Source organism: Halopseudomonas sp. MFKK-1 (assembly GCF_027474385.1).
Classification (GTDB): domain Bacteria; phylum Pseudomonadota; class Gammaproteobacteria; order Pseudomonadales; family Pseudomonadaceae; genus Halopseudomonas; species Halopseudomonas aestusnigri.
Genome location: NZ_CP114836.1, coordinates 115,049 through 345,734 on the forward strand (window position 1 = coordinate 115,049; position 230,686 = coordinate 345,734).

199 protein-coding genes, 1 tRNA gene, 1 other RNA gene and 1 pseudogene (2 of these 202 cut by a window edge) are annotated in these 230,686 nt (G+C 59.6%); 83 read left to right on the forward strand and 119 right to left on the reverse strand.

Annotation, left to right across the window (positions count from 1 at the left end):
- On the reverse strand, positions 1-1,159 hold the 5' portion of the coding sequence (locus O5O48_RS00580; RefSeq protein ID WP_269687832.1) for a DUF1631 domain-containing protein. The gene continues 1,091 nt to the left of window position 1, outside the view; the window shows 1,159 of its 2,250 coding nt (coding positions 1-1,159); its start codon is at positions 1,157-1,159; its stop codon lies beyond the left edge, outside the window.
- Positions 1,160-1,485: 326 nt separating this feature from the next.
- On the opposite strand from O5O48_RS00580, the gene O5O48_RS00585 reads away from it, so the two are divergent.
- A complete protein-coding gene (locus O5O48_RS00585) occupies positions 1,486-2,850 on the forward strand; it encodes an alanine/glycine:cation symporter family protein (RefSeq protein WP_088275645.1) in 1,365 nt (454 codons plus the stop codon).
- A 91-nt stretch (positions 2,851-2,941) separates the two neighbouring features.
- The gene (gene nadC / locus O5O48_RS00590) at positions 2,942-3,802 is read left to right on the forward strand and encodes a carboxylating nicotinate-nucleotide diphosphorylase (protein ID WP_269687833.1); all 861 of its coding nucleotides are present in this window, start codon (positions 2,942-2,944) and stop codon (positions 3,800-3,802) included.
- A gap of 34 nt (positions 3,803-3,836) precedes the next feature.
- On the opposite strand, the gene O5O48_RS00595 is transcribed toward nadC, so the two are convergent.
- Both O5O48_RS00595 and tesB read right to left on the reverse strand, forming a co-directional pair.
- A complete protein-coding gene (locus O5O48_RS00595; protein WP_269687834.1) occupies positions 3,837-4,415 on the reverse strand; it encodes an HAD family hydrolase in 579 nt (192 codons plus the stop codon).
- Between the two features lies 1 nt (position 4,416).
- The gene (gene tesB / locus O5O48_RS00600; protein WP_228245902.1) at positions 4,417-5,280 is read right to left on the reverse strand and encodes an acyl-CoA thioesterase II; all 864 of its coding nucleotides are present in this window, start codon (positions 5,278-5,280) and stop codon (positions 4,417-4,419) included.
- Between the two features lie 208 nt (positions 5,281-5,488).
- Between tesB and O5O48_RS00605 the strand changes: the two genes are divergently transcribed.
- The 5 genes from O5O48_RS00605 (at position 5,489) to O5O48_RS00625 (ending at position 9,459) form a co-directional block, all read left to right on the forward strand.
- Entirely contained in the window at positions 5,489-6,409 is a 921-nt protein-coding gene (locus O5O48_RS00605) for a histone deacetylase family protein (RefSeq protein WP_269687835.1), read from the forward strand.
- A 29-nt stretch (positions 6,410-6,438) separates the two neighbouring features.
- Positions 6,439-7,686 carry a TIGR03862 family flavoprotein gene (locus O5O48_RS00610; protein ID WP_269687836.1) on the forward strand — a complete coding sequence of 416 codons (1,248 nt, stop codon included), beginning with the start codon at positions 6,439-6,441 and terminating at the stop codon, positions 7,684-7,686.
- Between the two features lie 70 nt (positions 7,687-7,756).
- Complete coding sequence (locus tag O5O48_RS00615) at positions 7,757-8,431, forward strand: CsgG/HfaB family protein (protein ID WP_228245899.1); 675 nt, start codon at positions 7,757-7,759, stop codon at positions 8,429-8,431.
- Between the two features lie 18 nt (positions 8,432-8,449).
- Positions 8,450-8,812 carry a DUF4810 domain-containing protein gene (locus tag O5O48_RS00620; protein ID WP_228245898.1) on the forward strand — a complete coding sequence of 121 codons (363 nt, stop codon included), beginning with the start codon at positions 8,450-8,452 and terminating at the stop codon, positions 8,810-8,812.
- Positions 8,809-9,459 (forward strand): DUF799 domain-containing protein, encoded by a 651-nt coding sequence (locus O5O48_RS00625; RefSeq protein ID WP_228245897.1) that lies wholly within the window; start codon positions 8,809-8,811, stop codon positions 9,457-9,459. The genes O5O48_RS00620 and O5O48_RS00625 overlap by 4 nt, the downstream gene beginning before the upstream one ends.
- Before the next feature lie 26 nt (positions 9,460-9,485).
- Here the strand turns inward: O5O48_RS00625 and O5O48_RS00630 are convergent, their stop codons facing one another.
- The 4 genes from O5O48_RS00630 to dinG all read right to left on the reverse strand — a co-directional run bounded on the left by O5O48_RS00630 (position 9,486) and on the right by dinG (position 14,562).
- Positions 9,486-10,322, reverse strand: a complete 837-nt coding sequence (locus tag O5O48_RS00630) for an SDR family oxidoreductase (protein ID WP_228245896.1) — start codon at positions 10,320-10,322, stop codon at positions 9,486-9,488.
- A gap of 82 nt (positions 10,323-10,404) precedes the next feature.
- Positions 10,405-11,046, reverse strand: coding sequence for a pyridoxamine 5'-phosphate oxidase (pdxH, locus tag O5O48_RS00635; RefSeq protein WP_233049201.1), 642 nt, complete (start codon positions 11,044-11,046; stop codon positions 10,405-10,407).
- Between the two features lie 103 nt (positions 11,047-11,149).
- On the reverse strand, positions 11,150-12,322 hold the full coding sequence (locus O5O48_RS00640) for a serine hydrolase domain-containing protein (RefSeq protein ID WP_269687837.1): 1,173 nt from the start codon (positions 12,320-12,322) through the stop codon (positions 11,150-11,152).
- Between the two features lie 104 nt (positions 12,323-12,426).
- Positions 12,427-14,562 carry an ATP-dependent DNA helicase DinG gene (gene dinG, locus O5O48_RS00645; RefSeq protein ID WP_269687838.1) on the reverse strand — a complete coding sequence of 712 codons (2,136 nt, stop codon included), beginning with the start codon at positions 14,560-14,562 and terminating at the stop codon, positions 12,427-12,429.
- Between the two features lie 124 nt (positions 14,563-14,686).
- Between dinG and O5O48_RS00650 the strand changes: the two genes are divergently transcribed.
- The 3 genes and pseudogenes from O5O48_RS00650 (at position 14,687) to O5O48_RS00660 (ending at position 15,656) form a co-directional block, all read left to right on the forward strand.
- On the forward strand, positions 14,687-15,172 hold the full coding sequence (locus O5O48_RS00650; RefSeq protein ID WP_233049199.1) for a DUF6231 family protein: 486 nt from the start codon (positions 14,687-14,689) through the stop codon (positions 15,170-15,172).
- Between the two features lie 4 nt (positions 15,173-15,176).
- A pseudogene (locus O5O48_RS00655) lies at positions 15,177-15,230 on the forward strand (hypothetical protein); the annotation flags it as partial.
- A gap of 21 nt (positions 15,231-15,251) precedes the next feature.
- Positions 15,252-15,656: a YchJ family protein gene (locus O5O48_RS00660; RefSeq protein WP_269688737.1), complete on the forward strand. Its 405-nt coding sequence runs from the start codon at positions 15,252-15,254 to the stop codon at positions 15,654-15,656.
- A 37-nt stretch (positions 15,657-15,693) separates the two neighbouring features.
- Here O5O48_RS00660 and tssI read toward each other — a convergent pair whose 3' ends face one another.
- Both tssI and O5O48_RS00670 read right to left on the reverse strand, forming a co-directional pair.
- The gene (tssI, locus tag O5O48_RS00665; RefSeq protein WP_269687839.1) at positions 15,694-17,730 is read right to left on the reverse strand and encodes a type VI secretion system Vgr family protein; all 2,037 of its coding nucleotides are present in this window, start codon (positions 17,728-17,730) and stop codon (positions 15,694-15,696) included.
- A gap of 195 nt (positions 17,731-17,925) precedes the next feature.
- Positions 17,926-18,501 (reverse strand): hypothetical protein, encoded by a 576-nt coding sequence (locus O5O48_RS00670; protein ID WP_269687840.1) that lies wholly within the window; start codon positions 18,499-18,501, stop codon positions 17,926-17,928.
- Positions 18,502-18,597: 96 nt separating this feature from the next.
- Here O5O48_RS00670 and O5O48_RS00675 point away from each other — a divergent pair, with 96 nt between their 5' ends.
- Together O5O48_RS00675 and O5O48_RS00680 are read left to right on the forward strand one after the other, a co-directional pair.
- Positions 18,598-19,068 (forward strand): LEA type 2 family protein, encoded by a 471-nt coding sequence (locus tag O5O48_RS00675; RefSeq protein WP_269687841.1) that lies wholly within the window; start codon positions 18,598-18,600, stop codon positions 19,066-19,068.
- Positions 19,069-19,073: 5 nt separating this feature from the next.
- Positions 19,074-19,514 carry a DUF2489 domain-containing protein gene (locus tag O5O48_RS00680; protein WP_269687842.1) on the forward strand — a complete coding sequence of 147 codons (441 nt, stop codon included), beginning with the start codon at positions 19,074-19,076 and terminating at the stop codon, positions 19,512-19,514.
- A 135-nt stretch (positions 19,515-19,649) separates the two neighbouring features.
- Here O5O48_RS00680 and O5O48_RS00685 read toward each other — a convergent pair whose 3' ends face one another.
- Positions 19,650-20,432, reverse strand: a complete 783-nt coding sequence (locus tag O5O48_RS00685; protein ID WP_088275669.1) for an SDR family oxidoreductase — start codon at positions 20,430-20,432, stop codon at positions 19,650-19,652.
- 142 nt (positions 20,433-20,574) lie between these two features.
- On the opposite strand from O5O48_RS00685, the gene O5O48_RS00690 reads away from it, so the two are divergent.
- Positions 20,575-21,012: a hypothetical protein gene (locus O5O48_RS00690; RefSeq protein WP_269687843.1), complete on the forward strand. Its 438-nt coding sequence runs from the start codon at positions 20,575-20,577 to the stop codon at positions 21,010-21,012.
- Here O5O48_RS00690 and dinB read toward each other — a convergent pair.
- The 4 genes from dinB to O5O48_RS00710 form a co-directional block, all read right to left on the reverse strand.
- Positions 21,009-22,067 carry a DNA polymerase IV gene (gene dinB, locus O5O48_RS00695; protein WP_269687844.1) on the reverse strand — a complete coding sequence of 353 codons (1,059 nt, stop codon included), beginning with the start codon at positions 22,065-22,067 and terminating at the stop codon, positions 21,009-21,011. The genes O5O48_RS00690 and dinB overlap by 4 nt on opposite strands.
- A gap of 42 nt (positions 22,068-22,109) precedes the next feature.
- Complete coding sequence (locus tag O5O48_RS00700) at positions 22,110-23,291, reverse strand: GGDEF domain-containing protein (protein ID WP_269687845.1); 1,182 nt, start codon at positions 23,289-23,291, stop codon at positions 22,110-22,112.
- Between the two features lie 128 nt (positions 23,292-23,419).
- Positions 23,420-24,076: a response regulator transcription factor gene (locus O5O48_RS00705; RefSeq protein WP_269687846.1), complete on the reverse strand. Its 657-nt coding sequence runs from the start codon at positions 24,074-24,076 to the stop codon at positions 23,420-23,422.
- A gap of 8 nt (positions 24,077-24,084) precedes the next feature.
- Positions 24,085-25,521 carry a sensor histidine kinase gene (locus O5O48_RS00710; RefSeq protein WP_434006949.1) on the reverse strand — a complete coding sequence of 479 codons (1,437 nt, stop codon included), beginning with the start codon at positions 25,519-25,521 and terminating at the stop codon, positions 24,085-24,087.
- 178 nt (positions 25,522-25,699) lie between these two features.
- Here O5O48_RS00710 and O5O48_RS00715 point away from each other — a divergent pair, with 178 nt between their 5' ends.
- From O5O48_RS00715 to O5O48_RS00740, 6 genes are all read left to right on the forward strand, one after another.
- Positions 25,700-27,319 (forward strand): acyl-CoA synthetase, encoded by a 1,620-nt coding sequence (locus O5O48_RS00715; protein ID WP_269687847.1) that lies wholly within the window; start codon positions 25,700-25,702, stop codon positions 27,317-27,319.
- Positions 27,320-27,473: 154 nt separating this feature from the next.
- On the forward strand, positions 27,474-28,850 hold the full coding sequence (locus O5O48_RS00720; protein WP_269687848.1) for a solute carrier family 23 protein: 1,377 nt from the start codon (positions 27,474-27,476) through the stop codon (positions 28,848-28,850).
- A gap of 26 nt (positions 28,851-28,876) precedes the next feature.
- Complete coding sequence (locus O5O48_RS00725) at positions 28,877-30,115, forward strand: OprD family porin (RefSeq protein ID WP_269687849.1); 1,239 nt, start codon at positions 28,877-28,879, stop codon at positions 30,113-30,115.
- A gap of 68 nt (positions 30,116-30,183) precedes the next feature.
- Positions 30,184-31,053 (forward strand): MBL fold metallo-hydrolase, encoded by an 870-nt coding sequence (locus O5O48_RS00730; RefSeq protein WP_228245881.1) that lies wholly within the window; start codon positions 30,184-30,186, stop codon positions 31,051-31,053.
- 77 nt (positions 31,054-31,130) lie between these two features.
- Positions 31,131-31,207: transfer RNA gene (locus tag O5O48_RS00735), tRNA-Met, on the forward strand.
- A 200-nt stretch (positions 31,208-31,407) separates the two neighbouring features.
- Positions 31,408-32,466 carry an enoyl-CoA hydratase/isomerase family protein gene (locus O5O48_RS00740; protein ID WP_269687850.1) on the forward strand — a complete coding sequence of 353 codons (1,059 nt, stop codon included), beginning with the start codon at positions 31,408-31,410 and terminating at the stop codon, positions 32,464-32,466.
- Here the strand turns inward: O5O48_RS00740 and O5O48_RS00745 are convergent.
- The 5 genes from O5O48_RS00745 to msbA all read right to left on the reverse strand — a co-directional run bounded on the left by O5O48_RS00745 (position 32,457) and on the right by msbA (position 41,113).
- Positions 32,457-35,561 (reverse strand): error-prone DNA polymerase, encoded by a 3,105-nt coding sequence (locus O5O48_RS00745; protein ID WP_269687851.1) that lies wholly within the window; start codon positions 35,559-35,561, stop codon positions 32,457-32,459. The two genes, O5O48_RS00740 and O5O48_RS00745, sit on opposite strands and share 10 nt — an antisense overlap.
- A complete protein-coding gene (locus O5O48_RS00750; protein WP_269687852.1) occupies positions 35,537-36,946 on the reverse strand; it encodes a Y-family DNA polymerase in 1,410 nt (469 codons plus the stop codon). Before O5O48_RS00750 ends, O5O48_RS00745 begins: the two co-directional genes overlap by 25 nt.
- Before the next feature lie 7 nt (positions 36,947-36,953).
- Complete coding sequence (gene imuA, locus O5O48_RS00755; RefSeq protein ID WP_269687853.1) at positions 36,954-37,565, reverse strand: translesion DNA synthesis-associated protein ImuA; 612 nt, start codon at positions 37,563-37,565, stop codon at positions 36,954-36,956.
- A 281-nt stretch (positions 37,566-37,846) separates the two neighbouring features.
- Positions 37,847-39,277 carry a bifunctional D-glycero-beta-D-manno-heptose-7-phosphate kinase/D-glycero-beta-D-manno-heptose 1-phosphate adenylyltransferase HldE gene (hldE, locus tag O5O48_RS00760; protein ID WP_269687854.1) on the reverse strand — a complete coding sequence of 477 codons (1,431 nt, stop codon included), beginning with the start codon at positions 39,275-39,277 and terminating at the stop codon, positions 37,847-37,849.
- A gap of 48 nt (positions 39,278-39,325) precedes the next feature.
- Entirely contained in the window at positions 39,326-41,113 is a 1,788-nt protein-coding gene (msbA, locus tag O5O48_RS00765) for a lipid A export permease/ATP-binding protein MsbA (RefSeq protein ID WP_269687855.1), read from the reverse strand.
- Positions 41,114-41,236: 123 nt separating this feature from the next.
- Here msbA and O5O48_RS00770 point away from each other — a divergent pair, with 123 nt between their 5' ends.
- From O5O48_RS00770 to O5O48_RS00780, 3 genes are all read left to right on the forward strand, one after another.
- The gene (locus tag O5O48_RS00770; protein ID WP_269687856.1) at positions 41,237-41,899 is read left to right on the forward strand and encodes a lipopolysaccharide kinase InaA family protein; all 663 of its coding nucleotides are present in this window, start codon (positions 41,237-41,239) and stop codon (positions 41,897-41,899) included.
- Between the two features lie 178 nt (positions 41,900-42,077).
- On the forward strand, positions 42,078-43,304 hold the full coding sequence (locus tag O5O48_RS00775) for a hypothetical protein (RefSeq protein WP_269687857.1): 1,227 nt from the start codon (positions 42,078-42,080) through the stop codon (positions 43,302-43,304).
- Between the two features lie 102 nt (positions 43,305-43,406).
- Positions 43,407-44,570 carry a hypothetical protein gene (locus tag O5O48_RS00780; protein WP_269687858.1) on the forward strand — a complete coding sequence of 388 codons (1,164 nt, stop codon included), beginning with the start codon at positions 43,407-43,409 and terminating at the stop codon, positions 44,568-44,570.
- On the opposite strand, the gene O5O48_RS00785 is transcribed toward O5O48_RS00780, so the two are convergent.
- The 13 genes from O5O48_RS00785 to O5O48_RS00845 form a co-directional block, all read right to left on the reverse strand.
- Positions 44,553-45,431, reverse strand: a complete 879-nt coding sequence (locus O5O48_RS00785; protein WP_269687859.1) for a hypothetical protein — start codon at positions 45,429-45,431, stop codon at positions 44,553-44,555. The genes O5O48_RS00780 and O5O48_RS00785 overlap by 18 nt on opposite strands.
- An 84-nt stretch (positions 45,432-45,515) precedes the next feature.
- A complete protein-coding gene (locus O5O48_RS00790; RefSeq protein ID WP_269687860.1) occupies positions 45,516-46,580 on the reverse strand; it encodes a polysaccharide pyruvyl transferase family protein in 1,065 nt (354 codons plus the stop codon).
- A 338-nt stretch (positions 46,581-46,918) separates the two neighbouring features.
- On the reverse strand, positions 46,919-48,943 hold the full coding sequence (locus tag O5O48_RS00795; RefSeq protein WP_269687861.1) for an acyltransferase family protein: 2,025 nt from the start codon (positions 48,941-48,943) through the stop codon (positions 46,919-46,921).
- A gap of 190 nt (positions 48,944-49,133) precedes the next feature.
- Entirely contained in the window at positions 49,134-49,847 is a 714-nt protein-coding gene (locus O5O48_RS00800; RefSeq protein WP_269687862.1) for a sulfotransferase family protein, read from the reverse strand.
- Entirely contained in the window at positions 49,844-50,983 is a 1,140-nt protein-coding gene (locus tag O5O48_RS00805; RefSeq protein ID WP_269687863.1) for a glycosyltransferase, read from the reverse strand. The genes O5O48_RS00800 and O5O48_RS00805 overlap by 4 nt, the downstream gene beginning before the upstream one ends.
- Positions 50,984-51,787: a sulfotransferase gene (locus O5O48_RS00810; RefSeq protein WP_269687864.1), complete on the reverse strand. Its 804-nt coding sequence runs from the start codon at positions 51,785-51,787 to the stop codon at positions 50,984-50,986.
- 266 nt (positions 51,788-52,053) lie between these two features.
- Positions 52,054-53,820 carry an SLC13 family permease gene (locus tag O5O48_RS00815; protein ID WP_269687865.1) on the reverse strand — a complete coding sequence of 589 codons (1,767 nt, stop codon included), beginning with the start codon at positions 53,818-53,820 and terminating at the stop codon, positions 52,054-52,056.
- 37 nt (positions 53,821-53,857) lie between these two features.
- A complete protein-coding gene (locus O5O48_RS00820; protein WP_269687866.1) occupies positions 53,858-54,820 on the reverse strand; it encodes a DHH family phosphoesterase in 963 nt (320 codons plus the stop codon).
- A gap of 1 nt (position 54,821) precedes the next feature.
- On the reverse strand, positions 54,822-55,424 hold the full coding sequence (cysC, locus tag O5O48_RS00825) for an adenylyl-sulfate kinase (protein ID WP_269687867.1): 603 nt from the start codon (positions 55,422-55,424) through the stop codon (positions 54,822-54,824).
- A 180-nt stretch (positions 55,425-55,604) separates the two neighbouring features.
- A complete protein-coding gene (locus O5O48_RS00830) occupies positions 55,605-56,492 on the reverse strand; it encodes a DUF6625 family protein (RefSeq protein WP_269687868.1) in 888 nt (295 codons plus the stop codon).
- Positions 56,493-56,547: 55 nt separating this feature from the next.
- A complete protein-coding gene (locus tag O5O48_RS00835) occupies positions 56,548-58,281 on the reverse strand; it encodes a carbamoyltransferase family protein (protein ID WP_269687869.1) in 1,734 nt (577 codons plus the stop codon).
- A gap of 549 nt (positions 58,282-58,830) precedes the next feature.
- On the reverse strand, positions 58,831-59,688 hold the full coding sequence (locus tag O5O48_RS00840; protein WP_269687870.1) for a glycosyltransferase: 858 nt from the start codon (positions 59,686-59,688) through the stop codon (positions 58,831-58,833).
- Positions 59,689-59,814: 126 nt separating this feature from the next.
- Complete coding sequence (locus O5O48_RS00845) at positions 59,815-60,741, reverse strand: glycosyltransferase family 2 protein (protein WP_269687871.1); 927 nt, start codon at positions 60,739-60,741, stop codon at positions 59,815-59,817.
- Positions 60,742-61,299: 558 nt separating this feature from the next.
- Between O5O48_RS00845 and rfbB the strand changes: the two genes are divergently transcribed.
- From rfbB to O5O48_RS00880, 7 genes are all read left to right on the forward strand, one after another.
- On the forward strand, positions 61,300-62,370 hold the full coding sequence (gene rfbB / locus O5O48_RS00850; RefSeq protein WP_269687872.1) for a dTDP-glucose 4,6-dehydratase: 1,071 nt from the start codon (positions 61,300-61,302) through the stop codon (positions 62,368-62,370).
- Positions 62,370-63,242, forward strand: coding sequence for a glucose-1-phosphate thymidylyltransferase RfbA (gene rfbA, locus O5O48_RS00855; RefSeq protein ID WP_269687873.1), 873 nt, complete (start codon positions 62,370-62,372; stop codon positions 63,240-63,242). The genes rfbB and rfbA overlap by 1 nt, the downstream gene beginning before the upstream one ends.
- A 98-nt stretch (positions 63,243-63,340) precedes the next feature.
- Positions 63,341-64,351 carry a DegT/DnrJ/EryC1/StrS family aminotransferase gene (locus O5O48_RS00860; protein WP_269687874.1) on the forward strand — a complete coding sequence of 337 codons (1,011 nt, stop codon included), beginning with the start codon at positions 63,341-63,343 and terminating at the stop codon, positions 64,349-64,351.
- Complete coding sequence (locus O5O48_RS00865; RefSeq protein ID WP_269687875.1) at positions 64,351-65,433, forward strand: sulfotransferase; 1,083 nt, start codon at positions 64,351-64,353, stop codon at positions 65,431-65,433. Before O5O48_RS00860 ends, O5O48_RS00865 begins: the two co-directional genes overlap by 1 nt.
- The gene (locus tag O5O48_RS00870; protein WP_269687876.1) at positions 65,430-66,485 is read left to right on the forward strand and encodes an ATP-grasp domain-containing protein; all 1,056 of its coding nucleotides are present in this window, start codon (positions 65,430-65,432) and stop codon (positions 66,483-66,485) included. Before O5O48_RS00865 ends, O5O48_RS00870 begins: the two co-directional genes overlap by 4 nt.
- A complete protein-coding gene (locus O5O48_RS00875; RefSeq protein ID WP_269687877.1) occupies positions 66,451-67,170 on the forward strand; it encodes a sulfotransferase in 720 nt (239 codons plus the stop codon). Before O5O48_RS00870 ends, O5O48_RS00875 begins: the two co-directional genes overlap by 35 nt.
- Positions 67,167-68,216: a glycosyltransferase family 2 protein gene (locus O5O48_RS00880; protein WP_269687878.1), complete on the forward strand. Its 1,050-nt coding sequence runs from the start codon at positions 67,167-67,169 to the stop codon at positions 68,214-68,216. Before O5O48_RS00875 ends, O5O48_RS00880 begins: the two co-directional genes overlap by 4 nt.
- A gap of 11 nt (positions 68,217-68,227) precedes the next feature.
- Here O5O48_RS00880 and O5O48_RS00885 read toward each other — a convergent pair whose 3' ends face one another.
- The 10 genes from O5O48_RS00885 to glnE form a co-directional block, all read right to left on the reverse strand.
- Positions 68,228-68,896 carry an acetyltransferase gene (locus O5O48_RS00885; RefSeq protein ID WP_269687879.1) on the reverse strand — a complete coding sequence of 223 codons (669 nt, stop codon included), beginning with the start codon at positions 68,894-68,896 and terminating at the stop codon, positions 68,228-68,230.
- An 89-nt stretch (positions 68,897-68,985) separates the two neighbouring features.
- Positions 68,986-70,407 carry a lipopolysaccharide kinase InaA family protein gene (locus O5O48_RS00890; RefSeq protein WP_269687880.1) on the reverse strand — a complete coding sequence of 474 codons (1,422 nt, stop codon included), beginning with the start codon at positions 70,405-70,407 and terminating at the stop codon, positions 68,986-68,988.
- Positions 70,404-71,180: a lipopolysaccharide kinase InaA family protein gene (locus tag O5O48_RS00895; protein WP_269687881.1), complete on the reverse strand. Its 777-nt coding sequence runs from the start codon at positions 71,178-71,180 to the stop codon at positions 70,404-70,406. Before O5O48_RS00895 ends, O5O48_RS00890 begins: the two co-directional genes overlap by 4 nt.
- The gene (locus O5O48_RS00900; RefSeq protein ID WP_269687882.1) at positions 71,177-71,923 is read right to left on the reverse strand and encodes a lipopolysaccharide kinase InaA family protein; all 747 of its coding nucleotides are present in this window, start codon (positions 71,921-71,923) and stop codon (positions 71,177-71,179) included. Before O5O48_RS00900 ends, O5O48_RS00895 begins: the two co-directional genes overlap by 4 nt.
- Positions 71,920-72,741 carry a lipopolysaccharide core heptose(I) kinase RfaP gene (rfaP, locus tag O5O48_RS00905; RefSeq protein WP_269687883.1) on the reverse strand — a complete coding sequence of 274 codons (822 nt, stop codon included), beginning with the start codon at positions 72,739-72,741 and terminating at the stop codon, positions 71,920-71,922. The genes O5O48_RS00900 and rfaP overlap by 4 nt, the downstream gene beginning before the upstream one ends.
- Positions 72,738-73,859, reverse strand: a complete 1,122-nt coding sequence (locus tag O5O48_RS00910; protein WP_269687884.1) for a glycosyltransferase family 4 protein — start codon at positions 73,857-73,859, stop codon at positions 72,738-72,740. The genes rfaP and O5O48_RS00910 overlap by 4 nt, the downstream gene beginning before the upstream one ends.
- On the reverse strand, positions 73,859-74,920 hold the full coding sequence (waaC, locus tag O5O48_RS00915) for a lipopolysaccharide heptosyltransferase I (RefSeq protein WP_269687885.1): 1,062 nt from the start codon (positions 74,918-74,920) through the stop codon (positions 73,859-73,861). The genes O5O48_RS00910 and waaC overlap by 1 nt, the downstream gene beginning before the upstream one ends.
- A gap of 5 nt (positions 74,921-74,925) precedes the next feature.
- The gene (waaF, locus tag O5O48_RS00920; protein ID WP_269687886.1) at positions 74,926-75,972 is read right to left on the reverse strand and encodes a lipopolysaccharide heptosyltransferase II; all 1,047 of its coding nucleotides are present in this window, start codon (positions 75,970-75,972) and stop codon (positions 74,926-74,928) included.
- 82 nt (positions 75,973-76,054) lie between these two features.
- A complete protein-coding gene (locus O5O48_RS00925; protein ID WP_088275742.1) occupies positions 76,055-76,978 on the reverse strand; it encodes a branched-chain amino acid transaminase in 924 nt (307 codons plus the stop codon).
- Between the two features lie 73 nt (positions 76,979-77,051).
- On the reverse strand, positions 77,052-80,006 hold the full coding sequence (gene glnE / locus O5O48_RS00930; RefSeq protein WP_269687887.1) for a bifunctional [glutamate--ammonia ligase]-adenylyl-L-tyrosine phosphorylase/[glutamate--ammonia-ligase] adenylyltransferase: 2,955 nt from the start codon (positions 80,004-80,006) through the stop codon (positions 77,052-77,054).
- Positions 80,007-80,285: 279 nt separating this feature from the next.
- Here glnE and aceE point away from each other — a divergent pair, with 279 nt between their 5' ends.
- Both aceE and aceF read left to right on the forward strand, forming a co-directional pair.
- Positions 80,286-82,943, forward strand: a complete 2,658-nt coding sequence (aceE, locus tag O5O48_RS00935) for a pyruvate dehydrogenase (acetyl-transferring), homodimeric type (protein WP_269687888.1) — start codon at positions 80,286-80,288, stop codon at positions 82,941-82,943.
- 11 nt (positions 82,944-82,954) lie between these two features.
- Positions 82,955-84,592 (forward strand): dihydrolipoyllysine-residue acetyltransferase, encoded by a 1,638-nt coding sequence (gene aceF / locus O5O48_RS00940; RefSeq protein WP_269687889.1) that lies wholly within the window; start codon positions 82,955-82,957, stop codon positions 84,590-84,592.
- Between the two features lie 409 nt (positions 84,593-85,001).
- On the opposite strand, the gene clpB is transcribed toward aceF, so the two are convergent.
- From clpB to rluD, 3 genes are all read right to left on the reverse strand, one after another.
- Complete coding sequence (gene clpB, locus O5O48_RS00945) at positions 85,002-87,569, reverse strand: ATP-dependent chaperone ClpB (RefSeq protein WP_269687890.1); 2,568 nt, start codon at positions 87,567-87,569, stop codon at positions 85,002-85,004.
- Positions 87,570-87,697: 128 nt separating this feature from the next.
- On the reverse strand, positions 87,698-88,429 hold the full coding sequence (pgeF, locus tag O5O48_RS00950; RefSeq protein ID WP_269687891.1) for a peptidoglycan editing factor PgeF: 732 nt from the start codon (positions 88,427-88,429) through the stop codon (positions 87,698-87,700).
- Positions 88,426-89,385: a 23S rRNA pseudouridine(1911/1915/1917) synthase RluD gene (gene rluD / locus O5O48_RS00955; protein WP_269687892.1), complete on the reverse strand. Its 960-nt coding sequence runs from the start codon at positions 89,383-89,385 to the stop codon at positions 88,426-88,428. Before rluD ends, pgeF begins: the two co-directional genes overlap by 4 nt.
- A 178-nt stretch (positions 89,386-89,563) precedes the next feature.
- Here rluD and O5O48_RS00960 point away from each other — a divergent pair, with 178 nt between their 5' ends.
- A complete protein-coding gene (locus O5O48_RS00960) occupies positions 89,564-90,556 on the forward strand; it encodes an outer membrane protein assembly factor BamD (protein WP_269687893.1) in 993 nt (330 codons plus the stop codon).
- 239 nt (positions 90,557-90,795) lie between these two features.
- Here O5O48_RS00960 and O5O48_RS00965 read toward each other — a convergent pair whose 3' ends face one another.
- On the reverse strand, positions 90,796-92,427 hold the full coding sequence (locus O5O48_RS00965) for an NAD+ synthase (RefSeq protein ID WP_269687894.1): 1,632 nt from the start codon (positions 92,425-92,427) through the stop codon (positions 90,796-90,798).
- A 128-nt stretch (positions 92,428-92,555) separates the two neighbouring features.
- On the opposite strand from O5O48_RS00965, the gene O5O48_RS00970 reads away from it, so the two are divergent.
- Genes O5O48_RS00970 through O5O48_RS00980 form a run of 3 tightly spaced genes read left to right on the forward strand, consistent with a single transcriptional unit; the run spans position 92,556 to position 95,750 of the window.
- The gene (locus tag O5O48_RS00970) at positions 92,556-92,795 is read left to right on the forward strand and encodes a PP0621 family protein (protein WP_269687895.1); all 240 of its coding nucleotides are present in this window, start codon (positions 92,556-92,558) and stop codon (positions 92,793-92,795) included.
- Complete coding sequence (locus tag O5O48_RS00975; RefSeq protein WP_269687896.1) at positions 92,776-94,368, forward strand: ATP-binding protein; 1,593 nt, start codon at positions 92,776-92,778, stop codon at positions 94,366-94,368. The genes O5O48_RS00970 and O5O48_RS00975 overlap by 20 nt, the downstream gene beginning before the upstream one ends.
- Positions 94,369-94,406: 38 nt before the next feature.
- On the forward strand, positions 94,407-95,750 hold the full coding sequence (locus O5O48_RS00980; RefSeq protein WP_269687897.1) for a sigma-54-dependent transcriptional regulator: 1,344 nt from the start codon (positions 94,407-94,409) through the stop codon (positions 95,748-95,750).
- A 15-nt stretch (positions 95,751-95,765) separates the two neighbouring features.
- On the opposite strand, the gene thiO is transcribed toward O5O48_RS00980, so the two are convergent.
- A complete protein-coding gene (thiO, locus tag O5O48_RS00985) occupies positions 95,766-96,860 on the reverse strand; it encodes a glycine oxidase ThiO (protein WP_269687898.1) in 1,095 nt (364 codons plus the stop codon).
- Between the two features lie 473 nt (positions 96,861-97,333).
- Here thiO and mqo point away from each other — a divergent pair, with 473 nt between their 5' ends.
- Positions 97,334-98,815: a malate dehydrogenase (quinone) gene (gene mqo / locus O5O48_RS00990; protein WP_269687899.1), complete on the forward strand. Its 1,482-nt coding sequence runs from the start codon at positions 97,334-97,336 to the stop codon at positions 98,813-98,815.
- Here mqo and O5O48_RS00995 read toward each other — a convergent pair.
- The 5 genes from O5O48_RS00995 to O5O48_RS01015 form a co-directional block, all read right to left on the reverse strand.
- On the reverse strand, positions 98,812-99,873 hold the full coding sequence (locus O5O48_RS00995) for a M48 family metallopeptidase (protein ID WP_269687900.1): 1,062 nt from the start codon (positions 99,871-99,873) through the stop codon (positions 98,812-98,814). The genes mqo and O5O48_RS00995 overlap by 4 nt on opposite strands.
- Positions 99,851-101,182 (reverse strand): YjgN family protein, encoded by a 1,332-nt coding sequence (locus O5O48_RS01000; protein ID WP_269687901.1) that lies wholly within the window; start codon positions 101,180-101,182, stop codon positions 99,851-99,853. The genes O5O48_RS00995 and O5O48_RS01000 overlap by 23 nt, the downstream gene beginning before the upstream one ends.
- 118 nt (positions 101,183-101,300) lie before the next feature.
- Positions 101,301-102,059 (reverse strand): substrate-binding periplasmic protein, encoded by a 759-nt coding sequence (locus O5O48_RS01005; RefSeq protein WP_269687902.1) that lies wholly within the window; start codon positions 102,057-102,059, stop codon positions 101,301-101,303.
- Between the two features lie 131 nt (positions 102,060-102,190).
- Positions 102,191-103,444, reverse strand: a complete 1,254-nt coding sequence (glyA, locus tag O5O48_RS01010) for a serine hydroxymethyltransferase (protein ID WP_088275724.1) — start codon at positions 103,442-103,444, stop codon at positions 102,191-102,193.
- 105 nt (positions 103,445-103,549) lie between these two features.
- Positions 103,550-107,425, reverse strand: coding sequence for a bifunctional diguanylate cyclase/phosphodiesterase (locus O5O48_RS01015; RefSeq protein WP_269687903.1), 3,876 nt, complete (start codon positions 107,423-107,425; stop codon positions 103,550-103,552).
- Between the two features lie 177 nt (positions 107,426-107,602).
- Here O5O48_RS01015 and ettA point away from each other — a divergent pair, with 177 nt between their 5' ends.
- The 3 genes from ettA to O5O48_RS01030 all read left to right on the forward strand — a co-directional run bounded on the left by ettA (position 107,603) and on the right by O5O48_RS01030 (position 111,218).
- Entirely contained in the window at positions 107,603-109,267 is a 1,665-nt protein-coding gene (ettA, locus tag O5O48_RS01020; protein WP_233049115.1) for an energy-dependent translational throttle protein EttA, read from the forward strand.
- 199 nt (positions 109,268-109,466) lie between these two features.
- Positions 109,467-110,804: an NADP-specific glutamate dehydrogenase gene (gene gdhA, locus O5O48_RS01025; protein WP_269687904.1), complete on the forward strand. Its 1,338-nt coding sequence runs from the start codon at positions 109,467-109,469 to the stop codon at positions 110,802-110,804.
- Between the two features lie 57 nt (positions 110,805-110,861).
- Complete coding sequence (locus O5O48_RS01030) at positions 110,862-111,218, forward strand: PilZ domain-containing protein (RefSeq protein ID WP_228245838.1); 357 nt, start codon at positions 110,862-110,864, stop codon at positions 111,216-111,218.
- 204 nt (positions 111,219-111,422) lie between these two features.
- On the opposite strand, the gene radA is transcribed toward O5O48_RS01030, so the two are convergent.
- Positions 111,423-112,793 carry a DNA repair protein RadA gene (radA, locus tag O5O48_RS01035; protein ID WP_088277791.1) on the reverse strand — a complete coding sequence of 457 codons (1,371 nt, stop codon included), beginning with the start codon at positions 112,791-112,793 and terminating at the stop codon, positions 111,423-111,425.
- 98 nt (positions 112,794-112,891) lie between these two features.
- Between radA and O5O48_RS01040 the strand changes: the two genes are divergently transcribed.
- From O5O48_RS01040 to O5O48_RS01055, 4 genes are all read left to right on the forward strand, one after another.
- On the forward strand, positions 112,892-113,662 hold the full coding sequence (locus tag O5O48_RS01040) for an EAL domain-containing protein (RefSeq protein ID WP_269687905.1): 771 nt from the start codon (positions 112,892-112,894) through the stop codon (positions 113,660-113,662).
- On the forward strand, positions 113,655-115,106 hold the full coding sequence (gene pap, locus O5O48_RS01045; protein ID WP_269687906.1) for a polyphosphate:AMP phosphotransferase: 1,452 nt from the start codon (positions 113,655-113,657) through the stop codon (positions 115,104-115,106). The genes O5O48_RS01040 and pap overlap by 8 nt, the downstream gene beginning before the upstream one ends.
- Before the next feature lie 68 nt (positions 115,107-115,174).
- A complete protein-coding gene (mscL, locus tag O5O48_RS01050) occupies positions 115,175-115,585 on the forward strand; it encodes a large-conductance mechanosensitive channel protein MscL (RefSeq protein ID WP_088277787.1) in 411 nt (136 codons plus the stop codon).
- Positions 115,586-115,664: 79 nt separating this feature from the next.
- The gene (locus tag O5O48_RS01055; RefSeq protein ID WP_269687907.1) at positions 115,665-116,789 is read left to right on the forward strand and encodes a methyltransferase; all 1,125 of its coding nucleotides are present in this window, start codon (positions 115,665-115,667) and stop codon (positions 116,787-116,789) included.
- 6 nt (positions 116,790-116,795) lie between these two features.
- On the opposite strand, the gene O5O48_RS01060 is transcribed toward O5O48_RS01055, so the two are convergent.
- The 8 genes from O5O48_RS01060 to O5O48_RS01095 all read right to left on the reverse strand — a co-directional run bounded on the left by O5O48_RS01060 (position 116,796) and on the right by O5O48_RS01095 (position 126,603).
- Positions 116,796-116,930: a DUF2256 domain-containing protein gene (locus tag O5O48_RS01060; RefSeq protein WP_088277840.1), complete on the reverse strand. Its 135-nt coding sequence runs from the start codon at positions 116,928-116,930 to the stop codon at positions 116,796-116,798.
- Positions 116,930-118,468: a cryptochrome/photolyase family protein gene (locus O5O48_RS01065; RefSeq protein WP_269687908.1), complete on the reverse strand. Its 1,539-nt coding sequence runs from the start codon at positions 118,466-118,468 to the stop codon at positions 116,930-116,932. Before O5O48_RS01065 ends, O5O48_RS01060 begins: the two co-directional genes overlap by 1 nt.
- A 9-nt stretch (positions 118,469-118,477) precedes the next feature.
- Positions 118,478-118,792 carry a DUF6482 family protein gene (locus tag O5O48_RS01070; protein WP_269687909.1) on the reverse strand — a complete coding sequence of 105 codons (315 nt, stop codon included), beginning with the start codon at positions 118,790-118,792 and terminating at the stop codon, positions 118,478-118,480.
- A gap of 69 nt (positions 118,793-118,861) precedes the next feature.
- On the reverse strand, positions 118,862-119,362 hold the full coding sequence (locus O5O48_RS01075) for a TIGR00645 family protein (protein WP_233049105.1): 501 nt from the start codon (positions 119,360-119,362) through the stop codon (positions 118,862-118,864).
- A gap of 387 nt (positions 119,363-119,749) precedes the next feature.
- Positions 119,750-122,173, reverse strand: coding sequence for a Lon protease family protein (locus O5O48_RS01080; protein WP_269687910.1), 2,424 nt, complete (start codon positions 122,171-122,173; stop codon positions 119,750-119,752).
- Between the two features lie 153 nt (positions 122,174-122,326).
- Positions 122,327-123,163: a uroporphyrinogen-III synthase gene (locus O5O48_RS01085; protein WP_269687911.1), complete on the reverse strand. Its 837-nt coding sequence runs from the start codon at positions 123,161-123,163 to the stop codon at positions 122,327-122,329.
- A gap of 316 nt (positions 123,164-123,479) precedes the next feature.
- Complete coding sequence (locus O5O48_RS01090) at positions 123,480-124,937, reverse strand: DUF3336 domain-containing protein (RefSeq protein WP_269687912.1); 1,458 nt, start codon at positions 124,935-124,937, stop codon at positions 123,480-123,482.
- Positions 124,938-124,989: 52 nt separating this feature from the next.
- The gene (locus O5O48_RS01095; RefSeq protein WP_269687913.1) at positions 124,990-126,603 is read right to left on the reverse strand and encodes a wax ester/triacylglycerol synthase family O-acyltransferase; all 1,614 of its coding nucleotides are present in this window, start codon (positions 126,601-126,603) and stop codon (positions 124,990-124,992) included.
- A 435-nt stretch (positions 126,604-127,038) separates the two neighbouring features.
- Between O5O48_RS01095 and O5O48_RS01100 the strand changes: the two genes are divergently transcribed.
- From O5O48_RS01100 to O5O48_RS01155, 12 genes are all read left to right on the forward strand, one after another.
- A complete protein-coding gene (locus tag O5O48_RS01100) occupies positions 127,039-128,154 on the forward strand; it encodes a DUF2855 family protein (protein WP_269687914.1) in 1,116 nt (371 codons plus the stop codon).
- A 215-nt stretch (positions 128,155-128,369) separates the two neighbouring features.
- Positions 128,370-128,756: a type IV pilin protein gene (locus O5O48_RS01105; protein ID WP_088277515.1), complete on the forward strand. Its 387-nt coding sequence runs from the start codon at positions 128,370-128,372 to the stop codon at positions 128,754-128,756.
- A gap of 5 nt (positions 128,757-128,761) precedes the next feature.
- Complete coding sequence (locus O5O48_RS01110; RefSeq protein ID WP_088277517.1) at positions 128,762-129,316, forward strand: type IV pilus modification PilV family protein; 555 nt, start codon at positions 128,762-128,764, stop codon at positions 129,314-129,316.
- Between the two features lie 2 nt (positions 129,317-129,318).
- Positions 129,319-130,446, forward strand: a complete 1,128-nt coding sequence (locus O5O48_RS01115; RefSeq protein WP_269687915.1) for a PilW family protein — start codon at positions 129,319-129,321, stop codon at positions 130,444-130,446.
- 11 nt (positions 130,447-130,457) lie between these two features.
- The gene (locus O5O48_RS01120) at positions 130,458-130,940 is read left to right on the forward strand and encodes a pilus assembly PilX family protein (protein ID WP_088277519.1); all 483 of its coding nucleotides are present in this window, start codon (positions 130,458-130,460) and stop codon (positions 130,938-130,940) included.
- A 20-nt stretch (positions 130,941-130,960) separates the two neighbouring features.
- Positions 130,961-134,071: a pilus assembly protein gene (locus tag O5O48_RS01125; RefSeq protein ID WP_269687916.1), complete on the forward strand. Its 3,111-nt coding sequence runs from the start codon at positions 130,961-130,963 to the stop codon at positions 134,069-134,071.
- Entirely contained in the window at positions 134,068-134,589 is a 522-nt protein-coding gene (locus O5O48_RS01130) for a GspH/FimT family pseudopilin (RefSeq protein WP_269687917.1), read from the forward strand. Before O5O48_RS01125 ends, O5O48_RS01130 begins: the two co-directional genes overlap by 4 nt.
- A 211-nt stretch (positions 134,590-134,800) precedes the next feature.
- Entirely contained in the window at positions 134,801-135,586 is a 786-nt protein-coding gene (locus O5O48_RS01135; RefSeq protein ID WP_269687918.1) for a class II glutamine amidotransferase, read from the forward strand.
- A gap of 93 nt (positions 135,587-135,679) precedes the next feature.
- Positions 135,680-137,005, forward strand: a complete 1,326-nt coding sequence (locus tag O5O48_RS01140; RefSeq protein WP_434006950.1) for a nucleotide sugar dehydrogenase — start codon at positions 135,680-135,682, stop codon at positions 137,003-137,005.
- Between the two features lie 94 nt (positions 137,006-137,099).
- Positions 137,100-139,040, forward strand: coding sequence for an acyltransferase family protein (locus O5O48_RS01145; RefSeq protein ID WP_269687919.1), 1,941 nt, complete (start codon positions 137,100-137,102; stop codon positions 139,038-139,040).
- Positions 139,041-139,155: 115 nt separating this feature from the next.
- Positions 139,156-140,250, forward strand: a complete 1,095-nt coding sequence (locus O5O48_RS01150; RefSeq protein ID WP_269687920.1) for a glycosyltransferase family 4 protein — start codon at positions 139,156-139,158, stop codon at positions 140,248-140,250.
- Position 140,251: 1 nt separating this feature from the next.
- Positions 140,252-141,292: a glycosyltransferase family 4 protein gene (locus O5O48_RS01155; protein ID WP_269687921.1), complete on the forward strand. Its 1,041-nt coding sequence runs from the start codon at positions 140,252-140,254 to the stop codon at positions 141,290-141,292.
- Here the strand turns inward: O5O48_RS01155 and O5O48_RS01160 are convergent.
- The 9 genes from O5O48_RS01160 to O5O48_RS01200 form a co-directional block, all read right to left on the reverse strand.
- On the reverse strand, positions 141,266-142,147 hold the full coding sequence (locus O5O48_RS01160; protein ID WP_269687922.1) for a glycosyltransferase: 882 nt from the start codon (positions 142,145-142,147) through the stop codon (positions 141,266-141,268). The two genes, O5O48_RS01155 and O5O48_RS01160, sit on opposite strands and share 27 nt — an antisense overlap.
- A gap of 7 nt (positions 142,148-142,154) precedes the next feature.
- Positions 142,155-143,612, reverse strand: a complete 1,458-nt coding sequence (locus O5O48_RS01165; RefSeq protein ID WP_269687923.1) for an MOP flippase family protein — start codon at positions 143,610-143,612, stop codon at positions 142,155-142,157.
- Positions 143,609-144,289, reverse strand: a complete 681-nt coding sequence (locus O5O48_RS01170; RefSeq protein WP_269687924.1) for a methyltransferase domain-containing protein — start codon at positions 144,287-144,289, stop codon at positions 143,609-143,611. The genes O5O48_RS01165 and O5O48_RS01170 overlap by 4 nt, the downstream gene beginning before the upstream one ends.
- A 5-nt stretch (positions 144,290-144,294) precedes the next feature.
- Entirely contained in the window at positions 144,295-144,939 is a 645-nt protein-coding gene (locus tag O5O48_RS01175; protein WP_269687925.1) for a class I SAM-dependent methyltransferase, read from the reverse strand.
- Positions 144,936-146,102, reverse strand: a complete 1,167-nt coding sequence (locus O5O48_RS01180; RefSeq protein ID WP_269687926.1) for a glycosyltransferase — start codon at positions 146,100-146,102, stop codon at positions 144,936-144,938. Before O5O48_RS01180 ends, O5O48_RS01175 begins: the two co-directional genes overlap by 4 nt.
- A gap of 196 nt (positions 146,103-146,298) precedes the next feature.
- Positions 146,299-147,465, reverse strand: a complete 1,167-nt coding sequence (locus tag O5O48_RS01185) for a nucleotide sugar dehydrogenase (RefSeq protein ID WP_269687927.1) — start codon at positions 147,463-147,465, stop codon at positions 146,299-146,301.
- A 91-nt stretch (positions 147,466-147,556) separates the two neighbouring features.
- Positions 147,557-148,432 carry a glycosyltransferase family 2 protein gene (locus O5O48_RS01190; protein WP_269687928.1) on the reverse strand — a complete coding sequence of 292 codons (876 nt, stop codon included), beginning with the start codon at positions 148,430-148,432 and terminating at the stop codon, positions 147,557-147,559.
- On the reverse strand, positions 148,429-150,399 hold the full coding sequence (locus tag O5O48_RS01195; RefSeq protein ID WP_269687929.1) for a hypothetical protein: 1,971 nt from the start codon (positions 150,397-150,399) through the stop codon (positions 148,429-148,431). Before O5O48_RS01195 ends, O5O48_RS01190 begins: the two co-directional genes overlap by 4 nt.
- A 79-nt stretch (positions 150,400-150,478) precedes the next feature.
- On the reverse strand, positions 150,479-150,901 hold the full coding sequence (locus O5O48_RS01200; RefSeq protein ID WP_269687930.1) for a pilin: 423 nt from the start codon (positions 150,899-150,901) through the stop codon (positions 150,479-150,481).
- Positions 150,902-151,194: 293 nt separating this feature from the next.
- On the opposite strand from O5O48_RS01200, the gene pilB reads away from it, so the two are divergent.
- Genes pilB through O5O48_RS01230 form a run of 6 tightly spaced genes read left to right on the forward strand, consistent with a single transcriptional unit; the run spans position 151,195 to position 156,807 of the window.
- Entirely contained in the window at positions 151,195-152,895 is a 1,701-nt protein-coding gene (gene pilB / locus O5O48_RS01205; protein WP_269687931.1) for a type IV-A pilus assembly ATPase PilB, read from the forward strand.
- Between the two features lie 3 nt (positions 152,896-152,898).
- Positions 152,899-154,155: a type II secretion system F family protein gene (locus O5O48_RS01210; protein ID WP_269687932.1), complete on the forward strand. Its 1,257-nt coding sequence runs from the start codon at positions 152,899-152,901 to the stop codon at positions 154,153-154,155.
- Positions 154,156-154,158: 3 nt separating this feature from the next.
- The gene (locus O5O48_RS01215) at positions 154,159-155,031 is read left to right on the forward strand and encodes a prepilin peptidase (RefSeq protein ID WP_269687933.1); all 873 of its coding nucleotides are present in this window, start codon (positions 154,159-154,161) and stop codon (positions 155,029-155,031) included.
- Positions 155,032-155,066: 35 nt separating this feature from the next.
- On the forward strand, positions 155,067-155,669 hold the full coding sequence (gene coaE / locus O5O48_RS01220) for a dephospho-CoA kinase (RefSeq protein WP_228245812.1): 603 nt from the start codon (positions 155,067-155,069) through the stop codon (positions 155,667-155,669).
- Positions 155,666-155,857, forward strand: a complete 192-nt coding sequence (gene yacG, locus O5O48_RS01225; protein WP_088277640.1) for a DNA gyrase inhibitor YacG — start codon at positions 155,666-155,668, stop codon at positions 155,855-155,857. The genes coaE and yacG overlap by 4 nt, the downstream gene beginning before the upstream one ends.
- 2 nt (positions 155,858-155,859) lie before the next feature.
- Entirely contained in the window at positions 155,860-156,807 is a 948-nt protein-coding gene (locus O5O48_RS01230) for a Nudix family hydrolase (protein ID WP_269687934.1), read from the forward strand.
- 215 nt (positions 156,808-157,022) lie between these two features.
- Here the strand turns inward: O5O48_RS01230 and ispH are convergent, their stop codons facing one another.
- From ispH to murJ, 6 genes are all read right to left on the reverse strand, one after another.
- Positions 157,023-157,967, reverse strand: a complete 945-nt coding sequence (ispH, locus tag O5O48_RS01235; protein ID WP_269687935.1) for a 4-hydroxy-3-methylbut-2-enyl diphosphate reductase — start codon at positions 157,965-157,967, stop codon at positions 157,023-157,025.
- Positions 157,968-158,015: 48 nt separating this feature from the next.
- The gene (gene fkpB, locus O5O48_RS01240; protein ID WP_233049084.1) at positions 158,016-158,447 is read right to left on the reverse strand and encodes an FKBP-type peptidyl-prolyl cis-trans isomerase; all 432 of its coding nucleotides are present in this window, start codon (positions 158,445-158,447) and stop codon (positions 158,016-158,018) included.
- 45 nt (positions 158,448-158,492) lie between these two features.
- Positions 158,493-158,990, reverse strand: coding sequence for a signal peptidase II (gene lspA / locus O5O48_RS01245; protein WP_228245808.1), 498 nt, complete (start codon positions 158,988-158,990; stop codon positions 158,493-158,495).
- Complete coding sequence (gene ileS / locus O5O48_RS01250; RefSeq protein ID WP_269687936.1) at positions 158,983-161,808, reverse strand: isoleucine--tRNA ligase; 2,826 nt, start codon at positions 161,806-161,808, stop codon at positions 158,983-158,985. Before ileS ends, lspA begins: the two co-directional genes overlap by 8 nt.
- Before the next feature lie 23 nt (positions 161,809-161,831).
- On the reverse strand, positions 161,832-162,758 hold the full coding sequence (gene ribF / locus O5O48_RS01255) for a bifunctional riboflavin kinase/FAD synthetase (protein WP_233049082.1): 927 nt from the start codon (positions 162,756-162,758) through the stop codon (positions 161,832-161,834).
- Between the two features lie 70 nt (positions 162,759-162,828).
- Positions 162,829-164,406 (reverse strand): murein biosynthesis integral membrane protein MurJ, encoded by a 1,578-nt coding sequence (gene murJ / locus O5O48_RS01260; RefSeq protein ID WP_269687937.1) that lies wholly within the window; start codon positions 164,404-164,406, stop codon positions 162,829-162,831.
- 217 nt (positions 164,407-164,623) lie between these two features.
- Here murJ and rpsT point away from each other — a divergent pair, with 217 nt between their 5' ends.
- Positions 164,624-164,896 carry a 30S ribosomal protein S20 gene (gene rpsT, locus O5O48_RS01265; RefSeq protein WP_083725310.1) on the forward strand — a complete coding sequence of 91 codons (273 nt, stop codon included), beginning with the start codon at positions 164,624-164,626 and terminating at the stop codon, positions 164,894-164,896.
- 689 nt (positions 164,897-165,585) lie between these two features.
- On the opposite strand, the gene proB is transcribed toward rpsT, so the two are convergent.
- From proB to rplU, 4 genes are all read right to left on the reverse strand, one after another.
- Positions 165,586-166,704 carry a glutamate 5-kinase gene (gene proB / locus O5O48_RS01270; RefSeq protein ID WP_088274922.1) on the reverse strand — a complete coding sequence of 373 codons (1,119 nt, stop codon included), beginning with the start codon at positions 166,702-166,704 and terminating at the stop codon, positions 165,586-165,588.
- 86 nt (positions 166,705-166,790) lie between these two features.
- Positions 166,791-167,996: an Obg family GTPase CgtA gene (cgtA, locus tag O5O48_RS01275; protein ID WP_228245804.1), complete on the reverse strand. Its 1,206-nt coding sequence runs from the start codon at positions 167,994-167,996 to the stop codon at positions 166,791-166,793.
- A gap of 98 nt (positions 167,997-168,094) precedes the next feature.
- Complete coding sequence (rpmA, locus tag O5O48_RS01280) at positions 168,095-168,352, reverse strand: 50S ribosomal protein L27 (protein WP_088274866.1); 258 nt, start codon at positions 168,350-168,352, stop codon at positions 168,095-168,097.
- A 24-nt stretch (positions 168,353-168,376) separates the two neighbouring features.
- On the reverse strand, positions 168,377-168,688 hold the full coding sequence (rplU, locus tag O5O48_RS01285) for a 50S ribosomal protein L21 (RefSeq protein WP_088274864.1): 312 nt from the start codon (positions 168,686-168,688) through the stop codon (positions 168,377-168,379).
- A 254-nt stretch (positions 168,689-168,942) separates the two neighbouring features.
- Between rplU and ispB the strand changes: the two genes are divergently transcribed.
- Positions 168,943-169,911 carry an octaprenyl diphosphate synthase gene (ispB, locus tag O5O48_RS01290; RefSeq protein WP_269687938.1) on the forward strand — a complete coding sequence of 323 codons (969 nt, stop codon included), beginning with the start codon at positions 168,943-168,945 and terminating at the stop codon, positions 169,909-169,911.
- Between the two features lie 260 nt (positions 169,912-170,171).
- Here the strand turns inward: ispB and O5O48_RS01295 are convergent, their stop codons facing one another.
- Complete coding sequence (locus O5O48_RS01295) at positions 170,172-170,789, reverse strand: FKBP-type peptidyl-prolyl cis-trans isomerase (protein WP_233049078.1); 618 nt, start codon at positions 170,787-170,789, stop codon at positions 170,172-170,174.
- A gap of 120 nt (positions 170,790-170,909) precedes the next feature.
- Here O5O48_RS01295 and O5O48_RS01300 point away from each other — a divergent pair, with 120 nt between their 5' ends.
- Positions 170,910-172,202 carry an NCS2 family permease gene (locus tag O5O48_RS01300; RefSeq protein ID WP_228245801.1) on the forward strand — a complete coding sequence of 431 codons (1,293 nt, stop codon included), beginning with the start codon at positions 170,910-170,912 and terminating at the stop codon, positions 172,200-172,202.
- Positions 172,202-173,287, forward strand: coding sequence for a tRNA (uridine(54)-C5)-methyltransferase TrmA (gene trmA / locus O5O48_RS01305; RefSeq protein WP_269687939.1), 1,086 nt, complete (start codon positions 172,202-172,204; stop codon positions 173,285-173,287). Before O5O48_RS01300 ends, trmA begins: the two co-directional genes overlap by 1 nt.
- 18 nt (positions 173,288-173,305) lie before the next feature.
- Here the strand turns inward: trmA and O5O48_RS01310 are convergent, their stop codons facing one another.
- Genes O5O48_RS01310 through O5O48_RS01335 form a run of 6 tightly spaced genes read right to left on the reverse strand, consistent with a single transcriptional unit; the run spans position 173,306 to position 179,099 of the window.
- Positions 173,306-173,683 (reverse strand): type IV pilin protein, encoded by a 378-nt coding sequence (locus O5O48_RS01310; RefSeq protein ID WP_269687940.1) that lies wholly within the window; start codon positions 173,681-173,683, stop codon positions 173,306-173,308.
- Positions 173,684-173,689: 6 nt separating this feature from the next.
- Positions 173,690-176,866: a PilC/PilY family type IV pilus protein gene (locus O5O48_RS01315; RefSeq protein WP_269687941.1), complete on the reverse strand. Its 3,177-nt coding sequence runs from the start codon at positions 176,864-176,866 to the stop codon at positions 173,690-173,692.
- 13 nt (positions 176,867-176,879) lie between these two features.
- Positions 176,880-177,398, reverse strand: coding sequence for a PilX N-terminal domain-containing pilus assembly protein (locus O5O48_RS01320; RefSeq protein WP_269687942.1), 519 nt, complete (start codon positions 177,396-177,398; stop codon positions 176,880-176,882).
- A gap of 11 nt (positions 177,399-177,409) precedes the next feature.
- A complete protein-coding gene (locus O5O48_RS01325) occupies positions 177,410-178,135 on the reverse strand; it encodes a PilW family protein (protein WP_269687943.1) in 726 nt (241 codons plus the stop codon).
- The gene (pilV, locus tag O5O48_RS01330; protein ID WP_269687944.1) at positions 178,132-178,656 is read right to left on the reverse strand and encodes a type IV pilus modification protein PilV; all 525 of its coding nucleotides are present in this window, start codon (positions 178,654-178,656) and stop codon (positions 178,132-178,134) included. The genes O5O48_RS01325 and pilV overlap by 4 nt, the downstream gene beginning before the upstream one ends.
- Complete coding sequence (locus O5O48_RS01335) at positions 178,653-179,099, reverse strand: GspH/FimT family pseudopilin (protein ID WP_269687945.1); 447 nt, start codon at positions 179,097-179,099, stop codon at positions 178,653-178,655. The genes pilV and O5O48_RS01335 overlap by 4 nt, the downstream gene beginning before the upstream one ends.
- Positions 179,100-179,219: 120 nt before the next feature.
- Between O5O48_RS01335 and O5O48_RS01340 the strand changes: the two genes are divergently transcribed.
- Positions 179,220-179,783, forward strand: coding sequence for a GspH/FimT family pseudopilin (locus O5O48_RS01340; protein ID WP_269687946.1), 564 nt, complete (start codon positions 179,220-179,222; stop codon positions 179,781-179,783).
- A 1-nt stretch (position 179,784) separates the two neighbouring features.
- On the opposite strand, the gene argJ is transcribed toward O5O48_RS01340, so the two are convergent.
- From argJ to O5O48_RS01355, 3 genes are all read right to left on the reverse strand, one after another.
- Positions 179,785-181,002, reverse strand: coding sequence for a bifunctional glutamate N-acetyltransferase/amino-acid acetyltransferase ArgJ (argJ, locus tag O5O48_RS01345; RefSeq protein WP_269687947.1), 1,218 nt, complete (start codon positions 181,000-181,002; stop codon positions 179,785-179,787).
- Between the two features lie 226 nt (positions 181,003-181,228).
- Positions 181,229-183,970 (reverse strand): preprotein translocase subunit SecA, encoded by a 2,742-nt coding sequence (gene secA, locus O5O48_RS01350; protein ID WP_269687948.1) that lies wholly within the window; start codon positions 183,968-183,970, stop codon positions 181,229-181,231.
- A gap of 169 nt (positions 183,971-184,139) precedes the next feature.
- Complete coding sequence (locus O5O48_RS01355; protein WP_269687949.1) at positions 184,140-185,105, reverse strand: M23 family metallopeptidase; 966 nt, start codon at positions 185,103-185,105, stop codon at positions 184,140-184,142.
- 75 nt (positions 185,106-185,180) lie between these two features.
- Here O5O48_RS01355 and O5O48_RS01360 point away from each other — a divergent pair, with 75 nt between their 5' ends.
- Positions 185,181-185,642, forward strand: coding sequence for a DUF721 domain-containing protein (locus O5O48_RS01360; RefSeq protein WP_269687950.1), 462 nt, complete (start codon positions 185,181-185,183; stop codon positions 185,640-185,642).
- Positions 185,643-185,996: 354 nt separating this feature from the next.
- Here O5O48_RS01360 and lpxC read toward each other — a convergent pair whose 3' ends face one another.
- From lpxC to rsmI, 18 genes are all read right to left on the reverse strand, one after another.
- Positions 185,997-186,908, reverse strand: coding sequence for a UDP-3-O-acyl-N-acetylglucosamine deacetylase (gene lpxC / locus O5O48_RS01365; RefSeq protein ID WP_088274837.1), 912 nt, complete (start codon positions 186,906-186,908; stop codon positions 185,997-185,999).
- Positions 186,909-187,019: 111 nt separating this feature from the next.
- Positions 187,020-188,195: a cell division protein FtsZ gene (gene ftsZ / locus O5O48_RS01370; protein WP_228245790.1), complete on the reverse strand. Its 1,176-nt coding sequence runs from the start codon at positions 188,193-188,195 to the stop codon at positions 187,020-187,022.
- Between the two features lie 91 nt (positions 188,196-188,286).
- Positions 188,287-189,519, reverse strand: a complete 1,233-nt coding sequence (ftsA, locus tag O5O48_RS01375) for a cell division protein FtsA (RefSeq protein WP_088274833.1) — start codon at positions 189,517-189,519, stop codon at positions 188,287-188,289.
- Positions 189,520-189,529: 10 nt separating this feature from the next.
- Positions 189,530-190,390 carry a cell division protein FtsQ/DivIB gene (locus O5O48_RS01380; protein WP_269687951.1) on the reverse strand — a complete coding sequence of 287 codons (861 nt, stop codon included), beginning with the start codon at positions 190,388-190,390 and terminating at the stop codon, positions 189,530-189,532.
- An 11-nt stretch (positions 190,391-190,401) separates the two neighbouring features.
- Positions 190,402-191,319: a D-alanine--D-alanine ligase gene (locus tag O5O48_RS01385; protein WP_228245788.1), complete on the reverse strand. Its 918-nt coding sequence runs from the start codon at positions 191,317-191,319 to the stop codon at positions 190,402-190,404.
- A complete protein-coding gene (gene murC, locus O5O48_RS01390) occupies positions 191,319-192,725 on the reverse strand; it encodes a UDP-N-acetylmuramate--L-alanine ligase (protein WP_233049836.1) in 1,407 nt (468 codons plus the stop codon). Before murC ends, O5O48_RS01385 begins: the two co-directional genes overlap by 1 nt.
- A 34-nt stretch (positions 192,726-192,759) precedes the next feature.
- Positions 192,760-193,833: an undecaprenyldiphospho-muramoylpentapeptide beta-N-acetylglucosaminyltransferase gene (gene murG, locus O5O48_RS01395; protein ID WP_269687952.1), complete on the reverse strand. Its 1,074-nt coding sequence runs from the start codon at positions 193,831-193,833 to the stop codon at positions 192,760-192,762.
- Positions 193,826-195,001 (reverse strand): putative lipid II flippase FtsW, encoded by a 1,176-nt coding sequence (gene ftsW / locus O5O48_RS01400; protein ID WP_088274825.1) that lies wholly within the window; start codon positions 194,999-195,001, stop codon positions 193,826-193,828. The genes murG and ftsW overlap by 8 nt, the downstream gene beginning before the upstream one ends.
- The gene (gene murD / locus O5O48_RS01405; protein WP_269687953.1) at positions 194,998-196,347 is read right to left on the reverse strand and encodes a UDP-N-acetylmuramoyl-L-alanine--D-glutamate ligase; all 1,350 of its coding nucleotides are present in this window, start codon (positions 196,345-196,347) and stop codon (positions 194,998-195,000) included. Before murD ends, ftsW begins: the two co-directional genes overlap by 4 nt.
- Positions 196,348-196,357: 10 nt before the next feature.
- Entirely contained in the window at positions 196,358-197,440 is a 1,083-nt protein-coding gene (mraY, locus tag O5O48_RS01410; protein WP_228245785.1) for a phospho-N-acetylmuramoyl-pentapeptide-transferase, read from the reverse strand.
- Between the two features lies 1 nt (position 197,441).
- The gene (locus O5O48_RS01415; RefSeq protein ID WP_269687954.1) at positions 197,442-198,830 is read right to left on the reverse strand and encodes a UDP-N-acetylmuramoyl-tripeptide--D-alanyl-D-alanine ligase; all 1,389 of its coding nucleotides are present in this window, start codon (positions 198,828-198,830) and stop codon (positions 197,442-197,444) included.
- A complete protein-coding gene (locus tag O5O48_RS01420; protein ID WP_269687955.1) occupies positions 198,823-200,274 on the reverse strand; it encodes a UDP-N-acetylmuramoyl-L-alanyl-D-glutamate--2,6-diaminopimelate ligase in 1,452 nt (483 codons plus the stop codon). The genes O5O48_RS01415 and O5O48_RS01420 overlap by 8 nt, the downstream gene beginning before the upstream one ends.
- Positions 200,271-202,025: a peptidoglycan D,D-transpeptidase FtsI family protein gene (locus tag O5O48_RS01425; protein ID WP_228245782.1), complete on the reverse strand. Its 1,755-nt coding sequence runs from the start codon at positions 202,023-202,025 to the stop codon at positions 200,271-200,273. Before O5O48_RS01425 ends, O5O48_RS01420 begins: the two co-directional genes overlap by 4 nt.
- A complete protein-coding gene (gene ftsL, locus O5O48_RS01430) occupies positions 202,022-202,327 on the reverse strand; it encodes a cell division protein FtsL (RefSeq protein WP_269687956.1) in 306 nt (101 codons plus the stop codon). The genes O5O48_RS01425 and ftsL overlap by 4 nt, the downstream gene beginning before the upstream one ends.
- Positions 202,327-203,265, reverse strand: a complete 939-nt coding sequence (rsmH, locus tag O5O48_RS01435; RefSeq protein ID WP_269687957.1) for a 16S rRNA (cytosine(1402)-N(4))-methyltransferase RsmH — start codon at positions 203,263-203,265, stop codon at positions 202,327-202,329. The genes ftsL and rsmH overlap by 1 nt, the downstream gene beginning before the upstream one ends.
- The gene (mraZ, locus tag O5O48_RS01440) at positions 203,262-203,717 is read right to left on the reverse strand and encodes a division/cell wall cluster transcriptional repressor MraZ (RefSeq protein ID WP_088274809.1); all 456 of its coding nucleotides are present in this window, start codon (positions 203,715-203,717) and stop codon (positions 203,262-203,264) included. The genes rsmH and mraZ overlap by 4 nt, the downstream gene beginning before the upstream one ends.
- A 298-nt stretch (positions 203,718-204,015) precedes the next feature.
- Positions 204,016-204,372: RNase P RNA component class A (gene rnpB, locus O5O48_RS01445), an RNA gene on the reverse strand.
- A gap of 62 nt (positions 204,373-204,434) precedes the next feature.
- On the reverse strand, positions 204,435-205,301 hold the full coding sequence (rsmI, locus tag O5O48_RS01450; protein ID WP_420915492.1) for a 16S rRNA (cytidine(1402)-2'-O)-methyltransferase: 867 nt from the start codon (positions 205,299-205,301) through the stop codon (positions 204,435-204,437).
- A 131-nt stretch (positions 205,302-205,432) separates the two neighbouring features.
- On the opposite strand from rsmI, the gene O5O48_RS01455 reads away from it, so the two are divergent.
- The 4 genes from O5O48_RS01455 to O5O48_RS01470 are packed head-to-tail and all read left to right on the forward strand — an operon-like array spanning position 205,433 to position 208,798.
- A complete protein-coding gene (locus O5O48_RS01455) occupies positions 205,433-207,256 on the forward strand; it encodes a penicillin-binding protein activator (protein WP_269687959.1) in 1,824 nt (607 codons plus the stop codon).
- Positions 207,256-207,630: a YraN family protein gene (locus O5O48_RS01460; RefSeq protein ID WP_088274803.1), complete on the forward strand. Its 375-nt coding sequence runs from the start codon at positions 207,256-207,258 to the stop codon at positions 207,628-207,630. The genes O5O48_RS01455 and O5O48_RS01460 overlap by 1 nt, the downstream gene beginning before the upstream one ends.
- An 11-nt stretch (positions 207,631-207,641) precedes the next feature.
- Complete coding sequence (locus tag O5O48_RS01465) at positions 207,642-208,235, forward strand: phosphoheptose isomerase (protein ID WP_088274801.1); 594 nt, start codon at positions 207,642-207,644, stop codon at positions 208,233-208,235.
- Complete coding sequence (locus tag O5O48_RS01470) at positions 208,232-208,798, forward strand: BON domain-containing protein (protein ID WP_228245777.1); 567 nt, start codon at positions 208,232-208,234, stop codon at positions 208,796-208,798. Before O5O48_RS01465 ends, O5O48_RS01470 begins: the two co-directional genes overlap by 4 nt.
- Before the next feature lie 50 nt (positions 208,799-208,848).
- On the opposite strand, the gene O5O48_RS01475 is transcribed toward O5O48_RS01470, so the two are convergent.
- From O5O48_RS01475 to rplM, 7 genes are all read right to left on the reverse strand, one after another.
- Positions 208,849-209,256 carry a ClpXP protease specificity-enhancing factor gene (locus O5O48_RS01475; protein WP_269687960.1) on the reverse strand — a complete coding sequence of 136 codons (408 nt, stop codon included), beginning with the start codon at positions 209,254-209,256 and terminating at the stop codon, positions 208,849-208,851.
- A 24-nt stretch (positions 209,257-209,280) separates the two neighbouring features.
- Positions 209,281-209,916: a glutathione S-transferase N-terminal domain-containing protein gene (locus tag O5O48_RS01480; protein ID WP_088274795.1), complete on the reverse strand. Its 636-nt coding sequence runs from the start codon at positions 209,914-209,916 to the stop codon at positions 209,281-209,283.
- 158 nt (positions 209,917-210,074) lie between these two features.
- On the reverse strand, positions 210,075-210,863 hold the full coding sequence (locus O5O48_RS01485) for a cytochrome c1 (protein WP_269687961.1): 789 nt from the start codon (positions 210,861-210,863) through the stop codon (positions 210,075-210,077).
- The gene (locus tag O5O48_RS01490) at positions 210,863-212,086 is read right to left on the reverse strand and encodes a cytochrome b (RefSeq protein WP_088274791.1); all 1,224 of its coding nucleotides are present in this window, start codon (positions 212,084-212,086) and stop codon (positions 210,863-210,865) included. Before O5O48_RS01490 ends, O5O48_RS01485 begins: the two co-directional genes overlap by 1 nt.
- Positions 212,086-212,679: a ubiquinol-cytochrome c reductase iron-sulfur subunit gene (gene petA, locus O5O48_RS01495; RefSeq protein ID WP_088274914.1), complete on the reverse strand. Its 594-nt coding sequence runs from the start codon at positions 212,677-212,679 to the stop codon at positions 212,086-212,088. Before petA ends, O5O48_RS01490 begins: the two co-directional genes overlap by 1 nt.
- Before the next feature lie 265 nt (positions 212,680-212,944).
- A complete protein-coding gene (rpsI, locus tag O5O48_RS01500; RefSeq protein ID WP_228245774.1) occupies positions 212,945-213,337 on the reverse strand; it encodes a 30S ribosomal protein S9 in 393 nt (130 codons plus the stop codon).
- A gap of 10 nt (positions 213,338-213,347) precedes the next feature.
- Positions 213,348-213,776 carry a 50S ribosomal protein L13 gene (gene rplM / locus O5O48_RS01505; protein ID WP_088274787.1) on the reverse strand — a complete coding sequence of 143 codons (429 nt, stop codon included), beginning with the start codon at positions 213,774-213,776 and terminating at the stop codon, positions 213,348-213,350.
- A gap of 264 nt (positions 213,777-214,040) precedes the next feature.
- Between rplM and O5O48_RS01510 the strand changes: the two genes are divergently transcribed.
- Positions 214,041-215,081: an NADP(H)-dependent aldo-keto reductase gene (locus tag O5O48_RS01510; RefSeq protein WP_269687962.1), complete on the forward strand. Its 1,041-nt coding sequence runs from the start codon at positions 214,041-214,043 to the stop codon at positions 215,079-215,081.
- Positions 215,082-215,202: 121 nt separating this feature from the next.
- Positions 215,203-216,219: a GlxA family transcriptional regulator gene (locus tag O5O48_RS01515; protein WP_269687963.1), complete on the forward strand. Its 1,017-nt coding sequence runs from the start codon at positions 215,203-215,205 to the stop codon at positions 216,217-216,219.
- A 1-nt stretch (position 216,220) separates the two neighbouring features.
- On the opposite strand, the gene zapE is transcribed toward O5O48_RS01515, so the two are convergent.
- Complete coding sequence (gene zapE / locus O5O48_RS01520; RefSeq protein WP_228245771.1) at positions 216,221-217,312, reverse strand: cell division protein ZapE; 1,092 nt, start codon at positions 217,310-217,312, stop codon at positions 216,221-216,223.
- 65 nt (positions 217,313-217,377) lie between these two features.
- Positions 217,378-218,010 carry an alpha/beta hydrolase gene (locus O5O48_RS01525; protein WP_269687964.1) on the reverse strand — a complete coding sequence of 211 codons (633 nt, stop codon included), beginning with the start codon at positions 218,008-218,010 and terminating at the stop codon, positions 217,378-217,380.
- Positions 218,011-218,253: 243 nt separating this feature from the next.
- Between O5O48_RS01525 and O5O48_RS01530 the strand changes: the two genes are divergently transcribed.
- The 10 genes from O5O48_RS01530 (at position 218,254) to O5O48_RS01575 (ending at position 229,930) form a co-directional block, all read left to right on the forward strand.
- Entirely contained in the window at positions 218,254-218,715 is a 462-nt protein-coding gene (locus tag O5O48_RS01530; RefSeq protein WP_228245769.1) for a YhcB family protein, read from the forward strand.
- Between the two features lie 39 nt (positions 218,716-218,754).
- A complete protein-coding gene (locus tag O5O48_RS01535) occupies positions 218,755-219,888 on the forward strand; it encodes an ABC transporter permease (protein ID WP_269687965.1) in 1,134 nt (377 codons plus the stop codon).
- The gene (locus O5O48_RS01540) at positions 219,885-220,676 is read left to right on the forward strand and encodes an ABC transporter ATP-binding protein (protein WP_233049835.1); all 792 of its coding nucleotides are present in this window, start codon (positions 219,885-219,887) and stop codon (positions 220,674-220,676) included. The genes O5O48_RS01535 and O5O48_RS01540 overlap by 4 nt, the downstream gene beginning before the upstream one ends.
- A gap of 6 nt (positions 220,677-220,682) precedes the next feature.
- Positions 220,683-221,621 carry an MlaD family protein gene (locus O5O48_RS01545; protein ID WP_269687966.1) on the forward strand — a complete coding sequence of 313 codons (939 nt, stop codon included), beginning with the start codon at positions 220,683-220,685 and terminating at the stop codon, positions 221,619-221,621.
- A complete protein-coding gene (locus O5O48_RS01550; protein WP_269687967.1) occupies positions 221,618-222,232 on the forward strand; it encodes an ABC-type transport auxiliary lipoprotein family protein in 615 nt (204 codons plus the stop codon). Before O5O48_RS01545 ends, O5O48_RS01550 begins: the two co-directional genes overlap by 4 nt.
- A 151-nt stretch (positions 222,233-222,383) precedes the next feature.
- The gene (locus tag O5O48_RS01555) at positions 222,384-224,597 is read left to right on the forward strand and encodes a TonB-dependent siderophore receptor (protein WP_269687968.1); all 2,214 of its coding nucleotides are present in this window, start codon (positions 222,384-222,386) and stop codon (positions 224,595-224,597) included.
- Positions 224,598-224,771: 174 nt separating this feature from the next.
- Entirely contained in the window at positions 224,772-226,166 is a 1,395-nt protein-coding gene (locus O5O48_RS01560) for a class II fumarate hydratase (RefSeq protein ID WP_269687969.1), read from the forward strand.
- Positions 226,167-226,484: 318 nt separating this feature from the next.
- Positions 226,485-227,021: a PAS domain-containing protein gene (locus O5O48_RS01565; RefSeq protein WP_269687970.1), complete on the forward strand. Its 537-nt coding sequence runs from the start codon at positions 226,485-226,487 to the stop codon at positions 227,019-227,021.
- Positions 227,021-228,520, forward strand: coding sequence for a methyl-accepting chemotaxis protein (locus O5O48_RS01570; protein ID WP_269687971.1), 1,500 nt, complete (start codon positions 227,021-227,023; stop codon positions 228,518-228,520). Before O5O48_RS01565 ends, O5O48_RS01570 begins: the two co-directional genes overlap by 1 nt.
- A 117-nt stretch (positions 228,521-228,637) precedes the next feature.
- Positions 228,638-229,930, forward strand: coding sequence for a sensor histidine kinase (locus tag O5O48_RS01575; protein ID WP_269687972.1), 1,293 nt, complete (start codon positions 228,638-228,640; stop codon positions 229,928-229,930).
- On the opposite strand, the gene O5O48_RS01580 is transcribed toward O5O48_RS01575, so the two are convergent.
- Both O5O48_RS01580 and O5O48_RS01585 read right to left on the reverse strand, forming a co-directional pair.
- Entirely contained in the window at positions 229,901-230,515 is a 615-nt protein-coding gene (locus O5O48_RS01580; protein ID WP_269687973.1) for a response regulator transcription factor, read from the reverse strand. The genes O5O48_RS01575 and O5O48_RS01580 overlap by 30 nt on opposite strands.
- A gap of 61 nt (positions 230,516-230,576) precedes the next feature.
- Positions 230,577-230,686: the end of an autotransporter family protein gene (locus O5O48_RS01585; protein WP_269687974.1), read on the reverse strand. It continues 1,915 nt past the right edge of the window; 110 of the gene's 2,025 nt are visible here — the last part of the coding sequence; its start codon lies off the right edge, out of view — the gene reads right to left on this strand; the stop codon is at positions 230,577-230,579.

Here is a 230,686-nt window from a genome sequence, read left to right on the forward strand (position 1 = left end):
CCACCCGGAGCACCGGCAACTGCATACGCGCGATCAGGGCCTTGACCGCGGCAGGCAATTCACGGTCTTCGAGAATAAAATCAAACAACATGGACACCAGGCTGATGACGTCGTCATCAACTCGCGCCACAGTCTTGGTACCGCCACTCTGCACCCGCTGCTGATGCAAGAGCTGCTGGACGTGACGGCGCAGACCGTTCTGCCCAGCGTCGCCGGCAAAACTTTCTGCGGTCACCTCGGACAGCACGCGCAGCAACTCACTGGTCCCCATCGGAATGCCGCCCGATGAGTTGAGACCTGCCAGTGCCACATCGCCACTGGCAACCCGCCATTTGCCAATGAGCTCACTGAACATGCCGAGGATTTCCTGCTGCTCACTACTGTCGCCGGAGCGTCCGCCCTGCTGCCCGACGCCACGTCCCGAACCAGCACCGGCCCCTGGCACTGGCCTGCGCACGGAAACAGCCGAGGTCACGCGCAAGTCAGGCATAACCCCCGCGCTGACAAAAGCGTCATTCAAACTTTCATACAGCCCGTCAATGCCGTTGAACACATAGCGCTCAAAGAGCTTGAACACGATCAGACGCACCTTGATGTCGAGACTGAGCGCCCTCAGGGACTCCGCAAAGTACTCGGCGATTGCGCCTGGAGCAAAGGGGTTGTCACTCTGCTCCACCGTCTTTTTCGCAAGGCTGTTGACCCGCATGAGCAAATGGCCAAGTGCCGCCTGATTGCGACTGATAACCCGATTGACCATCCCGTCGATCGCAACGGACTCTTCCAGCTCATCGGGTTGCACCAGACTCAGGGTATCCAGCTCGAATGAGACGGCCGGCACGCTCGAGTCGTACTGTGCATTGATTTGCTCTGTGGCCAGAATCAGCGAATCACAGGTTTTCTTGACGATATTGTGGCGCTGCAGGCGAAGAGTGCGCATGGCTTCGAAAAATAGCGCCTGGTCGGCATTATTGGCGGCTTTGTCAGCCATTTCGAAAAGGTTGTCATCCGCCTTGTCGAACATCTCGACCATCGCAGACTGCAGATACCCGGTCGCCAGATCCCGCACGCTGATCAGAGGCGCAGGCAGCACCGAGCCTCCGGCAGCAGCGCGCGCTGCCAGATTGGGCTTGATTGAAACTACTTTGGGGTCCTGGGACATTTCTACTCTCCAGACAAGTTGCACTTGTCATAGGGTGCTGCACGCCAGCGGAGAAACTCCTGCACGCTCAAAGCCATCCATATGCCGATAAATTGGCGTCAAGGTTTTATCAGCTTCAAGTATACCGGCTTGCGACGACAAAACCGCTACCCTTAACCGGATTCTTGATCAACATCACAGTTCCTTGCCACAGCATAGTCGAGACATATTCTGTAACCATGCCGGCGATCTCTGGTATAAGCTGGTTCGGTCAACATCTGCCTGACAGCAATAGTAACGATGCACCGCTAGATGCATCGAAAACACAACATCAGGAGCTGTATTCTATGGAAGCAATTATTGCCCTTATCGGGGACATCAACGGGATCGTATGGGGCCCGGCGATGCTCGCCCTGCTGGCCGGTACCGGCCTGTATCTTACACTTGGTCTCAAACTCACTCCCCAGCGCAAGCTGTTCTACGGCTTCGGCATGCTCTGGCGCGGCCGCAAGAGTAGCGAAGAAGGCGACATCAGTCCCTTCAACGCACTCATGACCGCCCTGTCCGCTACCGTGGGCACTGGTAATATCGCCGGCGTTGCCACAGCTGTATTCTTAGGCGGCCCGGGCGCGCTGTTCTGGATGTGGGTCATCGCGCTGGTCGGCATGGCAACCAAGTTCTGCGAAGCCGTGCTCGCCGTGCGCTACCGCGAAAAGGACGCGCTGGGCAACCACGTCGGCGGCCCGATGTACTACATCAAGAACGGCCTTGGCGAGAAATGGAAGTGGCTTGGCGTGCTGTTCGCCATCTTCGGCATGCTGGCCGGTTTCGGCATCGGCAACACCATCCAGTCCAACTCGGTTGCCGACGCCCTGAACAGCTCGTTCAACATCCCGCCGCTGGCCACCGGCATCATCATTGCCGTTCTGGTTGCCCTGGTACTGCTTGGCGGCATCAAGCGCATCGGTGAAGTAGCCGGCAAGCTGGTCCCGATCATGGCAATCTTCTATGTTGGTGGCGGCCTGATCATCCTGATCATGCATGCCGACAAGCTGCCGGAAGCCTTCGGCCAGATCTTCTACTATGCCTTCAACCCAAGCGCCGCAGCCGGCGGTTTCGCCGGTGCAACTGTCTGGATGGCCATGCGCTTCGGTATCGCCCGCGGCGTCTTCTCCAACGAGGCGGGCCTGGGCAGCGCGCCGATTGCACACGCCGCCGCGCAAACCAACAACCCGATCCGTCAGGGCACCGTGGCGATGCTCGGCACCTTTATCGACACCATCATCATCTGTTCCATCACCGGCCTGGTGATCATGGTGACCGGCGCCTGGCAGAGTGGCGAGAACGGCGCACCGCTGTCGGCACTGGCCTTCAGTCAGGGCCTGCCGGGTGGCTGGGGTCAGTACATTGTCAGTATCGGTCTGGCGGTATTCGCGTTCACCACCATCATTGGCTGGAGCTTCTATTCCGAGAAGTGTACCCAGTTCCTGTTCGGTGAACGCTCCAACCTGCCGTTCCGCCTGCTGTGGATCATCGCCATTCCGCTGGGCACCCTGCCCGGTATCGACCTGAACAGCCTGTGGCTGGTGGCCGACACCCTGAATGCGATGATGGCGATCCCCAACCTGATCGCTCTGCTGCTACTGAGCCCTGTAGTCTTCAAACTGACCAAGGACTACTTTGCAGATCCGGCCAACTACATGAACAAGTAAGTCGGCCCGCACAATGCCCGCCTCCCCGGCGGGCATTTTTTTTTGCCAATCGGTATACTCCCGGCACTTGCGATCAGACGCCGGAGTCTCTATGCCCAATCTCACACTCGACAGCCTGCAGAGCACCATCGTTGATGACGTCCGCCGCGCTCTGGCAGAGGACGTGGGCGACGGCGACATCACCGCCAGTCTGATTCCGGCGGAACGTCAGGCCGATGGCCGCATCATCACCCGCGAAGCCGCCGTCTTCTGTGGCCGTGCATGGGCGGATGAAGTTGCCCGCCAGGTCGATCCGCGCATCATCATTGAATGGCTGGTCAATGATGGCGACACCCTGCTCGCCGATCAGACGATCTGCCGCTTCAACGGTCCGGCCCGGGGCCTGCTGACCGCCGAGCGCTCGATGCTCAATTTCATCCAGTTGCTCTCGGCCACCGCCACCCGCAGCCGCCACTTTGCCGATCTGGTTGCCGGTACCAGCGTGAAACTGCTCGATACCCGCAAGACCATTCCCGGCCTGCGCCTGGCGCAAAAGTACGCGGTAACCTGCGGCGGTTGCCACAACCACCGTATTGGCCTGTACGACGCCTTCCTGATCAAGGAGAACCACATCGCCGCCTGTGGCGGTATTGCCCAGGCCATCAGCCGGGCGCACGAGATTGCGCCGGGCAAGCCGGTTGAGGTTGAAGTGGAGAGCCTCGAAGAGCTGAAGCAGGCACTGGAAGCCGGCGCTGACATCATCATGCTGGATGAACTCAGCGACGAGGACATGCGCACCGCCGTTGCCCTGAACGCCGGGCGCGCCAGGCTGGAGGCTTCCGGCGGGATTACCGAAACAACCCTGCGCAGCGTTGCTGAAACCGGCGTGGATTACATCTCGATCGGCAGCATGACCAAGGACGTCAAGGCAGTCGATCTGTCGATGCGCCTGCGCTTTCAGGCGGCAGACTGACCAACCAGCCCTGCAGACCAGTCCCGGGCCCGACCTAGAGTCGGGCCAACAACGCCGCGCAATCCGGCACGTGCCAGTCGGCCAGCTCCGGCCAGGGATTGTCAGGCAGGATCAGACAGGTATGACTGCCCGCTGCACGCCCGGCCTCGAGGTCAAAGCGAAAGTCTCCGACCATCACCGCCTCCCGCGCCGACAGCTGCCAGCGATCCAGCAGGCGGTGAATACCATCTGGTGAGGGTTTGGGTTCAGCCTCTTCGCGCCCCAGCACATCTTCTGCGGCAAAGCAGTCCAGAATGCCAAGACAGCGCAGCGTCGAACGGGCGACCGATTGCAAATTGCGGGTCAGAATACCCAATCGACGCCCCTCCTCGTGCAATTGACGCACCAGGGCGACCGCGCCGGGCGCCGCTTCAACCTGCTCGGCCAGACGCAGCTCGATGGCATCGAGCTGCGCTTTCATGGTGAGGTATTCGGCCGCCGGCAAGCCCGACATGAACGTCAGTATGTCGGCCTCTGCCGGCACCCCCAGCTCGCGTCGGATTGCCGGAAAATCGTGCTGAGCAACCGTCAGCGTGCCGTCCAGATCGAACACCCAGCCGCGCAGATGCTGCATATCAGCGCTGCACCCTGCGCATCAATGACTCCTGCGTCACCGAGGCAACCAGCTCACCGGCCCGATTGAAGATCTGACCACGCGACAGGCCGCGGGAGCCGCTGGCTGACGGGCTGTCCATGGCGTACAACAGCCAGTCATCCATGCGCAGCGGACGGTGATACCACAGCGAGTGGTCAAGACTGGCTACCTGCATGTCGGGCGACCAGCTGGAGATGGCGTGCGGCTGCATCGCCGTACCCAGCAGATGAAAGTCCGAGGCATAGGCCAGCAGATAGCGGTGCACCTGGGGATCGTCCGGCAGGGTACCGTCGGCGCGATACCACATGTAGCGCACCGGCTCACCGGCCACAGGCTCGAACGGGTTGAACTCGCCAACCGGACGAATTTCAATTGGCTTGCCGCACAACACCTTGTCGCGGACCTTTTCGTGAATCAGATGCTGATAGCGGCGGGTCCATTCGGTCTCGTTGGGCAGGTCTTCCGGGCCGGGAACCTCAGGCATCGCCGCCTGGTGCTCAAAGCCTTCAACATCGCCCTGAAACGAGCTGATCATGGTAAAAATCGGCTTGCCCTTTTGAATCGCCTGAACCCGGCGGGTAGTAAAGCTGCCGCCGTCGCGCAGCGGATCAACCTGATAGACGATCGGCAGATCAGCGTCGCCCGGACGCAAAAAGTAGCCATGCACCGAATGCACATGGCGGTCAGGGTCAACCGTCTGACTGGCCGCCGACAACGACTGACCCAGAACCTGCCCACCGAACAGCTGCTTGAAACCGAGATCCTGACTGCGGCCACGGAACAGGTTTTCCTCGATTTTCTCCAGTGCCAGCAGGTCTACCAGATCATCCAGCAATTCGCTCATAGCGGGTCCTCACATATTGCCCCTCCGCTAACGGACGGGTACGTCTTGACTGTAATGGCGGCCGGTTCGCCGCGGAAATGGCCGCCAGTTTAACCCGGATTGTCTCGCAGTAGCAGACTGCAGCGCACCCTGCATCAGCCCCGAGACTTGTTGAGTACCAGCGCAATGCGCATACTCGATGCGCCATACACTGCCGCGAGGAGTCGTCGTGGATCTGCCCCTGGTCTACCATCCCGACTACAGCTTCCCTTTCCCCGCGCCCCACCGGTTCCCGATGGACAAGTTCGTGCGTCTGCACGACCATCTTCGAACCAGTGGGTTGCTGCACGACGGCAATCTGCACAGTCCCGAACGCTGCAGCCGCGAGTTGCTGGCACTGGCCCACGACCCGGACTACGTCAACCGCTTCCATGACAACGCGCTAGATGCGACTGCCCTGCGCCGCATGGGCCTGCCGTGGAGCGAGGCACTGGTTGCGCGCACCACCCGCGCGGTCGGCGGCTCGCTGCTGACGGCCGAGCTGGCGCTGCGACACGGCCTGGCCTGCCATCTGGCAGGCGGCACTCACCACGCCCACCGGGATTTTGCCTCCGGCTTCTGCATCTTCAATGACCTGGCGATCATCAGTCTGTCACTGCTGGCCAGCGGACGGGTAGAGCGGGTGCTGATCATCGACTGCGATGTCCATCAGGGCGACGGCACTGCAACCATCCTTGCAGACGTTGACGCCGCGATTACGGTATCACTGCACTGCGAGAACAACTTTCCGGCGCGCAAGGCGACCAGTGATTGGGATATCCCCCTGCCACGCGGGCTGGATGACCGGGGCTACCTGCATACCCTGCAGCAGACGCTGGACTATCTGCTGCCCCTCTATCAACCGGATCTGGTGCTCTATGACGCCGGCGTTGACGTCCACCAGTCTGATGCACTCGGCTATCTGCAACTGACCGACCTGGGGATTGCCGCCCGCGACCGGCTGGTGATCGACAGCTGTCTTGGGCGCGACATCCCTGTCTGCGCCGTCATCGGCGGCGGTTACGACAACGACCGCGACGCCCTCGCCCGATGCCACGGCATCCTGCACCACAGTGCCGCGCAGATTTGGCAGCAGCGCGGATTGGGCTAAACTGCGCGCCCCGCTTTCAGGATCGCACCATGACCGACACCGCCAACACCGACACCCGCTCCATAGCCATTATCGGTGGCGGCCCGGCCGGCTTGATGGCGGCGGAGGTCTTGTCAGCGGCAGGTCTGCAGGTCGACCTGTACGACGCCATGCCCTCGGTCGGGCGCAAGTTTCTGCTGGCTGGCGTTGGCGGCATGAATATCACCCACTCGGAGGCGGCAGCCCCCTTCCTGTCGCGCTACCGAGAGGCCTCACCCTGGGTCGGCGAGTGGCTGGACGCGTTCGATGCGCAGGCGCTGCGCGACTGGATTCACGGCCTGGGCATCGACACCTTCGTCGGCAGCTCCGGACGCGTTTTCCCAACTGACATGAAAGCCGCGCCCTTGCTGCGCGCATGGCTCAAACGCCTGCGCGAACAGGGCGTCCGTTTGCACACCCGGCATCGCTGGCTAGGCTGGGATGACAGCGCAGCGCTGCGCTTCAACACCCCGGACGGTGAAATCAAAGCAAGGGCAGCGGCAACACTGCTGGCGCTGGGCGGCGGCAGCTGGGCGCGCCTCGGTTCAGACGGCAGTTGGGCGCCCCTGCTCAGTGCACGCGGCGTTGATGTACGCTCACTGCGCCCCAGCAACTGCGGTTTTATCAGCGCATGGAGCCCGTTTCTCAGCGAACGCTTCGCGGGGCAGCCACTCAAGCAGGTCATCGCCAGCACCCAAAGCCCCGGGGGCGAGACCATCAGCCGCCGCGGGGAGGCCATCCTCACCCACGACGGCATGGAAGGCAGCCTGATCTATGCCCTGTCCGCCGCGCTGCGCGAACAACTGGAAGCCAGGGGCCACGCGCAACTAAGCCTGGATCTTGCGCCGGATCACACCCGGGCCCAGCTGCAGCAGACCCTCAGCCAGCCACGCAAGGGCCAAAGCCTGAGCAACCTGCTGCGCAAGAAGGCGGGGCTGGACAGCGTCAAGGTGGCGCTGCTGCATGAATGCCTGAGCAAAGACGCGATTGCCGACGCGGGCAAGCTCGCCGCCGGCATCAAGGCATTGCCCCTTACCCTGACCGCGACCCGCCCGCTGGATGAAGCCATCAGCAGCGCCGGCGGCGTCTGCCGAAGTGCACTGAATGACCACCTGATGCTCAAGGCGCTGCCGGGCATTTTCTGCGCCGGCGAGATGCTCGACTGGGAAGCCCCCACCGGCGGCTATCTGCTGACTGCCTGCTTTGCCAGCGGGCGACAGGCCGCAAAAGGCATTATTCAGTGGCTTGAAACTCGCTGAAAAAGGTATAGTCCTTCCACCGGCGCAGCTGATAGCACAGCGCCATCCCCCATCGAAAGGAATCGAGCCGATGCTTCGAAAACTCTCTATCTCTGCCACCGTAGCCAGCGCACTGCTGCTGTCGGCCTGTGCTACCGAATCATCCCGCACCGTTGAAGTCCCCCGCGTAACCAGCTACGGCACCGCCTATCAGGGCGTCCGTGCGCCGATTGCCGTCGGCCAGTTCGACAACCGTTCCAGCTACCAGCGTGGGCTCTTCTCTGATGGTGTGGATCGCCTTGGCAACCAGGCCAAAACCACGCTGGTGACCCACCTGCAGCAGACCAACCGGTTCAACGTTCTGGAGCGGACCAACATGGCCCAGCTCGCTGCGGAGGCTGGCTATAGCGGCGCAACCCAGAGCATCAAGGGAGCAAGCTACGTCATTACCGGTGATGTCACCGAATTTGGTCGCAAGGTTACCGGGGACCAACAGTTATTCGGTATTCTGGGGCGCGCAAAATCGCAAGTTGCCTACGCCAAGGTTGCGCTTAACGTGGTCAATGTAAGCACCTCCGAGGTCGTCTACTCCACCCAGGGAGCTGGCGAGTATAGCCTGTCCAACCGCGAGGTCATCGGCTTTGGTGGCACCGCCGGTTACGACGCAACCCTCAATGGCAAGGTCCTCGATCTGGCGATCCGCGAAGCCGTGAACAACCTGGTAAACGGCATTCAATCCGGAGCCTGGAACCCCGCCAGCAACTAATAACTGCAAGGACGTAGTATGAAAACAACGTTACTCAAGGGCGGCTGTGTCGCAGCCGCTGCCCTGCTGGGCGCCTGCGCGCCAGTCAACCAGCCTCTTTACCACTGGGGCGACTACCAGAACACCTTGTATATGCACCATCAGGACGGGGTTACCGACTACGCCGCTCAAGTCCAGAGCGTTGAGGCAATCATGTCCAGGGCGCAGGCTCAGGGCAAAAGTGTTCCGCCCGGACTACATGCCCATCTGGGCATGCTGTATTTCAACACCGGCCGCGAGATCGAAGCTCGCGAACAGTTCGCCATGGAAAAAAACCTGTTCCCGGAGTCCAGCCACTTTGTGGAACGAGTCCTGAATGAGCAGCCGGAGGTAACACAATGAAAAAGAGCATCACACTCGCGGTGCTGGCTCTGACAGCCTTACTGACCGGCTGCGCAACACCGTCCTACGACTACACCGCCTTCCGTGAGAGCAAACCCCGCTCGATTCTGGTCCTGCCGCCGGTAAACGAATCACTGGATGTCAGTGCCAGCTACAGCTTCCTCACCCAGGTCAGCCATCCGCTGGCCGAGTCGGGTTATTACGTGTTCCCGGTTGCGGTAGTAGAAGAAACATTCCGCGAGAACGGGCTGACCGATCCGCAGGAAATTCACTCGCTGCCGCTGGACAAGCTGAATGATGTATTTGGTGCCGACTCGATTCTATATATCAACATCACCCAATACGGCACCAGCTATCAGCTAATCGCCAGTGATACTCGGGTGACCGCGGAGGCATCGCTGGTGGACAGCCGCACAGGTCAGTTGCTTTGGAAAGGGGCCGCTACCGCGTCATCGACCGAACAAAGCAACAACAGCGGCGGCGGGTTGGTGGGCATGCTGGTCGTCGCGCTGGTGGATCAGATCATCAACACCACCGTAGACCGCAGCTATCAGATTGCCGGACTAACCAGCTTCCGACTGCTGTCGAGCAATGTTCACAACGGCATCCTCCCCGGCCCACGGGCGCACAATCAGCAACTGCAGTGAACCCCAGGGCACTGGCGTCACAAACGCTAGTGCCCTTCCCCCCTCGCCGAGGCCGGCTTCACACCTGACAGCCTCGGCACCATCCAGCGCTCGAACAACCGCGGGAAAAAGCGCGCAAACAGCCGCGCCTGCCAGTCCACATTGGACAGAATCAACTGTCGCTTGCGCCGACAGGCGCCCTGATAGATCGCCTCGGCCACATCCGCTGGCGCGGCGACCTTGAACGGCAGGGCGGTATTGGCCTGGGCGACAGAGCCGTCACCAACCAGCGCGTTCTTGCGGATATCGGTGGCGGTGAACCCGGGTGAAACCAGCATGACGTTGACGCCCTGCTCGCGCACTTCCATGCGCAGGGTTTCAAACAGGCCATGCAGCGCATGCTTGCTGGCGTTATAGGCACTGCGGTTGAGCAACGGGGCGAAGCTGGACAGCGAGCTGAGAACGATCACCTGACCGCGGCGCTCAAGCAGGCTGGGCAGGGCATGCCGGGTACAGTTGACGGCTCCGAAGTAGTTCACCGCCATGATCCGCTGGAACACCGACAAGTCGGTGTCGGCAAAGGCGCTGCGGTGGGTGATGCCGGCATTGTTGATCAGCAGGTCAATCCCCCCGAAACGCTCGACGACCTGGGCCATCGCCTCGGCGCAGGCCTGGTCGTCGGATACGTCGCAATTGATCGCCAATACATCGGCATTGAGTTTGTCGTGCAGCTGCTGGCGGAAGGCGACCAGCGACTCGTCCTGCACATCGAGAATGGCCAGATGGGCTCCGGCCTGCGCGAAGCGCAAGGCCAGTGCCCGACCGATTCCGGCACAGCCGCCGGTAATCACTACAACCTTCTGCTGAAACGCCCCTCTGCCCATGTCGCCTCCTGCTGTCGCGGTTGTCTGTCAGCGTAAAGCCGAAGCGCGGCAGCAGCAAGCAACGGGACCGAGAATGAGCGAATCAGGGCGCCAGTCGCTCCCTCACCCAGTTGCCCTCGACCAGGCGATAGCAAAGCCGGTCATGCAGGCGGCTGGGACGCCCCTGCCAGAACTCGATCAGGGTGGGCACCAGTCGGTAACCGCCCCAGTGCGGAGGACGCGGCGCAGCGGCATCAGCGTATTGCTCCTGCACAGCACCAAGGCGGTCTTCCAGCACCTCGCGCCCCGCAATCACCTGACTCTGCGGCGACGCCCAGGCGCCCAGACGGCTGCCCTCAGGGCGACTGTGGAAGTAGGCGTCCGACTCCTCGGCGCTGGTCTGCTCGACCTGACCTTCGATGCGCACCTGACGTTCAAGATCGTGCCACCAGAAGGTCATCGCGGCAGCCGGCTGACCCGACAGCTGCTGCCCCTTGGCGCTCTGGTAATTGGTAAAGAACACAAAGCCGCGCTCATCAAAGCCCTTGAGCAACAGGGTGCGCAGGTGCGGCTGACCTTCAGCGTCGACCGTAGCCAGCATCATGGCGTTGGCTTCGGTGCTTTCCACTTCAACCGCCTGCGCAAACCACTCACCAAACAGGGCAAAGGGCTCGGCAGGCGCCTGGGCTTCGGTCAGTCCGTCACGGGTATAGTCGCGACGCAGATCGGCAATACTGGGTTTCATCAGATCGATTTCCGGCAACAGTGAATGGTGACGACAGCAACGTATCCTATCCTAGCAGTCGGCCGGCGCCGCACATTGATACAGCGCAGGCTTTGCGCAGAGGTCAGTCGATCGACTGCAGACAGCGATACACCGCCTGGCTGAGCGCGACCGCACGCGGGTCCATCAGCACATAGGGCCCCATGGTATTGGTGACGTAGCCGAAGCCGACTGTGGCGTCCGGATCACAGAAGCCCAGAGAACCGCCTGCACCGGGGTGGCCGAAGGCGTTCTTGCCCATGCCGAAGCTGCCGCCAGGCCCTTCGTGCTCCAGCATCACACCCAGACCAAAGCGGGTCTGACACAGCAGCGTGCGGTCGTCACCGGCACTATGTTCCTGCTGCATCTGCTTGACCAGCTCGGCATCCAGCAGGCTGACGCCATCGAGCCTACCGTCGTGCGCCAGCAGTTGCCAGAAACGCGCCAGCGAGCGGGCGTTGCCGGTGCCGTTGGCCGACAGAATATCGGCTTGCTGCCACTCACGGCGGTTGGTGCTGGTCATCATGCTCGACGGGTTGCCAAAGGCTTTGGCCGTCATGCTGTCGGGTTGCCCCATGGCCGCGAACAGGCGGCGTGCCCCATCGTCACCATACTGATTACGCAAACGCGATACCGAGGCGATGCGTTCAAGGTCCTGATCCGGCACCCCAATGAAGAAATCCATGCCCAGCGGCTGACAGATACTGCCGGCAATCGCCTGGCCGGGACGCAGGCCAGTCAGACGGCGCAGCGGCTCACCCAACAACCAGGCGTAGGTCACCGGCGCGTAGCCGTGATGCTCGCCCGGCGTCCACCAGGGCTGCTGCGCGGCCAGCGCGGCGCTCATGGTGTCCCACTCGAACAGAGCTTCGGGCGGCAAGGTCTCGCTGACAGCCGACAGGCCGGAACGATGACTGAGGATCTGGCGCAGGGTGACTGACGCCTTGCCGGCCTGGGCAAACTCGGGCCAGACCGCCGCCAGCGGTGCGTCAAGCTCCAGCTTGCCAGCGGCCACCTGCTGCAGCAAAGCGACCGCACCGAGCGGCTTGGTGCAGGAGAACACGTTGACCAGGGTGTCCTGTTCCCAAACCGCCTGATTGTCCTTGTCACGCACGCCCTGCCAGAGATCCAGCACGGTTTCGCCGCCAACGGTGACGCACAGCGCGGCGCCACGGGCCTGCTCGTCCTGCTGCTGTTCGGCGAACAGCTCGCGTACCGACTCGAAACGGGGATCAAAGTAGCCCTGAATAGTGCTCATCATGCGGTCCTTGTTGTCTTGTTTTGCCCATTAAAGCGAAGCTGCCGACGCATGGCAGCCATCATCAGTTGCCCTGTCTACAGCCCATCGCTCAGGCTGATGACTCAATCGATCTCGCGGCGGAACGGCGGCAGCGCATTGAGAATCGCCTTGCCATAGCGCTGGGTCACCAGCCGGCGGTCCAGCACGGTGACTGTGCCGCTGTCGCTCTCGGTGCGCAGCAAGCGACCACAGGCCTGAATCAGCCGCAAGCTGGCGTCCGGCACGGCGATTTCCATAAACGGATTGCCGCCGTTCTTTTCGATCCACTCGGCCAGCGCGGCTTCAACCGGATCGTCCGGTACGGCAAAGGGAATCTTGGCTATCACCACGTGTTCGCAATACTTGCCCGGCAAATCGACTCCTTCGGCAAAACTCGCCAGACCGAAGATCACGCTCTGCTTGCCGTCATCGACCTGCTTGCGATGCTGGCGGATCAGCTCCTGCTTGGACAGATCGCCCTGCACCAGCACCCGCTGACGAAACTCGGCGGGCACCCCGGCAAACACCTCCAGCATCTGCTTGCGCGAGGAGAACAGCACCAGGCTGCCGCGCTCATCGGCCAGAATCTCCGGCAGGTGCTCAATGATCGCAGCCGTATGGGCGACGCTGTCGCGCGGGTCGGCTCCGTAATTGGGCACACGCAACAGCCCGGCCTCACCATGCTTGAACGGGCTGGGGGCCAGCGCGCAGACCGCGCTGCGCGGCAAACCGGCGCGGTGACTGAAGCGGTCGAACTTGCCCAGCGCGGTCAGCGTTGCCGAGGTGGCCAGCGCCGCGAAGGCTGGATTCCAGAGATACTGACGCAGGGTGTCGGCGGCCAGAATGGGGCTTACGTGGACTTCGATGTCGCCGCCTTCGGTCAGGGTCAGCCAGCGCGCGGTCGGCGGCTTGCCCTCCGGGTCCTGCAGGCAGAACTGGGTCCACAGCGTCCAATTGGCCTCGGCTCGCGCCTGCAGCGCGCCAAACAGCGGGTACCACTCCTCGGCCTGAGACTCGGAGACGCCGATGGTCGCTTCGCCATCCATCGCCTCCTTGAGCATATCGACGATGCGCTGTAACTGGTCGCTCAAGCGGCCAAAGCCGGCCTTCAGCTCCATGCCCATCTCGCACAGCTCGTCAGGCACTTCACCATTCTCGAAGCGGTATTGCGGGCGGATGTTGCCGCCCAGATCCTCAGCACTGGCAAAGTCGGCGACGCCGCCCAGTGCCTGCTGCATGAACTGCTGATGCGGTTTCAGATCACGGGCGGTAGTCGGCACCTGCTCCAGCACACGGCCCAGATCGCCGGGCAGCGGATGCTGCGCCAGCAGCTTGCTGAGGTTCTTGTCGATCTGGTCGAGCCACTCGGCAGTCGCATGCAAGCGAGTGTGGTGGGCGAAATGGCCAATCGCCTTGTCCGGCAGGTGGTGCGCCTCATCGAATACATAGAGACAATCACGCGGGTCGGGCAGAATCGCGCCGCCACCCAGCGCCAGATCCGCCAGCACCAGGTCGTGATTGGTGACGATGACATCGACCTTCTGCACGCCCTCGCGGGCCTTGTAGAACACGCACTGTTGAAAGTGGCCGCAGCGGCGGTTGCTGCACTGGATATGGTCGGTGGTCAGCCGCGACCAGTCCTGATCCTCCAGCGCCTCGGGCCAGGAGTCGCGCTCACCGTCCCATTTATTGCCACCGAGCGCCTCGACCATGCGGGTGTAGAGTTTGAGTCCGGCCTCATCCACGTCAATGCGGAAGCCGTCATCGGCAAAGATCTGCTGCTGATCAGCCATCGACTGGTTTTCGCGCAGCAGGTTGTCGAGCTTGGCCAGGCAGACATAGCGGCCGCGTCCCTTGGCCAGCGAGAAGCCGAACTTGAGACCGGAGTTGCGCAGAATATCCGGCAAATCCTTGAGAACGATCTGCTCCTGCAGCGCCACGGTCGCAGTAGAAATGACCAGCGGCTTGCCCAGATGGCGGGCAATCGGAATCGCCGCCAGACAATACGCCACGGTCTTGCCGGTGCCGGTGCCAGCTTCAATCACCGCGACCGCCGGATCACCCTCACGATGCCCCTCGTCGTCCAGCGCAACATTGCCGAAGACCTTGGCGACCTCGGCAATCATCACGCGCTGGCCGTAGCGCGGCTTCAGCGACTTGTTTTCCAGAAAGGTGCGATAGGCCGTCTGGATCTGGCCTTTGAGTTCATCGTTCAGCATGCGGGCTCCGGATCAGCCGGCGATCATACCATTCAACGCCGCCGAGCTGGACCGCCGGTGCTTGCATCAACACCGGCCAGCACCTACCCTGCTGCGCTGAATCCGTTCACAGTCGAGTCTTCCGATGAGCGCCACGCCAACGTCATCCCTGCTGGGCATCCTCCAGCACTATCGCCCCGCGAGCCTGCTCTGCGTCAGCCGCAGCGAGATCCCGGCCGTAAAGGCCTGGTTGCAGGAACACCCGGATTGTCGGGTCAGCAGCACAGATGACGTCCCGCTGAGCGACGACCTGCGCAATCAACGCTACGACCTGGCCATTGTCGCCGATCAGCTCGAGCACCTCGACAAACGCACCGCTACCGAACTGCTCGCCGGCCTGCGCAACCTCTCTGCCAGCCGGATTGCGGTGCTGGTCGACATGGAACGCATTGACGACTGGCAGGAGAATGACTTCTACGCCCTCGCCCTGCAGCGTCACGCGCGTTTCAGCCAGGATGGCCAGAGCCTGACGCTCTATGCCTACGATCTGGCCGAGTACAAGAGCGTACCGGACTGGTTGAACTCCAAGTACTGGGCCAACCCGGAGATGTTCGACAAATACTGGTGGTAACGCGATGACTCCAACCCTCACCGCCGCTGCGCCCTGCCCCTGCGGCAGCGGTCAACGTTATGGCGACTGCTGCCAGCCGCTGCATCAGGGCAAGGCTGCCCCGAGCGCCGAGCGCCTGATGCGCTCGCGCTACTGCGCCTATACCCTCGGTCTGATCGATTACCTGATCGCTACCACCATTCCCGCCCAGCAGGCGCAGCTGGATGTCGAGGCAATGCGCCAATGGAGCGAGCAGAGCCGCTGGCTCGGGCTGACGGTCGAAACAGCCACTGAACTGCCGGGCGCAACCAGCGCACAGGTGACCTTTGTCGCCCGCTGGCAAGACCCGGACGGCAGCGCCCAGACCCACCGCGAATGCTCCGACTTCCGCCTGACTCAGGGTCGCTGGTACTTCCTCGACCCCAATCATCCGATCAAGGCAGGACGCAACGACCCCTGCCCGTGCGGGTCGGGGCGCAAGTTCAAGCAGTGCTGCGCGCGGTAAGCCCCACAGCCCACCGAAGCGTCCACTCCCAAGCACTTCAGGCGTCGGAACCAGGCTCCTCACAGATAGCGCACAGTGGCTTTCCAAGCATTAGCGCCTGGCGCTGCGCCGGCACCAGTAAACTGCCTGCCTGACTGCGATCGGCGGGCGCTGTATCGCCAGGCAAGCGCGGAGAAGCACCCGTACCCTGCCCCGGCTTGCCACCCGAGTTGATTCGCACCGTCGGGCCGCTGATGGTGACGCCGCTGGGGTCGAGCTTGATAAAGCTGCCACCGGCCTTGATGGTCAACTCCATGCCCGCTTCGATAACAATCTTGCGGCCGCTGGCCAGGTGAATTTCCCGCCCGACGTCGGCCAGCAGGGATTGACCGATACGGCAATGTTGATTGCCGGCGATGCTGAGATGATCGCTGGATTTGAGTTCCGTCAGACGGTCGCCGTGGACGGTGCGATGCAGCTCGGCGAGGTGCTCGCTGTAATGATTGGCTGCGGTATGTTCGTGGCGCTCGTTGCCCACATGCAGCCGCTGATCATGTTCAATGCGCTGATCCCAGTCACGCTGGGCGTGGATGTAGACCTGTTCGGCCCCCTTGCGATCTTCAATGCGCAGCTCGTTGTAGCCCTCACCACCCGGTGAGCTGAGCGTTTTGAAAGAGCTGCGCGTCTTGTGCGCGGGCAGCTCGACCGGAGGTACGTGTTCGGCGTGATACAGGCAACCGGTAATCAGCGGCTGATCAGGGTCACCCTCAAGGAAGCTGACCAGCACCTCCATGCCGATGCGCGGAATGGCGATGGCGCCGTAACGATCTCCGGCCCAGCCGGACGCCACACGCAGCCAGCAGCTGGTGTGCTCGTCGGCCTGCGCTTCGCGGTCCCAGTGGAACTGGACCTTGACCCGGCCATGCTGGTCGCAGTGAATCTCTTCACCAGCGGGGCCGGTCACCACCGCGCTCTGGCTGCCGGCGATGCGCGGCTTGGGATGCTCCAGTGGCGGCCGCCAGATCGCCTGCCACGGGGTGGCCACAAAGCGGTTGCGATAGCCTTGAACAAATCCGTCGACGGCGCTTGTGTCACTGCTGATCGACTCTTCCAGCGCCTGCGGCTGCTTGCCATGGTGATGCACTTCCGTGAGCAACCAGAGATCGTTCCAGTCGTCGCGTAGATGCCCTGTCAGCGGCAGAAAGTGTCCACTGCGCAGGTCGGGCCGATCGCCTTCACCGCGCGCCTCCAACTGATGGCTGCGGTGGCGCTCCAATTGAATCTGGCTGAGCTGCCTGCCGCGGCCACGATCGCTGAAGCCACCGGGATAGTCATAATCTTCCAGCGCGGGCTGGGCTGGGGCGCTCTCCAGTCGTGCACCTGTTTCCAGCAGCAGATGCGGCGTTTCAAAGTTGTAGTCCCGACGACTGACCCGGTCGGGCCGAGTGGCAGCAGTCAGACTGAAGCGTTTTACCACTGGCTGGTCGGCGACCATACCGGAGCCCTGGCTGAAGCCGATCGACTCCAGTTGAGGAAAGCTGGTCTGATCATCACCGAACACCAGCACATGACCCTGCCGACTGTGCTCAAAGTGAAAATGCAGCCCCTCTTCCTCACACAAGCGCTGAATAAAGTGCAGATCGGTTTCGTCGTACTGGGTGCAGTAGCGTCGCTCGCCGAGGTCGGCACTAAGACTGAAGCGCCAGGCATCGCTGTGGATGGCATTTTCCCGCAGCACGCAGCTGATGATCTGCTCAACTGACTGATGTTGAAAGATGCGCTGGTTGGTTCGGTATTCAAGGTAACCGAGCTGAGGACTCAGCCTCAGTTGGTAACGGGTCAGCCGGCGGCCAGACTCGCCTTGGGTAAACCGGGTAATAAAGCCGTGCAACCCACCACCGGGGCTGATTTCCAGCCAGGCCGGCAGATGCAGCAGGCTCGCGGGGTCGATATCGGCGCGCTCGCTGACCAGCGTCAGCTCGATGGCATACGGCTGATTAAGCCGCTCCACACCAGTGAACTCAAGCACGCTGAAATCATGCTCGACAGCGTCGATATGCAACGCAAAATGGGCTTCGTTTGCTGGAGAGAACATCCGTGTTCCTTGCTGTGCGATCCATGCCGCGCCGACGACTTTTGCCGACGGCGCTGATGCACAGCTTAAGGACAGAAAAGTGGCAGAGCAGGTGTATAAACCCGGGAAATCGAAGGAGTCGACATTTTGCAAACAAAACAGCGGGCCAAATGCGCCGAAGCCAGGCCGTGAGCAGACCGGCCCGGCAGAGACTCATCAGTCATCAACGAGCTTGAGATGATCCACATTGGGAACCTGCACTGCATCGTCGCGCTTGATCTCGCCCATGTCACTGCCAACCGGCGCCAGGGTCAGTGCCGACAGATCGATAGGCAGCGCCGTATGCGGGTTGTACTCGTCCTGCAGATCGGCACCCAACGGCGCGATACCGAAGTCAGGAGCCTCCACATCACTGAACGCGGCCATGTATTCGTCTCGAGGCACGACGCGCGAGGACCGCTCCGGTTCAGCCTCAACCGGCTGCGACACAGGCTTGGCTGGCTCAGAGGGCGCTGAAGATTCCGAAGCGGACGGAGCTACGGATGTCGGCTCATCCATTGCCACGTCCATTGCCACGATACTGCACTGAGCGCCAGCACGCTCGAGCGCAATGCGGTATTTCTCGGCGGCAACCTGATCAAGCCCCTGTTTGATCACGATGCGACGACCGGAAAACAGCGTATCCAGCTGGGCTCCGGAGACCTGAAACAGCTTGCCTACATTGGCCCGTACCTGCTCAGGCGCGGCGCCTTGTTGCACCTGGCCTTGAAAAACCACCTCGAAACGCGTCATCTTGTCACTCCCTGTACGCAAAACAGGGTTAAAGTATGGTCCAGGCTGCGCAACAACTCCATACACAAAGCAGCCTGCACGGGGAGAGGGGACGCGATGAGAGCGCGGTTGCTGGGGATCATGACGCTGATTGGCTGCATGCTGCTGCATGGCTGTGCCGTATTCAGCCCGTCCTACACCAAGCCGGAGGTCAGTCTGGCGAATGTCGAGATGCTCAAGTCCAATCTCTGGGAGCAATCTTTTCGCCTCAAGCTGCGGGTCGACAACCCCAACGACCGGGTACTGCCGATTCGCGGCATGCACTATCAGGTCTATCTCAACAACATGAAACTGGCCACCGGGGTCAGCAACAACCGCTTTGACGTGCCGGCTTACGGCTCCTCCTATTTCGAGCTGGATGTACGCTCCAACCTGTGGCGTCATATCGCCGACCTGATCAAGCTGGTAGATAAACAGAAACCGGTCGATTACCGTATCGATGGCAACATCCGCACCGGCATGTTGCTGGCGCCCAGCATCAATCTGCACGAGGAAGGGACGCTGGATCCCTCACAACTGAGCTTCTGACACCCATGCAAACTCACTACTGGCTGATTGCCGCCGGCATTCTCATCATTCTGGCGCTGGCGACCTACGCCTGGACCCTATGGCGCAAGGTATGGCAGCATGACGAAGCCCGTGCCAAGGCACTGGAAGCGCGCAACGACCGGCTAAGCGGCGACATTCGCATCATCGCCCAGAGCCTGCTTGACGGCCAGGTGCCCACTATTGAAGGCGCCATTCGCATCAAGGTGCTGCTGGATAACTATCAGGGGGAGCGCCGCGAGGGGCTGGACGTGGCCGTCTTTGATCTGATCTACGAGCAGACCGCACATATTCCGACCCATCAGGCCTGGAAGGATCTCAGCCGCGCCGAGCGCAAGCTGCATCTGCGCCTGATGGACACGCTGGAACGCGACCATCGCCCTGCCGTCGAAGCAGCGGCACGGGCACTGAGCAAAGGCGTCAACTGACCTGCACGGGGCCCGCCATGCGCCGTGTCAACGCGCGCGGACGCAGCATGCTGCGTCCCTACGCAAGGTCGTGGTGCCTACCCGTTCGTAGGGACGCGACATGTCGCGTCCGCACCGGTCAGCGAATACGCCTGTTCAGACGACCGAATTGCCGCCGTCGACAGCCAGTGCCTGACCGGTCACGTGACGGGACATTTCAGTCGCAAAGAACACCGCAGCGCCCTTGATGTCCTCATCACCACCGATGCGACCCAGTGGCGTGCCTTCCTTGATCATCTCGCTGACCTTGTCCAGGCCTTTTGCCAGCTTGGTCGGGAAGTAGCCCGGGCAGATCGCGTTGACGTTGATGTTGTAACGACCCCACTCGCCAGCCAGTGCGCGAGTCAGGTTGATCGCAGCGGCCTTGGAGGTGTTGTAGGCCGAGGTGAATACGCCGGAGTTGGCACGATTGCCCTTGAAGCCGGCGATGGAGGCAATGTTGATGATCTTGCCGGACTTGCGCGGGATCATGAAACGGCGCGCCACTTCCTGAGCCACCAGGAAGCAGACGTCCACGTTCAGAGTCATGACTTTCTGCCAGCCTTCGTAGCTGTGTTCTTCTGCCGGCTGCCCCCAGGTAGTGCCCGCATTGTTGACAAGCACGTCAACGGTGCCGAAGGCCGCTTCACAGGCGTCTACCAGGGTCTTGACCGGGTTGCTGTCCAGTTTGCCCAGATCACAGGCGATACCGGCGGCTTCGACGCCCTGGCTTTTCAGTTCAGCGACGACGGCTTCAATCTCGGCAGCATTACGCGCACTGATGAACACCTTGGCACCCAGTTCGCCGAACGCTTCTGCCATCTGCAGACCCAGACCTTTGGTACCACCGGTGATCAGGGCGACCTTGCCGCTCAGATCGAACATTTGCTTGACGCTCATGTGAACTCCTCGTTGTGAATACGTAAAAGACCGCGCCATGATAATCACTGCCCCGTCCCGGACCGACCATCAGTGATGCGGGTGATATGCCGCTACACTCCGGTGTTATCATGCGCGCCCCACCGACCAGCGAGCCCCTACCATGGCAGAACACGATTTTCGCCGCACGGCACTGAATCCGTCACACACCCTGATTGAATGTCGCACCCTGAGCGCCGGGCTATTTCAGGTCACCGGTCAGGGCGGCGGCGTGCAGCCCGGCGACCAGCTGATCTGCACGATCAAGGGTAGTCGCGATCTGCCCATGCGCCTGGTGGTCGACAAGATTCGCTATCTGATCAACCCGCCGGGCCAGTGGACTGCTTCGGCCCGCGGACCAGACCTGCGCGGCCAAAGTGTACTGGGCTGGTCGATTACCTGTGATGAGTGCGGCCGCGAGCAACCGTTCGAGTTTCTTGTTGCCGACCGGGACGATCTGAACGCCCGCACCGCCAAGGCGGTCACGCGTATCAGTGAGCTGGGCTGGCAGCCGCGCGGCGACAACCACCTGTGCCCCAAGTGCGCCAGAGAGGCGCGCTAGAACAGCTTGAGCTGTTCTCCCAGCTGAGCGTGACTGCTGTCCAGCCGCACGCCCACGCCGATCAGCCGCACCGCACAATTGCCACGGGCAAACGCCTGAGCGCAGAGCTCGGCGTAGCCGGCCGGGGTAATCGGTGCCCCGGCCTGCTCCAATATGGTCTGGGTGAAGTCGTGAAACTTGAGTTTGATGAACGGCTTGCTGACCCGGTAACTGCCCTCCAGCCGGCCGATGCGCTCGGCCAGCTTGTCCAGCAGCGGCGGCAACGCCGCCAGGCAGGCGTCCAGATCAGGCAGATCGTGCTCGTAGGTATTCTCGACGCTGACCGACTGACGGCGGCTTTCAACCACTACCGGGCGCTCGTCGATACCCCGCGCCAGCTCCCATAGCCGTTCACCGAAACTGCCGAACTCGCGAGCCAGATCCTGCTTGCGCCACGGCAGCAGTTCACTGCACACATCAACGCCAAGGCGCTGCAGCCGCTCGGCGGTCTTGCGGCCGACGCCATGCAGACGTGACACCGGCAGGTCGCGCAGAAAGTCCTCGACCTGATCCGGCAGAATCACTTTCAGTCCGTCCGGCTTGTTCCAGTCACTGGCGATCTTGGCGAGAAACTTGTTCGGCGCGACCCCGGCAGAAACCGTGATGCCCTGGGTATCGCGCACCCGCTGGCGAATCTCCCTGGCTATCAGCGTTGCGCTACCGCGGCAGGCTGGGCTGTCGGTCACATCCAGATAGGCCTCGTCCAACGACAGCGGCTGAATCAACGGCGTGTAATCGGCAAAGATGGCCTGAATGGCCTGCGATACCTCGCGGTAGACCGACATGCGGCCCGGCACGATCAGTAGCTCCGGACAGAGCTTCTTGGCATAGGCAGACGCCATAGCCGAGCGCACACCGTAGGCCCGCGCCTCGTAGTTGCAGGTAGCAATCACACCGCGCTTGCCCGGATCGCCGCCCACAGCCAGCGGACGGCCGCGCAGGCGCGGGTCGTCGCGCATCTCAATGGCGGCGTAGAAGCAGTCGCAGTCAACGTGAATGATTTTGCGCACGGACAACCCGAACCGGCGAGCGGAAAGTAAGGCGGTCAGTGTAACCGATCAGGCAGTCATTACCCGATTGCGGCCTGCGCCCTTGCCTTCATACAGGGCGCGGTCCGCGCGCTTGAGGATATCCTCCAGCTCGGCATCCCCTTCCTGCACCTCGGTCACCCCGAAAGTCGCACTGACCCGCAGCAACTGACCATTTACCGGCACCGGCGTAGCGGCCAGGTCCTCGCGCAGGCGATTGAGTACCGCCACCGCCTGCTCCAGGCCGGTATCAGGCAGCACCAGCACAAACTCCTCCCCACCAAAGCGCCCCACCACATCAGAGTGACGCAGCGAGCAACTGAGCTGTTGCGCCACATGGCGCAATACCGCATCGCCCACATCGTGGCCATGCTCGTCGTTGATGCGCTTGAAATGGTCCAGATCCATGATGCACAGACTCATCTGCTGGTGCAGTCGGTTACAGCGTTCCCGCTCACGCTGAAACAGCATCTCGTACTGCCGCCGATTGAACAGCCCGGTCAGCGGGTCGGTGGTGGCCTGGCGCTTAAGCTCGGCCTCCAGCGCTTCGCGCCGCTTGATCTCATCCTGCAGGTCTCGATTGCTGCTTACCACTTGCATCAGCAGCGCATACTGACGTCGCTGGGACAGCTGCCAGCGCAGCGCGGTGAAAAACCCAACAGCGGTAGGCAGGGCCAGAATGAACCCAAGGCCCACCACATTTTCGATCCCCATACCCCGCACAGCCACGCAAATCATCATGCCGATGCTCATAAAGGCGGCAGTCAGCAGTGAGAGATAAACCCGATTGGGGACAAACATGAACAACGCCAGCAGCGAGATGGCAGTTACGCCGATCACCCAGCTGACCATATCGTGACGCAGAAAGTAGAGCATGAAGAACAAGACACTGCCGAAAATCTCGACGGCAGTGACAGCATAGCCATCGCTGACCAGTGACGGCTTGCGTCGCACCTGCCAGTAGAGCAGCAAGAGCACCGCGGCCGTTGCCAGGCGCCAGCCGAACAGCAACTGAAAATCGTAGCCGTGCCCTAGAACCGGATAATCCAGCGGCCCAAAAGACACGACCAGAGCGGCCCACACAAGCAATGCACGCCGCAGGGAGCGGGACGCGTCTGCTTCACTGTGCTTGCGAAAAGCCTGTTCGGTCGCCGCGTCAACAAATTCGCCGCGCCAGTTGCTCAAGCGGTAATTGGTCGTAACAGTATGCACCCGTGAGATCCTTCTTATTATTCTGCCCGCCGCAAAAGCACGACCAGTTCATCTCAACCAGTGATGTCATTATGACGCCATTTTTCTAACTGTCACGTTCCTTGATAGCTAAACCCTATCCCTGGGCATCATGACACCCGCAAATCCCGAAGTGGCTGCAGAGTAAACGGATCAATAACTCCCAACCCAACCAGCATTCCAACCAGCGCCGGCAGGCTGTCGGCCTGCATGCGCTTCATCACCCGCGAACGGTACAGGTCAACCGTTTTGACGCTCACACCCAGTTGCTCGGCAATCTCGCGGTTACTGAAACCCTGCACCAACGGTAGCACTATATCCCGCTCCCGCGGGGTCAGGCGCGCCAATCGGTGCTGCACTTCCTGAGCACAGGACGCGGGGTGGACTGGCCCCTGGTTTAGCGCCCGCTGAACACTGTCCAGCAGCAACTGCTCGTTGTAGGGCTTCTCGATAAAGTCGACAGCACCACCGCGGAAGGCGCGCACCACAATCGGCACATCGGCATGGGCGCTGACAAAGATCACCGGCAGACCTATCCCACGCTCGCGCATGGCGTCCTGAACGGCCAGCCCACCCATCCCGGGCATACGCACATCAAGCAGGACACAGGCCGCTGCGGCGGGATCGCAGGCATCAAGAAACGTCTGACCATTGGTAAATGGCAGCGCCTTGAGCCCCATCGATTCAAACAGCCAGACGGTGGAGTCCAGCATGCCCTGATCGTCGTCTACGACATAAACCAGTTGTTGTTGTGTGTGTTCCGGCATTGCAGCCCCTAAGTGGAAACGGCCGGCAGCAGGCATCGCAGGCACAGGCCACCGGTATCGGCGGGCAGCGCGTCGAGGCTGCCGCCAAAGCCCTCTACAATACCCTGACTCATCGACAGCCCCAAGCCCAGACCATCAACCTTGCTGGTATAGAACGGAACAAACAGCTGCTCACGGGCCTCAGCACTGACACCAGCGCCCTGATCAATCACCTCGATACACACCTGCCCGTCCCGCTCCTCAATATTCAGCTGCACCTGTGAGCCGTGCTGCGGATGTTGCTCGCGGTTGGCATCGATCGCATTGCGCAACAGGTTCAGCAACACCTGCTGCAGGAGGATCGGGTCGACCCTCAGCAGGGGCAGACCAGGCGCGGCTTTCTCAACGATCTGCACCTGGTGCTGCGACGCCTTCCAGGCGCAAAGCCCCACCGCTTCATGCGCCAGCACCGCAGCGTCCACCTGCTGCAATCGCCGTGAGCCCTTGCGCAGAAAACCGCGCAAGCGGCGAATCACCGCCGCCGCATGCTCGGCCTGCTCACTGATGCGCGCCAGCCCATGCTCAACGCGTTCAGCTTCTGGCTCGTCACTGCCAAGCTGACTCAGATAGCGCTGACTGGCTCCGGCATAGTTGAGGATGGCGGCGAGCGGCTGGTTCAGTTCATGGGCGATGCCGGAGGCCAGCTCACCCAGCGTTGCCAGTCGCGCTGCATGGGCCAGTTCATCCTGCAGCCGGCGGTTGTGCTCCTCGCTCTGCAGGCGCTCGGTGATGTCGCGAGACACGCTGATGACTTCCACAACTTCACCGGTGTAGGTCTCGCGAATCGCGCGGCTGGCTGTTTCAAACCAGCGGTATTCCCCACTGGCATGACGAATACGGTAGCTGTAGGTCAGGTAACCATCCTGCTCGAGCGCACTGCGAAAACGCGTTATCAGCGCTTCGCGCTCCTGCGGATGAAACAGGCTGTCGAGGCGCTCGCCCCGCAACTGCTCAGGCCAAACGCCGAGCATGTTCCAGGACGCTGGGGATGCATCGATAAACCGGCCATCAGGGCGGTGGCGCGAGATCAGATCAGTGGTGTTCTCGATGATCAGGTGATACAGCCGCCGGGCAACCGTCGCCTCCTGCTGATGCTGCAGCCAGCGTGTCGCATCACGCCCGCGCACCCAAACCTGTGCGGTCTGCGCCAGCGGGATATAGCTCCAGAGCAGATGGCGATTACCGCAGCGGGTATGCACATCCTCGATCGCCCGCTGCTGCCGGGCAGCTGCCATCACCAGCTCGGCATGATTGTGCGGCAGCCAGGCAGACAGCTCCGCGTTATCGGCCTGCAGCTGCAGCAGGGCGGTATTGCGAAACATCGGCTCGCCCACCGCGTTGACCAGCATCATGGGCAGCGGGTCAGACTGCAGCAGCTCGTGCAATGTGGGAAGCAGATCAGTCATGCATCACCATATAGTATATTCACCATAATACCTTGGTGGATGTTCCATAATTCCGTAAAAGGCTATATAAAACGCCCTGATGAGAATACGCCGGCTACGCCCAGGCCGGCCAGATGAATATTCCGAGGTGCCCTGCTCTGCCCAAGGCACCATCGATAACTACAAGAAGGTTTTCGTCATGACGATCTATCAGGAAGGTCTGGCTCCCGCTGCCGTCAACCATATGGCTCTCTCACCGCTGTCGTTCATTGAACGCACCGCTGCGGTCTACCCGAACTACCCGGCCGTCATCCACGGCAGTCTGCGCCGTAACTGGCAGGAAACCTATCAGCGTTGCCGCCGTCTGGCGTCTGCCCTGTACGGTCGGGGTATTCGCCAGGGCGATACCGTTGCCGCCATGTTGCCGAATATTCCGGCCATGCTGGAAGCCCACTTTGGTGTACCCATGATCGGCGCGGTGCTCAACACCCTCAACGTACGTCTGGACGCCGAAGCCATCGCCTTCATGCTTGAGCATGGCGAAGCCCGTGTACTGATTACCGACCGCGAGTTCCACACGGTCATTCGTCAGGCTCTGGAACTGATCAAACGGCCGATTCTGGTGATCGACGTGGATGACCCGGAGTACGGCGAAGGTGAAGCCCTGAGCGATCTCGATTACGAAGCCTTCCTCGCCGAGGGCGATCCCGAGTTCGAATGGCACTGGCCCGAGGACGAATGGCAGGCCATTACCCTGAACTACACCTCCGGCACCACCGGCAACCCGAAAGGTGTTGTGTACCATCACCGCGGCGCCTACCTGAACGCCCTGGGCAACCAGGTAACCTGGTGCATCGGCATGCACCCTGTCTATCTGTGGACCCTGCCGATGTTCCACTGCAACGGCTGGTGCTACCCCTGGACTATCACCGCAATGGCCGGCGTGCATGTATTCCTGCGTCGGGTCGATCCGCAAAAGATTCTGCATCTGATCCACGAGCATCAGGTCACCCACCTGTGCGGTGCACCGATTGTCCTAAACGCCCTGGCCAGCATGCCGGATTCGGCCAAGGCGGCCATCAGCCATCCGGTCAAGGCCATGGTTGCCGGTGCAGCGCCGCCAGCCAAGGTCATCGGTGCGGTCGAGAACATGGGTATCCAGATCACCCACACCTACGGCCTGACAGAAGTCTACGGCCCTGTCACTGTCTGCGCCTGGCACAGCGAGTGGGATGAGCTGACGCTGGAAGAACGGGCAGAACTCAAGTCCCACCAGGGCGTGCGCTACACCACACTCGAAGGCGTCATGGTTGCCAACCCGGATACCCTCAAGCCGGTACCGAAGGATGGCAAGACCATCGGTGAAATCTTCATGCGCGGCAACACCGTGATGAAGGGCTACCTGAAAAACCCGGAAGCGACTGCCGAGGCCTTTGCCGGCGGCTGGTTCCACACCGGTGATCTGGCCGTCTGCCACCCCAACGGTTACGTGCAGATCAAGGATCGTTTGAAGGACATTATCATCTCCGGTGGCGAGAACATCTCCACCATCGAAGTTGAAGACACCCTCTACAAGCACCCTGCCGTCATGGAAGCAGCCGTGGTTGCCCGGCCGGACGAGAAGTGGGGCGAAACGCCCTGCGCCTTCATCACCCGACGCCGCGATCACGATGTCAGCCACGAGGACATCATCGCCTTCTGCCGCCAGCACCTGGCCGGCTTCAAGGTGCCCAAGACGGTGATCTTCACCGAGTTGCCGAAAACCTCGACCGGCAAGATCCAGAAGTTCGTGCTGCGTGACTGGGCCAAGGCGCTCTGATCAACAGCACAACCCGGGGTTAAGCGCCTGCCCCCCAGGCCTCCGCGCTCCGTGCGCGTAGGCCTGGGCGGATAACAGGCAAGCCCCGCGAGCAACAAAGCCGTTTCACAAAAACAACAAGCAGCCCGGTTCTACCCGGCTGGCGGAGCTACTCATGCAAATCTTCAAGCGCGCCGATGGCGCTGAACAACCTTTCTGGGCCTGCGGCCCGTTCAAGATTCGACTGCCGTTTGTGCACTACCGGTGGGAAACAGCCGAGATGCTGCAGGCGTTGATCATGTTTGTGGTCAGCCTCGGCATGATTCCCCTGCTGGAAAAATACCTCGGTCTGCCCTACGACGTGGCTCTGGCCTACGTCGTGGTCTGCGGTGTCGGTTTCATGCTGCCGGCCCTGCTTGGTGTGCCCATGGTGCCGGGCTGGATTACCCCGGCCATTCCGGTCGTACTGCTGTTTCTCGGTGACTTCGAGCCGGGCCCACAGGCCATTCAGGCGTTGTTTGCCTTGCAACTGCTGGTCTGCCTGATCTTCTTCGTCCTCGGCATTACCCGTCTGGGCAGCGCCATGGTGCGCATCGTGCCCAACTCGATGAAGGGCGGCATCATCATCGGCGCCGGTATCGCTGCGCTGATGGGTGAGATTTCCGCTGGCGGGCGCCTGGCCAACACCCCGATCTCGCTGACCCTGGGCACCCTGATCTGCCTGTATCTGATGTTTTCTGCATCGTTCAAGGGCCTGACCGACCGCCTGCCGCTGATGCGCAAGATCGTCAACTACGGCATGGTGCCGGGCATGCTGATCGCCATCGTAGTCGGCATCGGCGTTGGCGAATACAAGATGCCCGACGTGCGCTGGGGCATCACCGCACCGGCCTTCGGCGAAATGTGGAACTACCTGCCGTTCACCGTCGGCATCCCCGACGCCAAGGTCTTCATGCTCGCGGTACCAACTGCCGTGATTGCCTACATCATCGCCTTTGGCGACATCATCGTCGGCCAATCGCTGATGCAGCGTGCCGATGAGCTGCGTCCCGACGAAGTGATCGAGAACAACGTCGACCGCGTGCATCTGGTCACCGCCATCCGCAACGCGCTGCACGCCTTCTTTGCCCCCTACCCCGGTCTGGCAGGCCCGATCTGGACCGCCGTCGCCGCCACCATGGCCGAACGCTACAAGTACGGCCGCAAGGCAATGGATTCGATCTACAGCGGCGCAGGCACCTTCTGGATCACCGGCTTTATCGCCCTGTTCATGCTGCCACTGGTGAGCTTCTTCCAGCCAGTGCTGCCGATTGCGCTGTCGCTGACGCTGGTGCTGACCGGTTACATCTGCCTGATGGTCGGTTTCGAACAGCTGAGCAACAACGCCGAGCGCGGCGTCGCCGGCACCATGGGTGTGGTGCTGGCCGTCTACGGCGCAGGCTGGGGCCTGGCCACCGGCGCGGTGCTGTATCTGCTGATTGAGCGCACCCACCTCTTGAGCTTCCGCAGCGCCCATCCTGAGCAGAAAACCGACGCCGAAAACGCTGACTGACCAATAAAAACAAGAGACATCAAACAATGAAAAAGACCCAAACCTTTATGCTGACCGCCCTTGCCGCCCTGATGGCGGCTCCGGCCAGCGCTGCCTTTGTTGATGACGCCCAGAGCCGCATCGAGCTGCGCAATTTCTACTTCAACCGCGACTTTCGCCAGAGCGATGCAGCCCAGAGCAAGGCCGATGAATGGGCCCAGGGCGTGCGCGCCTATTGGCAGTCCGGTTACACCGAAGGTCGTCTGGGCTTCGGTCTGGACGCCATCGGCCTGCTGGGCATCAAGCTGGACTCCAGCCCGGATCGCACCGGCACCGGTATTCTCAAGCGCGATACCAGTGAAAACCGCGCGATGGACGAATACAGCGAGCTGGGGCTGACCGCCAAACTCAGGCTGGATGAACACGTTCTGCGCCTCGGCACTCTGATTCCGACCCTGCCGGTCGCCATGCATAACGACAGCCGCCTGCTGCCGCAGAGCTTTCGCGGCGGCTGGCTGCAGGCTCAGGGCAGCGACAGTCTGCAACTGGAGCTGGGCCGCTTCGACGCGATCAACCTGCGTGATTCCTCCGATTACCAGGACATGCGCCCGGTGCAGGGCGGAGCACGCAACGTAATAGTTTCCGGCAAACAGGACAGCGATGCCTTTGACTTTGCCGGCGCCACCTGGGCTATCAGCGACGCGAGCAAGCTCAGCTACCACTACGGCGAGCTGCAGTCGATCTACCGTCAGCACTATCTGGTGTTCAACCACAGCCAGCCGCTCGGCAACGGCACACTGGCGCTGAACCTGCGTCATGCCGACAGCAGCGACGCCGGCCGCAGCAACATCGACAACCGCATGAGCAGCGCCACCCTGTCGTGGCAGGCCGGCATGCACAAGTTCACCGGCAGCTATCAGCAGATGGAGGGCGAAACCGGTTTTGCCTATCTGAACGGGACCGATCCCTTCCTGACCCACCTGGTACAGATCAACGACTTTGCCAACCGCGATGAGCGCAGCTGGCAAGTGCGCCACGACTACAGCTTTGCCGATCTCGGCCTGCCCGGCCTCAAGCTGATGAATCGCTATACCCACGGTAGCAATATCGAGCTGGCGAATAGTCGCGGCCGCGAGTGGGAACGCAACAGCGATCTGATGTATACCGTGCAGAACGGTCCGCTGCAGAACCTCTCGCTGCACTGGCGCAACGCGACCTATCGCAGCACCTTCGGCAGCGACATTGACGAAAACCGCGTGATCATCGGCTACACCTTCAGCCTTTGATCCTTTTCAAAATAGGCGGCCACTGCGCCGCCTTTTTGCATAAACACCCAACACAGGATTGATCAGCCATGCGCACAATCACGACACTGGAAGGCAACAGTCAACGCCTGGATGGCGGCGCCATGTTCGGCAACGCGCCCAAGGCCCTCTGGTCCCGCTGGGTCGAAACCGATGACCAGAATCGGATCGCGTTGAGCTGCCGGGCCATGCTGGTGCAGGAAGAGGGCCGAAACATTCTGGTCGAAACCGGCATTGGCGCCTTTTTTGCGCCCAACCTGAAATCCCGCTACGGGGTGGTTGAAGACCGCCACGTACTGCTCGACAGCCTGGCCGAGATTGGCCTGACCGACGCCGATATCGACGTGGTGGTACTCACCCACCTGCACTTCGACCATGCCGGCGGCCTGCTCAGTGCCTGGCAGGAAGGTCAGCCAGCGCAGTTGCTGTTCCCCAACGCGACCTTCGTCACCGGCCAGCGCCACTGGCAACGGGCACGTCGCCCGCACCCGCGCGATCAGGCCTCATTCATTCCCGAGTTGCTGAGCCTGCTGGAAAACAGCGGCCGTCTGGAGCTGGTTGAAGACGGCAAGAAATCGAAAGCCCTTGGCCCGGACTGGCGCCTGCGCTTCAGTGACGGCCACACTCCCGGTCTGATGATCCCGATCATCGACATGCCCGACGGTCCGGTCGTATTTCCGGGCGACCTGATCCCCGGCGCCCCCTGGGTGCACCTGCCGATCACCATGGGCTACGACCGCTTTCCGGAAACCCTGATCGAGGAAAAGGAAGCGCTACTCGACAGTCTGATCGCGGTCAACGGCAGGCTGGTTTTCACCCATGATCCGGACGTCGCCATGGCCTATGTCAGCCGCGATGCCGACAACGGACGCTATACCGTCAGCAACCCGCAGCCGCGGGTGAAGGGTCTTGCAAACTGATTCGACGAAAATAAAAAATTCTTTTTCGTTCAATCGCTTGACAGCCATTCTTAAAACAGTAGAATGGCGACCTCTGACGCGGGGTGGAGCAGTCTGGTAGCTCGTCGGGCTCATAACCCGAAGGTCGTAGGTTCAAATCCTGCCCCCGCAACCAGGTTCAAAACCGCTGATTGGTTAACGCCGATCAGCGGTTTTTTTATTGCCTGATATTCATGCTTTCAGGCTATGCCTCTCGCGCATTTTTCTCCCCCGACCACTCCCCTATACTGCGACACGCCCTAACGCCGCACGCGCACGCCTGCCTGCCGTGCGACCCGCTTCTGTCGTCCCGAGGACGGCCTGATGGAGATGTTCATGTCGGAGACAGCCACACAACTGGTATTGATCGAACGCCGCGGCCATATCGGCCAGCTCACCCTCAATCGCCCGGCCGGGCTCAATGCGCTCAACCTGGAGATGGTTCGTGTGCTGCACCGCCAGCTGGAGCACTGGGAAAGCGACGCACAGATTGAGGCTGTTGTGCTGCGCGGCACCGGCGAGCGGGCTTTCTGCGCTGGTGGCGACATCCGTTATATGTACGACAACTATCTGGCCGGCCGCCACCACGAGCCGGAAACCTTCTTCACTGAGGAATATGACCTTGATGCCTACATTCATGCCTACCCCAAGCCGATCCTGGCGTTGATGGATGGCTTTGTACTGGGCGGCGGTATGGGACTGGCGCAGGGGGCGAGCATCCGCCTGCTGACCGAACGCTCGCGGCTCGGCATGCCGGAAACCGCGATCGGCTACTTCCCCGATGTAGGCGGCAGTTATTTCCTGTCGCGCCTGCCGGGGCAGATCGGTCTGTATCTGGGTATCACCGGCAATCACGTTGGCAGCAGTGACGCCCTCTTTGCCGGCCTTGGCGATCTGTGCATCGATAGCGCCAGGCTGGGCGAGCTGGAAGCCCTGATCGACAGCTTCAACCCGGCGGACGGCAGCCTGCGTGATCAGGTCGCCGCACTGGCGAACGCCGAGCTGCCCGCGTCCGAACTGAAGGCGCTGCAACCGGCCATCGATCTGCACTTTGCGCAACCCGACATCGCTGCGATCCGCGCGTCACTGGCCAGCGAGCAGCGCCCCGAGTACCGCGACTGGGCCCAGCGCACTCTCGAGATCATCGACAACCGCTCGCCGCTGGCAATGGCCGTCACCCAGGCCATGCTGCTGCGCGGTCGCACGCTGGCGCTGGCCGACTGCTTTGCCATGGAACTGCACATCGGTCGCCAGTGGTTCGAGAAAGGCAACATCATGGAAGGCGTGCGCGCGCTGATCGTCGACAAGGACAAACAGCCACGCTGGCAGCCGGCGCATATCGACCAGCTTGATGCGGCAATGGTCGAGGCCTTCTTCGACGGTTTTCAGCGGTAATCCCGGCTGCGCACATCGAGCTTGTGCAATAGCCCGGTCTGGTCGTGCAGCTGCCGGGCGATCACATGGCGCACCCCGTCGCGCGCCTCGAACTGCCCGCGCACTTCCAGCAGTCTTGAGCCACGCAGCACCGAGCGCTGGCGCTCGGCCAGATCGCTCCAGACGATCACATTGATCATGCCGAACTCGTCTTCCAGGGTGACAAAGGTCACCCCGGTGGCGGTCTGCGGGCGCTGGCGACCGATAACCAGACCGGCCACCCGCACCGGCTGATCCGGCGCCAGGGCCAGCAGCTCACGCGAGCTGCGGCAACCCAGCTCACGCAGCTGTTCGCGCAGCAGCCCCAGCGGATGCGGCCCCATGCTGGTGCCGAGACTGGCGTAATCGGCCTCCATATTCTCAACCACCGAAGGCTGCGGAATCAGCGCAGGGCTTTCAACCTGATCGTGCTGCGCCTGCAGCAACGGCAGCTGCGGCTCGACTCCCGCCACCGCCCAGCGCGCACGAAAACGATTGCCCGCCAGCCCGCGCAGCGCGCCAGCATCGGCCAGTTGCGCGCGGCCACGGCTGCTTATACCACCGCGCTGGACCAGATCCGCCACATCGACAAAAGCCCGTTGCGCGCGCGCCTGCAGCAATCGCTCAGCATCGTCACGGTTCAGACCTTTCACCTGCCGCAGCCCAAGGCGAATGGCCGGTTGCGCGCCCTCCCGCTCGACCGCTTCCAGTGAACAGTCCCAATCGCTGCAGCGCACATCCACCGGCCGGATCTCGATCCGGTGACGGCGTGCGTCCTGCAGCAACTGGTCAGGACTGTAAAACCCCATCGGCCAGCTGTTGATCAAGGCGCAGGCAAAGGCCGCCGGCTCGTGGCATTTCAGCCAACTGCTGGCATAGCTCAACAACGCAAAACTGGCGGCATGGGATTCGGGAAAGCCGTAGCTGCCAAACCCCTTGATCTGCTCAAAAATACGCTCGGCAAAGGCTTGACTGTAACCGCGCGCCAGCATGCCTGCGGTCAATCGCTGGCGGTGATGCTCCAGCCCACCATGACGCTTCCAAGCGGCCATCGAGCGACGCAGTTCATCCGCCTCGCCCGGCGTGTAGCCGGCGGCCACAATTGCCAGCGCCATTACCTGCTCCTGAAACAGCGGCACGCCGAGTGTACGTTCGAATACCTGGCGCAATTCCGGTGAGGGATAGTCGACGGCTTCCTCGCCGTTACGGCGGCGCAGAAACGGATGCACCATGTCGCCCTGAATCGGTCCGGGCCGCACAATCGACACCTGAATCACCAGATCATAGAAACAGCGCGGGCGCAGCCGCGGCAGCATCGCCATCTGCGCCCGTGACTCGATCTGAAACACGCCGACGGTATCGGCGCGGCTGATCATCTCGTAGGTCGGCGCGTCATCGGCTGGGATGCTCGCCAGCGTCAGATCGCGGCCACGGTGGCGCCGCAACAGATCAAAGGTGCGACGCAGCGCACTGAGCATCCCCAGCGCCAGTACATCCACCTTGAGCATGCCGACCGCGTCCAGGTCATCCTTGTCCCACTGGATTACCGTGCGCTCGGCCATGCTGGCATTCTCGACCGGCACCAGAGTATCGAGCGGCGCGTCCGATATGACAAAACCGCCCGGATGCTGCGACAGGTGCCGCGGGAAGCCGATCAGCTCGCCCGCCAGCGTCAGCACCCGGTGCAGCCAGGGATTGTTCACATCAAACCCGGCCTCGGCCAGCCGCTCGGCGCTGGGCAATTGCTTGCTCCAGCGGCTGCAGCAACGCCCAAGTTGATCGACCTGCTCCTGCGCCAGACCCATTGCCCGCGCTACATCACGTACCGCGCCCGCCGACAGATAACGGGTAACCACAGCGGTCAGTGCCGCCCGCTCACGACCGTAACGGCGGAAGATGTATTGAATGACCTCTTCGCGCCGCTCGTGCTCAAAATCCACATCGATATCCGGCGGCTCATCGCGCTCGCGGGAGATAAAGCGCTCGAACAGCAGATTGCTGCGATCCGGGTCGATCTCGGTAATCCCCAGCGCAAAACACACCGCCGAATTGGCGGCCGAGCCGCGGCCCTGACAGAGAATCTGCTGCTCGCGGGCGAAGGCAACGATGTCCTGCACGGTAAGAAAGTAGCTGTCGTAGGCCTTCTCCGCGATCAGCTCCAATTCATACTCCAGCTGCGAACGTACCTTGTCGCTGACCCCGTTTGGCCAACGCCAGGCCGCACCGCGCCAAGTCAGTTCACGCAACCAGCTGGACGGGGTATGCCCATCAGGCACCAGCTCACGCGGATACTGGTAGCGCAGCTCACCCATGTCGAACTGACAGCGTGCGGCAATACGGCGGCTTTCGGCCAGCAGCGCCGGCGGGTAGATCGCGGCCAGCGCCGATAAACTGCGCAAGTGGCGCTCGCCATTGGCAAACAGCCGACTGCCCGCCTCCATCACCGTACAGTGGTGGCGCAGCGCGGTCAGGGTATCCTGCAGCGCCCGCCGCCCGCGCACATGCATGTGTACGTCACCGCTGGCGACACAGGGCAGACCAAGCCGCGCGGCCAGCCCCTGCAATTGATCCAGCTTGCGCGCATCATCCGGCCCGCGGTGCAGTTCGACTGCCAGCCACAGACGCCCCGGCAGCAGCGGCTGCAGCTGCCGGCCGTGCTCCTCATCCTGGCCGTGGCGCGGCAGCCACAGGCCCAGCAAGCCGTCCAGCGCGTCAGTCAGGTCCTCAAGCCGCAAACAGTACTGACCCTTTCCGGCACGACGGCGGGCAAGGGTCAGCAGCCGGCACAGGCTCTGGTAGCCGGTCAGGTTCTCGACCAGCAACACCAGCTTGGGGCCATCCTCAAGCTGAACCTCGCTACCGACGATCAACTTCATACCGGACTCCTGCGCTGCCTGCCAGGCACGCACTATGCCGGCCAGGCTGGCCTCGTCCGTAATCGCCAGGGCGTCGTAGCCATGCTGCCTGGCGCGGGCAAACAGCTCCTGCGCGCTTGACGCCCCGCGCTGAAAACTGAAGTTGGAGAGACAATGCAGCTCGGCATAACCCACATTCATGCGAACCATCCGTGCACCCACAATGGTCCGGGGCGTCCGGCGGCATGAAAGGCCCAGGCCCGGCGTCCGTCGCGGGTTTCGATCAGGTAGTAGTCACGCCGCACGTCCTCGCCATCCCACCAGCCGGATTCGATCCGCTCCGGCCCGGCCAGCACCCGCGGAAACAGGTCATTGAGCAACTCCGGCTCGGCCAGCAGCCAGCCCGGCCGCGGCCCGGGCGGTCGCGCAGCGGCGTCGCCCCGCTCCTGCGCCAGCCAGCTGCGCTCGGGCCGGTGCTCATCCACCGCGGCCAGCGGCTGAACGACCCTGTCGCCCAGGCGTGAGCGCAGCCGTTCACAGACCTGCAGCCAGCTCTGCGACTGCTGCGGCCGACTGCTGAACAGCTCTGCTGCGGCCGGTACAAAGCGCGGCAGATCTTCGGCGAGCAGGGTCAACGCCTGTACCGGCGCGGCCAGCTCCAACCGCTCCAGCCGCCCCCGCGCCAGTTCAAACAGCCGCTCGCCATCACGCTCTGCGCCCAACAAACCGACCGACACCTCACTGGCCGGCTGGCGGCGGTGCTCCAGCAGCAGCACAAAGCGCTGCACGCCACAGTCCCGCCCGGCCAGAAAGGTCGCCAGATCACTGATCAGGCGCCGCAGCGGGAACAGCAGCGAGGTGCTCGACTCAACGTCAAAGTTGAATTCGATGCGCTGACGAAACCGATCCGGCGGCTGGTAGCAACTGAGCGCCAGCGGGTGATGCCCCTGAAGCTGATCCAGATAGCTCAGCAGTCCGGGAGGAAAACGCCTGGCTAGCCCGTCACGAGGCAATTCCAGCACCTGCTGCAGGCGACGCAAGCCCATGCGCTGCAGGCTCTCAACCAGCTCGCCCGGCAGGCCGCTGCGCGCCACCGGCAGACGCTGAAGCTCGGCTTGCAGCGCCTGCTCGTCTACCGCCAGTCCGTCTGCCACGTTGGTCAGCACCCGGGCCGCCAACGGGTTGGGCGCCAGCACCAGCCGATGCTGAAAGCCCAGCGCCTGCAGCTCGGCGCGCAGACGCTGCTCAAGTTCAGGCCAGGGACCGAACAGACGCAAACTGGAGGCCACCTCCAGCAACAGGGTGCGGGGGAAATCCAGACTCACATGACCACTGAAGCCGTACGCCCAACTGGCCAGAAACTGCTGCCAATGCTCGGTCTGTGCCGGGTCGTGCTCAACCGTATCAAAGCGCTCCAGCAACATGCGCGCGTGGGTCAGGCTTTGTCCTGATCGCAGCCCTTGGGCACGGGCCGACTCGTTAACTGCCTGCAATACCCGTCGCTGCGGCGGCCCGCTGAGCAGAACCAATGGCGCGTTGGCGTCCTCCCGACTGCGCAACACCGCATCCAGAGCCAGCTGGGGAAAGAGAATGCAAAGCCAGCGCATGATGACCTCAGAATGCTACCGGGACTGGCCGTGCCGGAGGCACGCCACCGCGGCACTTGAGAACCCGCCACTGCCGAGGCTGGTTATCCAGCAGCAGACGCAGCGCTGCCGGTGAGGGGTTATCGGCAGCACGACGATGGCGCAACACAAAGGCCAGCGTCTGGCCGCTGTCAGCCGCCACCTGCAGCCGTCGCAGCGCCCGGTCATCGGCCTGCTCCGGCCAGCACAGCACCGCACCACAACTCCCCGAGCGCAGGCACTGCTCCGCCGCCCAGAGCCGCTCGGCACCACTGACCTGCAGCAGCGATACCTGCGCCAGCACTACACCCGCAGCCTGCCAGGCCGGGGCAAAGGGAATTGCCGGCGCACCGACCAGCACCACCCGTTCACCGGCCTGGGTCAGCCGCGCCAGCAGTGGCCACAGCAGCTGCAACTCGCCACTGCCGGGAGCGCCCAGCAAAATCTCGTTCAGCGCGGCCAGTTGCCAGCCACCACCGGGCAATAGCGCATCCAGTTGCGCGTGCCCGGTTGGCTGCCCGGCAAGCGGCTCACCCTGCTGTCGTCCGCGCCAGACACGGCGCGTTTCCAGCAACCGATCAAGTGCGACCACTGCGCCCATGGAAACCTCAGAAATATACTGTATATGCGTACAGCATATTTATTCGCATGGCGGTGGTCAATTGCAAACACGCAGGCACGACAAACGGCGCTTGAGGCAGCGCAGAAAAGTCAGGGAAGACATTCAGAACAGACACCCTGACAATGGCGTGGAAAGCCACCGTCAGGGCACAAGAGAAGCAGAGCGCAGGGCGCCCTGATGAACCCGCTCCGGGTGGAGCAAGGCAAGCAGCACAAACAGCCTCTGAGGCAGAACCCGGCTGCTGCGCTAACCCGGGCTAATCAGCCGTCGTCACGCTCGCGAATCTTTTCAACAATGGCTGTGGTCGAACAGCTTTCAACAAAGTTGAGCACCTTTACCTCACCGCCGTAGGCCTGCACGATCGGCGCACCAACGACCTGATCAACGCTGTAATCTCCACCCTTGACCAGCACATCCGGCTTGACCTGCTCAAGCAGCCGCTCAGGGGTGTCTTCGCTGAAACTGATGACCCAATCGACCGCCCCAAGCCCCGCCAACACAGTCATGCGGCGCTCGACACTGTTGATCGGCCGGCCCGGCCCCTTGAGGCGTGTCACCGAGGCATCATCATTGATCGCCACAATCAGCCGGTCGCCCAGCGCGCGCGCCTCTTCCAGATAGCCAACGTGACCGGCGTGGATAATGTCGAAGCAGCCATTGGTAAAGACCACCTTCTCGCCGTGGGCACGGGCATCATCCAATGCCTGCAGCAATTGCTCGACACCCAGCACTCCGCGACCGCTGCCCTGCGCCTGCTGCACGGCACGACGCAGCTCCGGCGCACTGATCGCCGCCGTGCCAAGCTTGCCGACCACAATACCTGCCGCCAGGTTGGCCAGTGCGACGGCCAGGGGCAGATCCTCGCCCGCCGCCAGCGCCGCCGCCAGGGTAGAGATCACGGTATCGCCCGCGCCGGTCACATCAAACACTTCACGCGCCCGCGCGGGCAGGTGCAATGCACCCTCACCCTTGCGCAGCAGCGTCATGCCCTGTTCGCTGCGGGTGACCAGCAACGCGCCCAGGTCCAGCTCCTCAATCAGCGCCAGGCCCTTGTCGACCAGCTCCTGCTCACTCGCGCAGTGACCGACCACCGCTTCAAACTCGGACAGATTCGGGGTAATCAGGCTGGCGCCACGGTAAATGGAGAAATCACTGCCCTTGGGGTCAGCTAGCACCGGAATACCGCGCTCGCGGGCTGCAGCAATCAGCGCCTGATGATTGACCAGCGCGCCCTTGCCGTAGTCCGACAGGATCATCACCTTGACCTTGTCCAGCAGACCGCGAACCGAGGCCAGCAACGCATCGGCGTCGGTGTCAAAGCGCTCTTCAAAATCAAGCCGAATCAGTTGCTGGTGGCGGCTCATGACCCGCAGCTTGGTGATGGTCGGCAGCGCCTCGTGCTGCTGAAAATCACAGTAGACGCCGGCAGCATTCAGCCGTTGCTGAAGGCTGTGTGCCGCCTCATCCTTTCCGGTAACGCCCACCAGCCAGGCCGGAGCGCCGAGCGCTGCAATATTCAGCGCGACGTTACCCGCCCCACCAGGGCGATCCTCGATCTGATCGACCTTGACCACCGGCACCGGTGCTTCTGGCGAAATACGATTGGTCGGCCCATGCCAGTAACGATCCAGCATCACGTCCCCCACCACCAGAACCGGCGCGGAATCGAATCGGGGCATGCTCAGTTTCATTGTCTCGGTTACCTGTTTCAGCACCACGCACCCATGCGCATGGTGATATTAATGTTGTACGTCGCTCTCTTCCTCGAACTGCATGCTGTGCAGTCGGGCGTAATAGCCATTGAGCGCCAGCAGCTCCGCGTGCGTGCCTCGCTCAACGATCTGGCCCTGATCCATCACCATGATCACGTCAGCCTTTTCGATGGTGGACAGGCGATGGGCAATAACCAGCGTAGTACGCCCCTGCATCACCCGATCCAGCGCAGCCTGGATATGACGCTCCGACTCGGTGTCCAGCGCTGAGGTCGCCTCATCGAGAATCAGCAAAGGCGCGTCCTTGAGCAGCGCGCGGGCAATCGCCAGACGCTGACGCTGGCCACCCGACAACAGCACCCCGTTCTCACCTACCAGAGTATCGAAACCTTGCGGCATCAGCTCGATAAACTCCTTGGCATAGGCCGCCTCAGCCGCAGCAATTACATCCTCACGCGGCGCACCCGCCAGATCACCATAGGCAATGTTGTTGGCAACCGTATCGTTAAAGAGGGTCACATTCTGGCTGACCAGCGCGACCTGACGGCGCAGACTGCGCAGCGTCAACGCCTGGATCGGCACGCCATCAAGCAGAATGTCACCTTCGCTATGGTGATAGAACCGCGGAATCAGATTCGCCAGAGTCGACTTGCCGCTGCCCGAGCGGCCAACCAGCGCGACCATCTGGCCGGGTTCGACACTGAAGCTGATATCCTTGAGCACCTGCTTGTCGGTATCGGGGTAACTGAATGACAGGTTACGCACCTCAATGCGGCCCTGCGCACGGCCAATATCCTGATGCCCCGTATCCACTTCCGGCTCTTCGTCCAACTGTTCGAACACGCTCTCGGCAGCGGCAATCCCTTTCTGGATATTGGCGCTGACCTCCGATAGCTGGCGGATCGGCTTTGGCAGCAGGCCAGCTGCCGTGATGTAGGCCACCAGATCACCAGCCGTTGCATCACCACGCAGAAACAGCACGAGGAACATCACGATGGCCATCGCACTGTAAGTCACCAACTGCAGGGACGGCGTAAAGACCGCGCCAGTGCGCACCATCTTCAGCCCGCGCTGACGGTTCTCCGTACTGGCCCTGAGGAAGCGGTCAGACTCATAGCGCTCGCCACCGAAACTGCGCACCACCCGGAAACCGGAAATGGTCTCGGAGGTCACATGGGTTACATCACCCATCGCGGTCTGAATCTTTTTGCTCTGCTTGCGAAACTTCTTGCTCGCGCTGGTCACCATCAGGCCGATAACCGGCAGAATCGCAATCAGCACCAGCGTCAGCATCCAGTTCATCCACAGCAGATAGGCAAACAGAAACGCCACTGTCATGCCTTCGCGAAACACCACCTTGATTGCGTCAGTAGCCGCGCCCGTGACCATGGTGACATTGAAGGTAATTCGCGAAACCAGGTGCCCAGAATTGTGCTTGTCGAAATAACGGTTTGGCAGGGTCAGAAGATTGTTGAACAGCGCGGTACGCAGATCGTGCACCACGCCCAGCGATACCTTGGCAATAAAGTAATTACCCAGATACGAACCCACACCCTGGTAAAACGCGATGGCAATAATAAAGGCCGGAAAGCCCCAGATCAGCGGTACGCCAAGAAACATGGCGTTCTCGCCGCTCTGCAGCCCGTCAACAAAATACTTCAGCATCCAGGCCATCGCCGGCTGGGCTGACGCGAAGATCGCGAAGCCGATGATGCTCAGGGCAAAGGCCTTCCAGTAGGGTTTTACGTAGCCGAGCAGGCGCGCGTAGATACGCACACTGGAACGCATGAAGCTTTCAGAGGGAGAGTTGGCCATGTACATCCCGAGGACAGAAAACGAAGGCTGGAGTCTAACACACGCAGGCAACGACACCGACAGAGCAGCAGGTGCCCTACCGGGGCTGATCTCGTATACTAGGCCTTTTTACGGACGCACCCCATGCAGCATCTAGCCACAGAACAGTTTGAGTCCTGGCTTGGCAACGCCGAGGTGATAGAGAAAGACGGACACGGCGTAAAAGTGCTGCGGTTGGCAGACGGAAGCTTTCTGAAGCTTTTCCGCTATAAGCGACTCTTCAGCAAGAATCGACTAATCTCCCCCGCTAAACGCTTCAGTCGAAATGCAACGCTGTTGCATCAGCTGAATATACCCTGCCCCCGGATCATTTCGACATATCGCCTATCCAATCCGGAGCGATCAGTCGTGCACTACACGCCGCTCGAGGGAGAAACCATTCGCCATCTGCTGCGTCAGCCAGACACCTCTACTGGCAACCTGCTCAGAGCAACCGGCGCTTTTATCGCAGAACTACACAACGCCGGCGTGTACTTCCGGTCACTGCATCCCGGCAACATTATCTACACGCCAGAGCGTCGCTTTGGCCTGATTGATATTGCCGACCTGAGCTGCCAAAAATCCCCGCTGTCCAATTGGCAGCGCCGCCGCAACCTGAGGCATCTGCTGCGCTATAACGAGGACTGGCAGACCCTTTCCCAGGATAACTTGCGCCAGCTTGCCGCGGGTTACGAAAAAGGCATGAAAAAGCCACTCATGCTGACCGAGATGGCTCGTTTCAGGCTGCTGAGTCCTGCCCAGAATTAACCAAGGGGTGCTGTTTGACCTGGTTAGGCGTAAGCATAGGCATAGAGAACAACAGACCGGAATACCCCAGACCCCATACAAGCATATTGACATCAACTGCTGCGTATAGAAAATACGGCGCTGCATGGCACAACGCCGAGCAAACCACCGCAAACGGCCAGAACCAGGATGTTCGTAGATGCCACCGACCCTTGTTGTTGAACTCAGTTTCAAAGGGCAGTCAGTCGTTTTCTCCAGCGACGTATTCCAGATTCAACTCGATCTGAGCGGACCGGAAGCTGCAGAACCCCTGAGTGCGTGCAGTGCCCTCTGGCTATCCCTCCCCTTTGCGATGAAACTGGGGCGTGACCTGCATATTAAAGGAACGATAGACCCCATCGCGCTAGACAACGCGCAACGCATCTCTCGTATCTGGCCGATCTGGCACCCTGGCTTTTTTCACCCTATCGACATCACCGCAGACCGGGTCGAGACGCCTGCCGTACCGGCAATGCGGCAGGGCACCCTAATGCTGTTTTCAGGCGGTCTCGACTCAAGCCACGCCCTATGTCACGAGTTTCTGTCCAAGGGCCTGAAAGTCGATGCGCTCACCATCCACGGCATGGACTACAGGCGCTGGGATACGGCGCGTTTTGAGGCATTGATGACAAAAACAGCCCCGTTACGTGCACAAGCCATTAACCGGCATTACTTCATCGCGTCCAACGCTGCTCAGCAAATGCAACATCACGGCATCCCGGCATCCGTTGGCCACGGATTCCACCTGTTTGGCTGCCTGTTTCTGTTCGAACGCCACTACCAGCATGGAGCGATCGCTGCCGATTCGCCCGTACCAATCGACTATGTAATGCCCTGGGGTACCAATGCCTACATCAACAGCCACTATCAAAGCCAGGCATTCCATATCCGAACGCTGTGCAACGATATTGATCGACCGGCCAAAACACGCCTACTGGCGGCTGAGCCGTTAGCTCTGAACAGCCTGACCTTCTGCAAACGCTATGAGTTTCGTCCTGAGAACTGCGGTCGATGCGAGAAGTGCCTGCGCACCAAGGCCGGGTTTGATTTTGAGCTGGGCTTCATCCCACCCATTTATCTGGACAACAGCTACGACTTCCAGGACATTCTCGGCCTGAACATGCGTAGCCAGGAGAGTCGCCTACCCATCCTGGATCTGATGATGAGTGCGCACCGCAATGGACGAATGGCTGAGTATCTGGAACTGGCTCAGGCGCTGCGCAAATACGACACGATTCTGAGCCCTCCAGCCAGAGGCAAGTGGAAGAAACGTTTCAACCGCTTGAGAAAGCAGGCCCGTCACTATCTTGCAGCCGTGCGAATAAACCGTCTACGAAAACGCCGGCAGATACCGATGCAAGGGGAGCAAGACAGGACTGTCCACTGACTCACAAGCCAGAGCCCACCCACAAGACAGATATCGCTATGCTGTCTACAGTACGCCAAAAGCTGCAAATCAGCTTCACGCATCTGAAAAAGGGGCCTGGCCGTGGAGACACTTCGAGTTGAAACACATATTTCTGGAAACGATGTGCATATTCGCAGCGATGCCTTTGACATGCACCTGGAACTCAATCGCTCAACTCCCGTCTCGCCAACCTCAGTTTCAACCTCACTGTGGCTAGCGCTACCGATCGCGATGCGCCTGGGCAGAGACTTGCACCTGTGCGGCCGCATTGACACCACAGCGCTGGCCAACGCTCAGAGCCTGGCCAACACCTGGGCGAACTGGGAGCCCGGCTTTTTTCATCCCATGCATATCTCAGCAGACGACGTCTCCAGCACTCCTTCCAGGCAAGACCGCAAAGAAACGCTGATGCTCTACTCGGGCGGCATGGACTCAAGCCACGCCCTGTGCCGCGAGTTCATCGCGCAGGGGCGACGTACGGATGCCCTGACCATCCAGGGTATGGACTATAAAGCCGACGACGACGAGCGTTTCAATGCTCTGTTGAGCAAGACAGCGCCCTTGAGGCAGGAGGTAATCGATCAACACTTTCTGATCCGCTCGAACGTAGCCCAGCAGATGAAACAGCACGGTATCGACGCCGATATCGGCCATGGTTTTCATCTTTTTGGCTGTCTTTTCCTGTTCGAGGATGAATATCGGCATGGGGCAATTGCCGCAGACTCACCGGTTGACCAAGATTACATACTGGCACCGTGGGGCACGAGCGCTCATACCAACAACCGCTTTCGCAATGAGCAATTCAGCATACTGACCCTGTGCAACGATGTTGACCGACCAGCAAAGGCTCGCCTGCTGAACGACTATCCGAACGCGCTGCAAAGCCTGAGCTTCTGCAAGCATTATGAGGTACGGCCCGACAATTGCGGACGCTGCTCAAAATGCATCCGTACCAAAGCCAACTTCGAGCTGGAACTCGGCAGCATACCTGACATATTCATTGATCCGAGCTACAGCTTCAGCGATGTACTGGCGCTTGATCTGGCCAACAAGGAGAACCGGATTCCCGCTACCAATCTGATGATGTCTGCCTACCGCAATGGCCGAATGAACGAGTACCGGATTCTGGCAGAGAAAATTGCCCAACATGCTCCGCATCTGCAACCAAGGAAAGAGTCCGCACTGTCCAGGCGATTGCGCCGCTGGAAAAAGTCTATCGCCAAGCGCCTACCCGGAGGCCGCTGACAGCATTGCATCAAGTTCATCCGGTGATAGCCGCGGAATGACGCTGGCGGGAAGTCGCTTACTCGGCGACAGGTTGAATACCTCAAACACCCCGGGCTTGAGCACCCGTTGCGCCATCAAACGGAAACTGGGCAGGATGTAATGGCTGTAGTCCGCATCCAGCGTCGAAGGTAACGCTTGCTCTCCCTGCTCATAAAAACGGCCGCCACCGGGATCAAGATCCACGCCAACCATAAATACGCGTTTGAACCCAAGGTGAAATGCAATCTGCAAGCCGGCATAAGGTATGGTTCGCGCACCGAAATACCCTTTCGCCAAATTCCGACTGAAGCCGATGCGATTGGTCTTGCGCTTGAATAATGAAAAGCCGCATTCGATATCAGGGTCGTTGCGCACAGACCACGAGTAACGCCGATCTGAAACCACAGGCCTGCGCCCCACGCGATTGGCACGCTCCAGCACAATAATACGTGCACTAACCAGGCACCCCGGGTAAATGATCTCCAGCTCACCCAGACAATCAAGGCTCATGGCTGCAAATTCGGCAGTCTGAAGCCCACGCAGAGCAAGCTCTGGCCGATCACGAACAAAACTGGGGTCATCGCAGATATACAGAAATGGCGTGTGGTCGATACGATCAAGCAAGGCTACGGAGCCATTCATCATGACCCAATCCACCTGACTATATCGCTCAAGCGGAAACGCATCGACAGAGGGCCCCGATGCAATCAATATCAAATCCCCACCAAAGCGCCCGCGCAAAAGATGGACATCCTGCACTTGAGCAAGTTGCCTTGAGCCACCCATTAACATGCCGGTAGCAGGGTCATAAGTCGGCATCAGGCGCACATCGAAACCCATCCGGTCCTCTCAATCTCTTTAGAGCAACACGTCCAGCACATCAGCTCAGGACCAGAGAAACCGAGTCGAGTTCAGGCCCAAACATCAGGGTACGCCGTGCGCAGTGACAGTCGTCACAGTTTCCGCAACTTCCTGAAACATTTGCTCGGCCGCATCGCGCGCTTTAGCCAGAAAATGGTCGATATTCTGCAATTCCCTGTCGGAAAAAGCGAGCTGTCGACGCTGTGCAATGGCATCGGCATAGCTGGAAAATACACGATGACGCATGCCCAGCTGATCAAGCAGACCCTCAATCTTGTGAGAGTTGGACGGCACCGCAAAAAAGGGAGTCCGCGTTACCAGACACAGCGTTACCATGTGAAAACGCCCGGTTACGACGCCCTCTGCCGCCGCTAGACGGTCAAATAATTTCTCGCGCCGGATACAGGCGTGACGCCAGCGAAAACGCCCCATCGCCTTGCTACCGGCCAACGCATCAACAGGGACACAAAGAGCGGTAAGCCGGTGCCGAAGTTGCTTCCAACGTTGACGAATACCGGTAATGAAATAGGCTCGATGATGGACAGCCATCCGTATCGGCGTATAAGTCCTGATACTCAGGTAGCTAGCGTCCGCCGCCAGTGCAAGCGCCTCAACCGCCTCACGCTGACGCTCGGCAAGCACACTGCCATTCACGAGCAGGCCCGCACGGGTGCTGCCTGACGTTAACGCGGGGACTGTCAGGGTCAAGTCAGGAACGACGGTAGCCTGATGACGATAGGCACGGACTTCCTGTGCGCTCAACTCGTCACGCAGGTAGCAACCTGCCAGTCCGGTCAAAAAAGTCGTAAGGGATGGATTGTTTTGCCACAGCGCATTAATCAGAAAACAGGGCAAACCTGCAGCCGAAAAATGCTCTGATGCCAGCATCAACTGCTTTGCTGCCGGTGCATCATCGTGCAACGTTCCCTCACCGTTGATCAAACATAAGTCAGCGCGCCGAGCTGCTGCCAGCAGCCCCGCGTCCGCTGACCAATTATTACGCAGCGGTGACGACCAGATGATGCGAATTCCAACAGACGCAGCGAGACGATGAATCTGCTCAATGACGATTTGGCAGCCGTGGTGGTCGTCATAGGACGTATCGTTGAGCAAAATAGCATCGAACACAAGAGACCCCACTCACTGAATAAACTATACAGCTCACCCGTTGCTGTTCAAATAATGGGGCTGCTGCATTGGACTGGCCCCTGTGAATCCTGAAACGAAAGCTACTATGAAAATAGCTACTTCAGGCAGCCCCGCCCCGTTCCCAAAGGCGAACACCAACTCAAGGCGCTCCAAGGACGAACATGGCTCCAGGTATCAACCCCACAGCAGAATTGATCAAGACTCTGCCCTGTTCAGCCCCCGTTTGCCACAGTGGTCTGCATGGCCAGCATAATTTCGATACTCCTGCACGGCATTTGGCCGATCGAGCAAAACCCACTGCGTGCTGGTTGATTATATTAAAGAGTGTCTAAGGCAGACTTAAAATTTTGCCGTAGCTTAAACCCGAGCCAACTTGCACCATCAATGGAAAGGTGGTCATCATCACGGTATAGCAAGACACCATCTTGTCGGATTCGACAATCTTCGCTATCGCAGAACATCTCACCAGGATCAACCTGAAGAACTTCAGGAAACTGCTGAAGTAACGAGTCTAACGCCGGACGATATTCACTACTTCGCGCCCTTGTTATTTCGTTATCAAAGGAACAACTCTCCCGCGGGATACGGCTTACAAACTGATTCGGCGTCCAGGAAATACATTCCCGAGCATTGAACGGCAACTCAGGGACAGCGTGCAGGAAAACAATGCGTTTACCAGACGCAGTCAACCGCTCCAATGTTGAATTCAGGGCTGCAAGGAAGGTGTTCATGCGCTGACTGCCGTCATTCGGACCGGGCTCGCCTATAAAAATGGTTTCATCGGAAACATGATCAGCCGGATCATCAATATCACGACCGGTCATGTAGGCCATCCATCGGCCAGCGACAAACACAGTACGAATGTCATCGTTATGAATTACGTGATCGACAATCGGATCCATGCTGTCATTGCAAGGCACGACGACTCCGCCGTTCAAGAACTTGAGGCCAACCAGGGGCGGACACCCTCCTTTGGTAAGCTGCATCAGATTTGTTTCGCTGTCTTTGAACGCAGTTTCCAGAACCCAGTAATAGTGATTTGCATGACTATCGCCGATAATAACTGCATTGGCAGGCTGGTCCGGGCGCATGAGTTGGCACCCTAGCGAAATTGACTCAAGACCTGCCGGCTTGCAATCAGCCCCCGAGCGCAGATGAGGAGGCCACTCGAGGGCTTGAGCCTCCGCCTTGGCCTGGGCGTCCTTGATCCTGAAGTTCAGCCCGTCACGCGAGTAAATGTTATGTGAGCCCAGAGCAACAATAAGCCCAAAGCAGATCAGCCCCACGAGCGGAGCCCGACGCTGGGTTTGCCGGAACGGAGTTTCGATGAAAGCATAGCTTAGCCATGACAACACGAATGCGAAGAGCAAGGCACCAACAAGATACTCTGCGCTAACTGTTTCACCATGCAGGATCCGCGCAAAGGTCAGTAAAGGCCAATGCCAGAGATATAGAGGAAAACTGATAAGGCCTATAAAAACCAGTAATCGATTCGATAACAGACGCTTGTTGATAAAGGCATCCGGACCTGCCGCAATTAGCAACGTTGCCCCGATAGTTGGCATTAAGGCCCACCAACCAGGAAAGAGACTGGTTTTGCTGATCAGCATGACAGAGGCTACCAATATGCCCAGCCCCAGAACACTGACTACATTTCTTGCCCTTTCCCCGCGTACTCCGAGCGAATGACCCTGCAGGTTCAACCATGCCAGTGCAGCTCCAACCAGCAACTCCCATGCCCGCGCAGGCAGCAGAAAATAAGCAGAATCCGGCGCAGAGTACGTCAAAAAAATATTAAGTCCGAACGACAGCAGTACCAGAAAACCTATTACCTTGATCAGACTCAGGCCCATGCGCCACGCAACCAGCACTATGAGCGGCCAAAAAATATAAAATTGCTCCTCAACACCCAGAGACCACAAATGCAACAACGGCTTAAGTTCAGCAGCATTGTCGAAATAGCCGGTCTCCAACCAGAGAACAATATTGGCAACAAACCCTAGCCCGGCCATTGCATGCTTACCCAGCTCAGCATACTCCACGGGAAGCAGAACGGACCACCCAACGATCAAAACAATCACAATCATAAAAACAAGGGGTGGCAAAATACGCTTGGCCCTGCGTATATAAAACTCTGAGAAGCTAAAACTACCTTTTCTCAGTGATTTAAAAATAATGGTCGAAATAAGATAGCCAGAGATAACAAAAAAGATATCAACGCCAACAAAACCACCGGGCATCAACGCTGGAAAAGCGTGGAACAGTACAACGGGTAAGATAGCAAGAGCTCGGAGACCATCAATGTCTGGACGATAGCTGATGATGTGGGTAGCGTGATTCATGAAGACCTGTCAATGGTTATTTTTTTCAGCAGCCATGGTGCAGCTATTCCAAGATATAGATCACCCGACCATATACGGGGCAAGGGGCCAATGAGTCGCCTCAAGCGGCAACACCAGCTTCTAACTTCCCAGTCCCAAAAGTACGCGATTAATTGAAAAGCTCCGTTCTTTATTAGATACGAACCCTGACTCAGGGCAGGTCATATCCAAGCAACTTGTAATCGCGGCGATATACGTCCCTGATGATTGCTTTGGCATCTTCGCTGCACTGCTCTGCAGCACTGAGTCCATTGCCACCGGAACTGTTGCGGCGCTCCAATTCGACATCCACGCCAAACTGGCGGCAGATATGAGCAAAATCCTGATGGATACTCTCCTGCCGCCCAATAAAATCCATTTCCAAGCGACCGAGGGCATTGGTCAGAAACAGGTGCTGAGGCGCAAAATGCATCTGTCGCAACACATTCTCCGAGCAAAGCCATCCGTTAATAAAGTCATCAAAACTGGCGTAATCATTGACCAGTTCACGGGCCGGGTCATCGCGTCGAACACCCCGATCCTCACGCAAGTACCTGTAAGCAGAAAAGGCGCGCTCGAGTGGATCTCGCACAAAGGCGAACTTGTATGCATCCCGATAAAAATCAGGGAAAACGCGCTCGTACCAGTTGAGCGGCAAGTGTCCAGGGCGCTCGTTGCCGAATAACGCCCCGCAAATACTTGTGCCAGCACATTTGGGTACATGAATGAAAATGCATCGATGCCTGGCAAAGGAGTCAAGCAACTTGGAACTGCCGCCAAGTACCTTGTTAACGGCTTGGCGATCAACAACCGACATTCTTTCAAGCAGAAAATTACGCTGCCTCTTCGGCAACGCCTTCCATAGATGGCGAACAATCCAGCTCATTCAGGCGGCCCCTCATCCAGTACAGCCGACAAAGAACGTCGTATCCACGGCAATTGCCAGAAAGCCCGACGGACAGCCCCATCGCTAAAACAGTCTCGCAATCTGTCGTGCATGCTGTCGACAAGCGCCTGGCTCGGCGTTTCATGCGCGCTCAACAATCGAGCCAGCCCTTCAGCGTCGCGATAACGAAACAATGTACCAACGCCCTCCACCACCTCTCGAGCACCACCACAATCCGTACAGATGATGGGGACCCCGGCAGCCATAGCTTCCAGCAGCACCATGCCAAAAGGTTCTCGGCGCGTCGCCAGCACAAACAGGTCAAAGGCTTTGAAATACCGCCACGCATTGGCCCGATAACCCAGTAAGCGAACGCGCTCGGCGATATCCAGCTCCTTGGCCAGGGAGCGCGCTTGCTCCATCATCTCGCCATCGCCAACAAACACCAGCTGCGCCTTATCTGGCAGGCCCGGGAGTGCCAGTGCAAAAGCCCTGATAAGGGTAAGCGGGTCCTTCTTTGGATGGACTCGCCCGACAGAGCCTACAATCCAGGCATCAGAGTCCAGTCCAAGCTCGGCGCGTGCAACCTCTCGCTCAAGCTGGCCGGATACATATTTTTCAACATCGATTCGATTGTATAGGGTCTCGACCTGATCATGCGGCCAGCTCGAAAGATGCCTGCGCATGTCATCGCGTATCGCTCTGGAGACACCAAGAAGAAGAACTCGACGCCTAAACGAGCGAACAAAGAGGCGACGCATCGGTTTCGAATAAACCCCAAAAGCATGAGAAATCCCGATGACCGGCAGCCCGGACGACAGCAGTGCGACGTAAAGCGACTTGTAGCGATGCGCCACACAAAGTTCATACGGACGCGCCGCAATAATCCGCCGGACGGCAGCAATTGCCTTGAGTTTCAAACCAGAAAGGTCAGCACTTCCGAGCTGCAGAAAGTGCACTTCATCACAATCGGTGCCCGCTACCACTTTCTCGCTGGCTTCACCTGTGAGGTACACCGTTGCTACCTTGAATCTGGTGCCCTTGAACAGCGCAGCGTACTGTCGCGCACAATCCATAAAAGGACTCGCATATCCGTGACAAATCTGGATAACCCAGCATTCCTGTTTCACCAGCATCTACCTTCTGCTTAGACCATCAGGACGCAAGTGCAGCCCCAATTCCGACAAGTAGCGTTGAACATCGCGGTTCTCGGCAATCATCTCCTGCGCCTTCTCCGGCAGTTCCTGCAGCCAGCGCATATCCAGCCTGATTTCGGAGCGTTTCGACTGCTCGAGGTACTCCTTTTTCAAGGTTCCCCTGTGCTCAACCTCGCCAAAAGCCAATTGGGATACCGCATAATCCAGTCCCAGCTGCGGCATCAAACGCTGCAAGGCCTGCTCCGTGTCCGCTGCCAAATCACGATAGGTCACGACATTTGCCGATTGACCGGTACGCGCTAAAAACGACGTAATCTCCTGGTTTGCCTGCAGCCACTTGTAGAGATAGATCTCGTGCTCTGATCCGGTGAATGCCTTAAGCAGATATCGGGGGTTGGCGCGGACAAGGCGGCGGCGCTGGCTGCGCTTTGCGTCGGCGCTGTCATAGGTTTTTTCCCAACGGCGCACCAGTGCACGCGGATCGCGAATCAGATGTACAAACCGGGCATCGATTTCGGCATGACCAACGAACTTGCTGGCCCAATCAGCCTTTTTGGAATTGTCCACCAGACAGCAAACATCCGGCTGCTCAGCCTGAATAGTCTTCAGTATCTGCGGATGCCACTGCTGCTGGGGCAAAGAGTCCAGACCGGCAAACCACGGGTTGACGGCAAAGTCGTTGACCACGCTGTGGCGATCATCGGGCCGATCCTGATACTTGCGGTAGTTATGCAGCTCGCCGATTGAACGACACTGCGGGTGCGCCCCCAGCAACTGGGTCAACAGGTGGGAGCCCGCATAATTAGTGGACAGAATGAAGACCACCTTACAGGGTCTGTTCATAATTCCTTGCCCCTCAAGCTCCGATAGAAAATATCCAAACAACCTAAAATCATAACTATCCGCATCGATGTACCCTGATGGCATCAGCTATATGCTGTCGACAAAGCCGCTGCAGATAACCGACAAGATGCGAGAGTCTAACACGTCAGTTTCTCGCGCAGCCGGCGCCTGACCTGGATAGTACCAGCGCAGTCCGGCAAGTCGGATCAAAATGACCAGACAAGGGGCACCAGGCCAATAACTACAACGGCACTGATCAAGGCCATAGGCAAACCTACACGCAGGTAATCCGCAAACCGGTAACGCCCCGGACCGTAAACCATAAGATTGGTCTGGTACCCGAGAGGCGTAATAAAACTGGCGGAGGCGGCGAACATGACGGCGACCACCAGCGGCAAACTCGATACTCCTATCTGTTCCGCCAGCGCCAGAGCGATCGGGAACATCAGTACCGCGGCAGCATTATTTGTGATCAGCTCGGTAAAAAACACGGTCATCAAATACAGCAAGGCAACCGCCAGCCAAGGCGACATCTGGGGACTGATCATCAATAATCCGGCCAGATAAGAAGCAGCACCGGAGACCGTCATTGCCGTTCCCAGCGCGAAAGAGGCGGCGATCACAACCAGCACAGGCAAGTCCACATACCGGCGTGCCTTGCTGGCAGTAATGCATCCGGTAACAAGCATGGCGCCGCAAGCCATCAGAGACGCCTCCAAGATACTGAGCAACCCCGAGGCGCTAAGCGCAATCATGCCGAGCAGAATGCCAAGAGCAGCAGGTGCCCGAGTAAAGTCCGGGGGCGTTGAGTCGTTCAGGGCACTGACCAGCAGAAAGTCCCGGCGAAACCGGTACTGCTCGACAAACTGGTTACTGGCTTCAAGCAGGAGGGTGTCGCCGGTACGCAGACGGATATCGCCCAATTTCCCCGGGATACGCTTACCCTGGCGCGAAACCGAGAGCACAACGGCGTTGAAACGGGTACGAAACTGCGACTCCCGTACCGACTTCCCCAGCGCAGGAAACTCGGCACCAAGTACCACCTCAACCAGACAACGCTGGTGATTGGCCACATCCATCTTATGCACACCACCGCTTGCCGGACGCAGCCCCTGAACACGGCGAAGCTCGCTGGCGCATTCTGGCGCGCCTATAAAATGCAGTCGATCGTCCGCCTGCAGGGTGCGCTCAGGATCAACTACCGTGATCAGTCTGCCCTGCCGCTCAATCTCGGCAAGATAGCCAAAACTGAGGTGACGCAACCCGGCCTGAGCAATACTTTTGCCCACCAGCGGACCGTCAGCCATCACCTCCACTTCCACGCCATACTCACGCACCTGCTCAAGCTGCTCCTGAACACCGCCCCGATCCGGCAGCAGGCGATGACCGAACAGAACAAGATAGGCTACCCCCAAACACAAAAGAGGTACGCCAACCCAGGCCAGGTCGAACAACCCCAGATGCTGCCCCGTCTGCGCCTGCAACAATCCATCAACCACAAGGTTTGTGCTGGTGCCGATTAAGGTACAGGTCCCACCCAGAATACTTGCGTAGCTGAGTGGCAAGAGCAGCTTGGAGGGCGGCAGGCGCAATCGCCGCGCCCAGTCCTGAACCACCGGAATGAACATGGCAACAACCGCCGTGTTATTCATGAAGGCGCTCAACACGCCAACAGGAGCAAGCATACGCAGCTGGGTCAAGCGAAGCGATTTGGGCTGCCCCAGCAGACGAGAGGCGACCCACTGCAACGCACCGGTCTCCTTGAGCCCGCCTGCCACCACATAAAGTGTGGCTATCGTCATGACACCCGTATTGGCGAAGCCACCGAGAGTTTGCTGCGGCGTTAGAATGCCGCTGACAAGCAACACCGTTGCCGCAGCCATCAGAACGACATCAGCGGCGATACTGGTAACAATCAGCGCCAGCAGCACAACCGCAACAATCACCAGCACAACAACAGCCTGCAGTTCCACACCTATCTCCGTTGTTAGTGGTGACAAACGCTTGGACTCAACCCCACTGCGCTCTCATTGCGTCGATAAAACTACCGAGCTGTTCGCGCGGCAATTTGTTGATGCCGGCAGCAGCTTTGCGTCCGCCGCCAGTGGGAAATTGACGAGCGAGCTCGTCAGCGCCAGTGCGATTGTTCAGCGGTGCCCGTATGCTCACCAGGTAATGTTCTGGCCCCGCTTCAGTTACCACCGCGCAGGCCTTTTCAGGATTGCGGTTGGCGAGCTCATTGCCCAGCACACCACTGACTCTCCGGGCCCAAGGCTCGTCAGGCAACGCAGTTACCAGCGCGGTATCGCACCGATGCACTGGCTTGCATGCCAGCCCCTTCTCCATGTCCTCTGCATAGCCCTTGCTGAGTCTTTGCCAGGCTGGAGCATTGTCCTCGAGCAGCTGAAGCGGATCGGAGTAGACGGCAAACGCCCGGTACAGATCAGCCGGATGAAAGTGCAGGTCTTCGACGCTGGCGCCGTAACCGTTGTAGTTAATGCAGATGCCCAGTTGTCGCAAACCCTCCGTCTCGACTTGGCCAAGCTCTGCGGCGAACGCCAGCTCTTCTGCCACTGCATTGAGGTTATCGCCAAAGGCCGCAGCAATGGCCCACGCCCGATAGCGCCCGCCCAGATGGCGATCTATCAGCAAGCTGGTGCAGACAGTCGGGGCAGTATCAATCAAGGTAGTCAGGTTCGGGTGTTCCGGCAGCACATCCCCCGCAAAATGGTGATCGCAGTAGAACACGTTGCTCCCGGAAGCCAGCTGGGCATCCAAAGCCGCACGGTTGGTGTCCATACTGACATCAAGCACAACTACATCCACCGGAGAACCAACTGGTACTTGCTCAAGCAGCGCAATGTCACGCTTGACCCCGGTAATCAGTTTTGCGTCCAGAGGGTACGCATGCCGAAGCTGAATCAGGGCGCAGATGCCATCGGCGTCACCGTTGAATACATCGTAGTGTCGCATCTCAGCTTTCCTTCAACACATGGCGCTCGCGGAGGTAATCGATAATCTTGTTTACCGATGCATCTACGGACATGACTGACGTATCGATGACAACCTCAGGGTTCAGCGGCACCTCATAATCGGAGTCGATGCCGGTGAAGTTACGAATTTCCCCAGCCCTGGCCTTGCGATAAAGCCCCTTGGGATCACGCTGTTCGCAGGTAGTCAGCGGCGTCGCAACGTGCACCTCAATAAACTCGTTGGGTTGCACAAGATCCCGAACCATCCGGCGCTCAGCACGAAATGGGGAGATAAATGCCGCCAGTACAAGCAATCCCGAGTCGACAAAAAGCGCGGATAGCTCGCCAATTCGGCGAATATTCTCGACCCGATCCTCGTTACTAAACCCCAGGTCTTTGTTGAGGCCATGGCGGACGTTGTCACCATCGAGCAGATACGTATGGTGATTAAGCTCAAAGAGTTTTTGCTCCAACGCGTTGGCCAATGTGGACTTGCCCGAACCACTAAGCCCGGTAAACCACAAAATGCAGGGCTGCTGGCGTTTCTGCTCGGAGCGGGCGCTTTTGGTCACCCTGGATTGGTGCCAGACAATATGTTCAGTCATCGCTATTTCCTGAAGAGTGCAAAAAGCCCCGAAACCATTACTTTGGTGCACAAGACCTGTCTCGGAGCTGCACTTTGCTGCATGAGAGTCGCATGCTCCGCGTGATTACATCCGAGAGTTTGAAAAAACGTGTTCACATCAAATAACCACCCTCAGGCATGAGTTGCATGGCGGAACATATCAACATCCATACGTCTCCCAACCGCGCTCGCTGACTTGCCAGGAACTTTGCGAGGCAATGTCTACGGGACCAAGGAGCTCATCAGCAGCCTTGCCTTGCCACTGGTTTTTTTTCCATGCCAGAAAATGCAGATAAGGCAATTCCTGGTTGCCGAGCGCGCTGTTGAACAAGTGGCCGTCGCGCAGGAACCAGGTCTCCGGAGCCACTCGCTGCCCGTCAGGAAGGACGCTGAATGTGCTGTGCGCCTCGACAAACTCACTTCGTTGCGCCCACGGGTTGAACCTTGCCGCGAAGCGACGCAAGAATTCAGGCCAATTTTTGTGGCGAACAAACAGCCGACTGAACGCTCCCTCGTCCAGCGCTTGATGAACGGGATCCGAAAACCGCTCCTGCCATCTGGGGATCAACTTGAATGCCTCGCGCATCCGAGCCGTATTGCGGATCAAACACAAATGTCCTGACACGCGTCTTGCGTGGGTAGAAAAAAGATCCTTGTCGGCAAGTCTGGCAGCAGTGAAATACGCCCTCAGATCGCCATAAACCACGTCAATATCCCCAAAGGCCCAAAAGTCATATCCCTCAAGGTGCTCGGCATGGATAAAGCCAAGAGCCGGCTTTATATCGCATAGCTTGTATGGATTCGGCGGAGCAAAAACAATACCCAGCTTCTCAGAAACGTGCGAACAATAATCCTGGTAGGAGATCTCCACAAACTCGGTATTATCCGGCGCATTGGGCGGAACACCGCAATCTGTGAAGAACAACCAACCGACATCGGGGTTACGGGCACAACTGGCAAGGAAAAAATCCATCCAGAACGGCCATGCCCCGAAATACGGGATGACAAATCGAATGCTGGGCAATGCACCAGTGCGCAAATATGTCATTCAGATCACCCTAAAAAAGCAAATTGCGCATTCGATACGCACCAGCTAACTAACCTCATTTTTTGATCACCAGAATGTCTTCCATAATCAAAAACTGCAGATCCGACCCGAAGAACATGTTCAACGCATCGGTCGGCGAGCAGACCATCGGCTCACCACGGCGGTTCAGCGAAGTATTGAGCACCACACCGTTGCCGGTCATGGCTTCCAGTTCCTTCATCAGATCGTAGTAACGCGGGTTATATTCGCGCTTGAGTACCTGGGCACGCGCGGTACCGTCCTCGTGCACAACCTCTGGGACACGCTCGGCCCAGCCTTCCTTGACGTCGAAGGTGAACGTCATGAAGGGCGACGGGTGATCAACGCTGAGCATCTGCGGGGCAACGGTATCCAGCATTGAGGGGCAGAACGGGCGCCAGCGCTCGCGGAACTTGATCTGCTCGTTGATGCGATCGGCTACGCCTGCAACACTCGGGCAACCGATAATCGAACGACCGCCCAGCGCCCGCGGCCCAAACTCCATGCGACCCTGGAACCAGGCGACCGGGTTACCTTCAACCAGCACCTTGGCGATTTCCTGCGGTACATCGTCGATCTTTTGCCATTGGGGCTTGTCAGGATGACGGGCGCAGGCAGCAATGATGTCTTCGTTACTGTATGAGGGACCCAGGTAGACGTGCTCCATCTTCTCGACCGGCACGCCGTTCTTGACCGAGATAAAGGCAGCGGCCCCCACTGCGGTGCCGGCGTCACCGGAGGCGGGCTGAACGAACAGTTCCTTGACGTCCGGCCGCGCGATAATGCGCTGGTTCAGCTTGACGTTCAGTGCACAGCCACCGGCAAAGGCAAGTCGGCCGGTTTCCTTCAGAATGTCGCCGAGATAGTAGTCAATCATCTCCAGCGCCAATTTTTCGAACAGCGCCTGCATCGCGGCAGCGTAATGAATATAGGGGTCGTCGGCGATGTCGCCTTCACGCTTGGGCCCAAGCCATTCGATCAGCTTGGGCGAGAAGTAGTAGCCCTTGCCCTTTTCCTTATAACGGCGGAAGCCGATCACGTTGGCGTAATCGGTGTTGATGATCAGCTCGCCATTTTCGAACTTGGCCAGACGGGAGAAGTCGTACTTGGCGGCGTCACCGTAGGGCGCCATACCCATGACCTTGAACTCGCCGTCGAGCATTTCGAAGCCGAGGTATTCGGTAATTGCACCGTACAGACCGCCCAGCGAATCCGGATCGTAAAATTCCTTGATCTTGTGGATCTTGCCGTTTTCACCCCAGCCAAAGAAAGTGGTGGCGTACTCACCCTTGCCGTCAATGCCGAGAATCGCGGTCTTTTCGCTAAAGCCAGAACAGTGATAGGCACTGGATGCATGCGCCAGGTGATGCTCCACCGGCTCCAGACGCACCTTTTTGGCCTCAAAGCCCAGCTGTTCGAGGCACCAGAGAATCTTTTTGCGATAGCGTTTGAAGCGGCGGTTACCGGTCAGCAGCGCGTCCAGTGATCGATCAGGGGCATACCAGTAACGCTTGGCGTAGTGCCAGCGCGCCTTGCTGCTAAACAGGCTGATGGGCGCAAACGGAATGCAGACGACGTCAACATCGGCAGGCGTGATGCCGGCCTGTTCAAGACAGAACTTCGCCGACTCGTAGGGCATCCGGTTCTTGGCATGCTTGTCACGCACAAATCGCTCTTCTTCGACGGCTGCGATCAGTTTACCGTCAATATAAAGGGCCGCAGAAGGGTCATGGCTCAGGGCTCCGGAAAGGCCCAATACGGTAAATCCCACGGTCGTCCTCACTTGTCTGAAATCATCTGAATAAGCAGCGCAGACGATCGCAACCCCGCTTTTCGGGTCGGCGAAACAGCCTGCGCAATCTAAACCTGCTGGCTTGATGGGCCTATTGTACCTGTTAAGCACGGCAGCAAAAGCACTAGTCCTGACCATAGCCGAGTTGGCAGGCACCGATATCCGGTCGCCGAGAGGGTAAAACCCCGTCGGTTCCGCTGCACCGTGACCCCTGTATTACGACTACCCCCCATCCAACCCGAGATCGTATCAACGCTGCACAACAGCCTGCTCACCCGAAGCCCTGAAAGCGCCACTGCGGGCCAGAACTGATCTGCGGACAGCCATGGCGTCACCCACCGATATACAGATGGGCAGGAATAACAATTAAGCGGGACTTTTGAATTTCAGTTGGTAGACCGCGCAGCAAAATCACCCAGAAGCGCTGCGCAGTACACACCTGCAACGAACATACAGCTCGCGCCTCGTCAACAACGCCTCACAAAACACGGGTATACCGCAGGACACAGCCCAAAGGGCGAGCGGAATTCACTTGGTGAAATAATGCCTGAGGCGCCGAATGGTCTTCATATCCCAATAGCGCAGCGGCAGCAGTTTGAATAACTCGCGAGCGTATGGCTTGTCATCGATGACGGCACTCTTCAGTGCGCTGTGTAACAGACCTCGCCTCGCTTTAGCGTAGCCCGGATGATCCTTGTATTTTTCTATGATTTTAAGGTTATACGGCAGGTTAACCTTGTAATTTGAGGAGTGATTACGATCATGCTGCCGATAAAGAGTTACCACATCTTCGATCACATCCAGCGTGTAGCCGGCATAGGCCACTTGCAGTTCCATTGAGTAATCCTGGATTATGTTATCGAGATCATACCCACCAGCATCCAGTATGGCCTGCCTGCGAAATAGCGAGGTTGGTGCGCCCAGCCAAATTTTCATATTCTCGAAAATATCTTGAAAATTGTAACTCGCCGCTTTCTTGAAAGTAGCGCCTGGCAGGGGATTACCGTCACTATCGATATACTGAAAGTTGGCACCGCAACAGCCTGCCTTGGGGCGCGCATTAAGATACGTAACCTGCTTTTCGATGCGGTTCGGCAACATTACATCGTCCGAATCAAACGGCACGAAAAACTCGCCAAAGGAACGCCTGAACCCCGCGTCAACGGCCCTTGCAACCCCCTTGTTCTCTTGATCAATTACAGTGAAGCCATATTCACGCTGCAGCGCATTAATCACCGAGAGACTATTGTCTGTAGACCCGTCATTGACCACTACCAGTTCTATATTTTCATAAGTCTGGGCGATCACCGAACGGATTGAGTCCTCAACATATTTCTCGTGATTGAAACAGGGAATAACCACCGTGACGCACTGAGGTTTCATCATCAAAACTAACTCTTATTTTTCTAAATTTTGAAAAGCCACTATCAGACAGAGCAACATTTACCTGAAACACCAACAACGCACTGATCGCAGGCAGCCCACACAATAAGTAACAGATCTGCCATCCCACTAAACCAAGGTTTGCGGAGTTGCTGATCGTTGCCTTTTCAAAATCAAATGCCTAAACCGCTTGAGAAGTCGCCGATCCCAATAGCGCAGTGGGACTTGCCTGAGCAAAGACCAAGCGAAGGTTTTGTCACATACTGAGGCGGTACGCAGCGCCTTGCTAACCAGACGCACCTTGGCAGACTCGTAGTTGGGATGTCCGACATAAGGTGCTATCACCTCAAGTCCATAACGGTATTCGGCTTTATAGTTACTGGACAGGCTACCCTCGTGTCGACGGTAAAGCGTCACCACCTCTGGAAGAACGTCAACAAGATATCCTGCATGGGCAACCTTGAGCGTCATCTGAAAATCCTGAATCTTGATCGCGGGATCGTAACCGCCAACCTGCTCGACAGCGTCCCGGCGGTATACCGCATTATTCCCTCCAACCACCAGCGCGAGGGCAAGCGCCTGAGAGAAATCATAGCGTCGAACACCGCCCTTTTTGTCCTTCCTGGGCAACAATTTGCCGCGCTCATCGATGCGCTGGGTTTGACCGCCAAGGCACCCTACTTCCGGACGATCTTGCAAGTAAGCCATCTGCAACGACAAGCGACCAGCAGGCATGACGTCATCCGCATCAAAGGTCGCAATATACGAGCCGCGCGCCTCTGCCAAACCCGCGTTCAAGGCTGCGCTGACCCCCGCATTCGCCTGACGAAGAAACGCAACCCGGCGCACCAGACTTTCGTCTGCCTCCTGCGCAAGCACCTCGGAGATGACCTGCGCGCTGTTATCTGTGGAGCCGTCATCCACTACAATCAGCTCGAAATTGGCATACTCCTGGCTCAAGATGCTGCGCAAGGCGTCTCCCACATAAGCGGCATAGTTGTAGCAGGGGACGATAACCGACACCAACGAATCAGTAGCAAATTCCTTCCCGCTCATTCCTAAAGCTCCTACCAGTCGTTTCCACGGACGCCTACGCAACGCAAATTTATGTGGACCACACCAACTTTCAACGATCAACCTCTATCCCGCATTATCCTTCCACAAGAGAACGAGCAAAAAAGACAGTAACGGGCCACTCGCAGCAGCACCCGAGGGGAGTCCAACCGCCACAAAGAAACACTTCGACTCAATCGTACCGCCCATCAGACAGCAAACCGAAGAAGCCTAGCTACTCGAAAACCTCACTGCACAAGACCCGGCGGTCTTTGGCAGATTGCATACCCTGACCCATCAGATGCAGTCCGTTCCGCCAAGGCTTGCAAAAAGGCAACAGCCACCTGCACCATTCACAAGCAACTCGGCGCTATACTCTCACGTCAAATTAAATGGAAGAAAGACATATCAAAAGGACACTATATATCCGCATAGCACAGCTGCTGGGATTTTCCTGTCCCCATCAAATCAGGCGCTCAAACGCCGTCTTCCTCTGAACAGTAACCGAAGGGCCTAGCCCCTCTTACCAAGGCCATCTGCTTCGCGAGCCTAAGAAAAAACATGAATTTTTTGATTACCGGCGGTGCTGGTTTCATCGGGTCGGCAGTCATTCGCCAGCTTATTGATAGCAGCTCCGACAACATCCTGAATATTGATCGCCTGACATACGCCGGCAATCTGGAAAACCTTTATGGCGTATGCGGCTCACCACGCTATCGGTTTGCTCAACTGGACATCTGCGATTACACCGCTATGACCAGAATATTTGCGCAATTTCAGCCCGACATCGTGATGCACCTCGCAGCCGAAACCCATGTCGACCGTTCCATAAACGGTCCGGCCGAGTTTATCCAGACCAATCTGGTCGGTACCTTTACCCTGCTGGAGGTTGCACGCAGCTATTGGCAGGGGCTGCCGGATGATCGTAAAGATCAGTTCCGCTTTCACCACGTTTCTACAGACGAAGTCTATGGCGACCTTCCCCATCCCGACGAGGATCCTGAGGCAGTGCATCGGCGGTTCGATGAAAACAGCGCCTATGCTCCGAGTTCCCCCTACTCCGCCAGCAAGGCCGGCTCGGACCACCTGGTGCGGGCCTGGATGCGTACGTACGGTCTGCCAACCATCATCAGCAACTGCTCCAACAACTACGGACCATGCCAGTTCCCGGAGAAACTCATCCCGCTTATGCTGTTCAATGCACTGGCGGGCAAGCCCTTGCCCGTATACGGCGCAGGCGACCAGATACGAGACTGGCTGTACGTAGAAGATCATGCCCGAGCGCTGATCACTGTGGCGCGAGCTGGCATACCCGGAGAGACCTACGCTATCGGTGGAGGCAACGAGTTGCGCAACAGGGATCTGGTAACCCAGCTGTGCGAATTGCTTCAGGAGCTACGCCCCTCCAGCGCGCGCTATGCTGACCTGATTACCTCCGTACCAGACCGCCCCGGGCATGATCGTCGCTACGCGATCGACAACTCCAAGATCACCCGGGAACTGCAATGGGAGCCGCAGGAAACCTTTCACAGCGGACTGCGCAAGACAGTTCAGTGGTACCTGAAAAATTCCGAATGGTGCGAACGCGTCCGCAGTGGGGCTTATCGTCACAGACCGCAGGAGGCGACCTGATGAAAGGTATTATTCTGGCAGGCGGCTCGGGCACGCGACTGCATCCGATCACTTTGGGCGTATCCAAGCAGTTACTGCCGGTTTACGACAAACCCATGATTTATTATCCGCTCTCAGTGCTGATGCTGGCGGGTATACGTGACATTCTGATAATTACCACAGCGCAGGATATGGACGCGTTCCAACGGACGCTCGGTGACGGCTCGGGGCTGGGCATACGGCTTAGCTATGCCATCCAGCCCAACCCGGACGGGCTGGCGCAGGCCTTCATTATCGGCGAGGCTTTCATCGCTGACAGTCCCGTTTGCCTGGTGCTGGGCGACAATATTTTCTACGGGCAGGGGTTTACCCCAAAACTTCGCCAGGCAGCGGCCCGCAACAATGGTGCGACCGTATTTGGCTATCAGGTAAAAGACCCTGAACGCTTCGGCGTAGTCGAGTTCGATCAGCAACAGCGAGCCATTTCCATCGAAGAAAAACCTGTCAGTCCGAAATCACATTTTGCCGTGACCGGACTGTATTTCTACGACAACCAAGTCGTAGACATCGCCCGAAGCGTCAAGCCAAGCCCCCGTGGGGAGCTTGAAATTACCGACATAAACCGGGCTTACCTGGAAAAGGGTAATCTGCACGTCGAGCTGCTCGGCCGCGGCTTCGCCTGGCTGGACACCGGCACGCATGAGAGCCTGCTTGAGGCGGCGCAGTTTGTAGAAACAATAGAAAAGCGTCAGGGCTACAAAATCGCCTGTCTGGAAGAAATCGCCTTCAATCAAGGCTGGATATCGCGCGGCGAATTGATATCCCAGGCTGCACGATTGAGCAAAAGCGGCTACGGCGACTACCTGATGACGCTGGCAGAAGAATGCACATGATTCCCGTCACACGCCCCTGGCTCCCGGCCCGAGCCAACCTCGACAAGTATCTGGACGGCATTTACGAGCGCCGTTGGCTGACCAACAACGGTCCGTTATTGCAAACCCTGACCCAACGCCTGCAACAGTGGCTTGGGGTCGAGAACCTGCTGCTGGTAGGCAACGGCACACTGGCCTTGCAAATTGCCTACCGCGTACTTGATGTTACCCCGCATGACCGACAAGCAGCCGAAGCAGTCACTACGCCCTTCAGCTTCATAGCGACCGCAAGCTCGCTGCGCTGGGAAGGTATTGCTCCGGTCTTTGCCGACATCAACTCGCAAACCTGGTGCCTGGATGCCGAGCAGGCTGCGAAAGCAATCACGGCCGATACCAAGGCGCTGGTGCCGGTCCACGTATTTGGCAACGCCTGTGACGTAGAGTCCTTTGATCAGTTGGCAGACTTGCACCAGATCAAACTCATCTATGACGGCGCACATGCCTTTGGCGCCAAGCACGGCGGCAAAAGCCTGCTGAGCTACGGTGACGCCTGCACGCTGAGTTTTCATGCCACCAAGTTGTTTCACAGCATTGAGGGCGGGGCCATCGTCTTCAAGCGAGAGAGCGATCTTGATAAGGCGAAGCAGATGATCAACTTTGGCATTACCGGGCCGGATTGCATCGAAAGCCTGGGCATCAATGCCAAGATGAATGAGTTTCAGGCGGCGATGGGACTCTGTGTGCTGGATGAGCTTGAACAGCAACTGCCGGCACGGGAGCAAGTCTGGAAAAGCTATCACGCCGCACTAAGTACAGAACTGATTCTGCAGCAACAAAATTGCCAATCCAGCTGCAACCATGCCTATTTCCCGGTGCTCTTGGATAGTGAAGCCGAGCTGCTCCACTGCATGCGCAAACTTACCGATCACGGCATCCAGACGCGCCGCTATTTTTACCCATCACTGGACAGCCTGCACTGGCTGGGAACACAACAGGCACTGCCTGTGAGCAGAGACATCAGCTCACGCGTACTCTGCCTGCCCCTCTATGCAGAACTGTCGCCACAACAAGCCGAGGCGATAGCCCAATTATTACTGTCGAGTAGAGCAGATTTTCAAGGAGTAGCCTGATGAGTCACCGCGAAGGGAAAACCGATGCGGCCCATATCGCCAAGCCGGAGTCACTTGTGCTTGAGCATATTGCAGACCGCCGGCAGGCCTTCCAGCCCAACCCTCAGCTGGAAAGCCTGCTTGAGCAACTCCAGCAATTACTGAACCCGGTACAAAAACTGGTCAACACACGGCATGCGGCTCCCCGAATGCCGGTATTCGGTCTTGTAGGATGCCCGCGCTCCGGCATAACCTTTGCCAGCCAGCTGCTTGCTGCCAGCGGCGCCGTTTGCTGGCCCAGCAATCTGCTGTCACGCTTCGCTCACATGCCGTATCTGGGCGCCCTCATTCAGGAGCTGTTGTTCAATCCCGAATTCGACCTTGGCGGAGAGTTCGCGGAGCGACGTCACACACCACAAATGCGATCGCGCCTTGGCAAAACCGATGGGCCCTTGGGTGTCAGCGAGTTTTTCCATTTCTGGCGTCGCTTCCTGCCAACCTACGAACCGGAGCTACTTAGTCAGGAGCAGCTGGAGCAGGCCAGCATCAAGGAGCTGCGCAGTGAACTCGCCGGCATTGAGGCCGCCTTTGGCAAGCCATTCATGTCCAAGGCCAAAATGCTGCAGTTCAATCTGGACTATTTCATGCAGGCGCTTCCCGAACTCAGGATCATTCACATCCAGCGCGCGCCCGAGCACGTCATGCCATCGATTCTCCGCGCACGCCGCACCTATTACCGGGACGAAAGACTGTGGTGGTCAGTCAAGCCTGCCGAGTATGGGCAGCTCATCAAGGAAGACCCGATCACCCAGATAGCAGGGCAGGTCTATTACACTGATCGCAGCATCAGCAGACAGCTCGAGAGCATTGCGCCGGAACGCTGGATCAGACTCGACTACGAAAGCCTGTGTGCCGATCCGCACGGATGCCTGCGCAAACTCGCTTCGCACTTTCAGCTACCTGACTTTACCCAGAATCTTGAGGCCATTGCGGAGTCGTTCCCCTGCGGCAATGCCACCCAAGGCGGTGAAGAGCAGCAACAACTTGTCGCACGCTACCGCGCTATCTCGCAAGCGGATGCCGGAAATGGCAAACGGGTATGAACGTATTGCTCACCAGCGTTGGCCAACGCAGCTATCTGGTCGACTACTTCAGAGCTGCTCTAAAAGGCTGCGGTCGCGTTATCACCAGCAACGTCTACCCGGATACACCCGGCATGTATGCTGCCGACACGGCAGTGGTCTGCCCACCGGCCAGCAGTGACGAGTATTGCCCTTTTATTCTTGATCTCTGCCATCAGAACGATGTCGGGTTGCTTTGTGCATTGCATGATCTGGATGTGTTTCATCTAAGTCAGCAGCGCACGCAGCTGGATGCTGCCGGTATTGCCAATACCCTCCCCGATGCTTATTGGGGTCGTCTTTGCCTGGACAAGTATGCGAGTACCGAGGTGCTGTCACAGGCAGGCATCGCCACCCCATGGACAACATTCTCGCTGACAGGAGCACAGGAAGCAGTGCGCAACGGCGTCATCCAGTTCCCGCTTGTAGTCAAAGCCCGATTCGGCTTTGGTTCACTTGGCCTGCGCCTGTGCCACAACACTGCGCAACTGGTGCAGGCTTGCAGTGACATCAGCAAGCAGGTGGCCACGACTCTGGCCAACTGGGGAAATCTGCCTGACATTGAGGCAGGCGAGGTGGTCATTCAATCGGCACTCGACGGCAGAGAGATATGTACCGGCGTTATCAACGACCTCCGGGGTAATTACCAGGGCCATGTTTCGTGCCACATTCAACACATGCGCCACGGGGAAAGCCAGCAGGCAGTCAGCCTGCCAGCCGAACTGACCAGGAGCATGGCAAGTAATCTGAGCGCGCTGAGCCGACACAGGGGCATCTGGGGGATAGATTGTATTGAACATGCAGGCAAGCTGCATGTAATCGACCTCAATCCTCGTTTCAGCGGAGACTACCCCTTTCATCACCTGAGCGGCGCAGACGTGCCAGCGGCGCTGGTAGCTTGGGCGCGTGGAGAGCCAGCGCCCAATGGCAGCCTGGCGAGTTTTCCGGGTGTGCAGGCGTTCAAGGAACTGGCCCCCAGACTGGTCGCCGGCAGAAATGGTGCCGCGCCACTACCGGAACCCAAACAGGGATGATGTGATGGAAAGGAAGCGCTCCATTGGTAAACGTGTTCGCGCGGCGATCAAGCGCTGGAAGGTAGCCGGCAAAACCAAGTACTTCTGCATTGGCAAAAACAAGACAGGCACAACGTCCATCGAGCGAGCGTTTCGGGATCTGGGCTTCGCCGTGGGGCGCCAGGCCGAAGCAGAGCGTCTCGCCCTGGAGCACTATTTTGAAGGGCAATTCGATCCGATCATCGACTATTGCCGCAGCGCCCAGGTATTCCAGGATGTGCCCTTCAGTTACCCGGAGACCTACAAGCATCTGGACAAAGCCTACCCTGGCAGCAAATTCATCCTCAGCGTGCGCGACGACGCAGAGCAATGGTACCGCTCGCTGACACGTTTTCACGCCAAAAGGTTTGGCAAAAATGGGGAACTTCCGACAGCCCAGCAGCTGAAGGAGGCTACCTATATTCAGCCAGGCCGCATGTACAGCTTGCTGCGAATCAATGGCACATCAGATGAAGACCCTTATAACAAGGAGACTCTGATTGCCAACTACGAACGCTATAACCGCGACGTTATCGAGTACTTCAAAGACCGCCCTGATGACCTGCTGATTATTAACGTCAGCAAGCCCGGCGATTACCAACGCTTCGTTGAGTTTATCGGCGCAAACAGCACCTCTACCGACTTTCCCTGGGAAAACCGCACATGAGCCAACAACCGAATGCACTGAATAGCATGCTCGAGCGCTTTTCCCAATTGCCCTGGCCAGACCAGCAAGAGGTCATCAGTCATTGGGAAGATCCGAACGCTACTCCGCTGGTGAGCGTGTTCTGCGCAACCTACAACCACGAGGCCTGGATCACTGATGCAATTAAAGGCTTCGTACTGCAGCAAACGCCGTTTGCGTTCGAGGTAATCGTTCACGACGATGCCTCCAGCGATGGCACTGCAGCAACGATCAGATCGCTGGCAGAGCGCTACCCGAAGCTGATCAAACCGATTCTTCAGACGGACAATCAACGCAGCCTGGGCAATCGCCCCTCAAAAGCCATGCTGCCAGCCTCCAGGGGAGCTTTTATCGCACTGTGCGAAGGTGATGATCACTGGATTGACCCGCATAAACTGGCCATTCAGGTCAAACGCCTGCGAGATCAACCGGAGCTGGCATTCATCGCGCACAATGCCATCAGCCTGAAGGGCGACAAGATGAAGCTATTTCGCCGAATAAACCAAGAGCATGGTTTCTGCGCCAAAGACATCATTGACTGCGATCGCCAATTCGCGCCTACCGCGTCCTATATGTTCAAGCGCGAACTTTATGCAACGCTACCGGACTGGTTCCGCCAAGCCCCGGTAGGCGACTTCTATCTGGAGCTCTACAGCCAGAAGCTCGGCTCGGGACTCTATCTGCCAAACTGTATGTCGGTGTATCGACAAAACGTCCCCGGCTCCTGGAGCGAGGGATTCAGAGCCGATCGACAGAAAAAGTTGACGTTTCTGCGAGAGACCCTGCGCTGCCTCGCCAAGCTATACGATGACTTTCCCGATCAACGCAACGCCATCGACGCCAAGATCATCCGCACCCGCTGGAAACTGATCGATAAATTGCTGCACCGCGGCGACAACCAACTACTTGCCGAGACACTCCGCAGCGAGCACATCCCGGGGCAAGCCGCACATCAATGGGCGCTGAAATACACTGGTCTCGGTGGACTACGCGTTAGCCTTTGGCTGGCGCGCAAACTATGTAGCTGACCCAGTGCTGCTCAGTGGGGCAGGATCTTGATGATCCTCCCCGGGTTCCCCGCGACGACAGCGTAATCAGGCACATCCTCTCGAACCACCGCGTTGGCGCCAATAACCGCGTACTTGCCAACGCGAATACGCGGCAAGATGGCAGCACCAAGCCCGACAAATACGCCCTCAGCAATATCGCACTTGCCTCCGGTATGCACACCCGGGGCAAGCTGCACGAAGTCTCCCAACCGGGATTCATGCCCCAAATTGGATTGAGGCTGGATGATACAACCCCGTCCAACCTGACAATCCCCGCCAATGAGGGAAAGTGAATGCAAAAACGTACCCGCCCCATAGGTAGTGTGCGGAAGGACTTCAGCAGTAGCACTGCGTACCGACACCAGCTCAAAACCCAGCGCGCTCAGTTTGGCACTCGCCTGTTGACGCTCGCGATTGTCACCGATACTGACATGGATCCGTTTGTAGCCCTGCTGCAACAGCTCTTCCAGCTTGTCGTCACCACCAAGTATCGGATATCCCAGCACCGAATCAGGGCACTCTGTCGGATGGGTATTGATGAGACCGCAAAGCCTCCATTCCTGCGCAGCCAAAATCGTTCCTATCACCGAACGACTGTGACCACCGGCACCGTAAAGCACAACCGACGGCCTGTTGGCAGCAAGCTCATCTATCTTCATAAACAACTCCCTGTTAATGAATCCCTGAATCAGGAACCTAGCGAAAAACGTCAGACTACCTGGACACAGGAGCACTGTGACAGCCTTGCTCAGGCTTCGGGCATCCGCTCCTCCAGCCAGACAGCAAGCGGACTGGATGCAGGCCAGTTACGAATAAAACGCTGCCGATCCTTCTGCCAGCAGCGACGCCAACCACTCTCGCTGCGATGAGCCTGCATTGCGTCCAAGTCAATGAGTACCACACGCCCTTGGTGCCAAAGCAAATTGGTTGCCTTGAAATCCCCGTGGCTGATTCTGGCCTGCGCCAATTGAGCGAAAAGGTGCAGCAATGCCTTGGCAGTATGCTCATCCGGCAGCTGCAGACCATCTTTACCGAGATGATGCAACAAATCGACCCCGGGGCAATATTCGGTTAGCAACCAGGCGCGGCGTCGCAGCGGCCCGAAACGCTGCTCGATCATGGCCAGCGGTGCCGGCGTGGGGATGCCGAGAAACTGCAGCCGATGCGCTGCAAGCCAGGAGTGCCAGGCGCGGCTTGGTCGCCAAAAGCGGGTCAGCCAGTGACCGAACCCCTTGATGTTATAGCGCTTGATAACCACTGACTTTCCATCAGCGACAGCGCAGCCAACCGTACTGCTTCCGCCGTCCTTGAGCAGCGTTTGGCCGGCCAACGCGTCATCTGGCGCAGCGAGCAGCGATGCCAGACGTTGATACTCGGTGCGCACAACTGCGGCAAACCGCGTCCAGCTGCGTTTAACCGAGAACTGGGTGCAATCACGCAGGGTCTTGCCGAGAAAGTCATCAAGCCGGCGCTGGCGCACGCGCTTGATCTGTGCTGCCAGCCGGTCGGGGTTGAGCGCCAGCGGGTTGTGCTGCAGGTAACCGATCAGCAGCAGCTCGCAGAGCTCATCCCACTCCGGATCAAGCTGGGCAAAGAAAATCGCCAGGTTGTCTTCTGCCTGCGCCGGAGTAAGCGGTGTACCCGGGCTCAAGGCCTCTACGGCATCGCCATCAATGACGTAAAGCTGCGCTTCGTGATACAGGAAGTTGCCCAGATGCAAATCGGTCTGAACCAGGCCGCGGTGGTGCATGGTGCCAATCAGGCTGAGAGCTTGACCGAGCAGATTCAGCGCGTCAGCGTCGCCCGGCTGCCGGGCGGGCAGTGACTCCCAACGTTGCTGAAGAGTTTCGGCACCACCCAGGTAGGCGCTGAGCAAATAGCGGCCACCCCCGTCAATTTCGCCCTCGCCCAGCAACTCAGGCGTAGCAACGCCCTGCGCTTGCAGCGCCCGAATACCGGACGCCTCGCGTGCGCAGTGACGCTCGGCACCGGCAGCAATAAACAGCTTGAGCAACCGCACCGAGCCGGCAATTTCAACCTGAGCGACCAGTCGTTTGCCGGGCAATACGCGCAACCAGCGGAGCACCCTCGCCTCGCCTTCAGGCAGAGGCAAGACAAGCGACAGAGGCGGTTCGCGACCCGCACCGCGCAGATCCGTCGTCTGGCTCATTGGTTGACTCCCTTTCTCGTGGCATCACGCAGCAAGGCACCGATAAAGGCTCGTGCCTCAGCGTCAAGGCGAGGCTTGCCCAGGTAGGTCAGGACAAAACGCAGACGCTGACTTCGACTCGGCACCAGACTGCGACGATGCAGGGTTTCCAGATCCCGAATCAGATCGCGCTGCCCGAACATCACCCGGCGGGTTTTCTCCAGATCGATAAGGCGCGCGCCAGCACCATCGCTGTGCAACCGTAAAAACACATGCTTGGGATACAGGCAGTTATGAATCCGATCGGCATTGTGCAGCGCGCGGACCAGCGCGGCGGCCGACTGAATCAGGTCGCGGATCTGAGCTGCCGATAGTTGCTGCCAACGCTCGAACCATTCGTCGAGCGGCGCGTACTCATCCAGCGCGCGGGTCAGCAGGATGGCCTGGGCGTGCCCCTTTTCACTGCGCGCGGCAAAAAACGCTGCCTCGAGCGCCGGAATACCCTTCCTAGCGTAAGCCTGGATAGCACGAAATTCGCGGGCAAAGGTGGGCTCACCCAACGGGCTGTGCAGGGTTCGGGTGCAGTGGTTGTCCTGACGCTTGAGGTAGAAGCATTGCAGCTGGCCGTTGCCATCCTCAAGCTCGAGACGACAGACACTGCTCCAGCCGCCGCGCCCCGTATTCGGCGCATCAACCGCAGCAACCTTGAGCGCCCAGAGCGCCTCAAAACTGTCCAGTCCGTGGCGGGACAATACGTCCCGTGCGTTGACGGCAATAAATGGAGTACGCGTCATTCTCGTCCCTTGAAGAAGTTCAGGATTGCGCGCAGCTGTTTGCGATCTGCACCATCGAGACGCTGTTTGCCCAGATACAGCTTGTAGAACGCCAGCCGCTGACTGCGCCTGAGGTGATGCCTGGCCACTTTGTCGAGGCAGGCCAGATCCTTGATGATCCGGTAGCGCAGCATGGGGCCCCACCAAAAGCTGCCGCCAGGACAATCAATGAAGTAGACATTACCAAGCGCCCGGTTGTCGACCAGCAGGTTACGCCACTTCAGATCGTTATGGGTAAAGCCCTGATCGTGCATCATTCGGGTCGCCCAGGCGATTTGGCGCGAGACGTGCGCAACCCATGCGCCATCGCGCAAACGCCCATCACGCTGCGATGCAATACGCGCCAGATCAGAGGTATCAGGCAACTCCTCGGTAATCAGTGCGCCGCGCACGAATGCGCCGCGGCGGCGTTCTTGCCCGAATCCGACGACTGTTGCAGAAGGAATCCCCCAGGCGTGGAAATTCAGCAGGTTTTCCCACTCCGCCCGAATTCGCGGACGGCCAACGTAGCGGCGCAGGTTCTTGCCCGCGCCCGTGTAACGTTTGACGTAGTAATACCGGTCGGCAACCCAGACCCGGTGCACGGTACTGAGTGGATCCTGGGTGATCTTTTCGCCTTCAAGCGCAAACACCGTATCCAGATCGGCGAACAGCCGACCGCTCTCCCCGGTGGCGTACTCGGGGTTCAGGGTCCAGCGCTTCATTCATCGGCCCCCGGCGCATACTTGCGCTCGAAACGGGCCTGCAACTTCTGCGCCTTGCGCTCTAGCAGCGCCAGCAACGGGGCTTCCAAGCGCAGGGTTTCACGCAGCGGGGTGGCAAAATAGGCGCGCAAAAACCGCAGTTTGTCGCGTTGGGTCAGGCCGATCTCGAGCGCCGAGAAATACAGCCCCGCCAGATCCTTGTCGCGCCAGCGCCGGGGCACGGTCGGACGAATCTGTGCGCGGTGCAGATCGATGATCGACAGTTTGAAGTCGTGCGCGGTCATCGGCCTGTCGGTATGCAGCAGGAAGTGGCAAATGTAGCAATCGCGGTGATTGACGCCGGCGCGGTGCATTGCCGCGGTCATCTCGGCGACACGACGAATCAGCGCCCATTTGATGCCCGGAGCCGGCGGCTTATGCAGCCAGTCACGACTGTAATCCTCAAGACTGATGGTCGGCGCCAGCTCTTCGGTAATGATGAACGAGTGCTGTGCAGCAGGGTTGCTGCCCCGCTCACCAAAGGCTACCGCCGTCATGGTATTGATGCCGGCAGCGGTCAGTGCCTGAATCGCCTGCCACTCCTGCCCTGCGCCCAGCACCGGGCGCTTGAGGGTCGACCAGTTCTTGAAAATCTCGCCCCACCCGACGCCACGATGAATCTTGACGAAATAACCCTTGCCATTGACTTCCGTGCGCAGCGTGCGGCGTGCTTCAAGTTCGCGAAATACCTCCCCTTGCAGCGCTTCCACCGCATCGAAGGCGTCGCGATTGGCCCACAGACTGAGGAAAGGCTCGCGCAGAATCAGGGTATTGCTCACGCGCCAGCTCCCAGGATCACATCCGCAGCACGCTCAGGCAGGCTGTAGAGGTCGGCCTGATCGGCGTATCGCAGCGCATTGTCATGCCATTCCCGGCGCTGAACCGGGTTACGCAGCATGTCGGCCAGCATGCGGTCCAATTCGTCTTGCCTGAACGGCGACGGCACAACCAGGCCACAGTCTGCCTCGCTGATGTAATGGGCGTAACCGCACACATCCGTCACCAGCACCGGCAGACCCGCCACCAGCGCTTCAAGCAGCACAGTGCCGGTGTTTTCGTTGTAGGCGGGATGAATCAGCAAATCGGCGCCCAGCAAAAAGCGCGGTACATCGCTGCGCCCCTTCATGAAGATCACCCGGTCATCCACCGCCAGCGAGCGCGCGATGCGCCGGAAGGTGCCGGGATCATCCTGACCGATCACCATCAGCCTGGTGCGCTTGCGCAGGTCAGCTGGCAGCGCCGCGAGTGCGCGAATCGAGCGGTCCACACCCTTGGTGATAAACCCGGAGCCGATCTGCACCAGCAGCAGTTCGTCGTCCGCCAGACCGAACTCAGCACGGAAGTCGGCGCGAATCTCGGCCGCGTTGGCCGGTGCCCGACGATCCGGTGCGATGCCCGGCGGCAGCAGATGGAAGCGATCCAGCGGGGTTTTATAGTGTTTGGTAAACAGCGGCTGCTGTACCTCGGAGATCATCAGAATCTGCGTCTTGCCAGCAGGCGAGAATACCGCCCGCTCGTACTCGGCAAAGTGGCGGTAACGGCTGGAGATGCGATACAGCGGGTTGCGCAGGGTCTGCGCCTTGTCTTCGAAGCAGGGATCGGCAGCATAGTAAACATCCAGCCCCGGCATCTTGTTGAAGCCAACCACCCGGTCGACCGGGCGTTTGACCAGGTCGGCCTCGACCCAGGCGGTGAATTTCTCGTTACGGCGATGATTGCTCAGGGCCTTGACGGGGGCAACCAGCACTTCAAACCCCTCGGGAATATCGCCTTCCCAGATCAGGGTATAGACACGAATGCTGTGTCCGCGCTCCTGACAAACCTTGGCGATGCGCATGAAGTCACGCTGCAAACCGCCAAAGGGAAAATACTTGTAAAGCACAAAAGCCAGCTGCATCAGACGATTCTCTTGTTGGACAGCAGCGGTTGCAGGTGCTGCATGACCCTCTCGGGGTCAAGTCGAGTAAAGCACAGAGGTTGCTCGCGGGTCAGATCGAACCGGCGGGCATCCTCAGGGGTCGGCTTATAGGTACATTGCTTGCGCAGACAGGGCGCGCAGGCAAAATCGCTGGCCAGATGCTGCTGTGCACGACCGTAGGCGCCGGTGAAGCCCGGATTGGTTGGCCCGAACAGCGACAGGGTCGGCACATCCAGCGCCGCTGCCAGATGGCCGAGCCCGGTATCGACTGCGACACAGGCGCTGGCACCGGCCAGCTGCCGGGCAACATCACGCAACGGCAAACGGGGCAATACCAGCGCGCCTTCCAGCCCTTCAGCGATGCGCAGCGCACGGGCCTGCTCATCGAGGCTCCCCCACGGCAGGCGCACATCAACACCGCTGGCAACCAACCGCTCGGCCAGTTGCCGCCAATAGAGCTCGGGCCAGTGCTTGGTCACCCAGGTGGTGCCATGCAACAGCACCACATAAGGCGTGCTGGCCGATTCGGCGCCCAATGCCGCGCGGTCCAGGCCGTAATCCCCCAGCCCTTCCTCCAGCGTGTAGCCAAGCGCCTGGGCAAACAGCTGGCGAGTACGCTCCACCGCGTGCTGGCCCCAGGGTACCGGCAGCCGACGTTGATAGAAGCGTGCGGCCAGCGGCTCACGGGCCGAGTCCCGATCCAGCCCCACCACCTCGGCGCGGGCATAGCGGGTCAGCCAGGCGCTCTTGAGCAGGCCCTGTGCATCGATCACCAAATCATAGTCAGTCTCGCGCAGACGGCGCTTGAAGGCACCCCACTCACCGCTGCGCACTGCCTGAAACGGCTTCTTGCGCCAACGACGAATGGCCACCGGAATCACGGCCTCCACGGCCGGATGCCAGGACGGAATTTCGGCAAAGCCCTCTTCCACCACCCAGTCAAAACGGATGCCTGGGATAGCGCGCGCAGCATCGGTCAATGCCGGGAGGGTATGAATGACATCCCCGAGCGAGGACGTCTTGATCAGCAGCACCCGCATCAGGATCAGCTGTCCTGCGGGTCGGGCAGCAGATCGCCTACCAGCCGATCCAGCGCTGCGTCCACCTGGGCAGGTGCCAGATCACGCAGACAGTTGTAATGACCAAACCGGCAGGTCCGATCAAAGCAGGGGCTGCAATCCAGACCCAGCCGCACCATTTCCACCTGGTCAGCCAGCGGCGGCGTAAAACCGGGCGAGGTCGAGCCGTAGACCGCCACCAGCGGGCGATTCAGCGCCGCAGCCACATGCATCAGCCCCGAGTCATTGCTGACCACCGCGTCAGCGCACGACAGCAGGTCAATCGCCTGGGCCAGACTGGTATCGCCACACAGGTTGGTCGACTCTTCACGCAGCCCCGGAATCAGGCGAGCGCGAATCTGTTCGGCCACCGCATGGTCATTTTTCGAGCCGAACAACCACACCTGCCAGCCCTGCCGAATGCGCGCCTCGGCCACGGCAGCATAATGCTCCGAAGGCCAGCGCTTGGCCTCGCCAAATTCGGCCCCCGGACACAGCGCCAGCACCGGACGATCACGCTCCAGGCCAAAATGCGCCAAGGCCGCATCGCGCGATGCCGGATCAATCTGCAGCGACGGGCGTGGGTAGGGTTTTGGCAGCTCGGTGCCGGGCTCATAGGCCAGCGCCATAAAGCGCTCGATCATCAGCGGGTAGGCGTCCTTGTCCAGCTTGCGTACGTCGTTGAGCAGACCGTAGCGCATCTCGCCACGCCAACCGGTGCGCAGCGGAATATCGGCAAAGAAGGGAACCAGCGCTGACTTGAGGGAGTTGGGCAGCAGAATCGCCTGATCGTACTGACCGGCCAGACTGCGCCCAATGCGCCGCCGGGTAGCAAGCTCCAGCGCGCCATGACCGAGCGGAAAGCTCAGCGCGCTGCGCACTTCCGGCATGCGCTCGAGAATCGGCCGGCTCCAGTCAGGCGCCAGCACATCGATCATGCAGCCGTCACCATGGCGTTGCTTCAGACAGGTGAACAGCGTCTGCGCCATCACCATGTCGCCAACCCAGCTGGGACCGATAATCAGGATGTTCATAAGCTTCGAGCTTCAAGCCTCAAGCAACAAACCCCAAGCGGCGCGCAAATACTTGCCGCTTGAGGCTTGCCACTTGCGGCTATCAACCGACCAGCGTCCGCCATTCGGCGTGCTCTGCGGTCTGGCCGGTGACCAGATCGAAGTATGCCTTCTGCAGTTTTTCAGTGATCGGCCCGCGACGGCCTGCACCGATCTGGCGGCAATCCAGCTCGCGAATCGGCGTAACTTCGGCGGCGGTGCCGGTGAAGAAAGCCTCGTCGGCGATATACACCTCGTCGCGGGTAATACGCTTCTCGACAACCGGGATATTGAACTGCGACGCCAGCGCCAGCACGGTTGCGCGGGTAATGCCATTAAGGCAGGCAGTCACTTCCGGGGTATAGATGGTGCCGTTCTTGACGATGAATACGTTCTCGCCCGAACCCTCGGCAACATAGCCTTCCGGATCCAGCAGCAGCGCCTCGTCGGCACCGGCGGAAACCGCTTCCTGCAGCGCCAGCATGGAGTTCATATAGGCACCACTGGCCTTGGCACGGGTCATGGTGATGTTGACGTGGTGACGGGTGAAGGAACTGGTGCGAATCTTGATGCCGCGCTCAAGTGCTTCTTCGCCCATGTAGGCACCCCAATGCCAGGCTGCGATGGCAACATGTACCTTCAGGTTGTCAGCGCGAATACCCATGCCTTCGGATCCGTAGAACACCAGCGGGCGAATATAGGCGGTTTCCAGGTTGTTCTCGCGAACCACGGCGCGCTGCGCCTCGTTCAGCTGTTCCTTGGTAAAGGGAATCTTCATGCCCATGATGTGGGCGGAATCGAACAGGCGATCGGTGTGTGCGTCCAGACGGAAGATGGCGGTGCCATCCGGGGTCTTGTAGGCACGGACACCTTCGAATACGCCCATGCCGTAGTGCAGCGAGTGCGTGAGCACGTGAATATTGGCTTCACGCCAGGGAATCATTTCACCATCAAACCAGATTAGACCATCACGATCGGCCATCGACATAGCAGCCAGCTCCATACGTATCTATTCAATCAGTCTTGCGTTCTTGGTTTCTGCCTGAGCGCGCCCTAGCCGATCACACCCGCGTATCGGGGATCGGCTCCTGGGGTGGCAGCACCTGCTGCCAGAGCTTGATGACCCCGTGTCGGAAATCATGAAACTGGTCGCCGCTTACTTTGCCCGGCTGATTCTGTAGAGCCAGGCGATGAGCTGCAGCCCGGTAGGCCTTGTAAGCCTCCTGCAGGCTGGTGACATCCTCACCGGCGATCAGACCGGCGTTTTGCAGCTCATCAAGAATCCTGATGTTGTCGGTGTAGCGCAGTAATTCGGGGTACCGGCACGACCAGGCAAGAACCGCATATTGCACCATAAATTCGATGTCAACGATACCACCTGCGTCCTGCTTGAGATCAAACAATTGCGCCGCGGTGAAGGCATCTGCCGTTGTACCGGCCCGCGTTGCCTTGGTACCGAGGTTGTCGCGCATCTTCTGGCGCATGTCGCTGACCTCGCGCAGCAGTGTTTGCTCATCGCGCTGGCGGCCCAACACCTGAGCCCGCAGCGCCTGAAAGCGTTCGGCAAGACGTTCACAGCCGACCAGCGCACGTGCCCGCACCAGTGCCTGATGCTCCCAGGTCCAGGCCTCATCCAGCTGATAGCGCGAGAACGACGCCAGCGAGCTGACCAGCAGCCCGGAATCGCCGGACGGCCGCAGGCGCATATCCACCTCGTACAATGCCCCGGAAACCGTCTGGGTATTGAGCATGTGGATCACCCGCTGCCCCAGCCGGGTGAAGAACTTGCTACCCTCGATCGGTCGCTCACCATCGGTATCGGCCTGCGGAGCACCGTCGTGGATAAACACCAGATCCAGATCGGAGCCATGCCCCAGCTCAATACCGCCGACCTTGCCATAACCAATAATGATGAAATCCAGCTCGCAGCGCGACCCGTCGGCCCGCGCCGGGCGGCCGTGGCGTGCGACCATCTCGCGCCAGGCCAGCATCAGCACCTGCTGCAGGATCGCTTCCGCCATCCAGGTCAGGTAATCACTTACCTTCATCAGCGGCAGGGTGCCCGCAATTTCCGAAGCAGCAATGCGCAGCACGTGCGCCCGCTTGAAATAGCGCAGGGTTTCCATCTGCTGTTCAAGATCGTCCTCGGGGATGCGCAGCAACTGCTGGCGCAGCTCGTCGGCCAGCTCCTCTGCGACCGGTGGCCGGTAAAGTCGTCCGGCGTTCAGCAGCTCATCCAGCACCACCGGGTAGCGGGCAATCTGCTCGGCGATCCACGGGCTGGCCGCACACAGCACCAGCAGCTCACGCAGTGCACCCGGATTCTCGGTCAGCAGCACCAGATAGGCAGAGCGCCGCGCCACTGCCTCGACCAGGGGCAGCACGCGCTCCAGAGCCAGATCGGGGTTATCCTGCTCGCAGGCCATGGCCAGCAGCCGCGGCATGAAGGTATCCAGCCGCTCGCGCCCCGCCCGCTGCATGGCGCGCACCCTGGCCGAGCCGAGCAGATCCTGCAGACGCTTCCAGGCCGCTGGCGCTTCGGTGTAGCCAGCCTCTGTCAGTTGCTGCAGTGCCTGCTCCGGCTCCAGGGTGCCATCCCACAACGGCACCCAGTCGGTCTGGCTCGACTGCAGCTCGTCCTCGTCTTCGTCCGGGTCCGCAATCACGCCGGCAAAATGACGGGCTACACGCCAACGTTCGGCGTCAAGTCGCTCACGAAAGGCCTCCCAGCTGGAAAAACCGAGCATCCACGCAATCCGCGCCTGGCCTTGCGGATCAGTCGGCAGCATCTGCGTCTGGCGGTCATCAACCGCCTGCAGGGCGTGTTCGGTATCACGCAAAAAGCCATAGGCATCGGTCAGTTCCTGCACTGCTTCAGCAGGCAGGTAGTTATTCTCACCCAGGGTTTTCAGCACCCCCAGAATCGGCCGCTGCTGAAGGCTGCGGTCACGCCCTCCGTGAATCAACTGGAACGCCTGACCGATAAATTCGACCTCGCGGATGCCACCAGAGCCCAGTTTGACGTTGTCGTGCAGGCCCTTACGCTGCACCTCGCGCTGAATCATCTGTTTGAGCGTGCGCAGCGCGTCAATCGCGGCGAAGTCCAGGTAACGCCGGTAGACAAACGGCCGCAGCATCGCCAGCAGCTCGGCGCCGGCCTGCTGATCACCGGCCACCACCCGCGCCTTGATCATGGCGTAGCGCTCCCAGTCGCGCCCCTGACTCTGGTAGTACTGTTCCAGCGCGTCAAAGCTGAACACCAGCGCACCGCTGTCACCATAGGGGCGCAGCCGCATGTCGACACGGAACACAAAGCCATCGACCGTGGGCGCATCCAGCGCCTTGATCAGCTTTTGCCCCAGGCGAATGAAAAACTCCTGATTCGACAGGCTGCGGCGACCGCCGCGGGTCTCACCTGCCTCGGGATAGGCAAAGATCAGGTCAATATCGGACGACAGATTCAACTCGACCGCGCCCAATTTGCCCATACCGAGTACCACCATGTGCTGCGGCACACCGTCACGACTGACCGGCTCGCCGAAGCTGGTACAGCAGAGCCGGTACAGCCACTGATAGGCCTCGTCGATGCAGGCGTCGGCCATATCCGAGAGATCCCGGGTGGTTTCCTTCAATGCTGCCCGGCGGGTCAGGTCGCGCCAGATGATGCGTACCTGCTGCCACTGACGAAAACGGCGCAGACGCTGCGCCAGTTGCTCCTCACTGTCACAGCCTTCCAGCACCTGCCGCAGCAGGCCACGCAGCTCGCCCTCTTCGAGTGAGCGGGTCAAACGCCCCTGCTCCACCAGCCGCCAGGCCAGCAAAGGATCACGGCGTAGCTGCTCTGCCACGAAGTCACTGGCTGCCAGCACCTGCGCCAGCTCTGCTTCAAAGACCTCACCGAGCTCCGACCGACGCTCGGTCAGCCCCGCCTGGGCGAGCGCGGCCGCCCACTGGGCAAGATGATGATCACGGGTTGCCTGCAGGGACTCCGGCAGCGGGGGCAGCGTAGATGGCATGGTCTATCCTGTTCATGAACCGAAACAGCAGCTTGCCACGATGGCTGCCGACGGGGAAGCGGCGCAACATGACCAGATAGTCTGAATGTAGTACAACTACAAATTAGACCTTTGCGGACTGGATAAAGCTGATTTTATGTAGTAAAACTACAGAACAAATTCCAATACACCCTGTCACAACACCCACAGGTGTTTGGCAAGCCCAGGTCGACACCCTCCGATCGGCAGGTTCGCGACCGCTTCCGGCACTTGCAAGGCCCACAAGGTCTGGAGACCACAATGAAGCACGATGATATTGATCCACTCGAAACCCAGGAATGGCTCGACGCGCTGGAGTCCGTCCTCGACAACGAGGGTGAAGACCGCGCGCACTACCTGATGACCCGGCTTGGTGAGCTGGCCAGCCGCAGCGGCACCCCGCTGCCGTACGCCATCACTACACCGTATCGCAACACCATTCCGGTGACCCACGAAGCCCGCATGCCCGGCGACCTGTTCATGGAACGCCGCATTCGCTCGCTGGTCCGCTGGAACGCCCTGGCGATGGTCATGCGCACCAACCAGCAGGACCCGGATCTGGGTGGCCACATTTCCACCTTCGCCTCCAGTGCGACGCTCTACGACATCGGCTTCAACTACTTCTTCAAGGCGCCGACCGAGGAACACGGCGGTGACCTGGTCTTCTTCCAGGGCCATGCCTCGCCCGGCATCTACGCCCGCGCGTTCATGGAAGGCCGCATCAGCGAAGAGCAAATGGAGAACTTCCGCCAGGAGGTCGACGGCAAGGGCCTGTCCTCCTACCCGCACCCGTGGCTGATGCCCGACTTCTGGCAGTTCCCGACCGTCTCCATGGGCCTGGGCCCGATTCAGGCGATCTATCAGGCACGATTTATGAAGTACCTCGAGCACCGCGGCTTTATCGAGCCGGGCAAGCAGAAGGTCTGGTGCTTTGTGGGCGACGGTGAAACCGACGAGCCGGAAACCCTCGGCGCCATCTCGCTGGCTGGTCGCGAGAAACTGGATAACCTGATCTTCGTGATCAACTGCAACCTGCAGCGTCTGGACGGCCCGGTGCGCGGCAACGGCAAGATTATCCAGGAACTGGAAGGCAGCTTCCGCGGTGCCGACTGGAACGTCATCAAAGTCATCTGGGGGCGCATGTGGGACCCGCTGTTCGCCAAGGACGACAACGGCCTGCTGCAACAGCGTATGGAAGAAGCCGTCGACGGCGACTACCAGAATTACAAGGCCAAGGACGGTGCGTTCGTGCGCGAGCACTTCTTCGGCACCCGCCCCGAGCTGAAGGAGATGGTCAAGGACCTCTCCGACGAGGAAATCTGGAAGCTCAACCGGGGCGGCCACGACCCGTACAAGGTGTATGCCGCGTACCATGAGGCGGTCAACCACGAAGGCCAGCCGTCGGTCATTCTGGCCAAGACCATCAAGGGCTACGGCACCGGTGCCGGCCAGGGTCAGAACACCGCGCACAACACCAAGAAAGTCGATATCGACAGCCTGAAGAAATTCCGCGACCGCTTCGACATTCCGGTCAACGACGACGAACTGGAAAAACTGCCATTCTTCAAACCGGAGGAAGGCAGTGCCGAATACAAGTACCTGCACGCCCGCCGCGAAGCGCTCGGTGGCTACATGCCGCAGCGCCGCGTCGAAAGCAAGCGTGTTCCGATTCCGCCGCTGGACACCCTGAAAGCCATTCTGGACGGCACCGGCGACCGTGAGATTTCGACCACCATGGCCTTCGTGCGCATTCTGTCGCAACTGGTCAAGGACAAGGAACTCGGCCCGCGCATCGTACCCATCGTGCCGGACGAAGCCCGCACCTTCGGCATGGAAGGCATGTTCCGTCAGCTCGGCATCTACTCCTCGGTCGGTCAGCTGTATGAGCCGGTCGACAAGGATCAGGTGATGTTCTATCGCGAGGACAAGAAAGGTCAGATCCTCGAGGAAGGCATCAACGAAGCCGGTGCGATGTCCAGCTGGATTGCGGCCGGCACGGCCTACAGCACGCACAACCAGCCGATGCTGCCGTTCTACATCTTCTATTCGATGTTCGGCTTCCAGCGTATCGGCGATCTGGCCTGGGCCGCCGGCGACAGCCGCGCCAAGGGTTTTTTGATCGGCGGCACCGCCGGCCGCACCACCCTGAACGGTGAGGGTCTCCAGCACGAGGACGGTCACAGCCACCTGCTGGCGTCGACCATTCCCAACTGCCGCAGCTACGACCCAACCTACGGCTATGAACTGGCAGTGATCATCCGCGAGGGCGCGCGGCGCATGATGGAGGAGCAGGAGAACGTCTACTACTACCTCACCGTCATGAACGAGGCCTACACCCAACCGGCCATGCCCAAGGGCAAAGGCGTGGAAGACGGCATCATGCGCGGCATGTATCTGCTCGACTCCACCGGCAAGCCGGGCGATCTGCACGTGCAGCTGATGGGCTCCGGCACCATCCTGCGCGAAGTGCGCGAAGCCGCCGCCATCCTCAAGAGCGACTTTGGCGTCAGCGCCGACATCTGGAGCGTCACTAGCTTCAACGAGCTGCGCCGTGACGGTCTGGCAGTCGAGCGCGACAACCGCCTGCACCCGACCCGCAAGCCCAAGACCAGCTTCGTCGAGCAGTGTCTGGACAAGCGTCAGGGCCCGGTCATCGCCGCCACCGACTACATGAAGCTGTATGCCGATCAGATTCGCCAGTGGGTGCCTGCGCCCTACAAGGTGCTCGGCACCGACGGCTTCGGCCGCAGCGACAGCCGTCGCAAACTGCGTCACTTCTTCGAGGTGGATCGCCACTGGGTTGCCTACACCGCGCTCAGCGCGCTGGTTGAACAGGGCAAACTCAAGCCCAAGGTGCTGACCGATGCGCTCAAGGCCTTTGGCCTGGATGCTGACAAACCCAATCCGCTGGACTGCTAAGGAGCGACGCCATGAGTGAACTCATCAAGGTGCCCGACCTCGGCGGTGAAGGCGAGGTCATTGAAATTCTGATCAAGGAAGGCGATCAGGTCGAAGCTGAACAATCGCTGGCTGTTGTCGAGTCCGACAAGGCCAGCATGGAAATCCCCTCGCCCAAGGCTGGCAAGGTCACGTCGATCAAATTCAAGCTGGGCGACAGCCTGAAAGAGGGCGACCCGCTGATCGAACTGGAAGTCGAAGGCGACGCACAACCCAAGCAGGCAGACAGCAATGACAAACCTGCCGAAACCGCGCCCAAGGCTGAGCAGAAGCCCGAGCCGAAAGCCGAAGACAGCAAGCCTGCCGCCAGCGCCAGCAGCCGCAGCGAAGCCGTCAAGGTCCCGGATCTGGGTACCGACAGTGCACGCGTGATCGAAATTCTGGTGAGCAAGGGCGATCAGGTCGAAGCCGACCAGTCGCTGCTGGTACTGGAGTCGGACAAGGCCAGCATGGAGCTGCCCGCACCCTTCTCTGGCGTGATCGAGTCGATCGACATCAAGCTGGAGCAGGACGTCAAGACCGGCGACGTGATCATGCACATGCAGGTCAAGGGCGGCGACAGCTCGGCCAAGCAGGATGCTCAGCCGCAGGCCGCTCCGAGCGCAGAAGCCAAAAGCAAGGCGCCCGCTGCACACAGCAGCAAGGCCAGCGAAGAGCCAGCCAGCCCGCCGCCCGTCGGTGGCCCCAGCCGCGAAGGCGCCAAGGTCCATGCCGGCCCGGCCGTACGCATGCTGGCCCGCGAGTTCGGTATCGACCTGACCGAGGTCAAGCCGACCGGCCCGCGCGAGCGCATCCTCAAGGAGGATGTGCAGAAGCACGTGCAGGCGGTCATGCAGCAGCGCAAGGCAGCACCTGCTGGCGCAGCTGGCGGCAGCGGCATCCCTGCGGTACCGGAAGTCGACTTCTCCCGATTTGGCGAGATCGAAACCGTCGACATGACCCGCCTGCAGCAGGTCGGCGCCAGCAACCTGCACCGCAGCTGGCTCAACGTGCCGCACGTCACCCAGTTCGACCTGGCCGACATCAGCGCGCTGGAAGCCTTCCGCAAGGAGCAGAAAGCGGCTGCCGACAAGGCCGGCGTCAAACTGACCGTGCTGCCGTTCCTGCTCAAGGCCTGTGCCCATCTGCTGCGTGAGCAGCCGAACTTCAATGTCTCGCTGGCGGCCAATGGCAAGCAGCTGATTCAGAAGAAGTACGTTCACATCGGCTTCGCCGTCGACACACCGGACGGCCTATTGGTGCCGGTTATCCGTGATGTCGACAAGAAGAGTCTGCTGCAGCTGGCAGCCGAAGCGGCCGAACTGGCCGACAAGGCGCGCAACAAGAAGCTCGGAGCCGACGCCATGCAGGGCGCCTGCTTCACCATTTCCAGCCTGGGCCACATCGGCGGCACCTACTTCACGCCGATCGTCAACAGCCCGGAAGTGGCGATTCTTGGGGTCTCCAAGGCGACCATGCAGCCGGTCTGGGATGGCGCCAGCTTCCAGCCGCAGCTGATGCTGCCGCTGTCCCTCTCCTACGACCACCGCGCCATCAACGGCGCAGCGGCCGCGCAGTTCACCAGACGTCTGGGTGAGCTGTTGGGGGATATTCGCACGATGTTGCTGTAAGCATTGGATCGAGCGGTAAGAAAAGGCCTCGGATATTCCCGGGGCTTTTTTGCTCACCAACTCCGAAGTTGCCGATTCTGCCACCGGACTGCAAATTCGGCACGGACCCGGGTCCCCGTTTACGCGGGCGAGTAGCGCAGGGCTGGCGGGAAAAAGGACGGCAGCATGTCTGAGGCTCGCAGAGCCGAGTTCTGCCGTCCCCCGCTAGACCGAGCAACGCAGCGAACCCGAAGGGCCGCGTAGTCGGGGTGGCCTAGGGGGTGCAGGGGGAAATGGCCAAGCATTTCCCCCTGCTCGCCGTAAAGGCGAAAAGCAGACCTGAACAATACCCCGCCCAAAACAAATCAACAGATAAACAAAAAACCCCGCACGGTTTCCCGTGCGGGGCTGCTCAACACCACACCATCAATCAGACGGTAAACACAAACTCGTCGCCTTCGACCTTGGCGTGAATGGTCGCACCCGGAGCGAAGTCGCCAGCCAGGATACGCTGGGCCAGCGGGTTTTCGATCCAGCGCTGGATCGCGCGCTTGAGCGGCCGCGCGCCATACACCGGGTCATAGCCAACCGAGATCAGTTTCTCCAGAGCCTCATCGCTGAGCTGCAGATCCAGTTCGCGTTCGGCCAGACGCTGACGCAAACGGCTGAGCTGGATATCAGCGATACCGGCGATCTGATCCTTGCCAAGCGGCTCAAACACAACCACTTCGTCAACCCGGTTGATAAACTCAGGCCGGAAGTGCTGGGTCAGGGCGTCCATCACCGCCGCATGCTGCGCTTCGCGATCACCCACCAGTTCCTGAATCTGCGCAGACCCCAGGTTGGAGGTCATCACCACCACGGTGTTGCGGAAATCGACGGTGCGGCCCTGGCTGTCGGTCAGACGGCCGTCTTCCAGCACCTGCAGCAGCACGTTGAACACATCCGGATGCGCCTTCTCGACCTCATCCATCAGGATCACCGAGTACGGCTTGCGACGTACCGCTTCGGTCAGATAACCGCCTTCTTCATAGCCGACATAGCCCGGAGGCGCGCCGATCAGGCGAGCAACCGAATGTTTCTCCATGAACTCGGACATGTCGATCCTTACCATGGCGTCTTCGGTATCGAACAGGAACTCGGCCAGCGCCTTGCACAGCTCGGTTTTACCGACACCGGTCGGACCAAGGAACATGAACGAGCCACTCGGGCGGTTCGGGTCGGCCAGACCGGCCCGTGAACGGCGCACCGCGTTGGAGACCGCCACCACCGCTTCGTTCTGACCGATAACCCGCTTGTGCAGGGCATCTTCCATACGCAGCAGCTTGTCACGCTCGCCTTCGAGCATCTTGGCCACCGGAATCCCGGTCCACTTGGAGACGACCTCGGCGATTTCCTCGTCGGTCACCTTGTTGCGCAGCAGCTGGTTTTCCGGCTTGGTGTGCTGCTCGGCCATCTGCTGGCTGCGCTCCAGATCCGGGATCACACCGTATTGCAGCTCGGCCATGCGGTTCAGGTCACCCTTGCGACGGGCCTGATCCAGCTCGGCCTTGGCCTGCTCGATCTTTTCCTGAATCTGCGCCGAGCCCTGTACGTCAGCCTTTTCAGCCTTCCAGATTTCTTCCAGATCGGCGTATTCACGCTCGAGCTTGGCGATATCGTCCTTCAGTTTCTCCAGTCGCTTGAGGGCGGCGTCGTCGTCTTCCTTCTTCAGCGCCTCACGCTCCACCTTGAGCTGAATCAGGCGACGCTCCAGACGGTCCAGCGCCTCGGGCTTGGAATCAATTTCCATGCGAATGCGGCTGGCCGCTTCATCGATCAGGTCGATGGCCTTGTCCGGCAGCTGACGGTCGGTGATGTAGCGGTGCGACAGCTTGGCTGCGGCAATGATCGCGCCATCGGTGATGGTGATCTTGTGGTGCACCTCATAACGCTCCTTGAGGCCCCGCAGAATGGCGATGGTATCTTCTTCAGAGGGCTCATCGACCAGCACCTTCTGGAAGCGGCGCTCCAGCGCGGCATCCTTTTCAATGTACTGACGGTACTCGTCCAGCGTGGTTGCGCCGACGCAGTGCAGCTCGCCGCGCGCCAGCGCCGGCTTGAGCATGTTGCCCGCATCCATGGAGCCTTCGGCCTTGCCAGCGCCAACCATGGTGTGCAGCTCGTCGATAAACAGAATGACGCGGCCTTCCTGCTTGGACAGTTCGTTCAGCACCGCCTTCAGGCGCTCTTCAAACTCGCCACGGAACTTGGCACCGGCGATCAGCGCCCCCATATCAAGTGACAGCAGGCGTTTGTCTTTCAGGCCATCCGGCACTTCACCGTTGACGATACGCTGGGCCAGGCCCTCAACAATGGCGGTCTTGCCCACGCCGGGCTCGCCGATCAGCACCGGGTTGTTCTTGGTACGACGCTGCAGCACCTGGACGGTACGGCGAATTTCGTCGTCACGGCCGATCACCGGGTCCAGCTTGCCCTCTTCGGCGCGCTTGGTCAGGTCGACGGTGTACTTGTCCAGCGCCTGGCGTGACTCTTCGGCATTCGGGTCGTTGACCGACTCGCCGCCGCGCAGGTTGTTGATGGCGTTTTCCAGCGCCTTCTTCGAGACGCCCTGCCCCAGCAGAATCTTGCCGGCGGTGGTGTTGTCGTCCATCGCCGCCAGCAGCACCAGTTCGCTGGAGATGAATTGGTCGCCCTGCTTCTGCGCCAGCCGGTCAGCCTGGTTGAGCAGACGCGCCAGCTCGGTAGACAGGCTGACGTCACCAGTTGGATTGCTGACGGTCGCCAGTTTGTCGATGGCCTCGTTCAGGGCTGCGCGCAGGGCGGCGATATCAAAGCCGACCTGCATCAGCAGCGGCTTGATCGAGCCGTGCTGCTGCTCGATCAGCGCCAGCACCAGGTGCAGCGGGTCGATCTGGGAATGGTCGCGGCCGACGGCCATGGATTGTGCGTCGGACAGGGCGACCTGAAGCTTGCTGGTCATACGGTCAATGCGCATGAATAAAAGTCCTCTAGTCTGAGCCCGGCCGAACAGTTCGTAGCGGGCCTTTCATCTGTGATGACACAGTTATAGGGACGATTATTGCGCTTTCAAGTGACCCCATGATGATTAGGGTCAATTTTTTGTCACTCAACAAGCCAAATCAGGGACGCAAGGCGCCCTGTTTGTCCGTCACGACGGTAGGAATAGAAGCGTTCGGCATCGGAAAACGTGCATTCGCCACCGCCGAATATCTGCTGCACACCAGCCGCTGCAAGACGCTGACGGGCGAGCTGATAGATATCTGCCAGCCAGTGTCCGTCGCGTTCGGAGGGAACAAACGCAGCAGCCGCCTGCGGATCAACCCTGACGAAAGCCTCACGTACCTCGGCGCCCACTTCAAAGGCCGCCGGACCAATGGCTGGCCCAAGCCAGACCAGCACGTCAGCAGCCGAGCCATCAAGTGTCGCGACCGTCTGCTCCAGCACGCCGTCGAGCAGCCCGCGCCAACCCGCGTGGGCAGCCGCAACACGCTGCCCGTCACGGGTACAGAACAACGCCGGCAGACAGTCGGCGGTCATGATGGTGCAGGCGATGCCCGGCTGATCAGTCCAGCTGGCGTCGGCCTCCAGCACCCGAGCAGGGTCGGCCTTGCAGACCTCGGTACCATGCACCTGAGTCAGCCAGGCCGGGCGGCAGCCCAGAACACGCTCCAGCTCGGCGCGATTGGCCGCAACATGAACCGGGTCGTCCCCCACATGATCGCCGAGATTGAACCCCTTCCATACGCCCTGACTGCAACCACCCAGACGCGTGGTGATGCAGGTACGTACATTGACTGGCGCGGGCCAGTCGGCGGTCAACCAGAGGGTGCTCATTCGCCGATCTCGCCATCCTCACGCAGCAGCGCCAGCAAATGCTGCATGTCTTCCGGCAGCGGCACCTGCCAGCTCATGTGACGACCGTCGGTCGGATGCTCCAGCTCAAGCCGGCGGGCGTGCAGCGCCTGACGCGGAAACTCGCGCAGTTCCTTGATCAGTTCAGGGCTGGCGCCCGGCGGAATACGCAGACGGCCGCCATAGACCGGATCGCCGACCAGCGGAAAATGGATATAGCTCATGTGCACGCGAATCTGGTGCGTGCGCCCGGTTTCCAGCTTGACCTTGACGTGGGTGTGCGCACGAAAACGATTGATCACCCGGTAATGGCTGATCGCCGTCTTGCCGCCAGCCACAACCGCCATTTTCTGGCGCTGGGTACCGTGCCGGGCAATCGGCTGGTCAACCTTACCGCCCGACGTCATTACGCCGACCACTACGCATTCGTACTCACGACTGACAGTACGTGCCTGCAACTGGGCGACCAGGTCGGTCTGCGCCTCGATGGTCTTGGCCACCACCATCAAACCGGTGGTGTCCTTGTCGAGCCGATGGACGATGCCGGCACGCGGCACCTTGGCCAGTTCAGGCGCGTGGTGCAGCAGAGCATTGAGCAGGGTGCCGTCCTGATGGCCGGCAGCCGGATGCACGACAAGGCCGGCAGGCTTGTTGATCACCAGCAGCGCGTCGTCTTCATAAATGATGTCCAGATCGATGGCTTCGGCCTGCCACTCGCCCTGAATCTCGCGCTCGGCATCCAGCTCCAGCCGCTCACCACCCAGCACAATGTCACGGGTGCGCTTGACCTCACCATCGACCAGCAGACTGCCGTCCTTGATCCAGCCCTGCAGGCGGGAACGGGAATAGTCGGGGAACAATTGCGCGGCCACCTGGTCCAGGCGTTGACCACCCGATTCCGGGCTGACCTGTGCGGACAAACGAATACGATCTGACATGGGGAACTCACTGGAAGGCGTTGTGCGCCGGAACCGGCCGCAATCCCTTTTGGAATCGACCGGACGCTGTGGTTAAATACGGCTGGTCCGGGAAGTCCGGACAAGGCTGCAAAGGCCCAAACTATAACAGGACGGCCGCACTGGAAACAGCGCACGCCAACCATTCGGGTGTCATGATATGTCGATGAAACATCTGCTGCTGGTCGGAGTACTGGCACTGCTGGCAGCGTGCTCTTCCAACGCACCGGTGATTGACGAGTCGCTCAGCGAGTCGGAGCTGTATCGCAAGGCCCAGACCGATCTGGACGCAGAAAATTACGGTTCCGCTGTTGAAACCCTGCGCGCCCTTGAGGCCCGCTACCCCTTCGGCCGCTATGCCGAACAGGCTCAGCTTGAACTGATCTACGCCTACTACCAGAACTATGAGCCGGAAGCCGCGACCGCGTCAGCCGACCGTTTCATCCGCCTGCACCCCACCCACCAGAACGTCGACTACGCCTATTACATTCGTGGCCTGGCTTCCTTTACCCGCGACCAGGGTATTATCGAACGCTTCCTGCCGCTGGACATGACCCGTCGTGACCCGGGTGCCGCCCGCGACTCGTTCAACGATTTCGCCCAGCTGATCAACCGCTTCCCGAACAGTCAGTATGCACCGGACGCCCGCGCGCGCATGGTTTACCTGCGTAACCTGCTGGCAGCCTACGACGTGCATGTCGGCCACTACTATCTCAAGCGCGGCGCCTATCTGGCCGCTGCCAACCGCGGTCGTTACGTGGTCGAGAACTTCCAGCAGACCCCTTCGGTGGGTGACGGCCTGGCCCTGATGGTTGCCGGCTATAACCGCCTGGCCATGCAGGATCTGGCAGACAGCGCACTGGAGACACTGAAGCTCAACTATCCGGAACACCCGGCATTGGTCGATGGCGAGTTCAAGCATCACGTCGAGCCGGCTGTGGCCGAGATGGACTGGCTGGAATCGGCTTCCGTTGGCCTGATCGACGCGGTTACTGCCCCACCGCCGCGCATGGCAAAAACGCAGATGGAGCGCGAAATGGAACGCCAGTACCAGGACGCCGCAGCCTCACTGCCCCGCGAAATTCGCGTCAGCCAGAACGGCGAACCCCATCGCAGCTTCTGGAACCGCATCACCTTCGGCCTGCTCGACTGAGGGTGGCCCGACTAAAAAGCCCGCCACGGCATTCGCCATGGCGGGCTTTTTGTTAGCAGAGCGGCAAGCGGCAAGCCTCAAGCTGCAAGTTAAACCCGCGCCGAATCGGCCTGCGAGCTCTAGTTCCGACGGGTAGTAGCGACAATATCTTATTACCCTCTCGCCGACCCACCCTCCCTCCGGTTTACGCTTGTAGCTTGTAGCTTGTAGCTTGCCGCTGCCGGCCAAAGGCCGGCTGGCTAGTCCTCCATCGCCCATCCTGACGTAATCGGATAACGGCGATCACGGCCGAAGCCGCGCTGGGTGATACGCGCACCGACAGCCGCCTGGCGGCGTTTGTATTCGTTCAGATCGACCAGTCGCACCACGCGCTTGACCTGATCCTCGTCGAAGCCGGCGGCGATGATGGCACTGGCAGACAGGTCGTGTTCAATATACAGACGCAGAATCTCGTCCAGCACCGGATATGGCGGCAACGAGTCTTCATCTTTCTGATCAGGTGCCAGTTCGGCAGACGGCGGACGATCGATTACCCGTTGCGGGATAACCGCGCCCAGCGTATTGCGGTATTCGGCCAGGCGGAACACCAGCGTCTTGGGCACGTCCTTGAGCACATCAAAGCCACCTGCCATATCGCCATACAGCGTGGCATAGCCGACCGCCATCTCACTCTTGTTGCCGGTGGTCAGTACCAGCGAACCGGTCTTGTTCGACAGTGCCATCAGCAACGTGCCGCGACAGCGAGCCTGCAGGTTTTCTTCCGTGGTGTCGCGCGGCAGCCCTGCAAACACCGGCTCCAGCGTCTGCATAAACGCCTCGACCATCGGCGCAATCGGCAGCACGCGGTAGGTTACGTGCATGGCATGTGCCTGCGCCTCGGCATCCTCCAGACTCATGCCGGAGGTGTAGTGATACGGCATCATTACCGCCTCTACCCGCTCGGCGCCGAGCGCGTCGACGGCAACCGCCAGCGTCAGGGCCGAGTCGATACCACCGGACAGCCCAAGGACCACACCCTTGAAGCCGTTCTTGTTGACGTAATCACGCACCCCGGTAACCAGCGCCTGATATACACTGGCTTCCAGCTCCGGCATGGCCGCCAGCGCGCCCTGACGCAACCGCACCTGGCTGTCGTCGAACTGCACATCAACCGGATACAGCCCCTCGCAGAAGGGAGAAACCCGGCAGGCGATCTGACCATCGCTGTCCACCGCTACAGAGCCGCCATCAAACACCAGCTCGTCCTGGCCGCCGACCTGGTTCACATAGATGATCGGCATTGATCCTTCGGCGGCGCGCTCGGCCAGCATGGCTTCGCGTTCACGCTGCTTGTCCATGTGAAAGGGCGAGGCGTTGAGGTTGAGCATCAACCGGGCTCCGGCGTCATGGGCTTGAGCCATGGGCTGAGGATGCCAGATATCCTCGCAGACGCTAAGGGCGACCGGCAGACCGTCAATCTCGAGGCAGCACGGCTCGGAACCCTCGGCAAAATAGCGCTTCTCGTCGAATACCCGATAGTTCGGCAGGTGCTGCTTTGCGTATGACGCCAGGATGCGGCCATCGGCAATGACCGCAGCCATGTTGTAGCAGAGGTCATCCTGCTGCCAGGGATAACCGACTACGACATAAATGCCCTGAACCTGCTCGCACAACTGATCCAGCGCCCGGCTGATGCGCGCCTGCATGCTGGAGCGCAGCAGCAGATCCTCGGGCGGGTAGCCGCACAGCGACAATTCCGGGAATACGATGACCCGGGCACCCAGCTCGTCACGGGCATGTCTGGACGACTCGATAATTCGCTCCAGATTGCCCGGGATGTCGCCCACCCGCATGTTCAGCTGGGCCATCACGATGCGCAAGGTTGCCGTCATGTTGTTTCTCCTGAGTCAAGATGCGCCTATTGTCCGGCAAGCGCCTGTGCCCCGCAATCGCAAGATGGTTTTGGCAGGCTGTGGCCTTGGGATACACTGAAACACCCTGCACGGAACACAGCGACACCATGGGACTGATCAAACTGATAATTCTGGCCGCGCTGGTATGGGTAGCCCTGCGTTTCTGGCGCGCGATGCAGCAGCAGCGCAACACGGAAAACCCCGCCTCACAGCGGCCGCAAACCGATGCACCGGTGATGGTCCGCTGTGCGCAGTGCCAGGTGCACCTGCCCGAGTCACGCGCGTTGCGCGCCGGCGACCAATGGTACTGCTGCGCGGAACACCGAGATGAACACGACAACCGCTGAGCGGATCGACTCCCAGCGCCCTCGCATCCTGCGACTGTACAATCTGTATCGGGTCATTCTCGGCTTCGGCCTGACCCTGCTGACCAGCTCGTCGCTGCGCGAGGGCGTGCTGTCCCTGAGCAACCCCGAGGTCTACGCTCAGGCCAGCTGGATCTACCTGTTCATCAACGTGCTGATCGCGCTGTCACTGCACAAGGGCCGACGGGATATTCACCTGTTCGTACTGGCAGTGCTGGATATCACCCTGCTCGGCATCATCTTCTACGCCGCTGGAGGCATAGGCAGCGGCTTCGGCAACCTGCTGATCATTCCGGTCGCAATCGGCAACGTGCTGCTGCATGGCCGTATCGGACTGCTGCTGCCGGCAATGTCCAGCCTGGTGCTGATCTATCTGACGTTTTTCCTCAGCCTGACCCATCCCTACATCGGCCAGAACTACCTGCAGGCCGGCGTGCTGGGCGCAATCTATTTTGCCGTCGCCCTGTTCGTCCAGCGCGTCACCCGCCGGCTGTACCTGTCGGAAATTCTGGCCCGCGAGCAGGCCGCCAGTCTGGCCAGCCTGGAACAACTCAATCAGTTGATCATTCAGCGCATGCGCACCGGGATTATGGTGGTCAGCGCCGACAATCGAATTCTGACCAGCAACGAGGCCTGTTCTCAGATGCTCAACCGCGACGTGCCCCAGGGGGAGCGGCTGGATAGGATCGCGCCAGAGCTGGAGCAGCGACTGCGTCAGTGGCAGCGCAACCCCTCGGTCAGGGCGCGCTCATTCCACAGTTTCAATGGCAGTACCGAGCTGATGGCCAACTTCAAACACCTCGGCAGCCAGACCGGCGACAACATTCTGGTGTTCCTGGACGACAACACCCAGGTCGCCCAACAGGCACAGCAACTGAAACTGGCCTCGCTGGGCCGCCTGACCGCCAGCATTGCCCATGAGATCCGCAATCCGCTGGGCGCAATCAGCCACGCGGCGCAACTGCTGGCCGAGTCCGAACAGTTGTCAGCTCAGGACCAGCGGTTGACAGAGATCATCCAGCAGCACTCCCAGCGCATGAACCGGGTGATTGAAACCGTGCTCGAACTCTCCCGCCGCCGCCCCAGCGAGCCGCAACTGGTCGATCTGGCGCTGTGGGTCTCCCACTTCGCCGCCGATTTTCGCAGTGCCCATCCGCCAACCGATGCGCTTGAGTGCGACATCGAGAAAGAGGGCATTCTGACCCGAATCGACCCCAACCAGATGACCCAGGTTCTCAACAACCTGTGCAATAACGCACTGCGTTACAGTGGCGAAGCGGGGCAAGCCCGCACCATCCAGCTCAAGCTGTATGTACGGCCGGACACCGAACTGCCGGTGCTGGAGGTCATTGATCATGGCCCGGGGATCGCCGAAGAACACCTGGGTCACATTTTCGAGCCCTTCTATACCACCGAAGCCACCGGTACCGGCCTGGGCCTGTATATTTCCCGCGAACTGTGCGAAAGCAACCAGGCACGACTCGAGTGCGACCGGGTGCAGCCCCACGGCTGCTGCATGCGCATCACCTTCGCGCACCCGAAACGACTGGTATGATGCCCGGTAATCAAATGACAGGAGTCAAGCAGCAAGCCATGATGCAACCCACCGTGCTGATCATCGACGACGAGCCGGACATTCTCGAATTGCTGGAGCTGACCCTCGGGCGCATGTCGCTGCAAACCCGCAGCGCGAAAACCATGGGCGAAGCCTTGAACCTGCTGCAGTCTCACCACTTTGATCTGTGCCTGACGGACATGCGACTGCCTGACGGCGATGGCCTGAGCATCGTACGCCATATCCAGCAACACTTTACCAGCACCCCGGTCGCGATGATCACCGCCTATGGCAGTCTGGATACGGCGATCAGCGCACTCAAGGCCGGCGCATTTGACTTCCTGACCAAACCGGTCGATCTCGCCCGCCTGCGCGAGCTGGTCTCGACGGCACTGCGCCTGCGAGATTCGCAGACCGAACCCGGCCCCCAGGCACAGGACCCGATCCTCGGCATCTCGCCACCAATCGAGCGACTGCGCAACCAGATCGGCAAACTCGCCCGCAGCCAGGCGCCGCTGTATATCAGCGGCGAGTCCGGCAGCGGCAAGGAACTGGTCGCCCGTCGCATTCACGCGCTCAGCCCCAGAGCCGAACAGCCCTTTGTACCGGTCAACTGCGGCGCCATACCGTCCGAGTTGATGGAAAGCGAGTTTTTCGGCCACCGCAAAGGCAGCTTTTCCGGTGCAGTTGCCGACAAGCCGGGCCTGTTCCAGGCCGCCAATCACGGTACTCTGTTTCTCGACGAGGTCGCCGACCTCCCGATGGCAATGCAGGTCAAACTGCTGCGAGCCATCCAGGAGAAGGCGGTCCGCGCCGTCGGCAGCCAGCACGAGGAAGCGGTTGACGTACGTCTGTTGTGCGCCACCCACAAGGATCTCGCCAACGAGGTGGCCCAGGGGCGCTTCCGTCAGGACCTGTTCTACCGCATCAACGTGATCGAACTGCAGGTGCCGCCGCTGCGGGCGCGCCGCGAGGACCTGCCGCTGCTGGTCCGCAGCATCCTCGGCCGCCTGGCCGAGCGCGCCAACCGTCCCGCGCCCGCGGTCACCGAGGCCGGTATGGAACGGCTGCTCAATTACCGCTTCCCGGGCAACGTACGCGAGCTGGAAAATGCGCTGGAGCGGGCCTTCACCCTGTGCGAAGGCCAGCAGATCGACGCCAATGACCTGTGGCTCAGCGCCTGCCCAAGTGCGGCCCAGGATGACACTCCCGATTTCAGCCAGATCGACCATCTGGAGGATTATCTGGACAACATCGAGCGCCAGGCGATCACCCAGGCACTGGAAGAGACCCGCTGGAACAAGACCGCCGCCGCCAAGCGGCTGGGTCTCACCTTTCGCTCCCTGCGCTACCGCCTGAAGAAGCTGGGCCTGGACGACTGAGCCATCAGCGGCCCGTCAGTTCAGGCGCGTAACCGGCAGATAGGGTGTCGGATCGATCTCCGAGCTGCGCTGCAACAGCAAATCGGCGAGCAGCCGACAGGATGCCGGGGCCAGTACCAGCCCATTGCGGAAATGCCCGGTGTTCAGCCACAAGCCAGGCAGCGAAGACACCGGTCCGATATAGGGCACACCATCCGGCGATCCCGGGCGCAAGCCCGCCCACTGGGCAACGGGCGACTGCTGCGCCAGATCAGGCAGCAATGCCTGCGCACTGGCCCGCAGCGATGCGAGCGCCTCGTCGGTGGTGCGCTTGTCGTAACCTTCGTACTCCAGCGTGCTGCCGATCAGAATATGACCGTCACGACGGGGAATCGCATAGCGCCCCTTGGCCATGACAATCGACGGCAGCCAGCCCGGCGCCATCCTGTACAGCAGCATCTGGCCCTTGACCGGCTCAACCGGCAGCGTGAGCCCCGCCTGCTGCAACCAGTCGCCGCTCCAGGCGCCGGCGCACAGCACAACAGCGTCCGCCTCAATCCGCCCAACCGGGCACTGCACCCCAACCACCGCGTCGCCATCACGCAGCAACGATTCCACCGCGCAGTGCTCGTGCAGGGTGAAGGCGTCAAACTGCAGCAAACGGGCACGAAGCGCCTGCATCAGGCGCGGATTGCGAACGTTCGCCAGATCAGCCTGCCAAAGCGCACCAGCAAACCCCGGGGCGAGCTGCGGCACCTGCCGGTAGACGAAGTCGGCATCCACTGCACGCAGCGGCTTGCCATGGGCCACCGCCCAGTCCAGCGCCTGATCCTGTTCATCGTGATCAAGCCACAACAGGCCGCAGGTGTGCACTTGCGGATCCCGCTCGGTCTGTTCCAGCAGCGAGGTTGCCAGCTGCGGGTAATATCCCTGTGACCACTCGGCCAACGCACTGACCGCATCGCAGTAGCGCCAGGGGTACAGTGGCGACACGATACCGCCGCCTGCCCAGGACGCTTCACGTCCCAACTCGCCGCGCTCCAGCAGCGTCACACGACATCCCGCCTGCAACAACTCGAGCGCACTCAGACACCCCATTACTCCGCCACCGACCAGCACTACCTCACGCATCCACTTCCCCCTGACCCGCCTTGCCGCACTCAGCTATCGCTATTGATCGTCTACCGCGAGTACCGCCATCGCGGCGCCGGGAAGACTAACGCACAATCGACCTGTTTTAGACCAAAGTCGGCCAAAAAAGCCGTTATAAAGGCGGCATAAGCCGAATCATGTGCCTGTCCCCGCCTGACAGAAACCGGTATGATACGCCTTCTCTGAACTACTCCAATGGCCGATCACCGTCAGACCATTGAGCCCCGGCAGGCAATTCCACACGAAGCGCCGCCGCTTTCCATCAGCCAACCACTGATACCCACGTACCGGGGCGTTCGGAGCAGACAGCACACACTGCTTGCCGCGCTCTCGACACAGCCAAAAGCGACCGTCGGGATCAAGCCCGTTTGCTAGCCGCCCCGACATTGGCCAGTATGATCACTGGAGAGCTCAAGAGGCTCCTTGATTTTTACCAAAGAGGCGACATGTAAATGACAGCAACGAACGTAGATGTATTGCTGGTCGGTGGTGGTGTCATGAGCGCTACGCTGGGAATGTTGCTCAAACAGTTGGATCCCGCCATGACCATTACCCTGGTCGAGCGTCTGGACCATGTGGCTCACGAAAGCACCGACGGCTGGAACAATGCCGGCACCGGCCACGCCGGCTACTGTGAGCTGAACTACACTCCCGAAGACCAGAATGGCAATGTCGCAATCGAACGCGCCCTGGCCATCAATGCATCCTTCGAAGTAACCCTGCAATTCTGGAGCTACCTGGTAGAACAGGGCATCATTCAGAACCCGTCAGACTTCATCAACGCCACCGCCCATCAGAGTTTTGTCTGGGGTGAAAAAGACGTTGCCTTCCTGCGCAAGCGCCATGAACTGCTGAGCCAGCATCACCTGTTCGCCGAGATGCAATACAGCGAATCAGCAGACCAGCTGCGCGAATGGATGCCGCTGATCATGTCCAGCCGCGACACCAGCCAGCCGATTGCCGCCACCCGCGTTGATCATGGTTCCGATGTCGACTTCGGATCGCTGACTCGCCGGATGATTGCGCACCTTGAGCAACAGGACGGATTCGAACTGCGTCTGAGCCACTCGGTAAAGAGCCTGCGCAAGAGCAAGCGCGGTTACTGGCGCGTGGTTGTCGAAGATGAAAAGTCTGGCAAGGACATCGAATTCAACGCCAATTTCGTATTCCTCGGCGCCGGTGGAGGTTCACTGCCGCTGCTGCAAAAGTCGAATATCGACGAAAGCCAGGGTTACGGCGGCTTCCCGGTCAGCGGCCAATGGCTGGTCTGCCAGGATCAGGACGTGGTCAAACGCCACAGCTCCAAGGTCTACGGCAAGGCTCCGGTCGGCGCCCCGCCGATGTCGGTCCCCCATCTGGACACCCGTATCATCAACGGCCAACCTGCCCTGCTGTTCGGCCCGTTCGCCGGCTTCACCACCAAGTTCCTGAAGAAAGGTTCGATTTTCGACCTGTTCTCCTCGGTCAAGCCGTACAACGTGGCGCCCATGATGGCGGTTGGCCGGGACAATATGGACCTGACCAAGTATCTAATCGCGGAGTCTTTCCAGTCGCACAAGGATCGCGTTGCCTCACTGCGCAACTTCTTCCCTGACGCACAGGAGAAGAACTGGAAACTGCAAAACGCAGGCATGCGCGTGCAGATCATCAAGAAGGACGCCAAAGGCCACGGCAAGCTCGAGTTCGGTACCGAGATCGTCGCTGCCAAGGACGGCTCCCTGGCAGCGCTGCTGGGCGCCTCCCCTGGAGCATCGACTGCCGTCCAGGCGATGATCGATGTCATCGAGCGCTGCTTCAAGGACCGTATCGCCAGCCCAGAGTGGCAGGAGCGCATGAAAACCCTGGTGCCATCCTATGGCCAGTCCCTGGTCAAGGATGCAGACCTGCTCAAACAGGTCCGTCAGCGTACCCTGAGCACACTCAAGCTGGTCTAGTACCCGGTTTGAAAGCGCTCGATACGCTCTGGCGTAGATGGATGGGTTGAGAGAAAGCCGCTCAGCTCATCCAGTTCGCCCTCCTCCCCGGAGGGCGGATCCAGACGCAACATGATATCGGCAAAGCGCTGTGGCGATATCTGCTGATCCTGCAGAAACGCCAAGGCAAACTCGTCGGCTTCCTCTTCCATGCCCCTCTGATAGCTGAGCGTCGCCAACAGCGCAGGCACCCCGGTGACCAGATCCGACGCGGCCGACACATCGCCAGTCAGCGACACCATGACAAAGACCAGCAACGAGCCCTGCACCAGGTTACGCATGCTGTGCCGGTGCACCGCGTGCCCAGCCTCATGCGCCAGTACCGCGATCAGTTCCTCGTCATGCTGCGCCAGCTCGATCATATCGTCGGTGAACACCAGATTGCCGCCCGGCAGCGCAAAGGCATTGGCGCCCAGCGCCTCGCTGGCGCGAAAGTGCACGTTCAGGCGATGATCCGGATGACGCTGCTGCAGAGCCAGAAGCGCAGGTTGCATTACCTGCAACAGCGCCTGCTGCCGCTCCTCGCTCAGCGTGCTGGGCGATGTCCAGAGTCTATCCATGGTATCCAGCCCCTCCTGGCCGGCTCGCTGCTCCAGTGCCGCCGGCAGCTGGTACGCCAGCTCCCTGGATAACCAGGGCACACCCCATACGACGCCGCCCACCAGCATGGCCAGCACGACCACCAGGGACACCAGAACCAGCGGAATATTCAGTTCCAGCCGTCGCAGCCAGACTGTACCGCCATCAGCCGCCTTCAATCCCGCAGCGATAGCCTGCAACCCGGCCACATCGGCCGATTCCAGCGCAGCGCGCTCGCCCAGGTGCAGATAGCTTTTGGCGCTGCCCACCTGCATGCCGAGTCTGACCTGCGCGGCGGCGAAGTGCTCCACCCGGCCATCGTCCAGTTCCAGCCGCAGCTGGTTCCCCTGCAGACGGGCAATCGCGGCGCAAGCGCCGCTCGACTCGCCATCGAAAAAGTGCCCGCTGACCCCGGCATTAACCGAAGGAGAAACCGACATCGAAGGCGTCCCCCAACTCCATACCAACGGCACCTGCGCGTTGGGCTTCACCTGCAACAAAGCCATTCAGATCACCGGCAATGGCCATCTGCGTGCAGCTGGCCCGGTAGCGCGCCATACGCACCTTGGCCCAGGCGGTGTAGAACCCCATGGTCAGGGCAATCAGCAAAGAGTTGGTAACAAAGATCCAGACCATGCGGCGCTTGCCCAGCGTAGAAACGAATCCGTGCTCACCGAGTCGGGTCGCATTGGTCACCAGATTGGTCACGCCGGCCATCATGTAACCGAATAGCGCAAGGTACGCGAGCACAACCCCAATAATGCCCAGCGCGGAGTGAGCCATCGAAGCCAGCCCACCGAGCAAGGCAAAACCAATAAACACCAGAACCATGCGCAGGAAGAACAGATAGGTTTCACCCACCGTCAACGACAACTGGAACGGGCTGCTGCCAAACCGGGTATTGTCCACCAGGAAGCGATACCAGCGTTGGGCCGACAACGGCAACAGCAGGCCCAGGCTCAGAATGCCCACCAGCGGCCACAGGTAGATCACCTGCACGGCTTGCCAGTAGGAGCCGGTAAAGTCGAATCGGATATTGCGATAGGCGCTGTTAATCGCATGAAACTTGAGTGATCGGGTGATAATCCAGGGAATAAGCGGCAGAAACAGCAACAGCAAGCCAACGGCCACGATGGGGAAGAAATTCGAGGCAAGCGTCCAAAGGATTACCGCAACCAGCGCGACCAGACGCCCGCGAAAAATCACCCAGGGGTCAGCCAGATACTGAAAGCTGCTCCCCTCCAATACGGTATGACCGTAAAAATACTGCAGGTTGCGAACCTTCGCCCAGGGCGCGTAGAAGCCGAGCGTCACTATCAGCAGGAGGATATTGACGATCCAGACACCGAAGTACTCACCACCACTGCCGGTAAATTGCAGCTGCGACAGCCGTTTTGCCGGCGATGCCGCCGCCCCAGGCGGCGGCAGTGCCGTGTCACCAATCACCGTCTCGCGGCGTGCATCCGCCGCCGGGGACGCACTCGATGCGGCTCCATTGGGCGCAACTGGCGACCCGGCGCCCTCCTCGGCAACGATTTCGGTGATCAGCCCGGCGTCGTGCAAACGCTGGCGGTAGCGCTCGGCCAGAGATGCCGTGAGGCCGGACTTGATGGTTACCGTGCGCCCCGCCAGCAGCATGTCGACCTGCTGCCTGCCGAACCCCAGGCGCAGAAGGTTCTGCTCCAGTTCGGGCGTTTCGACCTCGCCGGTCTGCCGGCCCCTGAACACAACCTTGAACAATTCGTGCATATCGGCCCTTCCCTGTCTGAAAATTCCCTAACTTACTGCCGGCATCTGCCCGACGTTGCCGGGCGCCGCCGCCATTCAAACAACTACCGACAACCTGCGCAAGTGGCAAGCTGTCAACCTAGCGCCGGGTTACATCCATCACAACACCTTCTGCAACCAGCGATTCAAACGCCCGGTCCAGTTCACGGACAACCGCCATGGCATCCGGCCTGCTGCGCGATACAAACAGCCGCATGGGGGGCTCATCCACAAGGACATGGGGAAGCGGCTGCATATCCAGTTCAGCCATGGCCGATACCGCCTGCCCCCGGTAATCGAGCAAATAATCTCCCCGACCACGCAATAACATCCGTATGGCACCCACATGGGAGCTGCTGGAACGCTGATCGATTTGCCAGCGCGGGTCCTGCAACACCCGCAAGATCGGCAAACTGTAGTTGTAGTTGGTAATCAGGATAAGCGCCTTGCCCTGCAGACTGTCAGGCCAGTGCGGCACCGGCTCGTCGGCGCGGTAGTAAAGATGAATCGGCAATGCTCCGAAGCTGGACTCGCTCTGCACGACATAGGCCTCAAGACCGACCTGATTATTGACCCCAAGCCAGACATCAACCTCGCCCGACACCAGCCCCCGGCGGACCCTTGCAATGGGCAGCAGATTAATCTGGTAGGCGTATCCGGCCCGCTTGAACAACTGCTCCAGCACATCAGCGGTAGGGCCTACCACCCGGCCGTGCTGGTCGTAGTCGGAATAGCCCGGATAGGGTAGCAGTACCACCTTCAGCGGCCGCTCCAACGGTGCCGCATACCCGCCTTGCGCAGACAGCGCCAGCAACCCGAAACAGCAATACGCCGCCAGCATTCTTATAATTTTTTTCACGCCATCCTCTGCTGCCCGAGTCATCGTGCCGGACACCAACTGCCAGTTGAGTCAGGCATCAGAATGCCATGATCTGCAGACAAAAAAAAACCCGCGCCGATTGGCGCGGGTTTTCATGTCACTGCTCGAACTCAGGCGCCATAAACCGGCAAGCGGGCACATACGGCCTTGACCTGCTCGCGCACCCGATCAATCACGGACTCATCACCCATGTTGTCGAGAATGTCGCAGATCCAGCCAGCCAGCGCTTCGCAATCAGCCTCAACGAAGCCGCGGGTAGTGACCGCCGGCGTACCGATGCGCAGGCCGGAGGTTACGAACGGCGAACGCGGATCGTTCGGCACGCTGTTCTTGTTCACGGTGATGTACGCGCGGCCCAATGCGGCATCTGCGTCCTTACCGGTAATGTCCTGCTTGATCAGCGACAACAGGAACAGATGGTTCTGAGTACCACCGGATACGACGTCGAAGCCGCGCTCAATGAACACCTTGGCCATCGCCTGGGCATTCTTTACGACCTGCTGCTGGTAAGCCTTGAATTCAGGCTGCAGCGCTTCCTTGAAGCAAATCGCCTTGGCCGCGATAACGTGCTCCAACGGACCACCCTGCGCACCCGGGAATACCGCGGAGTTCAGTTTCTTTTCGATTTCCTCGTTGGCACGGGCCAGGATCAGACCACCACGCGGACCACGCAGGGTCTTGTGAGTAGTGGTGGTGACCACGTCCGCGAACGGAACCGGGTTCGGGTAGACGCCTGCAGCAACCAGACCGGCAACGTGGGCCATATCAACAAACAGGTAAGCCCCGACCTTGTCAGCGATCGCACGGAAGCGGGCAAAATCCAGCACCTGGGAATAGGCGCTGAAACCGGCCACGATCATCTTCGGCTTGTGCTCAACGGCCAGACGCTCGACTTCGTCGTAGTCGATCAGACCCTGGTCATTGATGCCGTACTGAACGGCATTGTAGAGCTTGCCGGAGGAGGAGACCGAAGCACCGTGGGTCAGGTGACCGCCGTGCGCCAGGCTCATGCCGAGGATGGTGTCACCAGCCTGCAGCAGCGCCAGGTAAACCGCCGCGTTGGCCTGGGAACCGGCGTGCGGCTGAACGTTGGCGTAATCGGCACCGAACAGCTCCTTGGCACGGTCAATGGCCAGCTGCTCAACGACATCGACATACTCGCAACCACCGTAGTAGCGCTTGCCCGGGTAGCCTTCGGCGTACTTGTTGGTCAGGACGGACCCCTGCGCCTGCATGACCGCCGGACTGGTGTAGTTCTCCGAGGCAATCAGCTCGATGTGCTCTTCCTGACGTACCGCTTCCTGCTCCATGGCAGCCCAGAGATCGGCATCGAATGTGGCAATATCGTTGGAACGGCTAAACATGTAACGGCCCCCTGCTAGGTCGTTCTGATGAAAAAAGAAGCCGCATTTTAGCGCAAGCGTCACCGGCTGGCACTTGAAAAGCGTTCAGGCACCGACAAAAAGCATTCATGCACCCGACTGCAGCCAGCGCCGCTCGAACTCCTGCGCCGCCACAGGCCGTCCCAGATGGTAGCCCTGCACCTCGTCACAACCGAAGCTACTGACCAGCTGGTACTGTTCCTCGGTCTCAATCCCTTCGGCGATGACCCGCAGCTGCAGACTGCGGCCCATGGCAACAATCGCCTGGGCCAGCAGGGCGTCACGGCTGCCGGGGTGCATTGTCTCGATAAAGCCCCGGTCAATCTTCAGCGTATCAATCGGAAAGTCGCGCAGGTAATTGAGCGCCGAGTAGCCGGTACCGAAGTCATCAATGGCGATCTGCATGCCACGCTGCTTGAACTCCTCAAGCGTACGCATGGTTTCATCGATGTTGCGCAGCAGGATACTCTCGGTCAGCTCCAGCTCCAGCGCCTCAGGCGCCAGATTGTAGTGCTCCAGCACGCTGGCGATCTGAACGGACAGCGCACCGTCATCAAACTGCATGGCCGACAGGTTGACGGCCAGACGCGGCAGATGCAGGCCCCGGTCCCGCCAGTCGGCAACCTGGCGACAGGCTTCATTGAGCACCCATTCACCAAGCGTACGGATCAGACCCAACTCCTCGGCAATAGGGATGAACTCTGCAGGCGACACCACACCACGCTCGGGATGGCGCCAGCGCAGCAAAGCCTCGGCACCGGTCAGCTGTCCGCTGTGACAACTGAACTGCGGCTGATAGTCCAACTCGAACGCCTGGTCCTGCACCGCACGGCGCAGGTCATTTTCCAGCGCCAACCGCTCCAGCGCCTTGGCATTCATGCCGCTCTGATAGAACTGGAACGTTGCCTTGCCCGCTCCCTTGGCGTGATACATGGCAGTGTCAGCGTTTTTCAGCAACACACTGCTTTCCGCTCCGTCCTGCGGGTACAGTGCGATACCGATACTGGCAGACACAAAGAAGTCACGCCCCTGCAGCACCACTGCACCCGCCAGCGCATGAAGCACCTTCTCCGCCACATGCATCGCCGTCGACAGCGCCACATCACGATCCGCCAGACCCGACAACAGCATGGTGAACTCATCGCCACCCATCCGGGCCACGGTGTCGCTCTCGCGAACGCAGGCACACAGCCGCTGCGCCACCTCCTTGAGGACATGGTCACCCGCGGCGTGGCCGAGACTGTCGTTGATCGGCTTGAAGCGGTCGAGATCCAGAAACAGCACCGCAACCCATTCGTCCCTGCGGGCAGCCAGTTGCAAGGCAGCCTTGAGACGATCCTGGAACAGCGTTCGATTGGCCAGCCCGGTCAGCACGTCGTAGTAGGCCAGGCTTTGGATCCGCTCCTCCGATGCCTTGCGCTCGCTGATATCAACAAAAAAGCAGACATAACTGACCAGATCACCGTCGTTATCATGCACCGCGGTTATTCCGGCCCAGCTGGGATAGACCTCGCCGGAACGACGACGCAGCCAGACTTCTCCCTCCCAGTGCCCCTGCTGGTGAACTGCGTCAACGATCGCCCGGTAAAACGCCGGCTCATACGCCTGGGAGGTCAGAATCGCCGGCAACTGGTCGATCACCTCGTCGGCATCGAATCCGGTAATACGGGAGAAGTTTTCGTTGACCTGAACGATATAGCCGGCAGGGTCGGTGACCACGATACCGCCGGTGGTGTTCTCGAATACCGTGGCAGCCATCCGCAAGCGGTTTTCGGTACGACGCTGTTCGCTCACATCCCGCGCCAGTCCCAGCAGACCGAGGAACCGCCCCTGGGCTGACCACATCAGGGTAATACGTACTTCAAGCGGACACTTGCGACCGTCCGCCTTGATACCGTCAAACGTGATCTGGCGCTGATACCCCTGCTCGCGCAATGCGGCGGCGCGCTCGGGTACGTGCACCTGATCCCGCAGCTCGGCGCGAATCTGCTCCAGGAACTCGACAAAGCGCTGGTCCGCAAGGCTATCGACGTAGGACTTGCTGAGCATGAATTTCGGGCTGTACCCGAGCAGCCGCTTGACCGACGGGCTGATGTAGTCGGTGCGAAAATCGCTGTTGGTCGACCATACAATGTCGCTGATGCTCTCGGTCAGCTGCCGGTAGCGCGCCTCGGAGCGCTGGACCTGTTCACTGGCCAGCGTCTGTTCGTGAATGTCGCGGACAAACCCGATGACCTGCACCACCCGCCCGTCGGGGCCGCGTTTGAACACCTTCGAACGGATACTGAACCAGCGCCAGCCAGCGTCCCGGTGGCGCCAGCGCACCCGCCATTCGAGGATCTGCTCGTCACCCAGTGCCAGTTGCAGGCGACGGTTGATCTGCATGTATTCAAGATCATCAGGGTGCAGCAGCCGATTACGGTAATCGGCTCCCATTGAGGCCTCTTCCTCAGCGCTGTAGCCCAGCATCTCGGCCAGCGTCCTGTTGCTGAACAGAAAATCGCCGGCGCCCATCCACTTGGTATCACGAATATAAATCAGGTCAGGCACGGAGCGCACAACCTCGGCCCAGAACTCGCGGCTTTGGCGCAGGGCCAGCTCCGTGGCTCGGCGCTGACTCAGATCGGTGACGCTCATGGGAACGGCATGCAGCGCTTCGGCACTCTCCGGCAGACGCATCACCACCCATACATACAGGGTGCTGCCGTCGGGCAGACGCAGCGGCGTCTCTACTTCGAAACGCTCGTCACCGTTGATCAATGCCAGTAACAGCCGGTAGCGCCCTCCGCCCGTGCGCAGGTGGCGTTCCCCCCGGAACAACCGCTCGATCGCAGCCACATTGGGTAGCCCCAGCAGCGCCAGCGCAACCTGGTTGGCTTCGAGAAAGTGAATACGTTCCAGCAGCTCCCCGTGCCGCTCGGGGTTTTCCAGCAACCAGCGATCGAGCTGCTCGGCGTTGAAGATACCTTCACGCAACAGCGCCTGTTTGATATCCACCAGGTCGACCAGGCACAAAGCCATGTCAACGCCCTGAAAAATATCGCGATAGCGTCGTTCGGTGTCCAGCAGACTGCGGATGGAGCGATCCTGATCGGCCTGCATGCGTCGATTGGCATGCGCCTGGCGCCCCATGAACCACAGTGCTGCCACCAGAACCAGCAGGCAACCGCTGAACAGCAGCGCCTTGCCCAGCAACAGCGGCGCCAGCTGCTGAGCGTAATAATGCGGCTCGACCAGTCCGCGTACCTGCCAGAGTGTGCCTGGCACCGGGGCACTGACCACAACACGCGCGCGCTCTTCAGCCGTCATGGACGTGCCACCGAGAAACGCCAGCCTGTCCTGCTGCTGCCTGGCCAGTACCTGCCCCTGCCCGGTATCTTCCAGCAGCCAGCGATAGCCCTGCCCGCTGCGCGCCGACACCAGCGCCGAGAGCACGCGCTCGTCCAGCCGCAATACCCAGTAACGATTATCCTGCCTGCTGTTCAGCGTCCAGAACAGCAGGTTGTGCGCCGCATCCGATACCAAAGCGAAGGGTTCGCCGCCTATCTGCAGCTGACGTACACTCTGCGCCCAGGGCTCACGGCTGTCTTCCGGGCCGGCATCGGTGTCAATGCGCTGCACACCGTAGACCCCGGGCAGCAACACCTGCGCCGCAACAGCAACATCCCCGAGCGGCTTGCCGTCGAGGCTATCGAGCAGCGCGATCAGAGCGTGCGAGGTTTTAGCGAGGTTGAGCTCCATCTGGTCGGCGGTCAGCCAGACCGCTTCTTCCACAAGCGTCTGATGCTGACGCTTGAGCACTTTAAAGTCGACGTAGGATTGCCAGCCGAGCAGCGCCATAAGGAGGCCGCTGGCGACCGCAAACATCGCGATACCCAGACGGTTGACTGCGGGCTGGGTGCCAACCCGACTTTCAGCCTGAGCGCGCGGCTCGGCTGACCACGTTTTCTTATTTTTATTCAAGGCGTATCACTTGTCGGTTCGCGGTCCGAAAAAAAGGGGCTGACACCACCGGCTGCGGGCATCGGATCCGCTGCAAACGGTTTGCCCTTGCAGGCCAGTTGGGCTAGCCTTGCCACCACATTTCGCCGCCCTGGCGAAGACCTTTCCGTACACTCCCATTCAACAGGTTCTGCCAACATGGCTCAATATGTTTATAGCATGCATCGGGTCGGTAAAGTCGTCCCCCCGAAGCGTCAGATTCTGAAGGATATCTCATTGTCCTTTTTCCCCGGCGCCAAGATTGGCGTTCTGGGTCTCAACGGTGCAGGTAAATCCACGCTGCTGCGGATCATGGCCGGTGTCGATACCGAGATCGAGGGCGAAGCACGCCCCATGCCGGGCATCAAGGTTGGCTACCTGCCGCAGGAACCCGAGCTGGACAACGACAAGACCGTACGCGAGATCGTCGAAGAAGCCGTCAGCGAAATCAAGAATGCCCAGGCCCGGCTGGACGAAGTATATGCCGCCTACGCCGAGCCCGATGCCGACTTTGACGCATTGGCTGCCGAACAGGGCAAACTGGAGGCCATTCTGCAGGCCGCCGACGGCCACAACCTTGAGCGCCAGCTGGAAGTCGCCGCCGATGCGCTGCGCCTGCCGGCCTGGGACGCAAAGATCGAGCACCTGTCCGGTGGCGAGAAGCGCCGCGTAGCACTCTGCCGCCTGCTGTTGTCGGCGCCCGACATGCTGCTGCTGGACGAGCCGACCAACCACCTGGATGCCGACTCCGTCGCCTGGCTGGAGCAGTTCCTGCACAACTTCCCGGGCACCGTGGTTGCGATTACCCACGACCGTTACTTCCTCGACAACGTTGCCGGTTGGATTCTCGAACTGGACCGTGGCCAGGGCATCCCCTTCGAAGGCAACTACTCGCAGTGGCTGGAATCCAAGGCTGCCCGCCTGGCAACCGAAGCCAAGCAGGAGGCCTCCCACGCCAAGGCCATGAAAGCCGAGCTGGAGTGGGTCCGTCAGGGCGCCAAGGGCCGTCAGGCCAAATCCAAGGCTCGCCTGCAGCGCTTCGAGGAACTGCAATCGCAGGAATTCCAGAAACGCAGCGAAACCAACGAGATCTACATCCCGGCTGGCCCGCGCCTGGGTGACAAGGTCATCGAGTTCAACGGCGTCACCAAAGGCTTTGGTGATCGCGTGCTGATCGACAACCTGAGCTTCAGCGTCCCCAAGGGGGCCATTGTGGGTGTCATCGGCGGTAACGGTGCCGGCAAGTCGACCCTGTTCCGCATGATCACCGGCAAGGAACAGCCGGACAGTGGCACTATCGAGATCGGTGAAACCGTACAGATTGCCAGCGTCGACCAGAGCCGTGACAACCTCGACGGTAACAAGACCGTATGGGAGCAGGTGTCCGATGGGTTCGACCTGATCAAGGTCGGCAACTACGAGATGCCGTCGCGTGGTTACGTCGGCCGCTTCAACTTCAAGGGCTCCGACCAGCAGAAGTTCGTCAAGGACCTCTCCGGTGGTGAGCGTGGCCGCCTGCATCTGGCGCTGACCCTCAAGCAGGGCGCCAACGTACTGCTGCTCGACGAACCGTCCAACGACCTCGACGTGGAAACCCTGCGCGCGCTGGAAGAAGCGCTGCTGGACTTCCCCGGCTCGGCCATCGTGATCTCGCACGATCGCTGGTTCCTGGACCGTATCGCCACCCATATCCTGGCGTACGAGGACGACTCGCAAGTGACCTTCTTCGAGGGCAACTACACCGAGTACGAAGCCGATCGCAAGAAGCGTCTGGGCGAAGCCGCTACGCAGCCGCATCGCGTCCGCTACAAAAAGCTCGCCTGAGCTTCCCCAGCAGCGCGGCCACACCATCCGGTGTGGCCGCGCTGTTGCGGATCCTGCCTTGCCACCCGCTCGGGATATGGCGCACCAAAATAAAACACTGGCGTGCACGCTATTTTACAATCGCACCATTCCTGTGCAGTTCGCAGTCTGGTAGGTTTACGTCCTTTCGTCCTAAACGTATAGAAAAGTGACTCCAGACATGACCTACACCCTGGCTGCCTGCCTGACCGAACTGACCCTGCGCGACCCCCATCAGCCAGAATTCCACCAAGCTGCCGAAGAGGTGCTCAGCAGCCTCTGGCCCTTCCTGGAAGCCAACCCGAAATACCTGCGTGCAGGCATCATCGAACGTCTGATCGAGCCCGAGCGCGTCATCCAGTTTCGCGTCTGCTGGGTCGACGACCGGGGTAACGTGCAGGTCAACCGCGGTTTCCGTGTGCAGATGAACAGCGCCATTGGTCCGTACAAGGGTGGCCTGCGCTTTCACCCGTCGGTGAATCTTGGCGTGCTGAAATTCCTCGCCTTCGAGCAGGTTTTCAAGAATGCGCTGACCAGCCTGCCGATGGGCGGCGGCAAAGGCGGCTCCGACTTCGATCCCAAGGGCAAAAGCGACGGCGAGATCATGCGCTTCTGCCAGGCCTTCATGACCGAGCTGTCGCGCCATATTGGTGCAGACCTGGATATCCCCGCCGGCGACATCGGCGTCGGTGCGCGTGAAATTGGCTACATGTACGGCCAATACAAACGCCTGCGCAACGAATTCACCTCCGTTCTGACCGGCAAGGGCATCAGCTATGGCGGCAGTCTGATCCGTCCCGAAGCGACCGGTTACGGCTGCGTCTACTTTGCCGAGCAGATGCTCAAGCAGCGCAATGACAGCTTCGAGGGCAAACGGGTTGCCATCTCCGGCTCCGGAAACGTCGCCCAGTACGCAGCGCAGAAGGTGCTGGAGCTGGGCGCCAAGGTGATCTCGGTCTCCGACTCCGGCGGCACCCTGTACTATCCGGACGGCATGACCCAGGCACAGTGGGACACGCTGATGACGCTGAAGAACGAGCAGCGCGGGCGACTGGAGTCGCTGCACGGCGACGGCTGTGAATTTATCGCCGGCCAGCGCCCGTGGCATCTGCCCTGCGACATTGCCCTGCCCTGCGCAACCCAGAACGAACTGGATGCAGACGAAGCCCGTCATCTGATCGAGAACGGCTGCATCGCTGTCGCCGAGGGCGCCAACATGCCGAGCACTCTGGAGGCCGTCGACCTGCTCCAGGAGCATCGCATCCTGTTTGCCCCGGGCAAGGCTGCCAACGCCGGCGGTGTGGCGGTAAGCGGCCTGGAAATGAGCCAGAACGCCATGCGCCTGCACTGGACTGCCGGCGAGGTCGACGAGAAGCTGCATTGCATCATGCAATCCATTCACGCCGCCTGTGAACGTTATGGCAGAGAAGAAGACGGCCACATCAATTACGTCAAGGGCGCCAACATCGCCGGCTTCGTCAAGGTCGCCGACGCAATGCTCGCTCAAGGCGTGGTGTAAGCGGTAAAAAGCGCTATAGTGTGGGCATCGATGACCAATACACCCGGGAGCCATCGGATGCACGATGACAGACGGCGTTTCAGCCGCATTCCGTTCGATGCCCACACCCTGCTGCAGCAGGACGACTGGTGCGTGGCAGTTCAGTTGATCGACATATCCCTGCGTGGCCTGCTGGTCATGCAGCCTGATCAGTGGGACACAACACGCGCCAAAGCCCCTTTCGTTGCCATTATCGACCTGTCCGAAGGCAGCCAGATCCGCATGGAAGTCTCACTGGCTCACGCCGAAGAAGGACTGCTCGGCTTTCAATGTGAGCACATCGACCTCGACTCCATCAGCCACCTGCGCCGCCTGGTCGCCCTAAACCTGGGCGATGCAGCGCTGCTGGAACGAGAGCTGGCGGCTTTGCTTTAGGCGGCGCCAAGCGCCGCAGCGGCAAGACTCAAGCCTCAAGCCTCAAGCCTCAAGCTGAGAGTGCCTCCCAACTCCCTCCCCAGCGACTAGCCCCGGGAGTTTCGCTTTTCGCTTGTAGCTTGTAGCTTGTAGCTTGTAGCTTGCAGCTTGCAGCTTGTAGCTTGCAGCTTGCAGCTTGCAGCTGTAGCAGCGGCTACGCCGCTGCTACTCAAATATCGCCGCAAGCGCCTGATCCAACCGGGTCACGGCAATCACCTGCATTCCTTTGGGCGCTTCCTTGGGCGCGTTGGCCTTGGGTACGATGGCGCGGGTAAAGCCATGCTTGGCGGCTTCCTTCAGGCGCTCCTGCCCGCTCGGCACCGGGCGAATCTCACCTGACAGCCCCAGCTCACCAAATACCATCAGATCCATCGGCAGCGGCCGGTTGCGCAAACTGGACATGACCGCCGCCAGCAGCGCCAGATCGGCTGCCGTTTCCAGTACCTTGACGCCACCGACGACGTTGACGAAGACATCCTGGTCATAGGTCGCAACGCCGCCATGGCGGTGCAACACGGCCAGCAGCATCGCCAACCGGTTCTGATCCAGCCCCAGCGTGACCCGACGCGGATTGCCCAGATGGCTGGTATCCACCAGCGCCTGCACCTCCACCAGCATCGGGCGCGAGCCTTCCCAGGTAGCCATCACCACGCTGCCGGGAATCGGCGCGTCATAACGTGAGAGGAAAATCGCAGAGGGGTTGGCCACTTCCTTAAGACCCTTGTCGGTCATGGCAAACACACCCAGCTCGTTTACCGCACCAAAACGGTTCTTCACCGCCCGCAGCATGCGGTAACGACCATCAGCCTCACCCTCGAAATACAGCACCGTGTCCACCATGTGCTCAAGCACCCGCGGCCCGGCCAGCGAGCCTTCCTTGGTAACGTGGCCGACCAGAAAAATTGCCGTGCCACTCTGCTTGGCGTATCGCACCAGCAAGGCCGCGCTCTCGCGTACCTGGGCAACACCGCCCGGGGCCGACTGCAACTGCTCGGTGAAGATGGTCTGGATCGAGTCAACCACCATAACCCGGGGCTGTTCCTGCCGCGCCGTCGCAACAATGCTCTCGATACAGGTCTCGGTCATCACCTTGAGCTGATCTTCCGGCAGGCCGAGCCGGCGAGCGCGCATGGCCACCTGCTGCTGGGACTCCTCACCCGTTACATACAGCGCGGGCATGCCCTGCGCCAGGCGGCAGAGGGTCTGTAGCAGAATGGTCGATTTGCCGATCCCGGGATCGCCGCCGATCAGCACCACCGACCCGGCGACCAGGCCGCCACCCAGCACCCGATCAAGCTCGGACGAGCCGCTGGGCTGACGCGGCATTTCTTCTGTAGTGACCTCTGCCAGCGTCTTGACTGACGCCTGCTGCCCGGTCCAGTTGCTGCTGCGTGAGGGGCTGCCACCGGTAGGCGTGGTGTCCACCACAGTCTCCACCATGCTGTTCCACGCCTGGCATTCCGGGCATTGGCCCGCCCACTTGGAAAAGGTGGCACCGCATTCGGTGCAGCCGTAAATACGTTTCTGTTTGGCCATCTTGCTTTATCCGGGTCGAGGCACCATAAAGCGCCGCTTGATATCAGAGGAACATTATCCTCTATACTGACCGCCTAAAGGCGTAAGGATCCAACAGAATGACTACCGAGCCACAATCACCGCCGCCCTGTCGAGCCTGCATCGACCGTCCTGCGCTGGACTTTGACTTCAGCATGGCGTTTCAGCCGATCGTCGATGTACGCACCCGCCAGCTCTTTGCCTGCGAGGCGCTGGTACGAGGCACAGACGGTACCGGCGCGGCCGGCATTCTGTCGAAGGTCACCACCGACAATCGTTATCAGTTTGACCAGTCCTGCCGCGTCAAGGCAGTGGAGCTGGCGGCCCGGCTGAACATCCCCTGCTTTGTCAGCATCAATTTTCTGCCCAACGCGGTGTATCAGGCGGCGACCTGCATTCGCGCTACCCTGGAAGCGGCAAAGCGCTTCAACTTCCCGGTGGAGCGGCTGATTTTCGAAATTACCGAAAACGAGCAGATGGTCGATAAAGATCATCTCAAAAGCATCATTACCGAGTACAAGCGCCAGGGCTTCAAAACCGCCATCGACGATTTCGGTGCAGGCTATTCGGGGCTGAATCTGCTGGCCGAGTTCCAGCCGGACATCATCAAGCTGGACATGGCGCTGATCCGTGATATCGACAAGGACGTGATAAAGCAGGCGATCGTGCGCGGCATCCTTGGGGTCTGTGCCGCCCTGAGCATCGAAGTCATCGCTGAAGGGGTCGAAACCGAAGCCGAGCTGGCATTCCTGCGCGAACAGAATGTCCATCTCTTTCAGGGCTATCTGCTGGCACGTCCGGCCTTCGAGCAGGTACCGGACATCAATTGGTCTGCCGTCGCGCATGGGTAACAGCAAGGACGACAGCAAGCAGCGCAAGGCCGAACGCGAAGCGCTGCGCGAGGAACTGCTGGAGACCCAGTTCGAACTGCGTTCACTGGAACACGGCTCGGTCCTGGTTCTGATCAGCGGCAACGACTTCGCCGGCAAGGCCGAAGTCATCCACAGCTTCTACGAGTGGCTGGACAACCGCTACCTCAATACCCGCGCTTTCGGGATGCCCAAAGGGGTCGACAAGCGCATGCCACGCATGTGGCGCTATTGGCGCACCCTGCCACCGGCCGGCGAACTGGGGTTTTATCTGGGCTCCTGGTACCACCAGCCGCTGATGAAGTTGAGTCGGGGGCAAATCAGCATCAACCGCTTTACCGCACAGATGCAGGACATCCTGCATTTCGAACGCCTGCTCAATGATGAAGGCATTATCCTGGTCAAGATCTGGCTGCACCTGACCGACGATGAACGCGGGACGCGCCAGCGGGTAGACCCCAGTCTGCTGAAACAGACCGTAGCCATGCGCGAATGGGGTGACTTCAGCGCCGCCGACTACGAGAAGGTGCGCGAGGGCGCCCGCCTGATGACCGAGCTGACCTCCACAAACGAGTCCCCCTGGATTCGGGTGCCGGCAACAGACCCTCACCTGCGCGATCAGCGGATCGGCCAGATTGTGCTGGAAGCCATGCGCCAGCGTATCAACACACCGCCGGTGCCGCGCCCGGTCTACGGCTGGCAACCCGCCCAGCGCGACTACCTCGCCCAGCTGGATTACAGCCAGAAGCTGCCAAAGGACGAGTACCAGCAACAGCTGCTGCATTGGCAGAACAGACTGCGCGACCTGATGCAGCATCCGCGCTTCGCCCGTCGCAGCCTGATGCTGGTGTTCGAGGGCAGTGATGCCGCCGGTAAGGGCGGTGCCATCCGCCGCATCACCCAATGTCTCGACCCGCGTATCCTGCGGGTTCACGGCACCCGCGCGCCGAGTGACGAGGAGCGCCGGATGCCCTATCTCTGGCGCTTCTGGCGACGCATACCAGCCCCGGGCAATGTCGTGGTCTTCGACCGCAGTTACTACGGCCGCGTCCTGGTAGAGCGGGTTGAAGGCTTCTGCGCCGAATCCGAATGGCAACGCGCCTATGCCGAGATCAATGATTTTGAGCAACAGCTGACCGAGAACGGTACGTTGCTGATCAAGTTCTGGCTGGCGATCACCGAGCAGGAGCAGCTCAAGCGCTTCAAGGAACGGGAAGCATCACCAGTCAAACGCTACAAGCTGACCGAGGAAGACTGGCGTAACCGCAAGCGCTGGCCCGAGTACGTTGAGGCGCTCAATGACATGGTTGAGCACACCTCGACCCGCTCGGCACCGTGGCACCTGATTCCCGCTGAAGACAAGCGTCATGCCCGCATCCAGACGTTGCGCATCCTCTGCGAGGCACTTGAGGAAGCACTTGAGTAGTTGGTAAAACGTGCTTGCTTGGCTATGATCAGCTCTCGCCAAGTCGGCGCTTCTCAAGGAAATAGGCAATGAAACTACTGGATGAATTCAAGGCTTTTGCCATGCGCGGCAACGTTGTCGACATGGCCGTGGGTATTATCATCGGCGCCGCGTTTGGCAAGGTCGTTTCCTCGTTCGTCAACAACGTCGTCATGCCGCCGCTGGGTGTACTGATCGGCGGCGTCAACTTCACCGATCTGGCCATTGTCCTGAAACAGGCAGAAGGTGACGCAGCCGAGGTGGCCATCGGCTACGGAATGTTTATCCAGAGCGTCGTGGACTTCCTGATCATCGCCGCCGCGGTCTTCACTGCGGTCAAGGTAATGAACAGCCTGAAGAAAAAGGAAGAGGCAGCACCAGCTGCGCCGCCGGCACCGTCGAAGGAAGAGGTACTGCTTGGCGAGATCCGCGACCTGCTGAAAGAGCAGAAACAGGGATAAGCCCCCAGCGGTGCCCGGTACCGATCCGGGCACCGCGTAATGCTATACTGCGCGGCACGCCCCACTGCCCTGGCTGACCATGCAATCCTGCGATACCCCCTACGGCTCACTGCAGCTGCAGCGCTATCCCACCTCCCGGGAAGACACACTTCAGGCCTTCGACAACGCCGATCTCTACCTGCTGCAGCGACTGCAGGAGGAGCCCGCCGACAGCGGCCCGATTCTGGTCGTCAACGACAGCTTCGGCGCACTCGCCTGCGCACTGGCAACGGCAGGTCTGGAGACACACAGCTGGGGCGATTCATGGATGAGCTGGCGCGCCCTGCAGGGCAACCTCGCAGCCAACAATCTTGATTCGGCCAGGGTTCAATTCTTCAATAGCACCCAGACACCGGACGGCTGTTATCGCCAGGTGCTGCTGCGCATCCCCAAGAGCCTGAGCCTGTTGCAGGATCAGTTACAGCGCCTGCGCCCGCACCTCACCGACAACGCCCTGCTGCTGGCCGGCAGCATGATCAAGCACCTGCCGCCGAGTGCCGGCGACCTGCTGGCAGCCCATATTGGTCCCTATCAGGCTTCGCTTGGCTGGAAGAAGGCCCGGCTGCTGCAGTGCAGGCACAATCCGGTATTGCAGCCTTGCGCCAGCAATCTGAGCACCCACTACCCGCTGGATGGCACCCCGCTGCTGCTGAACAATCGCCCCGGCGTGTTCTCGCGCGAGAAGCTGGATATCGGCACCCGCGTGCTGCTGCCCTGCATTCCGTCAGACCTGGGCAGCGCGCGGATAGTGGACCTGGGCTGCGGCAATGGCGCTCTCGGCCTGATGGCAGCCTGCCGCAACCCCGAGGCACAGCTGACATTTATCGACGAGTCCTGGGCAGCGGTGGCATCGGCGCAGGACAACTTCGCAGCAGCCTTCCCCGGCCGCAGCGCCCGCTTCATCGTCAGCGACGGGCTGAGTGAAGCCGAGCCAGGGTCCGCCGATCTTGTTCTGTGCAACCCGCCGTTCCACCAGCAGCAGGTGGTGGGTGATCAAATCGCCCGCCGACTGTTTGACCAAAGCCGCAAGGCGCTCGCACATGGCGGCGAGCTGCTGGTGGTCGGCAATCGCCATCTGGGCTACCACCAGACCCTCAGGCGCTACTTCGCCAAGGTCGAACAGCGCGCCGCTGCACCCAAGTTCGTAGTGCTGGCAGCCAGCTGACAGCGCTCAGCCGCTGCGGGCACGGCGGCAGCGCTCGGAGCAGTAACGCACCTCATCCCAGCAGCGCGCCCACTTGCGGCGCCAGGCAAAGGGCCTGCCGCACACCGCGCAGGTTTTCTGCGGCAAGTCACCCTTGCGAATCACAGCATCTCACCGGCATCCAGCCGCTCCAGCAGATGCTCGCCCCACTGCCACAGGGCCTGCTGTTTGGCTTCCGGCATGCGCTGCAGGTTGCGGTACACCATCGCCATGCGCGGATTGGAGCCGAGCTGCTCGCGGTGGCGCATGACGAAATGCCAATACAGCGCGTTGAACGGACATGCCCTGGCGCCGGTCTGCTCGCTGACCTTGTAGCTGCAGCCGCCGCAGTAATCCGACATCCGCTTGATGTACTGCCCACTGCTGCAATAGGGCTTGGAGCCGAGATACCCCCCATCGGCATGCATTACCATGCCCAGGGTATTGGGCAGCTCCACCCAGTCAAAGGCGTCCATGTACACGGCCAGATACCAGTCGCAAATCTGCTTGGGTTCAATACCCGCCAGCAGGGCAAAATTGCCGGTAACCATCAGACGCTGAATATGGTGCGCATAGGCATGTTCCAGCGTTTGGCCAATTGCCTGCTGCATGCAACGCATCCGCGTCTTGCCGGTCCAGTAGAACGCGGGCAGATCGCGCTGATTGCCGAAGGCGTTGCGCTCGGCGTACTCCGGCATCAATAGCCAGTAGATACCGCGAACATACTCGCGCCAGCCGAGAATCTGGCGAATAAAGCCCTCGGCCGCGTTCAGCGGAATCAGGCCAGCCTGCCAGTCGGCCTGCACGTCCAGACACACCCGGCGCGGATCAAGCAGCCCGATATTCAGTGCCGCGGCTATGCGCGCATGAAACAGCCAGCGCTGATCCACCGCCATGGCATCCTGGTAGTCACCGAACCGGGCCAGCGCCTGCTGGCGGAAACGCTGCCACAACGCCTCGGCATCCGCGTGGGTGACCGGGTAATCAAAACCCTCAAGCTGACCGTAATGATCAGCAAACCGGGCAGCGACCAGGGCAGCTACCTCGCAGGTGATGGCGTCCATCGGAAAATGCGGCTGCGCCGGTACAGGGTGCCCCGCAGGCAGGGCTTTGCGATTATCCTGATCAAAGTTCCAGCTGCCGCCTTCCGGCTGGCCTTCTGGCGTCATCAGCAGTCCGCTGCGGCGACGCATCTCACGATAGAAGAACTCCATCCGCAACTGCTTGCGCCCCGCGGCCCAGTTGGCGAACCACTCCGCGCTGCAGAAAAACCGCTCATCCGGCAGCAAGGTCAATTCGGGCCAGTCAGCCTGACGCTGACGAAACCGATCCAGCAGTCGCCATTCCCCGGGCTCGGTCAGCAGAATGCGTTCAGGCTGCAGCCTGCTGCGGGCACGCGCCAGTTCGCCATCCAGCGAGCCGCTGTTGGCCGGGTCGTCCAGCTTGATGTAATCAACGTTGAAGCCACGGCCACGCAACCCCTCGGCAAAATGCCGCATGGCAGAGAGGATAAACACAATCTTCTGCGGGTGATGAGGAACGTAACGTCCCTCCTCCTCGGCTTCCACCATGAGGATACGGTCCCGCGCCGGATCGGCGCCAGCCAGGCTGCTGATGGCCGGATCAAGCTGGTCACCCAGCAGCACAATCAGATTACGCATGTCAGCCACTCAGGGGTGCAGCGGCAGAGGCAGTCGCATCGCCGCCTGTGGACCACCCGTAACCAGGGCGTCAGGCCCCATCTCGTCACAGACATTGAGATGAACCAGATTGATAGTCTGAAAGGGCAGCTCCACCAGCGCATTGCGCGCGTCATGCAGGGAGCGGAATACCCAGGGCCGAGTATCCCCCTCGTGCTGCTTGAGCAGATGGCGCGATCCGTCGATCAGCGCCTCGACCAGATACACCGCGCCCTCGTGTGACAGCAGATCCAGGTCCTGCAAGGCCCCTCTGTCCGCTGCCTGCATCAATTGTTCCAGCGTCATGGCATCGACTCCTGCAAAGTTGTACAGGAACGATACCCTTACACAAAAACCTTTACCAGAAGTACAACATTAAATCGCCTTACCGTCGCGCCCCATGCGATCCAGCAGGCCCATGCCAAAGGAGGACACCACAAAGGTGAGGTGGATGATCACGTACCACATCAGCTTGTCATTGGGGATATTCTGCGCATTCATGAACACCTTGAGCAGGTGAATCGATGAAATCGCGACAATCGATGCCGCAACCTTCATCTTCAGCGAGCCGGAGTCCATCTTGCCAAGCCAGCTGAGCTTCTCCTTGCCGTCGTCGATGTCCAGCTGGGAGACGAAATTCTCGTAGCCGGAAATCATCACCATGACCAGCAGGCCACCCACCAGTGCCATATCCACCAGCGAGAGCACAACCAGAATGAGATCGGCTTCGGCGGTTTCGAGCAGGTGAGGCAACAGATGAAACAGTTCCTGAAAGAACTTGACCGCCAACGCCGCAAGCGCCAGAGACAGGCCCAGATAGATAGGCGCAAGAATCCAGCGCGCCGAGTACATCAGGTTTTCCAGAAGGCGTTCCATTGACTGCATTAACCTCGATTTCAGTATGTTCGATTTTGGGGCGCGATGGTTGTTCACAGTAACTGTGGATAACTCTGTGAGCAGTGAACTGATAACTCACTGCGACCCTGTCAGCACGGGCGCTGGCGCGACTCGCACACATTTTGTTCAGTTGAACCATCCTTGACGCGGTGAACCGTTGATGTGCTGAAAAGCAGGCAGTGCGCACCTTTCAGCGGCATCGAAAGGCCAGCAGGGAGCAGATTGCCCTGCCGGCGTCAAGACCTCATTCGGGTATCCGTTGGCAATCAGTGACAACCTGTCGCAGCAAAGCCTGTGGATAACCCTGTAGACAGAACCCGTTGCGGCCCACCGCTCAAGCTCGCGGGCACGGCGAATAAAAACCGGTTACTTGTCGCCGTCACCCTCCTCCGGGTCTGACTCTTCCTCTTCACGGTCGCGCTCGGCAATCTCGGCCAAGCGGGCAACCACCCTGGCATTGATACTGCCCTCGGCGAAATCCCCTTGCTCGTTCAATTCGCCCGCCGGCTCTCCGGCCAGCAGTGCCAGCGCCTCGTCCACACAGGACACGCCGTAAACCGAGAACTGGCCGTTACGCACAGCCTGCAGGACTTCTTCATCCAGCATGAGGTTGGGTACGTTCGAGCGCGGAATGATAACGCCCTGCTCACCGGTCAGGCCACGGGCCTGACACAGGCGGAAAAAGCCTTCTATCTTCTCGTTCAACCCGCCGACCGCCTGCACCTCGCCGAACTGGTTGATCGAGCCGGTAATGGCAAAGCACTGCTTCAGAGGCGTGCGCGAGAGCGCCGATATCAGGGTGCAGACCTCACCGAGCGACGCACTGTCGCCATCGACATAGCCATAGGACTGCTCCAGCGCGATGCTCGCGGAGATTTCCAGCGGATGCTTCTGGGCATAACGGCTGCCGAGAAAACCGGTCAGAATCATCACGCCCTTGGAGTGAATCGGCTGCCCGAGGTTCACCTCACGCTCGATATCGACAATTCCGCTGCCGCCCGGGTAGACCGTGGCACTGATACGCGCGGGCAAACCGAATACCGAATCACCCACCTCAAGTACGGTCAGCCCGTTGCACTTGCCGACCGCAGCGCCATCGGTGTCGATCAGAATGACGCCCGACAGCATGTCTTCATGAATGCGCGCGCTGACCCGTCCGGTACGGGTTTCCTTGGCGCGCAGGGCACGTTCGATGTGCGCGGTATCGGTGATCGGGTCACCCGCCAGCTGGCGGGTAAAGTCGGCCTCGGCCACCAGCTGAAAAATATCGCTGATGCGCGCCGAGAGCCGCTTCTGGTGCTCGGCCAGCCGGGTGCTGTAGGTCAGCACCCGGGCAACCGCCGCCGCGGTAAGCGGGGCCAGCCCCTCCTCCGAGGTACGGGTTTTCAGCAACTGGGCCATGCCTTCGATACTGTCCGGCGTGCGCGGCAGATCCTCATCGAAATCCACCAGCACGCGAAACATTTCCTGAAAGTCCGGATCCAGATCCTGCAGCGCGTAATACACCTGGCGCGAGCCGATGATCACCACCTTCACATCCAGCGGAATCACCTGGGGGGTCAGGGTTACCGTCGCCAGTCGGCCCATATCGGCCCAGGGCGACTCCATCTTCAGCTCGCGCGAATGCAGGGCACGCTTGAGGGCGTCCCAGACAAAGGGCTCGCCCAGCAGCTTCTCGGCTTCCAGCAGCAGAAAACCGCCGTTTGCCCGATGCAATGCGCCGGAGCGGATATGCCGATAACTGGTTACCAGCGCGCCCTGCTCGGGTGAGTACTCAATGCGCCCGAACAGATTGTCGTAGGACGGATGCGGCTCGTGTACGACCGGCGCGCCACCACTGGTGTGATGACCAACGATCAGGCTGGGGCTGTACTGTTCGACCAGCAACTGCCGCTTGTAGGCGTCCGGCCGTGCCTCCAGGGCTCGCTCCTCGACCAGTTGATCGATTACCGTCTTGAGCAGGTTCTGGCGCATCGCCTGCAGGTAATCACAGACCGCCTGATTGCCGCTGTAGCGCTCCAGCAGTGGCTCAAGCAGGGGCTGCAGGGCTTCGGTGATGGTCTGCTCGTTGAGCTCGCGCAGCTGATTGCTCGACTCGCGCTTCCACTGCGGCAGGCTGGCGAGCTCTTCGTTCAGCACTTCCTCAAGCTCGGAAATATCGCTGTGGAAGCGCTCGCGCTCCTCCTCCGGCAACTGGGCAAAGTCGGCCTCATCCAGCGCCTTGCCCTCTTTCATCGGCGTAAAGGCAATATTTTGCGAGTCACGGTACAGCGCGATGCTTTTTTCCAACGCGCGGCGTTCTACCGAATCAATCGCCCGGTCGTAGCGCTGGTTGAAGGCCCGATCAATGGCGCTTTTCTTCTGCTGATAGGCCGGGTGCTCAAACACCGCGGGGAAGGTTGCCAGCAGATTGTCGATAAAACGGTCGATCACCTCGATCAGCTCGCCGGCAGAACCGGGTGCCAGGCTGATCACCCAGGGTTCGCGAGGCTCATCGAAGTTGTTGACGTAGACAAAGTCCTGCGGGGTGACCTGGCGCTTGGCCTCCGCGCGCAGATAGCGCTGCACATAGGAAAAACGGCCGGTTCCCGGGTCACCCATGACAAACACGTTGTAGCCCGGCCGGTGCATGGCCACACCGAACTGCAGGGCCTCGACTGCCCGCTCCTGGCCGAGAATGCCACGGAAAGGTTCCAGATCGTCGGTGGTCGTGAAGCCGAGGCTGTCCAGATCGATGGGGGCGGTAAGTTGGTCCGGGGAAAGTCGTAGCGCGGTGGATTCGTTGGTCATCCAGCTTCCTTGGGCTCGCGGGGTTCAGACAAGCCTGCATTGTTGCCGCGCGGGCACCGGCTGACAAGTGCCAGCAGCCCGTTCAGCGCGGCGCATCCTGCAAAGGGAAGCCAATCAATGTCGGATGCCGCCACCAGCCCGGCCCTGAAGCGGTCAGCCCAACACCTTCACCAGCTCGCGCACCAGCGGCTTCATAAAAAAGCTACTCTCTGGCATCAGGTCCACATTGATGCCCCGTTCTCGCAGCTCATCGGCAACCACCGGCCCCACTGCCGCCACCTTGATCCGTGCCAGTGCCGATAGCAGCATTGCCTCGCCGTCATCACGACGCTTGGCAATTTGCAGCAATCGGCGCACCTGGGTTGCGCTGGTGAAGGCGATGGCGTCCACTTCGATAGCCAGCAGCGCGTCGATCAGTCGATCCACCTGCGCGTCTTCAACGTCGTCGGCATAGATATAGGGCGCAACGGTTTTAACCCGGGCGCCCGCGCCGGTCAGAAAATCGACCAGGCGCGTATTGGGGTCCGTGCCGTACAACTGCACACCGATACGCACGCCCTGCAGGTTTTCGCCCTTGAGCGTCTCGATAACGCCCTCGGTGGTCGGCGCCACCGCAACGCGATCCGGCCTGAGCCCCACCTTGCGCAACGCCGCACCCGGCTTCGGCCCACGGGTGAGCTTGGGGATCGGCCCCAGCGCTGCAACAAAGGCGTCACGCAACCCGTCGCCCTGACGCTCAGCCAGCGCCAGCATGCGCCGCAAGCCCTCACCAGTCAGCAGAATCACCTGATCAAAGGGCTGCTCAATCAGCTCACGCATCCAGGCCAGCACCGGCTGCGGGTCAGGCGCGTCGTGGATCGATACCAGCGGACAACGCAGCACATCAGCGCCGCGCTTGATCAGCATGTCAGCGAACAGGTCGAGCTCCCTGCTCTCGGGTACAGCAATACGGCGGCCGGCCAGCGGCTTGTCTTCGATAGTCATGGGCATTTCGGATTCCGAACGGTGCAAGGCCCACATTGTGCGCAGCCAACCAACGAATGAAAAGCGGTCGGCTCACACCAAAATCCCACCGGCATGTGGTCGAAGCATGTTGCAGCTCCGACGCAAGGCAAAGGCAGTTAAACCGGCGCACAGGGCAATCGCCCGTGAGCAACGCCAAGTACGGGCACCACGGCGGAGACGCTGCGCTTACTCCGCCCTACGGGCTGACGCTGTACTGTAGGGCGGAGTAAGCCAACGGCGTCTCCGCCAAGGCGGCTCAAGCCAACACCAGCCGCCCCCTCAGCCACAGCGTGATGTAACCCTATTTTTCCCAACCGCGTGTGTGCAGGATGGCATCCAGCGTCCGGCTGACGGCGGTGCAGTTGCGGACCATTTCGATTTTCTCCCAGGTGGAACGCTCGCCTTCATGGATCAGGCGATGCATCGCTTCGCGGCTTGGTGGTGCCAGCAGCCGCAGCGGGTGATCCCAGCGATTGCGCAGGAAGATATTGATGTCGGCAGTATATTCCTGTGCCAGCACGCCGTAGGTCAGATGCTGCATCAGACTGAGCACCGGCGACTTGATTCGGATGTTATCGCGGCTGAAGCGCATGGCCTCGGCGGCACCGATTTTCAGAAAGCGCGCCTGAAAATGAGCCAGATTGCGCAGCCGGTTGCGCGGCGCATCCGGGTCGGGCGTGATGGCAAGCGCCGCCGGGTTGGTCATGCTGGAGATGAAATGATTGACGCCGTAAAGGCGTGCCAGACGCTTGGCCGGCAGATCATCGGCAAAGGAGCCATCGATCCATTTCATACCCGGCAGGTAGGGAACCGTCTCGCCCGCTGCGTTGCGGCACATCAGCGTTACCGGCGGGTAGATGCCGTAGATCGCACATGAGGCTGTAACCGCAGAGCGAATCAGCACGTTGGGCGAGGTAATGGCGTTAAGCAGACGCGGGGCCTGCTGGGTCGACAACCCGGTAACAGTGATATTGAGCTTGCGACCGGTCAGCTCAAACGCTTCCTGAAAGGTCAGGTCCGGGATGATCTTGGCCAGGTAGTCGCGCAGGTTGTCGGCATCCATCGCCCGACCGCCACCAAACAGGCTGAGAGACGGCCGGATCGCGCTGGTCTCCTCGACTTCATGATGCAGGTTGTCGAGGCTCAGCCGCTCGCGCAGCTCCTCATCAACGTGGGTACAGGCGGTGGCGGCAAGGATGGACCCGGCGCTGCTGCCGGAGATGATTTCGGGCAACAGCCCCTGATCGAACAGCGCCTTGAGCACACCGGCGTGAAAGAAGCCAAGTACGGCGCCGCCACTCAGCATCAGCGCGGTCCGCCCGTTACAGTGACTGGCACGCAGGAAGAAATCCTGCTTTTCAGCCAACGAGATGATCTTGTCATCCACCTCGTTCAGGTCGTTAAGCGCGCCACACAGTTCGTCAATGTAGCGGGTAATGAGGTTCTTGGTCCCAAGCCGGGCCTTGTTATACAGCGACGGCTTGCCCATGCCGCCGAGGTTGCCATGAACGCCCTCGTTAAGCACAAACAGCAATTGGTGGTAATCCTTGCGAAAACGCAGATCGCGAAGAACATCCAGGCGCTGACGAATCGAACGGTAGTCATAGCTCTCGCACGCGTCATCCTGCTTCCAGTCGTCCAGCCCCTCCTCGTGATCCCAGGCAGCAGCCAGCTCACTCCATTGCTCATAGCTTTCTGCCTTTTCCATCGACTGCAGCAGCGCCTTGCCCCTGCCACGCTGAAAGAGATTGACCACCATATTCCACTCCCATGGCGCCCGCAGGCGCCTCACCAATAGTTACCTTGCAGCGTCAGGCTGCGCCCGCCGACTTGGCGCCCTTCGTTTCGGAGACAGTCGACTCGGACGCTTTGGCAACAGGCTTCGCCCGGCCTGCCGCAGCCAGCTTGGGTTTTTTCTCCGAATCCGGCTCGGCATCCGCCTGTTCATTGGTTGCCGGTTTCGGCGCTTCGACCCGCGCGGGCATGGAGGCCGCTGTGGTTTTTTCCAGCTCGGCCAGCAACGCGCGGTATTCCTCTGTCGACGCCTGGATGCAGTTCATGTAGAAATCCATATCCGAGACGATATTGCGGTCTGCCAGAACCCCGACATTAAGATCATCGTAGATACCGGTCAGGCAGTGACTGATGCCCATTCCGTCGCTGACCGGTGCCAGCGGAAACACGTTGACGATGCGCGCACCGGCAAAATAGCGCGGCACCAGACCGGGAATCCCGGGCACGTTGGTGATCAGGGTATTGACCAGCGGCACCGTACTTGCCAGCCGCGACTTGTTCTGCAGCCAGGCACCCAGGGCGCGTACATAGGGCGGCATCATGTCGCCGACGGCGTTATTGAGGTCGCACAGCACGTCGCGCGCCAGCGGCACCCCGCGCGCTGTGCGTCGGCGCACCGCAGACAAACGCTCAAGGGGCTCACCGATGTCGGTTCCGATGCCGATGAACATCGCCGAAATCAGGTTGCCGCAATCCTTCATCGCCTCACTTGGCCGGACCGAAACCGGACACATGGCCACCAGCGATTCGCTGGCGGGCAACTGGTTGTGATGCGAGAGATAACGACGCATGCCCCCGGCGATGATGGAGATAACCACATCATTCAGCGTGGCGCCCGGGCACAACTGCCGCATGCGTTTGAGCTCGGGAATATTCCAGGTCAGCGCACCGTAGGAGCGGTGGGGTGATATCTGTACGTTGAAGATGGTACGCGGTACCCGACGCTGTTCCGGCTTGGCCTCGGAGCGCAAGCGGCGAGCCAGCTCGATACTCTTGCGTCCGGCGGTCAGCCCGGCGCGCATGCTGCGCCATGCCTGCCCCATCATCCGCGGCGTCGTGCGCGACCACATTTCCAGCCGGGTCGGCGCCCGCTCGGCCACTTCAACCCGGTCACGCCGGCCATACTCGTGGTCTGCGGTTTCTTCCATCATTGCGGTGGTCAGTTCAAGGCTGGCCTTGCCATCCACATAGGCGTGATGGAACCGAATCAGCACCGCAAAGCTGTTCGGCGGAACGCCCTCCACGTTGTTGACCCCTTCAATGATGTAGATCTCCCAGGGCGCACGCTCCATATCTACGCTGCGCGACATGGTCCGCGCGGTGAAGATGCAGAGTTGCCGCCAGTCACCCGGCTGCGGCAGGCCAACATGGCGCACGTGATACTCCAGATCGAAATTCTCGTCATCCAGCCAATACGGGTCATCAAGCTGAAAGGGCGCCTTCTCAAGTCGGCGACGAAAGTACGAGGTCGTGTTCAAACGATCGGAAACGTATTGCAGGATGTCCTTGTGACGTACCAGGCCACCAGGGGCAGTGCTCTGATCGCACAGCCACAGGCTCCCAATCATCATGGGTTGGTTGGGCGCCTCAAAATAGAAAAAATGGGAGTCCATCGGGGTCAGCTGCTTCATGGTAGAGATCCTCATACCGATTGGGTGTATGCGCCACGTACTACACAGATCAGGCTTTGAACACGGATACCAACAAAACGAATCAAAATAGAAAAACGCACCACCTTTATAAACAAACAGCGAACGCTTTTAGTTGATCCAAAACAGGATAATGCAATTTTGTGACCAATAAGTCACAGAAAAATACGACCGTTTCTAGGACGCCAAACACCCTTATTCTTGTGACCCGCATGCCAGACGCATTCCGTTGAAAAGCGAAAAAAATCAGAATGGATATCGAGTCAAAACGTAAAAGTGATCATTGCAGTGCAGGACATCGATGAGCACCCCAATCGTGCCCTCTTATCAGGCGGCATTTGAACGATGATTGAACGCTGACCGTGCAGCGCTATCGCGGCAAGCTAGGGTCTGACATCACAGCCCACGGACCAGACCATGACCACCACTTGCACCCGCCTGCTGGTTAACAAAGGCAACATCCACGAGTGCACGCTGCAGCAGGTACCCAGACTGCAAGAGCAAGACCTGCAGGACGGCGAGGTGCTGCTGGACATTGACCACTTCGCCTTCACAGCAAACAACATCACCTACGCAACGCTGGGCGACCGATTCGGCTACTGGGACTTCTTCCCGGCCGAAGCCCCCTGGGGCCAGGTGCCGGTGTGGGGGTTTGCCGATGTCAGCGCCAGCCGCCACCCGGACATTGCAGTTGGCACGCGGGTCTATGGATACCTGCCGATGGCCGGACAGCTGCGCGTCCGCCCTGGCAACCTCACCGCCAGCAGCTTCACCGACACGGCAGAGCACCGCAGTCACCTGGCGCTGGCCTATAACCAGTACCAGTTCACCGCCACCGATCCGGCGTATCGCCCGGAACTGGAAGCGCTGCAGATGCTGCTGCGCCCGTTGCTGCTGACCTCATTCCTGCTGGATGATTTTCTGCAGGAAACTGACTGCTTCGGCGCCGAGCAGATCATCCTGACCAGCGCCTCCAGCAAGACCGCGCTGGGCCTGGCATTCATGCTTCAGCACCAGCGCACCAGCAGAGGCGACAAGCCCCAACGCATCGTCGCCCTGACCTCCGCGGGCAACGTGAGCTTTGTCGCCGGGCTCGGCTACTACGATCAGACCATCGCCTACGACCAAATCGACCAGCTCGATGCATCAATCCCGAGCGTGCTTGTCGACTTCGCCGGCAACGGGGGGCTGTTGGCCGATGTACACACCCACCTGGGTGACAACCTGACATTCAGCTCGCTGGTTGGAGCCGCGCACTGGGATCAACGCAAAACGGAAAGGAACCTGCCCGGCGCCAAGCCCGAAGTCTTCTTTGCCCCCGGTTACTGGGCACAGCGCAGCAAGGCACTGGGCCCGGCCGAGCTAATGCAGCGGTTTGCCAGTCTGTGGATGCCGCTGACCCGATCGGTTGGCAGCTGGATGGAAATCAGAACAGCGGCAGGTGGGGAGGCTATCCGACAAGGCTATGTCGATACCCTTAATGGGCTGATCAGGCCGGAAACAGGAATGATAATGAAAACACTTAGCAAGTAGCGTGCCGCCTGACACCTCTTTATCACCCTCCTGGGTGAAAATGTGCATCAGATCGCTAGCGGTTTCACATTAGCCGAACCATACTTACCTCTGATGGATCGGCTCGCATCTCTGATCTCAGGAAGAAGTCGACAGGAGATGCAACGTGGTGACCATCCCTGCAAGGCTGCGGGGCGGGAATCGAACAGTACCCGTTATACGGAGCATGCAGGCCCATGAAGGCAGTGAAAGGGTTCACGCTGATCGAGGTCATGATCACAGTCGTGATCGTCGCCATCCTCGCAGCGATCGCCTACCCCAGCTATCGCCAGTACATCATTCGCTCAGACCGCGCGGCCGCGCAGTCGGTAATGATGGACATCGCCAATCGCGAACAGCAATTTCTGATGGCCAATCGGGCCTACGCCAGCAAGGCAACCGTGACCGCCTCAGGCTTCTCGCTCGACAGCGACCTGGCCAGCAAATACGACTGGGATATCACTGTCGGTACAGACGACGTGCCTTCTTTCACCATTACATTTACGCCCAAAGGCTCCCAAGCCAGCGATGTCACCCTGACGCTCAACCACCAGGGGGTCAAGACCCCTGCTGACAAGTGGTGACAGCCATGCCGCTCGTCATTCGCCACCGTCAATCCGGGCTGACCATGATCGAACTGCTGGTCACCGTCGTCATTCTGCTCGTTGGCCTGCTCGGCCTCGCTGGCCTGCAATCGCGTCTGCAGCAGTCGGAAGTAGAGTCCTATCAGCGGGCGCAGGCGCTGATTCTGCTCAATGACATGTCCAACCGCATCATGGCCAACCGCAACGCGGCCGCAGACTATGTCACCACCGCCGTCGGCGCCGGTGCCGCCTGCCCCGCAGCCGGCAGCACACGCAGCAGCCAGGACATCAACGCCTGGTGTCAGGCGCTCAGAGGCGCTGCCGAAACCATCGGCACCAGCGAAGTCGGCGCCATGATTGGCGGGCGCGGCTGTGTCGAAGACTTGGGCTCTGACACCTATATGGTGACCGTCGCCTGGCAGGGCATCATCCCGCTGCAAGCGCCTCCTGCCAGCGTCAGCTGCGGTCAGAACGCCTATAACGACACCGCCGCCTGCGCTAACGACCTGTGTCGTCGCACCGTGACCACCCTGGTGCGCATCGGTAACCTGGAGCCGTGAGCATGACCGCCAAATACAACGCCAACCAAAAGGGTTTCAGCCTCATTGAACTGATGGTCGCGGTCACCATCAGTCTGTTGATTTTTGCCGCCGTATTGCGTCTGTTCCTGGATATCGGTCGGACCAACGACGAGCTGTCCAAGACCAACGAACAGATAGAAAACGGCCGTTTCTCGATCCAGCTGCTGCAGCTGGATCTGATGCATGCCGGTTTCTGGGATGGCTATATTCCCGAGTACGACGACCCGGCCGCCACTGGCGGACTCCCTCCTGCGGCCACAGCAGCGGTGTGTGACTGGGAAGACACCGACACCTACAAATACGCCCTGCTCTCCACGCCCATACAAATTTTCCCCGACGTGCCAACCGGCTGCGGCGGCGTGATAACCGACAAGCTGGCCGATACCGACGTGATCGTTACCCGCCACGCCGATACCTGCGTGGCCGGCAGCGCAGGCTGCGAGGCCGATACCGCTGGCGAGCTGTATATCCAGGTCTCGCGTTGCGGCTCAGATACCGCGCGCTATGTCCTCGGCCAGACCGGAGATGCCACCTTTGACCTGCTCAAGCGGGACTGCAATCCCGCGGAGCTGGCCAGCAAGCGCCGCTTCGTCTCGCACATTTACTACATCAAGGACGAGGGCGGCATACCGACCCTGATGCGCTCAACGCTTGAGGATGACGGCGGAACACCCACATTCTCCACCCCGCAGGCTCTGATCGAGGGTATCGAATCACTGCGCGTGGAGCTGGGTATCGATGACTTCAACAGCCAGACCGGCGAGGCGGTGAACTACACCACCGGCGTGCGCGGTGATGGCGTGCCGGACCGCTATCTCAACACCGTCGACGATTGCACCAGCGGCTGCACCATCGACGACCTGGTCAACGCAACCAGCGCCAGCGTCTACGTCCTGGTGCGCAGCACCCAGGCCAGCCCGGGCTATACCGACACCAAGAGCTATCAGCTCGGGCCGTTCACCATCGATGCTGCCAACGACAACTTCAAGCGTCACGTGTTCAGCACCAACGTGCGCTTTCACAATATTTCCGGGCGCCGTGAGGTACCTGCCGCGTTCGCCGGCAGCAGCACCGAAACCGATCCCCCGACTGAAGAACCGACTCCCTGAGGAGCGACCATATGAAACGCATAGGTTCAACATCTCAACGCGGCGCCACCCTGCTGGTGGCCATGGTAATGCTCGTTCTGCTTACCCTTATGGTCAGCAGCGCCTTTACGCTGAGCACCACCAACCTGAAAGCAGTCAACAACATGCAGATGCGTGAAGAGGCCATGGCGGCAGCCAACAGCGCCATTGAGCTGGTGATCAGCTCGGCCTTCACCACCGCGCCCACAGCGCAGGATATCAATATCGACCTGAACAACAACGGCGCAGCCGACTACACCGTCAACGTCGCCACACCCCAGTGCGTGAGCTACACCCTCGCCGAGTCAGCTTCGGAGAGCAGCGTGACCCTGGGAGTCATGTCTGACAAGACCTGGGACACCCTCTGGGACATAACGGCAACGGTCAACGATGCAGCAAGCGGCACCAACCTGACGATGCGCCAGGGCGTTCTTGTACGCCTTAATGATGCGCAGAAAACCAACCTTTGCTCCTGAGTAAGAGCCTGGAGATCGCCATGAAAACGCGCGCAATGAAAGGGTGGCTGATCAGTGCCCTGCTCTGCCTCAGCCTGCCGACCCAGGCAGAGGATATCGATCTGTTCGTCGGCGTGCCGCCGGATGCAGCGGACGACCTGCCAAACGTCCTGTTTGTGGTCGACAACACCGCGAACTGGGGCAATGGCAACACGCCACAACCCTTCACCAACCTCAAGGCGGCATTGAGTAGCACCTTTGCCGGGCTGCCGACCGACAAGTTCCGGGTCGGCATCATGATGTTCAATGAAACCGGCAACCCGAACAGCAACGTCAGCGGCGGCTATGTGCGCGCGGCCATCCGCACCATGAACAGCACCAACAGCGCCACGTACGCGGCGATGATCAACAGCCTTGATCCGACCAACGACAAGGGTAACGGTGCTATCGGCAGCCTGGTCATGGCAGAAGCCTGGTATTACTTCACCGGCAAAAACGCCTACGCAGGTACCGAAAAGGAAAAGGCCGACTACAACGGCAACACGCGCAGCAACCTGAGCGCCGCATCCAGGGCCGTGTACGCCCTGCCAGGTAACGCACTGAACAACTTCAAGGCCGACCCCAAATACAACAGCCCGTTGGCCGCCAACTCCTGCGCCCGCAACTTCATCATCTATATCAGTAACGGCGCTTCCACCGACAATAACTCGGTGATCAAGGAGTCCAACCGCCGCTTGGCTCTGGAGCCGGGCAGTGATACCCGAACCATCCCGCTCTCACCTGCCGGCTTGCAGGACAACCCGATTGACGAGTGGGTGCGTTATATGAGCGACAGCACCCTCGATATCACCACCTACACCATCGACATCAACCCCGCTAGCACGGGTCAGGGTCCTGCCTGGAGTGCAGTCCTGCAAAGCATGGCCGACGTCAGCGGCGGCAAGCGCTTTGAGGTGCAGAGTAATAATGGCGGTGCACCTGCAGCAGACGACATCAAAAAGGCGATCGAGACCGCCCTGTCCGAAATCCAATCGGTTAACAGCGTATACGCCTCGGTAAGCTTGCCGGTCAGCGTCAACACCCAGGGCACTTATCTGAACCAGGTCTTTGTCGGGATGTTCCGTCCGGCCCAGAACGCCCTGCCGCGCTGGGATGGCAACCTCAAGCAGTATCGTCTGGGCTATCCGGCCGGCAGCACCCAGCTGGAAACTCTCGATGCCACCGGCGCCTCCGCCATTAACAGCTCCACCGGCTTTATCGCCGAGTGTGCCCGCAGCTACTGGACGCCCAGTACCGCAGATACATACTGGACCAATATCGAAGACCAGCAATGTCTGCCCGCCGAAACTGCGGGGATAAGCGCAGCCTCCAATACACCCGACGGCAACATGGTCGAAAAGGGTGGTCAGGGCTACAAGACACGTTCTACCAATCCGGCAAATCGCAACGTCTACGTTGAGGACATTACCGCGTCGACCACCGACGACGACCTGACACCGCTGACCTCAACCTCGCTCAGTGCTGCCGCGGTGGGGGCAGCGAACAACACCGAGCGCAACCTGATTCTCGACTGGATCCGCGGGCTCAACAACCGGGCCAGCGATCCAGACGATCTGGACAGTTTTATCAGCAGCCTCACCGCCATGCGTCCGTCCGTGCACGCAGACGTCGTGCATTCCAGACCGGTAGCCATCAACTTCGGCACCGACACCCAGCCTGACGTCACGGTGTTCTATGGCACCAATGACGGCTTGCTGCGGGCGGTTGACGGCGACCGCAATGGCGGCGAGGAGCGCTGGGCATTCCTGCCCCGGGAGTTCTACCCGCACATTAAGCGCCTGCGCGACAACACCCAGCAAATCTACTACCCCGGGCTGCAGATCGAAGAGGAAGGCAACCGCAAGAACTACGGTTTCGACGGTCCTATCGTCGCCTATCAGGCGAAAGATACTCCCACCGATCCCACCCTCGGCACCGCCTGGATCTTCGCATCCATGCGCCGAGGCGGCGAATCGATTTACGCCTTTGATGTGATTGACCCGGAATCACCAGTACTCAAGTGGCGCAAAGGCTGCTTCAACGGCACCTGTGACACCGGCCTGAGCGATCTTGGCCAGACCTGGGCAGCACCGACCATCGTCAAGGCTGCCGGCTATGAAAGCGGGCAGTCGCCGCTGCTGCTGGTCAGCGGTGGCTATGATCCGTGTGAAGACACCTTCCCGCATACCTGCAGTGCCAGCAACAAGGGCAACGCGGTCTACGTCATGGATGCCGACACAGGAGCAGTGCTCAAGTCCTTCGAAACTACACGGGGCGTGGTAGCCGACATTACGCCGGTCACCAACGGCAATGGCATGCTGATGTACGCCTACACTGCCGACATGGGCGGCAACGTCTATCGCCTCTCCGGCCAGAATGGCGCGCCCATCAACGAAACCCTGCCGGCCAACTGGGTCCTGACTCAGATCGCCTCACTGGGTTGCGACACCGCCACCAGCACCTGCAACAACCGGAACCGCAAGTTCCTGTACGCACCGGACGTGGTGCTGAAAAACAACACCTACTATCTGCTGCTGGGCTCCGGCGACCGGGAAAAACCACTCGGTGATGCATCAGAAGTCGACAACTACTTCTTCATGATTCAGGATCGTCCGACCGAGTCCACCTGGCTGACATCGGAAAACGCCAACTGCGGCGTCAACCGGCTGTGCCTCAACTCGCTGACGCCCATCGCATCAGAAGCAGACCCCAGCGCCGAAGCACTGGCCAGCACCAAAGGCTGGTATCTGTACCTGAACGAAGGCGAGCAGGTTGTCACCTCGGCCATCACCGTGTTCGGCATCACAACCTTCAGTACCAACCAGCCGACACCGGCAGAACCTGGCGAATGCACCAACAACCTGGGCACCGCACGCGTCTATAACGTGAGCTATGAAAATGCAGCTGCCGCGAACGACACCCGTAGCGCCCAGATCCCGGGCGGCGGCCTGCCACCCTCACCGGTCGCCGGCATGGTCCAGCTGGATGATGGTACTACCGTGCCGTTCATTATCGGTGGCGATGCGGACTCACCGCTCGCGGGCCGGGAACCGGAAACCCCCGGCACTACCGCGGTACCCAAGAGCCGGATCTACTGGAACCTGGAAGAATGAGCGCGCTCAATGCCAACCGCCCGACCCCGGCTGCCCAGCGCAGCCGCGGGTTCACCCTGATCGAACTGATGGTTACCATCACCGTCGCAGCGGTATTGCTGACCATCGCCCTGCCCTCGTTCGTCAACACCACACTGAACAGCAAGCTGCGCGCCACAGCCAATAATCTGTCAGCGGCCGTCATGCTGGCGCGTTCCGAGGCGATCAAGCGCAACGCGGCTACCCAGCTATGCCCCTCGGATAATGACAGCAGCTGCTCGGGCGACTGGGAAGACGGCTGGATCGTGATCGCCAGCGACAACACCGTGGTGCACCGCGAAGGTCCGGTCCCTGAAGGCTTCAAGGTCAACACGACTGCAACCACGCTGAGCTTCGATCCGAGCGGCGTCGGCTCAACGGCAGCAGACTTCACCATCTGCCGCGCCACCCCCAGCGTCGGCTCCCAGGAGCGCGTGGTCTCAGTCACCGCCACCGGCCGCCCCTCCGTCACCCGCACGGAAACCGGCAGCTGCAGCTGATTACCTGATCCCCCGCACGGCCACGACATGTCGTGGCCGCCACACCACATAGCCTTCCCCCCGCACACAATCCAACAACCCACACAAAACAACGACTTCCAGCTTCAAGCTTCAAGCTTCAAGCTTCAAGCTTCAAGCTTCAAGCCTCCAGCTTTGCCCTCCCCAGTGCTACCATCACACTCCAACCCCTAAACACGGCCAGGAGCCCTCGATGTGCGAACTGCTCGGCATGAGCGCCAATGTCCCGACCGACATCTGCTTCAGCTTTGCCGGCCTGATGCGCCGCGGCGGCGAGATCGGCCCGCACAGGGATGGCTGGGGCGTCGCCTTCTATGAGGGCAAGGGCCTGCGCTGCTTTCACGACGCCAACCCCTGCCACAGCTCCGCCATCGCCCGTCTGATCGAGCAATACCCGATCAAATCCGAGAACGTCATCTGCCATATCCGCCAGGCCAATGTCGGCGGCGTCAGCCTGGCCAACACCCACCCGTTCACCCGCGAGCTCTGGGGCCAATACTGGGCCTTTGCCCACAACGGCCAGTTGACCGACTTCACCCCGTCAACCGGGCCCTACACCGCCGTTGGCGATACCGACAGCGAACGCCTCTTCTGTCACCTGCTCAACACCCTGGCAAGCCGCTACACCGCACCGCCTGCGCTCGAAGCCCTGACCCACACACTCAGCGACTGCTGCGCCCCACTGCGCAAGCTTGGCGTCTGCAACCTGATGCTCAGCAATGGCGACTGGCTGTTCACCCTGTGTACCAGCAAACTCCACTGGATCACCCGCCGCGCACCATTCGGCCCGGCACAGCTCAGCGACCTGGAACTGGAAGTCGACTTCAAACAGCACACCACCGCCAACGACGTCGTCACCGTCATCGCCACCGAACCGCTGACCAGCAACGAACACTGGCAGGCCTATAAGCCAGGGGAATGGATGTTGTGGCGCAAGGGCGAGATCGTTCACAAAGGCGTGCTGCCAACCGGGCAGTGATCGGCAGCACAGCCCCCATAGATCCGCCTTGCCCAGGCCCCGGGCTTTTGCAATCATCGCCAACAGATACTCACGACAGGGAAAGCCCACCGAATGCCCACCTCGCCCCAAACCAGCAGCGCCATGGCCAGCCTGCGCAGCCGCATTCAGTCAGGCCAGTGCGTGATTGGCATCTACGGGCTGGGCTACGTCGGCCTGCCACTGGCGCTGCGCTTTGCCGAGGTCGGCATCCGGGTCATCGGCTTTGATATCGACCCAGCCAAGGTCACCAGTCTCAACAGCGGTCAAAGCTATATCGAGCGCATAACGGCCAGCGAAATCCAGCGTGCCAGAGCCGCAGGATTTATCGCCACCAGCGACTTTGCCCTCACCCGCGAGGTCGACGCCCAGATCATCTGCGTCCCGACCCCGCTGGACAGCCACCATCAGCCCGACCTCAGCTACGTCACCAATACCGTCGACGCCATACTGCCCTACTTCAGGGCGGGGCAACTGATGAGCCTGGAGAGCACCACCTGGCCGGGCACTACCGACGAACTGCTCGCGCCCCGGCTCACAGAGCGCGGTTTTACCCCCGGGCTGGACTGCGCGCTGGTCTACTCTCCCGAACGTGAAGACCCGGGCAACGCGCACTTCACCACCGCGCAGATTCCCAAAGTTATCGGCGGCATGACGCCACAATGCCTTGAACTCGGCACCGCCCTCTACGAAAAAGCCATCGAGCGCCTCGTGCCCGTCAGCACCACCCGCGCCGCCGAAATGACCAAGCTGCTGGAAAACATCCACCGGGCGGTCAATATTGGCCTGGTCAATGAAATGAAAATTGTCGCCGACCGCATGGGCATCGACATCCACGAAGTCATCAAGGCCGCCGCCACCAAACCGTTCGGCTTCGTGCCCTACACACCGGGCCCGGGGCTCGGCGGCCACTGCATCCCGATTGACCCGTTCTACCTGACCTGGAAGGCCAGGGAATACGGCGTCAACACCCGGTTTATCGAGCTGGCAGGCGAGATCAACCATTACATGCCGCACTGGGTCGTGCAGAAAGTCGCCGACGCCCTCAACAGCAAAAGCAAAGCCATCAACGGCAGCCGCATCCTGGTGCTCGGCCTCGCCTACAAAAAGAACATCGACGACACCCGGGAATCCCCCGCAGTGGAAATCATGTCACTGCTGCAGAACAAAGGTGCCATAGTCGCCTACGCAGACCCGCACGTACCCAGCTTCCCGCAGAAACGGGATTACCATTTCGACCTGCAGTCCGTCACCCTGACCGCCGAGACCATCGCCGCCTACGACTGCCTCGTCCTCGCCACCGACCACGACGCCTTCGACTACAGCGCGCTGCAACAATACGCGACCTTGATCGTCGACACCCGCGGCCGCCTGCAGGGGGAGAATGTGGTTAATGCGTGAGAGTAAGCGGTATACACCAATGGCAACATGAACCTATTGGCCTTACCTTCCACGCAAAATTGAAGCGCAGCCAACTAACCTGCAAGGACGCACCTTGAGTCAGCACATCAAGCAACTGCCGTATAATCCAAGCATTCAGGGCCTCAGAGCTGTAGCCATCATTCTGGTTCTGGCTGCGCACGCCGGAGTGCCCTTTCTTTACGGCGGGTTTATCGGAGTAGACGTCTTTTTTGTTATCTCCGGCTATCTGATAACGGGCCTGCTGATCACCGAAATTGAGAAGGAAGGAGAGCTATCACTATCACGCTTTTATGCCCGCCGACTAAAACGGCTGATGCCCGCATTGATGCTCATGCTGGTCGTCTCGGCAGCGGCAATATTTGCCTTAACTCCCGTCGCCGAACACCCCGCCCAAGCATCGGCCGCAGCAAGCGCCGCAGCCTGGGTCAGTAATTTTTACTTCATTTTTGCCGAACAGAACTATTTCGAGAGTACTTCTCTGGCGAATGCCTTTCTCCACACCTGGTCGCTCGGGGTGGAGGAGCAGTTCTATCTGCTTTGGCCCCTGATAGTCATGCTGGTCTGCACCCTTGCGAGCAAGTACCGCCTGCCGTTACTGCTGGCCATAAGCCTGCTAAGCCTAGCCTTATGCATGTGGCTTGCCCACAGCAACCCGGTCCAAGCCTTCTATCTTATGCCCGCACGCATCTGGCAGTTCGGTTTGGGCGCAATCACCTGGCTGCTGGCAAGACGGTCAGTATCACCTTCGTCCATCGTCACTTCGATACAGCTTGCCATGGGGCTTGCCGCCATTCTCGTCAGTGCAGTGTTAATCGGCGAAAACACACGTTACCCAGACTGGATAAGCCTTGTTCCAACCCTGGCAACATCGATCTGCCTGCTTGCGGTATCACCCGGCGCCCGCTGCACGGCCACAACGCCACTAGCTCGCGGCCCGCTCAAGTACATTGGCGATATATCGTATTCACTCTACCTGTGGCACTGGCCTGTGCTCGTCGTCGGCCAGCACCTCCTGACAGAGAAGACAGCTTACTCCCAGGCAGCACTGGTACTGACCGCATTCCTTCTTGCACACCTATCGTACCGATTGGTTGAGAATCCCATTCGGCAATACCAAAACGCAAGAGTCAGCCCCAAATGGCAAATTGTCGCCAGCCTTGTTGTTATCGTGCTGATCAATGTGCAGCTCATAAAGTGGCACAACAGCGCCACAGACCAAATCGCCGCCGAGGCCCCATCTGTTCTTGCCTTAGCCCGTTCAGACGCTCCAGAAATCTATCGCTATGGCTGCGATGACTGGTATGCATCCGCACAGGTAAAAACCTGCCACTTTGGCTCAAAGGAAGCCCCCAAGGTTGCTGTAGTTTGGGGGGACAGTATCGGGCTACAGTGGTTTCCTGCAATCAAGCAGGCACTTGACCTGGACAGCGGCGAATGGCGACTGGAAGTGATCACAAAATCCTCATGCCCAATAGTGGATCAGCCCATCTTTTACCAACGCATTGGGCGTATTTACACTGAGTGCAGCGAATGGAAGAAAGGTGCCGCTGCATACCTGAGTAAACTACAACCAGATCTAATTCTAATCGGCTCTGCGGGCAGCTATGATCTGACCACCGACCAGTGGGCAGAGGGAACCATACGGATTATTGAGGGCCAGCTCTCGTCGGCGAAGCAAATAGCAATAATCGCTCCAACTTACGGGCTTGCCTTCAACGGCGTCACCTGTCTTGAGGAACACGGAGGCATAGAACAAGTCCGGACGTTACCGCAAGATACTTGCACCTCGCCTGCCGATAACCCGCAAAGAGCAACTGCGATGACAGGATTAAAACTGGCCGTGGACTCACTACCCGGCGCAACCTTGATAGACCTGAACGACGCAGTATGCCCCGGCAAACGATGCGCAGCTCTACTAGATAGAGCCATTGTATTTAGAGACAACCAGCACCTCACCGCCAGTTTTGCGGCAAGTTTGGCGAACAATATGAGAGTCGCACTGGGCATGCCATAGCGCTAGACATATAACCCTATCGGTACAACACAAATACAGAGCGAAGGCACACTTGGATACTCCACGACGCCGCATACTCATCATCACCCGCAACCTGCCCCCCCTGGTGGGCGGCATGGAACGGCTGAACTGGCACATGGCGGATGAGCTGTCCAAATACTCGGATGTGAGAGTAATTGGGCCGGGCGGCTCGGCCGCTCAAAAGCCCGATAACGTACACATTGCCGAAGCGCCGCTTAAACCCTTACCACTATTTCTCATAATCGCGTTTATCAAAGGCCTGTGGACTGCCCTCCGCTGGCGGCCAGATATCATTCTTGCCGGCAGTGGGCTCACCGCACCCATAGCATGGATCCTTGGCAAGCTCGCCGGAGCCAAGTCTGCCGCTTACCTGCACGGCTTCGACATCACCGTGGACCATGCTGTATATCGAAGACTGTGGCGACCGACCTTCAAGCGGTTGGATCATGTCACCGTCAACAGCACCCCCACCAGACAACTGGCGTTAGCTGCAGGCGTGAACGAGGCGCAACTGAGTATCGTGTTCCCGGGCGTCAGCATTCCTGAAGCCCCGCAGCCTGCCGAGTGCATCGCCGAGTTCAGGGAAAAGCACGGCCTGACTGGAAAGAAAATCCTGCTATCGGTTGGCCGCCTTACTACCAGAAAAGGTCTGCGCGAATTTGTTGAACTGAGCCTGCCTGCAGTTGTAAACACAGAGCCTGATGCAATGCTCGTAGTGGTCGGAGAAGCGCCCAAAAACTCATTAGGTGCAGCAGTTCAAACAGTCGAAAGCATCAAGGCGGCCGCAGAAAAGGCTGGTGTCAGTGCAAACATCATTTTCCTGGGCGTCATCACCGACCCAACTGAACTGGCTACGGCCTATGAAGCGGCTGACGTGCACGTATTCCCTGTCCGCCATATTCCGGATGACCCTGAGGGCTTTGGGATGGTCGCTATCGAAGCTGCTGCGCATGGGCTACCGACGGTCGCATTTGCTACTGGAGGCATCGTCGATGCCTTACGCAATGGGATATCTGGTTATCTGGTAGCCATTGGTAATTACTGCGAAATGAGCGACCGTACATTACAGCTCCTGCTGCAGCCACTGGGCCAAGCGGACACTAGTGAATTTGCACAGAGTTTCGCTTGGAATAAGTTCGGCGAACGCGTGCATAAGGCCTTGGCTGCCCCTGATAGTAATGGAAACTGAAATGCATACGACACCAGCAATCTGGTTTCCAACCATAAAAACAAATACGGGTACTGATGTCTTTACCAAGCGCCTTGTTAAAGGGCTAAATGCTCGAGGCATAAAGGCTGAGATAACCTGGTTACCACTCCGCGCAGAATACGCTCCGTGGACCGTGAGTGCACCTAAAGCACCGGATTGGGCCACAGCAGTTCACGTGAATACATGGCTACACCCTAGATTTATACCGAGCCACCTACCGTTGGTAGCGACGCTGCATCACGCAATCCATCACCCCGACGCACGAAGCTACAAAGGCTGGCTTAGAGCGGCTTACCATAAACACTGGATAGCGCCTATTGAGCGTCGAATTATGAAACGCGCAAATAAAGTCATCGCGGTAAGCCAATTTGTCGCAGATAGCGCAAGGCAAACCCTGATAGATGTGCCGATCCAAGTCATACACAACGGCGTAAATAACGAGGTTTTTAAACCAGGCCAATCGGTTCGTAATTCAGCAACGCCGTATAGGTTACTCTTCGTAGGCAGTTGGATGGCTCGTAAAGGAGTAGATTTGCTGACGCCCATCATGCGAGAGCTCGGTGACGAATTTGAGCTGCACTATACAGGCGGTCATGCTGCAGAAAAGGACAAGGCTCAAATGCCGCCCAACATGATAGATCTTGGGCGACTGCAAGGTGATGCTGAAGTGGCAGATGCTATGCATAATGCAGACGCATTACTATTTCCGTCGCGCAGTGAAGGGCATCCTCTGGTTGCAATAGAAGCCATGGCATGCGGCCTGCCGGCAGTGGCTACACATATCAGTCCGCTGGCTGAGGTAATTGACCACGGAGAAACTGGATTGCTGTGCGAACTGAACGACGTAGACGCCTTCGTAGCTGCCCTGAAAAACTTATCGAAAAACCGGCAGCTGCATGATGCCATGTGCCGCGTAGCACCCTACCGTATGCAGGAAAGGTTCTCCGAGAACGAAATGATAAAAAAATACCTGCATGTTTATCGCGACATCACCTCACCGGCGCTCGGGTGTCGCACCTAGTGCGAGTCGAAGGCTTTCAATACCAGCCGCACCGCGAATCAAGGTTGCAACCGCCAGTACACGTAGCCTGTCCCATAGACTCAGCTTACTTTGTGAAAGAATCCACTTAACTGACTCCAAAGCTGAACGCTGTTTAGCGACTGCGGCATCGCCGATATGAGCTACTCCAAGCTTACGCAGCCCGGCCCGCCCTGCAACTACCCTCCGTGCCTGTCGAATAGCACCTCCCAAGGTGCGTCGGGGCTCGGTGTAGACGACGGCATCTGGTTGATAGTTAATGCTGATGCCGACGGTGCTCGCTCGCCATGCCCATTCACGATCCCCTCCCGAAAGAAGGCGCTCATCGAAAGGTCCGACCTTATCGAATTGTGCTCTTGTGGAGAACAAATTAGCTGTTGCAGAGAACCCCTTATCCCGGACATTACTCTCTTGCCCGAACCCTGTAGTCATCTGGTACAAGGCAACACTACTAGGTGACTCTATTGAACTAAAGAGCACCTCTCCACCCACTGCCCATTTTCCTTCACCCATAATCAGTGAAGCTATACCTCGCTCAAGCCAAGACTCACAGGGTATGCAGTCTGCATCAGTAAATGCCAAAACCTCACCCTTCGCTACCGCAGCGCCCGCATTCCGGGCGGCATAAGAACCGGGTGTTTCGCATCTGATTACCCGGACCGGGAATGGATATTGGGCTGAGAGAATGACCGGCTGCTCAGAGCCGTTATCTACAACAATCACCTCGATACCACTCATCGGCCACGACTGTCGTTTAATCCCTTCAAGTGTTCTGGTGATACCCTCTACGTCGTTGAACACGGGAATAATGACACTGGTCAGTTGAGGTCGGAGCATGTTCATCTCATTTTTTGCGGGCAAGCATAGGGATACGAAGTAATTCCGTCATGACTTCGATCCACTGTCGGTTGAAGTACCAGCTCAACAGCAGATACGCACCGCCGAGCACCAGAGAACCAAGGGGCAGATGCACTGATGCTGGCAGAAGACTAACAGCACCAACGGCAAGAGCCGATGCCAATGCGGTAGATAACAGTGGTGGAATCATGCTGCCATTGTACGTCACGAAATCCACACCGCAGGCTGGCTGAATGAGAAATCGCCAAGCCAAAATATACACCACAGCCTGCCAAACTAGCATTGTCCAGGCCAGTGCAAACAAACCTCCAAGCTTGGCCGCCACCCACAGTAACGGAACGGTGACGAAAAACAGGAGTAGGTTCCACACATGAGCACGCTGAGCCATACCCACAGCGTATAGCAAGCTACCGGAAGGATTGCCTGTGGAGCGGACTAGCCCCCATAAAGCGAACAGGCGGAGATAGAAATCAGCGCCTGCCCATTGGTCGCCAAGAAACAGGAAAACAATTTGCTGGGGAAACAAAGCCAGCAGCGCATATAGCGGGAAGTTGAACGAAGCAGTCAACGCCAATGTCTTCAGGTAGACCTGACGTAACGCAGTCGCATCGTCCTGCAGGCGAGTCATGACAGGTAAGCCGACACGGGTAATAACCGGATTGATAACAGCGTTGGCAATCTTCAAAGTCAAATCACGTGGGACCGCGTAAGCAGCCACCGCAGCGGGCATAGCAAACAGGCCCGCTACAAACACGTCGGCTTGCATGCGAACCGTGTTCCAAAAACTGTCTCCAACACGATGCAGACCAAACTCGACGAACGGGCGCGCAAGTTGTAAATGAAAAAAGGCCTTAGGGCGAAGACCTGAAGATAATCGCCACCACGCCAGCATCGAGTTGATCGCGGCTGTTGACAGCATGGCAGCCACCAACGCGAAAACACCCCAGCCAAATGCTGCAGCGGCGACGGCAATAGCAGTACCCGCCACTACAGCGGCAATCTCATTCTGCGCCAGAATATTGAAACGCAGCTCCTTCTCTGCCAACACTCGAAACTGCTGCCCGAGCGCAGCAATCGGGAAACTAGCCGAAAGCCAGACCAACACCGGCAGCAGATCAGGCTGATCATAGACATAAGATAGCGGCCAACCCGACACAGCGAACAGCAGCGCCAGCAGCCAGGAAAATGCCAAGTTCAGCCAGAACAAAGTTGACAATGTGGCACGATCAGGCAGCGGGAAGTGCATCAGCGCGCTGCTGAGGCCAAGGTCTGAAAACAGCAACGCAATCGCCACAGCCACTCCCGCCATGGCCATCAAGCCGAAGTCCGCAGGAGTCAATAAGCGTGCGAGGACCGCCATTTGTAGAATCTGCATACCGGCACGGATAATCGCTGAAATCGTAGTCCAGCGGGCCGCAGAGAATGTCGCTTTGCGCAGTGTCATGGTTTAGTGGCGGTCACAAAATAGCCAGCAGTCTCACTCTCTTCTGGCCAGAATCGATCAATAGCCTGAGCAAGATGTTGATTCAACCACCAGAACGGGATTAGCAAAGTGCGCATCACAAGCCTGACCGGGCGCGGCCCTCTTCTTGCCAGTCGCAGCGTTTGATAATTGAGCTTGAGCAGCCACATTGACCAAAATCCGGTGGTCGGCGACACCACGACATCGGTAAACCCGGCCTTGCGCAGCATGTACTCAAGCCCATGGCACGTGTAGCGGTAATAGTCCCAAGGGGCTTCGTGGACCCACCATTGGAAAGGCACAGAAAGCGTCACCTGCCCGCCTCTTCGTAAGATGCGGACGGTTTCAGCCAGCATCACCTGCGGTTCAGACAGGTGCTCAAGCACCTCAAAGCTGACAACGTGGCTTGCCGTTTCATCAGCGATGGGCAGCGGGCGATTGAGGTCGGCCACGATATCGGCCTTAAGTCCGTGAAGCGTATTACCCCAGTCTACCCCTACATACTCATCTGCATGCTCAAGAATGTCCTTCTCGAAGGGGCGCACTCCGCAGCCTAGATCAATCACACGCCCGGATAGCTCGGGTAAGCGTGCGCGGACTTTATTGTTTACAGCCTTCTTTATGAGCCAGTTATGGCTAATGCGGCTTTCCGAATACACAGAGCTCAATCCATGCTGTAAAAATAGAAATCGGCGAAAGACGTTTTCGTCGAATCACCGTTGTACGGATAGGGGTTTCGAGTACAGCTCACCAAGCTCCATTGCGGCGCGTTTTTTTCTATCCAACTGCTAAACCTTCTATGGAAAACATGTTTGGCAACGGGAGCTATTGGCTCGTCTTGATTAGATGAATAAATCGCTACAAATCTCGACGATGCATTAAACAAACGGCGCATATACTCGTCAAAAACATCGTCCTCAACCAAGTGATAAATAACATCAAGTGACAATGTCAACTCAGCCGTTTGACCAGCATACTCATTGGCAAGGAAAAATTTCTTCGATGCATCCTCATGAAATAGCTCACGGCATATAGCAATAACCTCCGGGCTGACGTCGTAACCGATATAAGTCGGATACTCTGCCAAGGTGAGCTGGTTTCCATCACCGCAACCGAACTCCATAACCGAAGAGACATTATTCTCTGCGACGAACGCGTTTAAAACAGATGCCTTGAACTCGGCCAAGTGGCCGTATGAGCCGGGGCCTGAATTCCGACCGGACTCGTAGCGCTGCCCCCAGTATTCCTGCGACGAAAACGGCTTGCGGGGGAAGTGACTCTCCAAAAACTTTCTAATCATCGCCTTCATATCCGTCTCTCAGTTGCAGTGACTCTATCGAAGATATGTTCAAGACATGCAGAGCAGTCTCGTACATCGAAACGGTCTTGCACATACTGAACAGCTGCTGCAGACGTGCCCATCAGGTCGGCAGCAGTGCCGATCAAACCAAGTAGCCCCTGCACCATCGAGTGCAAGTCGCATTCCTCGAAGGTATAGCCAGTACATCCATTCAACACACCTTCATCAGCGCCGCCTTGTGCCGACGTGACGACTGGCACGCCGCTGGCTTGCGCTTCAAGAATGACCAGACCAAAACCTTCAGCATCACCGTTGTCTGCAGTCACACTTGGCAAACACAAAACACGCGCCCGATTAAGCTCTGTCAAAACATAATTAGAGTTCTGGGCCCCACAGAACTCAACCGGTATGTTCAAATCTTGTGCCAGCTGCCGTGCGCCCTCGAGCAACGGGCCATCGCCAATCATGACCAGTTCCGCATCAGCGACTTGCTTGCGCACTTCTGAAAAGGCTCGGATCAGCAGCAGGGGGGCTTTCTTGTCAACCATCCTCCCAACAAACAGGATCCGCTTACCACGCTGGTCAATCGGTAGACCTCCCGGCTTGAAACGTTCGGTATCTACGCCTGTATAACAAACTGTGATCTTGTCTTCCGGAATCCCGTATCCGACGGCTCGACGCTTGATCGCTTGGGATACGGCGATGAAATGAACGGTAGGGTCTTGCGCCATCTTGAGTAGCCGACGTGGATACACCCTGCGATGGATGCCACCTCGACCAGACTCCCACCATTCACGATGGATGTTTATGTCGTAACCGTGCAGAGTCACCACCATTGGCAATCCGAGGACTTTCACACTTGGCCAGATATCTGTGGCATCGGTGCCAAAGTGTGCATGAACCAATTGCGCATCAACAGCCCGCAAGGCTTCCACGGTAGACTGATGAGGGAGGCCAAGCATACGGAGCAAGCGCAATGCATATCGCCCAATAGTCCTGCTCGCCGCACCAGGGATGATTCTGAATTCTAGGCCGCTAAGATCAAGACCATCTTTTACCTGATCATAGCCAACGAGCACCGGCTGCCAGCGACTCAGAAATCGTGCTTGTTCCTTGATGAAGGTCTCTGACCGAAACAAAAGATCATTGCGAAAAATAATTACTTTTTTCATTTAAGCTGCACTGCAAGCATTTATCAGAGCCTATTATTTTTGAAGGTAATGACTAGGCGTCTTGGCATAGCTACCGCCTCACGGGTGTAGCAAAGGAAGCAGATTTACTGGAGTTTCCCTCTACTACCTGTATGTCAGCAAGCAACCTCGGCTTAGCAATAGCAGGCCTGAATCTGCAACCACAGATTTTCATTACTCAATCACTACCGAATAGATCGCGGGTATAAACTTTGCCTACCACGTCCTGCAAAGCACCCGCTTGGCGGTTGGCAATAATCAAATCACTAATTCGCTTGAACTCGTCAAGATCAGCAATCACCCTGGAGTCCAGAAAACTATCTGCCTTCAGGCTCGGCTCGTATATTACGACTTCAATCCCCTTGGCCTTCACGCGCTTCATTACGCCCAGGATGGCTGAGTCCCTGAAGTTATCGGAACCGGACTTCATAACCAAACGATATATACCGACTACCCGAGGATGGCGCTTGAGTACTGACTCTGCGATGAACTCCTGACGGGTAGTGTTGGCATCCACGATAGCGCGAATCAGGGTACTGGGCACATCTGCGTAGTTCGCTAGGAGCTGCTTGGTGTCCTTGGGCAGGCAGTATCCGCCATAACCAAAGCTGGGATTGTTATAGTGGTTGCCAATTCGCGGATCCAGACAAACGCCTTCTATGATCTGCTGGGTATCCAGACCATGCATCTCGGCATAGCTGTCCAGCTCATTGAAGTAGGCCACACGCATAGCCAAGTACGTATTGGCAAACAGCTTGATGGCTTCTGCTTCAGTACTGTTGGTGAACAGTAGCGGCACGTCCTGCTTGATCGCTCCCTGTTGCAGCAATCTGGCGAAGTTTTCAGCACGCGATGAGCGCTCGCCAACGACAATCCGCGAAGGATACAGATTGTCGTGCAAGGCTTTACCTTCGCGCAGGAACTCCGGTGAGAAAATCAGATTCTCGATGCCGTATTTTTCGCTCAGGCTGCGGGTATAGCCCACAGGAACGGTGGATTTAATTACCATCAAGGCGTCAGGGCTAACCTCCAAAACTGCTTCGACAACAGCCTCGACGCTTCGGGTATTGAAGGAGTTGGTATGCGGATCGTAATCGGTGGGAGTGCAAATGATCACTATGTCCGCATCGCTGAAGGCCTCCTGCTCGTTCGTGGTAGCCTTGAGATGGAGGTTTTCATTGGCCAGATATTGCTGAATTTCTTTGTCTTCAATAGGCGAACGGCGATCATTAATTTGATCCACCTTGACTTGAATGACGTCCAGGACAGTAACGCTATTATGGAGGGCGAGCAGCACACCATTGGAAAGACCGACATAGCCGGCACCGACAATCGTGATATTCATGAGTCATCACTTAACTGGAGGCAAGTACAGGCACCGGCAGCGCCTTCGTTGGGTCTGCCAAAAAAATCAATGTCCTGGTACATGCCCTTTCTCATCGGGCGTCCTTATACATCAATGCCGTAATCTGCTCAGAAATGAGCCCCATCAGAAAGACCATCACACTTCCGGTATACAGCAGCGCACTCATATTGGTGAACCGCCCCTCCATCACAAGGGTGTATCCATACCAGAGAGTCGCAATCAGAAAGGCCAGAGCCGACACCGGCGCAAACAGCTTCAGCGGCGAATACAAGGTGCCGATTTTGAAGATGATCAGCAAAAACCGTACGCCATCCTTCAACAGCTTGATATGACTTTTCCCAACACGCTGAGCGGCATGAATTGGCTCGTATGCAACCGAGTATCCGGCCCGAAAAAATGCCATGGTAGAGGTGGTGGGGTAGGAAAATCCGTTAGGCAGCAGGTAGAGGAACTCCCGAAACTTATCCGCCCGAACGGCACGAAAACCGGAGGTCAGGTCTTCTACTTTGTGCCCTGTCATATAGGTGGCCAGCCGATTGTAGAGGCCGTTTGCCAACCCACGTCCGACACTGGCTTGCGAGCCGCGCTGACGTGCCCCCACAACAAGATCGTAGCCCTCATTGATACGTTCTAGCAGGCGTTGGATATCTGCCGGATCGTGCTGCCCGTCAGCGTCCATAAAGACGACTACGTCACCACTCGCAGTTCTTGCGCCGGTTTTGATCGCTGCGCCATTACCTTTACTGTAAGGATGACGAGGCACAACACAGCCTGCCGCTTCCGCGACTGTGGCCGTTTTATCGTTGGACCCATCATCTACTACGATTATTTCCCGCCACTCACCAACAGCACGGAGTTGCTCAAGTAATGCAGGTAAGCTCGCTGCTTCGTTCTTCGCGGGAATCACGATGGATACATCAGATTCCGTCACTACAACTTCGATCATTCGCCTCGCTCCTGCGATCCATCAGTTGACACCTGAGTCATTTCTTCAAGAACGCCAGCCTTTATTTCATCAAGTAGCGCTTGAGTCATGACCCCTTTGTTTTCAACCACCAGGGGATATCGTCGGTTAATTGCATCGAGCGCCTGATCAAATTTACTGGCCACCATCGCCACCTTCAGCTGATATTGCAAAACCGGAAGCGCGACGGGTGAAGACGCCTCAGCCTTGAGAAGATAGGCATCCCGATCTGAGGCGCGCCCCAAATCCTCAGCCACCGCCGCAGCCAGGAAGTATATTCGGGTGCTGATGTGATTTATTTTGAAAAGTTGGCTGCCGGAAAGCGCCTCGATCAATGCAAGAAGGTCATCACCACTCAGATCACCACACCCGCCCTCCTGAATCAGTTCGCGCAGACCGAACAGACCGTCGACAACGGATCGTGGCTTTTCTGCGCCCGCCGCAAAGGAAACCGTATCACGCAAGCGCGCCTTTGCCTCGTCAAACCGGTTCAATTTGCAGACGTATCCGACTGCCTGAAGTCGAACGCTGACGCAACCGGGGCAATGCTGGATGGTTCGATCCAGAAGCGAAAGCGTGTACTCATATCGCTGCCTGCGAATGTACTGATAATTCAGGTCGGCTACATTGTTATCTGCTTCAGACAGCTCCAGGAACACCGCATGGGTCACTGCACGTGAAGAGGCGGGCCTTTCTGCTGCCCATACGTTGGCCGCTTTCATTGGCTGCCCCCACATACTGGTAACAGACAGCAAAACAGCCCATTGCAGTAGAACGAACAACGCAAACAAAAATACGGCCAGTCGCCGATAAGCCGCAGGCACACTGGCAACCGCCGCGGCTAATGCAAGGCAAACCCCATACACCGGAAGATAATTGCGGTGTTCAAAATACAGCTCCAGTTGAATGGTAGTGGACTCCAGCAGATGCCCGAACATGAACCAGAGCACCGCAAACAGCGGCCAGCGACTCTTGCCGCTTACGTGCAGCCATATACCAATTACCAGACTCAACAACCATGCAAGCGCAGCAACACCGGACGATATACCATCTACGGTGCGCGGATAGTCATCATGAAAGGGGCCAAACAGCGAAGGCAGCGGCGCGATGAATGCGCGGATGTATTCCCACAACACTCCTTGCTGAATTTGCAGCCGCTCCCAGGCGCTATAGCCCCGCACATCAGATACCGACAAATAATCACGCATCAACGGCGATAGATAAACCAGGAACACCACCAACGCGAGCATCAGCACTGCAAACCGCAGTTTGTGGACCCAATGATCTGCCGACCGGAGCCCTTCCTTGCGCACCAGAACATCAATAGCCAGCGCAAAGAGTGGCGTTAACGCTCCATTTTCCTTGCTGAACATCGCCAGCAAAGTACCCAGCCCAAGAAAAGTAAATTGGCAGAACAGCGCACGAACGGGAGAGCCTGCGTAAAGCCTGTAGGCCCATGTAAAGCCAACCAGTCCCAAAATACTGAATAGTGCAGCGAGACCCGTCATGCGCTGGATCGCAATCAGGGAGGTTGACGCCAATAGAGGCAGGCCAGCCCAAAGCACTGCAGAACCAAATGCAGCCCAAAATGCCTGAGGACTGGAGAACGATAGGCAAAGCCGCAAACACATATAGCCGAGCACACCTAACAGCAAAGCGTTTGCCATATGAACCAGGGCATTTACAAACAACAGCGATGCGCTGTTATCCGGCCAGCCAGATGCCTGCAAACCAAAGGAAGCAAGCGCAATCGGTCTACCTAGCGGCCCGGCAAAACCATCAAATACAAACTGTTTTGCGGAGTGCAGATCAACTATTTTGCTGAGACCTTCCAGATTTCCGTAGTCGTCGTAATAAAGTGCGCCACCAAAGCCCTGCCTGTAGACCCAAAAAAGCAAAGCCAGCGCTAGCAATACAAGCAGAAATCTAACTCCAGCCACCTTAGTCATTGCATTCCACACGCCATATTCCCTTACCATAAAAAAGCCCCGCAAAGCGGGGCTTCTTCAACTCAAAAGCTCGACTGCATTAACGGCAGGAGCCCGGCAGCCAGGCATTCTTGGCATTACCGCTGATGTTGCCAGAGCAAATCCACTCGGTGATGTGGAAAGAACCCTGATAAACCGGTGACAGTTCAATTTCCACACCAGCGATATCGCTTTGGCTATCAACGGTAACAATGCCATCAGCATCAACTTGCAAGTCGGTCGCGTACTTGGTTGCAGTGAAGTCGCCACCGCACTGAGTAAGATCAGCGTCTCGGCCTGTTGACTGGACAGTTTCAGTTACACAAGTACGTGCAGAGCTGGCAGCCAGAACAACTTCAGACATCTTGGCGCGAGCGGTGTAATCCTGGTAGGCCGGCAGCGCGATAGCAGCCAGAATACCGATGATCGCAACCACGATCATCAGTTCGATAAGGGTAAAACCCTTTTGAACTTGAGCTTTCATGTGTTTACTCCTTTAAGTGAAATAGCCAAGCGGCTGAAGGAATGAAAGCAAAAACCAGACCAATGTGCAAAGCGCTGTGTTGCGGCCTGTGTACCGCTGCACAAAAGCGTCTGGGTGCACTCCTCAAGACAGCACACGACAGAATGTGACAATTTTTGTCACACCGGCGCCGCCGGCGCATGCTACCCACTGATAACCCGCGCACAGGAGGCCCACCCGGACAGTTCAATCCCGGCGGCGTCTGTACTATAGTCTGCAGCATTAATGCTTTTGAAATTCAGGACTATTGCCACATGGAAACCCCCGCTCTTTCAGGGCTCGCACGGCGTATTGTGCAGGAAGGCCTTATTCAGGCCGACGTGGCTGCGAAAGCCTGCCAGCAGGCTAGTCAGGACAAAATTCCGCTGATCACCCATCTGGTGCAGAAGAAGCTGGCAGATGCCCGCTCGCTGGCAATGACCTGCGCTGAAGAATTCGGCTACCCCTACTTCGACCTCAGCGCTCTGGACAAGGAAGCTCAACCCAAGGAGCTGGTCAGTGAGAAGCTGGTGCGCCAGCACAATGTGATGCCGCTGTTCAAGCGCGGCTCACGCCTGTATCTGGCCATTTCTGATCCAACAAATCAGCAGGCCCTCAGTGATGTTCAGTTCCACACCGGCCTGATGACCGACGCGGTGATCGTCGAAGACGACAAGCTGCTGAGCGCTATCGAAAAATACCTCGACAGCCCGACCGGTGGCTTGGGCGACATTGGCGATGCAGATCTGGACGAGCTTGACGTTCAATCGGTCAAGGATGAAGACCGTGCGGACGGAGGCACTGACGCCGACGACGCGCCCATAGTTCGCTTCGTCAACAAGATGCTGCTTGACGCCGTGCGCATGGGTTCATCTGACCTGCACTTTGAACCCTATGAAAAGATGTACCGTGTACGTTTCCGTACCGACGGCGTGCTGCACGAGGTAGCCAAGCCTCCCGTGCAGCTGGGCGTGCGTATCGCTGCGCGCCTCAAAGTGATGTCATCCATGGACCTGGCTGAGCGCCGCAAGCCGCAAGATGGCCGCATCAAGCTGAAGATTTCCAAGAGCAAGGCCATCGACTTCCGGGTCAATACCCTGCCGACGCTGTGGGGCGAGAAGGTGGTGCTGCGTATTCTCGACTCCGAAAGCGCCAAGATGGGTATCGACGCGCTGGGTTATGAAGACGATCAGAAGCAGATGTATATGGCGGCCCTTGCCAGACCGCAGGGCATGATTCTGGTTACCGGCCCGACAGGCTCGGGCAAAACCGTATCGCTGTATACCGGCCTGAACATCCTGAACACCATGGAGCGCAATATCTCCACCGCCGAGGACCCGGTCGAAATCAACCTTGAGGGCATCAACCAGGTCAACGTAAACCCCAAGCAGGGTCTGGATTTTGCCCAGGCGCTGCGCGCCTTCCTGCGTCAGGACCCGGACATCATCATGGTGGGTGAGATCCGCGACCTGGAAACCGCCGAAATCGCGATCAAGGCCGCACAGACCGGCCACATGGTGATGTCCACCCTGCACACCAACAGCGCCGCCGAGACGCTGACGCGTCTGCGCAACATGGGTGTGCCCTCGTTCAACATCGCCACCTCGGTCAACCTGATCATCGCCCAGCGTCTGGCAAGAAGGCTGTGCAAGTCCTGCAAGGTGCCCATGGATGTGCCCCGCGAGGTGCTGCTGGAAGAAGGTTTCACACCGGAAAAAATTGATGCAGGCATAACAATTTACGGCCCTGTGGGTTGCGAAAACTGTAAAGACGGTTATAAAGGTCGTGTTGGTATCTATGAGGTTGTCAAGATCACTCCGGCGATGCAGCGCATCATCATGGAAGACGGCAACTCCATCCAGATTTCCGACGTAGCCCAGAGTGAGGGTTTCCGAAACTTGCGCCAGTCCGCGCTGATGAAGGCGGAAGAAGGTGTGACCAGCCTGGCGGAAGTCAACCGAGTGACCAAGGATTAAGTCATGGCGCAACAAGCCGCACTGAAAAAGAAACCCGCCGCCAGGAAGGCCAAGGAAGAAAAACTCTACCCCTTCAAGTGGGAGGGCAAGGATCGCAAGGGCACCAGGATCGATGGTGTGCTTCAGGGCGAGAACGCCGCACTGGTTAAAACCCAGTTGCGCAAGCAGGGCATTCTGGTCACCAAGATCAAGCGTGAATCAACCTTGTTCGGCAAGCGGCCAAAACCGATCAAGCCACTGGATATTGCGTTTTTCACTCGCCAGCTGGCAACCATGATGGAATCCGGTGTCCCCATCATCCAGGCGTTTGAGATCATTGCCGAAGGCGCGGACAACCCGAGCGTTGGCAAACTGGTCACGCAGATCAAGACAGACGTTGCCGCCGGCAACACACTGGCAGACTCCTTGCGCCAGCACCCCAAGTATTTTGACGATCTGTTCTGCAACCTGGTTGAGTCGGGTGAGCAGTCGGGACGACTGGAATCGCTGCTTGATCGCATTGCGACCTACAAGGAAAAGACCGAGGCACTCAAGGCCAAGATCAAGAAGGCCATGACCTACCCGATCGCGGTGATTGTGGTGGCGGTGATCGTAACGGCGGTCATGCTTCTGAAGGTTGTGCCAGCATTTCAGGAAGTGTTCGCCAACTTTGGCGCCGAACTGCCGGCCTTTACCCTATTTGTGATCGGACTATCCGAGTGGCTGCAGTCATGGTGGTTTGTCGCCTTGGTGCTGATGATTGCTATCGGTTACGCCTACTCACAAGCCCATCAACGATCAAAGGCCTTCCGTGATTTCGAGGACCGCACCCTGCTAAAGGCGCCGATTGTTGGCGACATTGTCTATCAGGCGGCGGTAGCGCGTTATGCTCGTACGCTGTCCACCACCTTCGCTGCCGGTGTACCGCTGGTGGATGCGCTGGACTCGGTCGCAGGCGCATCCGGTAACGTGGTGTTCTACAACGCGGTCATGAAAATCAAGGAAGATGTATCTGCTGGCTCCCAGCTCAATTTTTCCATGCGCGCCACCAAGGTCTTCCCTTCGTTGGCGGTGCAGATGACCGGCATTGGTGAAGAGTCCGGTAACCTTGATGGCATGCTGGAGAAGGTGGCCGACTACTACGAGGCCGAAGTCGACAACAAGGTCGATAACCTGACCACCCTGCTCGAGCCGCTGATCATGTCGGTGCTGGGTATTCTGGTCGGTGGCCTGATCGTAGCCATGTACCTGCCGATCTTCCAGCTGGGTAACGTTGTCTGACCCATGCCACTCCTTGACTATCTGGCCAGCCACGCGCTGGCCTTTGTTTTGCTCGCAGGGCTGATTGGCCTGATCGTTGGCAGCTTCCTCAACGTGGTGATTCACCGTCTGCCGCGCATGATGGAGCGCGAGTGGCATCAACAGGCTCTAGAGCTGCTCGAACCCAACAAAAAACACCCTGCCGCAGACACCTACAACCTGCTGCTGCCCCACTCCCATTGCCCGCACTGCAAGACTGAAATAAAGGCCTGGCAGAACCTGCCGGTAATCAGCTACCTGTTGCTGCGCGGCCGCTGCGGCCAATGCAGGGCGCCAATCAGCGCCCGCTACCCGCTGGTCGAGATTCTGACGGCGGCGCTGTCGATGGTAGTAGCCTGGCACTACGGTTTTGGCTGGGCGGCCGGCGGCATGCTGCTGCTGACCTGGGGCCTGATCAGCCTGAGCATGATCGACGCCGACACCCAGTTACTGCCCGATGACCTTGTGCTGCCGTTGCTGTGGCTGGGCCTGATCGCCAACAGCATCGGCCTTTACACCGACCTTAATACCGCCTTGTGGGGCGCCATTGCCGGCTACCTCAGCCTGTGGTCGGTGTATTGGCTGTTCAAGCTGATCACCGGCAAGGAAGGCATGGGCTACGGCGACTTCAAGCTGCTCGCCATGCTTGGTGCCTGGGGTGGCTGGCAGATTCTGCCGCTGACCATCCTGCTGTCGTCGCTGGTGGGTGCCATTCTCGGCATCATTATTCTCAAGACACGTGGTGCAGCCAACAGCACACCACTGCCCTTCGGGCCCTATCTGGCCATTGCCGGCTGGATAGCGCTGATCTGGGGTGAGACAATCACCAGCCAGTATCTGCAGTTCGCCGGTTTCTGACAGCAGCCGGCATCCATCCCGAGGATCCGTACCCGATGATCATAGGCCTGACTGGCGGCATTGGCAGTGGCAAGACCGCTGCTGCCAATCGCTTTGCTGCCGAACATGGCATCCACGTTGTGGACGCCGACCTCAAGTCCCGTGTTGTGGTTGAGCCGGGCAAGCCAGCCCTGAGCCATATTGTCGACCGCTTTGGCGATGCCATCCTGCTGGAGGACGGCAACCTGAATCGTGCGGCCCTGCGCGAGCGGGTATTCGCTGAACCGCAGGAGCGCCAGTGGCTGGAGCAGTTGCTGCACCCGCTGATTCGCGAAGAGATCATGACCGATCTGCAGTCCGCCCGCTCGCCTTACGCGCTGCTGGTCTCACCACTGCTGGTCGAGTCAGGCCAGAATAGTCTGACCAAGCGCATCATCGTGGTCGATGTGCCCGAAGCCATGCAGCTCGCACGCACCGTTCAGCGCGATGCGGTGCCCGAGGCACAGGTGCGCGCCATCATGCAGGCCCAGGCCCAGCGGGAAGAACGCTTGCGCCATGCCCACGACGTCCTCACCAACGACAGCGACCTGGCGGCACTGCACGCCCAGGTCGACGCGCTGCACCAGCGCTATCTCAAACTGCTGGAGTCCCAAGCATGACGCTGACGGTCAACTGCCCCACCTGCAAGGCACCGGTCACCTGGGACGACAGCTTCCCTGAACGGCCCTTCTGCAGCCATCGCTGCCGGCTGATTGATCTGGGCGCCTGGGCGGCTGAAGAGCACGTGATTGAAGGCCGTCAGGACGACGAGCAGGATATCTTTTCCGACGACTTGCCGGAGCGCTGAGCATGCGCCGCATTCACGTGATGGCGGCGGTCATTCGTGACCCCCAGCGCCGGATCTTGATCGCCAGGCGCCCGGACAATGCGCATCAGGGCGGATTATGGGAGTTTCCCGGCGGCAAGCTTGAAGCAGACGAGACCCGCCTCGATGGGCTGCGCAGGGAGCTGAGGGAAGAGCTGGGGATAACCGTGATCAGCGCGCGCCCGCTGATCGACTTGCAGCATGACTACACAGACAAACAGATTCGTCTGGATGTATGGGAAGTCAGCAGCTTCAGCGGCGACGCACATGGCGCCGAGGGGCAACCGGTGCGCTGGGTAACCGAACAACAGCTGAACGACTTCAGCTTTCCGGCAGCCAATCAGCCGATCGTCACCGCCGCGCAGTTGCCTGACCGCTATCTGGTGACTCCGGGTCTGGACGAACCCGACGTACTGGACGGCATTGGCCGAGCCGTTGCGGCAGGCATGCGACTGATCCAGCTGCGCCAGACACAGCTGGATGACGCGCGCTACCGGGCGCTGTGCGAGCAGGTGATGGCCCGCTGGGGTGACCAGGCCATATTTATGCTGAAGGGTGATCAGGCACCAGTGATGGAAGGCGCCGGCTGGCACCTGACGGCTGCCCAGCTTCGCGAATTTGCCCAACAGCCGACACCAGTTCGTCCGCTGCCAGAGCACCGCTGGCTGGCAGCTTCCTGCCACAACGCAGAGGAGCTGCAGATGGCGGAAGCGCTGGGAGTGGATTTTGTAACGCTGTCGCCGGTTCTGCCCACACAAACCCATCCCGACGCTCTGCCCCTCGGCTGGGAGCAGGCCCACGCCCTGCTGACACGCTGCCGCCTGCCCGCCTACCTGCTGGGTGGACTGACGCTGGCCGAGCTGAATACCGCCCACCATGCAGGCGCACAGGGCATTGCGGCCATCAGGGGGCTGTGGAAGGGCAGCCAGTAAGCGCCCGGTCAACGACAGCGCAACGCCTGCGGTCAACGACAGCGCAACGCCTGCGGGCGCGGCATGCCGCGCCCCTACAATGCATCGCCGCGGTGTTTCATATTTCGTGATTTTGCAGGGCCACGACATGTCGTGGCCGCAAGGTAGATGCGCAGGCTGTTGCCGCACCCGGCGGTCTGCCGGCACCGTATTCGCGGGCGCAGCGTATCTCGCCCCTACAGCTGTACCACCCGCAGCTCTTTCGGCATGCTGAAGACGATGTTTTCTTCCTTGCCCGCCAGCTCCTCTGCGCCGGTGGCACCCTGGGCGTGCAGGTGGGCGATAACCTGGCGCACCAGCACATCCGGTGCCGAGGCACCTGCGGTGACGCCGACATTCTGCGCGCCCTCCAGCCAGGCTGATTGAATCTCTTCGGCACCATCAATCAGGTAGGCAGGCGTGCCCATACGCTCGGATAGCTCGCGCAGGCGATTGGAGTTGGAGCTGTTCGGGCTGCCGACCACCAGCACCACATCGCAGGACGCAGCCAGTTGCTTGACGGCATCCTGGCGGTTCTGGGTGGCGTAGCAGATGTCATCCTTGCGTGGCCCGTCAATCGACGGGAAGCGTGCACGCAACGCGTCGATCACCCGCGCAGTATCATCCATCGACAGGGTGGTCTGGGTGACAAACGCCAGGCGCTCAGGGTCTTGCACCTGCAAGCGTTCGACGTCCGCCTCGTCCTCAACCAGATAGATTGCCCCGCCGTTACTGGCGTCGTACTGCCCCATGGTGCCTTCGACCTCAGGGTGACCAGCGTGACCAATAAGGATGCATTCGCGCCCTTCGCGGCTATAGCGGGTTACTTCCATATGCACCTTGGTCACCAGCGGGCAGGTGGCGTCAAACACCTTGAGACCCCGATCTGCCGCCTCCTGACGCACAGCCTGAGACACGCCGTGGGCGCTGAAGATAACGATCACGTCATCCGGCACCTGATCGATTTCTTCGACAAATACCGCGCCACGATTACGCAGATCCTCGACCACAAACTTGTTATGGACTACCTCGTGACGCACGTAGATCGGCGGGCCGAACACTTCCAGCGCGCGATTGACGATCTCGATGGCTCGGTCGACACCGGCGCAGAAGCCGCGGGGGTTGGCCAGTTTGATCTGCATGAAAAGCCTCGCTGGAGTATCGAAAGAATGGGCCGAGAGCTGACGCGCTCAGCGGACGTCGACGATCTCGACATCAAAGGTGATGACCTTGCCGGCCAGCGGATGATTGAAGTCGACCTCGACCACCGAATCATGCACCTGCTTGACCACACCCGGCAACTCGCCGCCGGCGGCGTCGGCAAAGATCACCAGCAGCCCCGGCTCCAGCTCCATTTCGTCAAACTGATCGCGGGCTATGGTCTGGATATTCTGCTCATTGCCCGGCCCGAAACCGCGCTCGGGCTCGATCTCGAAACTGCGGCAGTCACCGGCCTTGAGACCGAACAGCACCTGCTCAAAACCGGGCAACAGACTGCCGTCACCCACCTTGAAGGTAGCTGGCTGCTTGTCGGTGGTGGTATCGACCACGTCGCCATTGGGCAGCTTGAGGGTAAAGTGCAGGGTTACTTCGGACTCGTGACCAATACGTGTTTCTGTCATGGGAATCTCGCCTGGAAAGCCGGGCCCGCTTGCGCGGGCCATCGATCAATTTTGCTCCGGCTTCCTGCCGAAAAACATGTCGAACAGCAGCAATGCCGCACCGACGGTAATCGCACTGTCGGCAATATTGAAGGCCGGGAAGAACCAGCTCTGCTGCCAGTGCACCAGAATGAAGTCGGTCACCTTGCCGTGAATCACCCGATCGTACAGGTTGCCGATGGCGCCACCCAGAATCAGTGCCAACGCGATGGCTTCAAGCTTTTTGCTGCGATCCAGACGCGCCAGCCAGACGCACAGCACTATGCTCACAACGACTGCGATGACGGCAAACAGCCAGCGCTGCCAGCCACTGGCGTCGGCCAGAAAGCTGAACGCGGCACCGGTGTTGTAGGCCAGGGTGAAGCTGAACAGGTCATCGATGATCGGCACCTGCTGATACAGCTGCAGCTCCGACACAGCCACCCATTTGGTCAACTGATCGAGCACAATGACCAGCGCCGACAGCACCAGCCAGATCAGACTGCCCTTGCGGACATCAGGCATGCTTGCGTACCTCACCGGCGCCTTCGATGTTCTCGACGCAGCGGCCACAGATGTCCGGGTGAGCGGCGTGGCTGCCGACGTCGGCGCGCAGGTGCCAGCAGCGTGCACACTTGGCAGCGCCTGACTTGACGATCTGCAGCTTCAGGCCTGGAACCTCGGTTTCTACCGCCTGCTCGCCCGCCTCGGCCAGCGGTGCCAGGGTAGCCTGCGAGGTAATCAGCACAAAGCGCAGCTCATCGCCCAGCTGGGCCAGCGCGGCGCGCAGGCTGTCATCGGCGTAGAGGGTGACTTCGGCTTCCAGGTTGCCACGCAGTACCTTGGCATTGCGCAGATTTTCCATTTCCTTGTTGACCGCCTCCTTCACGCCCATGACCTGGGCCCAGAAGTCGCGACCCAGCGCCTGCCCTTCCGGCAGCGCCTCAAGCCCTTCGTACCAGGTGGTGAGCATGACCGACTCGCTGCGCTCGCCCGGCAGGTACTGCCAAAGCTCCTCGGCGGTGAAGCACAGGATTGGCGCAACCCAGCGCACCAGCGCCTCGGCGATGTGATACAGCGCAGTCTGACAGGAGCGACGCGCGACGCTGTTCGCCTGGGTGGTGTACTGACGGTCCTTGATGATATCGAGATAGAAGCCGCCCAGCTCCTGCACACAGAAGTTGTGCACCTTCTGGTAAACATTCCAGAAGCGATAGGTTTCATAGGCCTCGACAATCTCCTGCTGCAGCAGCAGGGCACGGTCAACGGCCCAGCGATCCAGATCCAGCATTTGCTCGGCCGGCAGGGCGTCGGTCGCCGGATCAAAGCCGCTCAGGTTGGACAGCAGGAAGCGCGCAGTATTGCGGATACGGCGGTAGGCATCAGCGCTGCGCTGAAGGATCTGATCCGACACAGCGATTTCAGCGGTGTAATCGGTCGAAGACACCCACAGACGCAGAATGTCGGCACCCAGGGTGTCGTTGACCTTCTGCGGCGCGATGGTGTTACCCAGCGACTTGGACATCTTGCGGCCCTTCTCGTCGACCGTGAAACCGTGCGTCAGCAGGCCACGATAAGGCGCATGACCGTCGATCGCACAACCGGTCAGCAGCGACGAGTGGAACCAGCCGCGGTGCTGGTCGGAGCCTTCCAGATACAGGTCGGCGCGCGGCCCCTGATCGTGGCCCATCGGGTGCGAGCCGCGCATAACATGCCAGTGGGTGGTTCCGGAGTCGAACCAGACATCCAGGGTATCGCTGATCTTTTCGTACTGGGCTGCTTCATCGCCCAGCAGTTCGGCCGCATCCAGATTGAACCAGGCATCGATCCCCTGCTGCTCCACGCGCTGGGCAACCTGCTCGATCAGCTCGACGGTGCGCGGATGCAGTTCGCCCGACTCGCGATGCAGGAAGAACGGGATCGGCACGCCCCAGTTACGCTGACGGGAGATACACCAGTCCGGGCGGCCGGCAATCATATTGTGCAGGCGCTGCTTGCCCCAGCCAGGAACAAAGTCGGTCTCTTCAATGGCCCTGAGCGCGCGCTCGCGCAGGGTCTCGCCATCGGCGACCGGCACATCCATGCCGACGAACCACTGGGCGGTAGCACGGTAGATCAGCGGCGTCTTGTGGCGCCAGCAATGCATGTAGCTGTGCTGGATGGTCTGATGCTTGAGCAGGGCACCCACTTCCTCCAGCTTGGCGACGATGGCCGGGTTGGCCTTCCAGATAAACTGGCTACCGAAGAACGGCAAATCCTGAACGTAGACACCGTTGCTCTGCACCGGGCTGAGGATGTCATCGTTGTGCATGCCGTACTGCTTGCAGGTGCGGAAGTCGTCTTCACCATAGGCCGGAGCCGAGTGAACGATACCGGTACCGGCGTCCAGCTCGACATAGTCAGCCAAGTAAACCGGCGACAGGCGGTCATACAGCGGGTGACGGAAGTTGATCAGTTCAAGCGACGCACCGGCGGTGGTAGCGAGCACCTGGCCTTCCAGGCCATAGCGCGCCAGACAGTCGGCAACCAGATCCTCGGCAAGCACCAGCAGGCGCTCACCGGTATCAACCAGCGCGTAATTGAATTCGGGGTGGGCATTCAGCGCCTGGTTGGCAGGAATGGTCCAGGGTGTTGTGGTCCAGATGACCATGGCTGCCGGCTTGGGCAGCGCATCCAGACCGAAGGCCGCCGCCAGCTTGTCGGCATCCTCGACCGAGAAGGCAACATCAATGGCTTCGGACTTCTTGTCCTGATACTCGACCTCGGCCTCGGCCAGCGCCGAGCCACAGTCAAAGCACCAGTTGACCGGCTTGAGACCCTTGAACACTACGCCCTGCTCGACCATGCGGCCCAGCGCGCGAATCTCGCCCGCCTCGTTGGCATAGTTCATGGTCAGGTAGGGATTGTCCCAGTCACCCAGCACGCCCAGACGAATGAAGTCGGCCTTCTGCAGCGCAACCTGCTCGCCGGCATATTCGCGGCATAGCGCGCGCACCTGATCGGCCGGCAGGTGCTTGCCGTGGGTCGTTTCCACCTTGTGCTCGATCGGCAGACCGTGACAGTCCCAACCCGGCACGTAGGGCGCATCGAAGCCCGACAGGGTCTTGGAACGGACGATCATGTCCTTGATGATCTTGTTGAGTGCATGACCGATATGAATAACGCCGTTGGCGTACGGGGGGCCATCGTGCAGGACAAACTGCGGACGCCCCTGGCTGACTTCCCGAATCCGCTGGTACAGGCCGTCCAGACGCTTGAGCGTCTCCGGTTCGCGGTTCGGCAGCCCGGCCTTCATCGGAAAATCCGTGGCGGGCAGATTCAATGTCGCTTTGTAGTCGGTCATTTTCTATCAGGCTCTCGAAAAATTTACAGACCCCACTGGGCCCTGGCGGCAGCAAAATCGGCCTTGATCGCCGCCTGCAATGCGTCCAGCGAGTCGAAACGCTTTTCGTCCCGCAACTTCTGGTGAAAAACGACGGTCAGCCGGCGACCATACAGATCGCCGGAAAAATCAAACAGGTGCACCTCCAGGTGCGCCTTGCCATCCCCGCTGACCGAGGGGCGCTTGCCGATATTGGCCACGCCCTTGAGCACCACACCATCCAGCTCAACGCTGACGCGGTATACGCCGTGCAGCGGCGGATTGACCCGCTTGAGCTGAACATTGGCGGTCGGCGCACCTATGGTACGTCCCAGCTGTTGCCCGTAAACCACACGCCCGGTAATGCTGAACGGGCGACCAAGCAACAGCGAGGCGAGAATAAAATCGCCCTCGGCCAATACCTGGCGCAGGCGGCTGCTGCTGATCCGCTCGCCACTCTCGGCGACCGTGTTGGCGGCCTCAACGGTAAACCCGTGCGCAATCCCGCTTTGTTGCAGGAAGGCAAAATCGCCGGAACGGTCACAGCCAAACCGGAAGTCGTCGCCAACTTCAAGGTGGCGAACCCCCAGACCATCAATCAGTACCTGTTGCACAAACTGCTCGGCACTAAGCTCGCGCAGCCTGCGATTGAACGCCAGGCACAGCACACGGTCCACCCCGTTGTGCTGCAGCAGGGTCAGCTTCTCGCGCAAGCGGGTCAGCCGCGGCGGTGCAGCATCAGGCGCGAAGAACTCGCGCGGCTGCGGCTCGAAAATCACGACACAGCCGGGCAGCCCGAGACGTTCGGAGTGCGCACGCAGGCGCGCCAGAATGGCCTGATGTCCAACATGTACACCATCGAAATTGCCGATAGTGGCGACGCAGCCCCGGTGCCGGGGCCGCAGGTTATGTAAACCGCGGACCAGTTCCATAATGCTCGTCAGTGGTGGGTCAATCGAAACGCCGCAGTATACAGGCTTGCGGGGTTGCGCGTCATGCCGTTCAACCCCGTGCCCCGCGCAGGTCACGCATTCGCAGGCCCAGCGCAAACAGTATGCCGAGGTAGACCACCATGCCGCCCACCACCAGCAACGTCATCTCCCAGGCCTTGCGCTGCCAGCCCCACGCCAGCCAATCAGCCGTTGCAGGCACCATCCACAATAGCAGCGCCGCCATCGCGGCGGTTGCCGCAAACAGTCTGAGGGCAAAGCGCGTCCAACCCGGCTGCGCGTGGTAGACACCATCACGGCGCAACCCCCACCAGAGCAGCCCGGCATTGAGCAGCGCGGACAGCGATGTGGCAAGCGCAAGGCCCACGTGCTGCAGCGGCCAGATCAGCAGCAGGTTGAGCCCCATATTGGAGACCATGCAGATAATGGCGATGCGCACCGGCGTTTTCGTGTCCTGGCGGGCAAAGTAGCCAGGGGCCAGGACCTTGATCAGCATGAAGGTCATCACACCAACGGAATAGGCTCGCAGTGCAGCGGCCGACTGGCTGACGTCATCGCCGGTCATCGCACCATAATGAAACAGCGTGGCAATCAGCGGTTCGGCCAGCAACAGCAGCGCGAGCGCGGCGGGCACACCGACCAGCAGGACCATGCGTACCGCCCAGTCCAGCGTGCGACCGAATGCCTTGAGGTCGTCACCGGCATGCTGGCGCGACAGCGCCGGTAGAATGACCGTACCGATGGCAATACCGAATGCACCCAGCGGCAGCTCCGACAGCCGATCGGCGTAATACAGCCAGGAAATGCTGCCGGTCTGCAGAAAGGACGCCAGCACGGTATCCAGCAACAGGTTGATCTGGCTGACCGACACGCCGAACAGCGCCGGCACCATCAGCGTCATGATGCGCTTTACGCCCGGATCACGGCGATTGGGCCGCGGCACCGGCAGCAACTTGATCTGCGCCAGAAACGGCAACTGAAACAGCAGCTGGGCAACACCCGCGATAAACACGCCCCAGGCCAGCGCCATGATCGGTTGTGCGAAATACGGTGTAAGGAACAGGGTCGCGCCGATCATGCAGACGTTCAGCAGTACCGGCGTAAACGCCGGAACCGCGAACCGACCATAACTGTTGAGGATCGACCCACACAGCGCTGTCAGCGAAATCAGAAACAGATAGGGAAAGGTGATGCGCAGCATGTCGGTCGCCAGCGCCAGCTTGGCGTCATCACCATGAAAACCAGGCGCAAACAGGGTGATGATGACGGGCGCGCCGGCAACCCCGAGCGCAGTGATCCCGGCCAGCGTCAGACCGAGGGTCCCGGTCACGCGGTCAACCAGTTGCCTGACCTCGGAAAGGGTGAACTTGGTGCGATACTCCGAGAGCACCGGCACGAAGGCCTGGGCAAAGGCTCCCTCGGCAAACAGGCGACGCAGAAAATTGGGAATCTTGAATGCAATAAAGAACGCATCCGCTTCGGACTGCGAACCGAAATAGGCGGCGACCACGATGTCCCGCACCATGCCCAGCACCCGCGACAGCAGCGTCATGACGCTGACCACAAGGCCGGATCTGAGCAGGCTTGGTGCCTTGGGTGCAGCAGGTTCAGGAGCAGCAGGTTGAGACATGAAATATGGCACCAAAATAAAAGCGCCATCATAGCGGCGCGCACTTGCCCTTGTCAGGCCGCACGTGTGTAAAATGCTGCCCCATCGGCCACTGTGACCACCGGTCAACACAGCCGTTCAAGCAAGCCCATACAGGCTTGACAATCGGCAAGACCGGCGGCATAGTACGCGGCCTTGTTTGTACCTAATTCATCCAGATTTTCTGAGGAGCAAGACGGTGGCCAACTCACCTCAAGCCAAGAAACGCGCCAAGCAGGCCGAGAAGCGCCGCAACCACAATGCAAGCCTGCGCTCCATGGTCCGTACCTACATCAAAAACGTCGTCAAGGCGATTGATGCCAAGGACCTCGACAAAGCCAAGGCAGCCTACACCGCTGCTGTTCCGGTCATCGACCGCATGGCTGACAAAGGCATCATCAACAAGAACAAGGCCGCTCGCCACAAGAGCCGCCTGAACGCGCACATCAAGGCCATGGCTGAAGCCGCCTGATACCGCTGTTCTTGCTGAATGAAAAAACCGGCCCTGGCCGGTTTTTTTGTGCCCGCAGAAAATACGCAATATTGCGGCCGCGACATGTCGCGCCCCTACGACCGCCCAACACCCCACCACCCCGTCATCCTCGCGCAGGCGAGGATCCATACGTACTCTGACGCATCACTGGATTCCTGCCTGCGCAGAATGACGGGCTATTGGTGCACTGCTGGTTGATGCAGGCGCAGGTGCAAGTGCAGGTCCGTGCGCGAGTGCCGCCGCGACATGTCGCGACCCTACGACTGCCCGACGCCCCTGCCACCCCGTCATCCTCGCGCAGGCGAGGATTCATACCCGCCCTGACGCATCACTGGATTCCTGCCTGTGCAGGAATGAAGGCTATTGGTGCACTGTTGGTTGGTGCGGGTGCAAGTGCAGGAGCAGGTCCGTGCGCGAGTGCCGCCGCGACATGTCGTGGCCCTACGACTGCCTGACGCCCCTGCCACCCCGTCATCCTCGCGCAGGCGAGGATTCATACGTACTCTGACGCATCACTGGATTCCTGCCTGCGCAGGAATGACGGGTGGTGACTAAATGACGGGTGATGGCTACTAGCCGAGCAAATGAGTTACACATCCAGCCGCGCCATATCATGCACCAGCACGACTTGAGCCATGCAGAGCCACGGCATGCCGTGGCCGCACCGGTCACACCAGGACCAGATTGTCCTTGTGCACCATCTCCGGATCGTCGATGTAACCGAGGATGCCGGCGATCTCATCGGTCGACTTACCGGCGATACGCGCCGCATCCTGCGCCGCGTAATTGGCCAGCCCGCGCGCCACCTCGCGCCCGTCAGGCCCCACGCAGACCACCATCTCACCACGGCGGAAACCACCCTCAACTGCGGTCACACCGACCGGCAACAGACTGGTTCTGCCGGAACGCAACGCCCTGACCGCACCCGCATCCAGCAACAGGCGACCACGCGTCTGCAAATGCCCGGCCAGCCACTGCTTGCGCGCTGCAAGCATGCCTTTCTCCGACAGCAGCAACGTGCCGAGCGATTCTCCCGCATGCAGACGATCAATCACCCGCTCAATGCGTCCGCCAACAATTACAGTCGCAGCGCCGGAACGAGCCGCCAGGCGCGCAGCTCGCAGCTTGGTCGCCATACCGCCCCGACCAAGCGCACCGGAACTGCCACCCGCCATCGCATCCAGCGCCGGATCGTCAGCCATCGCCGACGACACCAGCTCGGCACTCGGATTGCTGCGCGGATCAGCAGTGAACAGGCCGTCGCGATCCGTCAGGATAACCAGCAGGTCCGCCTCGACCAGGTTGGTTACCAGCGCACCCAAGGTGTCGTTATCGCCGAAGCGGATCTCGTCAGTGATCACCGTGTCGTTTTCGTTGATAACCGGAATAACGCCCAGGTCCAGCAACGCACGCAAGGTGCTGCGCGCATTCAGGTAACGCTTGCGATCAGATAAATCGTCATGGGTCAGCAGAATCTGGGCAGTCGACAGCCCGTGACGCTGAAAGCTTGACTCCCAGGCCTGCACCAACCCCATCTGCCCGATGGCAGCAGCCGCCTGCAGGTCATGAGTCGTCTTCGGTCGCTCGGACCAACCAAGACGACTCATACCGGCCGCAACCGCACCGGAAGACACCAATACCACTTGCGCACCGGAGGCACGCAATGCCGCCAATTGCTCAACCCATACCGCCATCGCCGCCTGATCGAGACCACGTCCATCGCCGGTCAGCAGCGCACTGCCAATCTTGACCACCCAGCGACGGGCCCCGGTTACCTTTTCACGCATGCTGATCCCATCAACAAAATGCCAAAGACAAACCGCGGCAGCAGCGGCGGCCGCCACGGAACTCTTCACCTGACAACTCGAAGCAATCAGTGGACGTAGAAGATCTCCGGACCGTCCTCGTCATCCTCGTCGTCGTCATCATCCAGATCATCCGCCGAAATACCCTGCTTGCGCAGCGCGCGACGATCATCCAGATCCTGGATGTGGGCACGCGCCTCATCCTCGATACGCTGATCCAGCTCAGCCATCTCGGCAGCGTATTCCTCATCCTCGACCAGACGATGCTCACGCTCATCGAGCCAGTTCATTACATCCTTGGCCAACTCCGCAGTACCCAGACGCTCGGAGGCGGAAATAACGTAAACCGGACCTTCCCACTCCAGACGCTCGACCACATCATCCAGGATCGCCTGCTGCTCGTCTTCCAGCAGTTGATCGCACTTGTTCAGCACCAGCCAGCGCTCACGCAGGGTCAGCGATGGACTGAACTTGCCCAGCTCGTGAATAATGGTTTCGACCGCTTCCACCGGATCGGACTGATCCAGCGGCGCCATATCGACCAGATGCAGCAACAGGCGCGTACGCGACAAGTGCTTGAGGAAACGCGTCCCCAAACCCGCACCATCGGCAGCACCGGCAATAACACCCGGAATGTCCGCGATCACGAAGCTGCGCAGCTGCCCAACATCGACCACACCCAGATTCGGCACCATGGTGGTAAACGGATAATCAGCCACCTTCGGCTTGGCCGCAGAAACCGAGCGAATAAAGGTACTCTTGCCCGCGTTCGGCAGACCCAGCAAACCCACGTCCGCCAGCACCTTGAGCTCCAGCTTCAGATCACGCAGCTCGCCCAGCGAACCCTGCGTAGTCTGACGCGGCGCCCGATTCACGCTGGACTTGAACCGGGTATTACCCAGACCATGGAAACCACCCTGCGCTACCAGCAGACGCTGACCAGCCTCGGTCAGGTCACCAATGATTTCCTGGGTCCCCGCATCAATCACGGTAGTACCAACCGGCACAGGGAGAACCATGTCCTCACCCTTGGCGCCAGTACAGTCACTGCCGCGACCATTCTCGCCACGCTGCGCATTGAAGCGGCGCGTATAGCGGTAGTCGACCAGCGTATTCAGATTGGGATCAGCCTCAAGGTAGATAGAGCCGCCGTCACCGCCGTCTCCACCATCCGGACCACCCTTGGGAATGAACTTCTCGCGACGGAAGCTCATGCAGCCATTACCACCATCACCGGCCTTGACCGTAATGGCTACCTCATCAACAAATTTCATTTATCTCCCCTTCCCAGGCGGGACGGGCTATTGGAAAAGATACGCTACAAACAAAAAAGCCCCGTCGCAAGACAGGGCTTTTCAGAAGCTGGGGCTTATCAGGCGGTTACGACACTGACGTAACGACGACCGAACTTGCCTTTGACTTCAAACTTGACCACACCTTCGACCTTGGCGAACAGAGTGTGATCCTTGCCCATGCCGACGTTCTTGCCGGGATGGAACTCGGTGCCACGCTGGCGAACAATGATGTTGCCCGGAACGATGGCCTGGCCACCGTACATTTTCACACCAAGTCGTTTGGATTCTGAATCGCGGCCGTTACGCGTGGAACCGCCTGCTTTTTTGTGTGCCATGAGTCTTTACTCTCCTGAATCAGCTTAGGCAGAGATGCCGGTGATCTTGATTTCGGTGTACCACTGACGGTGGCCCTGACGCTTCATGTGGTGCTTGCGGCGACGGAACTTGATGATGCGAACTTTGTCGCCACGACCGTGCGCGCTGACTTCTGCAGTCACCTTGGCACCCTCAACAACCGGAGCACCGATCTTGACGTCGTCGCCGTTTGCAACCAGCAGAACCTTGTCAAACTCGATGGTGGCGCCGGTTTCAGCGTCCAGTTTCTCTACTTTCAGGAACTCGCCTTCAGCGACCTTGTATTGCTTGCCGCCGGTAACAATGACTGCGTACATGTTGCTTTCTCCGTAATCCTGCTCACCCAGCGCTTTAGAGGAATGGTTATTGGCTGGCATGGCTGCAAGTGACTTCGCCTATCGAAATCGACCTTGCCATTGTCAAAACAGGGATGCTTTATCTCAGGGCGCGGATTTTACTCAACCGTCCGACATTAAGCAAGTACCACAATGCGCGCAAAACCCGCGTTCCTTGACAGCTTGGGGCCCGCAACCTAGCATGCCGCGGAACCTTTTCTGGAATTCTGCAATCAATGAGCACGTTGCCTTTCTACGAGCCGGTCGCCGGAGACTTTGCTGCGGTCAACCAGCTGATCCTGGACCAACTGCACTCCCGGGTACCCCTCGTGGAAAAGATCGGCCATTACATCATCAGCGCCGGCGGCAAACGTCTGCGCCCCCTGGTGGTGTTGCTCAGCGCCAGAGCCTGCGATGCGCACGGTCCGGACCAGCACAAGCTGGCAACCATCATTGAATTCCTGCATACCGCCACCCTGCTGCATGACGACGTGGTGGACACCTCAGACATGCGCCGCGGACGCTCCACCGCCAATGCCCTCTGGGGCAACGCGCCGAGCGTACTGGTCGGCGACTTCCTCTATTCGCGAGCCTTCGAGATGATGGTTGCCCTCGGCGAGCTGGACGTCATGCGCATCCTTGCCAACGCGACCAACGTGATTGCCGAAGGCGAGGTACTGCAGCTTTCCAAGGTGCGCGACGCCAATACCGACGAAGCCACCTACATGGAAGTCATCCGCAGCAAGACTGCCATGCTGTTTGAAGCCGCGTGCCACAGCGCCGCCATTCTCAGCAAGGCAAGCAGCGAACAGACCGAAGCCTTGCGCCAGTATGGCGACGCCCTCGGCATCGCATTCCAGCTGATGGACGACCTGCTGGATTACAGCGGTGACGCCGCCGAGATGGGCAAAAACGTTGGCGACGATCTGGCTGAAGGCAAGCCCACGCTGCCGCTGATCTATACGATGCGCAACGGCAGCGCCGAACAGGCCGCGCTGGTACGGAGCGCCATTCAAAAGGGTGGTACGGACGAAATCGCGCCGATCCGTGCAGCGGTTACCGACTGTGGCGCCCTGGATTACACCGCACGCCTCGCGCAGGAGCACGCTGATCGCGCCGTCGCGCTGCTCGACGCCCTGCCGGCATCAACCTACCGCGACGCCCTGGAGCAACTGGCGCGTTTCGCAGTCAAGCGCAGCTTCTAAGCAATTTCAGGCCCTCTCCGTGCAGAGGGCGCCACACCTGAAACCCGGCGGGGTGGCCCGGTCACGGCGTGCCGTGGTCATACGATGCATCTGTAGGGACGCGACATGTCGCGTCCGCAAACCGGCCGCATATAAACCAACAGATGTACCGACACCCACGGCTACCGCCCTACGGTCACGGCATGCCGTGACCCTGCGCAGGGATCGGGGTTAGGCGCGCGTCCGGCAACGGGTTGGACGCGGAACCGCGTGCAGACCGATCAGAGAACCTTGATCAGCTCGATATCGAAAATCAGCGCGCTGTGCGGCGGAATGCTGTTACCCGCGCCACGAGCACCATAGGCCAGCTCGGACGGGATATACAGACGCCACTTGGCACCTTCCTGCATCAGTTGCAGGGCTTCGGTCCAACCAGCGATGACACCGCCAACCGGGAATTCGGCCGGCTGACCGCGCTTGTAGGAGCTGTCGAAGACCTCACCGGAAATCAGCGTGCCTTCGTAGTGAGTGCGAACAGTTGAACTGGCGTCCGGCGTTGCACCCGTACCGGCGGTAACAACCTCGTACTGCAGACCGGATTCCAGGGTAATGACACCCTCACGCTTGGCATTCTCGGCCAGGAAATCAACGCCGGCCTGTGCAGCTTGCGCCGCAGCGGCTTCAGCAGCGGCCTGCATCTTGCCCTGCAGCACCTGGAACGCCGCCTGCAGCTCTGCCTCAGGCACCTGGCTGGGCTGCTGCTGGAAAGCGTCCTTCAGGCCGGCCGCAACCAGCTCCAACGCCAGATCGGGAATATTGCTGGCCAGCAGTTGCTCGCCCATCTGACGGCCGATGCCGTAGCTGACGCGTTTCTCGTCGGTATCAATCATGTTGCTCATGGGGAGCCTCCGCAAAAAATGGCCGACAAGCCTGACACATTGTCGGCAAAAATTCACCCGGTGCCGCGAATCCGCTACAATGCGTCGCTTTCTGCCCTCCTGACCGGAAAGCCGCCTCTCATGCTGGAAAAACTGTTCAAACTGCGCGAAAACGGTAGCAACGTACGCACCGAAGTACTTGCCGGCGTCACTACCTTCCTGACCATGGCTTACATCATCTTCGTCAATCCGATGATGATGGCCGACGCCGGCATTGACCCCGGTGCTGCCTTTGTGGCGACCTGTCTGGCTGCAGCCATCGGCTCCCTGGTCATGGGGCTCTGGGCCAACTACCCGATTGCACTGGCCCCCGGCATGGGCCTGAATGCCTTTTTCAGCTATACCGTTGTCGGCTCGATGGGCTACAGCTGGCAGGTAGCGCTGGGCGCCGTCTTTCTCTCCGGTTTTCTGTTCTTCCTGCTCAGCCTGTTCCGCATCCGCGAGTGGATCATCAACAGCATCCCGCTGCCGCTGCGCTCGGCGATTGCCGCCGGTATCGGCCTGTTTTTGGCACTGATCGCGCTGAAAAGTGCGGGCCTGGTCGTTGATCACCCGGCAACCCTGGTAGCTCTGGGCGACCTGAGCAAACCCGAACCGCTGCTCGCTGCCGCAGGCTTTGCAGTGATTGTGGCCCTGGCCTATCGCAAGGTCACCGGGGCCGTGATGATCGGCATTCTGCTGATCACGGCCATCAGCTTCATCATTGGCCTGAGCCACATTAACGGCATCGTCTCCGCGCCACCCAGCCTGAAACCCACCTTCCTTGAACTGGACATCAAGGGCGCCCTGGAAGTCGGCTTGCTTAGCGTGATCTTCGCCTTCCTGTTCGTTGACCTGTTTGACACCTCAGGCACCCTGATCGGTGTCGCACAGAAGGCAAACCTGGTCGAGCCGGACGGCAAGATGCCGCGCCTGGGCCGCGCACTGATGGCCGACAGCACCGCCACCATGGCCGGCGCCGCGCTTGGCACATCCACCACCACCAGCTACATCGAATCTACTGCCGGTATCAGCGCGGGCGGCCGCACCGGCCTGACCGCATGCGTGGTCGCCCTGCTGTTTCTGCTCAGCATGTTCTTCTCGCCACTGGCCACCGCGGTACCGGGCTACGCGACTGCACCAGCGCTGCTGTTCGTCGCCGTGCTGATGACCCACGGCCTGGTGCAGATCAACTGGGATGACCTGACCGAGGCGGCCCCAGTCGTGGTCACCGCACTGGCCATGCCGCTGACCTTCTCGATCGCCAACGGTATCGCCCTGGGCTTTATCAGCTGGACGCTGATCAAGGTCCTGGCCGGACGCTGGCGTGACCTGAACCCCAGCCTGTATATCCTGGCGGGGCTGTTCGTGATCAAACTGGCGCTGTTTAACTGATGAGCACCGCATTCCAGCCCGAGCAGTACGACGCGCAACTCAACGAAAAGCGTGAGCGCCTCAAGGCATTGCTCGCGCCCTTCAGCGCCCCCGAGCCTGACGTGTTTGAGTCGGCACGGGAGCACTTCCGCCTGCGCGCCGAGTTTCGTCTCTGGTACGAAGCCGGGGTGCCTTATTACGCCATGTTCGAGCAGGGAGACAAGCGCAGCCCGATCCTGATCGAGCAACTGCCTATCGCCAGCCGCCGCATCAACGCGTTAATGATGCCGCTGCTCGAAGCCTGCAAGGCTGATCCCGTGCTCGGCCGCAAGCTGTTTCAGATCGAGTTTCTGACCACCCTGTCTGACCAGGCACTGATTACTCTGTGTTACCACCGCCCGCTGGATGACAGCTGGGACGCACCAGCCACGGCACTGGCCGAGCAACTGGGAGTGCAGCTGATCGGCCGCAGCCGCGGCCAGAAGCGCGTACTGCAGACGGATCATGTGACGGAAACATTGGAGGTGGCCGGTCGCCAGTGGCATTACCAGCAAATCGAAGGGGGCTTCACCCAGCCCAACGGCGAAGTGAACCAGCACATGCTGAGCTGGGCCCTGGATGCCGCAGGTGAAAACGACGACGATCTGCTCGAACTGTACTGCGGCAACGGCAACTTCACATTGCCGCTGTCCACCCGCTTCCGCCGAGTACTGGCGACCGAACTGGCAAAAAGCTCGGTTCGTGCGGCTCAGGAAAACCTGCAGATCAACGCTGTGGAAAACGTCACACTGGTCCGCCTGGCCAGCGAAGAGGTCACCCAGGCCCTGACCGGCGTGCGCCCATTCCGCCGCCTTCAGGGCATCGACCTGAGCGGTTTCGAGTTCGGCACCGTATTCGTCGACCCGCCGCGCGCCGGCCTCGACCCGGCCACACTGGAACAGGTGAAAGGCTACCGCCGCATCCTGTACATTTCCTGCAACCCTGAAACGCTTGCCGAAAACCTGCAGGAACTTACAAAAACGCACCGCGTAGTGCGGTGCGCCCTGTTCGATCAATTCCCTTATACCCATCACATGGAATCAGGGGTATTGCTGGAGCGCCGCTAGGCGCTCCGGGCATGCCACCTATTCCCAGGACGCCGTGCCGTCGCTGTCCCACGTGAGCGTATCGGTGCCAGCCATCCGCCCCCTCGGAGTCGCCACAATTCGGTAGGTCTGGTTACCCGCCGGAATAGTGAGCTGCACCCCGTAATTGACGTTTGCGTTGAGCTCCGGGGCCAGCGCAGCAACCGTTGCCCCCCCATAGGAGAAGTTCTTGCTGCGGTAGCGCTCCAGCGCACTGGCCAGTTCCACAATCTGCCCCTGCGCCTCACGCTGCAACCCGCGCTCGACGTATGCCGTGTAGGAAGGGTAGGCAATAGCCGCCAGCAGTCCGATGATCACGACCACAATCATCACTTCTATCAGGGTGAAACCCCTGCTTTTGCGAGATATCACTTGCACGCTCACTTACTCCCCACCCTCTGTGTCCTGCACTGAATGCTCCTCGCGGATAGTATTTGCCTCGTCCGGCGGCAACTGCATCCAGCGACGCTTGCGCAGACGCGGATCACCCAGCGCGCCTTCGCCTACGACTTCAGTACCCACGATGGTAATCACCCTTCCCTGATCGTCAACCAGGAGGGTTGGCGTTGGTGCAGGCGTTGACTGTTCCAGCGCCTGGCTGCGAGACGTTGGTGTTGGCAAGTCATCCGACAGGGCCGCTGGGCGGGCGGTCAGGAGATTAACGGTATGCAAGTAGGAACGCCCATACCGGACAGCACAGGGGTTGTCGTACTCCTGATCTACCGTTGGTGCATAGGTGGTAAACAGAATCCGGTTATTGAAAATAATCGGCGACGCCAGTGCCTTTTCACCTGTCTCGGCAAAGGTGTAATACCAGCCGCGCTGAGTTGTCAGCGGCGTGCCACCAGCCGTTACATTGGTCAGATTACTGATGGTCGCTTCCGCCTGGGTAGCACTGGGATTCAAAGCAGTCCTGTCCCTGATCACGAACACACCGTCGGTAGTCGTTTCGTCCAGGGGATGAGCCCGGTATCCGGAACCGATAACGACATAAAGCTCGTTCCCTGTGTTGGCCTTGACCAGGCCGACAGCCGGAGCTTCATAGAAGCGCCTGCGGGTCGAGCCTGTGTTCCCGCCGAGGTTGGCGATTCGCTCAACCCCATGATCACCATCATCTTCGATAGTGATACGGAAAACCTGGCCACCAAGGTCGCCGTAATACATATGATCGGCAACGCCATCAAAATCAATGTCGACCACGGCGATACTGCTGGGTACAGCCCACTTCATGCTGTTGACGGTTTTGACGGCATCGTTTCGGCCACCAGCTGACCACACAACCTCGCCGGTGCGCGCATTGAGGAAGTAGACCATATTGCCCATCTCGTCACCGGTAGAGAGGGCAGAATAGTTGTCGTGGTCGTTCGGGCTGTAACCACCACCGACCACAATAATAGGCACCTCGCTGCCACTGCCATCGGGCACACTGGTCAAGGTCGGAGTCGACCAGGTCTGGCCAAGGCCGGCAAGGTCCTCCGAGCTATTGTTCACCTGCCAGAGCATCTCAGGATCAGTCGGGTCGGTCACATCCAGAGCATAGTAGTTCCGCCCGCCGCGACGCATGCCACCATACAGGTAGACGAACTCCGGCTCAGCCATCGCGTTGGCACCACCCTTGCGCCAGGCGACCCAGCTGCCGTCCAACCCATAGGTCTGACGAGTATTGTTTACCCTTAGCGGAGGACGGCTGGTAGTGTAGAGATTGGCCTTCTGCAGAATCTCGTACGGCATAAAGGCAAAGGCTTCTGACCCGTCTTCGGTATCAATTGCATGCAGCATGCCGCCATTGGTCGAGACGAATACGTAGTTGTTTTCCGCGTCCTCACCGTAATTGACCATAACAGGAACGCTGTGCAGCGGATCACCCCACATGGTCTTGAGTTCGTTCAGCAGCGCAGTACGCTGCGCGGCGGTGGCATTGGCAGCCAAACCAAGCTGGGCGTTGCTGGGTACGCTGGTGCTTCCCCAGTTCATTTCCTGCAGGTCACCGCCTAAGGAAGTTGTGTAGAACAGGTTACGCGTGCCCACCTGCTCGCGCGCGCCGCCCTTGGTAACATCAGGGCCATCGATCATTGAGCTCCACATGCTCTGGGAGCCGGTACGGAAATACCCGGTAGCCGGATCGACCGCATAGCCATTCTGACCGCGAATCTCGCCGTCCACGACTTGATAGCGCTTCAGGTTGCCGTTCCAGTAACTACTTTCAAAGGGCTGAAATACGGAGTAATACAGCTGATCCAGATGCTGGAAACGGTTCATGGCGTTCACGGCCACGCCCGGCGCCGAGATGGAGCGCGCGTCTTCGTCGATCAGATCCAGGGTTTCCTGGAAAGCTTCCAGCAGGGTTTCTGCGCTGTCAGAGTCGTAGGTCTCACCGCCGCCGGCAGCTGACACGGTTTTCATATTGGTCAGCGTACTGTCCCCCATATACAAACCAATATTATGGGTCTTGATGGGAGTATTCAGACTGTTGCCGTTTGAGTTCAGATAAGATGCAATTCGCACCTGACACTCGTAAGAGTTCCTGCCACAACTGACGAGCCCAACATCCTCAGGATCATCGCCAGAGGGAGTACCGTCGGTAAACAGGATAATGTGGTTCGACTCGCACTGATTAGCGGAGTTAACAGGTGATACAAAGTTGTTACCGTTAACTACAGCGCGCTCCTCGTCGCAGCCACCCTCAACCGTTTCACAAACCTGCACCGTGGTTTGGACGGTTAGCTCATAAATGGTAGTGCGCTGCTGATAATCCGCTTGGTAATAACGGTAACTCCAAGACCACCACGGACGCTCCCGATAACAGTTTGGTAAATTAGTATCGCACCAGTCGACGCTGCGATAGCTGGTCAGTCGACAGGTCGACTGATTGAGGTCACAGGACGGCACCGTATTCCAAACATAACTGGCGTTGCAGGCCGGATCGGAGGTATCACAAGAGTCAACCTGAACGATATCTGTCTGGACAACGTCTCTACAGACCTCCTCATCTGGCGCATTACTTACACACACCTTGCCGGAGTTGGAGTAAGAAACCCCTGTCCTGTTTCTGCGACCCAGCATGTAGTCTGCCATATCATCAAAAGCAAGCGCTGTGGGCGTGCTGCCTGATGGCTGCGCGTTACTACTGGGGTAAGCGCTATCCTGACCCCCGTTAATCGAATTTAGCGCAGTCAGGAAGTAAGGTCTGGTCAAATCGTTAACCGGCATTACCGGCAATAGAATCTGCCCACCGGAACTACCACGCAAACGCCCAAAACCGATTTCCACCGTATTTGGCGCGTCAGCAATGATCTGCTTCATCGCTTCATGCAACAGCGTGATTCGCCGGTTCTGGATATCGCTACACCAGTTACTTCCCGACCCGGTACGGCAATTACGCATCGAACCGGACGTATCCAGCATAATCAGCACGTTGGCTTTCGGGGTATTCTGTTCATTCGCCGCATTTGCTCGGGCGAAATAAATCTCAGTGTCGTCCGCGTTGGCGAACACCGGGATTACCAGACCCAGGCAGCATGCCAGCAGTCGGGTGCGCAATACTGTTTTCAGATTGATCATGTGCACGCTCTCCCTAATTGATCTCAGCGCCGGGTTTGATACCGCGCTTGAGCGTTTCCTGCAGGTGATGGTTTTCGATGCGGTAGGTCGCCATCTCGCTTTCACCCAGCATGTTTATCCGATAGTCCACAAATATCCCTGCACCACCAGTAGAGCTGACCTGCGAGCCGGCAATAGGGCTAAAGCCGTCGAGGTAGCTGAACGAACCGGACTTCAGCAGCCCACGAACGTCCATGGCGTCGGTAGTGCCGCAGGCGCCTTCGGCTATCCCGGATGACTTCATGCAGTATTCTGCCGGCTTGCCATCTACGGCGGCATATAGTTGCTCATTATCCAGTGCCGTCAGTGCGTCGTATGTACTGACAATCGCGTTCTCTGCAGCCTCGAACGTCATCACATCTGACTGCACCCCGGTAGCCACCTTGGCCGAAAAGACGCTGGCGCGCATGGCCGACAGCCCGAGCACAGACACCATCAGCAGCACAAGTAGCGCTATCACCAACGCCACACCGCGCTGCGTCTGAACCTTCATTGCCACTGCCATCAAACACCATCCCAGTCGTAGTTGCGGATCATCACTGTTGAGCCGAAGACCTTTCTCAGGCGCGCATCAGCTGCGACGCTGATCACCTGATCTGCCAAGTAGAAGGCTGATGCTGCTGCATCAACCTGGGCGTTGCCATCACTGGCAAGCAGGATGGCAAAGCGGATGGCTACAATCGGGTTGCTGCCCTGCCCACCGGCATTCACATATTGCGTCACGTTGGGCTCGCCGTTTCTATCGGTATCAATGCCGTACTGCACCTGAAAGCTTTCGACACCTTCCATCAACTCCGCTGCTGCTGTCCCGGCGGTAAGGCTTCCTTTACAGGACAGCACACCCTGATCGCTGACGAAGTAGTGGTTGGTGATGTCCTGCTCGGTACCGTTACCCGTGCCCTGGCAGTCGCGCACACCGAAGTAGCGTATGACCAGTTCGTCATTAGCCCCGCTGGCACCATCGGTGGAGTGAACAGGTAATGCGGTATCCATAATGACCGGCGCGATGGTACCGTCCGTGGACGTGCCACGACCTGCCTGGCGAATGTCCGACATCATGTAACGCAGCAGCAGTTGACCGTTTTCTTCCAGCGAGGAGACTATCCGCTGGTGGGCAAAGGTCTGGTTGTTCACCAGCAGCAACTGCAGGGCCACACCGCTGGCAATCAACCCAAGCACCAGCGCGATCATCAATTCGATAAGCCCGAAGCCCGTCTGGATGCGCTTCATAGTGATATCTCCATGACCAGACACTTGCTGTCATCTGCGGTATTGATACCGGTATTACTGATGCACTGAGACGGCTCCTGATCTTCCCAGCTGACAACCACACAACCCAGCGAGTTGAATGCACAATCCAGCGCCATCACTCGCCCGCTGGGCAAACTGAACGATGCAGCCCAGACCAGTTGCTTGATATCCCAGATGGCCATTTCATCGGATTCGCAGATACTGGTCATGCAGCCCTTCCAGTCATCAGGCCCTCCGTTCTCACCAACCGCACTCTCGGGCCAATTGGTAGAGTTGGCGTAATACTCCGCTTCAGCCGGATTGGCCTTGATGCGTTCAATCGCGTCCTGGGCAATCATCGCGGCGTGGGCACGATCATTGGCATCACTGCTATTGCGCAGCGCTGTCAGTTGCAGGCCGGCATAGCCCAACGCACCGAACGCGACGATGAGCAAGGCAACCAGCACCTCGAGCATTCCGACTCCGCGCTGACGGCGCGCATTAACGGCTGCGCAATTCATGGGCAATCTCCCTTCTCCGTTTGGGTCACTTTGCCCAGAAAGGACAGTTCAAGAGTGAATCCCTTTACCGGGCTGGCATCTGCCGAGCACACAGAGAACTCGGCACTGCCACCCGCAATACCGCCCTGAGCCGAAAAAGTCAGGCCGGCTGAATCATCCTCACGATCAACCGTTACACCATCCTCAGGCGTATAGGTTTTATCCTGCTCGCTGGATGAGGCGGGGTAATCGATAGTCCAGCCATTTCCCCAGCCTCCTGCGGCAGGACTGACGGTCACGTCGGCGCGCATGCTGAGGGCCTGCATTCTTGCCGCCCCCAGCGCTGATGCCAAGTCGGCGGTGGTTGCCCTGAGTGAGCTGTTCGCCATCATGGTGCGCATGCTCGGTACTGCTAGCCCGAGGATCACGCCAGCCACAACCAGGGCGATCAATAGTTCAATCAAGGTGAAACCCTTCACACATTTCATCCAAAGAACCCTCCTAGTACGACCTGCACTATAAAAAGGGCGAAGGTCAACGTCGCGACCCGGACGATGACCGGTCAAATCATCTGGATGACAGGTATGAAAACCAATACAAAAGTAACCCGCGACGCCAGACGGAGGCGCAACATTGGCCTGAGTCTGATCGAGCTGCTGGTCGCAATCACGCTCCTCGGCCTGTTTATAAGCCTGGGCACGCCATCACTTGGCCGGCTGATTGAGCAACGTCGGCTCGATGGCGCGGCCGACCGGCTGACCACCAGTATTCGTCTGGCACGTGAGACGGCGATCTCGGGCAATGTGGCGGTGGTGATGGCACCGACGGACGGCGACTGGAACGCCGGCTGGCGGGTATACGTAGATGAGAACCGCAACGGTCTGCCTGATACCGAGGAACAGCTTCTGCAGGAGGATCATGCCGCCGGCCTGGCGGAGATCAGTGCTACCGGAGAGCTGGCCCGTTACCTGCGCTACAACCCGCTGGGAGAATCGGAACGACTGGATGGCGGTTTTCTTGCCGGCACGCTGCACCTGTGCCCGGCAGATCTGACCCGACCCGGTCGACGACTGGTCATCAACCGGGTAGGCAGATTACGCAGCGAGTCGGCGCACCTGACAGCTGACACCTGCGCGGGAGACGATTAGCTCAGGTGCGGTACTCGGCGTTGATCCGCACGTATTCGTGGGACAGATCCGTGGTCCACAGCGTCTCGCTGACGTCGCCACGACCGAGCTCGATACGGATGGTGATTTCTTCCTGCGCCATGACGCGGGCACCTTGCTCTTCAACGTACTCTGGCGCGCGGCCACCCTGACGGGTAATGCAGACATCATCCAGGTAGACGTCTATTTTCTCGACATCCAGTTCCGGTACGCCGGCATAGCCTACGGCCGCCAGAATACGCCCCCAGTTCGGGTCAGAGGCAAACAGCGCAGTCTTGATCAAGGGCGAGTGGGCGACAGCGTAGGCGACATCCAGGCACTCGTTGCGATTGCCGCCGCCGTTGACCTGAACAGTGACAAACTTGGTTGCGCCCTCACCATCACGAACGATGGCCTGGGCCAGCACCAGCAGCACGTCCTTGATCGCTGCGGCCAGCTCGGCGTAACCCGCCGCCTCAGTGCTGTCGATCGGCGCAATGGCGGCCTTGCCGGTCGCAATCAGCATGCAGGAGTCGTTGGTGCTGGTGTCGCCGTCGATGGTGATACGGTTGAACGACAGATCTGCGGCTTCACGCAGCAGCGCCTGCAGTACCGGCTGGGCAACCGGCGCATCGGTGGCAACATACCCCAGCATGGTAGCCATGTTTGGACGAATCATCCCGGCGCCTTTGGAGATACCGGTGATGGTCACGGTCTGACCGCCGATCTGAATCTGCCGGCTGCAACCTTTTGGCTGGGTATCGGTTGTCATGATGCCTTCGGCAGCGACCGCCCAGTTATCTTCGGACAGGTTTTCGAGGGCTGCCGGCAGCACCGGAATAATTTTGTCGGCGGGCAGCAGCTCGCCAATCACGCCGGTGCTGAACGGCAAAACCTGCTCGGGCGAAACGCCAGCCAGACCGGCCAGTGCCTCACAGGTGCGCTCGGCTGCCGCCATGCCGGGCTTGCCGGTTCCGGCATTGGCGTTGCCGGTGTTGACCAGCAGATACCGCGGAGCATTGCCCATGCGCTGACGGCAGAGGGTGACCGGTGCGGCGCAAAACGCGTTGAGCGTGAACACGCCGGCAATCGCAGAGCCTTCTGCCGCCTCCATGACGACCACGTCCTTACGACCGACTCGCTTGATGCCCGCAGAAGCAATACCAAGACGAAAACCGGGAACCGGGTGCAGCACAGGCAACGGGCCAAGACCGACAGGCATGATCAACAACTCCAGAAAAGAGATAAATAGAAGCCGCAAGCTGCAAGCTGCAAGGCGGATGGCCGCCCCCTACAAGCTGCAAGCAATGGTAGGCCGGGCGGCGCAGCCGTCAAGCACTCTTGCAAACTCTGCCGCTATTAATTGGCTCAAACACCGCGCGGTTCGATAACGCGCGGGTTTTGCTTGTAGCTTGCCGCTTAAGGCTTGAAGCTGCTGAGCCGAAGGCTCAGCTAATTTGTCCGTGGCAATGTTTGTACTTCTTGCCGGAGCCACATGGGCAGGAATCATTGCGGCCTACCTTGGGGCCTTCACGGGTAACGGGCGCGGCGGCACCTGCCTGCTCCGGTTCACCAGCCTGATCCCCTGCAGCATCGGCAACGGCGTTCACTTCCTCGTGCTTGAACTGCATGCGACGCTGGAGTTCTTCAGCCTGACGGCGCAGCCGCGCCTCTTCCTCGGCCGGGTCTTCGCGACGAACCTGGACGTGACTGAGGACGCGGATAGTGTCGCGCTTGAGCGTTTCCAGCATTTCCTGGAACAGATTGAAAGCTTCGCGCTTGTACTCCTGCTTGGGGTTCTTCTGCGCATAGCCACGCAGGTGAATACCCTGACGCAGGTGATCCATGGTTGCCAGGTGTTCTTTCCACAGGTCGTCCAGTACGCGCAGCAGCATCTGCTTCTCGAAGGTACGCAGCGCTTCGGCACCAGCCAGTTCTTCCTTCTCGCGGTAAGCGGCAACCAGCGCTTCCAGTACCCGCTCGGCAACACCCTGCTCGCTCAGGCGCTCATCCTCATCCAGCCACTGCTGAATAGTCAGGTGCAGCCCCAGATCGGAAGCGATACTCTGCTCCAGCCCCGCAACATCCCACTGTTCCGGCAGGGTGCCGGGCGGCATGTGTGCACTGACCAGATCATTGACCACATCCTGACGAATCGCGTTGATAGTCTCTTCGACACTTTCGCTGGCCAGAATGGAGTTACGCTGACCGTAAATCACCTTGCGCTGCTCATTGGCAACGTCGTCGTACTCAAGCAGCTGTTTGCGAATGTCGAAGTTGCGGCCTTCGACCTTGCGCTGCGCCTTTTCGATGGCATTGGTAACCATGCGATGTTCGATCGCCTCGCCCTTCTCCATCCCGAGTGCTTTCATAAAGTTCTTCACCCGGTCAGAGGCGAAGATGCGCATCAGGTTATCTTCCAGCGAGAGGTAGAAACGGCTCGACCCCGGGTCACCCTGACGGCCCGCACGACCACGCAGCTGATTATCGATACGGCGTGACTCGTGACGCTCACAGGCAATAATGTGCAGACCGCCGGCTTCAAGTACCTGCTGGTGACGCAGCTGCCACTCGTCCTTGATCTGGGCGATCTGCTGCTCGGTCGGGTTCTCCAGTGCAGCCACTTCCGCTTCCCAGTTGCCACCCAGAATGATGTCGGTACCCCGACCGGCCATGTTGGTAGCAATGGTCACGGCACCGGGACGGCCAGCCTGAGCAACGATTTCCGCTTCCTTCTCGTGGAACTTGGCGTTCAGAACCTTGTGCGGCACCTTCTCGCGGGTCAGCAGGTTGGCTACGACCTCGGACGACTCAATGGATGCCGTACCCACCAGCACCGGGCGACCTTGCTCCATGCAGTGCTTGATGTCGGTAACGATGGCGGCAAACTTTTCCTCGATGCTGAGATAGACGAGATCGTTGTAGTCCTTGCGCACCATCGGCTTGTTGGTCGGGATAACAAGCACGTCGAGACCATAGATCTGACGAAATTCGAACGCTTCGGTGTCAGCGGTACCGGTCATGCCAGACAGCTTGGGATACAGCCGGAAGTAGTTCTGGAAGGTAGTGGAAGCCAGAGTCTGGCTTTCGGCCTGGATCTGCAGCCCTTCCTTTGCTTCGATAGCCTGGTGCAGACCCTCGGACAGGCGGCGGCCGGGCATGGTGCGGCCGGTGTGTTCATCAACCAGCAGAACCTGATTGTTCTGCACGATGTACTCGACGTTGCGATGGAACAGGGTATGCGCACGCAGGCCCGAGTGAACGTGATGCAGCAGGCCGAGGTTCTGGGCCGCATACAGGCTGTCACCCTCGTTGAGCATGCCTTCACGTGCCAGCAGCTCCTCAACAAACTGGTGGCCTTCTTCTGTCAGTTCAACCTGACGAGCCTTTTCATCAATCAGGTAGTGACCTTCAACGCCCTCTTCCCCTTCCTCCGGCAACTTGCCGCGCTTGAGCAGGGGAATCAGTTTATTGATGGTGGCATACATGCGCGAGCTGTCTTCGGCCGGGCCGGAAATGATCAGCGGCGTGCGCGCCTCGTCGATCAGGATGGAGTCGACCTCGTCCACCACTGCGAAGAACGGCTCACGCTGGAATTTGTCTTCCAGCCGGAACGCCATGTTGTCGCGCAGGTAGTCGAAGCCCAGCTCGTTGTTGGTGCTGTAGGTAATATCACAGCGATAGGCAGCGCGCTTGTGCTCCGGGTCCTGCATCGGTACGACCACGCCCACGGTCATGCCCAGGAACTCGTACAAAGGACGCATGGTGTTGGCGTCACGGTTGGCAAGGTAATCGTTCACCGTCACTACATGAACGCCCTTGCCGGCCAGCGCATTGAGATAAACCGGCAAGGTGGCAACAAGGGTCTTGCCCTCACCGGTTTTCATCTCGGCAATCTTGCCTTCGTGCAGTGCCATACCGCCGATCAGCTGGACATCAAAGTGGCGCATGCCCATCACACGTTTACCAGCCTCACGCACGACGGCGAAGGCTTCCGGCAACAGCGCATCCAGCGTCTCGCCAGCGGCCAGGCGCTGCTTGAACTCGTCTGTTTTCGCCTTCAGCTGTTCATCACTCAGTGCATTCAAGCTTTCTTCGAGGGCGTTGATCGCAGCGACAACCTTACCCATTCGCTTCAATTCACGGTCGTTCTTGCTTCCAAACAGCTTTTTCATTAACGGCGCAAACATAATCGACTTAGATATCCATGTGATGAGTGGCGTGTCCAGTCCCATGCTGCCGGACCAGCCCGAAAACGGCATTCTACTCTGATTTCTGCCGCACATTAAACCGCGCGGCGGAGGCGGCCGCCAGTCGAAAATGCCTTCGACAGGCAACCTATATGAGGGTCAGGGGAGGTTATTTCAACGCCAGGAAGCGGGCAGGATTGACCGCCATGCCGTTGCGATAGACTTCGAGATGAAGATGCGGACCGGTAGACCTGCCAGTGGTACCCACCCCGGCGATCTCCTGCCCCTTCTGTACCAGATCACCCTTGCTGACCTTCAGCACAGAGGCATGCGCGTAGCGGCTCTTCAAACCGCCGCCATGATTGATTTCGACCATATTGCCGTAAGCGCCATTACGCCCGGCAAAGGTCACAACACCGGCGCCCAGCGCATGAATCGGCGTCCCGCGCGGCGCTGCAAAGTCGAGTCCGTTATGCATTGAAAGGCGCCCGGTAATCGGATCGGTACGCCGCCCGAAGGTCGATGATACATGACCAACGCTGACCGGAACGAAATCGAGGATGGCATCCACATCGGTCTGCCGGCTGACCATCAGGTCTTCCAGCAGCTGCAACTGCTGGGTCCTGTCGTCAACCCGGGCCGACAACTGCTCGATCAGCCCCTGCAGGTCGGATGGTGCCTCGAAGGAGAGGTCGTCATCGCGCAGCTCCGGACCACCCATACCGGTCCCAGGATCCAGACCGATGCCGAATTCGAACTCGGATTCCGAACCAAAATCGAACTCGCCATCATTGAAATCAGCCAACTCGGTCAGTCGCTCACCCAGCGCATCCAGACGGGTCAGGCGCATTTGCAGACGGGCAAGCTGCTGACTCATGCGTTCGATCTGCGCCTGAGTGCCGTCATCTTCGACCAGCGGGTCTGTGTCATAGTCCTGCAGAACCTGCTGCCACTGCGGAATCTGGTTTTCGGCAGCAGCCACCTCAGGCGAGCCACCCGCCATCAACTGCCAGGTTATCAGCGACGCAACCAGTGGCAACGCCAGCAACAGGGACACGCCAGCAAACACCCAGGGCGCCCCCAGGGTCAGCGTGCGCGATGCGCCATTGCGCCCGGTAAGAATAATGATGTTCAAATAACTACCCCAAACATTCCTGACGGCGGTTCTGATAGGATGACCGCTCCATCACTCCTGGCTGATAGCGACCCCATGGCATTCCATCCTCTGGACGCACGTCGACCAACCGACCTGTTAAGAACCAGCAGCACGCTCCGCGCGCTGCTGGAGAAGTCCCGTCAACTCGAACGCCTGCAAGCCCTGTTTCAGTCGCGCCTCGAACCCGCCGCGCGAGAACAGTGCCGCGTTGCCTCGTTCGAGAACGGCGTGCTGAAGCTGGTAGTGACCAGCAGTCAATGGGCTACGCGGATGCGCTATCAGCAAAAAAGACTGATCAGGGACCTGCAGACTTTCAACGAATTCGCCACCTTAACGAAAATTCATTGCAAGGTACAACCACCTCTGGTCAAGAAATCACCACCTGTTCGCACTATCAGGCGCTCAAAGGTAGCCAGTCACAGCCTGCAAGAGACTGCCGAGCATGTCTGCGACCCGGCACTCAAAGCGGCGCTCAATCGCCTGGCGCGGCACCACGGCGAATCGGAAAGCCACTGATTGGGCGCGCAGGGACAGGCTCGAGGCCCAAGCTGCAAGCTGCAAGCTGCAAGCTGCAAGCCAGAAGCTTGAGTGGAAGCATCGGACTTTGGGAAGAGGCCTACGCCCTGACAGCTAGCTGGCGAGACTCATGGCTGATTTGCTGATTGCGCCACACGCCTTCCAAAAATCCAGACTGTTATAAAACCTTATGACCCAACACACGGGCTTTGGGCTTTGGGCTTTGGGCTTTGGGTTGGAGCTTGAAGCTTGCGGCTTGCGGCTCGTCGCTTGCGGCGCGATGCCCAATAAAAACGGCCGCCCGAAGGCGGCCGAAAGATAAAACGAAACGAGTAGTGTCGCCGATGTCTGTTGTCAGACAGCAGCGGCAGGCCGCATATAGGAGATTGGAGCGGTACCTGCGTCATCGAAGGTAACCAGTTCCCACGCGTCCTTGTTTGCCAGCAGCGCACGCAACAGCTTGTTGTTCAGCGCGTGTCCGGACTTGTAGCCACGGAACTCGCCAACCAAACTTTTACCCAGCAGGTACAAATCACCGATTGCGTCGAGAATCTTGTGTTTGACGAACTCGTCTTCGTAGCGAAGACCGTCTTCGTTCAACACCCGATACTCATCCACCACAATGGCGTTATCGACACTGCCACCGAGCGCCAGATTCTGCGAACGCAGATACTCGATGTCACGCATGAACCCGAACGTACGGGCGCGACTGACTTCCTTCACAAACGAGGTGCTGGAAAAGTCGACGCAGGCGTGCTGGCTGCGGCCACGGAAAACCGGGTGATCGAAGTCGATACCAAACGACACCTTGAAGCCCTCAAAGGGGACAAAGGTGGCTGTTTTGCCATCTTCTTCTACCGTAACTTCCCGCTTGATCCGAATAAACTGCTTGGCGGCATCCTGTTCTGCGATGCCGGCCGACTGAATCAGAAAGACAAAGGGACCTGCGCTGCCGTCCATGATCGGCACTTCGGCCGCGCTCAGCTCGACGTAGGCATTATCAATACCCAGACCCGCCATTGCCGACAACAGGTGTTCGACCGTGTCTACCTTGGCGCCATCCTTTACCAGGGTCGTGGACATGGTCGTCTCACCGACACATTCGGCACGCGCCGGGATCTCGACCACGGGGTCAAGATCAACCCGGCGAAACACGATACCCGTGTCGACCGGTGCCGGCTTCAGTGTGAGGTAGACCTTCTCACCCGAATGCAGGCCCACACCAGTGGCCCGGATGACGTTTTTCAATGTGCGTTGTCTGATCATGCTTGCCTGCTTCCGCGCTGATTGCGAAAAACTCTCAGTAAACTGGCGTGCATCATAGCAAAGTCAGCTTTTGATGAATACCAATTACCCCTATGCCTTCAATTGACCAGTTCAATCAGCCTGACGACGCAGGAATGCCGGAATATCCAGATAATCCAGATCATCCGCCGGCTGAGTCAGACGAGACGCGGCAGCAGCGCCGGCCGGAGCCTGATTGCGCATGACGGTCGGGCGTTCCAGATCGCGGTAGTTCGGTGCACCGGCTTCCGGACGCTGGACGCTCTGAGCAGGCGCTGCGGCAGTATTGTCGATGACCTTCACCGGCTTCTCACGCGCACCCAGACCGGTTGCAACTACGGTAACCCGCAGTTCGTCACGCAGCTCCGGATCGATAACGGTACCGACCACAACAGTCGCGGTTTCAGAGGCAAACTCTTCGACAGTGCTGCCGACTTCGGAGAACTCGCCCAGCGACAGATCCGGACCGGCGGTAATGTTGACCAGAATACCGCGCGCGCCCATCAGGTTGACGTCCTCCAGCAGCGGGCTGCGGATGGCCGCTTCCGCCGCTTCGCGGGCGCGGTTCGGACCACTGGCGTGGCCGGTACCCATCATTGCCATGCCCATTTCGCTCATGACGGTTTTCACGTCGGCGAAGTCGACGTTGATCATGCCCGGACGCATGATCAGATCAGCGATACCCTGTACCGCGCCCAGCAGCACGTCGTTGGCCTTGCTGAAGGCTGCCAGCAGGCTGGCGTCTTTGCCAAGCACGGTCAGCAGCTTTTCGTTCGGGATGGTGATCAGCGAGTCAACGTGCTGGCTCAGTTCACGGATACCTTCTTCGGCCACCTGCAGACGCTTGCGACCTTCGAACGGGAACGGCTTGGTCACGACGGCGACGGTGAGGATACCCATTTCACGGGCGACTTCTGCAACGATCGGCGCCGCACCGGTACCGGTACCACCACCCATGCCTGCGGTGATGAATACCATGTCAGAGCCCTGCAGCACCTCGGCAATGCGCTCGCGGTCTTCAATCGCAGCCTCACGGCCGATCAGCGGGTTGGCACCGGCACCCAGACCTTTGGTGACACCCGAACCCAGTTGCAGCACGGTACGCGCGCTGACGTTTTTCAGTGCCTGGGCATCGGTGTTGGCGCAGATGAAATCAACACCTTCCACATTGTTCACCACCATGTGCTGCAGCGCGTTGCCGCCGCCACCGCCCACACCGACGACCTTGATTACTGCGTTCTGAGGAACGTTATCGATCAGTTCGAACATGGCCTTTCTCCTTGAATAGCTACTCGTATCGTTTTCGTTTCGTTTACTGCGTCATGCCCGCTTTGGCGGGTCTAGTACTGCAACAGCGCAATCAGAAATTGCCCTGAAACCACTTCTTCACTCGCTCCAGTACCGGAGTCTTGTTGCTCTCACTCGGCTGCGAGCCATGGTCACCGTGATGTTTCATGCCGTAGTGCAGCAAGCCCACGCTGGTGGCGTAGATGGGGTTGCGCACCACGTCGGTGAGCCCTTTGAATTCCTGTGGCATACCGAGGCGAACCGGCATGTGGAAAATCTCCTCGGCCAGCTCGATGGCACCTTCCATCTTGGCGGTGCCACCGGTCATGACGATGCCGGCCGGAATCATGTCTTCGAAGCCGGAGCGGCGCAGTTCGGCCTGAATCAGTGTGAACAGCTCGTCGTAACGCGGCTCAACTACCTCCGCCAACGCCTGGCGAGACAGGTCGCGCGGTGGCCGTTCACCCACACTCGGCACCTTGATGGTTTCCTCCGGGCCGGCCAGCTTGGCCAGCGCGCAGGCATAGCGAATCTTTATTTCCTCGGCGTACTGGGTCGGAGTACGCAGCGCCATGGCGATGTCATTGGTGACCTGGTCACCGGCAATCGGAATCACCGCGGTATGGCGAATGGCGCCTTCGGTAAAGATGGCGATGTCGGTAGTGCCGCCACCGATGTCGACCAGGCACACGCCCAGTTCCTTCTCGTCCTCGGTCAGCACGGCGTAGCTGGATGCCAACTGCTCGAGGATCACGTCTTCGACTTCCAGCCCGCAGCGACGGATGCATTTTTCAATGTTCTGCACCGCGTTGAGCGCACAGGTCACCAGATGCACCTTGGCTTCCAGGCGCACGCCGGACATGCCCAGCGGCTCGCGCACACCTTCCTGGTTATCGATCACATACTCCTGCGGCAGGATATGCAGAACCTTTTGGTCAGCAGGAATGGCGACGGCCTGGCCGGCGTCCAGGACGCGCTCGATATCGGCCTGGACCACTTCGCGATCGCGAATGGCAACAATGCCATTGGAGTTCAGACTGCGAATATGATTACCCGCGATTCCGGCATAGACCGAGTGGATCTGGCAGCCGGCCATCAGCTCGGCTTCCTCGATGGCGCGCTGAATGGACTGCACCGTCGACTCGATGTTGACCACCACGCCCTTCTTGAGTCCGCGCGAAGGATGCGAGCCGATGCCGACGATTTCCAGCGTGCCGTCCGCACCGATCTCGCCGACCAGCGCCACGACCTTGGAGGTGCCGATATCCAGGCCCACAATCATTCTGCTGCCCTGCTTGCTTGCCATAATCTTCCCGTTACTCCGCCGCTTTTTCAGCTTCGCCGACATCACGCCAGGCGACAGCCATGCCATTGCTGTAGCGCAGGTCTACCCGCGCGATCAGTTCCCGACGATCACTGAGCATCAGTTGCTCGATGGTCATGAACCGTTGCATCTTGTCCACCAGATTGTCCCGCCCCAGCAGCAGCTCCATACCGTCATCGGTGGTCAGGAACCAGCTGCCGCGGTCACGCAGCTCCAGCTTGCTGACCACCATGCCCTGCGGACGCAGCAGGCTGCTGAACTGCTGGTACTGACGCATCACCTTGCGCTTGGAGCGCTCGGGGCCGTTGAGCTGAGGCAACTCGCTGAAACGCGCAATCTCCTGTGGTTCAAACGCCTTGCCTTCATTATTCAGCAACGCCTTGTCGCCCCAACGGGCTACCGGCAACTGCTCATCCAGAGCAATCACCAGCTTGTCCGGCCAAACCCGGCGAACCGACGCATCGGCTACCCAGGGCATGGCCAGCAGATCTGCGTGCAGGCCTGCCAGATCGATACCGAGGAAGCTGTCACTCAGGTAAGGCTGTATCACCTGCTGGACGGCGTCCCGATCGATGTACTGCAGCTCACCCTCAACGCTGACCAGTGCAATCGGCCGGTCTGCCAGGGGCATCAACCGGCTGCCAAGTTCGTACAGCCCCATACCGAGCGCGACCAGCAGCAGCGGCCAGAGCAGGTGCTGCGCACGGCCAATCAGGCCGCCCAGGTCGGGGCGCGGCAGACACAGACGCGGCAACTGCCTCGGCTGGGCCGGGGCCACACGCACGGCACCACGCCCACCGGCCTTACGGCGCGATAGCGGTGAGGTGTTGCGTGTGTCGCGAATCGCCTGCATCGGGTTATCCGTCAGTTCAGCGTACCGGCCAGAATGGCCAGCACCAGCGCATCAAAATCCATTCCGGTCGCCTTGGCAGCCATCGGCACCAGGCTGTGATCGGTCATTCCCGGAACGGTGTTCACTTCCAGCAGATAAAAATTGCCCTGCTCATCCTGCATCACGTCGACCCGACCCCAGCCTTTACAGCCAACCGCATCGAACGCCTGCAGGCTGATCGCCTTGAGCTGTTCTTCCTGCTCGGACGGCAGGCCGCACGGGCACAGGTACTGGGTGTCATTGGCCAGATACTTGGCGTCGTAGTCGTAAAAATTGTGCGGGGTGCGCAAGCGAATCGGCGGCAGCGCCTTGCCATCCAGAATGGCAACGGTGAACTCGGCACCCTGCACCCACTGTTCAACCAGTGCTTCGTCGTCGTAGCTGCGCGCACTTTCCCAGGCCGCCTGCAGCTGCTGCAGGTTGTCGGCCTTGGCCATACCGATGCTGGAACCTTCGTGCACCGGCTTGATGATCAGGGGCGTGCCCAGGCGCTCGACGATGCCGGCACACTGCTCGGCGCCGCGCAGCATCGCGTAGGCCGGCGTCGGCAGTCCGATGCTTTGCCAGATCTGCTTGGTACGCAGCTTGTCCATGCCAACCGCAGACGCCATCACGCCGCTGCCGGTATAGGGAATCTGCAGGCTCTCCAGCAGCCCCTGCAGGCTGCCATCCTCACCGCCTCGCCCGTGCAGCGCAATGAACACGCGATCCGGGCGCTGGCTCAGCAGTTGCTCCGCCAGGGACTCATCGGCATCAATGCCATAGGCATCGACACCCGCGTTCTGCAGCGCAGCGAGCACAGCCGCGCCGGATTTCAGCGATACCGCACGCTCGGCGGACTTGCCGCCGTACAACACTGCTACACGCCCAAAGTCAGTTACATCGACCATCAGGCCTTACCTCCGGTATCACGCTTGCCAAGAGCCTCGGCCAACTGGACCGAGAGCCCACCAATATCACCCGCACCCTGGGTCAGCAGAATGTCGCCAGGCTGCAGTACCGCTTCCAGCAGCGGCATAACGTCGGCATCACGCTCGACATAAATCGGGTCCAGCTGACCACGCTGACGAATGCTGCGGCACAGATGCTTGCTGTCTGCCCCCGGAACCGGTTCTTCTCCGGCCGGGTAGACCTCCATCAGCAACAGCGCATTGGCATCGCCCAGCACCTGAACGAAGTCTTCGTAGAGATCACGGGTACGGCTGTAGCGGTGCGGCTGGTAGAGCATGACCAGGCGACGCTCGGGCCAGCCGGCACGGACCGCCTTGATAACCGCAGCCACCTCACGCGGGTGGTGGCCGTAGTCGTCGACCAGCATTACTTCGCCGTTGCCCCACTGGAAGTTGCCCTGCACCTGGAAGCGACGACCGACGCCCTGGAACCCGGTCAGACCTTCGATGATGGCGCGATCGGAAACGCCTTCGTCGGTCGCCACCGCAATGGTCGCCAGCGAGTTCAGCACGTTGTGTACACCCGGCATGTTGACCGAGACCTTGAGTGGTTCGCGGCCCTCACGCAGCACGGTGAAGTAGGTCTGCATACCCTTCTGATGGATATCTACCGCGCGGATGTCGGCATCCTCGGACTGACCGTAGGTGATCACCTGACGGTTGATCTGCGGCAGAATCTCGCGCACCACCGGATCATCGATGCACAGCACTGCCAGCCCGTAGAACGGCAGGTTGTGCAGAAACTCGACGAAGGTGCGCTTCAGTTTGTTGAAGTCGCCCTCGTAGGTCGCCATGTGGTCGGCGTCGATATTGGTGACGATGGCGACCATCGGCTGCAGGTGCAAAAAGGAGGCATCGCTCTCGTCGGCTTCGGCAACCAGATAGCGGCTTTCACCCAGTTGGGCATTGGTGCCGGCGGCGGTCAGCTTACCGCCGATCACGAAGGTCGGGCTCAAACCATCAGCCGCCAGCACAGAGGCAATCAGACTGGTGGTGGTAGTTTTGCCATGGGTGCCGGCAACCGCAATGCCATGGCGATAGCGCATCAGCTCGGCCAGCATCTCGGCGCGGGGCACCACAGGGATGCGGCGCTCGATGGCGCCCGCCACTTCCGGGTTCTGCGGATTGATCGCGCTGGAAACCACCAGCACATCCGCCTCCTGCACATTCTCGGCACGATGGCCGATATCAATACGGGCGCCAAAGGATTCCAAGCGCTGGGTCACCGCCGAGCGTTTCAGGTCCGAGCCCGATACCTGATAGCCCAGGTTGAGCAGCACTTCGGCAATACCGCACATGCCCACGCCGCCAATGCCAACAAAGTGAATATTGCGGATGCGCCGCATCTCCGGCAGCGTAAAGGTTGCCTGACTGCGCTTGTTAGTGCTCACGGGCTACCTCCAGACAGGCGCGCACCACATCAGCAGTCGCGTTCGGCGTGGCTTGTTCACGGGCTCGTTCGGCCATCTGTTGCAGCAGCTCCGGGTTGTTCATGTAGTTGATCAGGGTGTTGGCCAGTTGCTCATCATCGAGCTGGGCCTGCGGCATCAGCACCGCGGCGCCGCGGTCGGCCAGATAGCGGGCATTGGCGGTTTGATGGTCGTCGATGGCATGCGGCAGCGGAATCAGCAGTGACGGGCGTCCTGCGGCAGCCAGCTCACAGACAGTCAGTGCGCCGGCGCGGCAAATCACCAGATCGGCCCAGGCGTAGGCACCCGCCATATCGGCAATAAACGCCTCTACGTCCGCGCGCACGCCAGCCTGATCATAAGCTTCGCGCGCCATCAGCAGATGCTGCTTGCCGCACTGGTGCACCACCTGCGGGCGCTGAGCCGGTTCGATCCGCGCCAGCGCCTTTGGCAGCAAGTTGTTCAGAGGCATAGCGCCCAGGCTGCCACCCAGCACCAGCAGGCGCAGCGGGCGGCTGCCATCCCAGCTCATCGGCGGGGTAGCAAAAATGTCGTCGCGCACCGGGTTGCCGGTACTGCGACGGTTTGCACCGTCGGCGAAGCTGCCGGCAAAACCTTCGCAGCGACGCTCGGCAAAACGGGCCAGCAAACGGTTGGTGGTGCCGACCACGGCATTCTGCTCATGGATGACCAGCGGAATACGGCGCAGCCAAGCTGCCAGCCCGCCCGGACCGGTAACATAGCCGCCAGCGCCAAGCACGCAAACGGGCTTGAGCGTGCCAAGCAAGCGCAGAGACTGGCCCAGCGCCCGCAAAATACGGAACGGCGCCTTGAGCAGGTCGAGCTTGCCCTTGCCGCGCAGGCCCTGAATATCAATGTAATGGATCGGGAAGCCGGCCTGCGGCACCAGGTCCACCTCAATGCCGCGGCGCGTACCAAGCCAGTGCACTTCGTAGCCCTGATCACGCAGCATGCGGGCACAAGCCAGCGCCGGGAAAACGTGCCCGCCGGTGCCGCCCGCCATGACCAGTACCTTGTTACTCATGGCCGCCCCCTTGTGCCGCCTGGCGACGCTCCCAGTCAATCCGCAGCAGCAGACCGAGGCAAACACAGCACACCACCAGCGAGCTGCCGCCGTAGCTGAGGAACGGCAGGGTCAGCCCCTTGGTCGGCAGCAAACCGATATTCACGCCGACGTTGATCAGAATCTGGCCGCACCACATGATCGCCAGACCATAGGCCAGATAGGCGTGGAACAGCATGCCTCTGGCCTCGGCAGCAAGACCGACATACAGGCCGCGAATCGCAACAAAGACCAGCAGGGCAAAGGCCGCCAGCGCGCCAATCATGCCGAGCTCCTCGGCCAGCACAGCAAACACGAAGTCGGTATGCGCTTCGGGCAGGTAGAACTGTTTCTGAATACTGTTACCCAGACCGACGCCGAACCACTCGCCACGGCCAAAGGCAATAAGCGCCTGGGTCAGCTGGTAGCCGGTGCCGTAAGGGTCCTGCCACGGGTCAAGAAAGCCGGTCAGGCGCTGCAGGCGGTAGGGCTCGGCCCAGACCGCCAGCGCGGCGAGCGCCCCCAGCGAGCCGAACAGCAGCAGGAAGCGGAACAGACCAACACCACCGAGGAACAGCATCCCGGTGGCCGCGCCCATCAGCACCACGGTGGCGCCGAAGTCGGGCTCGACGATCAACAGGCAGGCCATCGGGCCCAGCACCATGAAAGGTTTGAAGAAGCCAAACCACTCTTGCTTGACCTCATCCTTGCGCTGCACCAGATAGCCGGCAAGAAAGACCACTGCAAACAGCTTGGCCAGCTCGGACGGCTGTACGTTGATCGGGCCAACCGCAATCCAGCGCCAGCTACCGTTGACCTCACGGCCGATGCCCGGAATCAGCACCGCCACCAGCCCGGCGAAGCCGAAGAACAGCAGCATGAAGCGAAAGCGTTCCCATACCGCGACCGGTACCGACAGGGTGACGGCCAGCGCAACCAGACTGATCAGCAGATACACGATCTGGCGATTCATGTAGAACAGTGGACTGCCCAGCCGGCCGGCCGCCACTTCCATCGAGGCGGAGGTGACCATGACCAGCCCCAACGCCAGCAATGCGACCGCGCCAACCAGCAGCGGCATATCCATATCAAAGCGCCGCTCGCCGATCAGCGGCGCGGCGGCATCACGCAGGTTGAAGGTCAGATTCATGCGCCCAACCTCCCGACCGCTTCGGCGAACAGCCGACCGCGCTCTTCAAAGTTGCGGAACATGTCCAGGCTCGCACAGGCCGGCGACAGCAGCACCAGATCGCCTTGCTCGGCCAATGACGCCGCAGCGGTTACTGCCTCTTCAATGGAGGCAACGCGAACCAGTCGGGTCTGCGGGTCAAGGGCTGCGGCGATCAGTTCGGCATCACGGCCAAGCAGCACAACGGCGCAGCAGCTTGCTGCCACCGGTTCTCGCAACGATGAAAAGTCAGCACCCTTACCGTCGCCACCGGCGATCAGCACCAGCTTGCCGCTCATGTCCGCGGCAAAGCCGTTGATGGCCGCGAGCGCCGCGCCCACATTGGTTGCCTTGGAATCATCGAAATACTCGACACCGGCGTGGCTGCCAACCCACTGGCAGCGGTGCGCCAGCCCCGGGAATGCCTTCAGCGCCTGCAGCATGGCGTCCATCGGCAGGCCAGCCGCCTGACCCAGCGCCAGCGCGGCCAAGGCATTGGCCTGGTTGTGCGAACCGCGAATGCGCAACTCACAGACCGGCATCAGTGCGGTGAACTCGTAAGCCAGCCAGGTCTGGCCATCCTGCTCAATCAGCCCGAAGCCCTTGAAGTCGGGGCGTGACAGACCAAAGCTCAGGCATGGCAGTTGATCGGCAATCAGCGGCCGCGACAGCGAGTCATCGCGGTTGATCACCACCTGCTGCGCACCACGGAAAATCCGGTGCTTGGCCATGTGATAGGCCGGCAGACCGCTGTAGCGATCCATATGATCTTCACTGACGTTCAATACAGTGGCGACCAGCGCGTTCAGGCGGTCGGTGGTTTCCAGCTGGAAGCTCGACAGCTCCAGCACGTAAAGCTCGGCATCCTGATCCAGCAAATCCAGCGCCGGCGTGCCCAGATTGCCGCCCACGGCGACCTTCACGCCCGCCGCCTGCGCCATCTCACCCACCAGTGTGGTAACCGTGCTCTTGGCATTGGAACCGGTAATCGCAACGATCGGCGCCTTGGCCGCCCGCGCGAACAGCTCGATATCACCAACGATGGAAACGCCTGCTTTGGCCGCCGTCTGCAGCGCCGGTGTGGCCAGTGCGATACCGGGACTGACGATCAGCTCGTCTGCGCTGCTCAGCAGGTTTTCGTCCAATTCGCCCAGATACAGATCAGCCATGGGGGCAAAGCGTTTGAGCTGCTCCAGACCCGGCGGATTCTGGCGGGTGTCGGCCACGGCAAAGGACAGGCCCTGGCCTGCCAGATAACGGGCGACCGAGAGCCCGCTGCTGCCGAGCCCGACGATAATCCGTTTTTTGTCCGTGGTAATCAGAGACACGCTCTGCTCCTCAACGCAGTTTCAGGGTGGCAAGACCGATCAGCACCAGTACCACGGTGATGATCCAGAAGCGCACGATGACGCGCGGCTCCGGCCAGCCCTTGAGTTCAAAGTGGTGGTGAATGGGCGCCATGCGGAACACCCGGCGACCGGTCAGCTTGAACGACGCTACCTGCACGATCACCGACAGCGTCTCCACCACAAAAATGCCGCCCATGATGAACAGGACGATTTCCTGCCGGACGATCACGGCAATCACACCCAGCGCTGCACCCAGCGCCAGCGCGCCGACATCGCCCATAAAAACCTGAGCCGGATAGGTGTTGAACCAGAGAAATCCGAGACCGGCGCCCAGCAGCGCACCACAGAAGATGATCAGCTCGCCAGCACCCGGCACATAGGGAATCAGCAGATACTCGGCAAATTTCGCGTTACCTGACAGATAGGCAAAGATGCCCAGCGCACCGCCCACCATGACCGTCGGCATGATCGCCAGCCCGTCCAGGCCATCGGTCAGGTTGACTGCATTGCTTGAGCCGACGATGACGAAATAGGTCAGCACCACAAACAACGCGCCCAACTGGAACTCGACCTGCTTGAAGAACGGCACGATCAGGGTGGTCTCGACCGGTGTCTTGGCTGCCATATACAGCACTACGGCTGCAGCCAGACCGAATACCGACTGCCAGAAATACTTCCAGCGCGAAGGCAGGCCGCGCGAATTTTTCTCGATCACCTTGCGATAGTCGTCCACCCAGCCAACCGCACCAAAGCTGAAGGTAACGCCCAGTACCACCCAGACATACAGATTGCTGAGGTCTGCCCACAACAGAGTGCTGACACCGATGGCAACCAGAATCAATGCGCCGCCCATGGTTGGCGTGCCCTTCTTGGACAGGTGCGACTGCGGACCGTCATTGCGCACCGCCTGGCCGATCTGCCGAATCTGCAGCGTACGAATCATCCAGGGCCCCAGAAACAGCGCCATCGCCAGCGCCGTCAGCACACCCAGAATGCCGCGCAGGGTCAGATACTGGAATACGGCAAAGCCGGAGTAGTACTGCTGGAGGAATTCGGCGAGTAAAAGCAACATATCAGCTGGCCCCGTTATCGTTGTCGTGCGCGTCCGCCGGGGCCAGAAGGCCGGCGACCACTACATCCATGCCCGCACTGCGCGAGCCTTTGACCAACACCCGGGTGTTGGCATCCAGATCCTGTTTGATGGCATCGATCAGCGCTTCGCGGCTATCGAACAGCCAGCCGTTGGCACCGAATGCGCCCACCGCCAGCGCAGACAGCCTGCCTGTCGCATAGAGCCCGTCCAGGCCCCGCTCACGTGCATGCAGACCAACGTCACGATGACTCTGCTCGGCCCATTCGCCCAGCTCGCCCATATCGCCCAGCACCAGCAGACGCCGACCGGACAGGCTGGCCAGCACATCGATGGCGGCCTTCACAGACGCCGGGTTGGCGTTGTAGGCGTCGTCAATGATTTGTGCACCACCAATGCCGTTCAGCCAGTTGCCGCGCCCCGCCACCGGCGCAAGGGACAGCAGACCCCGGGCAATCGCATCCAGTGGCGCACCTGCCGCCAGCGCCGCGCCCGCCGCTGCCAGCGCATTGGCAATATTGTGTTCCCCGCGCAACTGCAGACGAACCGGGACCACGCCGACCGGGGTCACCAGATTGAAGTGCGGACATCCGGTGGCGTCGATCTCGACCTCTTCGGCGCGCAGCTGTGCAGTCGGATTCTTCAGGCTGAACGAGCATGCGGTACGTCGGCTGCCGAGCAACTGATACCACTGCTCGAACCAGGGGCTGTCCAGATTTAGGATGGCCTGACCGCCATCGGGCAGCGCGCTGACGATCTCGCCCTTGGCCCTGGCAATGCTCTCCGGACTGCCAAACCGGCCAACATGCGCCATGCCGGCGTTGGTCAGCACACTGATCTGCGGTTTGACCAGACCCATGGTGTAGTTGATATCGCCCACCTGCGCCGCGCCCATCTCGATCACGGCAAAGCGGTGCTCGGCATCAAGCTGCAGCAGGGTCAGCGGCACGCCAAGTTCGTTGTTCAGATTGCCCTGGGTGGCCAGTACCGGCCCGCACTCACGCAAAATGGCGGCGAGCATTTCCTTTACCGTGGTCTTGCCACTGGAGCCGGTAATGCCGATCACGGTGCCGCGGAACTGATCGCGCACCAGGGCGCCCAGCTGGCCCAGAGCCAGTTGGCAATCGTGCACCAGCAATTGCGGCAGCGGATCATCGACAAGGTATTCGACCATGGCCGCTGCAGCGCCGTTTTCGCGGGCCTGGGCGACAAAGTCGTGGCCATTGCTGCGGCTGCCGGGCAGCGCAACAAACAGGCCGCCCCTGGCAACCTTGCGGGCATCAATGCTGACGCTGTCGAAATGGGTATCTACCCCGTTGAGGGTGGCGGCCAGCGGCTTGAGCAGATCGGACAGACGCAACGCATCAAGCATGGGCGGCCTCCCACTGCTGCAGCGCGAGGCTGGCCTGTTCAATATCGCTGAAGGGGTGACGCACTCCGTCAATCTCCTGGTAATTCTCGTGACCCTTGCCGGCGAGCAGAATCACATCGCCGGGCCGCGCTGCCGCAATCGTACTGGCGATGGCTTGCGCACGGTTGGGTATGACGGTCAGTGCCTGCGGGTGTTCCGCACCCTGACAAATTTGTTCGATGATTTGCTGCGAAGGCTCGGTTCTCGGGTTGTCATCGGTGACCACCACGGCCTCGGCAAACTGTTCGGCAACCCGCGCCATCATCGGCCGCTTGCCGTTATCCCGGTCGCCGCCGCACCCGAAGATGCAGACAACCCGCCCTGCTGCATGCTGATGCAGAGCGGTCAGAGCCTTCTCCAGTGCATCCGGGGTATGCGCGTAATCGACCACCACCAGCGGCAGGTCGCCGCCGCCAAGGCGCTGCATGCGACCGGCTGGCGGCTGCAACTGCGCGACCTGCTCAACGGCTGCGCCGGCATCGACGCCCAGCGCCAGCAGACTGCCCAGCACGGCGAGCAGGTTGCTCATATTGAAACTGCCCAGCAGCGGGCTGCGCAGGGCAAACTCGCGGCCCTGCACCTGCAACCGGGCGTTCAGCCCAAGGCTGTCACAGAGCAGCTCTCGGCAATACAGCGTCGCAGCAGGATCGCTCAGGCTGTAACCGATAACCGGCGCGGCGCAGCGCTCGGCCAGCTCACGCCCGAAAGCGTCATCCAGGTTGACCACAGCCGCCTGCAGATCGCGCTGGAACAGCTGCGCCTTGGCTTCGCCGTAGGCAGCCATGGTGCCGTGATAGTCCAGATGATCGCGACTCAGATTGGTAAACACCGCCACAGCAAAACGCACCGCGGCAACGCGGTGCTGGTCCAGCGCATGGGAGGACACCTCCATCGCCACGTGGCTTGCGCCCTGATCACGCATCGACGCCAGTTGCGCCTGTACCGCAACGGCATCTGGCGTGGTCATGCCATGATCAATCAGCGCACCCGCCAGGCCGCTGCCAAGGGTACCGATCACGCCGCAGCGGCTGCCCAGACGGTCCAGCGCCTGCGCCAGCATCTGACTGACGCTGGTCTTGCCGTTGGTGCCGGTGATACCGATCACCTGCAGCGCGGCGCTGGGCTGCTGATAAAACCGGTCAGCCAGCGCAGACAATTGTTCCGCCAGCCCTTCAATCTGCACCGACGGCACGGCCAGCTGGTGTGCGACAGCGCCCTGCGATTCCAGAACGACCGCGGCGGCACCAGCAGCAACAGCCTGGGCAATATAGTCCCGGCCGTCGTGACGCAGACCGGGGAACGCAACAAACAGATCACCATCACGCACGTGGCGGCTGTCGAGGGTGATGCCGCCAATATCCGCGTCGGCGTGTACCTTGCCAGGGAATAGCTGAGACAGCTTCATCGCGGCTCTCCGGTGGTGACCAATGCCGGCGGCGATGGCAGTGCAGGCTGCTCCAGCGAAGCCAGATTATCGGGCGCCACGTTCATCAGCCGCAGTGCATTGGACATCAGCCCGCCAAATACCGGGGCCGCAACCAGACCGCCGTAGTAGCCGCCGTTGCTGGGCTCATCGATGACCACGGCAATGGCGATGCGCGGGTCACTGCTCGGGCCGAACCCGGCAAACAGCGAACGATAGGAGTCTTCCTGATAGCCCTTGCTCGAGGTACTGGCCTTGCGTGCGGTACCACTCTTGCCGGATACGTGATAGCCCGGAACCCGCGCCCTGTGGGTGCCGCCCTCGGCCTCAATGACGTTCTGCAGCATTTCCTGAACCATTCGGGTGGCATCTTCCGGCAGCACCTGCTGGGTGTCGGGCAAACCGTCCACCCGCAGCAAAGACATCGGCACCTTGCGACCGTCGTTGGCCAGAATCGCATAGGCCTGCGCCAGCTGAACGGCGGTTACCGACAGGCCGTAGCCATAGGAAAGGGCCGCGGTTTCGGCCGAGCGCCAGGTGCGGTAGGTCGGCAGCTTGCCGACGCTTTCGCCCGGGAAACCAACACCGGTGTACTCACCCAGGCCCACCGCCGCCATAGCGTCATGTACCGCTTCGCCGCCAATATCCAGCGCCACCTTGCTCATGCCGACGTTACTGGATTTGAGCAGAATGCCCGCCAGATCGAGTACGCCACCCGGTGCCCTTGATACATCGCGAATGGTGTAACGACCGATTCGCAGGGTGCCCGGATAGACATTGACCTGATCGCTCGGCTTCCAGCGGCCGGTCGCCAGAGCAGCGGTCATGGAAATCGGCTTCATGGTCGAACCCGGCTCGAACACATCGATCATGGCGCGATTGCGCATCATGCTCGGCTGCAGATTGGCCCGATTGTTGGGGTTATAGGACGGCTGATTGACCATCGCCAGCACTTCACCGGTATGCACGTCGAGCATCACGACCGACCCGGCCTTGGCGCCGAACTCCTGCATACCTTCGCGCAGCTGACGGTGCGCCAGATACTGCAGACGCAGATCGATAGAGAGGCGCAAGTCATTGCCCGGACGGGCGTTGCTGACCACCTGCACATCCTTGATCAGACGACCACGGCGGTCCTGCAAAACCTGGCGCTTGCCCGGCACACCTTGAAGCCACTGGTCATAGGCCAGCTCAAGCCCTTCCTGGCCCTGCTCGTCAACATTGGTGAAGCCGACCAGATGCGCCGCCACCTCACCGGCAGGGTAAAAGCGGCGGTATTCTTCGATGCTGTAGACGCCGTGCACCTTGAGCGCCATCACCGCTTCGCCGGAGGCCGGGGTCATGCGCCGCCGCAGATAGATGAACTCTTTGTCGGCATTGGCCTTGAGGCGCTCGCTGAAGGTCGCCAGATCGGTACCCAGGGCGCTGGCAAGCTCCGGCCAGTGAGCCTGCTGATCGATCAGCTGCGACGGGTTGGCCCAAATGGTCAACACCGGTGTACTGACTGCCAACGGCTCACCGTTGCGGTCGGTGATCTGACCCCGGTGAGCCGGAATCGGCACATGGCGCACACTGCGCTTGTCGCCCTGACTGCGCAGGAAGCCTTCGTCCAGCACATGCAGCTCGGCAATGCGCCAGACAACCGCTGCGCAGCACAGCCCAAGCAGCCCGATAACCAGGCGAAAACGCCAGGGGTACAGGCTACCGTTGGACTTGAGCGCAAATCGCTTCATGGTTTCACCAGAATCACGTCGCTGGGCTCAGGGACGTGCATACCGAGCTGTTCGGTGGCAATCCGTTCAATGCGGCTGTAGGCCGTCCAGGTGCTCTGCTCCAGCACCAGCCGTCCCCATTCCGCCTGCGCCTTCTCACGCACATCCATCTCGGTCGCCAACTCGTTGAGCAGCTGACGGCTCCAGTGGGCGCTGTAGGACACTGCCAGCGCACTGGCAACGCCCAGCACGAACACCAGCGTCAGCCAGCCACTGCCAGTCGGCAGGCCGGGACGCTTCGACAGTGGCGCAGGCGCGTTCATCAGCGCTTCTCCGCAATACGCAGCACGGCGCTGCGGGCACGGGGGTTGGCATCGATCTCGGCGGCACTCGGCTTGATCGCCTTGCCGACCAGATTGATCGACACCGGAATATCAATGTCGCGAATCGGCAGGTCACGCGGAATCGGAGCGCCCTTGGCCTCACGACGCATGAACTGCTTGACCATGCGATCTTCCAGCGAGTGGAAGCTGATTACCGCCAGGCGGCCGGCCGGTGCCAGGACATCCAGCGCTGCACGCAGGCCATCGGCCAGATCATCCAGCTCGCGGTTGATGAAAATGCGAATGCCCTGGAACGCGCGGGTCGCCGGGTGCTTACCCTTTTCCCAGGCGGGGTTGGCTTCCTTGATGACCGCAGCCAGATCACCGGTGCGGGTAAAGGGCTGCACTGCGCGGCGGGTTACTACCGCCCGGGCCATACGCTTGGAGAAGCGTTCCTCACCGTACTCCTTGAGCACGGTGGCGATATCCGCCTCGCTGGCACTGTTGACCCAGTCGGCTGCACTCTGGCCAACACCGGGATTCATGCGCATGTCGAGCGGGCCGTCATTAAGAAAACTGAAGCCACGGGTCGGATCATCGAGCTGGGGCGAGGACACACCCAGATCCAGCAAAACACCACTGATACGCCCGTGCAGACCGCGCGCACGCATTTCGTCAGCCATCTCGGCAAAGGACCGCTGTACAACGACAAAGCGGCCGTCTTCGGCCGCCAGTTGTTCGCCAGCCCGGATGGCTTCCGGATCTTTGTCAAAGGCAATCAGCCTGCCCTCTGGCCCCAAGCGGGCGAGCAATGCTCGACTATGACCTCCTCGGCCGAAGGTGCCGTCGATATAGATGCCGTCAGGCTGAATGGCGAGCGCATCAAGCGCCTCGTTCAGCAATACACTGATATGGGAATAGGAGGACACGGTTCTCACAGGCTCAGCGAGTGCAGTTCAGCCGGCAACTCGCCAGCCTCCTGCGACTCGTCCAGATAGGCAGAGGTGGTAGCAGTCCAGGCGTCTTCACTCCAGAGCTCGAACTTACCGATTTGACCGACCAGCATTACCTTCTTGTCCAGCCCGGCGTATTCACGCAGCAGCGGCGGAACGACAAAGCGACCGGCTCCATCCAGCTCAAGCTCGAAGGCATTACCGATCAGCAGTCGTTGCAGACGCTTGACCGCAGGATTCATGTTGGGCGCCTGCCGCAGCTTGGCTTCGACGGCCTCCCATTCGTGCAGGGGGTAAATCCAGAGACAACGGTCTTCCAGCGCGATAGTGACAACCAACTGTCCATCACAGGACGCCAACAGACGGTCGCGATAGCGCGCAGGCATCGCGAGTCGCCCTTTGGCGTCGAGATTGATGGCATTGGCTCCGCGAAACACGTTGTCGTCCTTCCCCTAGATAATTGGCCGGAGCTCGCCAAAAAATCCCACTCCGTCCCACATAACACCACTTTGCGACACTATAGAAATGCACCTATACAGCGTCAAGAGCCGCACAGAGGAAAAAAACCTTGCACAGCAGTGGTTTAGGTGGTTTTAGCGGGAATGTGGATGCAAAAGAGGGTATTAGGAAGCAACAAAAAATAACCAAAGCAAAAAGATCGCCTCACAAGTTAAAGTGAATTGTGAGGAGTAAGATTTTTTTGCTCTAAGAAGAAGTAAGTCACACAGGAAGGAAAATAAGAGTTGGCCTGTAAGCCGGGTTCTGTCGAGGACAGTCATTCCTCTGGGATCGCCATCACTGACAACCTCTAGCAACCTACCCGAATCCAGTGCGGGCCACACCGACGGATTCCTATTTGGTCTTGCTCCAAGTGGGGTTTACCACGCCACAGACTGTTACCAGCTGCGCGGTGCGCTCTTACCGCACCTTTTCACCCTTACCGGCGCTTGCGCGCTTAGGCGGTTTGCTTTCTGCTGCACTTTCCGTAGGCTCGCGCCTCCCAGGCGTTACCTGGCACTTTGCCCTATGGAGCCCGGACTTTCCTCCACGACACTACTTGCGTAGCGCCACAGCGACTGCCCAGCCAACTCTTGGCGGCAAGATTAGCGGGCGGAGCGGCGCAGGGCAAGCATTGCTTTGGCCGCCACCCCAATCTATTGGGCGCCGCGCTCCAGTGCGATCTGATACAACAGGTTCTTGCGCACCCCGGTGATCTCTGACGCCAGCTTTGCAGCCCGCTTGAGCGGCAACTCCGCCAGCAGCAGATCCAGCACCCGCAGCGCCTCGTCACCGACCTCATCGGCTTGCGGCGCAGGCGCCCCCTCCACTACCAGCACGCACTCACCGCGCTGTTGATCCGAATCGCCCGCGACCCACTTAACCAGCTCAGCGAGCGGCGCCGCACGCAAGGTCTCGAAGGTCTTGGTCAGCTCGCGAGCCAGCAGTACCCGCCGCTCGCCACCCAACACCTGCTGCATGTCCTGCAGACACTCAAGCAAACGGTGCGGCGCCTCGTAGACCATCCAGGTCCGGTCTTCCGCTGCCAGCGCCTGCAAACGCTGCCGACGCCCGTGAGCCTTGGCAGGAAGAAACCCCTCAAAGGCAAAGCGGTCCGACGGCATGCCCGCCGCACTGAGCGCGGCAATCAGGGCACAGGCCCCCGGCACGGGAGATACTCTGACACCAGCCTCGCGCGCCTGACGCACCAGGTGGTAACCGGGGTCGGAGATCAGCGGCGTACCGGCATCGGAAATCAGAGCAACATCATCACCGGCCAGCAGACGCTCAACCAGCCGCTCACCCTTATCCCGTTCATTATGGTCATGACAGGCCGTCATCGGCGTATCAATACCGAAATGCTGCATCAGCCTGGCGCTGTGGCGGGTGTCCTCGGCAGCAATCAGGCGGACATCCTTGAGCACCTGAAGCGCTCGCGGACTCATATCCTGAAGATTACCGATCGGCGTAGCCACCACAAAAAGAGTACCGGCAACAGTGGTCATGGGATTTCCTGAACGCAATTTGTGACGCATTGTACAGCAGCTGCCCGGGGTGTGCCGTGCACCTTGGAGATTGCACGTCTGCTTGGGTACAATGACGCCACCCGACCCGCCGGCCTTTCGCCCCAATCCCGCTCGTAAGGACACCTCGCATGCACCGCTCCATTCGCCTGTCGACCCTGGCTCTGACACTGACCACAGTGCTGGCCGGCTGTGCTTCCGCACCGAAAAGCCTGGACGAGCTGCCCCGCACACCCGATGCCTCGGTTGAAGAAATTCTGAAAAGTGCCGCCCGCCATGACGGTGCCGAAGCCAACCTGCTCCGCCTGCACGCCGCCCAGACCGCATTGAACAACGGTAATCCCGAGCAGACCCTGCGCGTCCTCGAAGACATTCCGCAAAGCGCCCTGCCAGCAGACCAGCAGATTCGATTCAGCGAGCTGCAGGCCACCAGCGCGATGGCCCTGGGTGACAACGTCACGGCACTGACCGCAATCAAGCACCCGTCCCTTGAGCAGCTCGACATCCGCCCCCTGCCCGAACAGCTGCGCATTCAGCAGTTGCGCGCAGATATACTGGACGCCAACGGGCAATACATCGAAGCAGCCCGGGAGCGCGTCTTTATTCACAGCCTGCTTGCCCCAAGCCAGCAGACTGCTAACAACCAGGCAATCTGGGACAGCCTGACCCAGGCGAAAACCAAGACACTGCAGACGGCCAGCGACGGCGCCAGCGGTGAATTCGCAGGATGGCTTGAGCTGGCACTGATTACCCGCAATCAGCGCAATCTGGACCTGCAAGTCCGGGCGCTGAAGGCCTGGAAGGAAAGCCATGCAACCCATCCCGCCGCCAATCGCCTGCCCGACTCGATCCAGCAAATCGAAGCGCTGCAGGCGAGTCGCCCAACTCACATCGGCCTGCTGCTGCCCTTCAACGGGCCACTCGCCAGCGCAGCACAGGCGCTGCGTGATGGCTTCCTGGCAGCGCAGTACCAGGCGCAAAGCCAGGGCATCAGCCAGCCTCAGGTCACCCTTTATGACAGCACCCAGTACAGCCAGGCCATCGACGCGCTGAATCAGGCCAAGCGTGAGGGCGTTCAATGGATGATCGGCCCCCTGGAGAAAGACAAGGTAACCCAGCTGGCCAGCAGCGGCGCACTTCCGCTGCCGACCCTGGTACTGAACTACGCCGAACAGGCCACCTCGGACAGCAGCATCTATCAGTTCGGGCTCGCCCCGGAGGACGAGGCTCGCTCTGCGGCCATTCGTGCCTGGCACGACGGCAAGCGTCGCATGGCCACCTTGAGCACACGGGATGACTGGAGCCAACGCGCCAACCGTGCCTTTATCACTGAATGGGAGCGCCTCGGCGGCATCCTGATTGGTCAGGAGCTGGTAGACCAGCCCGCAGCCGTTGCCAATCAGATGGGCGAATTGCTGAAAATCAAGCAGAGCGAGAATCGAGCGAACCGCATCAGCAGCATCCTCGGCGACGTACTGGCCCAGCCCACGCCACGTCAGGATCTGGACGCCCTGTTCCTCGCAGCGACACCCTTGCAGGCACGCCAGATCAAGCCGACTCTGGCGTTCCAGTACGCAGCCGACCTGCCTGTTTACGCGACATCGCACGCCTATCAGATCGACTCGAGTGGCATGCAGAATACCGACCTTGACGGCTTGCTGATCGCCGAGATTCCCTGGCTGCTGGAGCAGAACGATCCACTGTATTCGGACGTCACCGGCAACTGGCCCCAGGCAGGAGGGGCTCTGGGACGCCTTTACGCCATGGGTGTTGACACCCAGCGCATCTTTGCCCGCCTGCCCCAGATGCGCGAATACCCGGATACACGCATAGAAGGCGCGACCGGCGAACTGACGCTGGACAGCACCGGGCGAATTCAGCGCCTGCTACCTTGGGGCCAGATCCGCAATGGAGTCCTTGAACCTGCAGCACCGAGCGACAGCGGCGCCCTCTGATGCCGCATCCGACCAGCCGGCAGCAGCTGGGCAACCTCGCCGAGCGCATGGCTGAACAAATCATGTGCAACGCAGGTCTATCCTGTCTGGCACGCAATTATAGGTGCCGACAGGGCGAGCTTGATCTGGTCATGCGCGACGGCGATACAGTAGTATTCGTCGAAGTGCGCTACAGGCAGCAGAGCCATTGGGGCAGCGCAGCAGAGAGCGTTAATCGGGCCAAGCAGCATCGCCTGATTCATACCGCGCAGCACTATCTGCTGAACACGCCCCGCCTGGCCAACCAGCCCTGTCGTTTTGACGTCATAGCCGCCGAAGGCGACCCTTCGAATCCGAAGTCCTACCACTGGATTCGAGAGGCATTCACTTGCTAGCGAGTTTCCCTATGGACATGCAACACCGCATCAGACAGCTTTTTACCGATAGCATCGAAACCAAGACCCGTGCGATGGACGTGCTCGGCCCCAGCATCGAGCAAGGTAGCCAGATGATGGTCAACGCGCTGCTCAGTGAGGGCAAGATCCTTACCTGCGGCAACGGCGGCTCCGCGGGTGACGCGCAGCACTTCTCCTCCGAACTGCTGAACCGCTTTGAACGGGAACGCCCAAGCCTGCCGGCAATCGCCCTGACTACCGATGCATCAACCATTACCTCAATCGCCAACGATTACAGTTACGAAGAGGTGTTCTCCAAGCAGATCCGCGCACTCGGACAACCCGGCGATATCCTGCTGGCGATCTCGACCAGCGGCAACTCTGCCAACGTCATGCAGGCCATTCAGGCTGCACACGATCGCGAGATGCACGTTGTTGCGCTGACCGGCCGCGATGGCGGCGCCATGGCGTCACTGCTGATGCCTGAGGACGTAGAGATCCGCGTTCCGGCCCGCTCGACCGCACGCATCCAGGAGGTCCATCTGCTGGCGATTCATTGCCTGTGCGACCTGATTGACCGTCAACTGTTCGGGAGCGAGGAATGAAACGACTGTCAGCCATTGCTCTGGCTATGATGCTTGCCGGCTGCAGCTCTGTCCTGACAGCCACACGCGATACGCCCATCCAGGACAACCACGGCACCCGCACCATCGGCAGCAGCATCGATGACCAGTTGATCGAGACCAAGGTTGCGGTCAACGTCAACAAGGCCAACACCGCAATTGAAACAGAAGGCCGCATTGTCGTTACCAGCTACAACGGCGTAGTGCTACTGGCCGGCCAGGTGCCGCGCGGCGACCTTATCGCCACCGCTGGCGAAGCCGCCAAGCAGGTGCAAAGGGTCAAGGTGGTTCACAACGAATTGACCGCCGGCCCGCGCCTGTCACTGCTGGCGCGCAACCAGGACGGCCTGATTACCGCCAACCTGAAGACCCGCCTGCTGACTGACGGCACCATCCCCGGCACACGCATCAAGGTCGTCACCGAGGCCGGCGTGGTTTATCTGATGGGACTGGTCACCCACCACGAGGCCAACCTTGCGGTGGCACAGGCCCAACAGATTGGCGGCGTCCAGCGCATCGTCAAGCTGTTCGAATACCTCGACTGACCCATCATCAGCAGCCCACAAAAAAACCCGCAAAGCGGGTTTTTTTGTGGCTACTTGACGACCTTCAGCGACGGACGACCGCCACCCTCTGGCCGCGGCGGCTGTGGCGGCTGATCATCACCGTCAGCCTCATCCGGCGGCGGGGTACTGGGCTCCAGTTCGAACACCATACCCTGACCATTCTCACGGGCGTAGATGGCCATAACCGCGCCCAACGGAATCCATACTTGCTGAGCGACCCCGCCAAAACGACCGTCAAAGCTGATCAGCTCGTTATCCATGTGCAATTCACGCACAGCACCTGGCGACAGATTCAGCACGATCTGCCCATCCTCGACAAACGCGGTCGGTACAGCCGTATCCGGGTACTCCGCATTGACCAGCATATACGGAGTGCACTGGTTATCCAGAATCCACTCATACAGGGCGCGCACCAGATAGGGGCGACTGGAACTCATTGCAACCACAGGCGCGTCCTCCAATCAGTTGGTCTTCATATCCCGCTCGGCCGCCGACAGACTGGCGATAAATCCCTCACGTTGGAAGATCCGCTCCATGTAGTCGAGCAACGGCTTGGCCTGCTTGGGCAACTCGACACCCAGCTCCGGCAAACGCCAGAGAATCGGGGCAATGCAGCAGTCCACCAGACTGAACTCTTCACTCATGAAGAAAGGCATTTCGGCAAATACCGGAGCGACTCCGATCAGACTCTCGCGCAATTCCTTGCGGGCACGCGTTACCTCTGCAGCAGCGCTCTTCGGATCAACGATGACATCAACCAGACGGCACCAGTCACGCTGCACGCGATACATCAGCAGGCGACTATTGGCACGCGCGACAGGATAAACCGGCAACAATGGCGGGTGCGGGAAACGCTCGTCCAGGTACTCCATCATGATATTGGGCTCATACAGCACCAGATCACGATCAAGCAACGTGGGTACATTGTTATAGGGATTATTCTCGGCAAGCTCCTGCGGATGATCGCCAGGCTCAACGTTAATCACGTCAACGGTAACCCCCTTTTCTGCCAGCACAATCCTGACCCGGTGGCAGTAGTGATCCCGGGGGTCAGAGAAAAATGCCATGGAGGAACGCTTGTTGGCGGTTACGCCCATATGTAAACCCTCATCCTTATTCGGACTGCGGCAGGCGTCAAACTGACACCCAAAAGCACAAAGCGCGCAGTCAGGCTGCGCGCGCAGAGCGCCATTATACCCCAGAAACAAGTGCGCGCCCTCAAGGGGCGCGCACAGATCATCCAGACCTCAGAAGATCAATGGACATCTCGCCAGTATTCGCGTTTCAGCAGATACGCAAACACGAACAGGAAGGCCAGATACAGCAGCACGTACACACCGATGCGGTGACGCTCCAGCTTGATCGGGTCTGCCGAATAAGCCAGGAAGGTGACCAGGTTGCGCACAGTGGTATCGAACTCTTCTTCCGTCTGGGTACCGGTACCCGGAACCACCGTCAGAACGTCACACTGCTCCTGCTTCATGATCTCACCACTGAGGGTGTCGCGCATGACCTTGCCGCTGTCGTCCTTGACCGGCATGGCCTTGCAGCCGATCACCTGACGACCCTGCAGCTCAGCCAGCACGTTCGGCATACCGACATTCGGGAATACCTTGTTATTGGCACCCAGCGGACGAGCCGGGTCTTCATAGAAGGTACGCAGGTAGGTATACAGCCAGTCATTACCACGAACACGGGCAACCAGCGTCAGATCCGGCGGCGCAGCACCGAACCATTTCTTGGCATCCGCAGGACGCATGGCGTTCTTCATATGGTCACCGATCAGAGTACCTTCGGTGAACACCAGGTTATCGAGCATCAGCTGCTCAGGAATACCCAAGTCGGTAGCAACGCGCTCGTAACGCTGATACTGCGCCGAGTGACAACCCATGCAGTAGTTGGCGAAGGTACGTGCGCCATCCTGCAGCGCTGCCTTGTCGGTCAGATCGATGTTGGCTTCATCCAGGTGGTAACCACTACCGCCAGCCGCGAAGGCTACGGTCGGCACCAGAGCGAACATCAGGGCAATAAGTTGTTTTTTCATTAGCCAGTAACCCTCTCCGGAACCGGTTTGGTCTTCTCCATCCGGGTGTAGAACGGCATCAGGATGAAGAAGGCGAAATACAGAACGGTACAAATCTGCGACAGCAATGTGCGACCGGGAGTCGACGGAATCGCGCCCAGCACACCCAGGATGACGAAGCACACGCAGAAGATGACCAGCCACAGCTTGCTCATCCAGCCTTTATAGCGAATGGAGCGAACCGGGCTACGGTCCAGCCAGGGCAGTACAAACAGGATTGCAATGGCAGCGCCCATCGCCAGAACACCCGGGAAGGCAGAGCCGGCAATCGAGGGAACCGCACGCAGAATCGCGTAGAACGGCGTGAAGTACCAGACCGGCGCAATGTGATCAGGCGTCTTCAGCTGGTTGGCGATTTCAAAGTTCGGCTTCTCGAGGAAATAGCCACCCATCTCCGGGAAGAAGAACACAATGGCACAGAACACGAACAGGAAGACCACAACACCGACAATGTCTTTAACGGTGTAGTACGGGTGGAAGGCGATGCCATCAAGCGGCTTGCCATTCTCGTCCTTGAACTTCTTGATATCGATACCGTCAGGGTTGTTGGAGCCCACTTCGTGCAGCGCGATGATGTGCAACACAACCAGGCCCAGCAGAACGATCGGCAGCGCGATAACGTGCAGCGCGAAGAAGCGGTTCAGAGTGATACCGGAGATCAGGAAGTCGCCACGTACCCATTGCGCCAGATCCGGACCGATGAACGGAATCGCACCGAACAGGGAGATGATCACCTGAGCACCCCAGTAGGACATCTGACCCCAAGGCAGCAGGTAACCCATGAAGGCTTCACCCATCAGCACCAGATAGATCAGCATACCGAACAGCCAGATCAGCTCACGCGGCTTCTGATAAGAGCCGTACATCAGGCCACGCAGCATGTGCAGATACACCACCACGAAGAACGCAGATGCGCCGGTCGAGTGCAGGTAACGCAGCAGCCAGCCGTACTCCACATCACGCATGATGTACTCAACGGAGGCAAAGGCACCGTCGGCGGAGGGCTCGTAGCTCATGGTCAGCCAGATACCGGTAACCAGCTGGTTAACCAGCACCAGCATGGCCAGCGAGCCGAAAAAGTAGAAGAAGTTGAAGTTCTTGGGTGCGTAGTACTTGGTCAGGTGATCTTCCATCACCTGATTGACGGACATCCGCTCGTTCACCCATTGCATCAATTTATTCATCAGGCGCTCTCCTGATCCACGCCGATCACGATTACGTCATCAGACTCATATGAATAGGGCGGTACCGGAAGATTCAGGGGCGCAGGCTGGCCCTTGAAGACGCGACCGGACATGTCATAGTGAGAGCCGTGGCAAGGGCAGAAGTACCCGCCTTTCCAGTCGGCACCCATGTCGGCAGCGGCCACTTCCGGCTTGAACAGCGGGGAGCAACCCAGGTGGGTACATACGCCCATCACTACCAGCAGCTCAGGCTTGATCGCGCGCGTCTTGCCATCCACATAGGCCGGCTGAACGGAAGCCTGGGAGTTGGGATCGGCAACAACCGAGTCCATCTCGTCCAGGACCGCAATGGCCTCAGGGGTCCGATGCGAAACAAACACGGGCTGACCGCGCCATTCGACAACGATCTGCTGACCCAGCTCGATCTTGCTGATATTCACCTTTACCGGCGCACCAGCCGCCTTGGCTCGGGCGCTGGGGAACCAAGCCCCCACGAAGGGGACTGCGGCCCCTACTGCTCCGGCGGCACCAACCACACTCGTGGCGGCCACCAGGAAGCGACGCCGGCCATTATTCACGCCGTCATTACTCATCCAGTCGTCTCCCATCAGCTAATTTCTGGACCTTTTCAGAAGGCCTTTTGAAGTGTTGAACAGCCTGCACAAAATGAAACCGATGGTAATGAAAAACCCCTTTTTTGACAAGGTGATATCCACTCCCAGCACGGCCGACACTATACCGAATTCGCGCCCAATCAGGGACTTGCATCTAACCATAGCAGGCGCGACACCTTGCCGCAGATACGAAAACGCCCGGCACTCCTTCCGGAGCCCGGGCGTTTTGCAGCGCAATACGAGATTAACGCTTGGAGTACTGCGGACGCTTACGCGCCTTGCGCAGACCGACTTTCTTACGCTCGACTTCACGAGCGTCACGGGTAACATAACCCGCCTTGCGCAGCGCACCGCGCAGGGTTTCGTCATACTCCATCAGAGCACGAGTGATGCCGTGACGGATGGCACCGGCCTGACCGGAGATACCGCCGCCGCTGACAGTCACATAGATGTCAAACTTCTCGGTGCTCTCGGTCAGCTCGAGCGGCTGACGAACAACCATGCGAGCGGTTTCGCGACCGAAGAAGTTCTCCAGGCTGCGATTGTTGATAGAGATATTGCCAGAACCCGGACGCAGGAATACGCGAGCGGTGGCAGTTTTACGACGGCCAGTGCCGTAGTTTTGTGTCGCCGACATGGTGAACTCCTTAGATCTTCAGTTCTTGGGGCTGTTGTGCAGCATGCGGATGAGAAGCGCCTTTGTAGACCTTCATCTTCCGGTACATTGCACGACCCAGGGGGTTCTTGGGCAGCATGCCTTTGACAGCAGACTCGATAACACGCTCAGGAGCGCGCTGGATCAGCTTTTCAAAGTTGATGGACTTGATACCACCCGGAAAACCGGAGTGGCTGTAGTACATCTTGTCCTGAACCTTGTTACCGGTTACGTGAACTTTCTCGGCATTGATGATGACGATGTAGTCACCGGTATCAACGTGAGGGGTGTATTCGGGCTTGTGCTTGCCGCGCAGACGTGAAGCAACTTCGGTTGCCAGACGACCCAGAGTCAGACCACTGGCGTCGACGACGTACCAATCACGTTTTACGGTTTCAGGTTTTGCGCTGAAGGTTTTCATTAATCCTAGCCTCAGAGGCCGCTTTCAAAAGAAGACGGCAAATCTTACAGAGTGAAATGTGTTTTTACAAGACAACAAAGCCTAGAACAGACACTCAGTGGGGGCTGCGTGGGTCTGGGTGGCATCTGTGCTGTAAACAACAACGACAGGCTAGGCATCCTGTCGAAAGTGGCGGGCATTATGCCAACCAGCAAAAAAAATACAACCCTTATTTACCCTTATGATCGATAATGAAACGTCCTTTCGGCAATCAAGGAGCACTTCATGCAATACCGCCCTCTAGGCCGCAGCAACCTCAAGGTCAGCGCATTGTGCTTAGGCACCATGACCTGGGGCGAACAGAACACCCAGCAGGAAGCCTTTGCCCAGATTGACCGGGCTCGCGACGCTGGCGTCAACTTTATCGATACTGCCGAAATGTACCCGGTGCCGCCCAGGGCAGAAACCAGCGGCGCAACCGAAACCATCATTGGCAACTTCTTCCAGCAACGCGGTGAACGCGAGAAATGGATCCTTGCCAGCAAGATTACCGGCCCCGGCAACGGCATCAGCCATCTTCGCGGAGGCCGCACGCGTTTCACCCGCGAGCATATCAACCAGGCTATCGAGGGCAGCCTCAAGCGACTGCAGACAGACTACATCGACCTTTATCAACTGCACTGGCCAGACCGGCAGACCAACTTCTTCGGCCAGCTCGGCTACCGCCATAATCCGGACGACGAGCTGACCTCCTTTGAAGACACCCTGGAGGCGCTGGACGCTCTGATCAAGGCCGGCAAGGTGCGTCATATAGGACTGTCGAACGAAACCCCCTGGGGCGTCAGCCGCTTCCTGCATCTGGCGGAATCCCGCGGCTGGCCGCGCATGGTCTCGATCCAGAACCCCTATAACCTGCTCAACCGCACCTATGAAATCGGCCTGGCCGAGATGTCCATGCGCGAGCAGATCGGCCTGCTCGCCTACTCACCGCTCGCCTTCGGCGTGCTGACAGGCAAGTACCTCAACGGCCTGCGCCCGGAGAAGGCGCGCATCACCCTGTTCGAACGTTTTGTGCGCTACAGCAATCCGCAAGCCCAGAAAGCCTGCGCCCGCTATGTTCAGCTTGCCCGCGACCACGGTATGGACCCGGCACAAATGGCCCTGGCCTTCGTCACCCGCCAGCCGTTCGTGACCAGCAACATTATTGGCGCAACCAATATGGATCAGCTCAACCGCAACCTGAGCAGCATCAACATGGGCCTGACCGACAGCGTACTGAAGGCGATCTCCGAGATCCATCAGAGCCAGCCGAACCCGGCACCCTGATCCTGTTGCAGCCGCCCGCAAGGGCGGCCGCTACTTGACCCAAACGTCTCAAACGGTAGACACTGCCGACGCACGGCCATTTCGGCCATATCTGTCCGATTCAGCCTAAAACGACAACAAGATGCCAAAGCAACCGGCGGCAACACTGCGCCAGGTCGCCATTCTCGCGACCGACTTCACCGTTACTTCGACCCTGGCCCAGGCCCGGGATGTCTTTTACATGGCCAGCCTGAATACCGGCCGCCAGCTTGGTCAGGGGCTGACACCCGGATTTGAGGTACTGACGGTAACACCCGACGGTCAGCCGGTTACCGGCTTCAGTCACGACCCGATCCATGCCGAAGCCAGCATCCATGACGTCACGCCACAGCTGATCATTCTGCCCTCGTTCTGGGCCGATTTTGACCAACTGCACGGGCAGTACCCCGAGGTCGCCCCCTGGCTGCAACAGCAAAGTCAGGCAGGAGCCCTGATCGGCGCCGTTGCCCTGGGTGCATTCTGGCCGGCTTCAGCCGGCCTGCTCGACGGTCGGGAGGCAACCACTTACTGGCGCTTTCACGACGAATACCAGCGGCGCTTCCCGGCGGTGGACCTGCAGCGCGACAAACACCTGACCGACGCAGGGGGCGTACTCTGCGCCGCCGGAATCAGCTCGGCAAGAGACCTGTTCGTGCACCTTGCGGAGCGACTGTGCAGCCCTGAGGTATCGCGCACGCTGGCCCGCGACGCGTTTTACGAAGTACAGCGCAACTACACGCCCGGCGTAATCGGATTTGGCGGCCAGAAGATGCATCACGATCTGCCGATCCTGCAAATTCAGCAGTGGCTGGAACAGCACTTTGCGGAGAAGTTTCGCTTCGAGGATGTAGCCAGCCGTCACGGCATGAGTATTCGCAACTTCATGCGCCGCTTTCACCAGGCTACCGGGGACAAGCCGCTGCACTACCTGCAGCGGCTGCGAATCGAAATGGCAAAAACCCTGCTGATTACCAGCAGTCAGAGCATCAAGACCATCAGCTACGAAATCGGCTACGACGACGCCAGCTTCTTCGCCCGCCTGTTCAGGCAGCACACCGGCATGTCACCCAACCAGTACCGTCGAGCCTATCTGCAGGGCAGCCGTGAACCGGCTGCCTGAATCAGGGTTTGTGCGGACGCGCAAGAAACTCGTGTGACTGCATTTCCAGCAGACGGCTCAGCGTACGCTGGAACTCGAAATCCAGACGTCCGCCGGAATAGAGATCCTTGAGCGGCACTTCGGCAGACAGAATCAGCTTGACGTTACGGTCATAGAACTCGTCGACCAGGTTGATGAAGCGACGCGCCATGTCATCCTTGGCAGCCCCCATCTGTTCAACATTGGAAATCAGCACCGCATGGAAGATGCGGCCCAGCTCAATGTAGTCGTTCTGGCTACGCGGGCCATCGCACAGCTCACGAAACTCGAACCAGGCGACATCCTCACAGACCCGCACCGACTTGATCGGGCGATTCTCGATGATCAGCTCCTCGGCCTCGACAACTTCATTGATATCGGGCACCAGACTGTCGAAGCTGCGCTTCAGGCTGCCATAGGCGTCGCAATCCAGCGGGTAGTGATACAGCTCCGCCTGCTCAAGTGCACGCAGACGGTAGTCGACGCCGTTGTCCACATTGACCACATCGGTGTGGCGATTGAGCAGGGCAATGGCAGGCAGAAAACGCGCTCGCTGCAGGCCATCCTTGTACAAGCCGTCGGGCACGATGTTGGAGGTTGCCACCAGCGTCACGCCCTGGGCGAACAACTCTTCCATCAAACTGCCCAGAATCATGGCATCGGTAATGTCGGAAACAAAGAACTCGTCAAAGCAGATGACGCGCGCCTCGCTGGCAAACTGCGCCGCGATCAGCTTCAGCGGATTCTTTTCGCCCTTCAAGCCCTTGAGCTCGTGATGCACTCGCTGCATGAAACGGTGAAAATGCGTGCGCATCTTGCGCTCGAAGGGCAGCGCATCAAAAAAGGTATCGACCAGATAGGTCTTGCCGCGCCCTACGCCACCCCAGAAATACAGGCCCTTGACCGGTTCCGGCTTGCGCTTGCGAAACCGCCCGAAAAACCCTGTGCGCTCGTTTTCGCTGCGAATCAGATCATCGAATAGCCGCTGCAGATGCTGAACCGCACGCTCCTGAGCAGGGTCGTGAAAGAAGTCGGGGCGCTGAAGATCGGCCTTGTATCGTTCAAGGGGAGACATGCACGCAATACCAGTAGGGACATCGAAGGGAGCGATACTCTAACGCCAGCATCGCCCCTTGGCAATCAAGCCTGATCCGTCAGAACCCGCTCCACTTCGGCTTTAAGCGGCACCAACTTGCCGTGAAAGAAGTGCCCGGTGCCGGCAAAGCGGACAACCTCAGCCCCGCGCTCGTCGGCGAAGGCTGCATAAACAGCCTCAGGCGCGACCACGTCATCGTCCTCGCCCATCATGACGCTGACCGGCCCTGCCAGCGGCTTGAGCGCGGCGAAATCCTGCTTTTCAACCGACGGTGCGACCAACACCAGACGCTCGGGCCATTGGGCCAGTCGCGTCGCCGCCGCGGCGGCGACGAAGCCGCCAAAGGAGAACCCCATCAGCCACAGACGCGATACGCCCTCATGCTGCAGGACCCAGTCAATCACCGCCAGGCAGTCATCTACCTCGCCAATACCATAGTCGTGCTGGCCGGCACTGGCGCCCACGCCGCGAAAATTGAAACGCAGGGTACTGGCCCCCAGATCCCGAGCCGTGCGCATCAGGGTGTGCACTACCTTGTTGTGCATGGTCCCGCCCTGCACGGGGTTGGGATGACAGATCACTGCCAGAAGTCCGGGCAAATCGCCACGGGTCAGCAGCGCCTCAAGAGGACCACACGGCCCTTCGATAACAATTGACTCTTCACTCGCTCTGGACATGACCGACTCCGTGACTACTGCGTGGGCTGGGGCGTCGCATCAGCGGAACCAGAGGGTGCTGCGACACTCAAACGCCGTATTCTGAACCCTGCCTGACAACACTGACAAGTTGCCTGCCCCCCACCATCGTTTAGGTGCAAATGCCCTAGCCTTGGCCGGCAAATGTCGTTACCGTAACCACATGGTTCGGACAGGCAGCACCCGCTGGACTGATAGCACCAACCTAAAGATGAGGGACCCAAGGTGGAAGCAAGCGAAAACCTGTGGATTGCAGCAGCCATTGCACTGGCAGTGGGCGTCGTCGTCGGCATCGTGCTGGCGCAGGTATCCCGGCGCGTCAGCGGCGGCAGTAACAGCAGCGCGCAGGCCCAGCTGGAGAGCCTGCAACTGCGTTTTGAAGAGTATCAGCAGGAAGTGGCAGCCCACTTCAAGACCACCGCCACCCTGGCCAGCCGCCTGAATCGCAGCTATCAGGACATTCAGGAACACCTTACCCATGGCGCCGTTGAGCTGGCACCAGACGACATGACGCGTCAGCGTCTGCTGGCCGCGCTCGATCAGGATGCCGGTATCGTGCACAGCTCGTCTCGCTCCCAGGCAGAACCGGCATTCGACACCCTTGAGCCTCCGCGCGACTATGCGCCCAAGGACGCCGCCAGCCCGGGCACCCTGTCCGAAGACTTCGGCATCAAGCGCAAGCCATGACCTCCGAGCCTGCGCCTCCCGGCGGCGCAGGCATCCCCAATGCCCGATACATCTCCCTTTATTCGCCTACCGGACGCCCAGCGCGACAGCCTTTGTCTGAGCGGCGACTGGACCCTGGCCAATTACGCCGAGCTTCGCAGCCTGACCGCCGACCTGCCGGGTGCTGCAGTAAAGCAGGCGCGGATTGACCTCAGCGGCATCGCTCACATCGACACCGCAGGCGCGCAGCTGATCTGCGACATGCTTGGCGTCGACCGGCTGCAACAGGTGCTGAGTGGGGATACCGGCCTGAACCGGGAACGTCAGACACTGCTTGCCCGTATTGCAACGACCTGCCCACGGGGCCCCGATCCGGAGCAGGCAGGCGCAAATCCGCTGATTGAAATGCTCGAGCGCATCGGTGTCAGCATGGGACAGCACTGGGCTCACGTCATCGAGCTGCTGGGGTTTATCGGCCTGACCCTGAGCGGACTGTTTAGCAGCCTGTTCCGTCCGCGCAGCTGGCGTCCTACCGCCATCGCGGTACAGATTGAACAGACCGGGCTAAATGCGGTGCCGATCGTCGCCCTGCTGACGTTCATGGTCGGCGCGGTCATCGCCTTCCTCGGCGCCACCGTCTTGCAGACCTTCGGCGCCAGCATTTACACCGTAGACCTGGTGGCATTTTCCTTCCTGCGCGAATTCGGCGTGCTGCTGACCGCGATACTGATGGCAGGCCGCACCGCCAGCGCGTTCACCGCACAGATCGGCTCGATGAAATCCAATGAAGAGATCGACGCGATTCGCGCCCTCGGTCTCAACCCGCTTGAACTGCTGGTGTTGCCACGGGTCATCGCCCTGCTGATTACCCTGCCGGCGCTGACCTTCATCGCCATGCTATCGGGCCTGCTGGGTGGCGCGATGGTCTGCGCCTTCACGCTGGACATCTCGCCGGTCATGTTTATCAATCTGCTGCATGACGATGTCGGCGTGCGACACTTTTTGCTGGGCATGGCCAAGGCGCCGGTATTTGCCTTTCTGGTCGCCATCATTGGCTGTCTTGAGGGCTTCAAGGTCTCGGGCAGCGCCGAGTCGGTCGGAGAACACACCACCTCCAGCGTGGTGCAATGCATCTTTGTGGTCATCCTGGTCGACGCCCTGGCTGCCCTGTTCTACATGGAGATGGGATGGTGAGCACTCAATCAGCCAAGCCCATCGTCGAGGTGCGTGGTCTGGTCAATCGCTTCGGCAAGCAGACCGTGCACGACAACCTCGACCTCGACATCATGCCCCGGGAAGTACTTGGCGTGGTCGGCGGCTCCGGTACCGGCAAGTCGGTATTGCTGCGCTCGATCGTCGGCCTGCGCCGTCCCAACGCCGGTTCGGTCAAGGTGTTTGGTCAGGACCTGCAAACCCTGTCGGAGGAACAGCGCTCCTTGCAGGAGCGCCGCTTCGGCGTGCTGTTCCAGTCCGGCGCGCTGTTTTCCTCGCTGACCGTGGCCGAAAATATCGCCCTGCCGCTGGTTGAGCATATCGGCCTGAGCCGCCGCGACGCCGACCACCTGGCTCGCATGAAGGTGCTGCTGACAGGGCTCCCAGCGGAGGCTGCCGACAAATATCCATCCATGCTGTCGGGCGGCATGGTCAAGCGTGCTGCACTGGCCCGTGCGCTGGCACTGGACCCCGACATCCTGTTTCTCGACGAGCCCACCGCGGGTCTCGATCCCATTGGTGCAGCCGCGTTTGACCAGTTGATTCGCACCCTGTGTGATGCGCTGGGGCTGAGTGTGTTTCTGGTTACCCACGACCTCGATACCCTCTACGCCATCTGTGACCGGGTCGCGGTGCTGTCCCAGAAGCGCGTCCTGATCGCCGACACCCTGGAGCGCGTTGCCCAGACCGACGACACCTGGGTACAAGACTACTTCCACGGTCCGCGCGGACGTGCCGCCGCGTACCAACACCCTGCAGCAGGAGAGTAAAGAGCCATGGAAACACGTGCCAACCATGTGTTGATCGGTTTGTTCACCGTGCTCTCGGCGCTGGCAGCCATCGTCTTTGCGATCTGGCTGAGCAACTCGAGCACGGCGGATGACCAGCGTTACTACACCGTTGTCTTCAAGCAGTCGGTCACGGGTCTGTCACGCGGCAGCGCGGTGCAGTTCAGCGGTATCCGTATAGGCGAGATCACCGAGCTGGGGCTCGATGCAGAGGACCCACGCATTGTCCGCGCACGCATCCGCATCGACTCCAGTGTCCCGATCACCCAGGCAACCAAGGCACGGCTGTCCTTCACCGGCATTACCGGAACCTCGGTGATCGAACTGACGCACAACGACCCTGACAGCCCGCCGCTGACAGCCGCGAAAGGGCAGGACCCGATCATCGAAGCCATCCCGTCCCCTATCTCCGCCCTGCTCGCCAACGGCGAAGACCTGATGACCAATATCAACAAGCTGATCGTCAGCGCCCGCAAGGTGCTGTCCGAGGAGAACGTCAACAGTTTCAGCATGACGCTTGAAGGTCTCAATCAGGCAACCCACAGCATCGCCGACCCCGACGGTAACGTGCAGCAGTTGCTGGCAGAACTGCGTGCCACCAGCAAGGCAGCGACCGAAACCCTGGAGCGAAGCAACCAGATGATCGCGCGCACCGACCAGCTGCTCAGCAAGGATGGCGCGGCCACCCTCGCAAGCGCCCGTCAGGCCATGGACTCCATAGCCGAAACCAGCAGCCAGCTTGAACATATCCTCAGCGAAAACCGCAACGCACTGAGCAGCGGAGCCCAGGGCCTGGGTCAGCTTGACCCGGCGCTCAACGACCTGCGCAATACCCTGGCCGACCTCAGATTACTCAGCCGCCGCCTGCAGGACGATCCAGCCCGCTTCCTGCTCGGCCGCGAAGCGCAACAGGAGTTCACCCCATGACCCGTATCCGCCTGGCCGCCGGACTGCTCGGACTGACGCTGATGTCAGCCTGCTCGGTGCTACCCGAGAGCGAGCCGCTGACCACCTATCAACTGCCTGCACCTCGGCTGGCCACGAGCAGTCAGCCTCCGCTGCCCCACTCGCTGCGCATCATTACGCCGGCTGCCAGCTACGCGCTGCAGACCCCAAGGATCATGGTGACGCCTGAGGGCAATACCCTGACCAGTTACCAGGGTGCGCGCTGGACCGACCCCAATCCCGTTCTGCTGCGTGAACATCTGGTGCAGGCGTTCCAGCAAAGTGGCAGCTTCAAAAGCGTCAGCACCGAGGTTCATGCGCTGCAGACCGATATCCAGCTCTACAGCGACCTGCGCCAGTTCCAGACGCTATACCAGGGTGACCGTGTCAGTGCCATCATCGAGCTGGATGCCAAGCTGGTTGATCCCGGCTCACGCGGCGTCATTGCCAGCCGTCACTTCCGCGTCAGTCAACCGCTGACCGACACCGCCGTGCCCGCCGTGGTCGACGGCCTCAGCAGTGCCGCCGATACCCTTGCCCAGCAGCTGCTCGACTGGAGCCGCGCCACCCTGCGGCAAGATCAAGCGCAGTAATCCCGGACCGCGGGCGCCCTGGCGGCGCTCGCAGACCAACCCTCCCCACTTCGCAGCAACCCAAGGCAGCCAGTCTTTGCGTTCCGCCCAATATGTAAATACAATGCGAACGATTCTCATAATCACTAGCATACAAAAAGGAGCGCGTTACATGCCGACCACTACCTCCCCATGTCAGCAAACCTCCCGGGGAATTCGCCCGCTGACGCTGGCAATTCATCTTCTTGTCGCCGGCTCAGCCGTCACTGTTCTTCCGGTCGCTGCGCAGACCGCCAGTGAAGAAGACGTGCTGCTGGCACCAATCAGCGTCACCGGCCAGGGGCAACGCAGCACAACTACCGAGGGCACCGGCGCCTACACCGCAGAAGCTGCGCGTACCGCAACACCTTTGACTCTCTCCCTGCGCGAGACCCCCCAATCGGTTACCGTGGTCACCCAGCAGCAGATTGAAGATCAGAATCTGCAAACCATTCTGGATGTCGTAAACAACACCGTCGGTGTATCGGTCAACCGCTACGAGACCAGTCGCGCCCAGTTCAACGCCCGCGGTTTCGACATCAACGCCCTGATGATCGATGGCGTGCCGACTATCTGGGAGCAGCCGTGGAGCTCCGGCGAGATCTTCAGCAGCCTGGCCATGTATGACCGCGTCGAGGTGGTACGCGGTGCCAACGGCCTGATGGCCGGTGTGGGCGATCCGTCCGCCTCACTGAATATGGCGCGAAAGCGCGCAAACAGCACCTATCTGACAGGGTCTGTGGAAGTCAGCGGCGGTACCTGGGATACCTGGGGAACCCTCGGAGATGTGTCCTTCGCAGTAAACGAGGCCGGCACTGTGCGCGCCCGTCTGGTCGGCGAATATAACGATGGTGACAGCTGGATCGACTTGCACAGCAACCAGCGCGAAACCCTCTACGGCACCATGGACATCGACCTCACCGAGAACACAACACTGTGGTTTGGTCTGAGCCGCCAGGAAAATAATTCCGACTCGCCCATCTGGGGTGGCCTTCCGGTATGGTATGCAGACGGCTCACGCACCGACTGGAATCGCTCTAAAACCACCTCTGCAGACTGGAGCAAGTGGGACAGCAGCTACGAGACCCGCTTCATCAATCTCGATCACCGCTTCGGTAATGACTGGCAGCTGAATCTCAGCTATACACGGGGTGAACGCAACGCCGAATCCCGCCTGCTGTACCTCTCCGGCAACCCGGACAGGACAGGCGCCGAACCGATGAGCAGCTTCCCCGCCATATACGAAACCCGGACGGTGCAGGATGACTACAGTATTCGTCTGGATGGTCCGATCACGCTGTTTGAACGCGAGCATGACCTTGCCTTCGGCTATATCCACAGTGAGCAGAAGTTCGACGCCGACACCCGACAAGCCCTGACCGGTTACGGCGGCGTCGCCGACTTTGACAGCTATGACGGTGATTTCCCGGAACCGGTCTGGGGCAACCTGATCACCTACGGTTACGGTGACGTTACTCAGCACGGACTTTACGCAGCCACCCGCCTGAACATCACCGACGATCTGAAGGTGATTCTGGGCGCACGGGACAGCAACTACGAGAAAGAAGCTGACGATATCTATTCAGCGGTCAGCAAAACCGACGTCAACCACGAGCTGACACCCTACGCCGGCGTCGTCTACGACCTGACTGACAGCGTGTCGGCCTACGCCAGCTACACCGATATCTTCCTGCCCCAGTCCGAGCGCGATGCCAACGGCCAGCAGATCGAACCGATTGTGGGCAAGAGTTATGAGCTGGGTTTGAAAAGCGAGCTGTTCGACGGCCGGTTGAACGCCTCCGCCGCCATCTTCAAGATCGAACAGGACAACCTTGCTGTCAGCACCGGGGTAGTGATTCCGGGCAGTCCGACTGGCGAACTTGCCTATGAAGCCAGCGAAGGCGCTACCAGCAAGGGTTTCGAACTGGAGATGTCTGGCGAACTGACGCCCGGCTGGAACATAGGCGCTGGCTATACCCAGTTTGAAGTCGAAGACGCTGACGGCAAAGCCGTCAACACCCTGTACCCGACAAAATTGCTGCGCACCTTCACCACTTACCGCTTCTCGGGTGACTGGAATCGCTTGACCATTGGCGGCGGTGTCAACTGGCAGGACAGTATCTATACCTATGCAACCAACCCCGACGATCAACTGGAGAAAATCGAGCAGGACGCCTACGCACTGGTCAACCTGATGGCGCGCTACGACATCACCGACAACCTGTCGGCGCAACTAAACGCCAACAATGTTACCGATGAAAAGTACTTCGACATCTTCGACGCCTATGGCGCATTGACCTACGGTGCTCCACGCAGCGTGACAGCAACGGCCAAGTACCGTTTCTGACCGTCCTTGCCTCCCCCGGTCATCCGGGGGAGGCAATCGCAAGACGCCGCAGGCGCGCCTTATGCCGACCCTCGGCCATTGGCTGCGTACACGCGCTATGCTGAACACCTGTCTGCTTCCGTGGTCCGACCATGGAAGCAGACAGCCGTTTCAGCCGATCAGGGAGTAGCGCAAATGAGCACCAGCCGCATTGAACGAGACAGCATGGGCGAGCTGCAGGTACCGGGCGACGCCCTCTATGCCGCCCAAACCCAGCGCGCCGTCAACAACTTTCCGGTCAGCGGCCAACCGATGCCCAAGCGCTTTATTCGCGCCCTGCTGCTGGCCAAGCGTGCCGCTGCCAGTGCCAACGCCGAACTGGACCAGCTGCCCGCGACAATGGCCAAGGCCATCTGCCATGCCGTCGATGAACTGCTGAAAGCCGATGATTACATGCAGCACTTTCCGGTCGATGTGTTTCAGACCGGCTCCGGCACCAGCTCCAACATGAACGCCAATGAAGTGCTCGCCACCCTGGCCAGCCGCCACAGCGGCCAGACCATCAACCCGAACGATCACGTCAACTGCAGCCAAAGCAGCAACGACACCATTCCTTCCAGCATCCACATCAGCGCCGCCCTTGCGCTGCATGAGGAGCTATTGCCCGCCCTGCAGCATTTCGAGCAGGTCACACGCACCAAGGCACGCACCGTTGAGTACCATGTCAAAACCGGCCGCACCCATCTGATGGACGCCATGCCCGTGCGCCTCAGCCAGACCCTGGATACCTGGGCTGACCAGATCGCCGGCAACCGCGAGCGGCTGGAGCAGCTGCAGCCCATGCTGCACAGCCTCGCCCAGGGCGGCACCGCGGTCGGCACCGGCGTCAACGCCCACCCCGCGTTTGCCGAGCACTTCTGCCGCGCGCTGAGCGCCAGCACCGGCGTGACCTTTACCCCGGCGGCCAACTTCTTCACCCACATCGGCTCGCAGGACATCGCCGTTGCCCTGTCCGGGCAACTGAAAACCCTGGCCGTCAGCATCACCAAGATCGCCAACGACCTGCGCTGGATGAACTCCGGCCCCCTGGCCGGGCTGGGCGAGATCGAACTGGAGGCACTGCAACCCGGCTCCTCAATCATGCCCGGCAAGGTCAACCCGGTGATACCGGAAGCCGCCGCCATGGCCGCCGCCCAGGTTATCGGCAACGACGCCACCATCACCCTTGCCGGCCAGTCCGGCAATTTCGAGCTGAACGTCATGCTGCCACTGGTCGCCCGCAACCTGCTGGAAAGCCTGCAACTGCTGAGCAACGTCACCCGGCTGCTGGCCGACAAGGCGATTGCCAGCTTCACCGTGCGCGAGGACCGGCTGCAGGAAGCGCTGGCACGCAACCCGATCCTGGTCACCGCGCTCAACCCGATCATCGGTTATCAAAAAGCCGCCGAAATCGCCAAACAGGCCTACAAGGAAGGGCGGCCGATTGTCGACGTCGCCGCAGAGAATACCGATCTCAGCCGGGCGGAGCTGACCCGGCTGCTTGATCCGCAAACCCTGACCGGTGCCCCCCTGGCTCCAGAGCAGCGTTAACGAAGTTCAGCAGCCCTCGCTTGCACAACCGCTTGCTTCCAAGCGTGACGTCGACGCCACGCGCGACTTGTCACCTGCGGCACACATGACCTGCATCAATACGGCCGGAGCGCCAATCCGTATCTTTGCGCCATACTGCGAGCGTGTCTGTGCCGACCAGATCAAGGTCAGCATTGACGGTGACTCCTGCCATGGAAAAATGTGCAACATGCAGATCAGAGCTATTTTGCTCACCCGCTGTAAAGATTTCACGCTAGGACGCGATACAACGACAGGGAGTAGCCAATCAATTCACATCACACTTCAAGAGTCTGAGCAATGGTCGGTAACGTACGGGTCACCCAAAAAGAGGTATCACTGAGCGAGGACGAATTCATCGTCAGCAAGACTGACCTAAAAGGGAAAATCACCTACATCAACCGCACGTTCATGCGCATCTCGGGCTTCTCCGAAACCGAATTGGTCGGCTTTCCCCATAACGTCATTCGCCACCCCGATATGCCAAGGGGCGTATTCAAACTCATGTGGGACACCCTGCGTAGCGGCGAGGAGTTCTTCGGCTACATCAAGAACCGCTGCAAGGACGGCGGTCACTACTGGGTGTTTGCCAATGTGACGACCGACTACACCCTCGATAAGAAACCTCTTGGGTACTACTCCGTGCGCCGTAAACCCATGCCCGAAGCGCTCGAATACATCACTCCGGTCTATCGGCAGATGCTGGAAATCGAGGCGTCGCAAAGCGGCAAGGGAGGGGTGGAGGAATCGCTCAAGTTCTTCAATGCTGAACTGGCCAGACGCAACACCGATTACCTTGGAATGATGATGCGCATTGAAAACCGGGAGTTAAGCTAATGGGACTTCTATCCGCCCAAACCAAAGGGGCCAGCTCCCGTTTTCTGTTTCTAAACCGTCTGCTACTGGCCTTCATGGTGTTCATGGTGTTGCTGAACCTCGCGCTGGTAACAGTGGTGATCGGCACGGGCTATACCGGCCTGTGGCTATTGATTGCACCCGCCCTGGTCGCAATCAACTCATTCCTCCTGGCACGCGTTTTCCTGAAGGTGCTCAAGGCATGCAGCCGCATCTTCAATGCACTTAGAAATGCCACCCAGGGTAATTTCAGCGGCCGGATCACCAATCTCAAAACCATGGGCGAAATCGGCAAGATCGGCTGGGAAGTGAACGACCTGCTTGATATCGTCGAATCCTATTTCAAGGAGGTGGACTCGTGCTTCAGCAACGTCGCGAACAACAAGTACGACCGAAAAGCCTTGTACCGAGGCATGCCTGGAGTGCTGAAAACCTCGCTCATGCACATCAACGAATCGATTGAGGCGATGAAAAAATCGGCTCGATTGATCGCTATCAACGAGCTGCACTCGTCGCTGCATTCAAACAACATAAACAACCTGATCGTCAACCTGAAGGATGTTCAGGGTGATGTCGCAGGCATTGGCGAGCGTATGAAACTGGTCGAGGAAATCGCCAGATCTACCGACACCGCTGCCACTGAGGGGCAGGTAGCCGTTACCGGCATGGTGGATTCGCTGTCGCATATCAACCACACCATTCAGGATGTCAGCGACGTCGTCTCCGCCCTTGGCGCAGACAGTATCCGAGTGTCCAAATCACTGTCGATCATTACCGACATTGCAGACCAGACCAACCTGCTGGCATTGAATGCGGCAATTGAGGCAGCTCGTGCCGGGGAACAGGGACGCGGCTTTGCCGTAGTGGCCGATGAGGTCAAAGCGCTGTCACGCCGCACGCTGGAGGCGGCCGTTGAGGTGGCAGAGACAATCCAGTCGTTCTCCAAGGCAGTGGAGACCACCATCGCCAAGGCTGAGCAATCCAATACGCTGGCCCAAGAAATAAACACAAAGGTTGTCCACTTCAAGGGCCAGTTCGACAGCCTCTCAGAAGGTGCAAGGGAAACCCTCAACAAGTTGGCCGTGGCGAGTGATATGTCACTTAGCGCGCTGATCAAGGTCGACCACATCATCTTCAAGCAAAACGGATACATCGCGCTCAACGATATCGACAACGAAGCGGCGAAGGCCGCGGTCAGCGTTACCCACCAGCAATGCCGCCTAGGCCAATGGTATCACCATGGCGAAGGCGTCTCAGGGTTTGGCCATACCTCGTCATTCAGGAAACTCGACGAGCCTCACTCACTGGTACACAGTTCGGTTCAGCGTGCCCTGGAGCTCGCCCAGCAACCGTGGCATCACGATGCCGAGCTCAAGCACGAAATTTACGAGGCGATGGTTCTGGCCGAAAAACAAAGCAGCCAGGTACAGCAGCATCTCGATCGAATGGTCCGTGAAAAGCACGAAAGCGCGGGCCTATGATCCTCTTCGGCAGCACCCTGAGCGCTCTGCGAACGAACTGTCTGCAAAGACAGAACTGGTACAGGGCCGCTTCAGGTTCTAACATGGCACGCGAGTCACGTCTGAGTTCACCCCCTGATGCTGTCCAGACTTATTCATAATCACCCCCAGGCCGACATCATCGAGCAGCAACGCTTCACCCTGTTCGTCGACGAAGTCTGGTCAAGGATGATCGCCTCGGCCCTTGCCGCCGTTCTGTTCGGACTGTTCTTCCAGAACGCGGCCGGCAGCGGCCAGCGCGGCATGTGGTTCGCCAGCCTGCTGGTCGTCGCCATTTGCTCCTGGCTGGCGCTCCGCAAGATCAAGACCGCCACCAACACATCGCTCCCTTCAATCCGTCAATGGCATCGCGTCAACATGCTGCTGTCAGTTCTCTGGGGCTGCTTCTGGGCTTACATGCCATTCGTCTTTTTGTACGACGCGTCACAGCAAACGCTGTCTATCGCATTGCTGGCTCTGGTGATCATTTCCGCCATGCCCTCGATCAGCATGGGGTGCTATCCGGAAATTTACATCACCTTTCTCACCCCGGTGTTCCTGTCACTGGGATACAACATTCAACTGCAGACCGGGCTGGCGCATCCACTGGTGTATCTATGCTGCATGGCCTGGGCTGCGCTCAGCCTGTTCAGCCTGCTAACCCATAAAAATCAGGTCGCTCTGATCATCAAGTCCGTTGAGCTTGGCACCATGTTTCAGAAGATGAAGTCATCCAACCTGGAAAAGGACTACCTGATCGCCGCCATTGGCCACGACCTGCGTCAGCCGATGGCCAGCGCCAAGCTGTATCTGGAGGTGCTGGCCGAGAAGCAGCAGGACAACAGCGCTGCGCGCAATGCGCTGAACGCGACAGAGGTTGCCCTGAATGGCCTGCACGACGCCTTGAGCATGGTGAGCCTAAAAGAGCAGGACGAGGTACTGCGGCTCTCCCGATTCAACCCGGCAGACCTGCTTGCCAAGGTTGTACAGGACGTCAGGACGGTCAAGCCCGAAACAGCAATCAGCTCCAACTACCAGGCGGCGATCCTGACCTCTGATGCCTTTGCGCTTGCCCGCATCATTGAGAACATTCTCTACAATTATGTTCACCATGCCCCAATCCAGGGCCTGCACATCGCAACAAGTGCAGACACGCATCACTACCAGCTGCACTTCAGCGCGAGCGAGACAGCAGAGACGGAGGCCGAAAACCGGCAGGATCACCCTTTGCAGGGCTACGGACTGATCATGATCGAACACATGTGTCGCGCCATCAGTGCACGGCTCAGGGTGTACCGCGATAAAGGCAGCTGGCAAACCACACTGCTGATCCCGCTTGACCATTCACCGGGGATACTGGAGTCAGTCCAGGAAGCGGAGCTTCTCCAGTAGCAGCAGACAATCGGCTCGATTTCGAGCGCCGAGCTTGGAGTAAATGCTCTTGAGGTGGGTTTTTACCGTGTTGTCGGTAACGCCCAACCGCGCTGCAATCTCGACATTGCGTAACCCCTGCATCAATAATCTCGCCACATCACCCTCACGCTCGCTCAGTTTGAGCGTCTCGGCGACGACCGACTGAACGCCGCGAAGGCTAGCGGACTGATAACGCCCTCCGTCCAGCACGCAGTCCATGCAGGCGCGGATATCAGCCAGCGCATCGGTTTTGAATACAAACGAACTGGCGCGCAGCAGTGCTTCATCAAGGCAGAGGTTTGTTGGCTGCTCTCCTGTACAAAAAATAGTGCGCATGGCGGGGTTGAGAGAGCGCAAGCGGTTATTCAGATCGACACCTGACTCACCCGCCAGATTCAGGTCCATCAGGACGATCAGCTCGTTTCCGGCCTGCGCCACAATCTGTTGCAGCGCCTCGTCATGGTCAGAGGCGTAGTGCACGGCGTCGATCTGCGGGTGATCAGCGAACACATGCTGCATTGCATCGGCAAACAGCCGGTGATCATCAACAATCAACAAATCCATTACATCATTCTCCCTTGCCGCCATTGACCGCCCCCCCAAAAAAGGGAGCGGCCCCTGTCACTCAGAATGCCATGCGCGCATTCAGCGTAACAGCCTGCTCAACAAACCCGCTCTGGCAGGATACGCTATACAACGCTGCCAGTTCGGCTCCGTTATCAACCACGTACTTGC

What these genes read in the sequence shown, in the direction of transcription:
- O5O48_RS00800 (WP_269687862.1), bottom strand. Translation starts at nt 49,847, where the DNA reads ATGAGCTGGATTGTTCGCCATCTATGGAAGGCGTTGCCGAAGAGGCAG.
- O5O48_RS01295 (WP_233049078.1), bottom strand. Translation starts at nt 170,789, where the DNA reads ATGAGCAACATGATTGATACCGACGAGAAACGCGTCAGCTACGGCATC.
- O5O48_RS01090 (WP_269687912.1), bottom strand. Translation starts at nt 124,937, where the DNA reads ATGGTGGTCAATCTCTTTCAGCGTGGCAGGGGCAAGGCGCTGCTGCAG.
- O5O48_RS00725 (WP_269687849.1), top strand. Translation starts at nt 28,877, where the DNA reads ATGAAAAAGACCCAAACCTTTATGCTGACCGCCCTTGCCGCCCTGATG.
- trmA (WP_269687939.1), top strand. Translation starts at nt 172,202, where the DNA reads ATGAGCACCGCATTCCAGCCCGAGCAGTACGACGCGCAACTCAACGAA.
- O5O48_RS00870 (WP_269687876.1), top strand. Translation starts at nt 65,430, where the DNA reads ATGAACGTATTGCTCACCAGCGTTGGCCAACGCAGCTATCTGGTCGAC.
- O5O48_RS00865 (WP_269687875.1), top strand. Translation starts at nt 64,351, where the DNA reads ATGAGTCACCGCGAAGGGAAAACCGATGCGGCCCATATCGCCAAGCCG.
- clpB (WP_269687890.1), bottom strand. Translation starts at nt 87,569, where the DNA reads ATGCGCATTGACCGTATGACCAGCAAGCTTCAGGTCGCCCTGTCCGAC.
- O5O48_RS00770 (WP_269687856.1), top strand. Translation starts at nt 41,237, where the DNA reads ATGCAGCATCTAGCCACAGAACAGTTTGAGTCCTGGCTTGGCAACGCC.
- O5O48_RS01340 (WP_269687946.1), top strand. Translation starts at nt 179,220, where the DNA reads ATGAAAACCAATACAAAAGTAACCCGCGACGCCAGACGGAGGCGCAAC.
- O5O48_RS00620 (WP_228245898.1), top strand. Translation starts at nt 8,450, where the DNA reads ATGAAAACAACGTTACTCAAGGGCGGCTGTGTCGCAGCCGCTGCCCTG.
- O5O48_RS01550 (WP_269687967.1), top strand. Translation starts at nt 221,618, where the DNA reads ATGACCCGTATCCGCCTGGCCGCCGGACTGCTCGGACTGACGCTGATG.
- O5O48_RS00675 (WP_269687841.1), top strand. Translation starts at nt 18,598, where the DNA reads ATGAGAGCGCGGTTGCTGGGGATCATGACGCTGATTGGCTGCATGCTG.
- O5O48_RS00840 (WP_269687870.1), bottom strand. Translation starts at nt 59,688, where the DNA reads ATGATGAAACCTCAGTGCGTCACGGTGGTTATTCCCTGTTTCAATCAC.
- O5O48_RS00895 (WP_269687881.1), bottom strand. Translation starts at nt 71,180, where the DNA reads ATGACGCGTACTCCATTTATTGCCGTCAACGCACGGGACGTATTGTCC.
- O5O48_RS01320 (WP_269687942.1), bottom strand. Translation starts at nt 177,398, where the DNA reads ATGAAGGTTCAGACGCAGCGCGGTGTGGCGTTGGTGATAGCGCTACTT.
- tssI (WP_269687839.1), bottom strand. Translation starts at nt 17,730, where the DNA reads ATGTTCTCTCCAGCAAACGAAGCCCATTTTGCGTTGCATATCGACGCT.
- nadC (WP_269687833.1), top strand. Translation starts at nt 2,942, where the DNA reads ATGCCCAATCTCACACTCGACAGCCTGCAGAGCACCATCGTTGATGAC.
- dinG (WP_269687838.1), bottom strand. Translation starts at nt 14,562, where the DNA reads ATGCTGAACGATGAACTCAAAGGCCAGATCCAGACGGCCTATCGCACC.
- secA (WP_269687948.1), bottom strand. Translation starts at nt 183,970, where the DNA reads ATGTTTGCGCCGTTAATGAAAAAGCTGTTTGGAAGCAAGAACGACCGT.
- O5O48_RS00625 (WP_228245897.1), top strand. Translation starts at nt 8,809, where the DNA reads ATGAAAAAGAGCATCACACTCGCGGTGCTGGCTCTGACAGCCTTACTG.
- murJ (WP_269687937.1), bottom strand. Translation starts at nt 164,406, where the DNA reads ATGTCTCAACCTGCTGCTCCTGAACCTGCTGCACCCAAGGCACCAAGC.
- O5O48_RS01075 (WP_233049105.1), bottom strand. Translation starts at nt 119,362, where the DNA reads ATGGAACGCCTTCTGGAAAACCTGATGTACTCGGCGCGCTGGATTCTT.
- O5O48_RS01480 (WP_088274795.1), bottom strand. Translation starts at nt 209,916, where the DNA reads ATGGGCGTAACCGCCAACAAGCGTTCCTCCATGGCATTTTTCTCTGAC.
- O5O48_RS00650 (WP_233049199.1), top strand. Translation starts at nt 14,687, where the DNA reads ATGAGCGCCACGCCAACGTCATCCCTGCTGGGCATCCTCCAGCACTAT.
- O5O48_RS01065 (WP_269687908.1), bottom strand. Translation starts at nt 118,468, where the DNA reads ATGCGTAATCTGATTGTGCTGCTGGGTGACCAGCTTGATCCGGCCATC.
- O5O48_RS01485 (WP_269687961.1), bottom strand. Translation starts at nt 210,863, where the DNA reads ATGAAAAAACAACTTATTGCCCTGATGTTCGCTCTGGTGCCGACCGTA.
- rpmA (WP_088274866.1), bottom strand. Translation starts at nt 168,352, where the DNA reads ATGGCACACAAAAAAGCAGGCGGTTCCACGCGTAACGGCCGCGATTCA.
- O5O48_RS01525 (WP_269687964.1), bottom strand. Translation starts at nt 218,010, where the DNA reads ATGTCCAGAGCGAGTGAAGAGTCAATTGTTATCGAAGGGCCGTGTGGT.
- O5O48_RS00970 (WP_269687895.1), top strand. Translation starts at nt 92,556, where the DNA reads ATGGGACTGATCAAACTGATAATTCTGGCCGCGCTGGTATGGGTAGCC.
- O5O48_RS01210 (WP_269687932.1), top strand. Translation starts at nt 152,899, where the DNA reads ATGGCGCAACAAGCCGCACTGAAAAAGAAACCCGCCGCCAGGAAGGCC.
- O5O48_RS00685 (WP_088275669.1), bottom strand. Translation starts at nt 20,432, where the DNA reads ATGAGCGTCAAGCAAATGTTCGATCTGAGCGGCAAGGTCGCCCTGATC.
- O5O48_RS01120 (WP_088277519.1), top strand. Translation starts at nt 130,458, where the DNA reads ATGAAACGCATAGGTTCAACATCTCAACGCGGCGCCACCCTGCTGGTG.
- O5O48_RS00680 (WP_269687842.1), top strand. Translation starts at nt 19,074, where the DNA reads ATGCAAACTCACTACTGGCTGATTGCCGCCGGCATTCTCATCATTCTG.
- O5O48_RS01560 (WP_269687969.1), top strand. Translation starts at nt 224,772, where the DNA reads ATGAGCACCAGCCGCATTGAACGAGACAGCATGGGCGAGCTGCAGGTA.
- aceF (WP_269687889.1), top strand. Translation starts at nt 82,955, where the DNA reads ATGAGTGAACTCATCAAGGTGCCCGACCTCGGCGGTGAAGGCGAGGTC.
- O5O48_RS01070 (WP_269687909.1), bottom strand. Translation starts at nt 118,792, where the DNA reads ATGACGCTGGAACAATTGATGCAGGCAGCGGACAGAGGGGCCTTGCAG.
- O5O48_RS01360 (WP_269687950.1), top strand. Translation starts at nt 185,181, where the DNA reads ATGGCATTCCATCCTCTGGACGCACGTCGACCAACCGACCTGTTAAGA.
- O5O48_RS01185 (WP_269687927.1), bottom strand. Translation starts at nt 147,465, where the DNA reads ATGAATATCACGATTGTCGGTGCCGGCTATGTCGGTCTTTCCAATGGT.
- lspA (WP_228245808.1), bottom strand. Translation starts at nt 158,990, where the DNA reads ATGCCTGATGTCCGCAAGGGCAGTCTGATCTGGCTGGTGCTGTCGGCG.
- O5O48_RS01230 (WP_269687934.1), top strand. Translation starts at nt 155,860, where the DNA reads ATGCGCCGCATTCACGTGATGGCGGCGGTCATTCGTGACCCCCAGCGC.
- rfbB (WP_269687872.1), top strand. Translation starts at nt 61,300, where the DNA reads ATGAATTTTTTGATTACCGGCGGTGCTGGTTTCATCGGGTCGGCAGTC.
- O5O48_RS00900 (WP_269687882.1), bottom strand. Translation starts at nt 71,923, where the DNA reads ATGAAGCGCTGGACCCTGAACCCCGAGTACGCCACCGGGGAGAGCGGT.
- O5O48_RS00960 (WP_269687893.1), top strand. Translation starts at nt 89,564, where the DNA reads ATGTCGATGAAACATCTGCTGCTGGTCGGAGTACTGGCACTGCTGGCA.
- O5O48_RS00720 (WP_269687848.1), top strand. Translation starts at nt 27,474, where the DNA reads ATGCAAATCTTCAAGCGCGCCGATGGCGCTGAACAACCTTTCTGGGCC.
- cysC (WP_269687867.1), bottom strand. Translation starts at nt 55,424, where the DNA reads ATGACTGAACATATTGTCTGGCACCAATCCAGGGTGACCAAAAGCGCC.
- O5O48_RS01200 (WP_269687930.1), bottom strand. Translation starts at nt 150,901, where the DNA reads ATGAAAGCTCAAGTTCAAAAGGGTTTTACCCTTATCGAACTGATGATC.
- O5O48_RS01115 (WP_269687915.1), top strand. Translation starts at nt 129,319, where the DNA reads ATGACCGCCAAATACAACGCCAACCAAAAGGGTTTCAGCCTCATTGAA.
- O5O48_RS00595 (WP_269687834.1), bottom strand. Translation starts at nt 4,415, where the DNA reads ATGCAGCATCTGCGCGGCTGGGTGTTCGATCTGGACGGCACGCTGACG.
- O5O48_RS00730 (WP_228245881.1), top strand. Translation starts at nt 30,184, where the DNA reads ATGCGCACAATCACGACACTGGAAGGCAACAGTCAACGCCTGGATGGC.
- rpsI (WP_228245774.1), bottom strand. Translation starts at nt 213,337, where the DNA reads ATGTCGGCGACACAAAACTACGGCACTGGCCGTCGTAAAACTGCCACC.
- O5O48_RS01510 (WP_269687962.1), top strand. Translation starts at nt 214,041, where the DNA reads ATGCAATACCGCCCTCTAGGCCGCAGCAACCTCAAGGTCAGCGCATTG.
- O5O48_RS01475 (WP_269687960.1), bottom strand. Translation starts at nt 209,256, where the DNA reads ATGAGTTCCAGTCGCCCCTATCTGGTGCGCGCCCTGTATGAGTGGATT.
- ettA (WP_233049115.1), top strand. Translation starts at nt 107,603, where the DNA reads ATGGCTCAATATGTTTATAGCATGCATCGGGTCGGTAAAGTCGTCCCC.
- O5O48_RS01380 (WP_269687951.1), bottom strand. Translation starts at nt 190,390, where the DNA reads ATGCAGGCGATTCGCGACACACGCAACACCTCACCGCTATCGCGCCGT.
- glnE (WP_269687887.1), bottom strand. Translation starts at nt 80,006, where the DNA reads ATGCCATCTACGCTGCCCCCGCTGCCGGAGTCCCTGCAGGCAACCCGT.
- O5O48_RS00965 (WP_269687894.1), bottom strand. Translation starts at nt 92,427, where the DNA reads ATGACGGCAACCTTGCGCATCGTGATGGCCCAGCTGAACATGCGGGTG.
- O5O48_RS01160 (WP_269687922.1), bottom strand. Translation starts at nt 142,147, where the DNA reads ATGCTCCGACCTCAACTGACCAGTGTCATTATTCCCGTGTTCAACGAC.
- O5O48_RS00740 (WP_269687850.1), top strand. Translation starts at nt 31,408, where the DNA reads ATGTCGGAGACAGCCACACAACTGGTATTGATCGAACGCCGCGGCCAT.
- O5O48_RS01315 (WP_269687941.1), bottom strand. Translation starts at nt 176,866, where the DNA reads ATGATCAATCTGAAAACAGTATTGCGCACCCGACTGCTGGCATGCTGC.
- ileS (WP_269687936.1), bottom strand. Translation starts at nt 161,808, where the DNA reads ATGACCGACTACAAAGCGACATTGAATCTGCCCGCCACGGATTTTCCG.
- O5O48_RS00690 (WP_269687843.1), top strand. Translation starts at nt 20,575, where the DNA reads ATGGCAGAACACGATTTTCGCCGCACGGCACTGAATCCGTCACACACC.
- ispH (WP_269687935.1), bottom strand. Translation starts at nt 157,967, where the DNA reads ATGCAGATCAAACTGGCCAACCCCCGCGGCTTCTGCGCCGGTGTCGAC.
- O5O48_RS00845 (WP_269687871.1), bottom strand. Translation starts at nt 60,741, where the DNA reads ATGAGCGGGAAGGAATTTGCTACTGATTCGTTGGTGTCGGTTATCGTC.
- O5O48_RS00890 (WP_269687880.1), bottom strand. Translation starts at nt 70,407, where the DNA reads ATGAGCCAGACGACGGATCTGCGCGGTGCGGGTCGCGAACCGCCTCTG.
- O5O48_RS00830 (WP_269687868.1), bottom strand. Translation starts at nt 56,492, where the DNA reads ATGACATATTTGCGCACTGGTGCATTGCCCAGCATTCGATTTGTCATC.
- pap (WP_269687906.1), top strand. Translation starts at nt 113,655, where the DNA reads ATGGGTAACAGCAAGGACGACAGCAAGCAGCGCAAGGCCGAACGCGAA.
- O5O48_RS01190 (WP_269687928.1), bottom strand. Translation starts at nt 148,432, where the DNA reads ATGATCGAAGTTGTAGTGACGGAATCTGATGTATCCATCGTGATTCCC.
- murG (WP_269687952.1), bottom strand. Translation starts at nt 193,833, where the DNA reads ATGAGTAACAAGGTACTGGTCATGGCGGGCGGCACCGGCGGGCACGTT.
- ftsL (WP_269687956.1), bottom strand. Translation starts at nt 202,327, where the DNA reads ATGAACGCGCCTGCGCCACTGTCGAAGCGTCCCGGCCTGCCGACTGGC.
- waaF (WP_269687886.1), bottom strand. Translation starts at nt 75,972, where the DNA reads ATGAACATCCTGATTATCGGTCCCAGCTGGGTTGGCGACATGGTGATG.
- O5O48_RS00820 (WP_269687866.1), bottom strand. Translation starts at nt 54,820, where the DNA reads ATGCGACACTACGATGTATTCAACGGTGACGCCGATGGCATCTGCGCC.
- pilB (WP_269687931.1), top strand. Translation starts at nt 151,195, where the DNA reads ATGGAAACCCCCGCTCTTTCAGGGCTCGCACGGCGTATTGTGCAGGAA.
- O5O48_RS01195 (WP_269687929.1), bottom strand. Translation starts at nt 150,399, where the DNA reads ATGACTAAGGTGGCTGGAGTTAGATTTCTGCTTGTATTGCTAGCGCTG.
- O5O48_RS01490 (WP_088274791.1), bottom strand. Translation starts at nt 212,086, where the DNA reads ATGAATAAATTGATGCAATGGGTGAACGAGCGGATGTCCGTCAATCAG.
- O5O48_RS01085 (WP_269687911.1), bottom strand. Translation starts at nt 123,163, where the DNA reads ATGCCCATGACTATCGAAGACAAGCCGCTGGCCGGCCGCCGTATTGCT.
- lpxC (WP_088274837.1), bottom strand. Translation starts at nt 186,908, where the DNA reads ATGATCAGACAACGCACATTGAAAAACGTCATCCGGGCCACTGGTGTG.
- O5O48_RS01105 (WP_088277515.1), top strand. Translation starts at nt 128,370, where the DNA reads ATGAAGGCAGTGAAAGGGTTCACGCTGATCGAGGTCATGATCACAGTC.
- rplU (WP_088274864.1), bottom strand. Translation starts at nt 168,688, where the DNA reads ATGTACGCAGTCATTGTTACCGGCGGCAAGCAATACAAGGTCGCTGAA.
- tesB (WP_228245902.1), bottom strand. Translation starts at nt 5,280, where the DNA reads ATGAGCGAATTGCTGGATGATCTGGTAGACCTGCTGGCACTGGAGAAA.
- O5O48_RS01545 (WP_269687966.1), top strand. Translation starts at nt 220,683, where the DNA reads ATGGAAACACGTGCCAACCATGTGTTGATCGGTTTGTTCACCGTGCTC.
- coaE (WP_228245812.1), top strand. Translation starts at nt 155,067, where the DNA reads ATGATCATAGGCCTGACTGGCGGCATTGGCAGTGGCAAGACCGCTGCT.
- rfbA (WP_269687873.1), top strand. Translation starts at nt 62,370, where the DNA reads ATGAAAGGTATTATTCTGGCAGGCGGCTCGGGCACGCGACTGCATCCG.
- O5O48_RS00805 (WP_269687863.1), bottom strand. Translation starts at nt 50,983, where the DNA reads ATGCTGGTGAAACAGGAATGCTGGGTTATCCAGATTTGTCACGGATAT.
- O5O48_RS01135 (WP_269687918.1), top strand. Translation starts at nt 134,801, where the DNA reads ATGTGCGAACTGCTCGGCATGAGCGCCAATGTCCCGACCGACATCTGC.
- O5O48_RS00615 (WP_228245899.1), top strand. Translation starts at nt 7,757, where the DNA reads ATGCTTCGAAAACTCTCTATCTCTGCCACCGTAGCCAGCGCACTGCTG.
- O5O48_RS00880 (WP_269687878.1), top strand. Translation starts at nt 67,167, where the DNA reads ATGAGCCAACAACCGAATGCACTGAATAGCATGCTCGAGCGCTTTTCC.
- O5O48_RS01175 (WP_269687925.1), bottom strand. Translation starts at nt 144,939, where the DNA reads ATGAAGGCGATGATTAGAAAGTTTTTGGAGAGTCACTTCCCCCGCAAG.
- O5O48_RS01385 (WP_228245788.1), bottom strand. Translation starts at nt 191,319, where the DNA reads ATGGTCGATGTAACTGACTTTGGGCGTGTAGCAGTGTTGTACGGCGGC.
- yacG (WP_088277640.1), top strand. Translation starts at nt 155,666, where the DNA reads ATGACGCTGACGGTCAACTGCCCCACCTGCAAGGCACCGGTCACCTGG.
- O5O48_RS01140 (WP_434006950.1), top strand. Translation starts at nt 135,680, where the DNA reads ATGCCCACCTCGCCCCAAACCAGCAGCGCCATGGCCAGCCTGCGCAGC.
- O5O48_RS01150 (WP_269687920.1), top strand. Translation starts at nt 139,156, where the DNA reads ATGGAACGGCTGAACTGGCACATGGCGGATGAGCTGTCCAAATACTCG.
- O5O48_RS01535 (WP_269687965.1), top strand. Translation starts at nt 218,755, where the DNA reads ATGCCCGATACATCTCCCTTTATTCGCCTACCGGACGCCCAGCGCGAC.
- waaC (WP_269687885.1), bottom strand. Translation starts at nt 74,920, where the DNA reads ATGCGGGTGCTGCTGATCAAGACGTCCTCGCTCGGGGATGTCATTCAT.
- O5O48_RS01420 (WP_269687955.1), bottom strand. Translation starts at nt 200,274, where the DNA reads ATGAAGCTGTCTCAGCTATTCCCTGGCAAGGTACACGCCGACGCGGAT.
- O5O48_RS00980 (WP_269687897.1), top strand. Translation starts at nt 94,407, where the DNA reads ATGATGCAACCCACCGTGCTGATCATCGACGACGAGCCGGACATTCTC.
- O5O48_RS01095 (WP_269687913.1), bottom strand. Translation starts at nt 126,603, where the DNA reads ATGAAGCAGCTGACCCCGATGGACTCCCATTTTTTCTATTTTGAGGCG.
- O5O48_RS01165 (WP_269687923.1), bottom strand. Translation starts at nt 143,612, where the DNA reads ATGACACTGCGCAAAGCGACATTCTCTGCGGCCCGCTGGACTACGATT.
- O5O48_RS01465 (WP_088274801.1), top strand. Translation starts at nt 207,642, where the DNA reads ATGGACATGCAACACCGCATCAGACAGCTTTTTACCGATAGCATCGAA.
- O5O48_RS00715 (WP_269687847.1), top strand. Translation starts at nt 25,700, where the DNA reads ATGACGATCTATCAGGAAGGTCTGGCTCCCGCTGCCGTCAACCATATG.
- mraY (WP_228245785.1), bottom strand. Translation starts at nt 197,440, where the DNA reads ATGTTGCTTTTACTCGCCGAATTCCTCCAGCAGTACTACTCCGGCTTT.
- O5O48_RS01425 (WP_228245782.1), bottom strand. Translation starts at nt 202,025, where the DNA reads ATGAAGCGATTTGCGCTCAAGTCCAACGGTAGCCTGTACCCCTGGCGT.
- mqo (WP_269687899.1), top strand. Translation starts at nt 97,334, where the DNA reads ATGACAGCAACGAACGTAGATGTATTGCTGGTCGGTGGTGGTGTCATG.
- O5O48_RS01100 (WP_269687914.1), top strand. Translation starts at nt 127,039, where the DNA reads ATGACCACCACTTGCACCCGCCTGCTGGTTAACAAAGGCAACATCCAC.
- argJ (WP_269687947.1), bottom strand. Translation starts at nt 181,002, where the DNA reads ATGCCTGTCGGTCTTGGCCCGTTGCCTGTGCTGCACCCGGTTCCCGGT.
- thiO (WP_269687898.1), bottom strand. Translation starts at nt 96,860, where the DNA reads ATGCGTGAGGTAGTGCTGGTCGGTGGCGGAGTAATGGGGTGTCTGAGT.
- O5O48_RS01215 (WP_269687933.1), top strand. Translation starts at nt 154,159, where the DNA reads ATGCCACTCCTTGACTATCTGGCCAGCCACGCGCTGGCCTTTGTTTTG.
- O5O48_RS00750 (WP_269687852.1), bottom strand. Translation starts at nt 36,946, where the DNA reads ATGCGCTGGCTTTGCATTCTCTTTCCCCAGCTGGCTCTGGATGCGGTG.
- O5O48_RS01080 (WP_269687910.1), bottom strand. Translation starts at nt 122,173, where the DNA reads ATGACCAACGAATCCACCGCGCTACGACTTTCCCCGGACCAACTTACC.
- O5O48_RS01300 (WP_228245801.1), top strand. Translation starts at nt 170,910, where the DNA reads ATGCTGGAAAAACTGTTCAAACTGCGCGAAAACGGTAGCAACGTACGC.
- O5O48_RS00795 (WP_269687861.1), bottom strand. Translation starts at nt 48,943, where the DNA reads ATGAATCACGCTACCCACATCATCAGCTATCGTCCAGACATTGATGGT.
- ftsW (WP_088274825.1), bottom strand. Translation starts at nt 195,001, where the DNA reads ATGAATCTGACCTTCAACCTGCGTGATGCCGCCGCGCCGCTGATCGGC.
- O5O48_RS01555 (WP_269687968.1), top strand. Translation starts at nt 222,384, where the DNA reads ATGCCGACCACTACCTCCCCATGTCAGCAAACCTCCCGGGGAATTCGC.
- glyA (WP_088275724.1), bottom strand. Translation starts at nt 103,444, where the DNA reads ATGTTTAGCCGTTCCAACGATATTGCCACATTCGATGCCGATCTCTGG.
- O5O48_RS01580 (WP_269687973.1), bottom strand. Translation starts at nt 230,515, where the DNA reads ATGGATTTGTTGATTGTTGATGATCACCGGCTGTTTGCCGATGCAATG.
- O5O48_RS01125 (WP_269687916.1), top strand. Translation starts at nt 130,961, where the DNA reads ATGAAAACGCGCGCAATGAAAGGGTGGCTGATCAGTGCCCTGCTCTGC.
- ispB (WP_269687938.1), top strand. Translation starts at nt 168,943, where the DNA reads ATGAGCACGTTGCCTTTCTACGAGCCGGTCGCCGGAGACTTTGCTGCG.
- O5O48_RS01155 (WP_269687921.1), top strand. Translation starts at nt 140,252, where the DNA reads ATGCATACGACACCAGCAATCTGGTTTCCAACCATAAAAACAAATACG.
- O5O48_RS01055 (WP_269687907.1), top strand. Translation starts at nt 115,665, where the DNA reads ATGCAATCCTGCGATACCCCCTACGGCTCACTGCAGCTGCAGCGCTAT.
- hldE (WP_269687854.1), bottom strand. Translation starts at nt 39,277, where the DNA reads ATGAAACTGAGCATGCCCCGATTCGATTCCGCGCCGGTTCTGGTGGTG.
- ftsA (WP_088274833.1), bottom strand. Translation starts at nt 189,519, where the DNA reads ATGGCAAGCAAGCAGGGCAGCAGAATGATTGTGGGCCTGGATATCGGC.
- O5O48_RS00910 (WP_269687884.1), bottom strand. Translation starts at nt 73,859, where the DNA reads ATGCAGCTGGCTTTTGTGCTTTACAAGTATTTTCCCTTTGGCGGTTTG.
- O5O48_RS01415 (WP_269687954.1), bottom strand. Translation starts at nt 198,830, where the DNA reads ATGCTTGATGCGTTGCGTCTGTCCGATCTGCTCAAGCCGCTGGCCGCC.
- O5O48_RS00785 (WP_269687859.1), bottom strand. Translation starts at nt 45,431, where the DNA reads ATGGGTTTCGATGTGCGCCTGATGCCGACTTATGACCCTGCTACCGGC.
- mscL (WP_088277787.1), top strand. Translation starts at nt 115,175, where the DNA reads ATGAAACTACTGGATGAATTCAAGGCTTTTGCCATGCGCGGCAACGTT.
- O5O48_RS01110 (WP_088277517.1), top strand. Translation starts at nt 128,762, where the DNA reads ATGCCGCTCGTCATTCGCCACCGTCAATCCGGGCTGACCATGATCGAA.
- imuA (WP_269687853.1), bottom strand. Translation starts at nt 37,565, where the DNA reads ATGGGCGCAGTGGTCGCACTTGATCGGTTGCTGGAAACGCGCCGTGTC.
- O5O48_RS00640 (WP_269687837.1), bottom strand. Translation starts at nt 12,322, where the DNA reads ATGAGCACTATTCAGGGCTACTTTGATCCCCGTTTCGAGTCGGTACGC.
- O5O48_RS00995 (WP_269687900.1), bottom strand. Translation starts at nt 99,873, where the DNA reads ATGTCGGTTTCTCCTTCGGTTAATGCCGGGGTCAGCGGGCACTTTTTC.
- O5O48_RS01325 (WP_269687943.1), bottom strand. Translation starts at nt 178,135, where the DNA reads ATGAAGCGCATCCAGACGGGCTTCGGGCTTATCGAATTGATGATCGCG.
- O5O48_RS01030 (WP_228245838.1), top strand. Translation starts at nt 110,862, where the DNA reads ATGCACGATGACAGACGGCGTTTCAGCCGCATTCCGTTCGATGCCCAC.
- O5O48_RS01000 (WP_269687901.1), bottom strand. Translation starts at nt 101,182, where the DNA reads ATGCACGAATTGTTCAAGGTTGTGTTCAGGGGCCGGCAGACCGGCGAG.
- radA (WP_088277791.1), bottom strand. Translation starts at nt 112,793, where the DNA reads ATGGCCAAACAGAAACGTATTTACGGCTGCACCGAATGCGGTGCCACC.
- ribF (WP_233049082.1), bottom strand. Translation starts at nt 162,758, where the DNA reads ATGGAACTGGTCCGCGGTTTACATAACCTGCGGCCCCGGCACCGGGGC.
- murC (WP_233049836.1), bottom strand. Translation starts at nt 192,725, where the DNA reads ATGCGGCGCATCCGCAATATTCACTTTGTTGGCATTGGCGGCGTGGGC.
- zapE (WP_228245771.1), bottom strand. Translation starts at nt 217,312, where the DNA reads ATGTCTCCCCTTGAACGATACAAGGCCGATCTTCAGCGCCCCGACTTC.
- O5O48_RS01575 (WP_269687972.1), top strand. Translation starts at nt 228,638, where the DNA reads ATGCTGTCCAGACTTATTCATAATCACCCCCAGGCCGACATCATCGAG.
- O5O48_RS01470 (WP_228245777.1), top strand. Translation starts at nt 208,232, where the DNA reads ATGAAACGACTGTCAGCCATTGCTCTGGCTATGATGCTTGCCGGCTGC.
- O5O48_RS00705 (WP_269687846.1), bottom strand. Translation starts at nt 24,076, where the DNA reads ATGCCGGAACACACACAACAACAACTGGTTTATGTCGTAGACGACGAT.
- msbA (WP_269687855.1), bottom strand. Translation starts at nt 41,113, where the DNA reads ATGGCCAACTCTCCCTCTGAAAGCTTCATGCGTTCCAGTGTGCGTATC.
- ftsZ (WP_228245790.1), bottom strand. Translation starts at nt 188,195, where the DNA reads ATGTTCGAACTGATCGATAACGTTCCTCAGAACGCAGTAATCAAGGTC.
- fkpB (WP_233049084.1), bottom strand. Translation starts at nt 158,447, where the DNA reads ATGACAGAAACACGTATTGGTCACGAGTCCGAAGTAACCCTGCACTTT.
- O5O48_RS00585 (WP_088275645.1), top strand. Translation starts at nt 1,486, where the DNA reads ATGGAAGCAATTATTGCCCTTATCGGGGACATCAACGGGATCGTATGG.
- O5O48_RS00630 (WP_228245896.1), bottom strand. Translation starts at nt 10,322, where the DNA reads ATGGGCAGAGGGGCGTTTCAGCAGAAGGTTGTAGTGATTACCGGCGGC.
- O5O48_RS01455 (WP_269687959.1), top strand. Translation starts at nt 205,433, where the DNA reads ATGCACCGCTCCATTCGCCTGTCGACCCTGGCTCTGACACTGACCACA.
- O5O48_RS00610 (WP_269687836.1), top strand. Translation starts at nt 6,439, where the DNA reads ATGACCGACACCGCCAACACCGACACCCGCTCCATAGCCATTATCGGT.
- O5O48_RS00710 (WP_434006949.1), bottom strand. Translation starts at nt 25,521, where the DNA reads ATGACTGATCTGCTTCCCACATTGCACGAGCTGCTGCAGTCTGACCCG.
- O5O48_RS00670 (WP_269687840.1), bottom strand. Translation starts at nt 18,501, where the DNA reads ATGACGCGTTTCGAGGTGGTTTTTCAAGGCCAGGTGCAACAAGGCGCC.
- pgeF (WP_269687891.1), bottom strand. Translation starts at nt 88,429, where the DNA reads ATGAGCACCCTCTGGTTGACCGCCGACTGGCCCGCGCCAGTCAATGTA.
- O5O48_RS01570 (WP_269687971.1), top strand. Translation starts at nt 227,021, where the DNA reads ATGGGACTTCTATCCGCCCAAACCAAAGGGGCCAGCTCCCGTTTTCTG.
- proB (WP_088274922.1), bottom strand. Translation starts at nt 166,704, where the DNA reads ATGCGTGAAAAGGTAACCGGGGCCCGTCGCTGGGTGGTCAAGATTGGC.
- pilV (WP_269687944.1), bottom strand. Translation starts at nt 178,656, where the DNA reads ATGAATTGCGCAGCCGTTAATGCGCGCCGTCAGCGCGGAGTCGGAATG.
- O5O48_RS00975 (WP_269687896.1), top strand. Translation starts at nt 92,776, where the DNA reads ATGAACACGACAACCGCTGAGCGGATCGACTCCCAGCGCCCTCGCATC.
- petA (WP_088274914.1), bottom strand. Translation starts at nt 212,679, where the DNA reads ATGAGTAATGACGGCGTGAATAATGGCCGGCGTCGCTTCCTGGTGGCC.
- O5O48_RS00775 (WP_269687857.1), top strand. Translation starts at nt 42,078, where the DNA reads ATGCCACCGACCCTTGTTGTTGAACTCAGTTTCAAAGGGCAGTCAGTC.
- O5O48_RS01180 (WP_269687926.1), bottom strand. Translation starts at nt 146,102, where the DNA reads ATGAAAAAAGTAATTATTTTTCGCAATGATCTTTTGTTTCGGTCAGAG.
- O5O48_RS01515 (WP_269687963.1), top strand. Translation starts at nt 215,203, where the DNA reads ATGCCAAAGCAACCGGCGGCAACACTGCGCCAGGTCGCCATTCTCGCG.
- O5O48_RS01565 (WP_269687970.1), top strand. Translation starts at nt 226,485, where the DNA reads ATGGTCGGTAACGTACGGGTCACCCAAAAAGAGGTATCACTGAGCGAG.
- O5O48_RS01040 (WP_269687905.1), top strand. Translation starts at nt 112,892, where the DNA reads ATGACTACCGAGCCACAATCACCGCCGCCCTGTCGAGCCTGCATCGAC.
- O5O48_RS00925 (WP_088275742.1), bottom strand. Translation starts at nt 76,978, where the DNA reads ATGTCGATGGCCGATCGTGATGGTCTAATCTGGTTTGATGGTGAAATG.
- rluD (WP_269687892.1), bottom strand. Translation starts at nt 89,385, where the DNA reads ATGTCAGATCGTATTCGTTTGTCCGCACAGGTCAGCCCGGAATCGGGT.
- aceE (WP_269687888.1), top strand. Translation starts at nt 80,286, where the DNA reads ATGAAGCACGATGATATTGATCCACTCGAAACCCAGGAATGGCTCGAC.
- rplM (WP_088274787.1), bottom strand. Translation starts at nt 213,776, where the DNA reads ATGAAAACCTTCAGCGCAAAACCTGAAACCGTAAAACGTGATTGGTAC.
- cgtA (WP_228245804.1), bottom strand. Translation starts at nt 167,996, where the DNA reads ATGAAATTTGTTGATGAGGTAGCCATTACGGTCAAGGCCGGTGATGGT.
- O5O48_RS00885 (WP_269687879.1), bottom strand. Translation starts at nt 68,896, where the DNA reads ATGAAGATAGATGAGCTTGCTGCCAACAGGCCGTCGGTTGTGCTTTAC.
- O5O48_RS01460 (WP_088274803.1), top strand. Translation starts at nt 207,256, where the DNA reads ATGCCGCATCCGACCAGCCGGCAGCAGCTGGGCAACCTCGCCGAGCGC.
- O5O48_RS01130 (WP_269687917.1), top strand. Translation starts at nt 134,068, where the DNA reads ATGAGCGCGCTCAATGCCAACCGCCCGACCCCGGCTGCCCAGCGCAGC.
- gdhA (WP_269687904.1), top strand. Translation starts at nt 109,467, where the DNA reads ATGACCTACACCCTGGCTGCCTGCCTGACCGAACTGACCCTGCGCGAC.
- pdxH (WP_233049201.1), bottom strand. Translation starts at nt 11,046, where the DNA reads ATGAAACCCAGTATTGCCGATCTGCGTCGCGACTATACCCGTGACGGA.